Below are 192,672 nucleotides of genomic sequence, written 5' to 3'. Positions count from 1 at the left end.
CAGCGCGCGGGCCAGCGGGTGGCGGCGTAGGCGTTCGACGAGCGCGGCGTCGCCGAGCAGCAGGCCGGCCTGCGGGCCGCCGAGCCGTTTGTCGCGTCAGCGGCTGAGGCTGGCGGCGGTCTGCGTGTCGGTCTCCGAGAAGGCGTCGCTGACCTGCGTGAGGTACTGGCTGATGCCCTCCATGCCGTGCAGGGTCTGGTCGACGCTGCCCTTGTACTCCTCGAAGTACGGACCGAACTGCTGCTGCGCGCCCGGGGTGTTGTAGCCACCCTGGATCAGCGTGTCGATCTTGCTCTTGGCCTGGGTCATCCCGTCCAGCAGAGTCTGCATGTTCTGCTGCAGCCAGCTCGCGGACTCCTGGATGTCCTCGCTGACGATGTGGTACGTGGCCATGTCGCCCTCCCGTATTCCTGTGGTTCTGCGGGTCGGCGAGCGGTCCCCTCGTGGACCGTCTTGCGCCGATGCCGCCACCCACACGGATGCTCGCGCCATCCGGTTCAGGGCAAGTTCGAATCCGTCCGGGCTGTCCGTCGCGGTACGGCGATGAACCGATTCGGTACGGCGTCCGTGTGGGTGCCGGACCTGTGCACGAGCCCGGTCCACACCGAATACGAGGTGGAGCGAACATGGTGCAGAGAGCGCGGATCGCGATCGCGGTGATCGGCCTGGCGGCGCTGACCGCGTGCGGGGAGGCCACGGGGGCGGGCGGCACCGCGAGCGCGCCGACCCAGGGGGCGTCCGTGGCCGCGTCGGTCACCGCGACCGCGGACCCGGGCCCGCAGGTCATCGAGGTCAGCCCGGTGCCGCCGCCGACCGTGGCGAAGACGCAGCGCCGCGTCCAGATCTTCAGCGGGCCGTCCGACGTCGCCGTCTCCGGTAGCCCGGACCGCGGTCAGGGCAGCAACGTGGTGCGGTTGCGGGCCATGGAGCAGCCTGACATCGGCACGTACGTCGCGGACGGCCAGGGCAGGACGCTCTACCGGTTCGACAAGGACTCGGCGAAGCCACCGAAGGCGACCTGCGCGGGTGACTGCGCCAGGACCTGGCCCCCGTTGCTCATCTCGTCACCCGGCCGGATCTATCCCGACGGCGTCGACCCCCAACTCGTCGGGTACGTCGAGCGGGCCGACGGCACCTGCCAGGTGACCATCGGCGGCTGGCCGGTCTACCTGTTCGCCAAGGACACCGCGCCCGGCGAGATCCGGGGCCAGGGAGTCGGCGGCACCTGGTTCGCGGTCGCCCCGACCGGCGCGAAGACGAAGCCGCTACCGGAGGTCGTCACCGTGCCCACCCCCACCGCCCGCTGAGACCGTGGAGTCGACGATGAGCCCGGACGGCGCGTCCGACAGCCCGGCGGTCACCGGCGCGGGGGCAGCCCTGCGGGCACCCCGCTGGAAGCCGGCTCCTGGGCCGCAGTGGGGGCCGGCGGCGACCGTGCCGACGGCGAGACGCTGGCGGCCCGCTCCGAAACTCGTGGTGGCCGTCGCGGTTCCGGTCGTCCTCCTGGTCGTCGCGGGGACGGTCGTGGCCGTGACCCGGCCCGACCTCCCGCGACCGAAGGTCCTCGACACGGCCGCCCTGCAACGCCAGGTGCTGACCGTGCTCCGGGCCGACTACGGGCTGAACGCGGACACCGTCGCCTGCCCGGTCGACCAGCCGGTCATCGAGGGCCACCGGTTCACCTGCACCGCCGAGGTGGACGGGGCCACCGTCACGACCTGGGTGACGGTCCGGTCCACGGGCCAGTTGGAGGTCGCGCGCCCGAAGTAGCCGGCCAGGGCGGGCGGGTTCGCTGCCGGGCCGGCCGGGTCGGTAAGAGTTCGTCACGAGGCTGGTAACTGGCCGACCGTAGCGTCGGGGCCGGGCCGATCGCCGGTTGCCGGACGTGCCGGTGGCGGGCCCGCTCGTAGACCAGCTCGTTAAGGACCAGGCACCAGCGATGACAACGGCTCCCCACACCTGTGCGGCGTCCGCCCGGACTCCCGCGCTTGACGAGTTGATGGCCGAGAACTTCGGGCCGCTGCTCACCTTCGTCGAGAGGCTCGTGGTGGACCACCACCTCGCCGAGGACATCGTGCAGGAGACGTTCATCCACGCCTGGCAGAAGGGCGCCCGCCTCCGCCCCATCGAGGTCCCGATCAGCGACTGGTTGATGACGGTGGCGCGTGACCTGGCCGTCGCGTCGCTGCGGGAGGTCGCCGTCGGGCGGGAGAGGATCGAGCCGGAGGTCGACGCTGCCCAACCGGACCACGCGGACGCCGCCGTCGCCGCGGCCGAGGCGGTCTCGATGCTGCGCCGGCTGTCCGTCGAGCACCGCGCGGTGCTGCTGCACACCTACCTGGCGGGACGGACCACCCACCAGACGGCCCGTGCGCTGGGCGTCCCGGTCCGGACCGTCCGTTCCCGGCATCAGGACGCGCTCCACACCCTGCGGACGAGCCGCCCGGCGGCCTGACCGGGCCGGTTCGCCCGCCAGCTCAGGCGGGGGAGCGCAACCGCGAACCGGAGGCGTCAACGATCCGTTTCGCGCCGTGCACGGTGACCCCGGTCAGCCGGATGCCCCCCAACGTCTCGGGGATGTGCGGATCGGTGGCGAGGACGCCGTCGCGGACGTCGAGCCCGAGCATCGTCCGCAGGAAGAGCAGGGGCGCCCCGCTGGCCCACGCCTGGGGGTTGCAGGCGGTGGGGTAGGGCACGGGTCGTCGGCCCAGTGACCGGTCGTACCCGGAGAACGCCTCGGGCAGGCGGTAGTCGAAGTGGGCCGCCGCTTCGAGCAACGCCATCGCGATGCGGTTGGCCTCGTGCCGGTGGCCGTACCGGGCGAGCCCGGCGGCGATGATCGAATTGTCGTGCGGCCACACGGTCCCGAGGTGGTAGCCGATCGGATTGTACCCCACGTCCGCGGTCGACAGCGTCCGTACGCCCCAGCCGGAGAACATCTCGTCGGACATCAGGTGCCGCGCCACCAGGGCCGCCCGCTCGGGCGGAACGATCCCACTCCACAGCAGGTGGCCCATGTTCGAGGTCATCGAGTCGATGGGGCGTTTCTCCGCGTCCAGGCCGATCGCGTAGTAGCCACCGCGCTGTGGCAGCCAGTAGTCACGGTTGAACCGCTCCCGCAGATCGGCGGCCTCGGTCCGCAGCCGTCGCGCCAACGGGGCGTCGGCCCACGGCCCGTCGGCGAGTTCCGCGGCGCGTACCTTCGCGTCGTAGGTGTAGCCCTGGATCTCGCAGGTGGCGACCGGCAGGTCGGGGAGCCTGCTGTCGGCGAACTGCACGCCGTCCGGCGAGTCGCGCCAACACTGGTTGCGCATGCCGTTCGGAGAGCGCGTGCCGTACTCGACGTACCCGTCACCGTCGCGGTCCCCGAACTCGTCGATCCACCGCAGCGCTGCGTCGGCGTTGGGCCGCAACTGCCGCACCAACGCGTCGTCGCCGGTCCACCGCCAGTACTCGGAGAGCAGGATCAGCCAGAGCTGGGTGGTGTCGGCAGCGCCGAAGCAGGGGCCGTAGGGCTCGATGCCGAGCTGCGTCAGCTCACCGGAGCGGAACTCGTGCAGGATCTTGCCGGGGTCCTGGTCGCTGAAGTCGTCGACGACGGTGCCCTGGTGCGCGGCGAGAGCGACCAGCGCCCCGCGCGCGACGTCCGGACCGCAGGTGATGCTCTGGTACGCCGTGATCAGCGTGTCCCGGCCGAACAGAGTCAGGAACCAGGGCATGCCGGCGGCCAGCAGCACGACCTTCTGGCCGTTGATCTCCTTGACGATGCGCATCGACACCAGGTCGACGGCCGTCTTGTGGTAGACGTTGCGCAACAGCTCCGAATCCGCGCTGAGATCCGGTTTGTTGGTCGTCCACCGCGATGCCACGTCGTCGGGGTCGGTGGCGTGTGCCTCGCCGAAGACACGGCTGGTCGGCTGGAAGTCCGTACCCTGACAGTTCAGCAGCACGCGCACCTCGCACCCCCAGGTGTCGCCGCGCTCCAGGCGCACTTCCCAGGCCAGCGAGTCGCCCTCGACCCGGTCGGCCGGGGGACTGGCCTCGACGGTGGTGCCGGCCGACCAGCCCGAGTTCCGGTAGGAGAAGAGCAGGGCGGAGCCGTCCCGCCGGTGGTTCCGTCGGATGTCGGCGAGCCGGCTCCGCCCCGCTCGCTTGATTTCGAAGAGGTCGGCGAAGTCCACGCCGACATCCAGCCGCAGGCGTACGGAGACCGGTTCGACGCCGAAGTACTGCAACTCGATCCGCTCGTACATGCCGTTCCCGACGAACCGCTCCCGGCGCAGCCCGATGCCGTTCGCCCGCAGGTTCGGTAGCTCCGGGTTGGCGAGGAAGAAGGCCGCGGAGTAGGCGTCGACGGTGCTGGCGCTGAGCACCAGCGGGGCGTGTCCGTCGAGCGTCATCTCCCAACGGCTGAGGTAACGGGTGTCGTCGTGCACCAGTCCCGCAATGGAATCGGCGGGCACGTCGCCGACAGCATTGGACAACATGAAGGTTCGGCCCTCGAATATGCCAACGGAATCGGAGCCGAGTTCCGGAGGCATGTCACGGTTGGCTCCGCCGTGAGGGCGTTCCTGCTGTTTCGTCGGCCGAGAATTCATGGCACCCGCACCTCCCCGTTGGCAGGGGCGGCCCCGCCGTACACGCTCGCAGTCTAGGAGCCGAAAGGGCAGTCTCGCGGCCGTATCGCCTGGAATCCACGGAGTCGGCGAAAAAGCGACGAACGGCGTCGGAGAGGCCCTGCCTCGTGTATTCCGCGCAGTGACATTTCTATTGTCGGGTGCCGTGCTCCACCGTTTCGTCCGGATCGCGTCTCGGTGACGGGTCGTCCTCGGCCGCGCACCCGTAGACTGGCAAGCTCGGTGGTGGCGGCGGGTACGGCGAAACAGGAGATTGAATTGTCGATTTCGACCGATGCCCGCCACGGAGAAGACGGACCCCGGCCGACCGACGGCAGCCTGCGTTTCGAGATCCTGGGTCCCCTGCGACTGTGGCGTGACGGTGTCGAGGTGGACGTCGGCCCCCGACAGCAGGGCCGCCTGCTGGCCCTGCTCCTCGCCCGCGCGGGGCGACCGGTCAGCGCGACCGACCTCATCGAACTGGTCTGGGGTGAGGACGCTCCGGCCAGCGCCACGAACGTCATCCACAAGTACGTCGGCGCGCTGCGGCGGCTGATGGAACCCTCGCTCCCGCTGCGCGCTTCCGGCACGTACCTGCGGCGGCACGGTAGTGGCTACCTCTTCGCGCCCGCGCCCGGCTCGCTGGACCTGTTCCGCTTCCGTGAGCTCGTCGGGGCCGCCCGCGCCAAGCTCACGGCCGGCGACCGTCACGCGGCGCTGGATCGGTACGCCCAGGCCCTGGGGCTGTGGCGCGGGCCCGCCGGTGACACGTACGCCCACGGCACCACCTCGATGTCGATCTTCGCGGCGCTCGATCAGGAATTCCTCGACGGGTGCGTGCCGGCGGCCGAACTCGCCATGTCACTGGACCGGCCGACGCGGTTGCTCCGGCCCCTCCGGCTGGCCGCCTCGATGGCGCCGTTCCACGAGCCGGTGCAGGCGAGTCTCATCGCCACGCTCGGGGCGAGCGGCCACCAGGCCGAGGCGCTGGGGCTCTTCCGGACCGTCCGCACCCGTCTCGTCGAGGAGCTGGGCATCGATCCGGGCGAGGCGCTCCAGGCCGCGCACCGGCGCGTCCTGGCGGGGACGGCGACCTCGGTGCCGAACGGCCAGACCGGCCCAGAGACGCGGCGGCGCGACCGCTCGTGGCCGGTGCCGCTGGTGCGTCCGGCGCAGCTCCCACCCGATCTCCCCGCCTTCGTCGGACGTACCGCCGAACTCGCGACTCTCGCCGGAATGTGCGAGTACACGGCCGACGCGCGCGGGACGGGTCCGCTGGTTGTCGCACTCGACGGAATGGGCGGCGTGGGCAAGTCCACGCTGGCCGCGCACTTCGCCCACCTGGTCGCCGGGGAGTTCACCGACGGCCAGCTCTACCTCGACCTGCGCGCGGAGCAGCCCGAGACCGACAGCCTCTCGGCCAGCGATGCGCTCGGATCCCTGCTGTCGTCGCAGGGTTTCCACATGTCCAGCGTCCCGGAGACGCTCGCCGCACGGGTCGGCATCTACCGGAGCCTCACCGCCGGCCGGAAGTTGCTCGTGTTCCTCGACAACGCGCTCGACGCCGCCCAGGTGCGCCCCTTGCTGCCCAACTCCCCGGAGTGTCTGGTTCTGGTGACCAGCCGCAGTCCGCTCGTCGATCTCGCCGTCCGCGACGGAGCCCACCTGCTGCATCTCGATCCTCCGGACATGCCGACCGCCCGAAGGCTGGTCCAGCGCCGGCTGAAGGACGCGCCGAACCGCTCCCCGGCGGGCAGCGCTGAGGTGTCCGACACCCTCGACGAGATCATCGAGATGTGTGGGCGCCTGCCCCTCGCGTTGGCGATCCTGGCCGGCCGGTTGAGCGCGCGTCCGCGACTCGCTCTGGAGGACGTCGCCGCGGAACTCCGGGACGGCGCGCGGCGACTCACCGCCTTCTCCGGCAACCACGGCGGATGCGATCCGCGTGCCGCCTTCGCCTGGTCGTACCGTCAGCTCAGCCCGGACGCGGCACGGCTCTTCCGGCTGTCCTCCGCGGCCATGGCGGCCGGCGTTTCGGCCGAGGCCTTCGCCAGCATGTCCCAGACCCCGCTGGAGCAGACGCGGGCCATGGTGCGCGAACTCGCCGAGGCGGCCCTGCTCGACGAGGACGACCGGGGCCGGTTCACCTCGCACGTCCTCGTCCGGGCGTACGCGCAGGAGCTGATCCTGGCGGCGGAGTCGGTCCGCGACCGGGAGGCGGCGATCGACCGACTTCTGCACCACTACCTGCACAGCAGCCACCAGGCCGCGCTGCGGCTGGTACCGACGAGCCCGGCGGCTGCCCCCACTCCGGCCCCGGCCGGCGTCATCGCCGAGCGACCCGGTTCGTACGAGGCCGCGATGCGGTGGTTCGACGATCACCGGGAGGTCCTGTTCGAGGCGGTTCGCCGTGCGGCGGAGGGCGACTTCGGTGTCCCACCCTGGCGGCTGGCTCTCACCATCTGGCCGTGGTTGCGGCTCACCGGGCGGTTCCACGACTGGCAGGACGTGATGCGGGTGGCTCTGCGGGCTGCCAACGGCAGCGGGGATGACCTGGGTGCGGCCCACGCTATGTGGAGTCTGGCCGATTCCTGCTTCCACTTCGCCAGCTACGACGAGGCACTCGACCTGCTCACCCGCGCCCGAGAGATCTTCACCGAGCGCGGCATGATCGCGGAGTTGGGCGGCGTCCACAGTGCCCTGCACCGGATCCACAGTCAGCTCGGCCGGCACGAGCGGGCACTCGCGGAGAACGAGCGAGCACTGTCCCTCTACCGGGCCGCCGGCTTCGAGCAGGGCGAGATCTGGGCGTGCGTGGCCCGGGGCCGGACATTGGTCCGACTCGGTGCTCCCGGCGAGGCCATGGGGTGCCTCGACGAGGCGCTGGCCCAGAGCGAGAAGGTCGGACCAGGGACGGACGAACCGGCGATCCGCATTCTGATCGCCGAGTGCCTGGCGTTGCTGGGGCACCAGAGCCACGCTCGGGACCAGCTCGAGCAGGGCCTCCGAGCGGCCGTCGAGGCGCACAGTCGGATCGACGTCTTCGAGGCGTCCGCCCAGCTCTGCGGGACCCTGCTGGATCTCGACGATGTGCCCGGCGCCTGTCAGGCCTGGCGGGGGGCCTGCGACGCCATGCACGCCATGCAGAACGGCGGGACCCGTCGCATGCGGGACACGGTCTGCGACCTGGGGGACAGGCTCCTCGAGGTCACCCCCTTCGCCTCGCGATCCGAGGACACGCAGCGGTGACGCGTGTTCCCGGGGATGGGCGTGCCGCTCTGCGGTCGACCGCCTGACCAGGGCTTTAATGGGTCGGACCGACCATGTCGGTCGATTGCGCGGCACTCGGTCGGTTGAGCGTGTTATCGATAACATGCTATGTTCCGGCGCGGGGAGTGAAGGGCACGCTCCCAGTCACTGCAGTCAGTCGGCGCAGGCATGCCGAGGGCCCGCCCTCCCGCCGCCGCACCGATCGGTGACCAGTCCGGGCCGCTCCGCCACTGCCAGGCGACCGCGCGGTCGTCGGACGCCCCCCCGGTCCGGCCGCATTCCCCGCATTCCATGCCCCGTCGCGGACAACCCGGCAGCGACGGTACGGCCCGTACACCACCCGTGTACGCCGCACCGGCCGCACGAGCACGTCGGCCCGCAACGGAAGGACGTCCTGTCACGGCACCTCGTCGGTCGGCCCTCGTCCCGCCCGCGCGGGCGAGCACCCCACCCGGCACGAACCGGCTCGAGGTGCATGTCGTACGCACGATCAACGGCAAGGAGTCGAGCAATGGTCAGACGGAGACAACTACTGACGTTCGTCGCGGCCGCGGCGGTTCTCGTCGTGGCTACCGGCGGCGCGTTGACCGCCGGGTTCCGCGGCGAGGCGGCGGCTGCCACGAACGGCACCCTGGCGGCGACCGCGGGCTGCGGTAAGGCGCCCACCCTCACCAACGGGACACGCACGATCACCAGCAGCGGCCAGAGCCGCACCTACATCCTCCAGATCCCGAGCGGTTACGACCGGAACCGCCAGTACCGCCTGGTCTTCGGTTTCCACTGGCTGAACGGATCGGCCAACAACGTCGCCTCGGCCGGCTACTACGGCCTCGCGCCGCTGTCGAACAACAGCACGATCTTCGTCGCGCCGCAGGGCATCAACGCCGGGTGGGCCAACACCAACGGGCGGGACCTGACCCTCTTCGACGACATCTCCAGGCAGGTCGAGAACGACCTCTGCGTCGACACGACGCAGCGTTTCGCCCTGGGCTGGAGCTACGGCGGGGCCATGAGTTACGCGGTGGCCTGTGCCCGACCCAACGTCATCCGCGCGGTCGCGGTGCTCTCCGGCGCGAACCTCAGCGGCTGTAGCGGCGGCACCCAGCCGGTTCCGTACTTCGGCATCCACGGCATCCACGACAGCGTGCTCAACATCTCGCAGGGTCGGGCTTTGCGCGACACGTTCGTGCGGAACAACGGCTGCACGGCACAGAGCCCACGCGAGCCCAGCCAGGGCAGCCTGACCCACATCACCACCACCTACTCCGGCTGCCGCTCGGGGTACCCGGTGCAGTGGGCCGCGTTCGACGGCGACCACACCCCGAGCCCGGTCGACGGGTCGGGCAGCCCCAACGACTCGCGGACCTGGACCTCGGGTGAGATCTGGCGGTTCTTCAGCCAGTTCCAGTCGACGACTCCGCCCACCACGCCGCCGCCGACCACGCCCCCGCCCACGACGCCGCCGCCGACCACCCCGCCGCCGACGACGCCGCCGCCGACCACCCCGCCGCCGACCGGTGAGCCGGGCACCTGCGCCGCCACCTATCGGGCGATCAACAGCTGGCCGGGCGGGTTCCAGGGCGAGTTCACCGTCACCAACGGGACGTCCGGCACGATCAACGGCTGGACGGTGCGCCTGACCCTGGCCAATGGCCAGGCCATCAGCAGCCTCTGGAGCGGTGTCAACACCGGGACCACCGGCAACGTCACCGTGCGCAACGCCGACTACAACGGCACGCTCGCGCCGAACGCCTCGACGACCTTCGGATTCACCGCCACCGGAGACGGCGCCACCCCGCCCGGCAACGTCACCTGCACCAGCCCCTGAGCACGGATGCCCGGGCCGGGAGTCACCGACTCCGGGCCTGGGCACCGGGGCGGGCGCGGCCGGCAGTCCGTCGATGAATCCTCGCGAGCACGGCTGCGGCAGCGGGGAAGACGCGGCGCTTTATGCGCGAATGTCGATGTTAGCGTCAGTCATTCTGGGTTGCCGAGTACGTCGGCCCGGGTTGTCGGGCGGTGGGTGGCCGGGCAGCAGGCGTGCGACCGGCGTCAATGGTCGGACCCGACGGGTCGGCCCTGCTTTACGCGGATGTTACGTCTTGACGAACAGCATGTTATCGCTCACAGTCGATGGTCAAGGACGACGTCGGGTGCGATGTACCGCCGGCCGACTTCGTCGACCGTCAATCCGACACTGTCCGCAGCACGCAGGGATCGTGTTAACGCGAACATTCCCGCCGTGTGCGCCCGGTCGCGTGTCGTGGTGCGCCTAGCTTCGGGGAGCCGTTCGGCTCCCTGTGATTGAGGAGGAACATGTCCGCCATTGATACGACCCCGGCGATAGCGCCGCCCTCGCGGCGGCGAGGGCGGTTGGTACGAGCGGCAGCCGCCAGCGTGGCGGCGGTGGTGGTCGCTGGCGCCGCCGCGATGGCGGTGTCGTCGCCCGCGGCTGCGGCGACCGTCGACACGAGCGCGTGGTACGTCCTGGTGAACCGCAACAGTGGCAAGGCGTTGGACGTCTACAACCTGGCCACGAACGACGGTGCGCGGATCACGCAGTGGACGCGTAACAACGGCAACCAGCAGCAGTGGCAGTTCGTGGACTCGGGTAGTGGTTACTACCGGGTCAAGTCGCGGTTGTCCGGCAAGGTGCTGGATGTTTCCGGCCGGTCGACGGCCAACGGCGGGGCGATCGTGCAGTGGTCGGACAACAACGGGACCAACCAGCAGTTCCGGCTGGCCGACTCGGACAGTGGGTACGTGCGGTTGATCAACCGCAACAGCAACAAGGTCATGGAGGTGCAGGGCGCCTCGACGGCCGACGGTGGCAACATCGTGCAGTACGACGACTGGAACGGCACCAACCAGCAGTGGCAGTTCGTCCGCGTCGACGGCGGGGGCAACCCCACCACGCCGCCGCCCACCACGCCGCCCCCGGGTGGCACCTGTGACCTGCCGTCGTCGTACCGGTGGTCGTCGACCGGGGCGTTGGCGCAGCCGAAGTCGGGCTGGGTGTCACTCAAGGACTTCACCGTCGCCCCCTACAACGGCCGGCAACTCGTCTACGCCACCACCCACGACTTCGGTTCGTCGTGGGGGTCGATGAACTTCGGTCTGTTCACCAACTGGTCGGAGATGGGCTCGGCCAGCCAGAACACCATGAACAGCGGCACCGTCGCGCCGACCCTGTTCTACTTCGCGCCCAAGAACATCTGGGTCCTGGCCTACCAGTGGGGCGGTGCCGCGTTCTCCTACCGCACCTCCACCGACCCCACCAACGCCAACGGCTGGTCCGCCGCCCAGACCCTGTTCAGCGGCAGCATCACCGGCTCCGGCACCGGCCCGATCGACCAGACCCTGATCGCCGACGACCAGAACATGTACCTCTTCTTCGCCGGCGACAACGGCAAGATCTACCGCGCCAGCATGCCGATCGGGAACTTCCCCAGCAGCTTCGGCTCCAGCTACACGACCATCATGAGCGACTCCACCAACAACCTCTTCGAAGCGCCCCAGGTCTACAAGCTCCAAGGCCAGAACAAGTACCTCATGATCGTCGAGGCCATCGGCGGCCAGGGCCGCTACTTCCGCTCCTTCACCGCCACCAGCCTCAACGGCAGCTGGACCCCCCAGGCCGCCACCGAGAGCAACCCCTTCGCCGGCAAGGCCAACAGCGGCGCCACCTGGACCAACGACATCAGCCACGGCGAGTTGATCCGCACCAGCGCCGACCAGACCTTCACCGTCAACCCCTGCAACCTCCAACTGCTCTACCAGGGCCGATCGCCCTCCTCCAACGGCGTCGACTACGGCCTACTGCCGTACCGACCGGGCGTGCTCACCCTGCAACGCTGACCTGACGCACGACCGAGGGGCGGGCCCGGCACCACGCCGAGCCCGCCCCGCGTCACGTCCACCGGCCCCCGTCTCTGCCAGGCTGGGGCATGCCCTTGAGCGCACACCACCTCAGAACGTCAGTCGCCGTGTCCGATATCGCACGGGCGGTCGCCTTCTACGAAGGCAGGCTGGGCCTGCGGGCGCTGCGGTCCGCGCCCAGCGCCCACATCCCCGACGGCAGCCGCATCTACGCCTCCGGCGGCGGACCGGCCCTCAACGTGTACCAGTCGGTCACCGCCGGGACGACCGAGGCGACGCTGGCGACGTGGTACGTCGACGACCTCGACGAGATCGTCGACGAACTCATGGCCGCCGGCGTCGACCCCGTGCGCTACGAGCAGTTCGAGCACGACCCGAAGGGGATCACCGCGCGGGCCGGAGGTGGGCGTATCGCCTGGATCCAGGACCCGGACGGCAACACGTTCGCCATCGAGGCGGATGTCTGACCGACCGCCGTTCCCCTGGCGCTGGCGCTCACAGATTCCGTTCCACCTCGGTCAGCCGGTCGCTGAGAAATGCCCGTTCGACGTCGTTGTCGGTGAGGGTCAAGGCCTCCTCGTAGGCCGTCCGGGCCTGCCGCCACTGCCCCAACTGGCGCAGGAAGTCGGCCCGGGCGGCACTCAGGTATCCGTACGTGGCCAGGGCCGGGTCGGCGAGCAGTGGGTCGAGCGCGTCGAGGCCGGCCCGGGGTCCGTCGCGCAGCCCGATCGCGACCGCCCGGTTGAGATCGACCACGGGGGAGGGCCAGATCCGGAACAGGGTGTCGTAGAGCGCGACGATCTGGGCCCAGTCGGTGTCCTGCCAGCTCGGCGCCGCAGCGTGCAGGGCGGCGATCGCCGCCTCCAACGCGTACCGCGTCGGAGGCCGTCGACGCAGCGCGTCGGCGACCAGAGCCCGGCCCTCGGCGATGAGCTGCCGGTCCCAGCGCGAGCGGTCCTGCTCGGACAGCAGCACCAGACGCCCGTCCGCGGCTCTGCGGGCGTCCTGGCGGGCGGCGTTGAGCAGGAGCAACGCGAGCAGTGCGCTGATCTCGGCGTTGGTCGGCATCAGCAGGTGCAGCATGCGGGCCAGCCCGACCGCGCTGTCCACCAGGTCCTGGCGGACCAGCTGGGCGCCGAGCGGCGCCGTGTGGCCGGTGGTGAAGATCAGGTGGACGACCTCCAGGACCGCGCTCACCCGCTCCTCCAGCTGGTCCGGGCCCGGCACCCGGTACGGGATGCGGGCCGCGGCGATCTTCTTCTTGGCCCGGGTGATGCGGGCGGCCATGGTGGCCGGCTGCACGAGAAACGCGCGGGCCACCTCGGGCGTGGACAGCCCGCACACCAGACGCAGCGTCAGGGCGACCTGGGCGTCCCGGGCCAGGGCCGGGTGTGAGCAGGTGAAGATGAGGCGCAGCCGGTCGTCGACGAGACCGTCCTCCGGCCCCGGCGTGGTCTCGTCGGCCACGAGCAGGGGCATCTTGCGACGGAACACCGACGCGCGGCGCAGGACGTCGCGGGCCCGGTTACGCGCGATGGTGGTCAACCAGGCGCCCGGCCGGTCCGGGATGCCGGTCTGCGTCCAGGTCTCCAGGGCCCGGGCGAACGCGTCCTGGGTGCACTCCTCGGCCAGGTCGAGGTCGCGGGTCAGGTGGGCCGTGGTGCTGAACACCTGGGCCCAGTCGCGGCGGTGCGCCTGGGCGACCGCCGCGACGACCTCGTCCTTCGTTCGTGGGTCGGTCACGTCAACCGTGGTCGACCACCGGGCGGATCTCCACACCGCTGTGCGACGCGCGCACCTCGGGGAGCAGTTTCGCCAACGACAGCACCTCGTCCAGGTCGGTGGCCTCGATCAGGTAGTAGCCGCCGAGCGCCTCCTTGGTCTCCAGGAACGGGCCGTCGGTCGTCGTGATCTGCCCCATCGAGTCCGAGCGCAGCGTGGTGGCCGTGGGCGACATCTCCAACTGCTTTCCGTCGATGATCTGAGTCCCAGCCTTCTCGGCGAACGCCGCGTGCGCGGCGTCGTGTGCCTTCCACTGCTCGTCGGTCATCGCCTCCCACTGCTGGGCGTCGCCGTAGATCAGAATCATGTACTTGGCCATGGCTCAAGTCCCGTCCGTGTGCCGGCCCCCTCGGTGGTGGGCCCCTACACTACGACGGCTCGGGCGGGCGGTAGATCGACAGCCATGCCGCACAGTTCGATCCTGGACTTCGCGGCGATCGGGCTACGGCTGGTTCCCGACGATGCCCTACACCTGAGCGCCCTCGTCCGACACGATCTCGACGTACCCGTCGGCGCCGTGCACCCGGATCCGCTGCCCGTTCCGGATGAGCCTGGTCGCGTCCGGCACGCCGACGACGGCGGGCAGGCCGTACTCCCGGGCGATGACCGCCCCGTGGGTCATGAGGCCACCCACCTCGGTGACCAGTCCGGCGACCGCCACGAACAGCGGCGACCAGCTCGGGTCGGTGTACGCGGTGACCAGGATGTCGCCCGGTTCCAGGTCGGCCTCGGCCAGGTCGGGAAGGACGCGGGCGCGACCCTCGACGATCCCGTCGGAGACGCCGAGACCGACAAGCGCGCCGGCCGGCACGTCATCGCGTCGGTACGCCCCGGAGATGCCCTCTCCCTCCGAGGTGAGCACCCGCGGCGGGGTGAGCCTCTGGTGCGTCCGGAACGCCTCTCTGCGCCGCTCGACGAGGTGATCGTCGATCCGGTGCGTCCGCACGAAGTCGTGCAGCTCGGCGAAGGTGAGGTAGAAGATGTCGTCGATCTGGCGCAGCACGCCCGCCCGCAGGAGGCGTTCCGCCTCCCGCAGCAGGGCCTGCTTGTACACGAGGTAGCGGCTGATGATCGCGTACTTCGGGTACTCCCGGTACCCGATGAAGGTGCGAACCCGGTCGATCATCCGTGCGGTCTCGTCGGCCTTGCGCACCCCGTCCGGCAGGGCACGCAGGCGTTCCAGCAGCTCCTCGCGCTTGCGCTGGGCCTCCTCGCGCCCCTGCGCGAAGCGCCGTGCGGCCGCGCCGCGCTCGTGCAACCTGATGTTGTCGAGGATCAGGGGTACGAGCGTGGTGGGGCGTTCGGCCCAGCGCGGCCTCGTGATGTCGATCTCGCCGACGCAGCGCATCCCGTACCGGTCGAGATAGGCCCGGATGGCGTCGCGCGCCTGGCTGCCGCCCGGCAGTCTCGGCAGCTCGTCGAGGAAGCCGTCGTCGTCGACGTCCCGCAGGAACGCCACCACCTCGGGGTACGGGCGGATCGCGTCCGCGACGTCGAGCAGCGCCAGGCCCATCTCCGACGTGATGTTGCCGGGGGCCGACAGGGTGAGGGTGTCGGCGGCGTTCCGCTCACCCAGCCAACCGGCGAGCTGTTCGTTGAGCCACCAGGTGGCCTCCATCCCCGCCATGATCGCCTGCATGCTCAATGGATCGGCGAGCAGCCGCTTGTGCTCCTCGAATGCCGTGAGCAGGAAGTCGAACAGTGCCGGTCCGGTCACCGTCGCGATGTCACGCCGCAGCGCGGCGAGGGACGTCCGGCTGCGCTCGACCAGTTCGGTGACGATGGCCGGATCGTTCTCGATCGTGGCCGGCGCGCCGCCCAGCCGGGGGACACGGGGAGCGTCGTCGGTCAGCGTCGGTACGAAGTCGGGGCGGGCGAGCAGGGTCTCCAGCGCGTCCCGGGTCAACGGATCTGACCTGCCCGCCATCTCGAGGAAGCCGGCGCGGCTCGCGGGCGACGCCAGGATTCCGGTGGCGTCCACGAAGAGCCGCCCACCGGCCTCGTGCATCGGCGCCATCGCCGTGAGCTGCCACATGGACAGCCCCAGCGGCTTCATGGCGTCGGTCATCATCTGCTGATGTCCCACGGACAGGTAGACGTGGTTCGCCCCGTCCCGGGCGGCGGCGGGTACCGGGAACAGCGTGGTGATCGGCCGGCTCTGGACGATCTGGGCGTCGCCGTCGGACAGGCACCACTCGATGTCCTGCGGGCAACCGAAGGCCGCCTCGATGCGCCGCCCCACCCGTACCAGTCGCAGGACCTGGTCGTCCGTCAGCGCCGGCTGGCCCTGCCGGTCCGCGCTGATCGTCTGTCGGTCGGTGCCGCCGCCGGGGAGGGCGTTGATGGCGAGGCGCTTGACGGCGATCGACCGGTCGACGATCGCGTCGTCGCGCACCCGGTAGGCGTCCGGGTTCACGAGCCCGGAGACCAGCGCCTCGCCGAGACCGAAGCTGGCCTCCACGGAGGCGACCTTCCGGTTGGACGTGACCGGATCGGCCGTGAACAGCACGCCGGCCGCCTGCGGGAACACCATCTTCTGCACCACGACCGCGAGGTGGACCGTCCGGTGGTCGATGCCGTTGCGCTGCCGGTAGCTGACGGCCCGCTCGGTGAAGAGCGAGGCCCAGCACCGGCTGACGTGCGCGAGGACGGCCTCCGCGCCCCGGACGTTCAGGTAGGTGTCCTGCTGGCCCGCGAAGGAGGCCGTCGCGAGGTCCTCCGCGGTGGCGCTGGACCGGACGGCGTAGGCCGTGTCGGCGCCGTGGCGGCGCAGGGCCGCGCCGATCGCCGTCACCACGTCGTCGGGCGGGACGATGGCTTCGATGATTCGGCGGATCTCCGCGCTGAGGTCGCGGATCGTGTCCCGGTCGTCCGCCGCGAGGCGCGACAGGCGGTCGAGGTGATCGGCCATCGCGGGCGCCTCGGCCACGACCCGTCGGAACGCGTCGGTCGTCACACAGAAGCCGGGCGGTACGCGGACGCCGTCGATCCGTGTCAGCGCCCCCAGTCGGGCGCCCTTGCCGCCGACGAGCGCGACCTGCGTCTCGTCGACCTCGTCGAGATCCCACACGTACCGGTCCGTCATCGCGCCACCTCGGCCCGCACGGTCGGCGTGAACACTCGCGTCCTGCACAACACACCCACGTGGTGCCCCGATTCTTCGCATCGTTCCGTCTCCGGCCGACGATTCTGCGTCACGACCGGGGTCTTGCGGCAAGGCCCCGGTCGCGATATACGTTTAAGTGGGAGCGGATACCGGTGGCGTTTTCCGGCCACGAATGAAAATCGCGAAAGAGCGGCGCGGTCCCGCCCCGAAAGCACGAGAGGGAGCTGCCGTGACAGCGGTCAGGCAAATCCTCTTCGTCCAGGGCGCCGGCCCCGGCACGTACGACGAGTGGGACAGCCGGATGGTCGACAGCCTGCGGCGCGAGCTCGGTGACTCGTACGACGTCCGCTATCCACGCCTGCCCGACGAGGGCGATCCGCGCTACGCCACCTGGAGCGCCGCCGTTCGCCGGGAGATCGCGGCCCTGGACGACGGCGCGGTCGTGATCGGCCATTCGGTGGGCGGGGCGATTCTCGCGCACGTGCTCGCCGAGCGGCCACCGGAGCGTGAGCTGGCGCTGATCGTCCTGGTCGCAGCTCCGTTCGTCGGAGCGGGCGGTTGGCCCGGCGACGAGTTCGAGTTGCCGGGCGACCTCGGTGCCAGGCTGCCGCGCGGCGTGCCGGTGCGGGTGTTCCACGGCCTCGGGGACGAGACGGTGCCGCCGTCGCACGCCGATCGTTACGCGCGGGCGCTGCCGCAGGCGCTCCTGTACCGGCTCCCGGGGCGCGACCATCAGCTCGACGACGACCTCGGCGAGGTGGCGCGGGTGATCACCCGGGACGTCGCGTCCGCACGCTGACCCCACTCCGTCAGGCGGGGCGGTGGACATCACTTTGACGGGTGTGGCTAATAGGATTAGCCTCTAGCTAAGACGATTAGCTTGGAGGCTTCGATGACCGAGTACCTGAACGTGGACGGCGGCACCCTGGCGTACGAGGTGACCGGCGCCTCCGGGCCGCTCGTCGTGCTCGCCCACGGCATGGGTGACAGCCGCGAGGCGTACCGCTTCGTTGTGCCGCGCCTGGCGGCCGCCGGCTACCGGGTGGCCGCGGTCGACCTGCGCGGTTGTGGCGAGTCGAGCGTCGGATGGCGCTCCTACAGTCGCACCGACATCGCGGGTGATCTGCTCGCCATCATCCGCCACCTGGGCGGCCCGGCCGTGCTGGTCGGTCACTCGATCTCCGGCGGGGCCGCCACCATCGCCGCCGCCCGTGCCCCCGAGTTGGTCGCCGGCGTCGTCGAACTGGCCCCCTTCACCCGCAAGCAGTCGATCAAGCTGGGTGACCTGCGGGTCTCCCGTTACCGCAGGGGCATCGCCCGGCTGCTCGGCACCGGCCTGTTCGGCAGCGTCCGGCTCTGGCGCAGCTATCTCGACGTGGCCTACCCGGGCCGCAAGCCGGCCGACTGGGCCGCCCGCACGGCCCGGATCGACGCCATGATGCGCGAGCCCGGCCGGATGGCGGCGATGCGTGGGATGGGTCGGTCGGCGCCGACCGACGCCGGGGCGCAACTGGGTAACGTCCGCTGTCCGGTCCTGATCGTCGAGGGCGCGCTCGACCCGGACTGGGCCGACCCGCGCGCCGAGGGCGAGGCCATCGTGGCCGCGCTGCCGAGCGGGCTGGGGCGGCTCGAGATGGTCCAGGGCGCGGGTCACTACCCGCACGTGCAGTACCCCGACGAGGTGGTGACCCTGTTGCTCGCCTTCCTGGGCGCGCACGCCCGCGCCTGATCGGCGGTCAGGCCAGCAGTTGCTCCCGCATCCGCGCGCCCAGGTTGAACCGTCCCACCGGATGTCCGGCGTGCGGATCGTGGACGTCGAGGCTGTTGTTGCGGCGCATCAGCGCGCGGACCGGCGGCGGCAGTCGCGGTGGGTCGTCCATGGCCGCGAGGATCTGCGCGGCGCTCGCGATCAGTCGATCGACCAGGGCTGCCCCGTCGGTGTCCACCCGCACCCGGCCGTACTCCCAGCCGGCGGTGGTGAGGTCGAGCACCTCGAACATGTGGGTCACCAGCGGCGCCGGATCGGTCACCCGATCGAGCCGGGCCGCGCGACCGCCGACCACCGCGACAGCGGCGGCCACCTGCGCGTACGGGTGGAAGCCGCAGGGCAGCGCGAACAGCGGCCAGCGCAGTCCGGGGCCGGCCTCCGACCACAGTTGCCGGTAGTTGCGCCGGTGCACGAGGAGTCGCCGGCCCGTCCGACGGTGGATGTCCTGGGCCTGCGCCCGAAGATCGAGGTGTGCCTCGTCGGCGACCTGGTGCAGGACCCGGGCCGCGACCACCAGCCCGTCGTCCCCGCTCAGCATCCCGGTCGCCGCCTCGACCTGCGCGGGGAACGGGGTCCGTGCCCGCGGGCCGTATCCGTGCTGGAGGTCTCGCAGCAGCGTCTGCTGCCGCTCCGGGTCGAGATGGATCCGCCCGCCGCCCAGCAGCCGCTGGAGCCAACGCATGTCGCCTCGTTTCAGCAGAGCCGTCCCGAACTGTCGCCATGCTATGCGGCGGGGGATCATCGCGTGTCGCAGGGGTGTGTGGTGAAGGCGAAATCCACATTCCAGCGTGTCATTTAGTGAGGTCTATCTATATTGACGTCTATCGCCGACCGGGGACAGGATCTCGGCACCACCACCACCGCGATCTCCCTTGGGAGGCGTCATGTCCCGTCCCCGCCTGCCGCTCCTGCGGGCAGCCGCCCGAGTGGCCGCACTCGCCACGGCCACCGTCGGCGTCCTGCTCGCCGTCACCACACCCGCCAGCGCCGCGGTCCCCTCCGGCCGCTACGTCGCGCTGGGCGACTCGTACACCGCAGGTCCCCTGATCCCGACCCAGGTGGACCTCAACTGTCTACGGTCGAACCGCAACTATCCCTCCCTGGTGGCCGCGGCCGCCGGCTCGACGTCGTTCGCGGACATGAGCTGCTCCGGGGCCACGACCGACGACATCCTCTACGGCGGCAGTGGTCAACTGGGCATCAACCTGCCACCGCAGCTCAACGCGGTCACCTCGAGCACGTCGTTGGTGACGGTGCAGATCGGCGGCAACGACATCGGCTTCTCCGGCATCATCGGCGAGTGCGCGGAGGCGAGCCTCAGCAGTCCCCTCGGCTCGCCGTGCAAGAACCGGTACACGGCCGGCGGCACCGACCAGTTGCAGGCCCGGATCGCGGCGACGGTGCCGAAGGTGACCACCGTGCTCCAGTCGATCCGCCGGGCCGCGCCCAGCGCGCGCGTCGTCGTCCTCGGCTATCCGGCGATCCTGCCCGACAGCGGGTACGGCTGCTGGCCGGTGGTGCCGATCGCGTACCAGGACGTGCCGTACCTGCGTGGCATCGAGAAGTCGCTCAACGCCATGCTGGCCAGCGCCGCGGGCGCGAACGGCGCCACCTACGCCGACGTCTACACGCCGTCGATCGGTCGGGACGCGTGCAAGAGCAGCGGCACCCGTTGGGTCGAGGGCCTGGTGCCGCAGAACTCCGCCGCGCCCTTTCACCCGAACGCCCGTGGTGAGCAGGGCATGAGCACCGCGCTGCTCGCCACCCTGAGCTGACCGGGCGCGACCGCCGCAGCCGGCCCCGCCGTACGACGGCGGGGCCGGACCGTCCGCACCGCCACCGCCGGGCACTGTCGGAGGTCCGTGCCAGGATCCTCGCCGTGGCTGGATGGGTGTACAACGACCGCCCCGCGGGCGTCCGCTTCCTGACCGAGCGGGTCGCCGAGCCGGGGCGCGCCGAGATCGAGGCCGAGATCTGGGACTGGGTCGTGCGCGGCTCTGACGACCCCGACGACTTCGTGGACTACCTCGACGGGGACGACGAGCGACACGGCGCCACCGACGACGACCTGAGATCGGCGTACGAGAGGGCGCTGACCGCCCGCCGCGAGCAGCAGCAGGGTTGGGGCGCGGTGCGCAGCAACCTGAACCGCGCGTTCGCCGAGCTCACCGAGGTCGGCGTGGTGGCCCGGGAAAACTTCAGCTGCTGCGGCACCTGCGCGTCCGCCGAGATCCACGACGAGCGCGACGACTCGCGGCACTGGCAGGGCTACCTGTGGTACCACCAGCAGGACACGGAGTCGCTGCTCGCCAGCGAGGACGGCGAGGTCTACCTCGGCTACGGCGTCTATCCGGCGGCGGATTTCGACGAGGCCGCCTACTCGGCCCTGCCGGAGGCCGAGCAGCAGGCCCGTTACCAGGCCGACCTGGAACGCCTACTGGACGAGGTCGCCTTCCCGGTGCTCCGCCGGCACGGCATGCGGGTGGAGTGGAACCGCAGGCAGTCGCAGCGGGTCCGGGTGACCGGCGCGCAGTGGTACACGCCCCTGCCGAGCGTCTGAGGCGGGTCGCGCGCCAGCCCTCACCGCCGTCGGTGGTCGTTGAGGCGGGCGGCCTGGCGGGTCAGGTGGTCCCGCTCGGCCAGGTTGGCCGCCTTACGGGCCGCCTCGGCGTAGAGCCGCGCCGCCGTCGCCAGGTCACCGGCGCGTTCGTGCAGGTACGCGGCCACCGCCGTGTACCGGGGCAGCGAGTCGTCCAACGCGGCGAGGGCCGCCAGCCCGGCTCGGGCACCGTCGGCCGCGCCGACCGCCACGGCGCGGTTGAGCCGGACGACCGGGCTGTCGGTCAGGCGTGCGAGCTCGTCGTACCACTCGACGATCTGCACCCAGTCGGTCTCCTCGGCGGTGGGAGCGTCGGCGTGCAGCGCCGCGATGGCGGCCTGCGCCTGGAACTCGCCGAGCCGGTCGCGGGCGAGGGCCGCCTGGAGGACGCCGACGCCCTCGGCGATGGCGGTCGTGTCCCATCGGTCGCGGTCCTGCTCCGCGAGCGGCACCAGGCTGCCGTCGGGGGCGATCCGGCTGGCACGGCGGGCGTGGTGCAGCAGCATGAGGGCGAGCAGTCCCGCCACCTCGGGATGGTCGATGGCGACCGCGAGCTGCCGGGTGAGCCGGATGGCCTCGGCGGCGAGGTCGACGGCACCGGTGTAGCCCTCGTTGAACACCAGGTAGAGCACGCGCAGCACGGTGGTCACGTCGCCGGGCTGGTCGAATCGTACGGTGGAGACGGTGCGTTTGGCCCGGCTGATGCGCTGCGCCATGGTCGCCTCGGGCACCAGGTAGGCCTGGGCGATCTGCCGGGTGGTCAGCCCTCCGACGGCGCGCAACGTGAGCGCGACCGCCGACGACGGCGTCAGCGAGGGGTGGGCGCAGAGGAAGTAGAGCGCAAGGGTGTCGTCCACCCCGCTCGTGGGACCGGGCGTCGGCTCGGTGTCCACGACGTCCTCCCGACGACGACGGGCGGCGTCCGCGCGGGCGGTGTCGAGGAACCGACGCCACGCCACGGTGATCAGCCAACCCTTCGGGTCGCACGGCGGGTCGGCCGGCCAGACGCGAACGGCCTCCACAAGCGCATCCTGTACGGCGTCCTCGGCCGCCGCGAAGTCAGCTCCGCGGCGGACGAGAACGGCGAGCACGCTCGGCGTGAGGCTCCGGAGCAGTGCCTGGTCCATCGCGCAGGTCACTCCGTGATGGTGGGCGGCTCGGTGAGGAAGGGGCGTACCTCGAGCCACTCGTGGATCGGCTTACCGCCCGCGCCCGGCGCGGCCGACAGCTCGCCCGCCAGCTCGACGGCGCGTTCGTAGCTGTCGACGTCGATCACCATCCAGCCGGCGATGAGGTCCTTGGTCTCGGCGAACGGGCCGTCGGTGACCGGCGGGCGTCCCTCTCCGTCGTAGCGGACCCAGGCTCCCTCGGGGGCGAGCGCCTGGCCTTCGATGAACTCGCCGCTCTTTTCCAGCCGGGCGGCGAAGTCGTGCATGTACCGCACGTGCGCCGTGATCTCCTCCGGCGTCCACTGGTCCATCGGCACGTCGTTCACTCCGACCGGACCGCCCCGGTAGTGCTTCAACAGCAGGTACTTCATCGTCGTGTTCCTCCTCGCTGGCGCGACCCGTTCCGGTCACGTTCACCCCGGGGACGACGCCGGGTGGTGGTTCTCGACATCATCGCCGAAAAAATCTTGGCGATGTCGCGGTCGGCACTGCTACCGAGGACCGGGTGGCCCGGTGCTGCCCCGGACGACGAGCGCCGTACTGAGCTCGTACCGTTCCTGGGGCAGCGCGTGATTGTCGGCCAGCGTCAACGCGAGGCGGGCGGCGGTGGCCCCGATCTCGGTGAACGGTTGTCGCACCGTGGTCAGTGGTGGCGACGTCCAGGTCGCCTGGTCCACGTCGTCGAACCCGACGACGCTGAGGTCCTCGGGGATCCGCCAGCCGACGTCGTGTGCCGCCGCGTAGACGCCGAGGGCCTGCAGGTCGTTGCCGCAGACGATGGCGGTGGGTGGTTCGGGCAGGGCCAGCAACTCGCGGCCGAGGTCCCGGCCGGCCACGAAACTGAAGACCCCCTGCCGTTCGAGGCTGTCATCGAAGCCGATGCCGGCATGATCCAGCGCGGCGCGGAAGCCGTCCAGGCGGGCCCGCGCCGCCAGGTCCTGCACCGGCCCGGTGAGTACCCCGATCCGCCGGTGGCCGAGGTCGAGAAGGTGCCGGGTGGCGGCGAGGGCGCCGCTCCAGTTGTTCGACCCGACGGCGGGGGTGGGGAAGTGTTCGCCGCCCGGGTCGATGGCGACCAGCGGTATGCCCATGGCGGCCAACTGCCGGCCGTGTTCGGCGGTGACGAGAGAACAGACCGCGATGACAGCGGTCGGATGCCGCAGCAGCAGAGGCTCCATCCAGGGCAGCCCCGCCGTCACGCGGTGGCGGAGGTCGACGAACCCGACGGTGCAGTGCCGCGCGTCGGCGACCTCCTGGATGCCGCGCAGGATCTCCAGCGCGATCGAGGGCAGCATGTGGTGAAAGAGCACCTCGACGCAGCGGGTTCTCACGGCGTGCTCCGGTCGGCGGTAGCCGTGGTCGCGCAACAGCGCCTCCACCCGCTGCCGGGTCTGTTCACCCACCCCGGCCCGGCCGTAGAGGACCTTGGACACCGTGGGCGGGGACACGCCGGCGAGCTCGGCGATCGTGGCGACGGGCAGGTCACCCCGCAGTGGCTTGCGGGGGCGGCGCCGCCGGCTCTCGTCGCTCACACGGCGAGTCTACGATCGCGGCACCGGTCGTTCAGCCGGGCGGACGCGCCATGGGACGGTAGTCGAACCAGTCGAAGGCCGCGACGCCGTCGGTCACGTACATGCCGATGACCCGGCCGGTGAAGCCGCCGGCGACCTCGGTGGAGAGGTAGCGTCCGTCGAGTTCGGCCAGCAGCACCCGACCCTCGGTGCTCTCCACCTCGAACGTGATCATGTCGCTGGTGGCGGCGCGTACCCCGAAGGGTTCGTCGGTGGCGGCGAGGCCGGCGGCGGACGTCACGGTCGGCGGGTAGAGATCGTGGGTCCGGGTAGCGATCGTCAGGATGAGCGGACCACGGGGTACGTCGAGCGTCGCGAAGACCTGCCGGAACGGTCCCACCCGGCCGAGCACGCGGACGACGGCGTCCTGGACCTCGAGGTCGTAGTGGTGCGCCTCGTCGATGCGCAGGGTGAGTCCGGCCGTGCCGCCGCCCGGATCGACTCGCACGCTGGCGCGGCAGTCATGGTGGCGTTGGCGGGCCGCCACGATCGTCGCGCCGGCGCGGTCCAGCGTCGTACCGGTGGCGTGCAGGGTGAGCCATCCGGGCCGCTCGGTCAACGACCAGGCCGCGTCGGGACGGGAGCGGGGCGAGACCCACCCGGGTGCGAGGCTGGTCGTGTCGAAGTCGTCGCGGTGCGCGCCCGGATCGGGTGGGGCGGCCAGGGCCGGCGGGCTGCCGGCGGGTGCGGCGGTGACCTCTCGGACGGGGTCGATCACGGGCCAGCCGTCGACCCAGCGGACCGGCACGAGGAACGTCTCGCGTCCGAGCACGTGGAAGGGCGGCCACTGGCCCTTCGGCCGGATCCCCAGCAGGACCATCCACCAACTGCCGTCCGCAGCCTGCACCAGGTCGGCGTGCCCGGCCGCCTGGACGGGCAGGTCAGTGCTCCGGTGGGTGAGGATCGGGTTGGTCGGCGCGGGCTCGAACGGCCCCCGAGGGCTGCGGGACCGGGCGACCGAGACGGCGTGACCGGTGTGGGTGCCGCCCTCGGAGAGCAGCAGGTACCACCATTCGCCGATCCGGTACAGGTGCGGCGCCTCCGGGTACTGCCCTCCGGTGCCGGACCAGAGCGCGATCGGACCCTCCCGCACCCGGCCCGTGTCCGGGTCGATCCGGTAGCCGTCCACTCCCGAGGTCGTCAGCCAGCAGGTGCCGTCATCGTCCCAGGCCAGGGACGGGTCGACGTGCGGCAGGTCGAGGTAGACCGGCTCCGACCATGGGCCGGTGGGATCCGCCGCGGTGACGATGAGATGCCGGCCAAGGCTGACGTTGGTGGTGATCACCCAGAAGCGGCCGTCGTGGTGGCGGATGGTCGGCGCGAAGATGCCTCCGGACGCGTCGGCGTCGGGCGGGATCTGCAACTGGCTGGCACGGTCGAGGACGTTACCGATCTGTCGCCAGTGGACCAGGTCCCGGCTGTGCAGGAGCGGCACCCCGGGGAAGTACTCGAAGCTCGAGCAGACGAGGTAGTAATCCTCGCCGACCCGGCAGACGCTCGGGTCAGGGTAGAAGCCGGGTACGACCGGGTTGTCGTAGCCCGCAACGGCCGACGAGCCTGAGGACACAGCTGCCACCTCCGAGCGGTCGGTGCCGAGATGTCGCGGTTTGTTCGCGATAACATCTCGTGGCTCCGGATGGTACGAACGAGCTGCGTCGATGGCAAGGTGTCCGGGCGGCCCGCCGGTGGCGCGCCCCTGCGCGCCGATCCGAAACATGGTCGTCATCTATTGACGAGCAGCGTCGTCATCTACGAAGGTCTATGGAGGATGTATGGCGCGCCGCCGGGAGCCCGGTGCGCCGGGTCTCGGCTGTGAACGTTGCCAGAGGGTGCGAGCGGGCCGCGCCTGTTAACGCTAACAGCGAGCGCCCACCACGCGTCCCGGCCACCGCCGACCGTCCCCGCCAGGACTCGAACGGCAATCCGGCCGTGGGCACGTCCCCGCCATCGCGCCAATTCCGGCGGCGTCTCCAGCGGCGCCGTCCCCACCTGCGTGAGGTATCTGGCCTGCGCAGATTGGAGAGACCATGTCCGAAGTGACACGAAGAAACGTGCTACGCGCCGGTGCCGTGGGCGCCGGCGCCGCGCTGCTACCGGTCGCGTGGTCCGCCGTCGCCCGCGCCGGCTCGGTCGCGCCGCCGCAGGTGCTCGCCGCCAACGACATGGCTCTGTGGTACGACGAGCCGGCGGGCACCGACTGGCTCCGCGCGCTGCCGATCGGCAACGGGCGTCTCGGCGCGATGGTGTTCGGCAACGTCGACACCGAACGGCTGCAACTCAACGAGGACACCGTCTGGGCCGGCGGCCCGTACGACTCGGCCAACACCCGGGGCGCGGCCAACCTCGCCGAGATCCGGCGGCGGGTCTTCGCCGACCAGTGGACGTCGGCGCAGGACCTGATCAACCAGACGATGATGGGGAACCCGGGCGGTCAGCTCGCCTACCAGCCGGTGGGCAACCTGCGTCTCGCCTTCGGTTCCGCCAGCGGCGCGTCGCAGTACAACCGGACGCTCGACCTGACCACCGCCACCGTCACCACCACGTACGTGCTCAACGGCGTCCGACACCAGCGCGAGGTGTTCGCCAGCGCGCCCGACGGGGTGATCGTGCTCCGGTTGACCGCCGACCGCGCCAACTCGATCACGTTCAACGCCACCTTCGACAGCCCACAACGCACGACGATGTCGAGCCCCGACGCCGCCACGATCGCGGTCGACGGCATCTCCGGAGCCATGGAGGGCGTCAACGGGTCGGTGCGTTTCCTCGCGCTGGCCTCCGCCGCCGCGACGGGCGGGACGGTCAGCAGCTCGGGCGGCACCCTGCGCGTCTCCGGGGCCACGAGCGTGACCGTCCTGATCTCGATCGGGTCCAGCTACGTCAACTACCGCACGGTCAACGGCGACTATCAGGGCATCGCGCGTACCCGCCTCAGCGCCGCCCGCGGGGCGAGCTACGACCAGCTTCGCGGCCGCCATCTCGCCGACTACCAGGCCCTGTTCAACCGGGTGACCATCGACCTCGGGCGGACGGCAGCGGCCGACCAACCGACCGACGTGCGGATCGCCCAGCACGGGAGCACCAACGATCCGCAGTTCTCGGCCCTGCTGTTCCAGTTCGGCCGGTACCTGCTGATCTCCTCCTCGCGTCCGGGCACGCAACCGGCGAACCTGCAGGGCATCTGGAACGACTCCATGACGCCGCCGTGGGACTCGAAGTACACGATCAACGCCAACCTGCCGATGAACTACTGGCCCGCCGACACCACGAACCTGGCCGAGTGTTTCCTGCCGGTCTTCGACATGATCAAGGATCTGACGGCCACCGGTGCCCGCGTCGCCCAGGCGCAGTACGGCGCGGGCGGCTGGGTCACCCACCACAACACCGACGCGTGGCGGGGCGCCTCGGTCGTCGACGGCGCGTTGTGGGGGATGTGGCAGACCGGCGGGGCCTGGCTGTCCACGCTGATCTGGGAGCACTACCTGTTCACCGGCGACGCCGGTTTCCTGGCGGCCAACTATCCGGCGCTCAAGGGCGCGGCCCAGTTCTTCCTCGACACCCTGGTCGCTCACCCGTCGCTCGGTTACCTGGTCACCAACCCGTCGAACTCGCCGGAGTTGCCGCACCACTCGAACGCCAGCGTCTGCGCCGGGCCCACGATGGACAACCAGATCCTGCGGGACCTGTTCGACGCCGTGGCCCGGGCCAGCGAGGTGCTGGGCGTGGATACCACGTTCCGCTCCCAGGTGCGGACGGCGCGGGACCGGCTGGCCCCGATGAAGGTCGGCTCCCGTGGCAACGTGCAGGAGTGGCTCGCCGACTGGGTCGAGACCGAACGCAACCACCGGCACGTCTCCCACCTGTACGGCCTGCATCCCAGCAACCAGATCACCAAGCGCGGCACCCCGCAGCTCTACGAGGCCGCCCGCCGGACGCTGGAACTGCGCGGCGACGACGGGACCGGCTGGTCCCTCGCCTGGAAGATCAATTACTGGGCCCGGCTGGAGGACGGAACCCGTGCCTACAAGCTCCTGAAGGACCTCGTCCGCACCGACCGGCTCGCGCCCAACATGTTCGACCTGCACCCACCGTTCCAGATCGACGGCAACTTCGGCGCGACGTCCGGCGTCGCCGAGATGCTGCTGCACAGCCACAACGGCGAGCTGCACCTGCTCCCCGCGCTGCCGAGCGCCTGGCCCACCGGCCAGGTCGCCGGCCTGCGCGGGCGCGGCGGTTACACCGTCGGCGTGGCCTGGACCAGTGGGCAGGCCGACGAGATCAGCCTCCGCGCCGACCGGGACGGCACCGTACGCCTGCGCGCCCGCCTCTTCACCGGGTCCTTCACGCTCGTCGACGTCGCCGACGGCAGCACACCCAGCACCACCCGACCCGAAACGGATGTCGTGCAACTCACCGTCCGCGCCGGTCACACCTATCGCGCGGCCCGGCCCGGTGTGACACCGTCACCGACGCTGACCAGCACGCCCTCGCCCACCGTCTCGCCGACCCCGAGTCCGACCGACACACCGAGCCCGATCCCGACGCCGACGCCGACCGTGTCGAGCACACCCTCGCCGTCCGGCGCGCGGGCGACGTACACGGTGACGAACGCCTGGTCGGGTGGGTTCCAGGGCTCGGTCACGGTGACCGCCGGCGCGACGGCGATCCGTGGCTGGACAGTCTCCTGGACCTTCCCCAACGGGCAGGCGATCAGCCAGATCTGGGGCGGCACGCACACCCAGAGCGGCGCGAGTGTGCGGGTGACGAACGTGGACTACAACGGGTCGTTGCCGGCCGGTGGCTCCACCACGTTCGGCTTCCTCGCCACCTCGACGGGGACCAACAACCCGCCGACCGACATCACCTGCACGACCACCTGACCCGCGCGTTCCCGCCCGCCGCCGGCCCCGCGCCGGCGGCGGGCCGGGCGTGTCGCCCAACCGTGGTCTACCCCGCCGCGCCGGCGTCCGTGCCTCGGGCCCTCGTGCGCCACCGCCATCGTCGCCACACGGCGACCACGAATGCCACGGCGACGAGGAGGGCGACGGCGCCCTTCCAGGCGCGCTCGAACCACGGTCGGTCGGTGCCGAACGCCGCCTCGCCGCTCGCCATGACCCACACGCCCACCCACGCCCACTCCCAGCCGCGCGGCCAGGAGAAATCCTGCGGCGGATCGGTGAACGCGCCGACCGCGGTGACTGCGGCACCGACGACGAAGAACAGTGGTACGCCGACGTCCGTGACGAACTCCCAGGGCGACACGTCCCGATCATCGCCGCCGGGCGCACGGGTTGCCAGCGCGTGGCTCAGGAGACCGCCGCGCGCACCAGCTCGACGATCCGCTTCTCCACCTCGGGGCTCCACGCGCGCAGGGCGTACGACACCGGCCAGAGGTCGCCGTCGTCGAGGTTGGCCGGGTCCTGGAAGCCCAGCGTCGAGTACCGGTAGTTGAACTTGCCGGAGTCCTGATAGAAGACGACGATCTTGTCGGCGGCGTTCGCGTACGCGGGCATCCCGTACCACGTCTTCGGCGACAGCTCGGGCGCGGCGGTGGTGACCGCCACGTGCACCCGCTCGGCGAGCGCGCGGTCGTCCGGCGCCATCTGCGCGATCCGGTCGAGGACCGCCTGCAACCCGTCGGCCTTCTTGGCACCCTTCTTGCCCTCGGCACGCAGCTCTGCCGCACGCTCCTTCATCGCGGCACGCTCCTCGGCGCTGAAGCCGGCGGAATCGGTCGTGGAGGACTTCTCGGACATGTCGGGCTCCCTCTCGCTCGTCGTGGTTCGGCATCCTGCCGGCCACCTGGGAAAAGGCTAGGCCCGGACGGCGCCCGGGAGCTTCTTGATTCCTGACCGGCTCGGGGCGGGGTGCGCCGGGCGGGACCTCCGGGTCGCTTCGCCGAGCGCCTATGCTCGGACCCGGGTCAGGGCGCGTCCCCGGCGGGGCAGGGATCGATTCGAGGGCGGCGGATGAACATCGGGGAGATCGCCCGACGGGCGGGGGTGTCCCGCAGCACGGTCTCGTACGTGCTCAGCGGCAAGCGGACGGTGTCGGAGGCGACCCGGCAGCGGATCCAGGCGGTCATCGACGAGCTGGACTACCGGCCGAACGCCAGCGCCCGTGCGCTGAAGGAGGGGCGTACGCGCACCCTCGGGCTGGTGATTCCACCGGCCAGCCAACGATTGACCGACATGCAGTTGGGCTTCGTCGCCAGCGTCGTCGAGGCCGCCGCCCGACACGACCTCGACGTGCTGCTGTCCCCGTCGGGAGGCGACCACGACCGTTCGTTCGAGCGGATCGTCACCGGGCGTCGCGTCGACGGCGTCGTGCTGATGGAGATCCGGTTGGAGGACGACCGGGTGACCCGGCTGGCTCGCGCTGGTCTGCCGTTCGTCACGATCGGTCGCACGGCCGAGGCGCACGGCATGAGCTGGGTCGACATCGACTACGCCGGGTTGATCGCACGCTGCGTGCACCACCTGGCCGACCTGGGGCACCGCCACGTGGCCCTGGTGAACCGCTCCGCCGAGCTGGTGGCGGCGGGTTACGGTCCGAGCCACCGAGCCCTGGCCGGCTTCCAGGCGGCGGTGGCGGAGCGGGGCCTCGCCGGCATCGACGTCTGCTGCGGCGACGACACCGCCTCCGGCGAGGCCTGCGTGGAGCAGTTGCTCGTCACGCATCCGGAGGTCACGGCCGTGGCCACCATCAACGAGGCGGCGCTGCCCGGGATGCAGCGCGCGCTGACCGGCGCCGGGTTGGCCGTGCCGGCGGACTTCTCCGTCACCGGCGTCGCCGCCCAGCACTGGGCGGAGGACTTCCGGCCGGCGCTGACCGCCGCGGACGTACCCATGCGGGACATGGGCGCGGAGGCGGTGTCACTGCTGCTGGAGATCATCGCGGCCCCCGGCAGCGTGCCGCGGCACCGCCTGTACAGCCCACCCATCTCGCTGCGGTCCAGCACGGGCCCGGTCCGGGCTCGCTGATCCGGCCCGCTCCCGCCGGCCGCGCGACCACGGCGGCCGCGCGACCACGGCGGCCGCGCGACCACGCCGGCCGCACGCCACCACGCCGGCCGCACGCCACCACGCCGGCCACGCGCGAACACGCCGGCCGCACGCCACCACGCCGGCCACGCGCGAACACGGCGGCCGCACGGCAACACGCCGGCCACGCGCGAAAACGGCGGCCGCGCGTGACCACGTTGGCCGCGCGTGACCACGTTGGCCACGCGCGAACACGCTGGCCCGGTCAGCGCCGCGCGGCCCGGCGCTCCTGCTGGGCGGCGGCGAGGATGAGGTAGCTGCTGGCGGTCCAGGTGTACGCGCGGTCGCGCAGCCCCGCGCCGGTCTCGGCGTCGAAGTTCTCCGCGAAGCCCGATTTCTCGCAGAGCGCGAGGAAGCGCTGGCTGATGTCGTCGGCGATCGCGGTGTGCCCGGCCCGCCGCAGGCCGTCCTCGACCAGCACGGTGGAGGGCGCCCAGATCGGGCCCCGCCAGTAGCCGTCGGCGAGGTAGTGGGTCGAGTCCGTCGGCTCGGTCGCCAGCCCGTGGGTGGTGAGGTGGGCCTCGACGCCCCGGGCCAGCGCGTCGGTGATCGGGGTGGGCAGGTCGGCGCCGAGCGCGACCGGCATCAGGTCGAGCAGGCTACGGCTGGTCCGCCGCTGCCCGGTGTGCGGGCTGCGGGCGGCGAAACGCTCACCGTCCCACAGCTCCCGGAGCATCGCCGCCCGGATCCGGTCGGCCTCCCGGGACCACCGGTCGGCCTCTTCGCCCAGCTCGGTGGCGAGGTCGGCCAGGCAGTCCAACTGCGAGACGAGGAATGCGGCCAGATCGGCGGTCTGCAGGACCCGGTGGTCGTCGAACGTGGTGGCGTTGTCCCAGCCGCTGTCGTTGCCGTGCTGGTAGTGCGGTAGCTCCTGGCCGGGTGCGCGGCGCGCGTCCAGCCAGAATCCGGTCCACCGGGCCAGCCGGTCGTACGTCTGCGCGAGCGCCGTCCGATCCGGCGGGTGGGGGAGACGTCGGCGCAGGTGCCGCAGCGCCCAGCCGTGGATCGGGGGTTTGACGTAGTTGTGCAGGACCTCGGAGTGGGTGACCGAGTCGGGGAGGGCGCCCGCGGCGTCCTGGTGGTCGAAGGGCAGGTGGAACTGGTGCCAGGCCAGCTCCGGCTCGCCGGCCGCCAGGGCGATCGCGTTGAAGCAGTGGTCCCAGCTCCACACCTTGTCCATCCAGTGCTTGGACATCAGGACGGCGGGTCGGGTGACGAAGCCCGCCGGGTCGACGGTGGCGGACCACAGCACGTACGCGGCCAGTTCGGCGGCCGGGGTCTCCTCGCCGCGCCACGGCGCGACCGCGTCGACGAACGCGGCGAACTCGGCGCTCCGGTCGTGGCACACCTGGTCGAAGGCGACGGCCGTGGCGTAGGGCTGGCGCGCGGTGGCGTACTCCTCGATGGCGATCTCCCAGGGCTCGTCACCGGCGAGGTCCAGGGACCGGTCGGCGGTGCCGAGCGCCTCGACGCCGTCGGCGCGGCGCAGCGCGCCGGCCAGGACCGTGACCCGGTAGCGACGCCCGGTCTCGTACGAGGTGAAGACGTGCGAGCCGTCGACCGGGTCGCGGTAGAGGTAGCTGCCGCTGAACGGGGTGAGCGTGTCCGCCGCCGCGGCGATCCGCAGGCCGAGCTGCCGGCCCCGGATCCGCAGGGTGTCCGGTCCGTCGAAGACGGCCTCGACCCGACCGGGACCGGCATGCCAGGTCAGCAGCGCGGGCGTGGCGACGACGGTGGTGTCCGGGGCGCCGGGGCAGAGGCGTAGCACCGGGTGCAGCCCGGTCTGGTGCGACACCAGGTGCAGGTCGTCGGCGTACGTCTTCTCGGCGACCACGGGGGAGATGTTGAGCCAGGATCCCCGATAGCTGAACGGGATGTCCTGAATGGCGAACTCCGGACCGGGCGGGGCGACAGTCATGGGTGGCGGCTGCCTTTCTGTGGTGCGGATGGTCAGTCCTTGACGGCGCCGGCGGTCACGCCCATCGAGACGTACCGCTGAGCCAGGATCAACAGCACGGCTGCGGGGACGGAGGCGACCACAGCGGTGGCCATGATGGCGTTCCACTGCTGGTTGTTGTTGCCGATGTAGTGGTAGATGCCGAGGGTGATCGGTTGGTGGTCGCCGCCACCGGCGAGGGTCGAGGCGAAGATGAAGTCCGACCAGGACCACAGGAACGCGAACAGCGACACCGTGACGATCGAGTTGCGGCTGACCGGCAGCACGATCGACCAGAAGGTGCGTAGCTGGCCCGCGCCGTCGACCACGGCGGCCTGGAGCAGCTCGTCGGGGATGCCCGACATGAAGGCCGTGAAGATCAGTACGGCGAACGGCACCGCGAGTGTGGTGTCGGCCAGGATCAGGCCGGGCAGCGTGTTCAGGACGCCGAGGGTGAGGTAGATGGCGTAGAAGCCCATCGCCATGATGATCCCGGGGATCATCTGGGCGATCAGCAGCAGGAAGCTCAGCACCGGGCCGCCGGGTGGGCGCAGCTTCGCGAGCGCGTATCCCGCGGGGGCGGCGAGCGCCACCGTCAGCGCCACCGTCCCGAGGCCGACCACGAAGCTGGTGCCGAGGTAGGGGAGCTGCTGGTCGAGGACGGCCCGGTAGCCGTCCAGCGTGCCGTTCGTCGGGAACAGGTGCGGCGGGCTGGCCCGCATGTCCTGGTCCCGGGTGAACGACACGTTGATCATCCAGTAGACGGGGAAGAGCATCAGCCCGGTCAGCGCCAGGCCGACGAGGGTCTTCCACCAGACTCGACGCGGTGACGTGGTCATCGTAGGTGCTGCCTCCGTTGGAACCGGATGTAGACGAGCCCGGCGACCAGCGCCAGCACGATGAGCAGGTTGCCGACGGCCGCGCCCGGCCCGAACTCGGGCAGCAGGTTGCCGAAGCCCAGGCGGTAGGACCAGGTGGCGAGCGTGGCGGAGGAGCCGCTGGGGCCGCCCCTGGTCATGATCCAGATGATGTCGAAGACCTTCAGCGTGTAGATCAGCCCGAGCAGCAGCGTGATCGCGGAGACCGGGCGCAGCAGCGGGAACGTGATCGACCAGAACCGTTGCCAGCCGGTCGCGCCGTCGAGCGCGGACGCCTCGTACACCTCGACCGGGATCGCCTGCAGGCCGCTGTAGAGCACCACCAGGTTGAAGGGGATCCCGATCCAGATGTTGGCGATGATCACCGACGTGAGCGACCACGTCGGCGACGTGAGCCAGTTGACCGGGTCGACCCCCACCACGCCGAGCGCGGCGTTGACCAGGCCCGAGTCGCTGTTGAGCAGCCACGACCAGGTCGAGGCGGACACGATCAGGGGCAGCAGCCACGGTACGAGGATCAGCGCCCGCAGGGTGCCCGACAGCGGGAAGTGCTGGCGGAAGAAGAGCGCCAGGGCCATGCCGATGCCGAACTGGAAGACGAGCGACGCGCCGGTGAACACCAGGGTGTGCGTCAACGTCGGCCAGAACGCCGGATCGGTCAGGACGGTGCGGTAGTTGTCCAGGCCGGCGAAGGGCGCGCCACCCTGCACGAAGGACCGGACGGTGTACTCGCGCAGGCTCAGCTCGACGTTGCGATAGAGCGGGTAGGCGTAGAAGGCCAGCAGGTAGACGACCGTCGGCGCCAGGAAGCACCACGCCAGCCAGCGGCCGGGTCGACGGGTACGGGGCGCGGCGGGCCCGGGTGGGGCGGCGTCGGCCGCCCCACCGTCGCTCCGCGTGGTATTGGAGGTCTGCGTCGTGGGGGTCATGTCGTCGCGTCGGCGCGCTTACTTGCTCGCGGCCGTGGCCTGCGCGGCGGTCAGCGCCTCCTGCGGCGACTTCCCACCGCTCAGAGCCGCCTGCACGGCGCTCCACAGGGGCTCGGAGATCTTCGGGTACTTCGTGCCGAGGTTGTCGCCGGTGCGACCCTTGGCCGCCCGGACCGCCTCGACCCAGACCTTGAGCTTGGGGTTCTCGGTGGCCTGCCGGTCCTGCACGGCGGCCACCGGTGCAACGTAGGAGAGCGTGGTGTCGGTGGTCAGGAGGTTGTCGGCGCTGGTCAGGCAGGTGACGAGCTGCTGCGACGTCGCGTACCGGCCGGTTTTCTTCTGTACCGGGATGGAGACGAACTCACCACCGGTCGGCGCCGGGGCCGGCCCACCCGCGCTGGCCGGAATCGCGATGGTGCCGTACGAGAAGCCGAGCTTCTCGGCGTTGGCGAGCTGCCAGGTGCCGTTCTCGGCGAACGCGAAGTCGCCGGTGGCGAACTCCTGCCAGCTCGTGGTCTGGGTGTTGTTGATGACGGAGTTCGGGGCCAGCCCCTGCTTCAGCCAGTCGCTCCACAGCGTCAGCGCGGAGACCGCCTGTGGCGAGTCGAGGCTGGTCAGCTGCGCACCCGAGCCCCAGAACCAGGGCAGGAACTGGAAGCTGCCCTCCTCGGTGCCGATCGCGGAGAAGGTGATGCCCTTCTTGCCCTTGGCCTTGACCTTCGTGAGCGCCGTGGTCAGCGACGTCCAGTCGGTGACCGAGGCCGGGTCGACGCCGGCGGCGGTCAGCAGGTCCTTGTTGTAGTAGAGGGCGAGCGTGTTGGCGCCGATCGGCACGCCGTACGTCTTGCCGCCACTCTGTCCCGCGCCGAGCAGGTTCTTCTCCATGCTCGAGGTGTCCAGCTTGTTCTCCTCGGTCGTGGTGAGCGCGCCGGCCTCGGCCAGGGTCGAGATGACCGGGTTGTCGACGATCAGCACGTCCGGCGAGTTGCCCTGCTGGGCCGCGAGCAGCGCCTTGTTGGTCAGGTCGGTGGTGTCGTAGCCGGTCCGCTCGACCGTCACGCCCGCCGAGGTTCCGCACTTCTTGAGCAGGGCGACCCAGTCGGAGTCGTCGGCGAACTGGGGGTAGGGGTCCCAGACGAGGTAGGCGCCGCCGCCACCGTCGTCGTTGCCGGAGCCTCCGGACGACGAGCAGGCGCTGGTCGTCACGGCGGCGAGTGCTATCACGGCCACGGCGGCCAGTCGCCGCCGTCGGTTGAGTCGTGTCATGTGCTGCCTCACTTCAACTCGATCGGGTGGTGGGGTCGTGGGTTGACCGTCGCGGGCCGGACCGGGTCCGACCATGAGGCGAACCGATTCGACGAACCGGTTCGCACGAAGATAGGACCGTCCGTGTTCGGTGGTCAAGAGTTGCCCGGCAGCCCTCGTGAGGAGCACCGGGAAACACCGGCTTTACCGGACCGTCACTTCATTGACATGAGTGAGTCTCCGACCTACGATCCGAGCGAATCGATTCGCAAGCGCAGCCCTCCGGAGAGCGTCCCCCGCGCCCCACCAAGGAGCCGCCCGTGAAAACCCCGTCCCGCAGCAGGCCCGGCCGAGCGCGCGCGCTCGTCGCCCGACTCGCCGTCGGCCTGCTCGCCGCCACCACGGCCGTCACCGTCGCCGCGTCCCCCGCCCAGGCCGCCGACGAGTCGATAAGCGTGAACTTCTCCACGACCACCGGCACACCGACCTACCGTGCGTCCGGCTGGATCTACGGCATGACCGAGAACGCCAGCGGCCCACCCGACCACTTCTACCGCGACGTCAACTTCCGCTACATGCGGGCCGGCGGCGCGCAACTGCCCGGCAGTGGCTGGGTCGGCGGAAACTACGACCGCCGCTGGAACGCCACCCTCGCCCAGGCCCGCCGGACCGTCGCCCTCGGCGGGCAGTTCATCCTGCTGCCGCACGACCTGTGGGGCGCCGACGGTGCCGGCATCTCGCGCTTTCCCGGCGACAACGGCAACTGGACGGACTACGACAACTTCCTGAACCGCGTCATCGGCGACGTCCGGGCGTCCGGGCTGACCGTGCAGTGGGACATCTGGAACGAACCCAACATCACCATCTTCTGGAACCGGCCGATCTCCCAGTACCTCGAACTCTGGCGACGCACGTACCAGCGGCTCCGCACGGAGTTCCCCAACCAGCTCATCGTCGGGCCGAGCTGCGCCTGCGTGCCGTCGACCTCGCACGCGTTCTGGAACCAGTACCTCGACTTCGTCCGCTCGACGAACACCGTGCCGGACATCATCAGCTGGCACTCCCTGCCGGGTGACCCGGTCGCCAACGTCGCGGCCGCCAACGCCACCCTCGATCCGCGCGGAATCGCGCACCCCCGCCCGTACCAGATCAACGAGTACGGGGCGTCCAACGAGCAGAACCCGGCCGACGGCGCCTGGTACATCTCGCGTCTGGAGCGGGCCAAGGCGGACGGTCTGCGCGCCAACTGGGCCAGCGCCGGCAACCTGCACAACGACCTCGGCAACCTGTTGGTCCGCAACTCGGCCGGTCAGCACCAGCCCAAGGGGGAGTGGTGGGTCTACCGCTACTACGCCTCCCAGGCCGGGGAGATCGTGGCGGTGACCGGCAGCCAGTCCTACGACGCGTACGCCACGAAGGCGAGCGGGGTGGCGAAGGTCCTGGTCGGCGGCGGTCGTACGACCGGAAACCTGGCCGTCAACCTGCAACGTCTCGACACGACGAGCGGCGTGGTGCAGAACAACCAGGTGCGGGTGCTCACGCAGCGCATCCCGTACAACAACGGTGGCGCGGTGCAGGGGCCCATCACGGTCTCGAACACCGTCGTCAACCTGTCCAACAACAACGCCACCGTGAACCTGCCGTACGGCAACCAGAACGACACGTACACGGTGACCCTGCTGCCGCCCTCCGAGGCGGGCTTCCAGTCGGTGGCGGTGGCCCAGCACTCCCAGCAGTGCCTGGACAACACCAACCTGAGCACCGCCGACGGCAACGCGCAGCAGCAGTTCTACTGCGAGGGCGGTGACCAGCAGCTCTGGAACTTCCGGCCGGTCGCCGGCGTGGCCAACACGTACACGGTGGTCAATCAGCAGAGCGGCAAGTGTCTCGACGTCAGCGGCGCTTCCACCGCCAACTCCGCCGCAGTGATCCAGCGGACCTGCCAGAACGCGACGAACCAGCAGTTCGCCCTCCGGAAGGTGACCTACTCCGGCAACGATGCGCACGACTACCAACTCGTGGCCCGACACAGCGGCAAGTGTGTCGACGTCAACGGGGTCTCCACGGCGGCCCGCGCGTCGGTCATCCAGTGGCCCTGCAACGCGGTCACCCAGGGCAGCCCGCTAAACCAGACCTGGCGTCTCTGGGGTCGGTAGGCGACGCGCGTGAACCCCGGCGGTGGCCGCCGGCACGGACGGCCACCGCCGGATTCCCGCCGACCGGGCTTTCATTGACACTGATCAAAATCCGCTCCTACGATCGCTACGAATCGATTCGCCCGCCCCGCCACCACCCTGCGGCGCGTCGGCACACCCCGTGCGCTGCCACGACTCTCCAGGAGCCACCCTGTGCGTACCCCGTCCCCCACCGGGCCCGGCCTGGCCCGCGATCCCATCCCGAGACGTCGCCCCGGGCGCCTGGCCATGCTGGCCGGCGCGTTGGCCGGCGCCCTCGTCCTCGTCACCGTCGGCGCCACGGCCGGTGCCTCGTCGTCCGCCGCGGAGGCCGCGGCGATGGCGGCGGCCATCGCGCCGGGGCAGAGCACCACCATCGTCGGCGCGGCCTCGGGCCGGTGCCTGGAGGTCCCCAACTCCAGCACCGCCAACGGCACCCAGACCCAGCTCTGGGACTGCAACGGCGCGGCCGGCCAGACCTGGACCTGGACGTCGAGCAAACAGCTCTCGGTGTACGGCAACAAGTGCCTGGACGCCTCCGGCCGCGGCACCACCAACGGCACCCAGGCGATCATCTGGGACTGCAACGGCCAGACCAACCAGCAGTGGAACGTCAACAGCAACGGCACCATCACCGGAGTGCAGTCCGGGCTGTGCCTCGACGCCAACGGGGCCGGCACCGCGAACGGCACCAAGGTCATCCTCTGGGCCTGCAACGGTGGCGCCAACCAGCAGTGGGCCTCGCCGACCACCCCGCCGACCAGCGTCCCGCCGACCACGGCGCCGCCGACCAGCCCGCCGCCGGGCGGTGCGCGCCCGTGTGACATCTACGCCTCCGGTGGCACCCCGTGCGTGGCGGCCCACAGCACCACGCGGGCCCTCTACGGGACGTACGCCGGCAACCTCTACCAGGTCCGGCGCTCGTCGGACAACACGACCCGCAACATCGGGCTGACCGGTACGGGCGGCACCGCCAACGCGGCGACGCAGGACTCGTTCTGCGCCGGCACGACCTGCGTGATCACGGTCGTCTTCGACCAGTCCGGGCGCGGTAACGACCTCTGGTACCAGGGATCGAGCGTGGTTCCGGGCTCGCCGCAGAGCAGGCCGGCCACGGCGACCACGGAGTCTCTGACGGTGGGCGGCAGCAAGGCGTACTCGCTCTACATCAACCCGGGCAACAGCTACTGGCGGGACGGTCACCTGACCGGCGTGCCGACCGGCGCCGCGCCCGAGGGCATGTACATGGTGACCAGCGGCACGCACGTCAACAGCGGCTGCTGCTTCGACTACGGCAACAGCGAGACGACCCGCAAGGCCGACGCCGCCGGTGCGATGGACGCCATCAACTTCGGCAAGCAGTGCTGGTTCGGCGGCTGCTCGGGCAGCGGCCCGTGGGTGCAGGCCGACCTGGAGTGGGGTCTGTTCCCGGGTGGCAGCAGCTCGTGGAACCCGAACCAGCGGGCGTTCACCAGCAAGTTCGTCACCGCGACGCTGAAGAACAACGGCACGTCCCGCTTCGCGATGAAGGGCAGTGACGCGCAGTCCGGTGGCCTGTACACGCTGTGGGACGGCTCGCTGCCGTCCGGCTACAGCCCGATGAAGAAGCAGGGCGCGATCATCCTGGGCAGCGGCGGCGACTGCTGCAAGCCCGACGGCGGCGCGAACCTCAGCGCCGGCACGTTCTACGAGGGCGCGATGGTCGCGGGCTACCCGTCCGACGCGACCGAGAACGCGGTCCAGTCCAACGTGGTGAGCGCCGGCTACCGCTGACGACGATCAGGACACCGAGTCCCCCGCCGGCCGCACGGCCGGCGGGGGACCGACCTCGCTCAGCGCGATTCGTACGATCTCCAGCAGGTCGCGGCCCGGGTGGTCAATCCAGTGCTGCATGGCGACGCGCAGGGCGGCCAGGAAGGTCGCGGTCAGCAGGCGGGCGCGCAGCGCCACCTCGGCGCCGGTGAGGCGATGCGCGAGCTCGGCCGCCAACTCGCGCTCGATCGCGGTGTACGCCGCGACCTGGTGCGCGGCCAGGCCCGGGTGCCCGCGCAACTGCCGGCGTCGGGTCAGCCAGTCGTGGTCGCGGTCGCGCGCCGACTCCGCGGTGAAGTGTTCGGCCGCCCGGCCCAGCACGGTCCACGGCGGCTCACCGCCCGGCCGTTCGCGCACCAACTGCAACAGGCGGCGCAGGCGCACGGTGTCGCCGTAGAAGAGCGCCTCCTCCTTGTTCGAGAAGTAGTTCGAGAATGTCCGCCGGGAGACGTTGGCGGCGTCGGCGATCGCCTCGACGGTCACGCTGTCGGGGCCCTGCTCGGCCGCGAGGCGTAGGGCTGACTCGTGCAGGGCCAGGCGGGTGGCCGCCTTCTTGCGCTCCCGCAGGCCGGTGATCTCGTCCATCGTCGTCAGCGTACGTCGAGTGACCGGCTTCTCAATGGGCAAACTTGCCGACTGGGCAAGATCGGTAGATGCTTGCGTGAGGCAACCAACTCAGGCGCGCGGATGTCCGTACCCGAGGCCGCCGCGTACGCCTGGTTGTCGTCCTGGAACCCACGACAAGCGGGAGGCCGCGCGATGAGCGCACCCACCACCACGCCCGGCGCCGAGCCGATGAGCCATCGGCAGACCCTCGAGGCGCTCAGCGGCCTGCTGCTGGTGCTCTTCGTCGCGATGTTGAGCAGCACGGTCGTCTCGACCGCGCTTCCCAAGATCATTGGCGCGTTGAACGGCTCCCAGACCCAGTACACCTGGGTGGTCACCGCGACCCTGCTCACGGCGACGGCCACCACCCCGATCTGGGGCAAGCTCGCCGACCTGTTCAACAAGAAGCTCCTCATCCAGGTCGCCATCGTGGTGTTCCTGTTGGGCTCCGTCATCGCCGGCTTCTCGCAGAGCGCCGGCCAGCTCATCGCGGCCCGTGCGTTCCAGGGCATCGGCGTCGGCGGCCTGCAGGCTCTCGTCCAGGTGGCGATCGCCGCCATGATCCCGCCCCGCGAGCGGGGCCGCTACAACGGCTACCTCGGCGGCGTCATGGCGGTGGCGACCGTCGGCGGCCCGCTGCTCGGCGGCCTCATCGTCGACACGTCCTGGCTCGGCTGGCGCTGGTGCTTCTTCGTGGGCGTGCCGGTCGCCGTCGTCGCGCTGATCCTGCTCCAGGTGACTCTGCACCTGCCGACGTTCCGACGGGACAACGTCAAGATCGACTACCTGGGCGCGAGCCTGATCGCCGCCGGCGTGAGCGTGCTGCTGATCTGGATCTCCTTCGTCGACAGCTCGTTCGCCTGGGTCTCGTGGCAGAGCGCGGCCATGGTGGCCGGCTCGCTCCTCCTGCTCGCCCTCGCGGTCTGGGTCGAATCGCGGGCGGCCGAGCCGGTCGTCCCGCTCGCCATCGTGCGCCAGCACACCACCGCCCTGGCCATCCTGGGCAGCCTCGCGGTCGGCATGGCCATGTTCGGTGGCGCGGTCTTCCTCGGCCAGTACTTCCAGATCGGCCGGGGTTACAGCCCGACGGAGGCCGGCCTCCTCACCATCCCGTTGATGGCCGGAGTCCTCGGCTCCTCGATCGTCGCCGGCCGGCTGATCACCCGGACCGGGCGGATCAAGCCGTACATCGTCGCCGGTTCGATCACCCTGGTCGTCGGGTTCGGCCTGCTCGGCACCATCGACCACGAGACGTCTCTGGTGCTCGTCGGCGTCGGCATGTTCATCGTCGGCACCGGCGTCGGCATGACCATGCAGAACCTCGTCCTGGCCGTCCAGAACACGGTGGCCCTCAAGGACATCGGCGCGGCCAGCTCCAGCGTCGCGTTCTTCCGGTCGCTCGGCGGCGCGGTCGGCGTCTCGGTGCTCGGCGCCGTGCTGGCCCACCGGGTCACCGACCAGATCACGCGCGACCTGGCCGCCGCCGGGATCCCCACCTCCGGCAGCGGTGGCGACAGCAACCTCAACATCACCGCGCTGCCCGACGGAGTTCAGCACATCGTGCGCGCCGCGTACGGCGACGCCACCGGCCACATCTTCCTCATCTCCGCGGCCATCGGGGTGGTCGGCGTCATCGCGGCGCTCCTGCTCCGGCCGGTCACCCTGCGGACCAGCCTCGACCTGCCGGACGCCGCCACGTCGACGGCTCTGGCCGCCGACGCGGTCGACGGAGCGCCCGCGTTCGACCAGGTCGCCGCCGATTCCACGGCGAACGCGGCGCCCGAGCGGCGCTGACCTCTGCAGAGCACAGAATCAGGGGCCGCCACCGTCACGACGGTGGCGGCCCCTGATCCGAGGGCCTGTTTCACAAGGACTGGCCGGCCTGCGGCGGGGTCCGGACGACGACCGGCGGCGTGGCCTTGCCGGATCGTCGTCCAGGCCCCGCCTCGGCTCGACCGCCCCGGTGAAACAGGCCCTACGACCGAATCGAGACGCCTGTGGGAATCGCCGAGCTGACGGCGTCGAGGCCGGTCACGCCCGGCCGGCGGGCCGCTCCGGCGCGCCGGGCCGTGCGGGAGCTGCTGCTGGTCGCCACGCTGTTCCTCCTCTACAAGGGGGCGCGGATGGTGGTGGCCGGTCGGGTGGCCACGGCGCTGGCCAACGGCGAGTCCGTCTGGCATCTGGAGCGGCTGCTGCGCCTGCCCGACGAGGCCGTCGTCCAGCACCCCGTGCTCTCGCACACCCTGCTGGCGCACCTGGCCAACGGCTACTACGCGTACGTGCACTTCCCGGCCACGGCCGTCACCCTGGTCTGGCTCTACCTGCGGCACCCGGCGCGCTACCTGCGCACCCGCCGTACGCTCGCCGTGCTCACCGCGGCGGCCCTGGCAGTGCACGTCGTGGTCCCGCTGGCGCCGCCCCGGCTGACCGCGCTGACGGCCTTGGTGGACACCGGCAGCCGGTACGGGCCCTCCGTCTACGGGCCGCCCGACACCGACGCGCTCAGCAACCAGTACGCGGCCATGCCGTCCCTGCACGTCGGGTGGGCGCTGGCCGTCGCCGTCGCGCTCGTTTCGGTGACCCGTGGACGCCTACGGTGGCTGTGGCTGACCCATCCGCTCGTCACCATGCTCGTCGTCGTGGCCACCGGCAACCACTACTGGCTCGACGCTGTGGTGGCGGCGGCGATGCTCGGCGTCGTCCAGCTGGCGCTGCCGGCGTCGGCACCTCCGGCCGACGCCCAGCCCGACATCAGCCCACCGGTACGCCGTACTCCCGCTCGGTGAACAGGTCGACGTCGCGCGGACCCAGCTTGGCGGCCCGGCGGGCGTGCAGGGCGAGTTGCCGACGTGCCTCACCGAGGCGGCGGATCCCGGTCGTCATCTCGTCGGACGCCTCGAACGGCTCCCTCCCGCTGGCCTGCAACGCGGCCGCCAGCACGGCGTTGTACGCGGTCATCAGCCCGTTGGCGAGCGCGATGCCGTCCTGGTCCCCACGCGTCCAGATCTCCGACCACGCGGCCTCCACGGTGACCATGTCCCGGGCCAGCCAGTCGTGCAGCCCCATCGGCCCCAGCGGCTTGTGCCCGCCGAGCAGGTCGTTGCCCGCCTCGGGCAGCCCCGACCGCCAGTACCGGGTCTGCCGCAGCGCCTCGACCTTGTGGGCGAGGCGGAGCGCGCCGGATAGGACCAGGACGTACGCCCGCTGAAGCTCGGCCCGCTCGCGTTGGCGTCGCTTGACCCGGCTGTGCGTCCACACGACCAGGAGTGAGGCGCAGGCGGTGATCGCGGAGCCGAGCAGAGCGGCCAGGGTTGAGTTCACGCCGACATGATGCCTGCCGCCGATTGGTGTCGCCGCGCGGGCTCGGACCCGGTCCGGTTCTCCCCGGGCGGGCTTCGTCGGCGTCCTCCGTTACGGCTTGACGAACGGCATGTTATCGCTCACAGTCGATGTCGAGGCGACCGCACCCACGGCTCACCGGGCGAGCCATCCGCTTCGGGCCCGCACCATCCGGACGTCCCCTCCGGGCAAGCGGACGTCGCCATCAGCACCTGTCACCAGCCGCCGGCGACGCGCGGCAGATGTCGCGCGCCCGCGAGGGCGTCGTCCCGAACGTCCTTCCCGCGCGCCACCAACGCTGCCACCGACCGAGAGGGATCCGCCCATGAGAACAAGGTTCGCACTGCTGGCCGCCGCGTTGGCGACGGCGCTGGCGACGATGACGGCCGTGGTCACGGTCGCCACCCCGGCGTCGGCCGCGACCCTCACCCAGGTAACCAACTTCGGCACGAACCCGACGAACCTGCAGATGCACCTGTACGTGCCGGACCGGGTAGCGGCGCGTCCGGCTCTCCTGCTCGCCCTGCACTACTGCACCGGCAGCGGCCCGGCCGTGCACACCGGCTTCGGGCTCAGCTCGCTGGCCGACCGCTATGGCTACATCGTCATCTACCCGTCCGTGACCCGGAGCAGCAAGTGCTGGGACGTCTCCTCCCCGCAGGCCCTGCGCCGCGACGGCGGCAGCGACCCGGTCGGCCTCAAGTCGATGGTCGACTACGTCCGGAGTCGCTACCCGGTCGACCCGGACCGCATCGGTGTGGCCGGCTTCTCCTCCGGCGCCATGATGACCAACGTGATGGTCGGCCTCTACCCCGACCTGTTCAACGCCGGCGTCAGCTCCTCGGGCGTTCCGTTCGGTTGCTTCGCGACCACCAACGGCGCGGAGTGGAACAGCGAGTGCTCCGGCGGGCGGATCGTGAAGACCCCGCAGCAGTGGGGCGATCTGGTGCGCAACGCGTACCCCGGCTACACCGGCAAGCGTCCCCGCTTCCAGATCTGGCACGGCACCACGGACACCACGCTGAGCTACGTCAACTTCGGCGAGCAGATCAAGCAGTGGACCAACGTGCAGGGCGTGTCCCAGACCCCCAGCTACACCGACTACCCGCAGACCAGCGCCACCAGGACGCGTTACGGCGGCACCGGCGGCACCGCGCCGGTCGAGGCGATCAGCTTCCAGGGGTACGGCCACTCCATCCCGTTCGACGCCGCGCAGGCGATCCGGTTCCTCGGCTTCGACACCACCAGCGGCACGACGCCTCCGACGACGACACCTCCGACGACGCCGCCCCCGGGCGGCACGACCGGGGCGTTGCGCAACTCCGCCGCCGGCCGCTGCCTGGACGTCCCGGCGCAGTCGCGCACGAACGGTACCCAGGTCGCGTTGTGGGACTGCAACGGCGGCGCGAACCAGCAGTGGGCCTCGACGGCGGGCCGGCAACTCCAGGTGTACGGGACGAAGTGCCTGGACGCCGAGGGCGCCGCGACGACGGCGGGCACGCGGGTGATCATCTGGGACTGCACCGGGGGCGCGAACCAGCAGTGGAACCTCAACACGGACGGCTCCGTCACCGGTGTGCAGTCCGGACTGTGCCTCGCGCCGAACGCCGGTGGAACCGCCAACAGCACCCAGGTGGTGCTCGCGACCTGCAACGGCGGCAACGGTCAGAAGTGGACGCGCGGTTGAGGCGTACCCGATGGTGGTGAGCCGGAACGCGGCCTGAACCACCGGTGTGGCCCGGCCCGGGACGTTCCCGGGTCGGGCCACACGGCGTGCGCGGACCTTCGTGACCGCCGCCGTCGCGTCGCGGGGCGGCGGTCACGCGCTCTCAGCGGTAGCCGGCGGCGACGATGTTCGCCTGCACCGCGTTCTCGGCCGCGTCGGACGGGTAGCCCGCCACCATCGCGCCCTCGTAGAACGTACCGACGCTCTGGTTGGAGTTGTCGATGCAGCAGTCCCCGCCGCTGCCGAGGATGATCGCGCCCTGCTTCCTCATCGGGCTGTACCCGCGTGGCAGCGACCCGTCATAGAGGGTGTAAAGGCCGCCGGACTGGGCGTTGCTGCCCTTGATGGCGAAGCGTGAGGTGCCGTTGTTCTTCAGGGTGGCGGTGACGAACTTGCTGGTGAAGGCCCGCTGGTTGCTGTTCCAGGAGCTGCTGCCGCCGGGGTAGAGGCCGTACTCCAGGTCGGCCTGCACCCAGGGGCCGGAGCCGGAGCAGCCACCGAACCAGCAACTGGTGCCGAAGTAGATTGCGTCCATCGCGCCCGCGCCGTCGGCCCGGCGGGTGGTCTCGCTGTTGCCGTAGTCGAAGCAGCAGCCGCTGTTGACGTGGGTGCCGCTGGTCACCATGTACATGCCCTCGGGCGCGGCGCCGGTCGGGATGCCGGTCAGGTGACCGTCCCGCCAGTAGCTGCTGTTGCCGTTGATGTAGAGCGAGTAGACCTTGTTCCCGCCGACCGTCAACGACTCCCTGGTCGCGACCGCCGGTTGTACGGCGCCACCGATGCCACCGGCCCCCTGGTAGCCGAGGTTGTTGCCACGCCCCGACTGGTCGTAGATGACCGTGATGACGCATGTGGTGTTCGCGCAGAAGCTGTCCTGGGTGGCGGAGTTGGCGCGTCCGCCCGCGCTGAGGACGCCGATGGCACGGGTGGTGTTGTCCGAGGATCGGCGTACCTGGTAGAGCGAGCCGTTGTAGGAGGCGTACAGGGCGCGGGTGGTGCTGTGCGCCGCGACGCAGGGCGTGCCGCCCGCCGCGTAGATGTCGCAGGGCAGCGTCGTGCTCGGTGGGGGAGTGGTGGGCGGCGGCGTGGTGGGCGGTGGTGTGGTGGGTGGCGGCGTCGTCGGAGGCGGCGTGGTGGGCGGGGGCGTGGTGGGCGGGGGCGTCGTCGGGTCCACCACGCCGTTGCAGGTGACGCCGTTGAGGGCGAAGGAGGTCGGCGTCGGGTTGCTGCCGGTCCAACTGCCGTTGAAGCCGAAGCTGGTGCTGCCGTTGGTTCCGATGCTGCCGTTGTAGGCGGCGTTGGTGACGCTCACCTGGGCGCCGGCCTGGGTGAAGCTGCCGTTCCAGAGCTGGGTGACGGTCTGGCCGGCGGCGAAGTTCCAGTTCAGCCGCCACCCGTTGATGGCGTCGCCCACGTTGGTGATGGTGACGTTGGCGCCGAAGCCGCCCTGCCACTGGGAGCTGACCGCGTAGGTGACCTGGCAGCCGGCGGCGGCCGCCGAGGCGCCCGTCTGAGCGGCGGCGGCGCCGACGAGCACGAGGGTGGCGGCCGCGGCGACGAGCGCCGGTCGCCGATGTCGGATGTCTTGGGTTCGCACGTTCTCTCCTCAAGGGTGGGAGTTGGCGGTGTGCGGGCCCCGCCCCGTTCACCCTGCTCGGGCCCGGACTCTGAGCAGGGGGACGACGGGACGGGGCCCGGTCCGCGGGCGCGTACGGCGTCGCCGGAACCGTCCGGCGCGGGATTGACCGCGCGGACGGTGGGGTCGGCGGGCCGGGCGCGACGGGTACGCGGTGGTGCGGTCGCCGCCCGCGACCCGGCCCGGGGTCGCGGTGACGGCGGTGGCTGTGGCCTGGAGCGATTGTGGGAAGGCCGATCGACGGCACGGCTCCGGCCGATCGAGGTGATGCCGACCTGCGGGCGCCGCTGGTCAGGCATCCGTCGTCCGGCCCTCGGCACGGGTCGCCCGGTGGTGAGCTCGGGCCGTCCCGTGTCGGCCACGCTCCACCCGCCCGCGCCGCGAACGACGTAGACCGCGGCCGGGGCCAGCAGTTGGGAGGCACCGGTGACGGTCAGTTATCGACGGCCGTCGTTACGTTAGCGTTAACAGGCGGCCCTGTCCATAGACGGTTATCGGTGGCTTTTCCGACCGTCGGTCGGTTCTGGGCGCCGCCGCCCCTGTTCAGGGAGCGAGCGAGGTGCCGGTCCGGGTGTTCCGCGCGGCGCGTGCCCGCGAGCGTGCCCTGGCCGAGTGCTCAGGACGCCTCGCGGACCCGCGGGTCGGCGAGCCACACGTCGGCGAGGTCGCTGAGCGCGACACCGAGGACCTCGCTGAGGCAGACCACGGTGCCGAAGGCGGGCGCCGGGAGCCGACCCACCTCGATCTTGCGCAGGGTCTCCGGTGACATGCCGGCGGCGAGGGCGACCTCGGCGAGACTGCGGCCCCCCCGCGCGACCCGCAGCGCCGCGCCAAGGCGTTGCCCCGCGGCGATCTGCTCCGGTGTGAGCGGTGGCCGAACCATGTGAGCAGGATAGTTCCGCCGCTGGAGGCCGGCAATGTCGACCCGCCGGACGCCCGCACGGCGTGGTATAAATATACCGCACCGGATGGGGAGGGTTTGTCGTGATCGAGCTGAAGTCTGCCGCGGAGATCGACCGGATGGCCGTGACCGGCCAGTTCGTCGGCGAACTGCTGGCCGAGCTGCGGACGGTGGCCGCTGTCGGCGTCAACCTGATGGAGATCGAGCACCACGCCCGCCGCCGCATCGCCGAGCGTGGCGCCGAATCGTGCTATTGGGACTACACGCCGTCGTTCGGTCGTGGGCCCTTCCGTAACGTCCTGTGCCTCTCGGTCAACGACGCGGTGCTGCACGGCCTGCCGCACGACTACCTCCTGCGCGACGGTGACCTGCTGAGCATCGACATGGCGGTCGAGATCGACGGCTGGGCCGCCGACTCGGCGCTGTCGTTCGTCGTCGGCGCTCCCGCCCCGGCCGACCTGAAGCTGATCGAGGCCACCGAGGTCGCGCTGAAGGCCGGCGTCGACGCCGCCCGACCGGGCAACCAGCTCGGCGACATCTCCGCCGCCATCGGCGAGGTCGCCCACCGCTACGGCTATCGGGTCAACAACGAGTTCGGTGGGCACGGCATCGGTCGCACCATGCACGAGGCCCCGCACGTGCCCAACAACGGCCGTCCCGGCCGGGGCATGACACTCAAACCCGGCCTGACGCTCGCGATCGAGCCGTGGTTGTGCCGGACCACCGACAAGATCAAATTTGACCAGGACGGCTGGACGATCCGATCCTCGGACGGTTCGCGCTCGGCCCACTCCGAGCACACCATCGCGGTCACCGAGTCCGGTCCCCGGGTGCTGACGTCCCGCCCCGGGGAGGACCCGGAGCGGGACCGTCGCAGCGGACAGTCGGCCGCGGCGTCCTAACCGTTGGTGAAAGGAAGGGCCCCCTGTTAACAGACGTCTGCTAATAGGGGGCCCTTCCTTTCACGCGCCGTGGCGGGCAGGCGGGGGCGGCGTCAGCGCAGGCCTGCGAAGAGGTCGTCCTCGGGAACGGGCGCGTCGGTGGTGTCCCGCACCCGGACGAAGGTCTCCATGCCCATCAACTCGGTGAACCGCTCCTGGCCGAGCTGGAGGAAAAAGATGTTCTCGGTCTGGCTGGCGTGCGCGGCCAGGGCCGCGAACTTCTGCGCACCGTGGGCGCGGGTGTCGACCCAGGTGGTGATCTCGTCGTCGGGGAGACCCAGCTCCGGCATATCCGACGACTCGTCCGGGTCGGCCCACTCGACGCCAAGTTCCTTCATGACCCGGCCGAACTCCTCGAACGCCGTGCGGGGCACGGTGGTCCAGTAGACCTTCGCGGGGACGTCGGTCTGCGCCACGGCGGCCATGGTGATGCGGTGCGCCTGGATGTGGTCGGGGTGGCCGTAGAAGCCGTTCTCGTCGTAGGTGACGACGACGTCCGGCCGGTACCGGCGGATCAGCTCCGCGAGCCGGTCCGCGGCCTGCGCCACCGGCGTCGTCCAGAAGGAGCCGGGCTGGTCGTTCGTCGACCAGCCCATCATCCCGGAGTCGGCGTAGCCGAGCGTCTCCAGGTGGGTGATTCCCAAGGTGGCCGCGCTGACCTCCAGCTCGGCCTGACGCATCGCCACGACGGCGGCCGGGTCGTGACCGGGCTCGCCGGGCTTGACCCCGCCCGGCCCGTCGCCGCACCGCCCGTCCGTACAGGTCACGAGGACCGTGGTGACACCCTCGGCGGCGTACCGGGCGAGGACGCCACCGGTGCTCGTCGCCTCGTCGTCGGGGTGCGCGTGCACCGCCATCAGGGTCAGGGATCGCTCAGCCATGTCACCACCCTACGACCAGCATCGGACCTGGGTGGGGGCCGACGGCGTACGGCGGCGCATCTTAACCATCCGCCGGCCGGGCCCCGGTCTCCTTGCCCAACGCGCCGCCGGGCGGCTCGGGGCTTCGTACGCTCTCCCCAGGGTGGGCGCACTCCGGGCGCGGCCCCCAGGCTTGACCAACCGATGAAGGGTGCCGGCCATGGCGCTGTTCGACGACGTACGACAGATCGACGCCGGGGTCCTGAACGTCGGGTACGTCGATGCCGGCCCGCCGGACGGGCCGCCCGTGATCCTGCTGCACGGCTGGCCGTACGACATCCACAGCTTTGCCGAGGTCGTGCCGCTGCTCACCGACGCCGGCCACCGGGTCGTCGTGCCGTACCTGCGGGGTTACGGCACGACCCGGTTCCTCGCCGACGACGCCGTGCGCAACGGTGAGCCGGCCGCCATGGGGCTCGACCTCGTCGCCCTCATGGACGCCCTGGGCATCGACAGCGCGAAACTCGCCGGATTCGACTGGGGAGCGCGTACGGCCGACGTCGTGGCCGCGTTGTGGCCCGAGCGCTGTGCGGGTCTGGTGTCGGTGAGCGGTTACCTGATCGACGGTCAGGAGTCGGGCCGGGTGCCGCTGCCGCCGAAGGCCGAGTTCTCCTGGTGGTACCAGTACTACTTCGCCACCGAGCGCGGCCGGCAGGGGTACGACCGCAACCGCCGCGACTTCGCCCGGCTCATCTGGCAGACGGCATCGCCGAAATGGACGTTCGACGACGCGACGTTCGACCGCAGCGCGGCCGCGTTCGACAATCCCGACCACGTCGACATCGTGATCTACAACTATCGGTGGCGGCTGGCCCTGGCCGAGGGTGAACCGCAGTACGCCGAGGTGGAGAAGCGCCTCGCCGGCAAGCCGAAGATCACGGTGCCCAGCATCACCCTGGAGGGTGACGCCAACGGCGCGCCCCACCTGGACGCCAGCGTCTACGGCAAGCAGTTCTCCGGCCGGTACGAGCACCGGACCGTCGGTGGCGGCGTCGGGCACAACCTGCCCCAGGAGGCGCCGCGGGCGTTCGCCGACGCGGTCCTCGAGGTGTGAGGCCGGGCCGTGTGGCGGGTGCCATCCGGTCCGGCTCGCGTCACGAGGTGATCCGGAAGGTGGCGTCCTGCCGGTCCGTGGCACCCGAGCTGGCGCTCAGCGGGTCGATGCGCAGCAGGTAGTTGTAGTGCCGGAGGTAGCGGGTCGGGTAGTTGTAGGAGCGGAACGACGTCCAGGACGCGTCGGCCAGCCCGGCGGTGCGGTAGAAGGTCGCGTCAGCCCGGAACACCGAGGTGTTGTCAGTGACTTCCAGCCGTACCTCGTAGTTGTAGTGGCGCAGGAAGTACCCGGGCTTGTTCACCGACTCGAACGACACCCCGGCCGAGTCGGCGAGGCCGGGAACCATCCGCCACAACTGGTCCTGGTACGGGTCGAACGGGTACGTGTCGACGCGGGCCACGTAGTTGTAGTGCCGCACGTAGCGGTCCGGCAGGTTGGAGGACTTCAGTCGGACCCAGTTCGGCGTACCCCACCGCGCGACGAGACCGGCGTACTCCGCGTCGGTGATGCCGGTCATCGACCCGTGCTTCGAGTTCAACGGCGGCGTGTAGTCGCGCTGGTTCAGCGGCGTCCAGGAGTTGCCGCCGATGGCGGTGGTCGACCAGGCGTAGAAGTCGTTGTTGACCGGGCTGTACGAGTCGCCCCACAACCGCCAGCCGCTACCGTCGACCGCCTTGACCAGCAGCGGCGCCTCGATGCCGCTGCCCTGCAGCAGTCCCGAGGTGTACGTGGTGAAGCTGTTCGGGGCGGCGGTGCTGGACCGGGCGCCGTACAGGTTCCCGTTGGCGAGGTTCTTGTAGTACAGGTAGGTGGTGCCGCCGTCGACGACGACGTCGCCGTCGAGGACCCCGAAGCCCGGACTGAAGAACACCTGCGGCGAGCTGACCGTCCGGAAGTCGCTGGTGTAGTTGACCAGGAGGACGTCCTGGCCGTTGTTCGCCGAGTAGACGATGGCGTACTGGCCGCGCGCCGCGTCCCAGAAGGCGGTCGGCGCCCAGGTGTGGGTGTTCAGGGTGTGCATCCGGATCCGGCGGTAGCCGGTGAAGCTGGTCAGGTCGGTCGAGTCCCACACGTGCAGGTACTGGCTGGTCTGGTTCCAGTTGGTGCCCTTGAGGTCGGTGGCCAGCACCACGAAGGCGCCGTCCTGCTTGCGGAAGACGAACGGGTCCCGCAGACCCAACTGCCCGGCGGTCGGCGTGACGACGGGGTTGTTCTGGTTCAGCGGCGTCCAGTTGAGACCGTCACGGCTGACCGCGAGGTGCAGTCCGTAGTCCGCTCCCAGGCCCTGCGGCGACTCGGTGAAGTAGGCCATGACGTAGGAGGTGTTCGGCGCGGCGAGGGCGGTGCGGGGCAGGCTCAGCGCGCCGGTGGCGGCAGCGGCGGTGGACAGCGCGCCCAGGGTGAACGCGCGTCGGGTCAGAGGCACGGTCGGCGACCTTTCTGCGGCGGCGAGCGCGAGCATTTCATTCGAGCCCATCGATGTGATCGTTAACATACGACGTCCTCCGACACGCCTGCAACCCCTCGCCAGCGCGCCGCTGTCAGTGGCCGGCGGCCGCCCGTCCGCGCCGCCGTCGACCCGGCGTCGAGGTCCGCGCCGGGCGTTCGACGCGGGTCGGATCGCCCCGCACGAGGTCGTCGTGGATGCGCCACCTGGCTGTGGTGACCGCGCGGCGGGCCGCCTCGTCGCCCCGCTCGACACGCTGGCGCAGCAGTTCCAGAGCGATGCGCCGGTTCTGACTGAACTGCCGCTCGTCGTCCACCACGACGACGAGACCCGACGGGCGGTGGGTGGCGCGTACCGCCGTGCTGGCCTTGTTCCGGTGCTGGCCGCCGGGACCGCCGGTGCGGCAGCCGACGATCTCGACGTCGGCCTCGGCGAACGTCGTCGGGGGAACGTCGCTCGGCGGCGGTTGCGCCGTCACGTACCAGTTCTTTCGACCCGCGCTCGTCCGGTAGGGGCTGGGCGCCTGCCAGCACAACGTCCCCGTCCAGGAGGCGGCGAACGCCTCGACGTCGACGCCGGACAGCCGGATCAGCACCGACCGGTAGGTGCCGGGCCGGTCGCCGGGCACCACGTGGACCCGCTGGACCGCCACGCCCTGCCGGGTGGCGTCACCCTCCAGACGGCGCAGCAGGTGGGCCAGCGCCCACCCGCACTCCCGCGGCCCACGGCCGGCGGACAGCAACAGAGCCTGGCTCACGACCGACCCCGCCCGCGACGCTGATCCCGCCGGTCCGAGCGAGGCGCGGCCCCGACATCCGGCGTCTTGTAGGTGACCAGGGGGATCGTGGTGGCCACCGGCGTGGCGAGCTGGTGGGCGACGAGATCGCCGATCACCTGCTCGATCCGCTTGTACGCGGTGGGCGCCTCCTCGAAGAGCAACTGCCGGTCGCCGCACACCACCAGCGAACCCACCGGGGTACGCCGTAGCTCCTCGACCGTGTGCTTGGCCCGGCCCCGGCGCAGCGCGTCGGCGCGGGACATCTTGCGACCCGCGCCGTGCGCCACCGAGTGGTTGGCGTCCGCCCCGGCGTGGGCGGCCACCAGGTACGACGCGGTGCCCCGCGTACCGGCGACGAGCACATCGCGACCGTCACCCGGCGCCGCTCCCTTGCGGTGCAGGTAGACGCCGTCGCGCACCTCGACCAGGTTGTGGCACTGGTCGACGACCGGCTCGGTCGGTTCGGCCCCCAGGGCGTACGCGACCCGGGCGGCCAGCAGCCGCCGGTTGAGCGAGCCCCAGCGCACCGCCTCGTCGTGTCGGGTCAGGTAGGCGGCCGGGTCGGGTGCGGGGCCCGCCCCGTGCGTCTCGGTGTGCGTCCGCAGGATCCGCTCACCCAGGCCCCGCGAACCGCTGTGCACGACCAGGACGAGGTCACCGGTTGCCAGCCCGAGGCGGTCGGCGTGCTCCGGCGCGAAGACGGTGTCGACGCGGGCCAGCTCCACGAAGTGGTTGCCGCGGCCGACCGTACCGAGTCCGTCCAGGTGGCCGGCGGGAACGTCACCCGCGAGGACGGCCCAGGCGGGGTCGTCGGCGTCCCGCTCCGGGTCCAGCGCGCGGTCGAGGTCGGGGAACCGGGCGGCCAGCCGCTCGGGTACGACGCGCCGGAGTCGAATCGGGAAGACGGCGATACCGCAGCCGATGTCGGAGCCGACCAGGAACGGGTACAGGACCGTCGACGCCATGGCCGCGCCGATCGGGGCGCCCTTGCCCGGGTGCAGGTCCGGCATGCCGGCGACGTGGACCATGCCGTCGAGGGCCGCCACCTGCCGGCACTGGTCGAGCGCGGCGGACTCGATCCAGCTCGCGGCGGACGCGAACACGGTGACGGTGGCGGGGGTGGACAGGGACAGGGACTCCCCAGGGGAGTGGTGCTCGGACAACGACGCTCATTTCTCGCTGAGTCGCAAGTGGACGGACGGCGGTACGGCGCCGGGCGGCGTGAAATGGCCTCGGCGCGGTCCTCAGGTGGTGTCCGTCAGTACGTCATGGGCACCACTGTGGCGACGTCCGTGGCGCACGGCAACTGGTTATCGTGAGCGGTGGACACCGTCGGCCTCGCACCGATTGACGCTGTCCGTCATCTGTCGGATGGGTGATGGCCCGGGACGCGGCTCGCCCGTCATCATCCGGGAATGCTGACAGGGCGTGACGGCACGCTCGCCGAGGCCCGCGCCGCGCTGGTGCGGGCCGATGGCGCCGTCCTGATCGGTCCGGCGGGGGTGGGTCGCACGGCCCTCGCTCGCGCGGTGGTCGCCGACCTGCCGCCGCGACTGTTCGCCACGGTGTGGATCACCGCCACCGAGGCGAGCAAGGAGGTGCCCTTCGGCGCGCTCGGTCGACTCCTCGCGGGCGGTCACCCCGCCCTGCACCCGGCCCTGGTGCACAGCACCGTGCTGACCAGCCTCGTCGAGCGGTGCGGCCCGGCCCGCACGCCCGTCCTGGTCGTCGACGACGCCCACCTGCTCGACGGGCCGTCCGCCGGTGTGCTGCTCGGCCTCGTGCAGGCCCGAGCGGTCCGGGCCCTGCTCACCGTCCGGTCGGGGGTCCCGGTGCCCGACGCCGTCGTCGCGCTGTGGAAGGACGTCGGACTGTCCCGACTGGTGGTGCCCGCCCTGACCGAGGCCGAGGTCGGCGCGCTGGCGGCGGAGCGGTTGGCAGGTCCGGTCAGCCGCTCCACCACCCACCTGCTGTGGCAGTGGACCGGCGGACTGCCACATCTGGCGGTGGCGTTGCTCGACCACGGGCAGGAGGTCGGTTCGCTGGCCCGCGACAGCGACCAGTGGCGCTGGCGCGCCGGCCTGGCGGTGCCCGCACAGCTGGCGGACCTGCTCGACCGGGAGCTGGACCAGGTCGGCCGCCCCGGTGAGGAGGCGCTGGCCGCGATGGCGCTCGGCGGGCCGCTGCCGCTGCCCGTCGCGGAGGCCGCCGCGTCGGCGGAGCTGCTCGCCGACCTCGAACAGCTCGGTATGCTCCGCAGCGAGCAGCGCGGCGACGAGGTCCTGGTGCGGTTGCGCGATCCGATGCTCGGCGCGGCGGTACGCCGACGCATGTCACCCGCCCGGCGTCGCCGCATCGCCGCCACGCTGCTGACCGGCGCACGGCAGGCCACGCCGCGCGGCTCGCACGCGGTGGCCCGCGCGCTCTGGGCGGTGCACGCCGGGCAACCGGTTGACCCGCCGGAACTGGTGCGGTCTGCCGGCCTGTGCCTGTACGCCGACCCGGAGGCCTCGGAACAGTTGGCCCGGCGAGCGTGGCAGGAGGGTGGTGGGGCGTCGGCGGCGGTCGCGCTCAGCGCCGCCCTCGCCGAGCAGGGCCGCGCCGTCGAGGCGTACGAGACGCTGCGGACCGCCGCCCGGGACGCCGACGCGGCCGGTGACCCGACCGCCCGGGTGACGGTGGGGGTGGCCCTGGCCGCGCACCGCCTCTGGGTCGGGCGGGAGCCCCGACAGGCGTACGACGACCTGCGACGACTGCGCGCGGAAGCCGATGCGGCCGGTGACTCTGCCGGCCGGGCGGAGTTGGCCGCGCTCGGCGTGCTGGTCCAGCTGTTCAGCGGCGAGTCGGCGGGGGCGCTGGCGAGCGCCCGTCAGCTCCTGGGCGAGTCACTCCCGCGCGGCGCGCGGCTTCGGGTCATGTTGGCGTCGGTCGTGGCGCTGGTGCTGGCCGGCCGCACGGAAGAGGCGGTACGGGTGGGCCGCACGGTGGTCGAGGCGGTCGAGCGGTCCGGCTCGTCGGCCATGCCGCAGATCCGTGGCATGGCCGGGGCGGCGCTGGCACTGGCCGAGCTGTGGCGTCAGCCCACCCCGACCGGTCCGGTCACCGACCCGGCCACCGGTCGGTGGCCGCTGCCCCCGGACCCGCTCGTCTCCGGTCTGTCCCCCACCGCCTGGCCCCTCTTCGACGGGTACGCCCAGCGGGTCAGCGGGGATCGAGCGGGCGCCATCAGCCGGCTCCGGGACGCCGTCGCCCAACAGGCCGGCGGCAACGGCATGTTCCGCGCCGAGGCAACCGGCTGGCTGGCCGTCACGCTGGCCGAGGACGGCCGCCCGGACGAGGCGGAGTCGGTGCTACGGGAGCACCCCGTCGACGCGGTCGCGCTGGTCCCGGGGCTGCGCCCGTGGGCGCTGGCGGCGGTCGCCGCGGCGACCGGTCGGCGCGCTCGGGCGGGCGAGCTGATGGACGAGGCGATCGTGGTCGCGCACGCCTCCGGGAGTTGGTTGGTGGAACTGGGCTATCTCATCTACGCCGCGCACCTGGATCCGGTCGCCGGTCCGGCCCGTTACGCGGACCGCATCGCCGAGGCTCTCGTCCACGTGGACGCCGAGCGGCTCGTGGCCGCCGGCCGGGCGGTGATCGCGCTGGCCGGACGCGATCCCACCGTGATCCTGGAGCACGCGCACCGCCTGGTGGACATGAACATGACCGGCGAGGCGCTGAAGGTGGCCGGCGAGGTCGGCCGGCGGGCCGGGGTCACCGACACCGTCCGGCTCGCCGTCGACCTGCGTGCCCGGCTGCGATCGGCGGTGCGGGACGACCCCGCGAGGGTGGCGGGGCTGACCGCGCGCGAGCGGCAGGTCGCCGGGCTCGCCGCCCGGGGCCTGTCCGACCGGGAGATCGCCGAGGAGTTGGTGCTGTCGGTGCGTACCGTGCAGACACATCTGGGACGGGCCTACCGCAAGCTGGCGGTGACCTCCCGGCGGGACCTGTCGGACGCCTTACGGCCGGCGGGCTGAGGCCACCGGCGGTGGCCGGGGCGCGACGTGCGCCCCGGCCACCGCCCCTAGGAGTTCTTTGTGTAGCAGGTGACCCGGCCGTTGGAGTCCTCACGGCAGTCCGCGCCCTTGGCGCCGAGGACGTTGATGCTGCAGACCAGGAACGTGAAGCCCAATCCGGTCAGGATGCCGATGCCGACCTTCTTGGCGACCTCGGCGAAGTTGGCCGTGACGTCGAGCCGGAAGCTGACCGGCGCGTACCGGATCTGCTCCCACAACTCGGCGATGCGCGGGTCCTGGCCGGTGATGCTGAAGTCGTCGCTGCTGTGATCGTCGGTCACCCGGCCGGTGGCGACGGCCACGAACACCTGCTTGTGCCGGTCCACGACGTTCGGGCCGGCGGCGAAACTCCAGCTGTGGCTGAGGAAGCCGTTCTCGTGTACGTGCCCCTGGAACCAGTAGTGGCCGTCGCTGGCCATCCGCAGCCAGGCCGTGCCCTTCACGCTCGACGGCAGCAGGCTGCCGGAGAACGTCTCGGTCCACTCCTGTTCCAGCCGGTCCATCGCCACCCTTGTCGACCCGGCCGGATGCCCGACCTGCGCGCCCACCTGACGCAGCGTCAGCGGCGCACGGATGTCGAGGTACCGGCCGGCGGCGGTACGGACGCTGGCCATGACCTCACTCCCTCGACTTCCAGAAGTGGGTGGTCCCGTTCTCGTCCTTGTACGCGTGGACCTTGCCCGGCTGGCCGAAGAACGCGACCCACCCGGCGACCACCGCGCCGAAGATCACCACCGGAATCCACTTCAGGATGTTGCCGATCAGCTCTGCCACATTCATCGACACGCTCAGCCGGAAGTTCACGCTGGCCGTGCTGAGCTGATCCCAGTACTGCGCGATCCGCGGGTCCTGCCCGTGCTCGGCGAAGTCGTCGCTGCTGTGGTTGTCGGACACCTTGCCGCTCGCGGAGAAGACGAAGGCGTTGCCGTCATCGTCCACGAAGCCCGGCGTGGCGACCAGCGACCAGTTGTGCGTGACGGCGCCGTTCTCGTGCACGTGCCCGTCGAACATGTAGCCGCCGTCGCTGAACAGCCGCAGCCACGCCGAACCCTTGACGCTGGAGGGCAGCAGGCTCCCGGAGAACCACTCGCTCGACGTCTGTTCGAGCTGTACGAGCAGCCGGCGGGTGGAGCCGGTGGGGTGGCCGAGTTCCGTGCCGACCTCCCGCACCGTCAGAGGCGCCTCGAACCGTAGGTACTTCCCGGCCTTCTGACGCAGGCTGTTCATGACGTGGTCACCATGATCGGCACCAGTGCCCGACCGGTCGGCAGCGGCCCGAGCGCCTTGCCCAGGATCGCCCCGACCGCCTTGAGCGGGTCGGCCACCCGCATGGCGTGTCCCCGGGTGGGGGAGGTGGTCAGCAGGTCGCCGGGGCGCACCGCGCCGTGCGCCGCGTCGACCAGGCAGTAGACCTTGCCGGCCAGGGCCAGCGGGCGACGCTGCTCGCTGTCCGGTCGCCGGTCCAGCACCATCGCCGGCGCGAAGCTGCCGGCGCCGGAGACCACGCCGGCCACCGCCGTGTCGTACGGCTTGTCGGCCAGTTCCAACGCGCCGGTCTCGCCGATCACGAGCACCGCCCCCGGGATCGCCGACGGCAGGTGACCGGCCGCGACGTCGAACTCCTCGGCCAGGTCGGCGTTGCTGAGCGAGATGTCGCCGTGCACCCCGTCGATGACCACCGTGTACGCCCGGGTGTCCGGGTTGGCGAAGGACATCGAACTCTGGTCACCGCTGATCGCGACCGTGTAGGTGCGCGTCTTGCTGTGGCAGAACTTGATGTGGTTGTTGGCGCCGTCGAGGTCGACCTCGTTCGCCGCGACGACCTTGGAGTTGACCGCGTTGGTCGCGGACACGTTGGTCGCCGTGACACTGGGGCTGTTCACGTTGTTGGCGGCCCACACGTCGCCCGTGGTGCCGTTGAGCAGCAGCCGGTACTGCCGGGTGTCCGGGTGGGCGAAGGACATCGAGCTGTGCTCGCCGTCGATGCCGATGGTGTACGTGCGGGTCTTGCTGTGACAGAACTTCACGTGGTTGCCCGGCCCGTCCAGGTCGACCTGGTTGGCGCTCAGGCTCCGGCTGTTGACGTTGTTGGCGGCCCACAGGTTGCCGTTCTGCCCGTCCAGAACTGTCGTGTAGGCGCGCTTGTCGTTCGCCAGGCTGATGGTGCTGGTGCCGCCGTTCATCCCGATCGTGTACGCGCGGGTCGTGAAGTTGGTGAGGACGAGAGCGTTGTCGGCGCCGTCGAGCACGACGGCCCGGGCGGCGACGGTGTCGGCGGTGATGGTCGTCGGCGGTGTCGCCGTCGGCGTGGCCGGTGCCGCCTGGGCGTCACCCTTGGCCGGCGGCGTCGCCGTGGCGGGCGGACCGTCGGCGCGCTGCGCCTGCTCGGCCTCGCGGGCCGGCGCGGGGGCCCGGACCGGCGGCGGGGCCGGTGGGGCGACGTCCGCCCGGGCCGGAGCCTCGTCCGGGGTGGTTCGTTGCGGCGGTGTGGTCGGTGCGGTGGTGGGCCGGGCGATCGCCTCGGCGCTGTCCGGGTTGCTGGCCTTCGCGGCCTCGTTGCTGGTCATGTGTCCATTGCAGCCGCGAGTCGGGTGGTTGGACGTCCGCAGCCGCTACGTAGATTTGCCCACCCGACTACGTAGTCGTCGGCCGGCGTACGCTGCCGCGATGGCCGCACCGCGTCGCATCCTGGTCTACGGGGTGTACGGCGCGGGCAAGTCCACTCTGGCCGCCCGGTTGGCGCAGCGCCTCGACGTGCCGTGGTATCCGGTGGACGACCTGCTGTGGCTGCCGGGCTGGGTCGAGGTGCCGGTCGCCCAGCAGCGCAGCCGGATCGAGGAGATCTGCCGCCGGGACGCCTGGATCCTCGACGGCGCGTACCACGGGTGGCGGGACGTACCGCTGGCGCGCGCCGACCTGGTGGTGGCCCTGGACTACCCGCGGTGGCGTTCGTTCGGGCGTCTGCTGCGTCGTACGCTGCGCCGCCTGGGCACGGGCGAGGTGATCTGCAACGGCAACCGCGAATCAGTCGGCAGCGTGCTGTCCCGGGACTCGATCCTGCTCTGGCACGTCGCCGCGTTCGGGCGCGCACGGCGGCGGATGCGCGCCTGGCAGGCCGATCCGGCCCGCCCGCCGGTTCTCCTGTTCACGCACCCCGCGGCCCTGGACGACTGGCTGTCGAGCCTGCCGCCCCGGTGAGCGCGCTCAGGCCGCCCGCTTGTCGACCCGGGTCGCCCGGCCCACGACGCACGGCGAGGAGGGGCTGGAGCTGCCGGTCGGGAACCGGAAGCGTCGCAGCTCCTCGACGGCGAACCCCGCCGCCGCGATGGCGGCCGTGGTGTCGCGGCCGGTGTGGCAGCCGGCGAACAGCTTCGGCCACAGCGTGGCGTCGGACAGCCGCTGGACCCGGCGCAGGCGGCTGGTTTCCTCGGCCGCGACGTGCTCGAAGAAGCGCAGCTGCCCGCCGGGGCGCAGCACGCGGTGGATCTCAGCGAGCGCTGCCGCCTGGTCGGGCACGGTGCACAGCACCAGCGCGACCACTGCCGCGTCGAACTCGCCGTCGGCGGCGGGAAGCGCCTCGGCCAGGCCGTCGACGACCGTGACCGGCACCGGTGCGCCCGCGGCCGCGCGGACGGCGGCGGCACGCAGGCGACGTTCCGGTTCGACCGCGACGACCTCGGTCACGGCGCGGGGGTAGTGGGGGAACATGCGTCCGTTGCCGGCGCCGACCTCGATCACCCGGCCACTCAGGCCAGCGGCCAGGTCACGGCGGAATTCGGCGGTGCCGGCACGGTCCATGGCGACGCTGAGTCGCTCGTAGACCCGCGCGAACACCGGATGGGACACAGCGGCCACGTCGACCTCCAGGATTCGCGGGGCGGCGACCACAATCATGGGTCGCGATGTCAACCGCGCCGGTCCGGCGCGCTCCGTAGGCTGGGTTCGTCAGGCGATTCGGCACACCGGAAGTGGTCCGATCATGAAGATCGTCGTCATCGGCGGGAGCGGTCTCATCGGCTTTAAGGTCGTCCAGAACCTCGGCGGGCAGGGCCACGAGGCGGTGGCGGCATCCCCGAAGACCGGTGTGAACACCCTGACCGGCGAGGGGGTGGCCGAGGCGCTCGACGGCGCCGCTGTCGTCGTCGACACGTCGAACTCCCCGTCGTTCGAGGACACCGCCGTCCGGGAGTTCTTCGAGACGTCGACCCGGAATCTCCTCGCCGCCGCCACCGCCGGGGTGCGGCACTACGTCGTGCTCTCGATCGTGGGTTCCGACCGGCTCCCGGAGAGCGGGTACATGCGGGCGAAGGTCGCACAGGAGAAACTCGTCGCCGCGTCCGGTCTGCCGTACACGCTGGTCCACGCGACCCAGTTCTTCGAGTTCCTCCCGGGCATCGTCGACGCCGCCACGGACGGCGACACGGCGCGGCTGGCGCCGGTGCTCATCCAACCCATGGCGGCGGACGACGTCGCGTCCGAGGTGACCGCTGTCGCGCTCGACGCGCCGACGAACGGCGTCGTCGAGATCGCCGGCCCGGAACAGTTCCGTCTCGACGAGCTGGGACGGTCCGTCCTCGCCACCCGGCACGACTCCCGTTCGGTCGTGTCCGACCCCGGGGCGCGTTACTTCGGCGCCACGCTGACCGAGCGCTCGCTCGTTCCGGACGACGGCGCCCGCATCGCCGCCACCCGCCTCGACGGGTGGCGTGCCCGAGCGGCGGGGTAGCCACCGCCTCACTCCGGTGGCGTGCGCCGCAGGCGGTGCGCCAACTCCCGCACCGCCGCCGCGAACCGCTCGTCGGACTCGGCCGGCCAGTGCCCGAGGATCGGCGGCGGAACGCTGTCGCCGGGCGGGGTCACCACATCGCTGGGGTCGACCTCCCGGCGGTCCACCGCGGCGGCCGGGTCACCGGCGGACGCCTCGGGTCCCCGGTCGGGAAAGACGCGCCCGCCGATCGGGTCGGTGTCCCGCCAGAGGTTGACCCACCGCCAGCCCACCCGGTTGCCGATCTCGTGCAGCACCGCGTCGTCGAGGTAGGCGGGGAAGAGTCGCGCGTAGAGCCGGCGCAGCGGTGACCCGTGCGTGAGCAGCGCGACCCGGCCGCCGATCCGGGATGGCAACTGGAGCACCGCGGCGGCGAGCAGGACCGAGCCGTGGCTGTGCCCGGAGAGCAGCACGCGGTCCCCGCGCTCCACCAGGTAGGTGATCCGCCGCGTCAGCTCCGGCACGGCCCGTTCGGCGTAGCAGGGCGGCGCGAACGGGTGGGCGGCCCGGGGCCAGAAGGTGCCGAGGTCCCAGATGACACCGATGTGCCGCCGGAAGCTGGTGGTGCGGTAGGCGAAGATACCGGCGAGCACCAGGCCGAGAAGGCCCACCGCCTTCACCCAACTGGTGAACGCGATGCTGAAGGTGACCGCGCCCGCCGGCAACCGGGTGTACCGCTCGACGACGTCGCCCGGAAACACGCCCAACAGGCCGAGGGTGGTGCTGGCGGAGCCGACCCCGGCGAGACAACCGAAGATCACGCCCAGCAGCACCAGACGTTCGGTGAAGCTGGCCCGGGCCACCGCGTCGCGTACCTGTCGCAGCCGCGGGCGGGCCTCCGTCGGCGCGTCCGGGTAGTCGCGTGTGACGATCGCCGCCGCACGGCGGCGACGTCCGGAGCGGGAGACCGTGACGACCAGCACGGCGACGAGCGCCGTGACCAGCGCGGTGCGGAGAAAACCGAAGATCGCCCAGGTGTACGCCCGGGGCGGACCCGACGCGATGCCCTCCCCGGTCGGCAGGTCGCGGTCGAGGTAGTCCGCCACCCGGTAGACCAGCTCGGCGGAGTACCCCACCGCCGTGCTGATCCCCGCGGCCGCGATGACCAGCGCTCCCAGCCCGAACAGGGGGCTGCCCCTGCGCCGCCAGAGCAGGAACACGCCGAGGGCGGCCAGCAGGATCGTCTGGGTGGCGAACAGCCAGACCAGCGTCCTGTCGTAGCCGGGCAGTGCGGCGTCCTCGCGCCAGCCGGCCGGGCTGGTCGCCACGTGGGCGGCGACCACGACGGCCAGGACCATCGCGGTCGTGCGCAGGGCGGTGGTGATCGTGTCGAGCCGCCGGTCGGTGGGGGACCGGTCGATCAGCGCCGGCGTGCAGAGCAGCGCCACGCAGGCCGCCAGGACCACGCCGGTGACCACCGCCAACGCGATCGTGGCGACCGAGACGCCGCGCGCGGCGCGAGCGGTGAGCAGGACGAGACTCAACGTCCCGAACGCCGCGGCGACGTGTACGGATCGCAGCCGCCCCACCAGGGGTTCCGCGTCCCACGTGCCGACCGTGCTGAGCCGATGCCCGGCGACCTCCTCGTCGGGCGCGCGGAACGCCTCGAACGACCGTCCGGGCCGGTTGCTGAGCCGCCACACCAGGCCGATCGCGGCGGCCGGGACCAGCGCGAACACCGCCAGTCGTCGCCCGACGGGCTGACCGCTGAACCAGGACAACCAGCTGCGGCCGGCCAGGCAGCGGGGCGAGTTCAGGCAGTGCCAGGCGAGCAGGTCGAGGGCGACGCCGGCGATGGCGAGCACGTACAGCACGGTGAGGGTGAGTGCCAGCACCCGGCAGAGGGACTTGACCACGCTCTCCGAGCGGGGGTTCGCCGGCCGCATCCAGATCGCCACGTTGACCAGCAGGAACGGCAGTAGCAGCACCAGCGCCAGGGTGCGGGCGACGGTTCCGGAGGGTAGGTCGCCCCAGCGGTACGCCTCCAGCGTCACACCGCGCGCCTCGGGGGTCGCCCAGCTCGGCCGGACCCGGACGAAGCCGCCCATCTGGTCGCCCGCGACCTGCACCGTCCGCGCCAGGCCCAGCACCTGCTCGGTGCTCGCGCCGGAGACGCCGTGCACCCGCAGCTCCACGATGTCGGAGGCGGTGTCGGGGCCGCTCATCCGCGCTGATCCATCCGCCACCGCCCCCCGAGACACCCCGACCGCCCGGTGCCGGCGATCGGCCCGTGGGTGGCCCGCCACCGGCGTGGCGGACCGGGGTCTACCCGGCCGGGACGCGCCCAATCGCCCGGGGTCGCCCCCGGTCGGCGCTTGCCACGTCACCTACCCGCCCGGAACGCTCCCGGCCACCTTGTGGCGGTAGGCGCGTGGTGAGACGCCGGTGACCCGTTTGAAGGCCACGCTGAGGGCGCTCTCCGAGCCGTATCCGACGGCTCGGGCGATGGCCGCGACGGAGTCGGAGCCGTGCCGGATGCGGTCCGCCGCGAGTTCGATCCGCCATCCGGTGAGGTATTCCAGCGGACCGACGCCGACGACCTTCCGGAAGCGGGCGGCGAGCGTCGAGCGGGAGACGGCGGCGCTGCGGGCGATGGCATCCACCGTCCACTGCTGCGCGGGCCGGGCGTGCATCGCCCGCAGAGCGGGGGCGACCACCGGGTCGGCGAGCCCGGCCAGCCAACCGGAGGTGTGCTGCGGGTCGCGGGCGAGGTGCACCCGCAGGACCTGGATCAGCAGGACGAGCGCCAGGTGTTCCGCGACGAGCCGCGACCCGAGCTGAGGCCGCCGCAGCTCGATGTCGATCTGGTCGAGGGCCCACCGGATGGTGGCGGCCTCGGGAGCGTCGGCCGGCACGTGGATGACCGGCGGAAGGCCGTCCAGCAGGAGGCTGCGACCCCTGTCGCCTAGGGAGAACGCGCCGCCGATGAGGAACATGTCGGCACCCTCGCCGACGTGTGCCACGCCGTCGCCGGCGGCGGCGAAGATCGGGTACGCCGGCTGGGTCGGTACGTCGGGATCGCTGAAGAGCGTGTACGACACCGGCCGGGTCAACAGGTAGCAGTCGCCCTCGGTGAGGGCGATCGGTTCGGCCTCGCCCTCGATGAGCAGGTGGCAGCTGCCGCGTCGGATGGCGTTGAACTTGGCGCCGGCCGGCGGGTCGAACCGGACCGCCCAGCGCCCACCCGCGACGAGACCGGCGGACAGGTGCGCGGTGGCACCGAGCAGTGCCAGCACGTCTTCGAGTGGGTCCATCCGCACCGTCCTGGACGCTCGCGAAAGTATGAAGGACTTATGACTATAGGCAGTCCAGGGTGAGCTTGCATAGCGTGGTGGACATGACAGCGCACGCACGCCTCACCACCGGATTCACCGCCCGCACCACCGCCGCCGAGATCCTCGACGGCGTGGACCTGACCGGGCGTCGGATGATCGTCACCGGCGGCGCCTCGGGCATCGGTGTCGAGACGGTTCGCGCACTGGCCGGCGCCGGCGCGCAGGTCACGGTAGCGGTCCGTGACCCGGATCGGGCCGCGGGGATCGTCGAGGAGTTCGCCGGCGACGCCGCGCGGGGAAGCGTCCGGTCGGCCGCGCTCGACCTCGCCGATCTGTCATCGGTCGACGCGTTCGTCGCGGCCTGGGACGGCCCGCTCGACGCGCTGGTCGCCAACGCCGGCATCATGGCGCTGCCGACCCGTCAGCTCTCGGCCCAGGGCTGGGAGCTCCAGCTCGCGACCAACTACCTGGGGCACTTCGCGCTGGCCGTCGGAGTGCGCGACAACCTGCGGGCGGCGGGCGCGGCGCGGGTCGTGCTGGTCAGCTCCGGAGCACACCTGAGCGCCCCGTTCGACGCAGCGGATCCCCACTTCGAGCGGCGGCCGTACGACCGGTGGACGGCGTACGGGCAGTCGAAGACGGCGGACGTCCTGCTGGCGGTGGGCATCACCCGGCGGTGGGCGGCGGACGGGATCACCGCCAACGCCCTCAACCCCGGCTACATCCACACCAATCTCCAGCGCCACCTCGACGACGACACGATGCGCGCGCTCGGCGGGATGGACGAGGCGGGCAACCTCGTGGTGCCGGACTACTACAAGACGCCCGCCCAGGGTGCGTCGACCACGGTCCTGCTCGCGGCGTCGCCCCTGCTTGAGGGCATCGGGGGCCGGTACTTCGTCGACAACCAGGAGATGGAGGTGGTTCCCGGTGGCCCAGATGCCTCGGACGGCGTCGCGGACCACGCGGTCGACCCGGTGGCCGCGGACGCGCTCTGGGCGTACGCCGAGAAGGCGCTCGCCGAGCGCTGAGCGGGACCGCCGTCCGACGCCGGGCGCGGCGCGGGCCCGCGTGGCCGCGCCCGGCGTTCAGGATTGATCGGGGTGGGGCGGGGTAGCCGCCCGCCATGGTCGCTGCCGGTCGTCCCGGTGTGGACGGGGACGCGTCGGCGCGCGCCGACGGGGCAGCGCCGCCCGGCCCGGCGTCGACCGCCGCGCGGCTGCGGGGCCAGCTGTCGGGCACGCTGCGGGATCGAGCGCGGCGGGTTCGGGGTATCGGGGGGCTGGCCCTGCAGGCCGGCGTGGCCGCGGCGCTGTCCTGGCTGGTGGTGCGCGACGTGCTGCACGTCTCGCAGCCGGTGTTCGCGCCGATCTCCGCGGTCTCCACCCTCGCGGCGTCGGTCGGGCAACGCCTGCGCCGCACCGTCGAGCTGATCATCGGTGTCACCGTCGGGGTGCTGGTCGGTGACCTGCTGCTCGGGGTGATGGGCACCGGGTGGTGGCAGCTCGCTCTGATCGTCGTGTTGGCGATCGTCGTCGCGCTGTTCCTCGTCGGCAGCGCGGCCGTGGTGATCCAGGCGGGCGCTACGGCCGTGCTCATCGCCACGCTGAGTCCAGCCGTGCGCGACCTGGAGATCCCCCGCTTCGTGGATGCTCTCGTCGGGGGCGCCGTGGCGCTGCTGGTCACCGCCGTCCTGCTGCCGTTGAGCCCGTTGCGGGTGCTCAACCGGGCCGCGCGACCGGCGCTGGACCTGCTCAGCGCCCAACTCGACGCCACCGCCGGCGCGTTGGCCGACCGGGACATCGACCGCGCGCTGACCGCCCGGGCGAGGTTGCGGCAGAACAAGGACGAGCTGGGTGCGCTCGTCGAGGCGACGCAGGGTGCCCGGGAGGCCAGCACCCTCTCACCCGTGCACTGGCATCAGCGGCAGGGGCCGGTGGCCCGGTACGCGCGCACGGCGGAGCCGATCGACCGGGCCATGCGCAATGCGGGAACGCTGATCCGTAGGGCGGTGACCCTGCTCGAGGACGGTGAGCCCGTCCCGGAACCCCTGCCCACGGCGGTCGCCGGCCTGGCCGAGGCGGTACGCCTGCTCCAGCGGCAGTTCGCCGCCGGCAAGGAGCCCGTTCAGGCGCGCGAGCGGGCGCTCCGGGCGGTCTGCGCCGCTGGCGACGCCTACCGGGAAGGCGTCGGTTTCTCCGGGAACGTCGTGGTGGCGCAGGTTCGGACGACCGCCAGCGACCTGCTGGTGGCCACCGGTCTGAGCCAGGAGGCCGCGAACCGGGTGGTCCGCCGCGCGTTCGCAACCGCTGACACACCCGCTGAGCAGCGCCGATGACTACGGTGGCAGCAATCTGAGCCACAGGTGTTGCATGCTGAGCCAAAGTGGTGCCATGATGGTGCCATGGACTTGAGGCCGTACGTCGAGAACCTGCGTAACGAGTTCGCCGTGGCAGCCGAGGGCGTGGATCCGGAGAGTCGGGCGCTGGCCGAACGGCTCTTCACCCAGCTCGAAGCGGCCACCCACCTCACGCTGCTCGAGGCGCTGTCCGACGCGGCCGACGAGATCACCCGCGATCTCGCCCCCGGGTCGGTGCACGTCCGGCTGCGCGGACGCGAGCCCGACTTCGTGGTGGCGCCCGCCGCCGCGCCCACGGACGGGCCGGGCGAGCCCGCCGCGCCAGCTCCGGCCCCGGCGCCTCTGCTGCCACCCGAGGGCGACGAGGGCGGCACGTCCCGGATCAACCTCCGCCTTCCCGACCACCTCAAGGCCAGCGTCGACGAGGCCGCGAGTCGCGCCGGGCTCTCCGTCAACGCGTGGCTGGTGCGCGCCGTCGCCGGCGCGGTCGGGGCCGGTGGCCCCGACCGTCAGCCGCCGCGCCGGCCGGAGCCCCCGAGGTCCGGCCAGCACGTCACCGGCTGGGCGCGCTGAGCAGCCGCACACCCACCCCGTAGCTCTTTCCGCCTCCGCCAACACCTCCCGGGAGACCACCATGCCTGTTTTCGACACGCCAGAACCGATCTCCGTCCAGGTCGAGCTGCCCATCGGGGACGCCTGGATCGCCGCGACCGACCGCACCGACACCGTGGTACGGGTACGGCCCCGCGACCCGTCGAGCAAGGCCGACGTGAACGCGGCCGAGCAGACCTCCGTCGACTTCGCCGCCGGGCAGCTGCGGATCAGGGTGCCGAAGAGCTGGCGCCGGTACGGCTTCGGCTCCGGCCCGTCGGTCGACGTCCTGATCGAGGTGCCGAGCGGCACGCGGCTGCACGCCGAGGCGGCCTGGGCGGCCTTCCGCGGCGAGGGTCGGCTCGGTGAGTGCCGGATCAAGACCGGAAGCGCGATCCGGCTGGAGGAGACCGGGCAGTTGGAGATCGACAGCAGCCACGGCGAGGTCGTGGTGGAGCGTGTTACCGGTTCGGCCCGGGTGAAGGCGTCGTCCGGCAAGGTGCGCCTCGGCGCGGTAGACGGCACCGCCGAAATCAAGAACTCCTCCGGCGACTGCTGGATCGGGCGCAGCGGAGGCGACGTCCGCATCAACACCGCGTACGGCGACATCACCGTCGACGCGTCGACCGCCTCGGTGGCGGCGCGCACCGCGTACGGCAACGTGCGGCTGGGTGAGGTCGTGCGCGGGTCGATCGAGTCACAGACCTCCTACGGCGCGATCGAGGTGGGCGTCCGGCGCGGCACCGCCGCCTGGCTCGACGTCAGCTCCCGACACGGCCGCGTCCACAACGCCCTCGACGCCGCCGACAGCCCGGCCGAGACCGACGAGACGGTCGAGATCCGCGCCAACACCTCCTACGGCGACATCACCATCCGCCGCGCCTGACGCGCCCCGGCCCGACCACAGATGAGGAAACCATGACCGGCAGCAGCAGACCCGCGATCGTCACCACCGAGCTGCGCAAGTCCTACGGCGACAAGGTCGTGCTCGACGGCATCGACCTGATGATCACCGAGGGAACGATCTTCGCGCTGCTCGGCCCCAACGGCGCCGGCAAGACCACCACCGTGCAGATCCTCTCCACCCTCCTTTCGGCCGACGGCGGCCACGCCCGCGTCCTCGGCCACGACGTGACCCGCGACGCCGACGCGGTACGCGAGCTGATCGGCGTCACCGGCCAGTTCTCCGCGGTGGACAGCCTGCTCACCGGCCGGGAGAACCTGCACCTCATGGCCGATCTGTGTCACCTGGACCGCGCGGCGGGTCGCCGCCGGATCGCCGACCTGCTCGACCAGTTCGACCTGACCGGAGCGGCGGACAAGCCGGCCGCGACGTACTCCGGCGGCACGCGCCGTCGACTCGACCTCGCGATGACACTCGTCGGCGATCCGCGCGTCATCTTCCTCGACGAGCCGACGACCGGGCTCGACCCGCGCAGCCGCCGCGCCATGTGGCACATCATCAAGGCGCTGGCCGCCGAGGGCGTCACCATCCTGTTGACGACCCAGTACCTGGAGGAGGCCGACCAACTCGCCGACCGCGTCGCCTTCCTCGACCACGGTCGGCTGATCGCCGAGGGTGCCCCGCACGAGCTCAAGCGGCTCATCCCGGGCGGTCACGTGGTCCTGCGCTTCGCCGACCAGGGCCAACTCGACTCGGCGGCCCGTACGTTCGCGACGGCCACCCGGGACGACGCCGCGCTGACCCTCGAGGTGCCGAGCGACGGCGGGGTGGGTTCGCTGCGGTCCCTCCTCGACGACCTAGACCGGGGCTCCATCACCGTCGCCGGTCTCGCCGTGCACACCCCGGATCTCGACGACGTCTTCCTCGCCCTCACCGGCCAACCCGACGCCCCCTCCAGCCGTGAAAGGGCCACTGCGCGATGAGCACCCTGACCTTCGCCCTGCGCGACTCCTCGACCATGCTGCGGCGCAACCTCCTGCACATGCGCCGCTACCCGTCGCTGACCCTCATGCTCATCGGCATCCCGGTCATCCTTCTGCTGCTCTTCGTGTACGTCTTCGGCGGCACGCTCGGCGCCGGCCTCGGACCGACCGGCGGCCGGGCCGAGTACGCCAACTACGTCACCCCCGGCATCCTGCTCATCACGGTGGCCAGCGCGGCGCAGGGCACCGCGATCTCGGTCGCCATGGACATGGCCGAGGGCATCATCGCCCGGTTCCGTACCATGGCGATCTTCCGACCGTCGGTTCTCACCGGCCACGTCGTGGGCAGCGTGTTCCAGACGATGGTCAGCCTGGCGGCCGTCACCGGCGCGGCGCTGCTCGTCGGGTTCCGCCCCACCGCCGATGCCGTCGAGTGGTTCGCCGCGATCGGCGTGCTGACCATGGTCACCGTCGCCGTCACCTGGCTGTCGGTCGCCCTGGGCCTGGTCACCAGGAGCGTCGAGACGGCCAGCAACCTGCCCATGCCGCTGGTGCTGTTGCCGTTCCTCGGCAGCGGGTTCGTCCCCACCGACTCGATGCCGACGCCGGTCCGCCTGTTCGCCGACTACCAGCCCTTCACCCCGGTCATGGAGACGCTCCGCGGCCTGCTGCTCGGCAGTGGAATCGGTGTCAACGGGCTCCTCGCGGTCGCCTGGTGCGCCGTCATCACGGTCGGCTGCTTCTGCTGGGCCAAGGCGCTCTACAACCGTCCGCGCACGGCCTGACCCAACGTCCTCCGACGACCGACGACCGACGACCCGGCCCGGATGGGGGCCGGGTCGTCGGTGTGTCACCGGGCGGTCCCTGCGTCAGCCGGGGGCCCGGCCCGCCCGTCCGGCGGGGCCCGGAAAGCCCCGACACGGCCGGCCCGGAGCCGATCACTCCGGCGACGAGTCGACCCCGCGATCATGCATCGAATGTTATCGATAACACGCCGCGCCGGCCAGCGACCCGCCGTGGCGGTCGGGTGCTGGAGCGCCGGGTCAGGGGTCCGGACGCGGCGGCGGCGCGTTCGACGGGTCTGATCATGCCTGGGTGGCGACGCCGTCGATGTTATCGCTGCCATCCGCGCCGGCCGTCGATCGTCATCGCCATCTGACGGGGTCGCGACCGCCCGCTGCCCCGGATCGAGCGCCTTGCGCCGGTCCGGTATTGACGCGCCCGAGTCGGTACGGCCTCCGCGTTCCGTTACGGAGCTGTTGCAGGTAGATGTCTTGACGAGGCTGGATGTGAGCGTTAACACTATCCCCGTTAACGGTGGAGGTGAACATGGAGCGTGTGGGCGGAGCTGCCGAAAGCTACGTCGTGGGTGTCGATTTCGGCACCCTCTCCGGGCGGGCCCTGGTGGTCCGGGTTTCTGATGGTGCCGAGCTCGGGACCGCGGTGCACGAGTACGGCGACGGGGTCATCAGCGAGACGCTGCCCGGAGGTCGGTCGCTGCCCCCGGACTGGGCGTTGCAGAATCCGGACGACTACCGCGACGTGCTGCGCCACGCCGTTCCGGCCGCGGTCGCCGCGGCGGGGGTGGACCCGGCGGCGGTAGTGGGCATCGGCATCGACTTCACCGCCTGCACCGTGCTGCCGACCGACGCCCACGGCACCCCGCTGTGCGAGGTTCCCGAGCTGCGCGACCGGCCGCACTCCTGGGTCAAGCTGTGGAAGCACCACGCCGCGCAGCCGCACGCCGACCGGATCAACGCGCTGGCCCATGAGCGGTCGGAGCCGTGGATCGGCCGGTACGGCGGAAAGATCTCCGCCGAGTGGCAGTACGCCAAGGGTCTGCAGCTCCTGGAGGAGGACCCGGAGATCTACCACCGGGCCGAGCGGTTCATCGAGGCCGCCGACTGGATCGTCTGGCAGCTCAGCGGCACCGAGACCCGGAACGTCTGCACGGCCGGCTACAAGGGCATCCTGCAGGACGGGCAGTACCCGTCCGAGAGCTTCCTGACCGCGCTCAACCCTGACTTCGGCGACTTCGTGGCCAAGCTCGACGGTCCGCTGCTGCCGCTCGGCGCGCGGGCCGGCACGCTCAGCGCCCGCGCCTCCGCCTGGACCGGCCTCCCGGAGGGGATCGCCGTGGCGGTCGGCAACGTCGACGCGCACGTCACCGCGGCCTCTGCCCAGGCCGTTCAGCCCGGTCGGCTGGTCGCCATCATGGGCACGTCCACCTGCCACGTGGTCAACGGCGAGCACCCGGCCGAGGTCGCCGGGATGTGCGGCGTGGTCGACGGCGGCATCAGCCCCGGCGCGTGGGGCTACGAGGCCGGCCAGAGCGGTGTCGGCGACATCTTCGGCTGGTTCGTCAAGCACGGCGCACCGGCCGGGTTCGACTCGCACGAACGTCTCACCGAGCTGGCCGCCAGCCAGCCGGTCGGCGCGCACGGCCTGATCGCGCTGGACTGGTGGAACGGCAACCGCTCGCTGCTGGTCAACCACGACCTGAGCGGGATGATCGTCGGGATGACCCTGGCCACCCGCCCGCAGGACATCTACCGCGCGCTGCTGGAAGCCACGGCGTTCGGCACCAGGATGATCATCGACGCGTTCGTCGAGGCCGGGGTGCCCGTCAACGACCTGGTGATCGCCGGCGGCCTCACCAACAACAAGCTCCTGATGCAGATCTACGCCGACGTGACCAAGCGCCCGCTGAACATCATCGCGTCCGCGCAGGGGCCGGCGCTCGGCTCGGCGATCCACGCCGCCGTCGCCGCCGGGGCGTACCCGTCGATCCACGAGGCGTCCCAGGCGATGGGGCGGGTGCACGAGGCCGTCTACACGCCGGACCCGGAGCGGGCCCGTGCCTACGACGGCCTGTACGCCGAGTACCGGGCGCTGCACGACCACTTCGGTCGCGGCGGCAACGACGTCATGCTCCGCCTCCGGGCGATCCGCAACGCGGCGGTAGAGGCCGCCGTGCCCACCCACGAGGCCACGCTGGAGGTCGTCGCATGAACGCAGAGGTGAGCCGGCAGATCGGTGAACTGCGCGAGACCGTTGCCCGCCTGCACAGCGAGCTGACCCGGTACAACCTGGTCGCCTGGACGTCCGGCAACGTCTCGGCGCGGGTGCCCGGCCAGGACCTCATGGTCATCAAGCCGAGCGGCGTGGGCTACGACGACCTCACGGCCGAGACGATGGTGGTCTGCGACCTCGACGGCGTCCTCGTCGAGGGTGACCTGGCGCCGTCCAGCGACACGGCCGCCCACGCCTACGTCTACCGCGCCATGCCCGAGGTCGGCGGCGTGGTGCACACGCACAGCTCGTACGCCAGCGCCTGGGCGGCCTGTGGCGAGGCGATCCCCTGCCACCTCACCGCCCAGGCCGACGAGTTCGGCGGGGAGATCCCGCTGGGCCCGTTCGCGCTGATCGGCGGCGACGACATCGGCAAGGGCATCGTCGCCACGCTCTCCGGGCACCGTTCACCCGCCGTGCTCATGCGCAACCACGGTGTCTTCACCATCGGCCGCAACGCCCGCGCGGCGGTCAAGGCCGCGGTCATGTGCGAGGACGTGGCCCGTACCTCGTACCTGGCGCGCACCCTCGGGCAGCCCGTGCCGATCGCGCAGGCCGACATCGACGCCCTCTACCACCGTTACCAGAACGTCTACGGCCAACAACCAGTCGCACCGGCGAGCTCCTGACCGTCTCCACACGGCCCGCCGGTCTGCTCCACCGACGCACCAGCACGCACCACCCGCGTACGCCACCTCTGCTCGTCGGCGGCTGACGCGGTCCCCACCACACCCAGCCAAGGAGATCTGATGAGAAAGATGCGAACGCAGCGCGCTATCGCGGTCCTCGCCAGTGTGCTGCTCATCGGCGGCGTGGCGGCCTGCGGCAACAGCGACACCGGCGGCGGCGGGTCCAAGGACGATGGCAAGATCACGATGGGCTTCTCCCAGGTCGGCGCCGAGAGCGGGTGGCGTACGGCGAACACCACCTCGATCAAGGAGTCGGCGGCCGCGGCGGGCATCGAGCTGAAGTTCGACGACGCGCAGCAGAAGCAGGAGAACCAGATCAAGGCCATCCGCAACTACATCCAGCAGAAGGTGGACGTCATCGCCTTCTCGCCGGTGGTGGAGTCCGGTTGGGACACCGTGCTCAAGGAGGCCAAGGACGCCGGCATCCCGGTCATCCTGACCGACCGCTCGGTCGACTCGGCCGACAAGAGCCTCTACAAGACCTTCCTCGGCTCGGACTTCGTCAAGGAGGGCAAGCTCGCGGGCGAGTGGCTGGTCGAGCAGAAGAAGGGCGCCACGGGCCCGGTCAACATCGTCGAGCTGCAGGGCAACACGGGTGCCGCTCCGGCGAACGACCGCAAGAAGGGCTTCGGCGAGGCGATCGCCGCCAACCCGAACCTGAAGATCATCGCCTCGCAGCCGGGTGACTTCACCCGGGCGGGTGGCAAGCAGGTCATGGAGCAGTTCCTCAAGGCCAACCCGAAGATCGACGTGCTGTTCGCGCACAACGACGACATGGGTCTGGGTGCTCTCGAGGCGATCACCGCGGCCGGCAAGGTGCCGGGCAAGGACATCACCATCATCACGGTCGACGCCGTCAAGGACGGTATGCAGGCTCTCGCCGACGGGAAGTTCAACTTCATCGCGGAGTGCAGCCCGCTGCTCGGCCCTCAGCTGATGGACCTCGCCAAGAAGGTCAAGGCGGGCGAGACGGTGCCGGCTCGGATCGAGACCGAGGAGACCACCTTCACGCAGGAGCAGGCCAAGGAGGCTCTGCCCACCCGCAAGTACTGATCGACGAGGAGGGGTCGCCACGCTCGCGTGGCGGCCCCGCCGCGTCGCCCCGTAAACCACGAACGGACCGGGCATGACCCGCGACGACCCGCGCCACGCCCGCCCGAGCCCAGGTGAAGGGCCGGGCGGGCGCGGTGGGAGCGCAACGGCCCATCCGCGTCGACAACCCCCAGAAGAGGTCTGATGGGATGACGGATAGCCGTCCGGTCCTGACGATGACCGGGATCAGCAAGTCCTTCCCCGGGGTGCGTGCACTCCACGACGTCAACTTCCGGCTCTTCCCCGGCGAGGTGCACGCCCTGATGGGCGAGAACGGCGCCGGGAAGTCGACCCTCATCAAGGTGCTGACCGGCGTCTACGACACGGACGACGGCACGATCACCCTCGGCGGCGAGCCGGTGTCCTTCAGCGGGCCGATGCAGGCGACGGCCGCCGGGGTGAGCACCGTCTACCAGGAGGTCAATCTCTGCACCAACCTCTCGGTGGCGGAGAACATCTTCATCGGACGTGAGCCGAGGCTGTTCGGCGCCGTCCGCTGGGGCGAGGTCCGCCGCCGCGCCCGCGCGCTCCTGAGCCGTCTCGACCTCGACCTCGACGTCAGCGCGCCGCTGGGCTCGTACTCCCTCGCGATCCAGCAGATGGTCGCGATCGCCCGCGCGATCGACATCCAGGCCCGGGTGCTGATCCTGGACGAGCCGACGTCCAGTCTCGACGCGGGTGAGGTCGCGCAGTTGTTCCGCATCATGCGGCAGCTCCGCGACGAGGGCATCGCGATCCTGTTCGTGACGCACTTCCTCGACCAGGTCTACGAGATCGCCGACCGCATCACGGTGCTGCGCAACGGCGGTCTCGTCGGCGAGTACCTGACCGCCGAGCTGCCCCAACTCGGCCTCGTCGAGAAGATGATCGGCAAGGAGCTCGACGTCCTCGAGGGGATCGAGGAGCACTCTCGGCGCGACCTGGCCGCGATCGAGGAGGGCACCCCCCTGGTGGCGGTGTCGAAGCTGGGCCGGGCGGGCGCGGTCGAGCCGTTCAGTCTGACCATCCACCCCGGTGAGGTGGTGGGCCTCGCCGGCCTGCTGGGCTCGGGGCGTACCGAGGTGGCGCGGTTGTTCTTCGGCGCCGACCGGGCCGACGGTGGGCAGGTCGCGATCGACGGCACGTCGAGCAGTTTGCGTACCCCCGCGCAGGCGATCGACCAGGGCGTCGGCTTCTGCTCGGAGAACCGTCGGGCCGAGGGCATCGTCCCCGACCTGTCGGTCCGCGAGAACATGATCCTCGCCATGCAGGCCGCCCGGGGTTGGCTGCGCCCGATCCCGCGCCGCCGCCAGGACGAACTGGTCGACAAGTACGTCAAGGCGCTCAACATCCGTCCGGCGGACCCGGAGGTGCCGGTCCGCAACCTCTCCGGCGGCAACCAGCAGAAGGTGCTCCTCGCCCGCTGGCTGATCACCGAGCCACGGCTGCTGATCCTGGACGAGCCGACCCGCGGTATCGACATCGGCGCGAAGACCGAGATCCAGCGGCTCGTGGCGCAACTGTCCGACGGTGGGATGGCGGTGCTGTTCATCTCGGCCGAGTTGGAGGAGGTGCTGCGCCTCAGCCACAAGGTGGCGGTCATGCGGGACCGGCAGATGGTCGCGCAGCTCGCCAACAACGAGGACCTCGACGCGGAGCGCATCATGCAGACGATCGCGAGTGGATCCCACCGGGAGGAGGCGGACCGATGAACGACACGAAGGGCCGCTATCGGACGATGATCGGTCACCGGCTGTTCTGGCCCGTCGCCGTGCTGGTGGTCATGCTCGCCGCGAACACGATCTACCGGCCCGGGTTCCTGTCCATCGAGCTCAAGGACGGGCACCTGTACGGCACGCCGATCGACATCCTCCGGCTGAGCGCCCCGCTGATCCTCGTGGCGCTGGGCATGACGCTGGTCATCTCGACCGGCGGCATCGACCTGTCGGTCGGCTCTATCTGCGCGATCAGCGGCGCGGTCGCCTGCATGTACATCAGCAAGCAGACCGACCAGAGCAGCCTCGCCGTGGTGCTGACCGCCCTCGCGATGGCGTTCGGTATCTCGCTGGTGCTGGGCGCCTGGAACGGGGTGCTGGTGGCCGTGATCGGCATCCAACCGATCATCGCCACGCTGATCCTGATGGTGGCCGGTCGCGGCCTCGCCCAGCTGATCACCCAGGGCCAGATCATCACCATCAACTCGGGGCCGTTCCGGGCCATCGGGCTGGGTCACCTGCTGACCCTGCCGCTGGCCATCTTCATCGCGCTGGCCGCCGCACTGCTCGTCGCCGCGTTCACCCGTCGCACCGCGCTCGGCATGATCGTCGAGTCGGTGGGCGGCAACGCCGAGGCGAGCCGACTGGCGGGCATCCGGTCCAACCGGGTCATCTTCCTCGTGTACGTGCTCAGCGCCGCCTGCGCCGCCGTCGCCGGTTTCATGATGACGGCCAACGTGTCCAGCGCCGACGGCAACGCCGTCGGCCTCTGGGTGGAGCTGGACGCCATCCTGGCGGTCGTCATCGGCGGCACGTCCCTCGCCGGCGGCCGGTTCTACCTCAGCGGCACCATCCTCGGGGCGCTGATCATCCAGACCCTGACCACCACGGTGTACGCCATGAACATCTCGCCGCAGACGTCGCTGCTGTTCAAGGCGGTGGTCGTCATCGCTGTGTGCCTCATCCAGGCGCCGGCCTTCCGGGCCCGGTTCAGCCGGCGACGGAAGAGCACCCCGCCGCCGCGCCCCGTCGCCGACAAGCCGAAGGAGCAGGTGCCGGCATGACCACCGGATCGCTCACCGCCCCCCGCCGCACCCGGTTCCGGCTGCCCCGGCGGCAGGTGCCGGTGCTGGCCACGCTCGCCCTGCTGCTGGTGATGTACGGCATCGGCGTGTCCCAGTACACGGCGTTCTCGAACGTCCAGGTCATCTTCAACGTCTTCATCGACAACGGCTTCCTGCTCGTCGTCGCGGTGGGGATGACCTTCGTGATCCTCACCGGCGGCATCGACCTGTCGGTCGGGTCCGTCGTCGCCATGACGGCGATGGTGTCGGCGGCGCTGTTGGAGAAGGGCCTGCCGGCGGCGCTCGTACTCGTGATCGCGCTGCTCATCGGGCCGACGCTCGGCCTGTTGATGGGCTGTGTCATCCACTTCTTCGACATCCAGCCGTTCATCGTGACGCTCGCCGGGATGTTCTTCGCCCGGGGCATGTGCACGTTCATCTCGGACTCGTCGATCCCGATCACCGACGGTTTCTGGACCAGGATGTCGCAGGAGCGGATCGGCGATCCCCGGGGCAACTTCGTCTCGATCAGCGTGCTGATCGCCTTCGCCGTGGTGCTCGTCGCCGCGTACGTGCTGGCGTACACCCGGTTGGGACGGAACGTTCACGCGATCGGCGGCAACCCGCAGTCGGCGCTGCTGATGGGCCTGCCGCTGGGGCGTACCCGGATCGCCGTCTACACGATCAGCGGGCTCTGCTCCGCGATCGGCGGAATCCTGCTGTCGTTCTACACCCTCTCCGGGGCGCCGCTGATCGCCGTCGGCATGGAGCTGGACGTCATCGCCGCCGTCGTCATCGGTGGCACGGTGCTCACCGGCGGCTCGGGTTACATTTTCGGCACCGTGCTCGGCGTGCTGGTCCTGGGTGTGATCCAGACCCTCATCACGTTCGACGGCAGCCTCAACTCCTGGTGGACCAAGATCGTGATCGGCGGCCTGCTCTTCGCGTTCATCCTCCTGCAGCGACTCATCGGAATCCGTTACAAGTGACCGCCCCTCTCGCGGAAGGCAACCCCATGGCACCACACCCCGAACCCGAGATCTGGTTCCTCACCGGCAGCCAAGGCATGTACGGCGAGGAGACGCTCCGGCAGGTCGCCGAGCAGTCCCGCCAGATCGCGGCCACGCTCGACGACTCGCCGCAGATTCCCGCCCGGGTGGTCTGGAAGCCCGTCCTGACCAACAGCGGCGAGATCCTGCGGGTCTGCCGGGAGGCCGCCGCCCAGGGCGCGATCGGGGTCATCGCCTGGATGCACACGTTCTCGCCGGCGAAGATGTGGATCGCCGGGCTGGACGCGTTGCAGACGCCGCTGCTGCACCTGCACACCCAGGCGAACGTCCTGCTGCCGTGGGACGACATCGACATGGACTTCATGAACCTGAACCAGGCCGCGCACGGCGACCGTGAGTTCGGGTACATCCAGACCCGCCTCGGTGTGGCCCGCAAGACGGTCGCCGGGCACGTCAGCGACCCGCGGGTGACCGCCCGGGTCGGCGCCTGGGCCCGTGCGGCGACCGGCTGGTCGGCGATGCGGTCGCTGCGCCTGGCCCGCTTCGGCGACAACATGCGCGACGTCGCGGTCACCGAGGGCGACAAGGTCGAGGCGGAGCTGCGCTTCGGGGTGTCGGTCAACACCTACGGCGTGAACGACCTGGTCGAGGTGGTCGGCGAGGTCGCCGACGCCGACGTGGACGAGCTGGTCAAGGAGTACGGCGACACCTACCGCGTGGGCGCCGAGCTGCTTCCCGGCGGTGAGCGGCACGACTCGCTGCGGTACGCCGCCCGCCTCGAGTTGGGTATGCGTGCCTTCCTGGAGGCCGGTGGGTTCCGGGCGTTCACCACGAACTTCGAGGACCTCGGCGGCCTGCGTCAGCTCCCCGGCATCGCCGTCCAGCGGCTGATGGCGGACGGCTACGGCTTCGGCGGCGAGGGCGACTGGAAGACCTCCGTCCTGGTGCACACCATCAAGGCGATGTCCGTGGGGGTCTCGGGCGGCACGTCGTTCATGGAGGACTACACCTACGACCTGACCCCGGGCCAGGAGGTGGTGCTCGGCGCGCACATGCTCGAGGTCTGTCCGACCATCGCGTCCGACGTGCCCAACGTCGAGATCCACCCGCTGAGCATCGGCGGCCGGGAGGACCCGGTGCGGCTCGTGTTCGACGCCGCCCCCGGCCCAGCGGTGGTGCTCGGGTTGGCCGACATGGGGGAGCGGTTCCGGCTGGTGGCGAACGAGATCGACGTCGTGCCGCCGCCCCAGCCGCTGCGCCGGCTGCCGGTGGCGCGCGCCGTCTGGCGACCGCGGCCGGACCTGCCGGTCTCCGCCGAGTCCTGGATCACTGCCGGCGCCCCGCACCACACGGTGCTCTCGCAGGCGGTGGGCGCCGAGGAGCTGCACGATCTGGCCGAGATGAGCCGGACCGAGCTGGTCGTGATCGACGCCGAGACCACGACGCGCCGCTTCGCCGACGAGATCCGCTGGAACCAGGCCTACTACCGGCTGGCGCGCGGCTTCTGACCTGCGCCGAAACCTCTGCTGAACCGGGTGGTCCACCCCTGCCTGCGGGCCGGGGTGGACCACCCGTTCGGGTTTGCGTCCGGGCTCTGCCGCGTGCATTAGCAGGCCGGCGGGCCGGTTGTGTTACGCCTTGACTAAGAGCATGTTATCGCTCACAGTCTATAGCCAAGGTGGTCGATGTCGTTGCCTGGTCCGGCCGTGCGCGCGTCCTAACCCCCCGTCGTCGGCATCGTGTGCCGTGACGCCCGGGGCGTGCTGTTAGCGATCACATGGCCGGGCGTGGTCAGCTCGGTGCCCCGCCCGGTGCCGCGGACGCCGGCCCAGACCGCACGGTTCGCGTCAGCAGAGGAGGATCATGCTTTCCATCGGTCGGGTTCCCCGGGGTGCGCCACGCCGGCGCAACTGGCTGTCGAGATTGGCCGTCGCCGCGACGGCACTGGTGGTCGGTGGCGCGGCCGTGGCGGTGGCCGCGGCGCCCGCGTCGGCGGCCACCGTCGACACGAGCGCGTGGTACGTCCTGGTGAACCGCAACAGTGGCAAGGCGTTGGACGTCTACAACCTGGCCACGAACGACGGTGCGCGGATCACGCAGTGGACGCGTAACAACGGCAACCAGCAGCAGTGGCAGTTCGTGGATTCCGGTAGTGGTTACTACCGGGTCAAGTCGCGGTTGTCCGGCAAGGTGCTGGATGTTTCCGGCCGGTCGACGGCCAACGGCGGGGCGATCGTGCAGTGGTCGGACAACAACGGGACCAACCAGCAGTTCCGGCTTGCCGACTCGGACGGCGGCTACGTCCGCCTGGTCAACCGCAACAGCAACAAGGTCATGGAGGTGCAGGGCGCCTCGACGGCCGATGGTGGCAACATCGTGCAGTACGACGACTGGAACGGCACCAACCAGCAGTGGCAGCTCGTCCGCGTCGACGGCGGGGGCAACCCCACTACGCCGCCGCCCACCACGCCGCCCCCCACCACGCCGCCACCGTCGAACGGCACGTTCTCGAACCCGGCCATCTGGCAGGACTTCGCCGACGTCGACATCATCCGGGTGGACAACGTCTACTACCTGACGTCGTCCACCATGCACTACTCGCCCGGCGCACCGGTCCTGCGCTCGTATGACCTGGTGAACTGGGAGTACGCCGGGCACGCCGTGCCCCGGCTCGACTTCGGCTCGAAGTACGACATGAGCGGCGGCAACGCGTACGTCGACGGGATCTGGGCCTCGACGTTGAACTACCGGCCGAGCAACCGTACGTACTACTGGGCCGGGTGCATCGACTTCGCGCAGACGCACATCTACACCGCGTCGGCCGTCGACGGCACCTGGAGCAAGCACACCACCATCCCCAACTGCTACTACGACGCGGGCATGCTGATCGACGACAACGACACCATGTACGTGGCGTACGGCAACACCACGATCAGCGTCGCCCAGCTCTCCGCCGACGGGAAGTCCCAGGTACGCGCCCAGCAGGTGTACCAGACCCCGTCGAGCATCGGCACGCTGGAGGGCGCCCGGTTCTACAAGCGCAACGGGGCCTACTACATCTGGCTCACCCGGCCCGCCAACGGCCAGTACGTGCTGAAGTCGACCAACGGCCCGTTCGGCCCGTACGAGCAGCGTCAGGTGCTGCTCAACCTGCCCGGTCCCATCTCGGGCGGCGGCGTGCCCCACCAGGGCGGTCTCGTGCAGACCCAGAACGGCGACTGGTACTACATGTCGTTCGTCGACGCGTACCCCGGTGGTCGGATGCCGGCCCTGGCGCCGATCACCTGGACCAGCGACGGCTGGCCGGTGCTGCAGACCGTCAACGGCGCGTGGGGCAGCTCCTACCCGAAGCCGAACCTGCCCGCTCCGCCGCGTGCGGTGAAGCCGCTGACGGGCACCGACACGTTCGCCGGCACCACCCTCGGCCCGCAGTGGGAGTGGAACCACAACCCGGACAACAGCCGCTGGTCGGTCAACAACGGGCTGAACCTGCAGACCGCCACGGTGACCGGCGACCTGTACGCGGCGCGTAACACGTTGACGCACCGGATCCAGGGCCCCACCTCCACCGCCACCATCGAGCTCGACTACTCCACGATGCGCGACGGTGACCGCACCGGCCTGGCGGTGCTGCGCAACTCGTCCGCCTGGATCGGCATCAAGCGGGACAACGGATCGACGCGTCTGGTGATGCAGAACGGTCTCACGATGGACGGTAACTGGAACACCACCAGCACCGGCAGCGAGGCGGCGAGCACCGCCATCTCCGGCGGACGGATCTGGTTGCGCGCCAACGCCGACATCAGACCGGGCTCGGGCCGGCAGGCGCGCTTCTCGTACAGCACCGACGGCGTGAACTTCACGTCCTTCGGCAACGCCCTGACACTGGCGAACAACTGGCAGTTCTTCATGGGCTACCGGTTCGCCATCTTCAACCACGCCACCCAGGCGCTCGGCGGCTCGGTCGCGGTCCGCCGCTTCGACCTGACCACACCGTGACGCCGGTCACACAACGAGTGAGGTGACGGCATCGCCCACCCCGCAGGGGGAGGGTTCGTGTCGTCGCAGCAGACCAGTCGCCGCCCTGTTCCACGCTCTGTCCAGGAGCTTGGAGCGGGGCGGCGGCCCGTTGCGGCCACTTCCGACCGAGGGCGACGGCGCGAGGTGCGCGCGGAACTCCGGCGCGACCTGGCACACGCCGTGTCTTCGCGTTCAGCCGTGCCGTGTCCGGGGCGATCGCTGGCGTAGACTGTCGGCGATCCAGCGCTGGTCACCTGCGATTCAGCACCGGCGTGGTGGCTGAGCGAGGGGGATCGGGCCGGGCCGCTCCAGTCAACGTCGACGGGCCGCGGGTCGGGTTGAAGGCGGGGGGAGTGAAATGGCCGTCCACGGTCCCGCGATGACAGACGTCGCTCGTCTGGCCGGTGTCTCCCACCAGACGGTGTCGCGGGTGCTCAACGGGCACCCCAACGTGCGCGAGCAGACCCGGTTACGGGTGCGGGCGGCGATCGCCGAACTCGGCTACCGCCCGAACGGCGCGGCGCGCGCCCTGGTGACCGGCCGGTCCCAGGTCATCGGCGTGGTGGCACAGAACACGACCCTCTACGGTCCGGCGTCGCTGCTGGCCGCCCTGGAGCAGACCGCCGCGGCGGAGGGCTTCGCCGTCAGCGTCGGCAGCGTGCGCGACCTGGACCACCGTTCCATCTCGGCCGCGGTCGAGCGGCACCTGGCGCACCGGGTCGCCGGCATCGTGGTCATCGCGCCGGTGGAGTCGGCCGGCGAGGCGTTAGAGCGGCTACCCAAGGACGTTCCACTGGTGACGGTCGACGGTGACCCGCACCGTCCGGTGCCGTTGGTGACGGTCGACCAGGTGGCGGGCGCGCGGGCGGTGACCGAGCATCTCCTCGACGCCGGGCACCGCACGGTGTGGCACGTGTCGGGGCCGTCCGACTGGTTCGACAGCGCCGGTCGTATCGAGGGCTGGCGTGCGGCGCTGCTCGCCGCGGGGGTGGAGCCACCGCCCCTCATGCACGGGGACTGGTCGGCGGCGTCGGGCTACCGGTGCGGGCAGATGCTCGCCCGGATGCCGGAGGTGACCGCCATCTTCACGGCCAACGACCACCTCGCCCTGGGGGTGCTGCGGGCGCTGCACGAGTTCGGGCGCAAGGTGCCGGCCGAGATCAGCGTCGTGGGTTTCGACGACGTGCCGGAAGCGGCGTACTTCATCCCGCCGCTGACCACCGTCCGACCGGATTTCGACGCGGTGGCGCGGGCGAGTCTGCAGATGTTGCTGACCCAGATCGAGTCGGGCAACGGCAATGGCGGCGGCGCCCTGCGCCAGACCATCGCGCCGACACTTGTCGCCCGCGACAGTGTCGCTCCGCCGCGCCGCTAAGCGCGTCGATGCCTCGTGACCTGCGCCAGCCGCTCAACTGTCGGGAGGGGTTGCGCGAGGTCGTGCGGGTGAGGAAGTCTCCGTTACGAGACCGTGACACCGGTATTTCGGATCAGGTGTTGACGTGCCCTATGTGAGCGCTAACACTACCCGAAAGATGACAGGTGGCCCCGGCGGTCGGCGGGGGGAATCGGGAGAGGAGACGGCCCGTGAGCAGGAAATTCCTGGTTGCTCTCGGTAGCGCGGCGTTGGCGTTGAGCCTGGCGGCGTGCAGTGGTGGAGGCGCCGGCAGCGGCGACAACACCAGCGACAAGAAGCCGGGGGACCTGACGATCGGCGTCGCGATGCCGACGCAGACCTCGGAGCGGTGGATCGCCGACGGCAACGCGGTGAAGTCGAAGCTGGAGTCCAAGGGTTACAAGGTCGACCTGCAGTACGCGGGCGACGACATCCCGACCCAGTCGCAGCAGGTCGACCAGATGATCACCCAGGGCGCGGACGTCCTGATCATCGCGGCCATCGACGGCACGGCGCTCAGCGGTCAGCTGCAGGCCGCCGCCGACGCGAAGATCCCGGTCATCTCGTACGACCGGCTCATCCGCGGCAGCAAGAACGTCGACTTCTACGTCAGCTTCGACAACTACAAGGTCGGCGTGGCGCAGGCCACCGCGCTCCTGGTCGGGCTCGGCCTGCAGAACAAGGACGGCTCGAAGGGCACGGCCAAGGGTCCGTTCAACATCGAGCTGTTCGCCGGCTCGCTGGACGACAACAACACGCAGTACTTCTTCGGCGGCGCGATGGACACCCTCAAGCCGTTCATGGACGCGGGCACGCTGAAGGTGAAGTCGAAGCAGACCACCAAGGAGCAGGTGGCCACCCTGCGTTGGCAGCAGGAGACCGCGCAGAAGCGCATGGAGGACCTGCTCACCTCCAGCTACAACGACGGCTCGGTCGTCAACGGGGTCCTGTCGCCGTACGACGGCATCTCCCGGGGCATCATCACCGCCCTGCAGAACGCGGGCTACAGCGCTACCGGCAAGAAGAAGCTGCCCGTGGTGACCGGCCAGGACGCCGAGATCGCCTCGATCAAGCTGATCAACGACGGTGTGCAGAACTCGACCGTCTTCAAGGACACCCGCCTGCTGGCCGACCAGGCCGCGAACGCCGCCGAGGCGTTCCTGCAGGACAAGACGCCGCAGGCCAACGACAGCGAGACGTACAACAACGGCGTCAAGGTCGTTCCGTCGTACCTGCTGCCGATCGCGACCGTCTACAAGGACGACATCAAGGCGACGCTGATCGACTCCGGCTACTGGACGGCGGAAGAGGTCGCCGCCGGTCAGGCCAAGAAGTAGGTCACCTCGTCGGGCTCGGCGGGCGACCGCCGGGCCCGACGCCGTGATCGAGCAACGTCCAGACCGACAGAGGACAGTGACCATGGACGACACCATCCTCGAGATGCGTCGTATCACGAAGACCTTCCCCGGAGTGACCGCGCTGGAGGATGTCAACCTCGCGGTACGTCGGGGAGAGATCCACGCCATCTGCGGCGAGAACGGCGCCGGCAAGTCCACCCTCATGAAGGTGCTCTCCGGCGTCCACCCATCCGGCTCGTACGACGGCGAGATCCTCTTCGACGGCAAGCCGATGCAGTTCCGGGGCATCCGGGACAGCGAGGCCAATGGCATCGTCATCATCCACCAGGAACTCGCCCTGGTGCCCTACCTGTCGATCGCCGAGAACCTCTTCCTGGGTAACGAGCGCCGGGGCCGCAGCGGCCTGATCGACTGGAACAAGGCCAACGCCGAGGCGGCGGAGCTGCTGGCGTCCGTCGGGCTGCACGAGAACCCCGTGACCCCGGTGATCCAGCTCGGCGTCGGCAAGCAGCAACTCGTGGAGATCGCCAAGGCGCTGTCCAAGAAGGTGCGCCTGCTCATCCTGGACGAGCCTACGGCCGCCCTCAACGACGTCGACTCGGCGCACCTGCTCGGCCTGCTCCGGCAGCTCAAGGAGCGGGGCATCACCTGCATCATGATCTCGCACAAGCTCAACGAGATCACCGCGATCGCCGACTCGACCACCGTCATCCGGGACGGTCGTACGGTGGAGACCCTGGACATGCGCGCCGACGACGTCAACCAGCAGCGCATCATCCGGGGCATGGTCGGCCGCGACATCGAGAGCTTCTACCCCGACCGCGAATCGTCGCCCGGCGAGGAGGTGCTGCGGATCGAGGACTGGTCGGTGCGGCACCCGACCCAGGAGCGGATGGTCGTCGAGGACGTCAACCTGTCGGTGCGCGCCGGCGAGGTGGTCGGCATCGCAGGGCTGATGGGCGCGGGCCGGACCGAGTTGGCGATGAGCGTCTTCGGCCGCTCCTACGGCCGCGACATCAAGGGCAAGCTCTTCATGCACGGTCGCGAGGTCAACGCCCGCAACGTCGCGGAGGCCATCGACAACCGCATCGCGTACGTCACCGAGGACCGCAAGCGGTACGGCCTGAACCTCATCGACGACGTCCGGCGCAACGTCTCCGCCGCCGCCCTGGACCGGCTGGCCAAGTACGGCTGGGTGAACGGCAACGAGGAGATCAAGGTCGCCGAGTCGAGCCGGCGGGACATGAACATCAAGACGACGAGCGTGATGGCGGTGGTCGGCAAGCTCTCCGGCGGCAACCAGCAGAAGGTCGTGCTGTCGAAGTGGCTCTTCACCGACCCGGACGTGCTGATCCTGGACGAGCCGACGCGCGGGATCGACGTCGGGGCCAAGTTCGAGATCTATACGATCATCAACCGGCTGGTGGCCGCCGGCAAAGCGGTGATCGTCATCTCCAGCGAGCTGCCGGAGCTGCTCGGAATGTGTGACCGCATCTACACCCTCGCCGCGGGCCGGATCACCGGTGAGAAGCCGGTGAGCGAGGCAACCCAGGAGAGCCTCATGGAGCTGATGACAAAGGACAAGGAGCTCGTCGGATGACCAGCATCAAAACCCCTTCGACGGAGCGCCCGACACCGTCGGACACCGCCCCGGCCGCCGCTCTGCACACGGGGACGAGCGACCTGCGGGCCCTGGTGCTGAACAACCTCCGGCAGAGCGGGATCTACGTCGCCCTGGTCGTCATCCTGGCGCTCTTCGCGGTACTGACCGACGGGGTGTCACTGAGCCCCGGCAACATCACCAACATCGTCCTGCAGTACTCGTACATCCTGGTCCTCGCGATCGGCATGGTCATCCTGATCATCGGCGGGCACATCGACCTGTCGGTGGGTTCGGTGGTCGCGCTGACCGGCGCGGTGTCCGCCGTCCTCGTGATCCAGCAGGGGCACCCGTGGTGGCTGGGTGTCCTCGCGGCGCTGGCCGTCGGCATCGCGGTCGGCGCGTGGCACGGCTTCTGGGTGGCGTACGCCGGCATCCCGGCGTTCATCGTGACCCTGGCCGGCATGCTGCTGTTCCGGGGTCTCACCCTGCGGGTGCTCGACAACATCTCGCTGTCGCCGTTCCCGTCCGAGTACCAGAAGGTGGCGGCGGGCTTCCTCAACGGCCTGCTCGGCGGTAACGGCTTCGACGCCTTCACGTTGTTGATCGGCGCGATCGCCGTGGCCGGGTACGCGGTGAGCGGCTTCCGCACCCGCCTGGCGCGCATCCGCTACCAGCAGCCGGTCGAGTCGTTCCCGCTGTTCGTGGCGCGGGTCGTCCTGGTGGGCGCGGTCATCATGTACTTCGCCTGGCAGCTGGCCCACGCCCGGGGCCTGCCGATCGTGCTGATCATCCTGGCGGCGCTGGTGCTGGTCTACGGTCTGCTCACCCGGCGGACGGTCTTCGGCCGTCAGGTCTACGCGATCGGCGGCAACCTCTCGGCGGCGGCGCTGTCGGGCGTGAAGGTCCGCACCGTCAACTTCTGGATGTTCGTCAACATGGGCTTCCTCGCGGCCGTGGCGGGCGTCATCTACTCGTCGCGGTCCAACGGCGCGCAGCCCGCGGCCGGCAACATGTTCGAGCTGGACGCGATCGCGGCGGCCTTCATCGGCGGCGCGGCGGTCACCGGCGGCGTGGGCACCGTGGTCGGCGCGATGGTCGGTGGTCTGATCATGGCGGTGATGAGCAACGGCATGCAGCTGATGGGCGTCGACCAGTCGACGCAGTCGGTGGTGAAGGGGCTCGTCCTGCTCGTCGCCGTCGCGTTCGACGTCTACAACAAGCGCCGGGCGGCCGGCACCCGCTGATGCCCTGACCGCACGCACGTGTGCCCCCGCCCATCTCGAGGGCGGGGGCACACGTCGCTCGGTCGCCGAACCCCGTCACAGACTGGGCTGTGAGCCCACGCGGTCAGGTCATCGCCGGCGCCGTGCACCCCGCCGTCTGGCACCATGCTGCTGGCTGGTCGTAGTTTCGTCGGCGATGGACTCGCCCGCCGGGCCGCCGACCGACCGGCTGTTCGCCTGCCCCGACCATTGGCCCTCGGGGTAGAACTGGACGCTCGGAAATGTGTCGGCCGTGTGCTGCTGCCGGGCGTGATACGCCTGCCACGCCATCGCGTGCTCGCCAAATCCCGCATCACTCAGGATGTTCATGGCCTCCTGTGCTACCTGCGCATTCCTCGCGGTGGTGGAGAAGTGTTGTGCGCCGTGCGGGTTGGAGTCGGTGTAGACCCCGCCGCTGAGTGTGTTCGCCAGCCTGTCGACTGTTTGGTCAGGTAGATCGTTCCGGGTGGGCGTCGTCTGCCAGCCCAGGTCGGACACCCCGCGCACATCGCGCTCGTTCGTGTACAGGAGGACATTGACATCAGATGACATTAGGTGGACATCATCGAGGCTCCGGGTCGCCGCTTGGCGCGCCTGGCCGAAATCCGGGTGCTGCACACCACGCGTTCTCGCCTCATCGATCGCCCCGGTGGCGATCCGGTTTATGTTCAGAAAAGTATTGATAGAGTTGATCGCATCCCTCGACTGCGCCGCTTGAAGGGTCACGATATTCTCGTTGTACGGTGAGTCGCCTTGGTGAGAGTTCCACCGCTCCCCAGCCATGTTGAGTAAGCGGACGGACGTCTCCATCGCAGAGGCCGCCCGCTCGATTCCTGCGACGCTCTCCGCCAACCTTGCCGCGGCGTCGTTCAATAGATCGTTGCTGAGGTCGGGACGCTCCAGGATTTGCGTGGCGTCTTCCGGAAGGTGTCTGACGTTGTTGAACTCGGCAATGGCCTGCTGGCTGAGGTTTACGGCCATGGCCAGCTGCCGGGTCACGTCAATGTTCTCCCAGAGAGCGACCATTGTGTCTCGTGGGCTGACGTCGGGATTGCGATTCCGGGTGTCGACGACACTTCCCTGCCCGTCGTACTGGAACCAGCTCTGGTTGTACTCTTCCCATGGTGCCGCCACTGGTAGACCTCCCGGTTAGGTGTCCTGATCGGTACCGAGGTACTACGGGGTGGCCCGGCGACGGTTCAACCGGCTCTTGGACAACTTTGGGCCTGTTTGCCGCAGGTCACGGCATTGTCGGGCAGGCGCTGGTCACGGCGGTGCTGAGGTACGGAGAATCCCGCTGCGCCGCGAACGGCGCAGCGGGATCGGGCCGTCAGTGGCAGTTACCGGTGCCGCTGTCGGCGTAGGTCTGGCCGGCGACCGGCACGAACTGCCAGTCGTAGCTGCCGGAGTGCAGGGTGAACTTCAGAACCCCCCAGGCGGAGCTGTTGCGCGCCTCGCTGTTGGGCTGGATGGTGCCGAAGCCGTAGTGGTCCGCGCCGCCCATGCCGGCGACGAAGCTGCGCATGCCCCGGCTGGCGTCGTAGCTACCGGACGGGTTCATCGGGCCGAACCGCTCGTACACGTGGTTGTGGCCCCACACCACGACGTCGGCGTTGTAGTCGTAGAGCGCCTGGTACAGCGGGCGCGTCGACGTGGACGGCGCGTGGTCGGAGCTGGACGTGAAGAGCGGGTGGTGCCAGTACGCGATCGTGCACGGCTTGCTGCTGGCCGCGAGGTCGGCGCGCAGCCACTGCTCCTGGGCGGAGCCGGCCGACATGCTGATGTTCGAGTTCAGCGACACGACGTGCCAGTTGCCGAGGTCGTAGGAGTAGTAGCCCCGGCCGCTCGGGCCGGCGGTCGTACCGAAGTAGTTGTAGTAGCCGGTGGCGCCGGACGTGTTGTAGTCGTGGTTGCCTGGCGACGGGCGGGTGCGGCTCTTGTGCCGGCCCCAGGTGGGCTCGTAGTAGCTGGCGAACTGCGTCGCGGTGCCGCTGTCGTAGACGTTGTCGCCGGTCGTGAAGACGGTGCCGGAGATGTTGTCGAGCAGCGCGGCGGTGGCCGTGTCGCCGGAGCCGGAGGTGGCGATGTCGCCGGCCCCGACGAGGACGGGGTCACCGGACGGCGGCGTCGTGGTGCCGGTCGTGACCACCAGCTGCGGTGCGTCGCCGCCACTCTCGCGGGTGTCGTAGTACGCGCCGTCGCCGCTGGTCGAGGTGGCGCCGAAGCTGTACGTGCCGTTGCCGGTGACCGCGGCGGTGACGTCGACCTCGTACCAGGTGTTGCCGGCGACCGCGCCGAGCGAGGAGAGGGTGGCCCCGTCGATGGCCGGCTGGTTGTTCCAGGTGGTGCCGGTCTCCGACCAGGTGGTGCTGGACATCCTCCGGAACGTGCCGCCGGCGTCGCTGCCGCTGTTGCCGCTGATCGTGCGCAACCGCAGCTTGGCGCTGGTCACTGTGCCGCTGACGCCGCTCACCGTGAAGCGCAGGAACATCCGCCGGGCGGGCGAGTTGTCGACCACGACCTGCGTGGACGTGCCGTAGTTGGTGGATGCCGTGTCGCTCTGGACGTAGGTGTCGGCGACCGGCGTGAACGTCACGCTCGCCGCGGCGGCCGTGCCCGAGCCGGTCAGGACGACGGCGGCGGTGGCGGCGACGAGCACCGCGACCGTACCGACCGTCACCGGTGGGCGGGCGATTCGAATGTCCATCCAGGACCCCTTCGTTTGCGGGTGTAGAGCGCAAGGAACGTAGGAAGGTCGATGAACCGGCGCACTGCCGCCAGGTGAACAGTACGCTCAGACAGTGAAACATCTCGATGTTTGCTGGATGTTCACCCACCGCACGCCTGCCCGCAGCCCGTGCTCTCTTGTGGCCCTTCGCGCCGGATCGTCACGATGGCTGACCGTCGCCCACCGATGTCCAGGAGATGCGCGTGTACCTGTCGACCGTCTCCCGTCCGGTCGCCGACCCACCCGGGCCGCGCCGCCGCCGGCTCGCCCTGGTCAGCGGCAACGTGGTCGCGCTCGGCACGGTCAGCCTGATCACCGACGTCTCGGCCGAGATGGTGGCCGCCGTCCTGCCGCTCTACCTGGTGCTGGGCCTGCAACTCAGCCCGGTGGCCTTCGGTGTGCTCGACGGCGTCCACACCGGCGCGACCGCGCTGCTGCGGGTCGTCGGCGGCTTCGCGGCCGACCGGTTCCGGAGGCGCAAGCTCGTCGCCGGTGTCGGTTACGCGCTCTCGGCGGTCGCCAAGCTCGGGCTGTTGCTCGCCGGCCGGTCGGTCCCCGCCATCGGCGCGGTCATCGCCGTCGACCGGCTCGGCAAGGGCGTGCGCAGCGCGCCCCGGGACGCGCTGATCACGCTCTCCACCCCGCCCGAGGCGCTGGGTCGGGCGTTCGGGGTGCACCGGGCCATGGACAGCGTCGGCGCGTTCCTCGGGCCGCTCGCCGCGTTCGCCGTCCTGCTGGCCGTCGGCCAGTCGTACGACGCGGTCTTCGTCACCAGCTTCTGCGTCGCCGCGCTGGCGGTCGTCGTGCTCGTGCTGTTCGTCCGGGAGCGCCCGAGCGGCGAGCCCGCCGACGCGCCGGACGAGCCCCGGGTCTCCGTCGGCGAGGCGTGGGGCCTGCTGCGCAGCCGGCCGGCCCGTCGGCTGCTGCTGGCCGCGACGATGCTCGGCCTGGCCACCATCGGCGACGGCTTCGTCTACCTGGTGCTGCAACGCCGCGAGGACCTGGGCCTGCGGTGGTTCCCCCTGCTGGCGGTGGGCACCAGCCTCGCCTACCTGCTGCTCGCCGCCCCGCTCGGTGTCCTGGCCGACCGGGTCGGGAGGCTGCCGGTCGTGGTGGGCGGCTACGTCGCCCTCGGCGCGACCTACCTGCTGCTGGCCGGGCCGTTGCACGGCTGGCCGGCGCTCGTGCTCACGCTGGCGCTCTACGGCGGGTTCTACGCGGCCACCGACGGCGTGCTCATCGCGCTCGCCGGACCGGTGCTGCCACCGCGGCTGCGGACCACCGGGATCGCGCTGGTGCAGACCGGGCAGGCGCTCGCGTACCTCGTCTCCTCGGTCGTGTTCGGTCTGGCCTGGCAGGCCTGGGGGCCGCGGACGGCGGTCCTCGCGGCGGCCGTGGCCGTCGCCGGTGTCCTGGTGGTCACCGTGCTCCTGCTGGCTTCCCCGTCCCGTCTGATCCCTCGGAGGGTGTCCTCGTGACCGCGATGTCGACCCGGGCCAAGCTCGGTGTGGTGGCCGCCTCGGCGGTGCTGTTGGCCAGCGGGGCGGTGGGCTACGCGGCCCTCGCCGCCGAGCCGCCCCGGACCCCGCCAGCGGCCGCCGCCGGGGACCAGGCGGTCGCGCTGACGCCGGGCCCGCGCCTGCTGGCCGTCACCGACCGGCACGTCTCCAGCGTCGCCACCGCCGACCCCGCCGGGCCGCGTACCGTCTCGGGTCTGGAATGCCTGCGGGTGTACGCGGCGGCCGGCACCGGCGTCTGCCTGAAGCCGGATACCGCGTGGTCGTACCAGGTGGTGGTGCTCGACGCGGCGCTGAACCAGAGGCGGACGCTGAGCGTGCCGGGCCTGCCCAACCGGGCCCGGGTCTCGGCGTCGGGCCGGATGGTCTCCTGGACGACGTTCGTCGGGGGCGACTCCTACACGGCGAGCGGCTTCTCCACCCGCACCGGCATCCTCGACACCGTCACCGGGGCGACCGTCCCGTCGTTGGAGGGGTTCGCCGTCACGCGGGACGGCCGCGCCTACCGCAGCCCGGACGTCAACTACTGGGGCGTCACCTTCACCGCCGACGACAACCGGTTCTACGCGACCATGTCGACCGGCGGCAAGCGCTACCTGGTACGCGGCGACGTGGCCGCCCGGACCGTGGCGACGCTGCGGGAGAACGTCGAGTGCCCGTCGCTGTCGCCCGACGGCACCCGGATCGCCTTCAAACAGGCGATCGACGCGGACCCCAGGAAGGGCTGGCGGCTGTCCGTGCTCGACCTGGCGTCCGGGCGGATCACCGCGACGGCGGAGACCGCCAGCGTGGACGACCAGGCGGCCTGGCTCGACGACGCGACGCTGGCCTACACGCTGCGCCAGAGTGACGGCCGGCCGGACGTGTTCGGCGTCCCCGCCGACGGCTCCGGCAGGCCGAAACTGCTGATCCCCAACGCCGAGTCGCCGTCGCCGCTGACCTGACGACCCGGTCGCGAGGCACGACACCTGACGGCCTTGACGCGGCCAACGTCCCGTCATGTCGGCTTCCGCGCCACAGCCTTAGCTGTTCATCGACGGCCTCGAAGGTATTGACCATGACAAGGCTCAGTCGTCGCATCTTCGTCCTCGGTGGACTCGCCGCCGCCGGCGCCGCGGTAACCCCCGGGCAGACTGCCCGCGCCGCGGCGCCGTACCCCTTCAAACTCGGTGTGGCGTCGGGTGATCCGGCCGCCGACAGCGTGGTCCTGTGGACCCGACTGGCGCCGTCACCGCTCAACGCGGACGGGCAGGGCGGCATGGCCGACGCTGACGTGACGGTCGAGTGGCAGGTGTCCACCACGGACCGCTTCTCGTCGCTGGTCGCGTCCGGCTCGGTGGTCGCCCGGTACGCCGACGCCCACTCGGTGCACGTCGTCGCGGGCGGCCTGGCGGCCGACTCCGACTACTACTACCGATTCCGGGCCCAGGGGCAGATCTCCCCGGTGGGGCGTACCCGGACCGCACCGGCGGCGGGCACGTTCGGCCGCGACCTGGTCATGGCGTTCGCCTCCTGCGCGCACTACGAGGCCGGCTACTACACGGCGTACCGGCGGATGGCCGAGGAGAACCCGGGGCTGATCCTGCACCTGGGCGACTACATCTACGAGGGCGGCGTCAACACCTCGGCGGTGCGCCAGCACGTGGGCGCGGAGATCGTGTCGCTGGCCGACTACCGCCGCCGGTACGCCCTCTACAAGTCCGACCCGGACCTGCAGGCGGCGCACGCGGCGGCGCCCTGGCTGGTGGTGCCGGACGACCACGAGGTGGAGAACAACTACGCGAACATGGTCCGCGCCGACAGCAGCCCGACGCTGACCGCCGCCCAGTGGACCGCCCGGCGCACCGCCGCGTACCGCGCCTACTACGAGAACATGCCGCTGCGACCGGCCTCCGCGCCGAGTGGCAACAGCATCGGACTCTACCGCCGCGTGCGGTGGGGGCAGCTCGCCACCTTCCACATGCTCGACACCCGGCAGTTCCGCGACGACCAGGCGTGCGGCGACGGCTGGAAGGTCTGCGCGGACGCCGACCTAACCTCCCGGTCGCTGACCGGCGCGACCCAGGAGGCGTGGCTGCTCGACGGGCTGGCCCAGCACTACGGCACCTGGGACATCCTCGGCCAGCAGGTGTTCTTCGCCCGCCAGTTCGAGGCGAGCGGGGCGGCCAACATGGACGCCTGGGACGGCTACCGGGCCTCGCGCAGCCGCATCCAGACCGGCTGGCAGCAGCGCGGCGTGCGCAACCCGCTCGTCCTCACCGGCGACGTGCACAAGTCCTGGGCCAACGAGCTGAAGGCCGACTACGCCAACCCGTCGTCGGCCACCATCGGCACCGAGCTGGTCTGCACCTCGATCACCTCGACGGGCAACGGGACCGGCAGCACCACCATCCCGAACGCGGCGACCAACCCGCACCTGAAGTTCTACTCCGACCGGCGCGGCTACGTCCGTACGACGATCAGCCGCAGCCAGGTCCGCGCGGACTTCCGCGCGGTGAACACGGTGACCGAGCACGGCGCGGCCGCGTCGACGGTGCGCTCGTTCGTCATCCTCGACGGCCAGCCCGGCCTGCAGGCCGGGTAGAAGGAGCACCCTGATGACCGCACTCACGACACTGCTCGCCGCGTCCCTGCTGCTGCCGACCGCCGTGGCGCCCGCTCCGAAGGCCATGACCGCCGACGCGATCACCTGGACCACCGCCAACAGCGTGGCGACCGGCGACCAGGACCTGCCCGCCATCGCCATGAACCGCGCCGGGCAGGTCGCGGTGGCCTGGGAGGACGACCGGGACAGCACCGCGCCCGAGGACGACACCCACAGCGAGATCTACCTGCGCCTGTTCCGCGACGGCACGCCCGGCTACGAGCTGAAGCTCTCGACCGGCGGCACCAGCGGGGCCGCCTGGCGACACATCAGCCCCGACGTGGGGCTCGACGACCGGGGCAACGCCGTGGTCGTCTGGGCCGCCGACGGTGACGGCAACGGCGTCTACAACATCCAGTACCGGGTGGTGTCGCCGGCCGGCGCGATCCTCGGTTCCGGGCAGGCCAACGCCAGCGACGCCGGCCAGCAGATCTGGCCGAAGGTGGCCGTCGACCCGGACGTCGCGCCCACCAGCGCGGCCGTCGGCTTCGCCGTCGTCTGGGAGGACGTGCAGGGAACCGCGCCGGCCACCGTCAAGGCCGCCGGCTTCACCGGCCCCACCACCAAGGGGTACGAGGTGACGGCCTCCCAGACGACCGGCAGCCACCACCGCCCCGACGTGGCGGTGTCCGCCTCCGGCGAGGCGCTGGTGGTCTGGGACGAGGACGCCGACGCGAACGGGTCGTACAACATCGGTCTGACCCGGTTGGCGCGCGCGAACGGCGCGGTGGTGCTGTCCCGGCGTACGGCCAACGCGCAGAGCGGCGGCCAGCAGCGGCGGGCATCGGTCGCGTCGACCTACTCCGGTGACTTCGCCGTCGGTTGGGAGTCGGACCACACCGGCACGAAGGGCGTCTGGGCCCGCTCGTTCACCGCGGCCGGCGCGGCCCGCCACGACGAGGTCCAGGTGTCCACCGGGACCGGTGCCGTCGCCCCCGGCGTCGGCGTCGACGACGAGGACAACGTCGTGGTGGGCTGGACGGTGTCCGGCGCCAACCCGGACGTCTGGGCGCGTGGCCTCAACCCGGACGGCAGCAGCACGGGTCGGCTGGCGGCGCAGGCGTTGAGCCAGACCACGACCGGCCGCCAGGAAGACCTGGCCATCGCCGCGTCCCCGTGGGGCGAGGTGAGCCTCTGCTACACCGACGACAACGACGGCAACGGCTTCGACCAGGTGCTCCTCGGTCTCGGGGCGACGAACTCGACCTGGCTGATGACCGCGGAGGAGTTGCGCCAGCGCAAGGCGCGGGCTGCCGCTCGGGTGGGCTGAGCGGAGTGCGAGGGACGGGCCGTGACTCGACGTCGGGTCACGGCCCGTCGGTCGTGCGGGTTCCGCCGAAGAGCAGGTCCAGCTGGGCGTCCAGGGCGGCGAGGGCCTGCTCGGCGGTGTACTGCCCACCGAGCAGGTAGACGCCGAGCCCTTCCATCAGCGCCAGCAGGCCGGCCGCGGCGGCCACGTCGTTGGTGGGCAGGACGCTGGCGACGAAGGCGGTGAGCTGCGCGGTGCCCTCGCGCAGACCGGTCGCGGCCGTCGGGCGCACCGCCGTGTAGGCGAGGAACGCGAGCGCCACCCGACCGTCGTCGCGGGTGTGCGCGTCGAGCGGCAGGAGCGCGGCGATGATCGTACGCAGCAGCAGCCGGGGCGCGGGGGCCTCGCCGAGTCGCGCCACCGCCTCGGTGACCCGGATCTGGCTGCGTTCGCGGACCACGCTCAACGCGAACGCCATCATCTCGTCCTTGGTGCGGAAGTAGTGCTGGACCATTCCGGCGGACACGCCCGCCTCGGTGGCGACGTGACGGAGGCTGACGGCTTCCAGGCCCTGATCCGCGGCGACCCGCATCAACGCGTCCGCGATGAGGGTGCGGCGCTGCTGGTGATCGACCTTCTTGGGCATGGCCTCGATCGTTTCACAGCGGGTGGCCGGGAGCCGCCGTCGCGCGGCGGTCAGTCTCCGGCGCGGGCGTGCCCCGGGCGCTGCGCAGCAGGCCGTCGGGGTCGTCGGCGTACAGTCGCAGCTCGTCCATCGGCGCGGACCGACCGCGGGGCAGGTCGAAGGTGGTCGGCCGACGCAGCAGTACGTCGATGCTCGTCTGGCTGCCGACCGAGATGTGCAAAATCTGGCGCGCACCCTCCTGCTCGACCTGGATGGACCTGCTCGACGGCAGGGAGCGGTGCCGTTTGCGCAGCGCGGCGACATCCGACCACGGGATCCAGATGTCGATGCCGGAGCTGTTGCGTACCCGCAGCCCGGTGTCGGCGACGATGTGCGGGTGGATGGTCATGCTCGCCCAGAGGCCAACCATCCAGAGCAGACCCCAGATGCCGAGGCCGAGCACGATCCAGCGGGCCGGCCGCCAGGGGACCACGTGGCTGACGATCAGGTCGAAGATCGGGATCTCGACGGCCGACAGGGCGATGAAGATCCCGAGGATCGGCTTGACCACGCCGAGGTAGCCGAACGGCTCGTCGCCCGGCCCGAGCGGCAGGGGACGGCGACGCGCCCACAGGTAGAGGCTGCGCCACACCGCCGCCTCGGTCACGACCGCCCGGCGCAGCAGCGGCCCGACGGCCGCCCTGGTCGGCGTCCTCGTCTCGGTCATCGTCGTCCTCGGGGTCAGGTGGGTGGTCAGTGGACGGTCACGGCGCCCGCGCCACCGTCGACGGTGACGAGTTGACCCGTGGTGATCGTTCGGGTGGCGTCGGGCACGCAGATGACGGCGGGGATGCCGTACTCCCGCGCCACCGTGGGGCCGTGCGCCATGATCGCGCCCGTCTCGCTGACCAGGGCGGCGGCGGTGAGGAACAGCGGGGTCCAGCCGGGGTCCGTGGTCGCGGTGACCAGGACGTCGCCGGGCTCGACGTGGGCGGTGGCCGGGTCGTGCACGACGCGGGCCGGGCCGGTGACCCGACCCGCGGACGCTCCCACGCCGACGAGCGTCCCGTCACCGCCGGGTACCCGTGCCAGGACGGTCTCGACGTCGGTGCCGTCGGACAGCAGGGCCACCGGCACCGACCGGCGACGCAGCTCGCGGCGGTGCGCGGACCGCCGGGACGCGACGACGTCGCGCTGGTCGACACCCTGGTGTACGGCGACACACACCTCGTCGAGGGTCAGGAACATGATGTCGTCGCGCTGGTCCAGCAGCCCGGCGTCGGTCAGGTCGGCTCCGATCAACAGCAACTGTCGACGGGTCTCCCGCAGTGGGTACAGCCCGGCGAACTTGCCGGCCTCGCGCAGGCCCGCCAGCGAGCGGGCGCGACCCAGCAGGAAACCGGCGATCCGGCCGCGTACCGGCCGCTGTCGGCGGGCCCGCGCGACGAGGTCTCTCAGCGCCGTCTCGGCCGTCGCGGCGGCACGGCGGAAGCGCTGGTCGGGGCCCTGCTCCGGGTCGGTGACCCGGAGATAGTTGGCGAGCGCGGCGAAGACCGGTGTGGGGTCCTCGGCCCAGCGCGGCACCCCGAGGTCGACCTCGGCCGCACCGCGGTGCCCGTACGCGTCCAGGAAGTCGGCCATGCCGATGTCGGGCAGCGCTCCGCGCAGGTGACGGGCGGCCAACTCGTCCGGTGGTGTGTCGAGCAGCAGTCGCCGGTGCTCACCCACGCCCTGGGCGAGTCGCCACAGCGCCAGGTCCATCTCGATGGTGACGTTGTGTGGCATCCCGCCGAGCACGGCGTGGATCTCGTCCGGACCGGCGATGCCCTTGAGCAGCGGGGACGGCAGCGCCGTGGCGAGCATGCCGGCGACGATCGGCCACATGATGGCGTCGCTGTGGTCGGTGTCGTCGCGCGCCTCGACGAAGCGCAGTCGCTCGGCGGTGGTCCGCAGGTCGTCGGGGGCCACCGAGCGGGCTCGGAGCTGATCGATCGCCTCGAACAGCCGAATGCGTGCCGTGTCCGGGCGGGCCAGGGCACGCCCGATTCCCACCGCCGCCCGGCCGGCGGTCCGTAGTGACGCCGCCCGCTGTGCCGTGCCGCGCCCGCCGCTGGTCGGGGCGAATCGCGGATCGGCCAGGACGTGCCGCATCACGGCCTGCGCCCGGGGGCCGAAGTCGACCGCCATGAGCTTGACCAGTCGTCGCCGGGACGACCTGCTCCGGGCCAGGTCGGTCAGGTCGCCGTAGAGGCGGCCGCCGATGTCGACGATCTCCACCCGGACGCCGAGCGCCGCGAGCGTCGCGGTGATCTGCGCCCGCAGGGTCGCCATGCCCATCGGGGTGACCGGTCGCAGCATGCCCTGGACGTGGCCGAACTCCAGGAAGACGCGGGGGAGGGGCTTGCCGGTGGCCGGCGGCAGGGGAAACAGGCTGGTGATCGGGCGTGACTGCAGCAACCACAGCACGTCGTCCGCGTCGATCGCCCACTCCACGTCCTGCGGGCAGCCGAAGTGCCCGGCCAGCCGCTCGCCGGCCGCCCGCAGCCTCTCCAACTGCGCGGACGTCAGGCACCCGGTGTCGTCCCGCGCGACGCCGTCGAGGACGTAGTGGTCCACGGCCGTGCCGCCGTCCACGACGGTGGTGCCGAGTCCCGGCGCGGCGTCGACCACCATCTCGTCACGCCGACCGGTCAGCGGGTTGGCGGTGTAGAGCACCCCCGCCACCGTGGGCGTGACCATGCGTTGCACGACGACGGCCATCGCCAGCTCATGCTGGTCGATCTCGTGGGCCTCGCGGTACGCGGTCGCGCGGTCACTGTGCAGGGAGTCCCAGCACTTCTCGACGGCGGCGACCAGTTCCGCCGCGCCGGTGACGCCCAGGACGGTGTCCTGCTGCCCGGCGAAGCTGGCGTCCGGCAGATCCTCGGCGGTGGCGCTGGAGCGTACGGCCACCGGGCCGGCCCCGAGCCGCTCGTACGCCGCGATGATCTCCGCCACCGGTACGACGCCGTTTCGGTGGGCCTCGGTGGTGACGCAGAACCCCTCGGGTACGCGTTCGCCGTGCCGGATCAGCGCGCCCAGCCCGGCTGCCTTCCCGCCGACCAGGTCACTCATCTCGGCGGTCACCTCGGACAACGCGAGCACGTACACGCCGACCCCCAGTTGCAATACGACTGCATTGCATCCACCGTAGCGCGTTGACGATGCAACTGCAACGCATCGCCGCTGGTCGAGGATTGCCGACATCTGCCATGCTCGGGCCGGTGACGACCGGCCGCCCCACCAGAGTCCGCACCCACCGCCGCCCCCGCCGGCGAACCCTCGTCATCCTGCTCGCGCTCGTCGCGGCGGCGGCCGTCGCCGGCGTCGCCGTGGTCGTCGTGCCGATGCTGCGACCGGCCGGTCCCCGCCCGCTCTTCCAGATGCCCGTCACCTGCGGGGAGACCTGGCAGCTCAGCACCTACCCCGGCCACGACGACTACGACGTCGACTTCTTCCCCATCGAGGGCGAGTCGTGGGGGCGTCCCGTCCTCGCCTCCTACGGCGGCACCGTCACGGTGGCCGGCATCAACGGCTCGCTGGGTGGGCGTACGCCGGAGAACCCGGAAGGGCCGCGCGGACGTGGCGGTGGCTACTGGGTGAAGATCGACCACGGCGGCACCTGGGAGACGCAGTACCTGCACCTACTCGAACCGCCGCTGGTCACGGTCGGTCAGAAGGTCACCCAGGGCGAGCAGATCGGTCGGCTCGGCAGCACCGGCAACTCGGGCGCTCCGCACCTGCACTACGAGCAGCGCCGAGGTTGGGACAAGGTGGAGACCCACTTCGACGGCACGCCGTCGGGCATCACGACCGACGAGGAGGAGCAGATTCTCCGCCGGGTGAGCAACAACTGTCCGGCCGTCTCCTGAGGACGGCGGTTTGCCCGCCCCCGCTCAGGGCACTGAAGAGGACGACCGCGCAGACGCAGGGGAGGAGCTGGCGATGACCAAGGGCGATGTCGACACGTACCAGGAGAACGGCCAGTGGAAGAACCGCCCGGAGGGCAACGACCGGGCCAGCAGCACGCATGACACCAAGGCCGACGCGCAGGAACAGGGCCGCGAGATGGCCGCCGACCGGGGCGTCGAGCACGTGATCAAGAAGCAGGACGGCACGATCGGGGAGAAGAACACCTACCCGCGCAGCCGCGACCCCCGCGACATCGCGGGCTGATCACCCCACCGCCTGCGGACCGGCCCCCTCGGTGTGACCGAGTGGGGCCGGTCCGCTTCCGTATGGGCTTCGCCGGCTTCCGCGTACCCAGAGTATTGGGGGCTTTTGGGGTATAGAGTCCCTTTTGGGATTGGAGTGACCAGCGGAGGATGGACGTGGCGTTTCCAGGACTGTGTCGTCCGATGGGCACCCTGGCTCTCGTGGCCGCCGTGACCGCGGGGGCGCTGACGCTCACACCGCTACCGGCGTCGGCCGTCGGGTCCGTCCTGTTCGACCAGCCCTTTCACAACAACACCGCGAACGGCATCGGCCCGGTGACGGTGCCGGGCGTGCCCACCGCCGGTGGGACCAATGCCGCCTGCCTCAGCGCGGCCGGCAACACGACCACCGGCCCGCTACTGAGCTGCACCACCTCCACCGACCCGCAGGGCGCTGGCAAGCTGCGCCTCACCCCCGCCACCGTCAACCGCCAGGGCGGGGTGTTCGGCGCGGTCAGCGTTCCCACCTCGCAGGGTCTGCACCTCACCTTCAACACCTACCAGTACGGCGGCTCCAACCCGGGCGCGGACGGCCTCGCCTTCGCGCTGGCCGCTGTCGATCCCGCCAACCCCAGGTCCCCGGCGACCCTCGGTCAGACGGGCGGTTCGCTGGGCTACTCGGCGGCGTTCAACGGCGTGTCGGCGGGTCTGTCCAACGGCTACCTGGGCATCGGGCTGGACGTCTTCGGCAACTTCAGCAGCAGCACCTACCAGGGCACCGGCTGCACCAACCCGCCCTACATCTCGACCACCGGCGGGAAGGTCCCCGGGCAGGTAGTGGTCCGCGGTCCGGGCCGCAACGGCGTCGGCTACTGCGCGATCAACAGCACCGCCAGCAGCACCTCGGCCCCCGCCCTGGCGCTGCGGGCCAGCACCCGGGCCGCGTCCGTGGTACCGGTCGAGGTCGTCATCAACACCACCGCCTCGCCGTACACCACCGACACCGGCATCACCACGCCCGCCGGCCAGTACCAGGTCAGGTTCACCCCCGTCGGAGGGTCCGCGCGAACCCTGACAGGCGCCCTCCCCGTGGTGTCGCCGAGCCTGTACCCGTCGCCGACCTGGCTGAACGCCAGCGGCTACCCACGGCAACTCGCCTTCGGCTGGGTGGGCTCGACCGGATCGGTCACCGACTTCCACGAGATCGACGAGGCCCGGACGGTCAGCTTCAACCAGGTGCCGGACCTGAACGTGTCGCAGACCAGCGCGGTCGCCGCCTCCCCGCAGCCCGGCGACCCGGTCACCTACTCCATCACGGCGGGGGTCGACGCCGGGACCCCCGAGACGGCGCCGATCTCGGTCACCCAAACCGTCCCCACCGGTGTCACGCCGCGCGGCGCGTTCGGCTCCGGCTGGGTCTGCGGCGCGCCGTCCGGACAGACCATCACCTGCACCAACAGCAACGGCCCGTTCGCCGGCGGGACATCGCTGCCGCCGATCACGGTCGTGGCGTCCGTCACCGGCACCGGTGTGACGCCGACGCTGATCCAGACCGCGACCGTGGCAACCTCGTCGTCCATCGACGCGAACCCGGGCTTCTCCAGCACCGCCACGCCCGTCGCGCCGGACGCCGCGCCCAGCGGCGTCACCGTCACGCCGGCCCAGAGCGCGATCACCGGGGGCATCGCCGTCACCGTCGGCGGCAGCAACCTCACCGGAGCGACCGCGATCACCATCGGTACGCCCGCCGAACAGCAGGCCGGCACGTCGGTGCTGCTGCTGCCCTGCACCTCCGGACCGGCGGCCGGCTGCTTCACCGTGAATCAGGACGGCACCCTCGGCATCTCCTCGATGCCCGCCCGCTCCAGCGCGGCGACGGTCACGGTCAGCGTCGTCACCCGAGGCGCCGCCGGGTCGGCGAACTACGTCTACGCCTCGGCGCCCGCCACGCCGGCCACGCCGACCGCCGTCGCGGGTGTCACCAGCGCCACCGTGAGCTGGACCGCGCCGGCGAGCAACGGCAGCCCGATCACGGCGTACCTCGTCACCCCGATCCGGGACGGCGTCACCCAACCGACCCTCTCCTTCGACGCCTCCACGACAAGCCGCACACTGACCGGGCTGACCGCCGGCTCCTCGTACGCCTTCCGGGTCGCCGCGGTGAACGCGTACGGCACCAGCGCGGCCAGCCCGGTGTCGGCGGCGGTGGTGCCGTACACCCTGCCGGGCGCGCCGACGATCACTTCGGTCACCGGGGGGACGACCGCCGCCAGGCTGAGCTGGACGACCCCGGCCAACGGCAGTTCGCCCATCACCGGTTACACGGTGACGCCCTACCTCAACGGAGTGGCGCAGGCCCCCCAGACCTTCAGCGGGACCGCCACGATCCAGGTCGTCACCGGACTGACCGGCGGCGCCACCTACACCTTCCGGGTGGCCGCGATCAACGCGGCCGGTACCGGCCCCCAATCGGCCCCCTCCGCGCCGGTGGCGGTCAACCCGCCGCCGACCCTGAACTTCGCGCCGCCGCCGCCGGGCAAGGCGTACGTGCCGTACCAGTACCAGCTCACGGTGACCGGCGGCACGAGTCCCTTCGTCTGGTCGGTCAGCTCCGGAAGCCTGCCCCCCGGCCTGAGCCTCGACCCGGTCACCGGCCTGCTCGCCGGCACACCGACGGCGTCCGGCACGTTCCCGTTCACCGTGCGGGTGACCGACTCGTTCGACCAGTCCGACACGAGGGCTGCGCAACTGGTCATCAGTCCGCTCGGCGGGCTCTCCATCAGCGTCCCGACGATCTCCCCACTCGGCACCGTCACCTCGGATGCGACAGGTGTCTCGGGTCAACTCGGCCCGGTCACCGTCACCGACGACCGTGGCCCCTTCTCCGGACGGTGGGTCAGCGTCGTCTCGACCACGAACTTCACCACCGGTTCCGGCACGTCGGACGAGACCATTCCGAACAGCAACATCACGTACGCCTCGGGGCCAGCCCTCGCCACCACCGGTGACGGGACGTTCCTCCCGCAGCCCGGCGCCGTACTGGACACGCCGCGCACGGCCGCCGGCTGGTCCGGCCAGACCGGCGGCGCGAACGCCGCCACCTGGAATCCGACGCTTGTGGTGCGGCTTTCGAACGGGCTGGTGGTCGGAGACTATGTGGCGGTCGTGACGCACTCGGTCATCTAGGTGTTCTGTCCAGAGAGGTTGGGGACGCGGCGGTCGACGGCGCCGACGAGACGTTCTCACGACACCATGCCGGGTGACCGACCTGTCCGACGCGTTCGCCGAGAAGCGCTGGGACGCGCGGGTCGGCACGACGCGCCACGCGTGCCTCCGGGTGACGCCTCGTCAGATAGCGGCGTGAGATCGTCGGCCGTGACCTGCCGCGTGCCGGCAGCCGGTGGCCTGTTGCGTGCCAACCGGTGGCCGGTCTGAAGCTGCTCCGAGAGGACGTCGCCCGGCCGTTCCAGTACGGGAACGGCCGGGCGACGTCGAGCGTTGGTGGTCAGGCCAGCCGGGTCCGTTGCCGGCGGACGAGGTGCCAGCCACCGAGGCTGACCAGGACCAGCGCGGCGAGCCCGCCGACGGCGTAGACCAGCCAGCCTGGCCCGGTGGCCGTCGTGACCGCCATCGGCGCGGCGACGGGCAGGACGATCGTGCCCGTCGCGGTGCGCTCGACGGTGCCGCTGGCGAATGTCGCGTGCACCTCCCAGGTGCCCGCGGGCAACGACTGGTTGACCTCGACGCGGACCTGGCCGCTCTGGCCGGGCAGGATCGTCACGCCGTTCGTCACCTTGAACGGTCCGGCCTGCACCGCCGCCTTGCGCAGCGACAGCGTGCCGGTCATGTCCAGGGCGCGCTGGCCGGTGTTCGTGATTTTGGCGGACACTACGGGAAACTCGCCGGTTCCGGGCTCCGCGGTCAGTCCGTCGATGCGGAAGTCCGTCGGTGGCTCACCGCCGGGGCCGACGTCCAGGTAGACCCGGATGCCGACCCGGTGGATCTGCGTGACGTTGCCGCCGCGCTCCTTCGAGCTGGTGACCTGTGCCCAGATCGCGGCGTACCGCTCACCCTTGGACGCCTTGCTCGGGACGGCGATCTCGACCTCGACCGGTCGCCGCTCGCCCGGGTCCAACTCCAGCCTGGCGGTCTTGAGCCGGATCCATCCGCTGAGCTCGTTGCCCGTACGCCCCTCGGGCACGGCGAAGGCGTTCTTCTCCACCGACGCCGCCCCGGAGTAAAAGTCGATCTTCTGCGTCTCGTCCGAGGTGTTCTGCACCTCGACCCGACGGTGGATCGTCGTGCCCGGCTTCAGGTGGTCCACGATGTAGACCTGGGCACGGGGGTCCTGCACCCGACTGGCGGGGATGTCCAGCACGCGGATGCTGATCGCGGCATCGTCGGCGGGTTCCTGTCGCTGCTCCCGCGCGGCAACGGCTGGTGCCGCCGACACCCCGAGCGCCACGAGGGCGACCGAGGCCAGCAACACCAGCCGGCCGAGCGGTTCAGAACACCGAATGTGTCACCGTCCCGGTGTAGGCACCCTGGACGGTGCCGATCGGAATGTTCACCACCAGCGTCGGGTTCCAGGTGGCGAAGTTGTTGCCCGTCCCGCCGGTGTGGCTCATCGCCGTCTGCGGAACGTTGATGATCACCTGTTGGGCTACGGTGGGCTGTCCCGGCGTGAAGGTGCCGCTACCGGCGGTCGCCGTGGCGGGACCGGACCAGTACAGGACGTTGATGTTCGGGATCGTCTCCCCGGAGGAGCCACCACCGGTGGTGAAGTCGGTGGAGATGACGGTGGCGGTCCAGTTGGGGGTGAGCGACCCGCGCTGGTCGAGCACGGTGACCGGGCCGAGCAGGCCGCTGACGGTCGAGCCCTCAATGCCGTGGCCGATGTTCGCCGTCGCCGGCACCGTGATCGAGAGCCCACCGGCCGCGTCGACGGTGAGAGTCACGATCGTGTCGCCGGTCGTGTCGGCGGCGGCTGGTCCGGCGAGAGCGAGGGTGGCGGCGATACCGGCCACACCCGCGAGAAATTTCCTGCGCATCGAGTCTCCTATCTGAATCGCCCAAAGGTTGCGATTCAGACGGTAAACGCGCAAAGCAGCATAAAACGGTCAAACAATGCCGTCGTCACCCGGGCGAGGTGGTGTCAGGCCGGCACCACGTACGGGAACGCGTCGGCGCGGGCGGCCTTCGTGACGTCGGGGGTGAGTCCGGAGGTGGTGCCGGTGTTCAGGACCAGGGAGAACATCACCTCGGGCGCGTTGTCGGCCATGGTGCGACCGTTGCGGACCGCGAAGCCGTAGTTCGCGGCCGTGCCCACCGTGTACGACAGCACGTCGGGGTAGAGCGCGCGGGCGACGCTCCAGCCGTACGCCTGGGGGTCCGGCGCGGTGCCGTTCGCCGCGACGACCCCGGCGACCGCCTTGGCGATCTCCTCTCCGTCCTCGGGCAGGTCCTGCTTGGGGTGCCGGAAGTTCGCCGGATCCGAGAAGTCGGTGTCGTGCGGCCAGAACACGGGCCACATCATGGGGTGGCCGGCGCGGTTGATCTGCCGCCATCCGCCCGCGTCGGTGGCGAGCAGGGTCCGGCACCAGACGCCGATCTCGGTGCCCTCGCGCAGCAGCGGCTCGTCGTGGGAGACCTCCAGGACGATCGACTCGACCGTGGTGCCGGCGAAGCTGTTCGTCGCCTGATCGGCCCGCCACGTCGAGCGGTCCACCTTCGCCCCGTTCTTGACCGCGCCGTTGATGGTGGCGAGTTCGCCGAGATCGATGTAGAACGGGTCGGTGATCCGGCCCGCCCAGACCCGGACACGCTGCCCGGTCGTCACCTCGCCGGTCCTGCCCTCGGCGATCGGAGTGCCCATGGCGGCGTCGTCCCGGGCGTCGGCGCCGGTGAGTTCGTACAGCTGGAGGGTCTGCGTGGCGTTGCCGTCCGGCTCGCCGAACGCGAACCGGTAGGTCAGCTCCTCGGTGTCCGCCCCGTTGAAGTGAATCTTGAACTCGTAGCGGGCCTCGGCGTGGAAGCCACGCTTGATGTCGGCCCTGGTCACCGAGCTGTTGACGTCCATGACGAACACCGTGGCGTGGTCGCCGTCGAAGACGTAGAGGTCGTCGATGTAGAGCTGACCTCCCTGGGCCGCGAGGGGGGTGTCGAGGTGGTGCGACATGGGCTCACTCCCGTGATGGCTATATACGGACTAAACCGAACATAGCGGTCGCTGGGTGGTCGCCCGACCGAATCGGGCTCGGGGCACTGTCGCAGGCGAACGGGCCGTCCGAGGCTGCGCTCGGACGGCCCGTTCGCTCATGCCGGTCTGCTCAGAAGCGGGACCACTTCTGGTTGGACGCGCCGAGGCAGTCCCACAGGTGCAGCTTGCCGCCGTTGTTGGGGTTGGCCTCCCGTACGTCGACGCACTTGTTGGCGCTGAGGTTGACCAGGTCGCCTGCGCTGTTGAGCGTGAAGCGCTGGGCCGGGTTGCCGTTGCAGCTGACCAGGTTGACCTCGGTGCCGTTGGCCGTGCCGGCCCAGGCCGGGTCCATGCACTTGCCCATCGCCCGGACGGTCCCGTCGGAGGCGAAGGTCCACGCCTGCGCCGCGGTCGTGTTGCAGTCCCAGATCTGCAGCTTGGCGCCCTCGACGGGGTTGGCGCTCGGGATGTCGATGCAGCGCCCGCTCTGCGCTCCCCGGAGCCGCGTGGTGCCGGACGGCGGGTTGCCGCCGTCGGAGGTGTAGCTCGACACCCGGACGTAGTCGACGAGCATCTGCTGCGGGAACTGGGTGGAGCCGTCCGGGTAGCCGGGCCAGTTTCCCCCGACCGCCACGTTGAGGATCATGAAGAACGGGTGGTCGAACACCCACCGGTTGCCGCCGAGGCGGGCCGGGTCGACCCGGTGGTACTGCACCCCGTCCAGGTACCAGGTGATCGCGCCCGGCTCCCAGTCCACCCGGTAGTCGTGGAAACCGTCGGCGAGCGGGCCGCCGATCGTGCGGCTGCCGGTGATGCCGCCACTGCCCGAGTAGCCGGGGCCGTGCACGGTGCCGTAGACGGTGTTGGGCTCCCGGCCGATGTTCTCCATGACGTCGATCTCGCCGGAGTCGGGCCACCCGCCGCCCGTGCCGAGCATCCAGAACGCCGGCCAGATGCCCTGACCGCGCGGGATCTTGATGCGGGCCTCGAAGCGACCGTACGTCTGGGTGAAGGTCGCCGCCGTCAGCAGCCGGGCCGAGGTGTACTCACAACGGCCGTAGTGGCACTGGTAGTTGGCGGGGTTCTCCCGACGGGCGGTGATGACGAGGTTGCCCTGACCGTCGTGTACGGCGTTGCTGGTGCTGTTGGTGTAGTACTGCCGCTCGTTGTTGCCCCAGCCCCCGCCGCCGATGTCGAAGCGCCACTTGTTCGCGTCGACGGGCGTACCGGCCGGGGCGTTGAACTCGTCCTGCCAGGTGAGTCCGCCGATGGCGGCCTCGGCGCGGTCGGACTGACCCGGGATGGTGAGGGTGGCGAGGGTGGTGACGAGGGCGACCGCCGCGAGGACGAGGGGGCGGCTGCGGGAGGTGGGGCGGGCTGTGAACACGGGAGGCTCCTCAGCGAGGTGAAGGGGAGGCGGCGCGTCGGAGACGGCGCGGCAGAGAATCTTGGAGAGCGCTCTCCAAGCGAAGCATGTCGATATGGTGACCTTTCTGTCAAGAGTGTTTCCAATGCCGCGACGGTCCGTTACCGCCCGATCGCACCCCTCGATAGCGGTCGAATCGACACTTCCTATTGCCGTGGAGCGTCCACGCGGGACAGGATGACGAGGTCCGCAGGAAACCTCCCCGTAACCTGCGTGCTGCTGGTCTCTGTCACAAGGAAGTGGGAGTCAGTCATGAGCGACGCGTCGACGGCGCTGGGTGTGCGCCTCTACCCGGATCTGGTCGAGCGGGGTGGCCTGGCCGCCGCGCTCATCGAGACCGCCGACCGCCACCAGCTCGACATCGGCCGGGTGACCGCACCCGAGCAGGGGCGGGCCCGGTTCACCTGCGCCGAGCTGCACTCCGACCAGGGCGTGGTCTGTGTCGGGCTGGGCTCGCAGGCCCGGTACTTCATGATCGACGTCCGCTCCGCGGGCGAGGTGCTGGCCCGCGGCGACTGTATGGACCTGGTCCAGGTCGCCCAGGTTGCCTCGGCCTGGCGGGAGGGGGCGACCCTCGCCGAGCTGGCCGCCCGGTTCGCGTTCATGGAGGAGATCACGCACCGCCCGGCGTCGGTGGCCCAGGTCGGCTAGCCCCGGAGGGCACGTCAGCACCGGAGCCGGGGCGGCAACGGCGGCCCGGCCCCACCCTCCCGGTCCAGGTAGGACGATTCCACGAAGGCGACGAAGCGTTCGGCGTCGGCCGCGGTGGACGCCAGCCCGAACGACACCCGGACCGCGCCGCCGGTCGGTAGCGCCAGCGCGTCCAGGTACTCGTCGATCGTGCCGATCTGGGCGAGCAGGCGTCGCCGCAGCGTCTGCCGGGTGATCCCGAACGCCCCCTCGCCCGCACCCGGATTGCAGAAGCATCCGGTCCGCAGGGAGAAGCCCGCCGCGGCGGCCTCCCGGGCGACGAGTCGCTCGTCGACCGGCGTGCCGTCCGGCCGTAGCACGTTGAACGTCACGGTCGCGCCCCGGCCCTCGCCCGTGGCCGGCCCGTACACCCGCACCAGCGGTTGGCCGGTGCGGTGCCGCAGCGCGGTCAGGCGGTCCAGCAACCAGGCGGTGAGCAGGCCGACCCGGCTGTGCACGAGGTCCACGCCGATCGAGTCGAGCCACCGCAGCCCGAACTCCACGTCCGGAATGCTCAGGAAGTTGAGCGTGCCGTCCTCGAACGCCGACTCGTCGTCCATCGAGCGGTGCCAGTCACCCTGCACGCTGACCGCCCTGATGGTGCCCCCGGCGAACCACGGACGGCGCAGCCGGGCCAGCGCGTCACGACGCGCCAGCAGCGCGCCGACGCCGGTCGGATAGCCGAACAGCTTGTACCAGCTCAGGCAGACGAAGTCGGGTCGGACGGCGCGCAGGTCCAACCGGTTCGTGGCGGTGAACGCGGCGGCGTCCAGCAGCACGTCGTAGCCGTGCCGGTGGGCCAGCTCGACCCAGCCAAGGGGATGCTGCACGCCGGAGAAGTTGCTCTGCGCCGGGTACCCGAACAGCCCACGGCGGCCGGACCGAACCCCGCTGCCGGCGTCGAGCACCGAGACCAGGTCGGTCTCGGCGACCCGCAGCTCCGGGCCGCTCAACGGCACGTACCGCACCGCCGCGCCGGCCGCCCGGGCGTACTCGCGGATGCCGTTGACCGAGTTGTGGTTGTCCCAGGTCAGCACGAAGGGTGCGGTCGGTCCGAAGGGGTACGCCTCGCCGACCAGACGGCAGGCGCCGCTGGCGTTGGGGGTGAAGACCACCGCGTACTCGGCGGGGTCGGCGGAGAAGAAGTCGAGCACCGCCCGCCGGGCCGACTCCACCAGCGAGCCGGCCGCCGCGCTGGTGGGGCTCTCCGAGTGCGGGTTGCCGTACGGCCCCGCCAGCAGCCGGTCGTGGTGCGCCCGCACCTGGGCCCGTGCGGTCACCCCGGCCCCGGCGTAGTCGAGGTAGACCTGGCCGTGCCGGTCGAGGTGCGGGTACTCGGTGGCGCGTAACTCGTCGATCCGCGCGGTGTCGGCGTACCCGGGCAGGTCTGTCGGCGAGAGGGCAGGGGCGCGCTCAGGCCGCACGGCGGGCCTCCCGCCGTACCAGCACCGCCCAGGTCGCCGCGAGCGAGAGCAGCACGAACCCGCCGAGTACCAGCCAGTCGACCCAGACCGCTCGCGCGAAGGTGTCGCCATACGTCTGCGACAGCGGCGGGCCGAGCGGTGAGCCGCCGTCGCGCCACAGCCGTTCCACCCCGGCGGTGTGCCCCAACCCCTCGAACGCCCAGCGGTTCGACATCGCGTAGCTGAGCCACCGGCCGCCGTCCGCCATGGCCGGCACCGGCAGGATCGCCCCGACGAACAGCACCTGCGGGAAGCACAGCATCGGCAGCATGAGGGTCGCCTGGGCCGCGTCCGAGACGGCCGCGGAGCAGAGCAGGCCGAGCGCGAGCGCGGCCGCCGAGGAGAGCAGCAGGGTCGCGTACAGGGCCGCGAAGTCGCCGCCGCCGACCGGCGGCAGTCGGTCCATGCCGCGCAGCACCCCGAGCAGGGCCAGGTCCACCAGGGCGAGCAGCGGCAGCAACACCGCGGCCTTCGCCATCAGGTACGGCAGCAGCCGGACACCCGCCAGGCGCTCCCGGCGCAGGATCGGCAGCTCCGTGCAGATCTGGAGCAGACCGTAGGTCAGGCCGAAGAAGAAGCCGCCGAACGCGATCCAAAAAAGGATCATCACGGTGACGGTCGGGCTCGGGCTCGCCGGGTCGAACGCGCCGGGGCGGAACAGCAGCGCGAACATCCCCAGCACCATCAGTGGTGAGCCGAGCAGGATCGCCAGCGTCAGTCGGTTGCGGGCGACGATCTCCGCGTTGCGCGCCGCGAGGACCCACCACTGGCGCAGCCGGCCGACCGGCCGTCCCGGACCCCTGCCGCCTGGGTCGCCCGTGGTGGCGGTCGGTCCAACGGCGCGCGACGCGGCGAAGCGCTCGGGCCAGACGGTCTGGTCGGACTCCTCATCGAGCAGCAGGTGGACCTCCGCGAGGGACCGCAGGCCGAAGAACTCCCGGGCGGCGTCGGGCGTGCCGGCGTACGCCAACCGCCCCTCGCGGGTCAGCACGACCACCCGGTCGCAACGGTCCACGTCAGTGACCTGGTGGGTGGTGAGCACGACGGTCGCACCGGCGTCGGCGAGCGTCCGCAGCGCCCGCAGGAGGTCCACGGCGATCGCCGGATCCAACCCGGAGGTGGGCTCGTCGAGGAAGAACACGCCGGGTCGGGTCAGCAGCTCGACGGCGATGCTGGCGCGCTTGCGTTCACCGCCGCTGAGGCGACCCACCGGCACGTCGGCCCGCTCGGTGAGCCGCAGCTCGGCGAGCACCTCGGCCACCCGGCGCGACACCTCGGCGGGGCCGGTCCCCGGTGGCAGGCGCAGCTGGGCCGCGTACCGCAGGGTGCGGGCCAGCGGTAGCTCGCGGTGGATGATGTCGTCCTGCGGGACGAAGCCGACCGAGCCCGGGACACCGTCATCGTCGTACCCCACGGTGCCGGCCGCCGGTCGGCGGACCCCGGCCAGCGTCTCCAGCAGGGTGGTCTTGCCCGCGCCGCTGACCCCGATGATCGCGACCAGCTCGCCCGGCGCGACGGTCAGCGAGATGTCGTCGAGGACGCGACGTCCACTTCGGACGGTCGCCCCCAGGTCACGGGCCACGATGCCGACGCCGGTGCGCGGTGGGGACGTGGTCTGTTCGGTCGTCATGTCGAAGGTGCCCGATCCGGTCGGCGAGGTGGTGCCCCTGACATCGTGCTTCGCCGATGCTACGTCGCGCGGCGGACCGTCCTGCCCGTCGATCGCCCCGGCATGAATCGGCCAACCGGGGGAAGACCGACGCTCCACCACCTGAGGGGGAGCCGGTATGAGAGCCGTCGTCTACGTGGACGTTCGGGACGTCGCGGTACGGGAGGTGCCCGACGCGAGGATCGAGGCGTCGACGGACGCGCTCGTGCGGATCACGTCCACCGCCCTGTGCGGCACGGACCTGCACATGTACGACGGGCGCACCGGCGCCGATCCGGGGTTGGTGTTCGGCCACGAGCCGCTGGGTGTGGTGCAGGAGGTCGGCTCGGCGGTGCAGACCGTGCGACCCGGCACCCGGGTGGTGATCCCCACGCACCTGTTCTGCGGCACCTGCGTGATGTGCTCGCGCGGGCTCTCGGCGGCCTGCCTGCGGGCACGGGCCGAGGGGCCGGGCGCCGCCTACGGCTACGCCGGGATGGGTCCGTACCGGGGTGCCCAGGCCGACCTGCTGCGGGTGCCGTGGGCCGACGCGAACTGCGTGCCCGTGCCGGGAGAGCCGGGCGACGCGTACGAGGACGACTTCGTGCTGCTCGCCGACGCGTTCGTGACCGGGTGGCACGCCGCGGCGACCCTCGCCGAGGTGCAGGCCGGCGACACCGTGGCCGTGTTCGGCGCCGGCACCATCGGTCTGCTCGGCGCGTACTCGGCGCTGCTGCGGGGCGCCCGGGTCGTCTACTGCGTCGACGGGGTGGACGCCCGGCTCGACAAGGCCGGTGAGCTCGGCGCGGTTCCGGTCGACTTCCGCCTCGGTGACCCGGTGGAGCAGATCCGCGCCGACCGCGCGCGGGCCGGTCTGCCGCTGGGCGAGGAGAAGTTGGGCGGGATCGACCGGGTCATCGACGCGGTCGGTTTCCAGGCGCGCGACCGGGAGCACCCCGACCAGGAGCGCCCGGACCAGGTGATCGCCGACGCCGCCCGGCTGGTCAATCCCGCGGGTTCGATCGCCGTGGCGGGCGTCTACCCCGAGAAGGACCTACACCCGTGGCCGGGCGCGAGCGCCCGCGAGGATCTCGTCGCGCCCTGGGGGACGCTGTTCACCAAGGGCGTCGCCGTGCGGTTCGGACGCACGCACGATCGTCGCTACACGGTGCTGCTGCGGGACATGGTCGTCGCCGGTCGGGCCCGGCCCGGTGTGATCGTGACCCACCACGGCGTTCTCGACGACGCGCCGGGGCTGTACCGCAGCTTCGACCGCCGCGAGGACGCGGTGATCAAGGCGGTGCTGCACCCCAGCTGACCGGTCGACCTCCACCGCCCGCCCCCGCCCCCGCCCCGCCTCGCCCCGCCCCGCCCCCGCCCCGCCCGCCCCGCCTCGCCCCCGCCCCCGCCCCGCCCCCGTCCCGCCGATCTTGCACTTTCGGTCGTCGACATGAGCGGAATGCCCGCTATGCCGCCACAGCAAGTGCAAGATCGCGGGTGATCACCGCCCGCCCCCGTCGATCATGGAGTTGTGGTGCCGGGTTTGGAGATAGACGCGCGCTTTGTCACCAACCACAACTCCATGATCGGCGGGGCGGGGCGGGGCGGGGCGGGGGCGGGGGCGGGGCGTGCGGGGGTGGCGGCCGTCGATCCCTTCGCTCGGGGGAGGCGTGGGTCACATCGCAGGCCGCGGTCGGCCGAGGCATGCTGGACGGGTCGCCGGCCTCATGGCTCGATCACCACCGTTCGATGGCAGTTCGGCCGCGGCGCCCGGGTGTCCGCGCCTGCTGGGGCGGATCGTGCCTGGTGGCGAGCCTGCTTGCGGTGATCGGCGCGGATGGGTCGTCGACTCCGATTTGACAACGTTGCCAGGAGCGGTCCATGGTGCCATCGGCGACTCGTGGGACCGGCGTGACGGGCGAATACTCTGCTTCGTCTATATTGCCGGATTGTTACATTTTCAACACCGCCTCGCCTTGCGGATGGCCTGCTCACCGCAATACGTTGCCGTCAACAACAAAACCAAGTGAAGGTTCAACCTTCCGGAGGCAACCGATGACGTTGGCGAGGTGGTACGAGCGATGAGCGACGTGCCGATCCTCCTTGAGATGCGTTCCATCACCAAGGAGTTCCCCGGAGTCAAGGCCCTCTCCGACGTCAACCTGGTGGTTCGCGCCGGCGAGATCCATGCCATCTGCGGCGAGAACGGTGCGGGCAAGTCCACGCTGATGAAGGTGCTCAGCGGGGTCTATCCGTACGGCAGTTACGACGGCCAGATCGTCTACCAGGGGTCGGAGAGCAAGTTCTCCGACATCCGGGCGAGCGAGGGCGCCGGCATCGTGATCATCCACCAGGAGTTGGCGCTCATCCCCGGGATGTCGATCGCCGAGAACATCTTCCTCGGTAACGAACCGCGCAAGCGGGGCTCGATCGACTGGAAGGCCGCCAACCGGATGGCGCTGGACCTGATGGCCCGGGTCGGTCTGGAGGAGGATCCGGACACCCTGGTCAAGGACATCGGCGTCGGCAAGCAGCAGCTCGTGGAGATCGCGAAGGCGTTCGCCAAGGACGTGAAGCTGCTCATCCTGGACGAGCCGACCGCCGCGCTGAACGAGGCCGACTCCCGGCACCTGTTGGACCTGCTGCGCGGCTTCCGCTCCCGCGGCATCACCTCGATCATGATCTCGCACAAGCTGAACGAGATCGAGGCGATCGCCGACCAGATCACCATCCTCCGGGACGGCAAGACCGTGGAGACCCTCGACGTCAAGGCGGACGGGGTCGACGAGGACCGGATCGTGCGGGGCATGGTCGGCCGCGAGCTGAGCAGCCGGTTCCCGGACCACACCCCGAAGATCGGTGACGTCTTCTTCGAGGTGCGCAACTGGAACGTCCGGCACCCGATCTCCGCCGAGCGCCAGGTTTGCAAGAACGAGAGCTTCGTGGTGCGCCGCGGCGAGATCGTCGGCTTCGCCGGCCTGATGGGCGCGGGCCGCACCGAACTCGCGATGAGCGTCTTCGGCCGCTCCTACGGGGTGTACGAGTCGGGCACGATCATCAAGGACGGCAAGGAGATCGTCCTGAAGTCGGTGGCGGACGCCATCGACCACGGCCTCGCGTACGTCAGCGAGGACCGTAAGGCGCTCGGCCTCAACCTGCTCGACGACATCAAGACGTCGACGGTGGCCGCCAAGCTGTCCAAGATCTCGCACCACGGCGTCCTGAGCGAGGTCGAGGAGTACCAGGCGGCCGAGGCGTACCGCAAGGAGTTGCGGACCAAGGCCCCGACGGTCGACGAGGGCGTCTCCAAGCTCTCGGGCGGCAACCAGCAGAAGGTCGTCCTGGCCAAGTGGATGTTCAGCGACCCGGACCTGCTGATCCTCGACGAGCCGACCCGCGGCATCGACGTGGGCGCGAAGTACGAGATCTACGGCATCATCCAGCGGCTCGCCGACCAGGGGAAGGGCGTTGTCGTCATCTCCTCGGAGCTGCCTGAGCTGATCGGGCTCTGCGACCGCATCTACACCGTCTTCGAAGGCGCCATCACGGGCGAGATCGCCCGGGCGGACGCGAACCCGGAAACCCTCATGAAGCAGATGACCTCGACGAAGAAGTTGGCCACCCGATGAGCCGTATCAGAGACCTTCAGAAGAACCTGTTTGGAGGCACGACCTCCAACGCCCGCCAGTTCGGGATGATCTTCACCCTGGTGGCGATCGTCTTGATCTTCCAGATCTGGACCAATGGGCTGACGCTGCGGTCGGACAACCTGATCGCGCTGTTCCAGCAGAACTCGTACATCCTGATCCTGGCCATCGGCATGCTCATGGTGATCGTCGCCGGCCACATCGACCTCTCGGTCGGCTCGGTCGCGGCATTCACCGGCATCCTGGTCGCCAAGTCGATGACCGAGTGGAATCTGCCCTGGCCCGCCGCCATCGTGTTCGGCCTCGCCATCGGCGCGGTGATCGGCGCCTGGCAGGGCTTCTGGGTGGCCTACATCGGGGTGCCGGCGTTCATCGTCACCCTGGCGGGAATGCTGCTCTTCCGCGGTGGCAACCAGTTCATCGGCAACGCCCAGAGCATCCCGGTGCCGGAGGGCTTCCGGGAGATCGGCTCGGGCTTCCTGCCCGAGTTCGGCCCGAACACCGGCTACAACAACGCGACGCTGCTGCTCGGTCTGGCCGCCGCGGTGGCGGTGGTGTGGCGCGAGATCCGGGCCCGCAACACCCGACGGGCGATGGACGCCGACCCGGCGCCCCTGTGGATCTCGATCCTGCGGATGGCCGTCATGGTCGGGGTGATCGCCTTCGCGGCGCTGCGCTTCGCCAGTGGTCGCGTCGGCACCAGCTTCCCGATCTCGGGCATCATCCTCGTGGCGCTGGTCATCGCGTACTCCTTCTACACCCGCAACACGGCCGGCGGCCGGCACATCTACGCGGTGGGCGGCAACTCCCGGGCGGCCGAGCTGTCCGGCGTGAAGCTCAAGCGGGTCAACTTCTTCGTCATGATGAACATGTCCGTCCTGGCCGCGCTGGCCGGCATGATCTTCGTGGCCCGTTCGCAGGCCTCCGGGCCGCAGGACGGTAACGGCTGGGAGCTGGACGCCATCGCCGCTGTCTTCATCGGTGGCGCGGCCGTCGCCGGCGGTATCGGCACCATCAGCGGCTCCATCGTCGGTGGTCTGGTGATGGCCGTGCTCAACAACGGCCTCCAGCTCGAGGGCGTGGGCACCGACAAGGTCCAGATCATCAAGGGCCTGGTCCTGCTGCTGGCCGTCGCGATCGACGTCTACAACAAGAGCCAGGGGCGCTTCTCCATCATCGGGAGCCTGATGCGGCCGTTCCGCCGCGAGGACTCCGCACCACCCGCCTCACCGCCGGACGCGGAGCGCGAGCCCGCCAAGGCAGCGGTGTCCGGCTGACGGCCACCGACCTCTCCACCCGTCTCACATCCAGAAAGGCAAGTCCTCACCATGCGTAAAATCTTCGGCTCGTCGGTGGTGGCCATCAGCGCCGCTGCCATGCTGGCCCTGGCCGGCTGCGGCTCCGGCCGCGACGGCGACTCCGGCAGCTCGGGTGGCGGCGACGCCAAGGGCTTCGCGGCGAACTCGCTGATCGGCGTGGCCCTGCCGGCCAAGACCTCGGAGAACTGGGTCCTCGCCGGTGACCTGTTCACCAACGGTCTCAAGGAGGCCGGTTTCCAGGCTGACGTGCAGTACGCCGGCGCGTCGACCACGGTCGCCGACCAGCAGGCCCAGATCACCGCCATGACCACCAAGGGCGCCAAGGTCATCGTCATCGGCGCGACCGACGCCGCGCAGCTGGCGACCCAGGTCGCCGCGGCGCACGCCGCCGGCGCCAAGGTGATCGCGTACGACCGGCTCATCACCAACACGCCGGACCTCGACTACTACGTCGCGTTCGACAACTTCAAGGTCGGCCAGCTCCAGGGCCAGGCCCTGCTGGACGGCATGAAGGCCAAGAAGCCGAACGGCCCGTACAACATCGAGCTGTTCTCCGGTTCGCCGGACGACAACAACGCCGGTGTCTTCTTCAACGGCGCGATGGACGTGCTCAAGCCGGAGATCGACAAGGGCAACGTCGTCGTCGCCTCGGGTCAGAAGGACGTCAAGCAGACCGCCATTCAGGGCTGGAAGGCCGAGGGTGCGCAGGCCCGCATGGACCAGCTGCTGACCTCGACCTACGGCAACAAGGAGCTGGACGGCGTCCTCTCCCCGAACGACACCCTGGCCCGCGCCATCCTGACCTCGGTCAAGGGTGCCGGCAAGCCGACCCCGATCGTCACCGGTCAGGACTCCGAGGTCGAGTCGGTCAAGTCGATCGTCAAGGGCGAGCAGTACATGACGATCAACAAGGACACCCGCAACCTGGTGAAGGAGACCATCAACATGGTCAAGGCTCTCCAGGCCGGTAACACCCCGCAGGTGAACGACACCAAGTCCTACAACAACGGCAGCAAGGTCGTCGACACGTTCCTGCTCCCGCCGGTCGCCGTCACCAAGGCGAACGTGGTCGAGGCGTACGCCAACGACCCGAAGCTCGCGCCGCTCACCAAGTAATCAGCACACGGTAAGCAGCAACGCCGATGGGTCCCGGATCTCCTCTTCCGGGGCCCATCGTCGTCCGCGCCCCATCGTTCACCCGGCACCGATCCGTGAAGGAGGTCTGACCGTGGCGACACCCGTGCGGTCCAGGCCAGCCGGCGCCGGTCGTACCGCCGACACCCCACTGCCCCCGGTCCCCGGCGCGAGCCAGGAGGAGATCCGACGGCAGAACCTCGGCGCCGTGCTGCGCTACGTGCACCTGCACGGGCCGACGTCGCGGGCCGAGCTGACCAGCCGTCTCGGCCTGAACCGCAGCACCATCGGCGCCCTCGCCGCCGACCTGACCGCCAGCGGTCTGGTCACCGAGGAGGCGCCGGCCACGACCCGCCGCGCCGGCCGCCCCTCCCTCGTGGTCAGCCCTCGCTCCGACCGGGTCTACGCGCACGCGCTCAGCATCGACGCGGACCGACTGCGGGCGGCGCGGATCGGCCTCGGCGGTCGCATCCTCGACCTGCGGGAGGCACCCCGTCCCGGTGGAATGTCGGCCGTCGACGCCGTCCGCCCCCTGGCCGACCTCGTGCGCGGGATGGAGCGCGGCGTCGCCTCCGACGCGCTGCTGGTCGGCGGCGCGGTCGCCGTCACCGACACCACCCGCGACGCCGACGGCGGCCTGCGCATCGTCGGCGTCGAGGAGGGCCTGAGCGCAGCCCTCGAGGCCGAGCTGACCGACTGCCCAGGATTCGTGGCCGGAGATCTGGCCGACATCGCGGGCCTGGCCGAGCACATCCGGGGTGTGGCCCCCGGTATCGACGACCTCATCTACCTGCACGGCGACCTCGGCATCAGCGCCGGCATCGTGGTCGGTGGCCGACTGATGATCGGCCACCGGGGCCACAGCGGCAAGGTCGGCCACATGGTGGTCAACCCGAACGGACTGCCGTGCGGCTGCGGCTCCCGTGGTTGCTGGGAAACCGAGATCTCCGAGGCCGCGCTGCTGCGGCACGCCGGCCTCGACCCCGACGACCGGACCGCTGTGGCCGACGTGCTGCGCGCGGCGGCGGACGGCGACGCGACCGCCCGCGCCGCCGTCGAGCGGGTCGCCGACTGGCTCGGGTTCGGCGTCGCCAACCTGGTCAACGTGGTCAACCCGGACGCCGTGGTGTTCGGTGGCTCGCTGCGCGACATCTTCATCGCCGGGGCGGACACGGTGCGGCGGCGGCTGGACGCCATGCCGCTGCCGGCCTCCCGTGAGCACCTGCGGTTGCGGGCTGCGGCTCTCGGCCGGGACGCCGTCCTGATCGGGGCCGCCGAGCTGGCCTTCGACAAGCTGCTGGCCGATCCGCTCAACGTCGGCGTCGCCGGCCAGTCAAGTTCCGTCGACCCGATCTAGGCGATCTCCCGCACCACGCTGGTGCCGTTGCCCGGCCGGGACTCCCAGGCCCAGGACTCGTGCAGCTCCAGGCGGTCGTCGGCCCGGACCCGCACCTGCGAGACGCAGTGGCCGGTGGACGTCTGGCCCTCGGCATTGAGTTGGACGTAGCGAAAGTCCAACCGGTCGCCGTCGCGGGTGCCCACGAGACAGCCGCGTCGGATGGACCCACCGGCGTACTCGGCCCAGACCTCGCCCGCCCGCTCGTGGTAGGTGAAGACCGTCTCGGTGCCCACCTCACCGGCCACCACGTCCGTCACCGCGGCGAACCGCCGGCCGTCCAACGAGATCGTCATGCCGGGGACGCTAGTCGACCCACCAATCCCGTACGGTCTACCGTACCGTGTACGGTAGACCTTCGGTGTCCGGCTGTGGGAAGGGGACGGGTGTGACGACGAGCGGCGCGGCGATAGTGGTGCGAGGGCTGCGGAAGCGGTACGGGGACCGGTTGGCCCTGGACGGGTTCGACCTTGAGGTGGCCAGCGGGACGGTGTGTGGCCTGCTCGGTCCCAACGGGGCCGGCAAGACCACGTCGGTACGGATCCTGTCCACGCTGCTGCGCCCGGACGAGGGGCACGCCGAGGTCGCCGGGTTCGACGTGACCCGCCAGCCCGACCAGGTGCGCTACCGGATCGGCCTGGTGGGGCAGCATCCCGCGCTGGACGAGGCGCTCAGTGGCCGGCAGAACCTCGTGCTCTTCGGCCTGCTGTTCCACCTGGGCCGTCGCCGGGCCCGGCAGCGGGCGGTCGAGCTGTTGGAGCGGTTCGGCCTGGCCGACGTCGGCGAGCAGCCGGTCAGCACGTACTCCGGGGGCATGCGTCGCCGGTTGGACCTGGCCGCCGGCATGGTCCTCGCCCCCGCCGTGCTGTTCCTCGACGAACCCACCACCGGGCTGGACCCGCGCGGCCGGAGCGAGGTGTGGGAGTCGATCCGCGGGCTGGTCCGCGCGGGCACCACCGTCCTGCTCACCACCCAGCACCTGGACGAGGCGGACCAGCTCGCCGACCGGATCTCGGTGGTCGAGGCCGGGCGCATCGTCGCCGAAGGCACCCCCGACGAGCTGAAGACGCAGCTCGGCGGCGACCGGATCGAGGTGGTCGTGGGGGAGCCCGCCGACCTCGCGATCGCCGTCGCGCAGATGCGTCGGGTGGTCGCCGACGAACCGACTGTCGACGTGGACCGGCGCGCGGTCAGCGCCGGCGTGGGGCACCGGGCCGGCGCGCTCGTCGAGGTGCTGCGGGCGCTCGACGCCGCGCAGGTCACGGTGGTCGACATCGCCCTGCGGCGACCCACCCTCGACGACGTCTTCCTGCACGTCACGGGTGGTCGGGCCACCGTGGAGGTGACCGCGTGAGCGCCACACACCCGCCCGCGACCGTGGACCTGACGCCCGGCCGGCCCGCTGCCCTGACAGACAGCGGTGCCCTGGTCTGGCGTGGCCTGGCCCGGTGGCGACGTGACCCCGGGCCGCTGGTCGCCTCGCTCGGTTTCAACATCCTGATCGTGCTGATCTTCGCCTACCTGTTCGGCGGGGCGATGCAGGTCCCCGACGGGGGCAGCTACCGGGAGTTCCTGATGCCCGGCATGTTCGTGATGACGATGGTGTTCGGCATCAGCCTCACCACGATCGCCGTCGCCGACGACCTGGAGCGTGGGGTCACCGACCGGCTCCGTTCGATGCCGGTCGCACCACTCGCCCCGCTCGTCGCCCGCGCGGTGACCGACCTGCTCTTCGCGCTGGTCACCCTCGCGGTGCTGCTGGCCACCGGCCTCGCCGTCGGCTGGCGGGCACACGGCGGCGTCGGCGCCGCGCTGGGCGCGGCGGGACTGATCCTGCTGCTGCGCTTCGCCCTGGTCTGGGTCGGCATCTTCCTCGGCCTGGTCGCCCGGGGACAGACGGCCGTGGTCGCGGTGCAGACCCTGGAGTTTCCGCTCGGCTTCCTCTCCAACGCGTTCGTCGCGCCGTCCACCATGCCGGCCTGGCTCGGCGCGGTGGCCGCCTGGAACCCGCTGTCGGCGACCGTCGGCGCCGCCCGGGAGCTGTTCGGCAACCCGGGCTGGGGTGGCGACTCGTGGGCCGCGCGGCACTACCTCTGGTTGGCGGTGGCCTGGCCGATCGCGCTGGTTGCCGTGTTCCTGCCGCTCTCGGTCGCCCGCTACCGGCGGCTGGGCCGCTGAGGCCGGCAGGGACGGGTGATCGCCGGGCCCCCGTGGCTCCGGCGATCACCCGCCCGGTTACGCGATCCGGCGGACCCGACGCACCGCGAGGTAGAGCAGGAGCGCGGCGAGGGCCACGAAGATGCCCGTCTCGATGCTCTGGAACAGCCAGAACCGGTCGGCCGGCTGGTACATCTCCCAGTTGTACGCGCCCGGCCCGAGACCCAGGTCGGCACCGCAGACTCGGCCGTCCGGGCCCTTGCCGCCCGGCGGGCACTGGATGCGGGTGTTCTCCGCGACCATCGTCCCGTCGGCGTCGCGGATTCCCACGGCGAGAACCCAGTTGCCCCGGTCGCCCTCCGGAATCCCACCCCCCTCGATCGGGAAGGTCTGGGTTTTGGCGGGCTGGTAGTGCGGTCGGGCCAGGATCTCCACGGCCGCCCGCACGCCGATGAACCCGGCGAGGGTGATGCCCATGGCGGGCAGCATCCGCTTCCACACGGTGCCGGCGAAGATACCCAGCGCCACGGCGAAGAGTGTGTAGCCGATCGGGACGGTGCCCTGGAGGTCGAAGACGATCATGCCGAGCCGGCCCTCGTACGCGGCGTCGGTGAGCGGGTCGACCCACCAGGACATACCCAGCCCGTAGGCCGTCGCGAGGGCCAGGACGCCCGCGCCCACCAGCCCGAACTTCACCAGGGCCCAGTGGGTCCGGCCGACACCCTGGGTCCAGACGAACCGGTGGGTGCCCTGCTCCACCTCGCGGGCGACCAGCGGCGCGCCCCAGAACAGGCCGACCAGCACCGGCAGGGTGATCAGCAGGACGGCCACCAGGTTCAGGCTGCCGTACTGGTTACTGAAGCGGTGGAACCCCGCGTCGCAGGCCTCCCGGGTCGCCGCCGCCACGTTCGGGTCGTCGAGCTGACGCACGCATGTGGCCAGGTCGAGGTCGGCGAAGGTGCTCCGCATCGAGAGGCCGATCGGCACCAGCACCGCGGCGAGCACCAGGAACCCCAGGAGGGTGTAGAACGCCTGCTTGCGGTGTTGCCGCCAGGTCAGCCAGATCATGCCGCCACCCCCCACTCGCTGTGACTGGTCTGCGTGACGCCGTCGGCGAGGTAGGCCAGGACGACGTCCTCCAGGCTGACGTCGCGGACCGTCCAGGCCGGGTCGGTGACGGGACCGTCGGTGCGTACCAGCAGCGTGGACTGCCGGTCGGTGTGGCTGGCCCGGACCACGTGCGCCACGCCCCCGATCGGACCGCCGTCGTGCCGCGGGCCGACGAGCTGCCGGTGCCCGGCAACCAGGTCGTCGACCGAGCCGGTGAGCTGCACCTGGGCCGCGTTGAGCACGATCAGGTAGTCGCAGACGCGCTCCAGGTCGGCCAGCAGGTGCGAGGAGAGCAGAACGGTGGTGCCGGAATCCGCCACGCTGCCCATCAGCGACTGGAGGAACTCCCGACGGGCCAGCGGATCGAGGCTGGCCACCGGCTCGTCGAGCAGCAGCAGCCGGGGTTGTTTGGCCAGTGCGAGAGCGAGCGCCACCTGGGCCCGTTGCCCGCCGGACAGTTTGCCGACCGGCTTGTCGGGCGGTATCCCGAGCTGCGCCAACCGGGTCCGGGCCAGTGCCGCGTCCCATCGCCGGTTCAGCTTGCCGCCGGCGACGACCAGTTCGGCAGCGGTGAAGTCCCGGTACAGCGGCGTGTCCTGGGCGACGAACCCGATGTCGGCCAGCCCTTCCGTGTCGCCGTACGGCGACCTGCCGAACACCCGCACCACGCCCTCGTCGGGCTTGAGTAGCCCGACCGCCAGGTGCAGCAACGTGCTCTTGCCCGCGCCGTTGGGCCCGACCAGCGCGGCGATCCGGCCGGCCGGAAGGTGCAGCGAACAGTCCCGTAGCGCCCACGTTCTGCCGTACCGCTTGCCCAGCCGGTCGGCCTCCAAGACCATCTCCATCCTCTGTCCTCTCGTACCGCTCACGCGGGTTCCTTCTGTGGGGCGTCGTCGGTGAGGGTGGCGCGCAGCGTGGTCTCCACCAGGGCGACGACGTCCTCGGCCGTGAGGCCGGCGGCCCGCGCCCGCTGCAACCACGCCACGAGGTCGTCACGCAGCTCGGCCTGGTTGGGCAGGGACGCGCCGGCCAGGGTGCGCTGGACGAACGTGCCCACCCCGGGCCGGCCGCCGACCAGACCCTCGATCTCCAACTCCCGGTACGCCTTCAGCACCGTGTTCGGGTTGATCGCCAGTGACTGGGCGACGTCCCGAACCTTCGGCAGCTGATCGCCGGGTGCGAGCAGACCGACGCGCAGCGCCTGCTTCACCTGCTGCACGAGCTGCATGTAGGTGTTCACCTTCGACCGGCTGTCGAGCACGAACTCGATCACTCGTGATGATCCTTCCTGTTGTCCTACGACAGTAGGACTATGAGACAGCTTGGTCGGGTCGGCGACGCCTGTCAAGCGCGAAGGGACCGTGGCACCCGTGGGCCACCGACTGGCACCGACGGGTCAGCCGCCCGGGAAGGGAACCGGCACGCGATCCGTACTCGAACGGGGAGGTGCTCGATGGTCACCAACGACCTCCGGGCGACGACGGCGACACCGCTGCAGATCGCCCGCGCCCGGGGCCGGGTACGCGGACGGCTGATCCTGCTCGGCCCGGCGTTCGTCGCCGCCGTGGCGTACGTCGACCCGGGCAACTTCGCCACCAACTCGGCGGCCGGCGCCCGCTACGGGTACCTGCTGGTCTGGGTCGTGGTGGTGGCCAACCTGATGGCCATGCTGGTGCAGACACTCACCGCCAAGCTGGGCCTGGCCACCGGCCGCAGCCTGCCCGAGCTGTGCCGTGAGCGCCTGCCCCGCCCGCTCAACCGGATGATGTGGGTGCAGGCCGAGCTGGTGGCGATGGCCACCGACCTGGCCGAGGTCATCGGGGGAGCGGTCGCCCTCTACCTCCTCTTCGGCATTCCGCTGCTACCCGGCGGGCTGATCATCGGCGCGGCCGCGTTCGTCGTGCTCGCCCTGCGCTCGCGCGGGTTCCGCGCCTTCGAGATCGCCGTCGCCGTGCTGCTCGGCGTCATCGTCCTGGCGTTCGCGGCCAACCTGCTCGCCGCCGGCTCCGACCCGGGCTCGGCCATGGCCGGCCTCGTGCCCCGCCTCCAGGGCACCGACAGCGTCCTGCTGGCCGCCGGCATCCTCGGGGCGACGGTCATGCCGCACGTCATCTACGTGCACTCCGCGCTGACCCGCGACCGCATCCCCGCGACCGACGACGCCGAACGCCGTACCCTCTTCCGGGGCCAACGCACCGACGTGCTGCTCGCCCTGACGGCGGCCGGCGCGGTCAACCTCGCCATGCTGCTGATCGCGGCGGCCAGCTTCCGGGGCGGCGGCCCGGTGGGCGCCGACAGCCTGGAGGGGGTGCACGCCGGCCTGGGCGAGAGCATCGGCACGGCCGCCGCCTTCGGGTTCGCCGTCGCCCTGCTGGTCTCCGGGCTCGCCTCCACGAGCGTCGGCACCTACGCGGGTGAGGTGATCATGCAGGGCTTCCTGCGCCGCCGGGTTCCGCTGCTGCTGCGCCGCCTGGTCACCCTGGCGCCCGCCGTGGCCGTGCTCGCCATCGGCCTCGACCCCACCCGCGCCCTCGTGCTGTCGCAGGTCATCCTCAGCTTCGGCATCCCGTTCGCGCTGATCCCGGTGGTCGCCTTCACCCGTCGCCGGGACCTCATGGGCAACCTCGTCAACCACCCACTGACCACGGTCGCCGCGTCCGGAGTCGCCGTCCTGGTCGTCGCGCTCAACGCCTTCCTGCTGTGGCAGGTCGTCACCGGCTGAGCCAGCCGGTGTCAGTGCCGGGAAGGCGGACGGGGCTACTCGTCCTCGTCTACCGGGCGGGGGCGTCGGTGTTCGGCGATGTACTTCTCCACATCAGCCTTGAGCCAGATCGAACCAACCGACAGTCGGGCGTACGGAGCTGGGAAGTGCGGCGACTGCTGGATCTGGCGGAACCGTGAGCGGCCCACCCCGAGCATCGCCAGGACCTCGCCCGCCGCGACGAGTTCGCCCGGTCCATCTGCCATGCGAACGAAGGTAGACCGGCCGTGACGGGTCAACATGAATGTGCTCAGATAGGCGCGCCAGGGTTGACAGGGGGGTAGCGTCCGGGATGGGATCTGTCTACGCCCGTCGCCGCGCAAGGCGGAGCCCGGCGGCGACGGGTGCCCCGTCCGACACCACCCCTGGAGGCTGGAGTGGAACAGGAACAAGAGGTAGAGCGGCTACGCGAGTGGGTGAGCCAGCTCGAGGCGTCACTCATGGCTGTCCGGCGAGAACTCTTCGACGCCCGTGGCCGGCTGGCCGCCATCGCGCAAATGATCGAAGACCTCGAGCGGGTCCAACGAGCACCTGGCGTCATCTTCGGAACCGTCAACGCGATCATTCATAGCCAGTCGTCGACCCTACGCTGGTCTGACCGATGGTCGCCGGTCCGCTATCAGGGGGTTCAGCAGTGAGCGGCCAGCGGCACGCCCCGGTCCGGCCGTTCTGGTTCTGCGCGTCCTGTGTGCTCCCCTGGCCGTGCGAGCACGCGAAAGTCGAACTCGTGGCCGACTACTCGGACGAGCCGAAGCTGCTCGGGGTGGACATGGCCGACTGCCTGACTGAGGCGAGCCGGGATCTGACCGACCTGTACCGGACCGCACCCGACCCGGTGGAGCACTACGGCCGGTTCTTGGGCTGGGTCAAGCAGGCCTTGACCGCCCACCGACACCGCGGCTCCGGTCGTGTGCTGTGCCGCCCCACCTGTGGGGCAGCTCGACAGGCACCGCCGACAACAGTCACCTCCACTGGTTCTAAGCGACGGGCCCCCCGCCGGTAGGGCGGGGGCACCGCCGTATCCGGCATGGGCGCTCAGGTGCGGCGGCCCTCGTCCCGCGCGGGGATCTCCTGACGCTGTTCGAGGGCGTCCGCCGGGTTGGCGTCGGCCGGCAGGGACGTCACCTCCTCCAGGGCGCCGGCCGGTAGCGCGCCCTGCTCGGCCAGGTCGGCCTCGGACGCCTCCGGGTCCACGTCGCCGGAGACCCGGTCCGGCGGCCCCACGTCGAACGCGTCCTGCCGCTGCTCGGCGGCGTCCGCCTCCGGAGGAGGGAACTGGTCGCCCTGTTCGTCCCGGTACGTGCTCATCAAAGCCTCCTACCCGGCGGAAGTCGCCATGACGCCGGGCCGCTGCCTACCCGCCGCCGTCGCGCTCACGCCTGGCGCACCACCCGCGCGGCCACGGCCTCGACCGTCTCGGGATGCCTCGCCAGCAGCCCCGCCACCGCACCCTGCTCGGCGGGAGCGTCGTCGGCCGGCAGCCACCCGCCGTCGTACCCGAGCAGACCGGAGATCGCGTCGACCACCTCGGGATGCGCGGCGAGGAGGACACCGACCCGCCGCCGCGGCGCGGCCACGGCGCGTTGGTCGTCCACCCGCCCGACAGGTGGGGCCGCGACCCACGGCGGCACCCAGGAATCCAGCTCCGGCAGCGCCTCCGGGAAGGTGCGTCCGGCCTCCCGGATCAGGAGCGGAACCAGCTCCGGACCCTGCTCCCGCAGTGTCGTGATCAGGGTCGGCAACCAGGGCAGCAGCACCGGATCGGGCAGCCGGGCGAAGGCCGTGGAGATCGTCTCGACGACGAACGGCGCGAGACCGGGCACCGGTTCCAGCGCGTGCACGAATCCGGCCAGGTACTGCGGGAAGGCCGGCACCACCAGCGGGTTGGCCAGCAGCTCGGCACACCGGGCCCGCAGATCGGCCACCGACAGCAGGCCGAGCTGGTGTCGGCCCGCCCAGAGCAGCGCCACCTTCGCCGGCGCGGTCGGGTGTGACTGCGCGACGGCCAGTTCCAGCTGGGAGCGGTCGCAGCCCAACGACAGTGCCAGACCCTCCATCGAGAACAGGAAGCCGAGCATCGCGCCGACCTGCCGCACGTTGGTCTCGTCGCTGGTGATCGCGGTGGGCAGCAGGGTGCAGTAGTGCGCGTACCCGGTCGTCACGAACGCCTCGCACCAGGCCGGCAGGGTCGGCGCGGTGGCCCGGTGATGCGCCAGCAACCGTCGGATGCGGCGCAACACGTCGGGAGCGTCGTCGACGGTGCGCGCGGTGGCGAGCAGCTCCACCGCCCGCGCCCCCAGCTCGTCGACCAGACGTGGGCTGTCGAGCAGCCGGATCGCGTCCTCGACCGCGGCCAGAGCGCTGGCGGCGGTGGCGTCCGGGCCGCGCACCGCCCGGCGCAGTCGTTGCTCCAGGACCTGCTCGACGGTCACACCCTCGTAGCCGAGCTCGATCAACGCCCGCTGATGGTGACCGAGCGCCAGGTCCCAGCTCTCCTGGACCGAGCGCTGACCGAGCCGCCGCTCACCCATGATCGGGCGGACCGCGGCCGGTGGCAGCAGATGCCGCAGGATCCACAGCAGGTCCGAGCAGCGGCCCAGCGCCGGCTCGGCGTTCAGGTCCAGCAGCGCCCGCTGGACGGTCCGCTTCTCCAGAGCCAGGCCGAGCGGTTCCAGCCGATCGAACACGTCGCGGGCCAGCGGCGGCAGAGCGTCGTAGCCGACCTGACCTATCCGGTCGCCGCCCAGCAGGATCTCGCGGAGCCGTCGGACGTCCCGCCGGCCGGGCACCACGTCCTTCTCGATGCAGGTGACCGCGGCGTCGGCGAAGTCGTACGGGGTGGGCCGGGCCCGGTTGCGCAGCCCGGCCAGCAGGACCGACGTCTCGAAGACCGCGATGGCGTCGGCGGTGCTCGCCAGATATCCGTTGCGGCGAGCCAACCGGACGATGTCGACACACCAGCCGCGCAGCTCCGCCTCGTCCAGACCGTCCGGGCGCGGTGGCGCGGCGAGGAAGCCGGTGAGTCGGTCATCGACCGGCCCGGCGGGGGAGGGGACCGTCGTGACCCGACCGCGTCGCCCCCGGACGGCCGTCGTGCGTTGGCCGCCGAGCTGGTACGGCGACAGCCCGTGGCGGCGTACCTCCTTGGCCCAGGTCGCCGCGGCGATGGAGACCGAACCGGACGCCAGCCCGAACTGTGCCTCGATCGCCGAGTGGCTGGACGGGATCAGCCCGTACCGCCAGCGGGTGTCGGTGCGCGGGGTGATCTCGAAATCGTCCGCGCCGGAGCCCAGCCCGAACTGCTCGACCCGGCTGGCGGCGTGGAACGCGCCGCAGACGTAGAGGCAGTGCGCCGGATCGACGCCGGAGGTGGCCAGGTGCTGACGCATCCGCGTCCACATGTACCGCTCGCGATCCTCGTCGCGATCGAGCCGATCCGCGTCGGCCGGGCGCAGCCGCCGGAACAGGCTGCCGATCAGCACCATCACCTGCCGGTACGTGTCGTGGTCGGCGTCGGCCAGCGGGCGTTCCACGTACTGGTCCCACCATTCCGACCAGTGCCGCACCTTGCCGTGGTGCAGCAGGTACGCCTCCAGCTCCGCGAACCGCGGTCGCAGGTCGCCGATCTCCACCCCGACGGCGTCGCCGTGCAGTCCCGATCCCGCACCGGTGCCGGTCGGCCCGTTCGCGCTGCTCGCGCCGGTCGGCTGGTCGCGCGGCGACCACTGGAAGACGTGGTCGGAGGAGCGGTCCACCAGCACCAGCTCCACGCCGGGGGTCTCCAGCGCGTACGCGATGGCCTGGTATTCCGCCGACGCCTCGGTGATCGGTGCGACGACGCTGAGCGGCCCCCAGTCGGCCGGAAAGCCGGACAGCTCCGACGCGAACGCCTGCACCGCCACCGGCAGGCGGCAGTTGCGCAACTCGCCGAGCAGCGGCTGGAGATCCTCGCACAGCTCCAGGTAGATCACCCGGGGCTGTTTGGCGCGCAGCCGGCGCACCATGGCCAGCGCGGAGGCCGGCGAGTGGTGGCAGACCGGGAAGATCTCCAGCGGCTCGCCGAGCGCCCGGTCGACATCGTCGACCATCCCGGCGAGGATCGCGCCGAGCGCGTCGGAGGACCCCGCGAACGCGGTCGCCGCGTCGGTGAGCTGCTCGCGGAGCGCGCCGAACGTGCCGGCGACTGTCGACGCGGTCACGAGAGGGACGCGATCGCCTGACGGCCGCCGTCCAGGAAGCCCGCCCAGCCGTCGTCGTCCTTGCGGGCCCGTGGCTCGACCACGCCGTGCAGGTACTTGTTGAGGATTGCCAGGTCTTCCGGGCTGCGCCGGGCCAGCGATCCGACCAACGACCCGGCGAGCGTCGCCGCGCGCAGCGTACGGTCGCCGAAGAACTGGCTGTGCAGGATCGCGTCCTCCAGCACGCCGATCTGCTCGGCGGTCGACAGTGCCGACTCCAGCTTCTCCTCGTCGCTCGTCGCCGCCGCGGCGCCGGCGCGCAGGTCGGCGAAGCTCTGCAACAGGATGTCCAGCAGGGTGGGCGGCACGTCCAGCTCGATGCGGTGCCGGCGCAGCAACTCCTCGGTGCGGAACCGCACGATCTCGGCCTCGCTGCGCTTGTTGGTGACCACCGGGATCCGGACGAAGTTGAACCGCCGCTTGAGCGCCGAGGAGAGGTCGTTGACGCCCCGGTCGCGGCTGTTCGCCGTTGCGATGATCGAGAAACCGGGTTGGGCGAAGACGATGTTGTCCTGGTCCAGCTCGGGGATCGCGACGTACTTCTCGGACAGGATCGAGATCAGCGCGTCCTGTACGTCGCTGGTGGAGCGGGTCAACTCCTCGAAGCGACCGACCACGCCACGCTCCATCGCCGTCATGATCGGCGACGGGATCATCGACTCCCGGGACTGGCCCTTGGCGATCACCATGGACACGTTCCACGAGTACTTGATGTGGTCCTCCGTCGTGCCGGCGGTGCCCTGCACGACCAGGGTCGAGTTGCGGCAGATGGCCGCGGCCAGCAACTCGGCCAGCCAGCTCTTGCCGGTGCCGGGGTCACCGATCAGCAGCAGGCCCCGGTCCGAGGCGAGGGTGACGATGGCGCGTTCGACGAAACTGCGGTCGCCGAACCACTTCTGCGGGATCTCCCGGGACAGGCCGTCAGCCCGCTCCGACCCGAGGATGAACAGCCGGACCATGCGCGGGCTCAGGCGCCACGAGAACGGCTTCGGACCGGTGTCGACCGACTCGAGGAAATCCAGCTCGTCGGCGTACGTGACCTCGGCGGGGGCGCGCAACATCTCGGACATGAGGGGGTGCTCTCCTAAGTGAGGAAGTTCTTCAGCTCGACGACGAGCTTGCGGATGTGGCCGGAGATGACCGGGGTGCCCTGGTCCTTCAGGCGTTGCCGGAACCAGGGGTTGACGCTCTGCTGGCCCGAGCTGCTGACCGAGCCCACCGGAATGACCTTGGCGCCGGAGCGGTGGACGGCCTGCAGGCCGTCGAAGACCGCCTGGTGGTTGACCTCGTAGAAGTCGGAGATCCACACCAGCACCGTGTTCTTCGGCTCGGCGATCTTCGGCCGCGCCAGCGTCAGCGCCGCCGTGCCGTCGGTGCCGCCACCGAGCTGCGTACGCAGCAACACCTCGAACGGGTCGTGCACCCACGGGGTGAGGTCTAGTGCCCGGGTGTCGTACGCGATCAGGTGCACGTCCACCTTCGGCAGGCCGGCGAAGATCGAGGCGAGGATCGTGCAGTTGACCATCGCGTCGACCATCGAGCCGGACTGGTCGACCACCACGATGAGCCGGGACGGAGTGGTGCGCCGTGCGGTGTGCCGGTAGTAGAGCCGGTCGACGTAGAGCCGCTCGTCGTCCGGACTCCAGTTGGTCAGGTTCTGCCAGATGGTCCGGTCGAGATCCAGGTTGCGGAACACCCGCTTGGGCGGCACCGACCTGTCGAGCGCGCCGACACTCGTCTGTTGCACCTGCGTCCGGAGCACCTCGGCGACCTCGTCGACGAAGCGCCGGATCAACGCCTTGGCGTTCGCCAGCGCCAGTCCGGACAGGTTGGCCTTGTCCCGTAGCAACTGCTCGATCAGCGACATGCTCGGGGTCAGCTGACTGGCCAGCGCGGGGTCGGCAAGCACCTCCCGCAGGTGCATCCGTCGGACCAGGTCACCCTCCAGCCCGGCGAGGGTGCCGCCCAGCCCGCCGCTCTGACGGCGCAGCTCGCCGGGCTCGCAGCCGAGTGCCTGCTCGAACCAGCCGGCATCGGACTGCCACCGCGCCAGCTGGGTCGCGCTGACCGGGCCGGAGCCGGTGGCGAACACGTTCAGCAGCACCTTCGACACGAGCGCGGCGCGGCGTACCTCGGCGGCACCGGGCAGATAGGCCGAATCCGCGCGCGGCCCGTCGTCGTGCGGCGCAGCGTCGTCCGGTTCAGCGTCGTCCGGTTCAGCGTCGTGCGGTTCAGCGTCGTCCGGTTCAGCGTCGTCCGGTTCAGCGTCGTCCCGCCCGCTGTCCGACCCAACGGCCCGAGGCCCGATGGCGTCCGGTCCGGTGGCGTCGGGTCCGGTGGCGTCGGGCTCGGCGTCGGTGGGGGTGAGCAGGCCGCGCAGCTCGGCCGCGAGCGTCGGGAAGCGCTGGACGATGGTGTCCACCGAGACGGCCGGATTCAGCAGGGCGGCGGGCAGCCCGAGGTCGTCGACCACGGCGACGCTCGCCGACTCCAGGCTGGGCTGCTCGTCGTGGTCGAAGAGGCGGGACAAGAGCCGCCAGTAGAGAACCTGACGGCGGTTGGCGTCGGCGAACCCGCCGGTGGGGATCGGCGTGGTCATCGGCGCAGCAACCGTCCCGCGCGTTCGCGCAGCACGGCCACGGCGTCGCCCGCCCGCGCCTCCTCCTTGGCGATCTTCGGATCGGTGACGCCGCACGCCCAGTCGCCGTTGTGCGCCGGCACCGTTCGCCGCTTCACCGTGCCCAGCACCGCCAACGGCTGGAGCTGCCACCGGTCGTCGTCCCAGCGCAGGAGCCCCAGGCTGGCGGACGCGGTGGCGACCAGGTCGACGGTCAGCGGACCGGCGGCCGGCAACCTGTCGACGGCCAGCGGTATCCGTTCGCCGTCCACCTCGACGGCGAGGGTGCCGGCCTCGTCCCGGATCACGGGCCCTTCCACGAGGACGGGCTCGGCGATGCCCGCCGGGTGTCGATCCAGGGGGTCGGTCGCGGCCGTGGTCGCCGCGGGCAACAGGACCCGGGCAGTGGCGAACGGGTCGGCGGGCTCGTCGAGCCGGACCCGGTCGTCGACCCAGCCCAGGTCGCCGCCGCGCAGCGGCAGGTCGGTCACGGTCAACGCCCGCTTGTCGGCCAGCGCGGTGAGCAGCGCCGGATGGTGCGACAACAGCCGCCAGATCGCCGGACCGACGATGGTGTCGACCTTCGCCGCGGTGACCGCCGTGCGGACCAGCCGCGCCGGGCCGCCGTCCGCCGGCTCCAGGATGGCGTGCAGTTGGATCTGCACCGCGGTGTCGTGACTGTGCACGTCCACACCGAGCGGCAACAGCCGCCCGGAGACCGAGGGCGTCGCCTCGGGCGGTGGCGTGCCCTCGGCGAGCAGGACCCCGCGAGCCCAGAGATCGGCCCACCGGCGTGCCGGCACCCGCGCCATGGTGGCGACCGGAACGCAGGCCCGCAGCTCGGCGGCGAGCCCGTCGAGCAGCACCGCGACGCGTCGTAGCTCCGGCACGAGGAGGCTGGTCTCGACCACCCCGGCGGCCACGGAGAGCAGCTCGTGGTCGACGCCCCGCCAGCCGGTGAGCGCCACCTCGTGCCACCACGCCCGCGCGCCGGCGAGCGCGGCCGGCGCCTCGGGAGGCACGCTGGTCGGTGTCGTCCACGACGACCGCGTGCGGCCGAGTGTCTCGTCGAGCTGCCTGAGCAGGGCGTCGTGTGCCGTGCCGAGCAGCGCCGAGCGCGCTCCGGCGAGCGCGGCGAGGTGCTGCGGGGCGACCGACCCGGCGACGACCGCGTCCACCGCGACGGCCACCGGGCCACCCAGTGGCGTGCCGGTGAGCGCGTCGGCGAACGCGGCCAGTGCGGAGGCGCCCCGCTCGCCGACCCGGCCGAAACCGTCGATGAGGGCGTCGTCGAAGCCGGCCACCACATCGAGCGCGTCGGTCAACCCGGCCGGGGCCGTACGCAGGGGCGCGACCTGGGCGCCGCGCATCAGCGGGCGGCCCGGGTCGCCGGGAACCAGTGCAGCTCGGGCAGCGGGGCCGTGCTGACGGGAACCTCAAGGTAGGCGAGGTGGCGCAGGAAGCGACTGAACACCACCGCCGCCGACGCCGGCTCGGGCTGACCGTCCAGCCGGGCCAGCAGCTCCGCTCCGCTGGCCACCCCGTCGCCGACGTCGACCCGCAGGTAGCGGGCGACGCGGTCGACGCCGTACTGGAGGAGCGCCTCGTCCGCGAGCGCGTGCAAGTGCTTGCACGGGGTGGCGCGCAAGCCCCCGCACGGCCGGTTGTTGTTGGTGCTGCACTGGTAGGCGTGGGTGCCGGCCGCGACCGACGAGACGTAGACCCGCTCGACGTCCGACCCGCTGGAGACCACGCCCTGCAGACGTCCGTCGGCCAGCTCGACGAAGGGCACCTTCGCCAGTTTGCGGGAGCGGGCGGGCGGCAGTACCGCCACCACGCTGCGCCGCCGCCAGTCGGCTTCGTCGGCGTTCGTCACGTCACGGCCTCCCACGTTGAGAAGAATGCAGGGTGGTGCGCGCGCGGCCGGCGTCGGCGGCGCTGCGACGACACGATCATGGACCACGGGTACGACAGAGCCGGGTGCGGTGCGGGCACGGCGGCGCGGCCCGGAGCGCGGATGCCGTCGGGTCCGCGCGCTTGGTCGCCGTCGCCGTCCCCGATCGGCCAGGATGGGCGGGACGGCCGGGCCACCGGCCGCGACGAGGAGGCGGACGATGCGGGTACGCGGCTGGCTGACCCGGGGGCGGCGCGTCCGCACGACGGCGGTGGCGACTCTCGTCGCGGGCGCGGCGTCGCTGGCCGTGGCCCTACCGGCGGCTCCGGCGGCGGCCGGTGCCGCAAAAGCGGGCGACCCGGTGTGCGAGATCCGCGACGAGCGGCTCAACGAGCTGTCCGGGATGGTCACCACCGACGACGGGTACGTCGTGGTCAACGACGGCGCCGACGACGAGGCCCGCCGACGGATCTTCTTCCTCGACAAGAATTGCGCGGTGGCGCGGACCGTCAGCTACCCCACCCGGCCCCGGGACACCGAGGACCTGGCCGTCGGCCGGGACGGCACCCTCTGGGTGGCCGACATCGGTGACAACGACCGCAACCGCGAGACGATCGCGCTGTGGCGGCTCGCGCCGGGCGCGGACCGGCCGGTGCTCCACCGGATGACGTATCCGGACAATCCGCACGACGCGGAGGCGCTGCTGATCGACGCGTCCGGCCGTCCGCTGATCATCACCAAGGGTGGCAGCGGCACCGTCGTCCTGTACGCCCCGATCACCGCGCTGAAGCCGGGCGCCACCACGCCGCTGGCCTCCGTGGGCAAGGTGGTCCTGCCGGCCACCACGACCAGCAATCCGTACTCGTTTCTCGGCCGGAGCGTCGTGACCGGCGCGGCGAGCGCGCCGGACGGCCGCCGGGTGGTGCTACGCAGCTACGCCGACGCGTTCGAGTACGACGTGGCCGGCGACGACCTGGTCGGCGCGCTGACCGGCGGTACCCCGCGGATCACGCCGCTGCCGGACGAGCCGCAGGGCGAGTCGATCACCTACAGCCGGGACGGCCGGTCGCTGCTCACCGTCTCCGAGTCCGCCGACCAGCCGGCCGGCAGCCGCCCGACGATCCTGCGGTACCCCGCGACGGTGGCCCCCGCCGCTCATCCCGCGGAGTCGACCACGGCGGCCCCGCCGTCGCCCGCCGCGGCCAGCCCGGCGGCGCAGGCGGCCGGTATCGGCGGCGGCCAGGTGTGGTCGCTGGCGGCCGGCGCCGGGACGCTGCTGGCGCTGCTCGCCGTGGCCGGACTGCTGTGGCGGCGGCACACCGACCGACGTTGAGGGGCAGACCGGCGCGGTACGGGAGGATGGGTGGATGTCCGTGCTGTCCGCGCTACGCCACCCGATCGTCGCCGCCCCGATGGCCGGCGGCCCGTCCACGCCGGATCTCGTGTCGGCGGTCTCCGCCGCCGGTGGACTCGGGTTCCTGGCCGCCGGCATGATCGACACCGGCCGGCTGGTCGCCGACATCGCCGCGGTGCGCGCCCGTACCGACCGGCCGTTCGGGGTCAACGTCTTCCTCCCCGGTGACGGTCGGGTCGACGAGGCCGCCGTCTCGGCGTACGCGCGGCGGCTCGCGCCGCAGGCCGAGCAGTTCGGGGTGACGCTCGGCGATCCGGTGGGCGGGGACGACGCGTACCCCGAAAAGCTGGCCGCGCTCCTCGCGGACCCGGTGCCGGTGGTGTCCTTCGCGTTCGGACTGCCCGACCGCGCCGCAGTGACGGCGTTGCGGGAGCGCGGCACCGAGGTGTGGGCGACGGTCACCCGACCGGACGCCGCCACCGCCGCCGCCGACCTGGGCGTCGACGCCGTCATCGTGCAGGGCACCGAGGCCGGCGGGCACCGCGGCGGTCTGCCGGACGACGACGACTACGCGCTGCTGCCGCTGCTCCGGCTGGTCGCCGGAGGTGACCGTCCGCTGGTGGCGGCGGGCGGCATCGCCGACGGCCCCGCGCTGGCGGCGGCGCTGGCCGCCGGGGCGGTCGCGGCGCAGGTCGGTACGGCGTTCCTGCGCTGCCCGGAGGCGGGCAGCTCGCCGTTGCACCGCGCGGCGGTGGCCAGCGTCGCCCCGACCGCGCTGACCCGGGCTTACACCGGCAAGCGGGCCCGTGGCGTGGTCAACGACTTCCTGCGGACGCACGACGCGCAGGCGCCGGTCGGCTACCCGCAGGTGCTGCACCTGACCCGTCCGCTGCTCGCCGCCGCCCGACGCGACGGCGACGCCTCGGTGGCGAACCTGTGGGCCGGGCAGGCGCACCCTCTCGCCCGGGACGTGCCGGCGGCCGAGTTGGTCGTCGAGCTGAGCACCGCCGCCCGGGTGGCGCTGACGGAGGCCGTCGAGCGGGCGGGCCGCTGGGGCTGAGCCGGCCTCCGACCCCGGAGTCTCCTGGCCACCCGTTAGAGTCTCGCCGTGATCGAGATCGGCGCGCACGTCGACCTGTCCCACCCGTCCGACCGGGTCTGGCTCGCACTGACGGATCGGGAGTTGCTCGGCCGCTGGTTCGCCGAGGCGGACATGGTGGAGGGAGTACCGGACCGGCTGCGGCTGCACACGGCCGACCTGCCCGGCTTCGACGCCGACGTCGAGGTCGAGGTGACCGAGCGGCAGGTGCCGGAGCTGCTCGCGTTGCGCTGCGACGAGGCCGGCCGGCTCACCGAGCTGACCTGCACCGTCACCGCCACCCGAGAGGGCAGTCGGCTGGCCGTGCGGGAGGTGCCGACCCACGGCGCCTGGTCGGACGAGCAGCGCGACGCCCGCGACCAGCAACTGCGTCAGGCGCTCACCGTGCGTCTGCCGGCCATTCTGGACTGGCTCGCGTTCCAGCAGGTCGACCTGCGCCGAGGCGAGGCCGGGATGACCACCGAACTGCCGGTGATCGCGGCGGCGACCGGTCCGGCTCGGCGTCGGCGGCGGACGGTCGTCGTCGGGCTCGTCGGGGTGCTGCTGGCGGCCGGGGCAATAACGTGGCTGACGCTGCCGGACGAGTCGAACCCGGTGACCGCGCCCACCTCGTCGCCGACCCCGACGCCACCGCAGCCGAGCGTCGTGGCGGCGACGCCGACCACACAACCCAGGGCCACGGCCTCCGCACGCCCGTCGCGCACCGCGACGCCGACCAGCGCCCGTCCGACGCGTACCGCGTCGGCGAAGCCGTCGCCCACTTCCACTCCCACCGGGCCGCCGCCCCCGCCCCCGCTGGTCGCGCGGTACGACACCGCCTCCAGTCGGCTGTTCGGCTACACCGGGGAGGTGGTGGTGGACAATCCGGGGCCCGCGCCCGTCGAGCAGTGGGTCGTGGTGGTGACCCTGGCCGAGGGCAGCAGCGTGGACGACGTCGACGGGGCGGACTCGTCCCGGGACGGGCAGGTGCTCACCCTCACCGGCGCGGCCCTGCCGGCCGGCGGGTCGCGGACGATCCGCTTCGACGTCCGCGACAGCCGACCCAAGGCCCGGGAGCCAGAGGGGTGCACCGTGGGCGGCAACCCGTGCGCGGGGTTCTGACTAGGCTCCGGACGCATGGCACTGCTGCACCGGGCGACACTGCGCCCCACGAAGCTCGAACTGCTGACGACCTGGCTGCCCGACCGACCCTGGTACCGGGGACCGGCCGGCGTCGAGGTGGTGAGTAGGGGGGCGTACCGCTTCGACGACCCGGCCGGCGAGGTCGGCGTGGAGACGATCCTGGTCTCCGCCGCCGACGGGCCGGTCCACCAGGTTCCACTGACCTACCGCGCCGCGCCGCTCGACGACGCCGACGAGTGGCTGGTCGGTACCACCGATCATTCGGCGCTCGGCCGCCGCTGGGTGTACGACGCCTGCGCCGACCCGGTGTACGCGTCGGCGCTGACCCACGCCGTCCTGAGCGGCGCCGGCCAGGCGGAGCAGTACTTCGAGGTCGACGGTCGGCGCGAGGTGCGAGCGCCGGCGATGACGATCGACGTCGACGGCGGCGGCGACGTGCCGGAGGTCGGCGCGGTTCGGCGGGTCGTCGACGGGGACGACACCGTCATCGTCACCGACACGGTGGAGCTGGTCGTCGTCCGCCGGCCGGTCGCCGGGGCGGGCGAGGTTCGGGGCGTCACCCTGCGCGGTTCCTGGGACGGCCAGCCGACGACCGTGCCGCTGGCGTACGTCCGCACGCGTTAGACGGCGGTGGGCGGCCCGGTCGACCGGGCCGCCCACCGCGTTCACCACTGTGCCGGAGGCGGCGGCGGTGCGACCGGCGGCCGGTCGTCGCAGGTGATCGTGTTGGGCAGCAGCCACGGCGCGAGCCAGCCGCCGTCGTTGCCACCCAGGTCGGTCAGCGTGAACTCCGAGCCGGCCGGGGTGAAGTGGAACGACCCGCAGTTGTTGACGCCGACCGCGCCCACGTTGCGGGCGTCCACGTTGGCGAACGAGGCAGAGCCGGCCGTACGGGCGCTGACCACCGAGGTGCCCGTGCCGTCGACCCGGACGTCGCGGAAGCGCACGTTGGTGATCGAGTAGAGGTCCTTCACCGGCCAGTCGCTGACCAGCATGATCGCGTTGTAGGTGCTGTCCAGGTACGCGTCGCCGGTGACCTCGATGGCCGCGTCGATGCTGCGGTCCAGCGCGAACATCCAGATGGCGCCGAGCCCGATGTTCCAGTTCAGCTCGTACGTGCCGGCACGGGCCGTGGTGTTGCCGGTGAACCGCAGGTACCCGGCGAACGGCTCCGCGCCGAAGCGGGCGCCGGCGTGCAGGCCGCTGCCCTCGCGGACCGGGTCGGCGACGAGGTTGTGCGAGACGGTCGTGTCGGTGCCGCCGTAGATGGCGATGCCGTTGGCCAGCGTCGGAGACTGCACGGTGTTGTGGTCGAACGTGTTGCGGGCGTTGGCGGTCTTCTCCGACCACATCGCCAGGCCGTCGTCGCCGGTGTTGCGGACGAAGGTGTGCGCGACGAGAGAGTCGGTCACGCCGGTGTGGAAATTGAGCGCGTCGGCGATCTGGTCGACGATGATGGTGTTGGTGATGCGGACGTTGCGCATCGGCCCGTCGAACCACACGCCGACCTTGGTGTGCCGCAGGTGCAGCCCGTCAATGGTGGAGTCACTCATCGCGCCACCGATGGCGTTGACCTGATCGGTGTCGATGCGCTCGCGGACGTCGCCCTCGATGGCGAAGCCGGACAGGTGCACGTTGCGGCTGCCGCCGTCGGCGGCGTCGCGGCCGTAGAACCCGACGCCGGTGTGCACCGAGCCGTCCGGCGCGGGGGTCGACAGGGCGACCTCGCGGCCCTTGATGATGGTGTGCCAGTTGCCGGCGCCCTCGATCGTCACGTCGTCGACGATGATGTGCCGGTTGACCTGGTACGTGCCCGGCGGGATGTACACCTTCAGGTGGGTGCGGCGGGCGAAGGCGATGGCCTTGTCGATCGCGTCGGCGGAGTCCCGTCGGCCGGTCGGGTCGGCGCCGAACGCGAGGACGTTCGCCGCGAGCAGCCGTACCCGCGGCGGCGCGACCAGTTCGGAGTCGAGCAGGTCGATGACCGTCCAGGCGGCGGCGGTGCCGGTCGGCGCGGTGAGCCGGACCTTGTCACCGGCCCGGTAGGTGCGCCCGAGCAGCAGTCGCTGCTCGTCGTAGAAGTGGGTGGGCCGGAACGGCGTGGTGATGCTCGGGTACGGCGTGGTGGCCGACGGCACGCACTGGCACTCGGTGATCCACCAGTCCGGGTGCAGCAGGCCGGCCTGCGGGTCGTTGGTGAACGGGTACTGGTTGTAGAGCCACGAGTACTGCGAGGTCAGCGTCATGGTGCGCACGTGCTTGCCGTTGACGGCGACCGTCAGCGGCGCGGTCATCCCGCCGCCGGACGGCGCGTCCGGGATGCTGTACCGCACGGTGATCCCGTTGGCGGCGCTGGGCAGGACGAACTCGACGTACTCGCCCGGGGTGAGTCGGACGGCCCGGCGGCCGGACGCCTCGGCGGGCAGGGTGTAGGCGGACCGGTCGGGGCCGATGATCTCGCCGTTGGTGCGGGCGTTCTCGGCCTCCTGTTCGACGAAGTCGACGTCGGCCCCGCGCCCGGCGACCAGTGCCGGATCGAGTGCCGCCCGGGTGACGACCGGCTGCGTGCCGGGTGACGTGGCCGAGCCGGCGGCGGCGACGGTGGGTCCGGCGACCAGCACGGCGAGGCCGGTCGCGAGCGCGACGGCGGTGGCGACCGGGCGGCGGCCCGGGCGTCCGCGCGCCGGCAGGATGCTGCGAGACATCGGTGACCCTCCTGGGTGGGTGGTGGTGGAGGTCCGCCCGGCGTTCCCCTGGACGCCCGACATTGAGCGTCATGATGCAGCACCCCGCAGTCTCCTGCAAGACATCAATCAGCGAACGAAAAGAGACGACTGTAAAGCCGCAAGAATTGGACGAAAGGACGGCGGCGGTGTCGCGCCTCGCCTGCGTCCCGCTGAGCCGGAGCGGGCGTACGCTGGGCCGCGTGGAGCACGAAGATCGGATCGCCCTCTTCCTCGACTACGAGAACCTGGCGTTGGGGGCCCGCGACCATCGTGGCGGCGGGGCCTTCGACTTCCGGCCGATCGCCGACGCGTTGGCCGAGCGCGGGCGGGTCGTGGTGCGCCGGGCGTACGCCGACTGGTCGTACTTCGACGAGGACCGCCGGATGCTCACCCGGTCCCACGTGGAGCTGATCGAGATCCCGCAGCGGATGGGGGCGTCCCGCAAGAACGCCGCCGACATCAAGATGGCCGTCGACGCGATCGAGTTGGCGTTCGAACGCGACTACATCTCCACCTTCGTCATCTGTAGCGGCGACAGCGACTTCACGCCGCTCGTCCACAAGCTCCGTGAGCTCAACAAGCGGGTCATCGGCGTCGGGGTGGAGGGGTCCACGTCGGCGCTGCTGCCACCGGCCTGCGACGAGTTCCTGTACTACGACCGGCTGGAGGGCGTGGACATCCCGCCCGTCCGCGCCCGGCATGCCCGGCCGGTCCGGCAGACCGGCCCCGACCAGCGGCCGACCGGGCCGGAGCAGCAGCGGGAGCCGGAGGTGGAGGAGCCGCCGGTGGGGGAGGAGCCCGGCCGGGACGTCGACACGCTCGCCGTGCAGGTCGCCCAGACGGTGGCCGGTCTGCAGGGCAGCGCGAGCGGCGAGGTGACCGCCTCCCGGCTCAAGCGCACCCTGCTGCGCAAGGACCCGACCTTCAGCGAGTCCGACTACGGCTTCCGTACCTTCGGCGAGCTGCTGCGCCACCTCGCCGAGCACAACGTGGTCGACCTGGCCGAGGGGCCCGCCAAGGGTGACCCGGAGGTGTCCCTGCCTGAGCACGGCGACCGGGAGGTGGCGTTCGGCCTGCTCCGGGGCGTGGTGGGCGACCTGGGCAGCGCCGGCAACCCGGTGGCGCTCTCCGGCCTGAAGAACCAGCTCCGCCGGGTGCGGCCCGACTTCAGCGAGAAGAAGCTCGGCTACCGCAGCTTCCTGCAGTTCTGCAAGGCCGCCGCCACCAGCGGCGCGGTCGACCTGCGGTGGAGCCCGGAGGCGGACGACTACCTGCTCACCAGCTCGTCCTGACCGCATCGACCGCTGTCGAGCGGAAGTGTCGGGACTGCCCATAGGGTGGACGGCAGGGCTGCCCCGAGGGCGAGGTGAGGGTCGTCATGCCGGGACGTGGGGAATGGACACTCGTCGGCCGCGACGTCGAGCTGAAGACCATCGAGGACGTCGTGGCGGCGCGGGTGCCCGGCCTGGTGCTGGTGGGCGACGCCGGCGTGGGCAAGACGCGGTTGCTGCGGGAGGCGTTGGCGCGCGCCGCTGACAGCGGTGTGGAGTGCCACTGGGTGTCGGCGACCGGCGCCGCCCGCTCGATCCCGTTCGGCGCGGTCTCGCACCTCATCCCCGCGCCGACCCGGCCGCACGCCGACCCGATGGGGCTGGTCGTCACCGTGGAACGCGACTTCGCCCGGCGCAGCGCCGGACGCACGGTCATGATCGGGATCGACGACGCGCACCTGCTCGACGAACCGTCCGCCGGGCTGCTGCACCAGCTCGCCGTGCACGGTCTGGCGGTGGCGGTGGCGACGGTCCGCGCGGGCGAACCCCTCTCCGACGCCCTCACCTCACTGTGGACCGGTTCCGGTCGGCGCCTGGAGGTGCGTCCGCTGCCGTCCACCGCCGTGGACCATCTGCTCGACGAGGCCGCGCCGGGTCCGCTCGACGCGCTCAGCCGGCGTCGGCTACGGCAGCTCGCCGACGGCAACCCGCTGCTGCTGCGGGAGCTGCTCGCCGACGCGATGGAGACCGGCGGCCTGCACGAGGTGCGGGGCGTCTGGCGCTGGCGCGGCACCGCCTCCGGCAGCCCCCGGCTCGCCGAGCTGGTCAGCGCCCGGCTGCGCGCCCTCGAACCGGCGGCCCGGCAGGTGCTGGAGGTGGTCGCCTGCGGCGAACCACTCTCCCTGGCCCTGCTGGAACGGTTCGTCGACCCGACCGCCATCGAGGCGGCCGAGCGCAGCGGCATGGTGGTCGCGGAACGCTCCGGCGCGCGTACGGCCCTGCGGATGGCCCATCCGCTCTACGGCGAGGCGCTGCGCGCCAGCATGCCCGCCAGCCGTTCCCGGACCGTGTTCGGGCAGCTCGCCGACGTGTTGGCGAGCATGCCGCTGCGCCGCCGCGACGACGCGCTGGTCGCCGGTGTCTGGCAGCTGCGCTCCGGCAGCGTCCGGCACCCGGGTATCGCGTTGGCCGCCGCCCGACAGGCGATCGACCGGTTCGACATCGACCTGGCCGAGCGGCTGGCCCGCACGGCGTACGACGCCGGGCCGGGTTGGGAGGCACAGTGGCTGCTGGCCCGGGTGCTGCAGTACCAGGCGCGCAGCCAGGAGGCGTTCGACATGCTCCCGCCGGCCCCGCCGCCGGGCAGCAAGCGGCTCGCCATCTGGGCGATCACCCGGGCCGGGCTGCTCTACTGGGGTCTGGACCGGATCGACGAGGCGCACGAGACGCTGCGAATGGTGCCGGAGGGCTCGCCCGGCCACGACCTGGCCGAGGCCACCCGGTCGTGGGTGCTGTTCTACGACGGCCGGTGCGAGGCGGCGTTGGCGGTCGGTCAGGCCGTGCTCGCCCGCGCCGACACCGGCGTACGCGCGGCGAGCTGGGCGACCATGGGCGCGGCCTCGGCGGCGGGCATGCTCGGCCGGCTCGGGCTCGCGGCGGAGCTGGCGCGGCGGGGCCGGGCCGTGCTCGCCGCCGCGCCCGAACACCTGCCCTGGAACGAGGCCCAGGTCGGGCTGGGGCTCTGCTACGCCCGGTACGCCGCCGGTGAGCTGGCCGAGGCCGTCGAGCTGGCCGACGAGGGCTACCGCGCGGCGGTCGCCAGCGACGCGCGGGGGATGGTGGCCGTGTGGGCCGGGTTCCGGGGGATCATCGGCAAGGCGCAGGGGCAGCTCGACGCCGCCGAGGCAGACCTGCGCGAGGCCATCGCCCTGGTCGAGGAGAACGACCAGTACCACCTGGTACGGACGTACTGGGCCGAGCTGGCCGGCGTACGGGCCCTGGCCGGCGACCTGTCCGGCGCGCGGCGCTGGCTGGCCGCCGCGGACGCCCGGGAGCGGACCGCCAACCGGATCTTCCACTCCTGGGTGGAGCTGAACCGCGCCTGGGTGCAGGTCGCCGAGGGGGACCTCACCGCGGCGATCCGTACCGCCCGGCACGCGGCCGACCTGGCCCGGGGCAGCGAGCAGCCCACCATCGAGGCGGTGGCGCTCTACGAGTGCGCGCGCCTCGGCGCCCCGGAGCCGGTCCGGGACCGGCTGCGTACCCTCGCCGACCAGCTCGGCGGCTTGGCGTCGACCCTCGCCAACGCGGTCGACGGTCTGCTCCACGACGACGGGCCGGCCCTGGAGGCAGCCGCCGACGACCTCGTCGCCCGCGGGCACACGCTGCTCGCCGCCGAGGCGGTCGGCGTCGCCGCCCAGGCGTACGCCCGACGGGGTCGACCTCGACTGGCGGTGGCGCAGCGGGCCGCGACGCTGGCCGAGGCCTGCCGGGGCGTACGGACACCGCTGCTCGCCGCGACCGCCCCGGGCGTCGAGCAGGCGACGTTGACCCGCCGCGAGCGGGACGTCGCGCTGCTCGCGGTCGCCCTGTCCAGCCGCAGCATCGCTGACCGGCTCGGACTGTCGGTCAACACCGTGAACAACAACCTGGCCCGGGTCTTCACCAAACTGGGCGTCCGCAACCGCCGGGAGCTGGCCGTCGTGCTCGGTCACGAGACGGTCGGGCGTACGCCAGAGGGTCACCGCGAGCGATCCCCGCTCGACAGTAGGTAAGGCCGACTGATCTACCGGGTTACCGCGCGCGTCCCTACCGTGCGGTAACAACCTACCGGTGCACTCAGTCCCTGGAGGACGGCAATGAGCCAGTTGGATCCAAGCGGACCACCAGGAGCACGACCCACGAGGTCGTTCCAGAACGTTCTCTTCGCCGCCGGGATGGCGCTGGCGGTGGCCACGCTCACCGCGGTGGTGGCCCCGACCGCCGGGGGCGCCTCACCCACCCCAGCGAGCGCCGCCCCCGCGTCCGAGTCGTACGACGCGGCGCCCTGCACCCGCGAGTTGGAGGGTACGACCTGGCTGCTCGACCCGTGCGTCAAGCCGGGCGGGAAGCTCCCGGCGGAGGTCGAGGCGCGGCTCGCGCAGATCCGTACCCAGAACCGGGCGGCAGCCGACGACTGCCCGACCCCGACCGGTTCGGCGTCGGCGTCGGCGTCGGCCTCGGCCTCGCCGACCCGGCAGACCCGACCGCCGGTGACGGCCCAGGCGGTCGCCCAGCGCGCCCCCGCCGCGACCGCCACAGCGCCGACATCGCCGGCCTCGCCCAGCGGTTCGCCCACCTCGTCGCCCACCTCGTCGCCCAGCGGTACGCCCTGCCCCTCGGGCAGCGCGTCTCCGTCGGTCAGCGCGTCACCGTCGGGGAGTGCGTCTCCCTCGGGGAGTGCGTCGCCGTCGGGTAGCTCGTCGCCGTCGGGCAGTTCGTCGCCGTCGGGCAGCGCGTCTCCCTCGGGGAGTGCGTCGCCGTCGGGTAGCTCGTCGCCGTCGGGCAGTTCCTCGCCGTCCGGCAGTGCGTCGCCGTCCGGCAGTGCGTCGCCGTCGGGCAGCGCGTCGCCGTCGGGCAGTTCCTCACCGTCGAGCAGCGCTTCGCCCAGTGGGTCGTCGTCACCCAGCAACCCGACCGACCCCACCGACGGGCCGCCCTGGCCCACCGGCGGGCCGGGGTCGCCGCCACCGCCGCCGCCGACCGGCTGCCCGCAGGTCAACGGCAACCCCACCCTCGTGGACGCCAACAAGGACCGCATCCGCTGCCGCGAGGTGCAGACCGTCGAGGATGACACCGTCCTCACCGTCACCGGCGACTCGATCAGCTCGTCGCATCACCAGTTCGGCTTTGGGTTCATGGGTCCCGGCTGCCCGAACACCTCGTTCGACGATCGGGGCATGCCCGGCAACAACGGCGTCTACAGCTACGCCCGGCGCTACTACGACATGAACGGCAGCATCGTCGACTACGACAACTACGCCCGGACCGGGTACGGCACCGGCGACATCATCGCCGGCCGGGCCGGCCCCGACTCGTGCGGCAACCCGTGGGCCCGGGTGGCCAGTCCGCTCGGTCTCGCCACGGCCCGCATCGCCAAGGCGAAGAGCGACAAGCACGACGCGTACCACGTCACGACCGGCGGCGTGAACAACACCAACTGGACGACGGTGCTGACCCGGCTGGCGAAGTGCCGGGGTTACGAGTTCGCGGCGGAAACCCTGGACCCGTACGGCGTGTTCCGCTTCGAGTGGGCGGCCCAGGGTGGCAAGGCCGGCATCGTCACCAACGGCGGCGGCTGCAACTTCTGGCTCGACCTGCCGGTCGGCGAGGACTACTACATCAACGTCCAGGTGCCCCGCTACGACGGCCCGAGCCAGTACGCCGGTGTCAGCGCCGATGCCACCTTCATCGTCAACTCCCTGTTGGCGGCCGGCGCCGACAAGGTGGTGTGGATGCTCTACTACGACATCACACCGGCCAACATCGACATCGGGCAGTACGGCTGGATGCAGCTCAAGGCGTACCTGCCGGCGGCTCTGCTGACCTACGTACCGCCGCAACCGGTGTCGATGCTGTCGCCGTTGATCGACCCGCTCTGGGTGGGCACCGTGCGGGGCGTGATCAGCGACCTCAACTGGGCCATCCAGATGGGAGTCCCGTTCGACCCGGCCGTACGGGTGGCGCTTCCACCACCGTTCACGCCGGGTGACATTCAGATCACCGCCGAGGGAGGGTCGCCACATCCCAGCCCCTCGGGTCAGGACAAGCTGGCCAACACCCTGGCCAGTGTGCTGAACGGCATCTGAGTCGCTCCTGAGTCATCGCTCAGACGGGGAGGAGCCGCCGTTGCGGTTCCTCCCCGTCGACACACAGGTGGATCTGCGCCCGGATTGCGGCTATCGACCCCGTATCTGCCCACCTGCGCCGTACCCCCGGCGCGAAAATTGCTATACGGTCGGCGAATGAAGGTGGAGGAACACTGGTGGAACGGTGACACGACCCCGCGCGGGCGCCGGGACGTGTACATCCGTACTGACGGGCAAGGTTGGGAGGTTCGCGCCCAGATCGGTGGGGCGTCGGGCCGTGAGCGGGTGCAGCAGTGCCCCAGCCGGGCCTCGGCGACCATCCTCGCCGACGCCTGGCGCGGTACGCACCCATCCTGGCGCGAGCTGAAGCAGCGCTGATCCGGCACCGGGTCGGGCCGGCAACGCCCCCCGCGCCCCCCGGCCCACCCGGTGCTCGACCCCACCCCCTTCTCGCGCCCCGAGGTCACCCCTTCTGAAACACGATCGCGGCAACCTCTGCCGCGAGGGCCGATGCCCACTCAAGCTGAGGACAGTCGTCCCGCCCTCTGCATTCCAGGCACCCACCTGCCCGCCACGGTGAGTCGAGCGCATCCGTCCAGTGCGCGTCGAGCACGCGTTTGGCGGTGAAAAGCTCGGTGGCCCTGGACACGGGTTCGTCGATCGGCATGCTCGGCACCTTTCGCGATATCACGATGAGTCCCGCCCAGAGGTTGGCGAACCGATCGCGCCAATCCCCTGAGCGGGTGCCGGGGTCAGGCTCCACCGTTTGCCGAACGAAGGAACCGACCACCTTCGCTTGACCTTAGAGACCTTTAGTACCTAAGGCAATGTTGGTCTTGAAGGGGTGTGATCGGCGTGATCCGATGGAAGGTGCCGAACGAAGGAACCTTCACATGCCCATACCGACTGGCGGATACCGCGAGGTGGCCGAGGATCTCGCCGCACGCATCGCAAGTGGGGAGTACGCGCCGGGTGAGCGGCTGCCCACGTACAACGAACTCTCCGCCCTCTATGACGTCAGCGTGACCACGGTCCAGAGGGCGGTCATCGTCCTACAGACTCGTGGTCTGGTCATAGGTCTTCAGGGTCGCGGCCTGTGGGTCGCGGAGAAGTCGCCCACCTGATCGGCGCGCCCTTCGTCTTCCTTGATCACTTGATGCTCACCAGTTCGGAGAGGCTTCCTGGAACTGGTGAGCATCAAGTGATCAAGCCGAGAGCGCTCGATCAACTCGACTTCGCCGATCCGGGGGCATCCCGAGGCCGGGATACCGCGACATCGTGGAAGTGGAGTGGATCAACCCCGGGCGCGGCCAGGTCCCGTGGGCGCATTCCCCGCCGCAGGCCGGGTAGGCAGGGGTGGTCCGCGCGCGATGGAGGTCGCTCATGTCGCAGGGTCCCGACGAGGACAACCCTCGGCTCGACGAGGAGGTACGGGAGGCCGAACGCCGTCTCGCCGACCTCGTCACCCCGTCGGGCGACGCGCTGACCGACGACGACGCCCGCGTGCCGGACGATGCCCTCTCCGAGCGGGACGAAGCTCTCTCCGAGCAGGAAATTGCCCGCTCCGAGCGGGACGAGGCCTCCTCCGAGTAGGAGAAGGCCCCCTCCGAGCAGGAGACGAAGTAACGCTCAGGACGTCGGGACCGGAAGCACTACGCCCTCGGCCGCCGACCGGTGCGCCAGCTCGATCAGCTCGACCGTGGCGGCCGAGTCGCGCGGGTCCACCGGCATCGGGGTGCCGTCGCGCAGCGCCGCCGCCACCTCGGCGTAGAAGCTCTGGTACGCCCCGGGCAGCGTCGGTGTCGGGCGCAGGTCACCGTCGACGCCGAGCAGGCCGTACCGCTCCGGTGGGACCTCGCCCCAGCCCGGCTGGTCCGGTCGGCCGCCGTCGTGCAGCGCGGCCTCCTGCACGTCCAGCCCGTAGGTCGTGTAGCCGGCGCGGTCGCCGAGCACCCGCAGGCGGGGGCCGAGCTGCGCGGTGATCGCCCCCATCCACAGGTGCGAACGCACGCCGTTGGTGTGGGTCAACGCCACGAACGCGTCGTCGTCGACCTCGGCGCCCGCGCGGCGGCGGTCGACCTCGGCGTAGACCCGCTCGACCGTGCCGAAGAGCTGCACGGCCTGGTCGACGAGGTGCGCGCCCAGGTCGAACAGGGCGCCCCCGGCCTCGTCCACCCCGGCCAGCTCCCGCCAACCCGGCTTGATCGTGGGGCGGAACCGCTCGAACCGGGACTCGAACCGCAGTACCCGACCCAGCTCGCCGCTCTCCACGAGCGCGCGGGCGGTCAGGAAGTCGCCGTCCCAGCGGCGGTTCTGGAACACCGTCAGCGGCACTCCGCGCCGCTCGGCCTCCTCGACGAGCGCCCGGGCGTCGGCGGCGGTGGGGGCCAGGGGCTTGTCGACGACGACCGGCAGGCCGGCGGCGAGGGCCGCCCGCGCCATCGGCACGTGCTGCCGGTTCGGCGTCGCGACCACGACCAGGTCCAGAGCTTCGGGGGTACGCCACAGCTCGTCGGCGTCGTCCACCAGGCGGGCGTCGGGGAAGTGCTGCTGGGCCTGCTCGCGCCGCTGCGGATCGCGCGTCACGATGGCGTCCAGCCGCAGACCGGGTGTCGCGGCGATCAGCGGAGCGTGGAAGACCCGACCCGCCAGCCCGTACCCCAGCAGACCGACCCGCAGCGCCTCCGCCATGCCGTACCCCTTTCTCCTGGCCCGCGCCCGGTTCGGCGGCGGTACCGCCGATCGAATCTACGCTCCGATCATCGCCCGGCGCTGGTCAGCCCACCGGGTCGGCGCGCAGATAGGTGAGCACGGCGAGCACCCGGCGGTTCGTGTCGTCGCTGGGCGGCAGGTCGAGCTTCAGCAGGATGTTGCCGACGTGCTTGCCGATGGCGGCCTCGGTGACGTGCAGCCGGGCGGCGATGGACGCGTTGGAGCGGCCCTCGGCCAGCAGCGCCAGCACCTCCCGTTCGCGGGCGGAGAGCGCGGCGAGCGGGTCGCGGGGCCGGTGCAGCAGTTGCCGCACCACGTCCGGGTCGATGGCGGTGCCGCCGTCGGTGACGCGGCGCAGCATGTCGACGAACTCGGTGACCTCGGCCACCCGGTCCTTGAGCAGGTAGCCGACCCGCTGGCCGTCGCCGCTGTCCAGCAGCGCCGCCGCGTACCCGGTCTGCACGAACTGGCTGAGCACCACCACGGGCAGGCCGGGCCGCTCGGCGCGCAGCGCGACGGCGGCGCGTAGCCCGTCGTCACGCCGACCCGGTGGCATCCGGATGTCGGTCAGCACGAGATCCGGCTGGTGCGTGCGGGCCGCCTCCAGCAGTTCCGGCGCGGAGCCGACGGCCGCGCACACCGCGAACTCGAAGCGGGTCAGGAGCGCGACCAGCCCCTCGCGCAGCAGCACCTCGTCCTCGGCGAGCACCACCCGGGTCACCGGCGACATGGCAGCTCCACCCGGACCAGGGTGGGCCCGCCGGGAGGGCTGGCCAGCAGCAACCGGCCGTCGGCGGCGGCGACCCGGTCGGCGAGGCCGGTCAGGCCGGTGCCCCGGGCGGGGTCGGCGCCGCCGCGCCCGTCGTCGGACACCTCGACGACGAGGTCGCCGCCGGTCCGGGTCAGGCGTACGTCGGCGCGGGTCGCCCCGGCGTGCCGGGCCACGTTGCCCAACGCCTCGGACACCACGAAGTACGCGGTGGTCTCGACGATCTCGGGCAACTCACCGTCGACGTCGGCGTGCACCGTGACCGCGACGGGAGAGGCGTCGGCCACCTCGCGGACGGCGTCGGCGAGGCCGAGATCGGTGAGGCTCTGCGGCCGGATGCCGTGCACCAACTGCCGCAACATCACCATCAGTCCCCGCGCCTGGTCGTGCGCCACGGCGAGGGGCCGGGCGGCGGGGGAGTCCTCGGGTACGTCCAGCCGGGCCAGGCCCAGTTGGAGGGTGAGGCTGGTCAGCCGGGGCTGCGCGCCGTCGTGCAGGTCCCGTTCGATGCGCCGCCGTTCCGCCTCGTACGCGCCGACCAGCCGGGTCCGGGAACGGGCGACCTCGCGCAGCGCGGCGGCGTCGGCGGGGCTGGCCAGCGCCCACCGGGCGACCGTGGCCTGGGCGGCGGCGAGCAGTCCCGCCGCGTAGCAGAGCACCGGGACGAGCAACACACCCACGATCGCGTACGGGACGGCTTCGCCGGCGCTTTCGATCGGGCGCCAGATCACCACCGGATCGGCCTCGCCGACCACCCAGGGGCTGGTGACCATCCCGAGGTCCAGCAGCACCAACACCAGGAACGTCCAGTACGCGACCGGCACCACACCGCCCAGCCAGAACAGGTACGCCACCTCCCGCCAGCCGGCCGCGCTGCGGTAGCGGGCCACCAGGCCCGGCCACCGCGACGTGGGCAGCGGGCGGCCGTCCACGAGGCCGAGTCGCCAGCGTTCGACGGCGGCGACCGGGACGCTCGCGAGCGGCGCGAGGGCCACCATCGTGAGGCTGCCGACCGCCAGGAACAGCATCAGCGGTATCTCCGGCGGCCGACCGTGCTGTCGCAGCGCGTTGGCGGCGGCCAGTAGGGGCGCGCCGATGATGAGCAGCCCGACGGTGAGCACACCGGCGATCGGCACGGTGGTGACCAGGTAGGCCAGCGCGCGCCAGGGCCAGGCGGAGATCAGCCAGTCGCGCCTTCGCAGGGCGGCGGCGAGGTGACGGGGGTGTTCCGAGGTCATGCCGCTGACGCTAATCGCCGACCAGGGGCGGCCCCAGCCGTCCAGATCCCCTTTGCGGGGTATGCCCAGCACTACCGGCGCCGGGGTGTGCGACGTCGGGAAACGGGAAGGACGCGCGACGTGTGACCTGTGGTGGCGACGGCGGGAGCGACATGGGTGCCAGAACGTTCGTGGTGGTCGGCGGAACTAGCGGGCTGGGCCTCGCGGTGGCCCGGCTGCTGCTCGACGAGTACCGCGTCGTGGTGTTCGGCAACGTGCCGGCCGAGGTCGCCGCGACGACCGACGAGCTGGGGTGCGACGGCGCGGTCTGCGACGTCTCCTCCTACGAGCAGGTCCGGGACGCCTTCGCCGAGGTGGTGGGGCGCTACGGCACCGTCGACGGGGTTGCGGCGTGCGCGTCGATGTGGGCGGGCGGTGATCTGGACGACCTGTCCGTGGAGCACATCCGGCGGGCCGTGGAGATCAACGTGCTGGGCACCACGTTCCTGTTGCGGGAGGCGTTGGCGCACCTGAACCGGCAGGGCTACGGCAACATCGTGTACGTCGGGGCGATGGCGCTGGCGGCGCCCAGGCCCGGCATACCGGTCTACCGGGCGACCAAGAGCTACGGCAGCAGCCTCGTCGACTCGCTGGCCGAGGCCCAGCACAGCAACCGGGTCAAGGTGATGCAGTTGCATCCCGGGCCGATGCCGACCCGCCTCCAGGAGCGCGTCGGGGCCGAGTTCCTCGACGAGATCTACGCCCTGCCCGAGCAGGTCGCCACCGAGGTCGTCCGACTGCTGCTGCTGCGACCCGACGACCTCTACGTCTCCGGTGAGCGCGTGCTCCGCGCGGACGGACGGTGGTGACGGCGGGGCCCGGGGCGGGGGACCGTCCGGCCTCCGCGTGGGCGCCCCTGCGCGGCGCCGTCTACCGCAACCTGTGGCTGGCCCTGCTCGCCGCCAACGTCGGCACCTGGATGCAGACCGTCGGCGCGCAGTGGCTGCTGATCCACCACGCCAACGCCGCCACGCTGGTCGCCCTGGTGCAGACCGCCAGCCTCCTGCCGGTGCTGCTGCTGGCGCTGCCCGCCGGTGTGCTGGCCGACAGTTTCGACCGCCGCCACCTGCTGATCGCCGTACAGCTGTTCCTGGTCGCGGTGGCGGTGGCGTTGGCCCTGCTCACCCTGACCGATCGGATGCCACCGGCCCTGCTGCTCACCCTGACCTTCGCGTTCGGCGTCGGGCAGGCGCTCACCCTGCCGGCCTGGTCGGCGGTGATCCCGGAGTTGGTGCCGCAGGAACAACTGCGCTCGGCGTCCGCGCTGGGCTCGATCAGTGTGAACGTGGCGCGGGCGGTGGGACCGGCGGTGGCCGGCGTGCTGATCTCCCGGACCGGCGTCGCCCCGGTGTTCGGGCTGAACGCGCTGGCGTTCGCCATCTTCGCGTACGCGCTGTGGCGCTGGCGGCCCGGCAACGCCCGCGCCGTCGAGGTGCCCGAGCGGTTCACCGCCGCGCTGCGCGCCGGGAGCCGCTACGTACGCCACTCGCCGACCGTGCGCCGGCTGCTGCGCCGCGCGTTGGTCTTCGTGATCCCGGCCAGCGCGCTGTGGGCGCTGCTGCCGCTGGTGGCGGCCCGGCGGCTCGGGCTGGGTTCCGGCGGGTACGGGCTGCTCCTGGGCGCGCTCGGGGTGGGCGCCATCGCGGGCGGCGTGCTGCTGGCCCTGATCCGTACCCGGCTTTCGGCCAACCAGCTCCTGCTCATCTCCGGCGCGCTGTTCACCGCCGCGCTGGCGGTCGTTGGCACCGTGCGGGTGGTGCCACTGGTGCTCGTGGCCCTGCTGCCGGCGGGGATGGCCTGGGTGACGGTGCTGGCCAACATCAACGCCGAGATGCAGCTCTTCCTGCCCAGCTGGGTACGGGCCCGGGGCCTGGCCGTCTACCAGGTGTGTTTCGCCGGCGGGCAGGCCGTGGGCGCGCTGCTGTGGGGTCTGGTGGCCGAGATGGGCGGGCTGCTCCCCGCCTACCTCACGGCGGCGGCGTTGATGTTCGTCGGAACGGTGACCAGCCGGATCTGGCCGCTGCCGGACCTGCGGTCGGTGAACCGGGAACCGGCGGCCTACTGGCCGCAACTGCACCTGGAACACGAGCCGGACCCGTGGGTGGGGCCGGTGCTGGTGACGGTGCGGTACACCGTCCGGCCGGAGCGGGAGGGACCGTTCCTCGCGGCGATGAACGTGGTACGCGCAGCCCGGCAGCGCACCGGCGCGATGCGCTGGGGGCTGTTCCGGCCGGCCGAGACGACCGGCCGGTTCGTCGAGGTGTACCTGGTGCCGTCGTGGGACGAGCACCTGCGCCAGCACGGCGGTCGGTTGACCGGCGCGGACCGCGAGGCCGAGGCGCGGGCCCGGGAGCTGACCGATGGCATCCCGCAGGTACGCCACCTCGTGCCGGCCGCCGCCGGACCGCGGCTGTCCGACGCCCGCGAAGAGGTTTGACGCGTCGTACCCGTCGGTGCCGACGGGCCGCCACCTGTGGACCGCGCCGGCACCGTACCGCGTACGCCCGCGTTGTTAGGATGGCCGGACCATGGCGACTGAGCGCAAGCCGACCGCGGACCCGGCCCGCAGCCTGGCGATCCTCTGGCGCACCCGGGAACCGACCAGCCGCGGCGCCGGGCAGGGGCTCACCGTCGACCGGATCGTCCGGGCCGCCATCGACATCGCCGACGCCGAAGGGCTCGACGCGGTGACCATGCGTCGGGTCGCCGAGGCGCTGGGGGTGGGCACCATGTCGGTCTACACATACGTGCCGGGCAAGGCCGAACTCGTCGACGTCATGATCGACACCGCGTACGGCGAGATGCCGCGTTCCGCCGCCGAGGGGGACTGGCGGGCCCGGCTGGAACGGATTGCCCGGGACAACCTGGCGCTCTACCAGCGGCACCGGTGGATGGTGCGGGCCGAGACCACCCGCCCGGTGCTCGGGCCGCACCTGGTGGCCAAGTACGACCACGAACTCGGCGCGGTCGCCGACATCGGGCTCTCCGACGTCGAGATGGACGCCGTGCTCACCCTCGTGCTCGGGCACGTGAAGAGTTCCGCGCGCGCCGCCTCCGAGGTGGTCGACCTGGAACGGGAGACCGGCATGACCGACGGCCAGTGGTGGCAGTCGCACGCGCCCTGGCTGGAAACGTTCCTGAACCCCGACAGCTACCCGACCGCGTCGCGGGTCGGCACGGCGGCCGGCCAGCAGCACGGCGCCGCCTACGGCCCGGAGTACGCCTTCGAGTTCGGCCTGCAACGCGTCCTCGACGGCATCTCGGTGGTGGTCGCCGAGCGGGCGGCCGACTAGGGCCTGTTTCATAAGGGCGGTCGAGCCCGGGCCCGCCGCAGACCGGCCAGTTCTTATGAAACAGGCCCTAGCCGTCCAGCGCGGGGACGGCGTTGCCGAGCCGGGCGAGGGAGCGGGCGGACGGGCTGCCCGGCTCGGCGTGGTAGACGACCAGCGACTGGGTCGTGCCGCTGATCGTCAGCTTCTCGTAGCGCAGCTCCAACTCGCCCACCTGCGGATGGCGGAACACGCGCAACCCGCCGCCCGCGCGGGCGGTGACGTCGTGGCGCGCCCACAGCCGCCGGAACAACTCGCTGCCGGCCGTCAACTCGTCGACCAGCTCGGTGAGCCGTGGATCGTCCACCTCCGCTCCCACCTGCGCGCGCAGGCCCGCCACCGCGCTGGCGGCGACCGCCTCCGGGGCCGGGTAGAGCGCCGGCACGCGCGGGCCCAGGAAGACCTCGCGCAGCAGGTTCACCCCGACCCGGTAGATCGGTGTCAGCGCGGTCGCCATCGGGTTGGCGAAGAGGACGTCCAGGTGTCGGCCGTGCACGAAGGCCGGCGTTTGCGCCCAGGAACCCACCAACTGCCGGATGCCCACCGGTACCCGCTCCGGGCGTCGTGCCGGGCGCTCGGGCGGGGCGTGCCCACCGAGGCGGCGCAGGTGCGCGGTGGCCTCCGTGTCCAACAGCAGCGCCCGGGCCAGCGCTTCGAGCACCTGGGCCGACGGGTTGCGGTCCCGGCCCTGCTCCAACCGCAGGTAGTAGTCGGCGCTGATGCCGGCGAGCAGGGCCACCTCCTCGCGTCGCAGCCCCGGCACCCGTCGGCGACCATGTGCCGGCAGACCGACGTCACCCGGCCCGACCAGCTCGCGCCGGGCACGCAGGTACTCGCCCAGCGGGCCGGCCATGCTCACCAGCCCATCGTAGGAGCGCCCGCCGCCGCCCAGCCTGGTCCTGCCACTACCAGGAAAACCGGTAACCCGGATATCGCCGTCCGGCCGGGTGACAGTGGGTCGCATACGGATTCCGAGAGAGATGGGACAAAGATGACCAAGCTCATCACGACGCCGTTCGGTTTCGCCTCGACCGCCGACGAGGTGCTGGCCGGAGTTGACCTGACCGGCAAGCGGGCCGTCATCACCGGCGGCGCGGCCGGCATCGGCATCGAGACCGCCCGCTCCCTGGCCGCGGCCGGCGCCGAGGTGGTGCTCGCGGTGCGTCGCGTCCCGGCCGGCGAGGAGGCCGCAAGGAACATCGCGGCCAGCGTCGGCGCGGACCGGGTCACGGTCCGCGAGCTGGATGTGGCCAACCAGGACTCGGTACGCCGGTTCGTCGCCGGCTGGGAGGGGCCGCTGCACATTCTGATCAACAATGCCGGGATCATGGCGCTGCCCGAGTTGGAGCGCACCACCGAGGGCTGGGAGATGCAGTTCGCCACCAACTTCGTGGGGCACTACGCGCTGACCGTCGGCCTGCACGACGCCCTCGCCGCCGCCGGTGGCGCCCGGGTCGTGTCGGTCAGCTCCAGCGGCAACCTCTTCTCCCCGGTGATCTTCGACGACCTGCACTTCGCGTTCCGGCCGTACGACCCGCTCCTGGCGTACGGGCAGTCCAAGAGCGCCGAGGCCCTGCTCGCCGTCGAGGCCGACCGTCGCTGGGCCGCCGAGGGCATCCACGCCAACGCCTTGAACCCGGGCGCGATCGCGACCGGGCTGCAGAAGCACACCGGCGGGCTGCGTACCCCGAAGGAGCGGCAGAAGACCCCGCAGCAGGGTGCCGCCACCTCGGTGCTGCTCGCCGCGTCCCCGCTGCTCGACGGCGTCGGCGGTCGCTACTTCGAGGACTGCGCCGAGGCCCCGGTCCGGACCGAGCGACCCGCCGACTACACCGGTGTGGCGGCGTACGCCCTCGACCCGGGCAACGCCGAGCGCCTCTGGAACGTGGCGGCGGACCTGATCGCCCGCTGACCCCGGAACCCGCCCGAGCGGGGCCCTGCGGATGGTACGACTGGGTCGGCGGGTGACGTCCGGGAAGGGGGGCGATGGCGAACGGGCTTCCCGGGCGGCTGCTCCAGAAGCGGGAGGACCCCCGGCGGACCTCGTTCCTGGAGCTCTTCTTCGACCTGGCCTTCATCTTCGCGTTGACCCGGCTGTCCCGGGCGGTGGTCGACGACCCCAGCGTCAACGGTGGCTTCCAGGTCATGGTGATGCTGGCGGCGATCTGGTGGGTGTGGTTCGTGACCGCGTGGTCGGCGGACTGGTTCGACCCCCGGGCGCCGCTGATCGTCGTACTCCTGCTCTGGGTGATGTTCGGCGGCCTGCTGATGGCCGCGGCCGTGCCCACCGCGTTCGGCTCGCACGCCGCGCTGTTCGCCAGCGCCTACGTGGCGATCCACGTCGGCCGGGGCGCCCTGCTGATCCCGGCGCTGCGCGGGCACCCGCTGCAACTGCGGAGCCTGCGGGTGGCGATCTGGTTCGCGATCTCCGGTGCGATGTGGTTGGTGGGCGCGGCCGTCGCGCCGGCCCGGGAGGTGCTCTGGACCCTCGCCCTGGTGCTGGAGTACTCCCTGGCCCGGCTGCGTTGGCCGTTTCCGTGGCTCGGGCGCAGCTCGTGGCCGGACCTCCAGGTCAACGGTGAGCACCTCTCCGAGCGGTACCAGCAGATCTTCATCATCGCGTTGGGCGAGCTGATCCTGTTCGCCGGCATCGCCTACAGCGACGCCGGCCTGCACGTCGAGAGCACGCTGGCCTTCGCCCTGGCGTTCGTCACCGCGGTGGCCCTCGCCCGGCTCTACCTGGTGCCGGCCGGCTCGCGGCTGGGCGCGAGCATCATGGCGGCCGGTCCGCCCGGCAGCAAGCTGGCGCTGCTCGCCGGCTACCTGCACCTGCTCATGATCGCCGGCGTCCTGGCCACCTCGGTGGCCATGGAGATGACGATCGAGAACCCCCGCACCGAGGAGACGGCGCAACTGGCCCTCGGCATCGTCGGCCCGGCGCTGTTCCTGACCGCCCGGATCCTGCTCGCGTGGGCGGTCGACGGCAGCCGGCCCTGGGCACGCCTGGTGGGCGTGCCGGCGATCATCGGGTTCGGGTTCGCGACCCAGCGGCTTCCGCACGTCGCCAACAGCGCCGTCGTCGCCGGGGTGCTGGTGCTGATCGTCCTGATCGACGGGACGCCCGGCCTCCGGCGCTCCGCCGCCAGCAGCAGGCGGGACGGCAGGCCCGATCCCCGGCGGCCCGGGTAACCCGCCGATGTCAGCACCGCGACGGGATGCCCCACCACGATCCGCCGACGTGGTGGAGTTGCGCGTGCACGGCGTGTCGGGGGCGGAACCCTCGGTCGTTCTGGGCTCGGCGTCGGCCCGCCAGGTCGCGGGCGACGATCGTGGCGGCTTCTACCGGCCGGATGGGCCGGGCCGCGACGCCCCCGACGGGTTGACGCTCGAGGCGTACCGCTGGGGTGATCTGCCCTCGGACACGGTGGCCCGGACGATCTCCATGGTCCTGCTGCTGCCGTTCATGCTCAGTAACGCGGCGGCGTGGATGCGACCCACCGGCGAGCGCGCCGCCGGAGTCACCGTCCTCAGCCGGCTCCTCGCGCTCAACCTCACCCTGGTGTACGTGGTGTCCATCGCCGGGGTCGCCCTCGACCTGCTCGCCTGGCGTTGTCTCGGCGCGACACCCTGCCGGGCGCCCTTCGACACGCTGTTCGGGCTGGACGACCGACACGTCGGGCAGCGGCTGGCGGTGTTGGCGTTGCTGCCGATCGCCGCCGTGGGGCTGCTGCGACTGCTCGGGACCCGCCGTCGCCGACTGTCCGGCAGCCCGCTCTGGGCCGTGGAGCCGCTGGTGGAGCGGTTGCGGGCGATCCACGTCGCCGCCGCGCTCGGCGTACTCGATCTGCTGCTGCTCACGGCCCGGCGGGCCGGCGGCGCGACGGTCGGGACGAACCTGTTGCTGGCGTCCACCGCGGCGGTCCTGGTGGCCTGCGTCGGTCTGCTCGCCGTCCCCGGCCTGATCGACCGGGCCGCGACCGCGCGGACGGCGACCGTGACCGCCCGCGCCACCGCCGTGGCGGCGGCCGCCCTGACCGTGGCGACCCTCGTCGTCGTCGCGGGCGACGGGCGGGGCTGGCCGGCGTCGGGCGGACTCCCCGGCTACGGCGGGATCGCGGGCGGCACGCTGTTCGGCCAGATGGCGTTGCTGGTGTTGCTCAGTGCACTGGTGTTGGGGCGACGGGGTCGCGCTCGCGGTCGCCGGGCGCTGCCGGGAGGCGCGGGCGCCGCGGTCATCGCGGCCATCGCGGTCGGCCTGGCTGGCGCTCTCGCCTCCGGCCTGGTCTACCAGAGCGGGGTGCTGCTCGGCGGATATCGCGGTGACGGCGGGCCGCCGTTGCCGTACCGCTGGACGGTGCTGGCCTTCTTCCTGCACGTCGACGCGGCGGTGCTGTTGGGTGTGGTGCTGACCCTCCTGTCGCGTCGGCGTCGCCGCAGCGCGGCGGCGACGATCACCACCCGCGATTTTCCCGCGCCGCCGCCGGAGGCGACCGTGCGGTTGCGACAGGTCACCAAGGCCGTGGCCCGTGCGCGGTTCACCGAGTGGCTGGGCCTGTTGGCCGGCACCTACGCGGTGCTCGCCCTGATCGGGCTGGCCACGAGTCTGCTCGGGCAGTTCGGACGCGAACCGGACGAGCTGGCGTGGCGGGTTCTCGGCCTACCGGCCGGTGTGGTCGGGATGGGCCTGGCGGGAGGCACCTACCTCGTCGCCGCAGTGGCTCTGGCGCTGCTGTCCGGCGGCCTGTTCGCGTACCGGACGGCGTGGTTCCGCCGGCACGTCGGGATCCTGTGGGACCTGGGCACCTTCTGGCCCCGGGCCGCCCACCCGTTCGCGCCGCCGAGCTACGCCGACCGGGCGGTACCGGAGTTGGCCGACCGGATCGGCCACCTGGCCGAGCGGCACGCCGGAGTGCTGCTGTGCGGGCACAGTCACGGTTCGGCGCTGCTGGCGCTCGCGGTGCTGCGGCTGCCGCCGGCCGCGCGGCGACGGGTCGCGCTGCTGACCTACGGCTCCCCACTGGACCGCCTCTACGCCCGGCTCTTCCCCGCCTACCTCGACGACAGGACGCTGCGTCAGGTGGGGGAGCGGGTCGGATGGCGGTGGGTCAACCTGTGGCGGGACACCGATCCGGTCGGCGGCTGGATCTTCGCCGCGCACCGACCCGGCGATCCTTCGCCGGACCCCACCGACCCCGCCGGTCGCGTCGACCGGCGGCTGCGGGATCCGGACGGCCTGCTGCCGGCACCCGGCGAGCGCCGGCCTCCGCCGCTGCGCGGGCACCACCCGGGCGAGTCCGACCCGGCGTTCCGGGCGGTCGTACGTGACCTCGTCGGCCGGCTCCGCGGCACCGACGCGGAGTGAACAGTGCGCGCGTCACTCGGGGATCCGGTCGGACTCCGCCACCACCGCGCGCACCCTGCGCAGCGTGGCGTCCGGCGCGCGGATCGCCGCCCGCCACCGGTCCAACGTGCGGTTCAGCACGCGGACGACGAACTGCAACTGGTTGACCTGCTCGCGCAGCGTCCCCAGCTCGGTGCGGGCGTGCAGCGCCTCGCCCTCCAGTTCGGTGATCCGGGTCTGGAGCGGCTGCACCAGGGTGAGGGCGGCCTCGGTGAGGGTGTCGGCGGCATCGGCTTTGAACTTGCCTCGCTGGACCAGCACGGTGGCGATCGCGGCCAGGCCGGTCGAACCGCCGAGGATGCCGAGCACGCTGAGCGCCACCTGCACCCAGTGCGGCGCGGTTGGCGCGGGGGAGGTGTTCATGGTGCACTTCCCTGTAGTTCTTCGTAGCTCACACATTCACATGCACGGACGAGACGGCGTAGGTCGACGGCGAGTTGCCAGGCCCGCCACAGCGATCCGACCGTCACCGCGACGATGAACGACGAGGCGACCAGGGACTGCTGGCTCCAGAGGGCGACCAGGGCCACCGCGTACATGCCGGTGATCGTGCCGAGCACCAGGATCGCCGCGAGTTCCATGCCGAGCCCGGTGGAGAGCCGGCCCGGCCACGACAGGCCCAGCAGCCCACAGACACCCGCCGTGATCAGACCGATCTCCCAGGCGACCTGCAGCGGCGTGGGCATGGACGTCTGGACGGAGGCCGGCCGCACGTCGAGGAGCACCATGAGGAGGCCGCAGACGGGCGCCATGCCCAGGACAGCGACCTCGTACGGCTGCTGGTGGAACCGGCTACGCAGATACCTCACGGCAACTCCCTGGCGAAGACCCTGCCGCCTGCCGGCCACCAGAGAGGGCGGCTTGGTCCGGGACCGGCGGTGGTGGAGAGACGATGGTCGAGGAGATGACCGACGTGCCGTCGTTGGTCGCCGATATCTGCCTGTGTATCACCGCCGACCGGTTTGCGTCCACCTGGTGTAACGTCGTATTTCCGCAGGTCAGAGCATTCGGGGGTGGGTGGCCGGGCGGTCTGCGGCAACCCGGCCACCCCTCGACCGCTCGTTACATTCAGTGTCGGATATCCAACTCCCCGTGGCCGCGTAGCGCCCCCACCACGACGGCCGGCGCCTCCTCGGCCATGAAGTGCCCGCAGGTGACGGTCTGGTGCGAGAGGTCCGGCGCCCAGGCCCGCCACACGGCTGCCGCGTCGTAGCCGAGAGCGGCCCCCCAGTCCTGCTGAAGCACGGTCACCGGCATCCGCAGCCGGTTGCCGCCCGCCCGGTCGGCCTCGTCGTGCGCGACGTCGATCGCCGCGGACGCCCGGTAGTCGGCGACGATCGAGGTCACCGCCTCGCGCGACGCGCGCAGGTATTCGGCGCGCACGTCGGCCGGCAGCGCGTCCGGGTCCCGGGTCCAGACGTCGAGGAAGTGGCCGAAGAACGCGTCCGGGCTGCCAGCGATCAGCTTCTCGGGCAGGCCGGGCGGCTGCGCCATCAGGTAGAGGTGGAAGGCGACGGAGGCGTCGACCCCGTGCAGCACATCCCACATGTCCAGGGTGGGTAGCACGTCGAGCAGGGTGAGCCGGCTGATCGCCGCCGGGTGGTCGAGGCCGGCGCGGAACGCCACGAGAGCGCCCCGGTCGTGCCCGGCCAGGGCGAAGCGGTCATGGCCGAGCGCGTGGGCCAGCGCCACGACGTCGGCGGCCATGGTCCGCTTCGAGTACGCGGTGCCGTCGCCGTCCACGGGCTTGTCGCTCTCGCCGTAGCCGCGCAGGTCCGGGCAGATGACGGTGTGGTCGGCGGCGAGGTCGGCCGCGACGTGCCGCCACATGAGGTGGGTCTGCGGGAAGCCGTGCAACAGCACGATCGGTGGCCCGGAGCCGCCCACGGCGGCGCTGAGCGTCACGCCGTCGGCGACGGTGACGCGCTGGTAGTCGAATCCGTTGATCCTCGGCTGCACGGGTGAGCCTTCCTGGTGAGCGGGTCCGGCGCGGGGGGATGCCCGTCGTCGGCGTACGTCATCGAGCCTGCCCGGGGGTGATCAGCGGACGGTCAGTGTCGGATCAGTGCGGGCTAGATTGAGGCCATGACCAGGCAGCCGACGGCACCGGTGACGTTCGGCGTGCTCGGGCCGGTGACCGCCGTCGCCGGGACCGGCCCGGTTCCGCTGCGGGGGCACCGGCAGCGCCTGGTGCTGGCCCGGTTGCTCATCGCCGGTGGCCGGGTGGTGCCGGTGGAACGTCTCGTCGACGACCTGTGGGAGGTTCCGCCGGAGCGCGCGGTGGGCGCGATCCGGACGTTCGTCGCCGACCTCCGCCGGGCGTTGGAGCCCGACCGGCCGCCCCGGCAGCCATCTGGCCTCCTGGTCACCGAGCCCTCGGGGTACGCGCTGCGGACCACCCCGGACGCGGTGGACGCCGACCGTTTCGAGGCGGCGGTCGGCGAGGCCGGTCGGTTCCTGACGGCGGAGCTGCCCGCGCCGGCCCTCGCGGCGCTGGACGCGGCGCTCGGGCTGTGGCGTGGGCCCGCGTACGCGGACTGTATGGGCGAGGGCTGGGCCGTGGCGGAGGTCAACCGGCTGGACGAGCTGCGGATGCTCGCCGTGGAACGGCGGGCCGAGGCGCTGCTCGCGCTCGGTCGGCCGGACGAGGCCGCCGCCGACCTGCCCGGCCACCTCGCCGCCCATCCGCTGCGCGAGGACGCCTGGCGGCTGCTCGCCCTGGCCCGGTACCGCGCCGGCCGACAGGGCGAGGCGCTGGCCGCCCTGCGCGAGGCCCGCGCCGTCCTGGTGGCGGAGCTGGGGGTGGACCCGGGCCCCGAGTTGCGCCGGCTGGAGGCCGACATCCTCACGCAGGCTCCACACCTCATCGTCACCCCCACGGTGGCCGTTGCGGACCGGGCCGGAGCCGTCCCCGACGGCGGATCGGCGTCACCACGGCCGTTCGTCGGGCGGGACGCGGAGCGGAAGCGGCTGCGGCGTGCCGCCGAGGCCGCCACCCGTTCCGGGCGGCCCACGCTCGCTCTGCTCAGCGGCGACCCGGGCGCCGGCAAGACGGCCCTGGCCGAGGCGCTGACGCGAGAGTTGGCCGCCGAGGGCTGGACCACGGCGTGGGGCCGCAGCCCCGAGTACGAGGGCGCCCCGGCCGCCTGGCCGTGGACCCAGATCGTCGAAGCGCTCACCGGCTCGGACGAGCCGTCCACTCCGGGCGGCGTGTCGTCCACTCCGGGCGGCGTGTCGTCCACTCCGGGCGGCGTGTCGTCCTCTGCGGGCGGTGTGTCGTCCGACGGCGGGGCGGCGGACGCCGACAGCGTCGATGATCCCGCCGTGGCCCGGTTCCGCCGACACCGCGCGGTGGCGTCGGTGCTCTCCGCCGCTGCCGACCGGGGCCCGCTGCTGCTGGTCCTGGACGACCTGCACCGGGCCGACGGTGACACGTTGGACCTGCTCACCGCACTGCTCGCCGGGCCGCAACCCGCCACCGGCCCGGTGCTGGTCCTGGGCACGTACCGGGCCACCGAGATCACCGGGGGGTTGACCGCCGCCCTGGCCCGCGCCGCCGGGCTCGAACCCGTTCGGGAGTACCTCGCAGGCCTGTCCCTGGAAGCCACCGGCGAACTGGCCCGCGCCGTCGCCGGCACCGAACTGACCCCGCCCGCCGTCGCGCTGATCCACCGCCGCAGCGCGGGTAACCCGTTCTTCGTCCGGGAGCTGGTCCAGCTCTACGCCGAGGCGGGCGGCGCGGCGCTGGAGGCGGTACCGCCCGGGGTGCGCGACGTCATCCGGCACCGCCTCGCGCAGCTGCCCCCACCAACCCGTACCGTGCTGCGGCAGGCGGCGGTGCTCGGCCGGGACGTCGACCTCGCCGTGCTCGGCGCGTTGACCGACGACCCGGCGGTGCTGCTGGACGCCGTCGACCGCGCGTTGCAGGCCGGCTTCCTGACCGAGCAGGCGTCCGACGGGCGGCTACGGTTCACCCACATCCTGGTCCGCGACACGCTCTACGCCGACCTGTCCGCGCCGCGCCGCGCCGCCTGGCACGCCGCCGTGGCCGAGGCGTTGCAGCGGCACCAGCCCGTCGACCCCGCCACGCTCGCCCACCACCTGCTGTCCGCCGGGGGGCCGACGGCCGCCCGCCGGGCCGCCGACTACGCCCGTACCGCCGCCGAACGGGCCGAACGTGGCGGCAACCCGCACGAGGCCACCCGGCTGTGGGCGCAGGTCGTCGAGGCGTACGACCGGGCCGGGGGGACCGAGCGGCGCGAGCGGCTGACGGCTCTGCTCGGCCTCGGGCGCTCGCTGGCGGTGACGGGTCGGCTGGCCGAGGCGCGGCGTCACCGTGCCGAGGCGATCGCCGACGCCGAGGCGCTCGGTGACGCCCGACTGACCGCCCAGGTGCTGGCCGGTTTCGACGTGCCCGCCATCTGGACCCGCAACGACGACGACCCGCTCTCCGGGCGGATCGTCCGCGCCGCCGAGCACGCCCTGACCGGCCTCGGCCCGTCCGGATCGGCGCACCGCAGTCGGCTGCTGAGCACCCTCGCGCTGGAACTGCGGGGCGTCACCGATGACCGTGGCCGCCGCGCCGCCGTCGAGGCCGAACGGATCGCCCGGACCCTCGACGACCCCGGGCTGCTGGCCTTCGCGCTGAACGCGCGCTTCATGCACGCCTTCGACCGCGTCGGGCTGGCCGACGCCCGGGCCCGGATCGGCGCCGAACTGGTCGACCTCGCCGCCCGGCGGCACCTGGTGACCTTCGAGGTGCTGGGCCACCTCATCCTGCTCCAGGCGTGCTGCGCGCGGGCCGACCGGACCGGCGCGGACGAGCACGCGCGCGCCGCCGACCGCCTGGCGCAGCGGTACGAGCTGCCGCTCGTCGGTGTCTTCACCGGCTGGTACGCCGCGCTGCGCCGGGCGTGGGTCGGTGACCGGGGCGCGGCGGTGACCGCGTACCGGAGCGCCGCCGAGCGGCTGCCGACCGACGGCATGCCGGGCCTGGCCCAGGGGCTGCTGCCGCTCGCGCTGCTCGGCCTGCGCCTGGCCGACGCCGTCGCCGAGCCGTCGGGTGATCGGTTGGTCCCGGCCGACGGGCGGCCGGTCGACGGTCTCGGCGACGAGGACTGGGCGGGGCTGGACTGGGGCCCGCACGAGCCGTGGGTCCGACCGCTGCTGCTCGCCCACTCCGGTGACCGCGGCGCCGCCGTGTCGGCGTTGCGGGCCGTCCCGGACGGGCCACACGACCTGCTGCGCGAGGTGCGACTGTGCCTCGTCGCCCGGGCTGCGCTCGCCCTGGACGACCGGCCCGCCATCGAGCGCGCCGCCGCCGCGCTCCGGCCGGCCGCCGCCGAACTGGCCGCCGGCAGCGGCGTGCTCACCGCCGGACCGGTCGCCGGGCACCTGGCCGATCTCGCCGCCGCGCTCGGCCACGACGAGGAGGCCGGCACGCACCGCCGCACCGCCCGCCTGCTCACCGCGCGCGTCCGCGCAGTCGACCCGACCTGAGCACTGCCGCGCTCGGCAGCCGGCGACTTGCCGGTTCCGGTGGAACCGGCAACCGGTGTGCGGTCAGATGGAACCACCGGCCTGCGCCGCCAATCGGGGATCTAGGGGGTACGCCGTGCAGGGGCTCGTGCTGATCGTGGTGCTGGGCGTCACGGTCCTGATCGGCACCACCCTCGGCGGCCGCTACCGGGTCGCGCCGCCGGTGCTGCTCATCGCGTTCGGAGTGCTGCTCGGGCTCGCGCCGCCGCTGTCCGACCTGGTCCTGGAACCGGACCTGGTACTGCTGATCTTCCTGCCGGCGATCCTCTACCGGGAGAGCCTGACCATCAGCCTGCGGGAGATCCGGGCCAACCTGCCGGTGATCGGGCTGCTCGCCGTCGTGCTCGTGGTCCTCACCATGATCACCGTCTCCCTGACCGCCCAGGCGTTCGGCGTGAACCCCGCCGCCGCCTGGGTGCTCGGCGCGGTCCTCGCGCCGACCGATGCCGCCGCGGTCACCGGTCTGGCCAAGCGGCTGCCCCGCAAGCTCCTCACCACCCTGCACGCCGAGAGCCTGATCAACGACGGAACCGCCCTGGTGATCTTCGCGGTGACCGTGGGCCTGCTCACCCAGCGCGGGGAACCGGGGGCGCTGGGCATCGGCGAGGAGTTCGTCGGGGCCAGCCTCGGCGGGGTGGTCGCCGGTCTGCTGGTGGGCGTCATCGTGGTGTTGATCCGCAAGCGGCTCGACGATCCGCTGCGCGAGGGCGCGCTGAGCGTCCTGACGCCGTTCGCCGCCTTCCTGCTCGCCAGCGCGGTGCACGCCAGTGGTGTGCTGGCCGTCGTGGTCGCCGGTCTGGTGCTCGCGTACGCCGGCCCACGGGTGATCCGCGCCCGCTCCCGGGTGCTGGCGTACGCGTTCTGGGACCTGTCCACCTTCCTGATCAACGGCGGCCTGTTCGTGCTGCTCGGCACCCAGATTCCCCGCGCCGTGCGCGGCATCGTCAGCACCTCGCCCCCGAGGGCCGTGCTGATCGTGCTCGCGGTGACGCTCGCCGTGGTGCTCACTCGGTTGGGCTTCGTCTACCTGACGTCGCAGTCGGTGCGGCTGCGGCGTCTTCGGATGGCGGAGCAGGAGCGCACGACACCGAGTTGGCGGGTCGGCACGGTCGCGGGCTGGTCCGGTTTCCGGGGCGCCGTGTCGCTCGCCGCCGCGCTGGCCGTGCCGACGATGACGGTCTCCGGTCGTCCGGTGGTCGAGCGAGATCTGATCATCTTCGTCACGGCGCTGGTGATCGTCCTGATCATGCTGGTGCAGGGCACCACGCTGCCGCTGGTGGTGCGCTGGGCGGGCCTGTCCGGCGACCCCGAGCGCGTCGACGAGACCCGACACGCCCGCCGCCGTGCTACCCAGGCCGGCCTGGACGCCCTGCCCGGAGTCGCCGAGAAGGTGGGGGCCGAGGAGGAGGCCGTACGCCGGCTGCGCGCCGAGTACCAGCGACACCTGGCCGACCTCAACGAGACCGGTGGTCGGACCGCTCAGGAGCGCAAGCTGGAGCTCCGGCTGCGTCTCGGCGTCCTCGCCCACAAGCGACGGGAGCTGACGCGGCTGCGCGACAACCGGGAGATCGACGACCTGGTGCTCCAGGAGCTCCAGTCGGCGTTGGACAACGAGGAGATCCGACTGCTGGGCCGCAACCCGAACGAGTGACCAGCGGCGGTATCCCGTGACGGATTGGTGACATGGGCTCGGCCGGGTACGGGGCATTCGAGCCGCTCGTCGGCGGGTACGGTGAAAGCCATTCGGCGATCGTCGATGCGTTCGGTCCGGGTGGGGGTGTCCATGACCAGCGGGGCGAGCGCGGCCGAGCCGCGGGTGGTCACCGAGCGGCAGTTCCTCGACGAGCTGGCCTCGGTCACCCGCGAGCGTGTCGCCACCCAGTTTCTCTACCTGATGGCGCAGGAGGGTGCCGTCGTCGGCGTCCAGTGGGAACAGCCCGGCGTGGACCACCTCCGGCGCTACCGCGTCCGCGACGCCTGCCCGCACTGCGTCGTCCTCGCCGCCGTGGTGACCCTCGCCCCCGTGCTGCCGCTGGACGGGCTGCGGGCCGGTCGCGCCCGGCCGCAGTACGAGACGGTCCTGCGTACCGGACGGTTGCCCCACCTGGCGTTCGCCCGCCCGCCAGGACCACCCGGGGCGAGCTGGCTGGGCGACTGCCACGCGGTCGACGGTGACCCGCACTCCGACGCCGACTGCCCGAGGCACGCCGTGCCCGCGCCCACCGGTGACCCGTTGGCGCTGCGCCCCGGGTCGCTGCCCCGGGCCGTTCGGGAGCTGTATCCGCACGACGGCGCGGCCACCGCCGACCTGGCGCGGCGGCTACGGATCGCCCAGGACTGGCGGGCGGACGCGCAGGCCGTGGCGAGTGGCATCCGCGAAGCGGCGGCGACCTGGGCGTTCCTGCGTAACTCCTGCGTGCTGGGCGTGCCGGTGCCCGGCGCCAACGGCCTCGTGCTCACGCTGCCGCCGGGGCGTCCCCCGGACGACCGGCCGCTCGGCGAGCTGCACGAGGCGACCGTACGCGCCCTGCCCTCCGGCGGCCCGGTGCCCTACCAGGAGCTGGCCTGCCTGCTGCCCGAGCCGGCGTCGACGACGCAGCGCCTGCCGACGTACGCCGGTGCGGTGGACCTGACAGCCGCCGCGCCGGTGCGGACGCTGCGGCTGCCGACGCCGCGCCGGCCGCTGAGCACCACCGGCCGGGGTGTGCTGCTGCTCTACGAGGCCCGGCACGCCATGGGCCGGCACGTGGCGAGCGCGCCGGTGCGCGACAGCGCGTACTGGGATTCCGAGGCGGCGTTGAACGTCTTCGAGTTCACCCTGCTGGAACGGGTCGCCGGGCGGCACTACCAGGAGGCGGTGGCCGCCTACCTCCAGGCGTTGCGGCGCGAGGGTGACCTGCTCGCGCGCCCGCACAAGGTGCTCGACCGGCGTCGCCGCAAGGCGTTGTCGCTCGCGTTCGGCGGGCTGGACGACGAGGAGCTGCACCTGTGGGCGTCGGTGGCCTACCGCAACGCCATCCTGGAACTGCTCGGCGACCTGCAGGCGTTCGCCGCGCACCTGCGCCACCAGGCTGGCTGAGCGGTCTCCTCAGAGCACCTGGGCGAGGAAGCTTCGCAGCCGGGGATGCTCGGCCCCCTCGAAGATCCGCTCCGGCGGGCCGGCCTCCAGCACCACGCCCCGGTCCATGAAGGCCACGGTGTCGGCGACCTGCCGGGCGAAGCCCATCTCGTGGGTGACCACCACCATGGTCATTCCGGCGGCGGACAGGTCGGCCATCACCCCGAGGACCCCCTTGACCAGCTCCGGGTCGAGCGCCGAGGTGGCCTCGTCGAAGAGCATCACCTCGGGTCGCAGCGCCAGCGCCCGGGCGATCGCCACCCGCTGCTGCTGACCGCCGGAGAGCTGCGCGGGCCGGGCGTCGGCCTTGCCGGCGAGCCCCACCAGCTCCAACTGCGCGCGGGCGACCTGGACCGCCTCGTCCTGGCCGAGCTTGCGCAGTCGGCGCAGCGCCAGCGTGACGTTGCGCAGCACGCTCAGGTGCGGAAAGAGGTTGAACTGCTGGAACACCATGCCGACCCGCTGGCGTAGCGCGTCCGGGTCGTCCCGCAGCACGCTGCGTCCGTCCAGCAGCACGTCGCCGCGGTCGGGTTCGATGAGGCGGTTGAGCGTACGCAGCAGGGTGGACTTGCCCGAACCGGACGGTCCGATCACGCAGGCCGTCGCGCCGCGGGGCACGGTCAGGTCGACGCCGCGCAGCACGCGGTTCGGCCCGAAGGCCAGGTGGACGTCGCGCGCCTGCACGCTCACCGAGGTCGTGGTCATCGCCGGTCTCCCTGCGTCGTGGCGGGCAGCGCCGTGTCGTCGTCCTCGTCGTCCGGCGCGGTGGCCGGGCGGCCGTGGCGCAGCCGCCGGTCGATCCAGTTGACGAGGTGGGTCAGCGGGACGGTCAACGCCAGGTAGAACAGGCCCGCCAGCAGCAGCGCGGATTCGTTCCCGGTGGTGGCCGCGTAGTCCTGCCCGATCCGGAACAGCTCGCGCTGGCTGGCCACCAGGCCGAGGAAGTACACCAGACTGGAGTCCTTGATCAGCGCGATGAGCTGGTTGACCCAGGCGGGCAGCACCCGCCGGATGCCCTGCGGGATGATCACCAGCCGCATCGCGTCGGCCCAGGAGAAGCCGAGCGCCCGGGCGCCCTCCAGTTGGGCGGCCTCCACCGACTGGATGCCGGAGCGGAAGATCTCCCCGATGTACGCGGCGGCGATCAGCGACAGCGCGAGGATGCCCAGCGGGTACGGTTCCGGTCCCCAGACCCGCATGCCCAGCGGCGCCAACCCGACGCCGATCAGCAGGATCGTCGCCGCGGCCGGCAGCCCTCGGAACACGTCCGTGTAGACGCGCGCCGGCCAGCGTAGCCACCGACTGCGGGAGATGCCGGCCACGGCCAGCAGCAGACCCAGCACCGTGCCGAGCAGGGCGGCGGAGACCGCCAGGATCAGCGTGTTGGGCAGCCCGACGGTCAGCATCTCGGGCAACGCCTCGCGCATCGCGTCGACGTCGAAGAACGTTTCCCAGAGGGTGCTCAACGGATCCATCGTTCGCCTCTCCTGCCGCCCTGCTCGCTCGTCACCGCCGGCCGCTCAGGAGGCGGCCGACGCGGACGCCGACGGTTGCGCCGACCCGGACGCGGACGGGGCTGTCGCCTTGCCGCTGCCCGGCTTGAAGTCCGCCGGGATCGGCCGGCCCGGGTAGTACTGCGCCTGCAACCGGCTCCAGGTGCCGTCGGCGATGACCTCGTCGAGGGCCTTGTTCAGCGCCTCGCGCAGCTTGTCGCTGCCCTTGGCGACGGCGTACGCGGTCGGCGCCGGGCTGAGCTGCTTGGCCGCCACGGTGATCTTGCCGTTGCTGTCGGCGGCGGACTTCTCGCCGATCTCGGCCGGTGCGATCCAGGCGTCGGCCGTGCCCGCCTTGAGCTGGTTGATCGCGCCGTTGTAGTCCGGCACGCGGACCGGGTCGAGCTGCTTGCCGGTGGCGTAGTCGTCCTGGACGGTGCCCTGCACCACCACGACACGCTCGCCGGTGAGCTGGTCGAATCCCTTGATCGGCGAGCCGGCCGGCACGTCCAGCCCGAAGTAGCCGAAGTCGTACCCGTTGCCGAAGTCGACGGTCTTCTTGCGCGCCTCCGTGATGGTGATCGAGGAGCTTCCGACGTCGAACTTGTGGTTGTTGACCTGGGAGAGCAGCGCGGAGAAGTCGGTGCCGACGAACTCCACCTTCAGGCCGAGCTTGCCGGCCACGGCGGTCAGCAGGTCGTTGTCGAAGCCGGTGAACTTGCCGTCCTTGAGGTACACGTTGGGCGGGGCGTCGGTCAGCGTGCCGGCCCGCAGCACACCCGGCTGCGCCAGACCGTACGGGTTCCCGCCGCCACTTTCCGAAGAGTCACCTCCACCCGAGCAAGCACCCAGCAAACCAACGGTCAACAAAGAAACCCCAACAGCAACAAAACGAGAAGAAATACGCATAACTAACTCCAAAGGGATGCGTCGATCCCGTCGATCATGAAGTTATTGCCGCGACACGCCGGTCAGGCGGGCAACAACTTCATGATCGACGCGAAGAAGGGTGGGGCGGGGTGGGGAGGGGTCAGCGCTTTAGGCGGCGGTACACGCCGCGCTGCGCATTCGCATCAGGTCCACGTGGCGGCGCCGGGTCAGGGCCGGCGTACGCCGGACGGCCGGTGGCGTGGGGCTGAGGATGTGCATGCGGTCTCCCGGGTCTTGGTGCTGACCTGGGTGCCAGGCCACGCTTGCACCGACGTCCCGCCGGTGCCTGGTCTTCACCCGGGGCACCCCACCGCGGAGGAGGGTTGCCGGCCAGCGAGCCGGGGCTTCGCGCTGGCACTCATGACCTGCGCCGAGGCTAGCAGCAGCCACCGGTCGGTCGTCCAGCCGATATGACCACCCTCACCGGCCGCGACCCGCGCTCGGCGAGCCGGTCAGCCGGCGTGCACGTGGGGCCGGCGCGTCCGGTCCGGCTCCTGGCGGCGCAGGATCTCCCGGGTGACCGAGACGATCTCGCCCTGCCCGAACGCCAGGTAACGCAGCACGTTGCGGGCCGGGCCGCCCTCGGTCCACTCGAAGTAGATGTGGGGGCGGCGCGTGCTGCGGTCGCGGATCTCCAACAGCAGCGCGGCCAGCGCGTTGGGCACCGAGGAGCTGGCCAGGCTGAGCACCGGGAAACGGTCGTGCGCCACGCTGCCGCGTACCAGCAACCCCGTCTCGAAGTCCGACGGATCGGTGACCCGGACCTCGACGAAGATCACGTCGCTGTCGTCGGGGAAGTCGTTGTCCGCCATGGTCTGGGCCAGCTTGTCGCGGTACTCCGCGAGGTCGCGGCGCTCCGGCTCGTGCGCGACCAGGCGGATGCGACGTCCGGAGCGCTCGTCGATCATCGCGCTCGCCAGCTCGTCGAGCTGGACGCGGTCGACCCGCAGCTCGAACGCCCGCGACACCCGCGACAGCGCCGACACCAGGATCATCGCGCCGATGAAGCAGGCGGCGATCTTCACGCCGTCGGGCCGCTCTGCCACGTTCGCCACGGTGGTGTAGACGAACGCCACCGTGATGACCCCGAACGCGACCGCGCGACCGCGCTGACGCCGCCGCCGCGCCGCGAGCGTCACGGCCGTCGCCGCCGAGGTGATCAACACCAGAACCCCGGTGGCGTACGCGCCGCCCTGCGCGTCGACGCTGGCGGAGAAAATGATCGTGATGAGGAACGCCACGCCGGTGAACACCAGGACCAGCGGCCGGACCGCGCGAGCCCACGTCGGCGCCATGCCGTAGCGGGGCAGATACCGGGGTACGAGGTTCAGCAGCCCGGCCATCGCGGACGCCCCCGCGAACCAGAGGATCGCGATGGTGGAGAGGTCGTAGACGGTGCCGAACACCCCGCCGAGATGCTGGTGGGCCAGGTAGGCCAGTGCCCGGCCGTTGGCGGCCCCGCCCGGCCGGAAGGCCTCGGGCGGGATCAGCACGGTGGTGGTCACGCTGCTGGTGATCAGGAAGACGCTCATCGTCGCGGCGGCCGTGGTGAGCAGCCGCCGCGCGCCCCGGATGCGGCCCAACGGCCGGTCCTCCGAGTCTTGGCGGTCCCCTCGGATGTGCGGCATCACCGCCACCCCGGTCTCGAAACCGGACAGACCCAGCGCCAGCTTCGGGAACACGAGCAGGGACAGCCCGACCACCAGCAGGGGATCCCCGTGTCCGGTGGTCAGGGCGTTCGTCCAGTCCCCGACCGCGCTCGGGTGGCTCACCACCCGCCACAGCGCGTCGGCGATCACCACCGCATTCAGCGTCAGGTAGACCGCGACCAGGACGACGGCGATCCCGATGGCCTCGCCGAACCCCTTGAGGAACACCGCGCCGAGCAGCGCCACCAGCAGCAGCGTGATGACCACCTCGTGACCCTTGAGGCCGCTGGGCAGGAACGGGTTCTCGTCGAGGTGGGCGGTCGCGTCGGCCGCGGACAGGGTGATGGTGATGATGAAGTCGGTGGCCGCGAAGCCCAGCAGCACCAGCACGAACAGCTTGCCCGGCCAGTAGCTGAGCAGGCGTACGAGCATCGCGATCGAACCCTCGCCGTGCGGGCTCTCCACCGCCACCCGCCGGTAGACGGGCAGCGCGCCCAGCAGCGTCACCAGCACCAGCACCAGGGTCGCCACCGGCGAGAGCGCCCCCGCCGCCAGCGCCGCGATCCCCGGCTGGTAGCCCAGCGTCGAGAAGTAGTCGACGCCGGTCAGGCACATCACCTTCCACCACGGGTGGTGGCGCTGCTCGGGTGGGCGCCCGCCGGGGCCCTGCGGCACCGGCTGCTGCGACTCGTCGGCGAGCAGCCAGCGCCGTACCCGGTCGGTCCGCCGGCCGGCACGCCTGTTCACCTCCACCGGCGTCACCCCCGTCCCGCCCATGGTCACCGCGAGTATCCGCCGTGTGGTCGCCATCCGTCCGGCGGTGTGCGGAAACCGTCCGTCGCGTGCACCGGCCCGGGGCCCCGGGTTTCGGGTCGTAAGCACCGGGGAAGCAGCGCCCCCGTCCCGAACCCCGGGCCGGGCAGCGCCGGGAGGGGAGCGGGCTCGTGGTTGGTGGCCGCCGCTTCCGCCGGGGCGACGGCTTCGGCCGTCAGCTCGACGAGCACGAGGCCCGGGTCGGGGCCGTCCCGCCCGCACAGCCGGGGAGCCCGTCCACCGGCCGTCTGGTGGACAGCGCGGTCTACATCCGCGGACACCGGTTCGCCTCACCGGCCGGTCTCGCCGAGACGTACGCCTGCCTGCAGACGCAGGACCACGCGATGGCCTGGATCGGGTTGTACCGCCCCGACATCGACCAGATCTCCTCGTTGGCGCGCGAGTTCCGTCTGCACGACCTGGCGGTTGAGGACGCGATCAACGCGCACCAGCGGCCCAAGCTGGAACGGTACGGGCACACCCTCTTCGTGGTGCTGCGCGCCGCCCGCTACGACGACCTGCGGGAGGAGGTGGAGTTCTCCGAGCTGCACCTGTTCATCGGGCCCGGTTTCGTGGTCACGGTCCGGCACGGAGAGGCGCCCGACCTGGCCGCGGTACGACGTCGCATGGAGGCCGACGCGCCGATGCTCGCCCGGGGTCCCGAGGCGGTGCTGTACGCGATCCTGGACCAGGTCGTCGACGGGTACGCGCCGGTGGTCGCCGGGTTGGAGAACGACATCGACGAGATCGAGACCCAGGTGTTCGGTGGTGACCCGAACGCCAGCCGGCGCATCTACGGGCTCAGCCGGGAGGTCATCGAGTTCCAGCGGGCCGCCCGCCCACTGCTGGGCATGCTCGACTCCCTGGCGGCCGGCGCCGGCAGCTACGGCACCGACGAGGAGCTGCGCCGCTACCTGCGTGACGTCATCGACCACCTCACCCAGGTGGTGGAGCGGGTGGACGGGTTCCGGCACCTGCTGCAGAACATCCTCACCGTCAACGCCACGCTGGTCTCGCAGCAGCAGAACGAGGAGATGCGCAGCCTCACGGCCGCCAGCTACGCGCAGAACGAGGAGTTGAAGAAGGTCTCCTCGTGGGCCGCGATCCTGTTCGCCCCCACCCTGATCGGCACGGTGTACGGGATGAACTTCGTGCACATGCCCGAGTTGAACTGGCGCTTCGGCTACCTGTTCGCGCTCCTGCTCATGGTGCTGGTCTGCGGCACCCTCTACCTGGTCTTCAAGCGCCGCGGCTGGCTGTGAACGACGCTCACTCGATGCCGCGCAGGATGTGCCGCTCGTCCTCGAGGTCGTCGTCGCCGGCGCCGATGCGACCGAGCAGCACGGCGGCGGCCCAGATGGTCAGCGGGGTGGCGGCACCGGTCAGGCCACCGCCGGTGCGGTCGTGCTTGGTCTGGCTCCGCTCGCTCCGCGGTGGCCTGCGCTGAGCCTGCATGGGCCCTGCCTCTCGTCGTCGAAGCCGTCGCGGGCGACGCGGTGTGCCCCGCGCGCCCGGCCGGGCGACCCGCGCACGCGGGTCGCCACCGGTACGGCATCCACGTCGAACCATCCCACGTCGGGCCGCGTCCGCACCCCCTGTTTTCGGTTTCCCGACTCAGGCCCGCCAAACCGGACAACTTGCCCCGCGGTCGGGCCTGCTCAGCGCAGCGGGTGGGCGATACCACGGGCGTGGTCGGTGAGCGCCGCGCCGACCACTGTCGCTGTCAGCGGCAGCACCTCCAGACAGCGGCGCACCGCGGCGGCCATCAGCGTGTTCGGCACCCGCATGGACAGCGTGCAGTGCGGCACCCAGCGCCCCGGCTGGTAGTGCTCGACCAGTTCGATACCGGCGGCGGCGAGCCGGCCGTGCACCAGCCGGTGATGCGCCAGCAGTTCCGCCGTCGGCGTCGGACCGAGCCACAGCACCCGACCGACGAACTGCCCGGCGTGCTGGAAGTCGAGGCGCAGCGGAGCCGCCACGACCGTTCCGCTCAGCGCCTCGGCCACCCGCTCCGGGTCGAAACGGGGCGCCACCGCGAGGGACACGTGCGGGCGGTGGCGCTGCTGGAGCAGCGAGCGCATGCTCTGCACACCCTCGGCCTCCAGGGCGTCCCACAGCACCCGGATCCGCCGCGTGGCGTCCGGGTCCAGATACAGCTCCAGCGCGGCGACCACGTGATCACGGTAGCGGCCGAGGTTCGGCCGTCGGTGGCCGGCGGTACGGTGATCCAAGACCCACCAGGAGGCGTACCCGTGGACGTGAGTGACCTGCTGACCGAGACGTACGACCGGCTGCCCGACCTCGTCCGCGCGGCGGTCGACGGCCTCACGCCGGAGCAGCTGCGCTGGGCGCCCGCCGAGGGGGCCAACTCGATCGGCTGGCTCGTCTGGCACCTGACCCGCGTCCAGGACCACCACGTCGCCGACCTGCTCGACGCCGAGCAGATCTGGACCGGTGGCGACTGGGCGGGGCGCTTCGGGCTCGTCGCCGACCCGCACGACACCGGCTACGGTCACACGCCCGCCCAGGTCGCAGGGGTACGGCCGGAGAGCGCGCAGGCGCTCGTCGACTACTACGGCGCGGTCTCGGCGCGTACCCGATCGTTTCTCGCCGGCTTGCGCCCGGCGGACCTGGACCGCATCGTCGACGAGTCGTGGGACCCGCCGGTCAGCCTCGGCGTGCGGCTGGTCAGCATCGCCGACGACGACGCGCAGCATGCCGGCCAGGCCGCCTACGTCCGGGGCCTGCTCGAGCGCGGCTGACGCCCGGCGTCCGCCGGGCTCACGGCACGATCACCGCCCGGCCTTCGAGCGTCCCGTCGCGCATCTGCCGGTACGCGTCAAGCGCGTCCTCCAACGCGAACGTGGTGATCTTCGGCCGGACCAGGCCCCGCGCGCCGAGGTCCAGCACCTCCACCAGTTCGGGCCGGCTCCCCCAGTACGTCGTCGCGATGCTCACCTCGTACGGCACGGAGAAGAACGAGACTCCCAGCGTGCCCCCACCGATGCCCACGATCGTGAGATCACCCACGGTGCGGGCCACCGCCGCGCCGAGCGTCAGGGTGGCGTCGCTGCCGACGAAGTCCAGCACCACGTCGGCGCCCCGCCCACCGGTGGCCCGCCGGATCTCCTCGGTGGCCTCGGGGCCCGGGGTGACCGTGCGGTCGGCGCCGTACTCCCGCGCCAGGTCGAGCGCCTCGGCGCGGGTGTCCACGGCGATCACCCGCGCGGCCGTGGTCGCCTTGAGGATCTGCACGCCGACGTGTCCCAGCCCGCCGACGCCGATCACAACGGCGGTGCTGCCCGGCGGCAGGTTCGGCCACGACCGCCGGATGGCGTGGTACGGGGTGAGACCCGCGTCGGTCAGCGGGGCGGCGTGCACCGGGTCGAGCCCGTTCGGCAGCGGCACGAGATGCCGCGCGTCCGGGACCAACTGGTACTCGGCCATCCCGCCGTCCAGGCCCAGCCCGCCACCTCCGCTCGGCACCGGCGCGCCGGCCGGGTTCTCGCAGTACGGGTCGATGCCGAGGCGGCACCGGGCGCAGGTGCCGCACCCCCACGAGCCGAACACCGCCACGGGCTGCCCCACCGTCAACCCGGAGACCCCGTCGCCGAGTGTGTGTACCCAGCCCGCGTTCTCATGCCCGAGGGTGAACGGCGGATTCCACGGCATCGCGCCCGGCTCGAACTCGTCCATCAGGTGCAGATCCGAGTGGCAGGCGCCCGCGCCTCCGATCCGTACCACCACCTGACCTGGACCTGGCGTCGGCTCGGGAACCTCGACCAGCTCCGGTGTCGACTTCCACTCCCGCAGCCGCAGCGCCCGCATGTCGACCCCCCCTTGCCGTCACCGTCCTGGCGTCGGTGCCTGCCCACCACCCCCCGTGCCAAACAAACCCAACCCTCCCCGCCCCCGAGTCCCCTCGCGATCTTGCAGTTTCTGCTGTCGATTCGCGTTCTCTCGACCGATATGTCACCACCGAAAGTGCAAGATCGCGGGGGCGCGGAGCTCGCGGGTTCACCCGATTCGGGTGACTCCCGATCACCCTGGCGCGAGGGACTCTGCGGGGATGCGGGAGGGGATGTGATGGGCACGACGGCGACGAGCTACCTGGAGCACCTGGAGACGGGCCGGCCTTTCGACCTGCCCGAGACGATGGCCGGGACGCTCCGGCTGGACCTGCGCGACGACGGGTACACCGAGCACTGGTACCTGACCGTGGCGGACCAGCACATCCGGGTCAGCCGCTCGGCCGACGACGCGGACCTGGTCGTCCGCGCGCCCCGGGCGGTCTTCGACGAGTTGGTCAACGGTGACCTGCCCCCGGGCACGGCGCTGCTGCGCAACGAGCTGACCCTGCGGGGCGACATGCGGCTGCTGCTGGTGCTGCGGCGTGTCCTGCCGGGGCCGAGGGGCGCCCGGCACCCGCGCGAGCTGGGGCGGGCCGCGTTGGCCCGGCGGAGCGCGCCGGCCGGGCGGGCGGCGACCGGCGGGCCGGGCGGCCAACCATGAGGCAGGAGCTCGTGCACGTCCTCGCCGGCAACGTGTTCGCCATCAGCGACGCCCAGGGTGACGTCGAGGTGGATCCACAGGCGCCCGTCGGGCTCTTCGCGTTCGACACGCGCTTCCTCTCGCACTGGGTGCTGACCGTCGACGGCGAGCGGATCAACGCCCTCTCCCGGGACGACATGACGTACTTCGAGACCCGGTTCTTCCTGGTGCCCGGCGCCGCGAGCCACTACGTCGACGCCGACCTGTCGATCATCCGGCACCGCTCGGTCCACGATTGCTTCCACGAGAAGATCACCGTGCTGAACCACTCGCCGCAGCCCGCCGAGCTGACCGTACGGATGGAGATGGGCAGCGACTTCGCCGACATCACCGAGATCGGGAACCTGCGGCGGCGGGACGTACGGGTCGACGTCGACTCCGCGCGCCAACGGCTCACCCTGCGCTACGAGCGGCAGCGGTTCGTCCGGGAGACGACGGTCAGCAGCACCGCCGCGGTCGACGTCGACGAGGGCGGGATGACGTTCCGGATCCGCATCCCCCCGCACGGGCGCTGGGAGACCGACCTGCACGTCGTCCTGACCGTCGTCGGGGAGGGCGGCCAGGACATGCGCGCCAGCCTCCATGCGCACCAGCGGGCCGTCCGCACCGGGATGCGGGAGGACCTGGCGGCCTGGCTGGACCGTGCGCCGCGGTTGGTGGCCGAGCGCGGGGGCCTGGAGGAGATGTACCGGGGGAGCCTCGCCGACCTGGCCGCGCTGCGGTACCGGCCACTGTCGACCGCCGAGCGTGTGCCGGTCGCCGGCCTCCCGTGGTCGATGGCCTTCCTGGGGCGGGACAGCATCATCACCTGCCTGGAGACGCTGGCCTTCACCCCGGAGTTGACGCCGGCCACGCTGCGGATGCTGGCCCTGCTGCAGGGCGGGCACCTCGACGACGAACGCGAGGAGGAGCCCGGCAAGATCGTCTCTGAGCTCCGTTACGGCGAGTCGAGCGTCTTCGGTGAGCGACCGAGCGCGGTGTACTACGCCGCCGCGGACATCACCCCGTTGTTCGTGGTGCTGCTCGACGAGTACGAGCGCTGGTCCGGTGACGCCCAGCTCGTCCGCGAGCTGCGCCAGCCGGCCCGGATGGCGCTGGACTGGATCGACGAGTACGGCGACATGACCGGCGACGGCTACGTGCGCTACCAGCGCCGCAATGAGCGTGTCGGCGCGGTCAACCAGTCCTGGAAGGACTCCTCGGACGCGATCATCGACGCGCAGGGACGGCTGCCCGAGTTCCCCCGCGCCACCTGTGAGTTGCAGGGTTACGCGTACGACGCGAAGCGGCGCGGCGCCCGGCTGGCCCGCGAGTTCTGGGGCGACCCGGAGTACGCCGACCGTCTCGACCGGGAGGCCACGGCGCTGAAGGAGCGGTTCAACCGGGACTTCTGGCTGCCCCACCGGGAGTACTACGCGCTGGCGCTGGACCCGTACGGCGAACCGGTCGACGCCCTGTCGTCAAACATCGGGCACCTGCTGTGGAGCGGGATCGTCGCGGACGATCGGGCCGAGGCGGTCGCCGAGCACCTCCTGGGGCCCCAGCTCTTCAACGGCTGGGGCGTGCGGACGTACGCCGCCGGTCAGCGCCCGTACAACCCGGTGGGGTCGCACCTGGGGGCGGTGTGGCCGTCGGACAACGCCCTGATCGCCGCCGGGCTGCGGCACTACCGGTTCGACGCGCACGCGGCCCGGATCGCGAAGGGCATCTTCGACCTGGCCCAGACGCTCGGCGGGGCGGTACCCGAGCTGATCGCCGGCTACGAACGGAGCTTGACGAAGTATCCGGTCCAGTTGCCGTCGGCCGGACGCCCGAAGTCGTGGTCCTCGGGAGGCCTGCTGATGTTGCTCGGCACCCTGCTGGGTCTGCGACCCACCGGTGAGGACCTGTTGGTCAGGCCCGCTCTGCCCGCGGGGTTCGGCCGTGTCGACCTGCTCGGCGTTCCCGGGCGCTGGGGCCGCACCGACGCGTACGCCGGCGAGCGCTCCACCCAGCCGGTCAGGCCCCCGACGTCCCCGTTCCGGTCCTGAGATCGGCAGCCGTCGAGCCCTGCTCCTGCACGGGCGCGTCCCGCTGGGCCGGGGGAGACCGGTGGCGGTGTGCCTGGGCCTGGCGGAAGCCCCGCACAGCGCTGCCCAGACCGGCCAGCTCGCCGGGCCGGGCAGCGGCGCGGGCCGCCGTCAGCAGCAGCCCGACCGGATGCGTGCCGGCGGACTCGTCGACGGGAAGACCGCCGAGCAGCTGCTCGGCGGTCTTCCCGTCGATCCGGTCCGCGTTCATCTCGTGTCCCTCAGCGCCGCTCTGGCGGGCGATGTCACATCCGCTCGCGCGGGGGGACGAGGAACACGACGTGCACGCGGGCCGGTGACCGCCGGATCGCGGGTCAGCCCATGGTCTTCGCCCCGTCGATCGCCTCCCGCAGGATGTCGGCGTGCCCGGCGTGCTGGGACGTCTCGGCGATCAGGTGCAGCAGGACCCGACGCACCGTCCAACTCGCGCCCGGCTCGAACCAGGGCGCCTGCGGCAGCGGGTGCGCCGCGTCCAGGTCGAGGGTGGCGATCAGCTCGTCGGTGTGCGCGGCCACCGCCTGGAACCGCTCGACCAGCCCGGCCAGGGTCTCGCCCGGCGACATCTGGAACTGGCCGACCCAGTCGATCTCGGCCCGCTGCATCTCCTCGGCGCCACCCACGGCGAACAGCATCCACCGCTCCTCGGTGGTCGCGACGTGCTTGATCAGCCCGCCGGGGCAGAGCTCGCTCACGGTGCTGCGGGTGGCGGCCTGCTCGTCGGTCAGACCGTCGACGGTCTGCAGGAGGAAGCCCCGGTGCCGGCGCAGCGTCTGCAACAGGTCGGCCCGTTCCCCGGTGAGCTGCGCGGTGCTGGTCATGGTGTCGCCCTCTCCTCGAAGTCCGTCAGCCGCAGCCTAGGACCGGGCACCGACACTTCCAGGTCGGACACGACGAGGGCATCGGGCGTCAGCGGTTGCCGATCGCGGTGCGGGACTGTCCACTGAATGACATGGGTGTCATCAAGGTGGGCACGTCGTCCTGGGCGGACCAGTCGCTGCTGCGCTCCGGCTGGTATCCCCGCTCGGCCAACACGCCGGCCGGCCGGCTGGCCTTCTACGCGGGCCGGTTCCCGCTCGTCGAGGTGGACACCTCCTACTACGCCGTCCCGGTCCCGGAGACGACACAGGGCTGGGTCGACGCCACGCCCGACGACTTCACCTTCGACGTCAAGGCGTTCAGCCTCTTCACCGGGCATCCCACGCCGGTCGCCGCGCTGCCACGCGACCTGCGGCCGACCGCCGGCCCCGGCCGGGTCCGTCGCCGCGACCTGCCCGAGCAGGCGTACGAGGAGCTGTGGTCCCGCTTCCGGGCGGCGCTGGCCCCGATCGCGGCCGCCGGCAAGTTGGGCACTGTGCTCCTGCAGTTTCCGCCCTGGCTGGCCCGAAGCGCCGCCGCCGAGCGGCGCATCGTGGAGCTGGCGCAGCGCTGCCGGCCGTGGCGGGTGGCGGTGGAGCTGCGGCACGGGTCCTGGTTCGACGGCGCGGCCACGACCGCGACCCTGGATCTGCTGCGCGCGCACGACCTCTCACTGGTCTGCGTCGACATGCCGCAGGGGCACCCCTCGTCGGTGCCGCCGATCCTGGTGCGGACGGCGGAGCCGGCGATCGTCCGTTTCCACGGCCACAGTGACGCGTGGCGCGACGGCGACAAGCAGGACAAGTTCCGCTACGCGTACGCCGAGCAGGAGCTACGCGCCTGGGCGGAACGGCTGGCCGGGTTGGCCGGGGACGTCGACGACCTGCACGTGCTGTTCAACAACTGCTGCGCCGGGCAGGCCCAGCGGGACGCGACGCGGCTGGCGCAGCTGCTCGCCGAGACGATGCTCGGCGACACACCGGTGCCCGTGGGGCCGCGTCGGACGCCCGACGGTCCGGCCGTCGCGGCGTCGCGCGGCTGACCGACGGCCTTCGCGGGTGCCCACGTCCGGCGCACCTGACGGGGCCGCTGCTCAGGAGCGGCGACCCCGGCTGCGCAGCGCGTCCTGGGACCGGTCGGTGACCTCCGCCTCGTCGGGGAACGTCCGTCCGCTGGGCGCGGGATCGGGCGGCGCGCCCGGCCCCGCCATCGTGGTGCGGGTGGGCTCGACCGAGCCGAAGCCGTGCCGTCCGGCCGGGCCGCTCTGCCCGTCCGGCAAGCCCGCCCGCCGTTCACCGCGCCGCCCCTCGGGCACCGCCGTCTCCTCGCTGCCCTCGTCCATCGGGGCGTCGTCGCCCGCGCCCCAGGGCGCGTCGGCGTCGAGGCCGTCGCTGGTTCCCCACGGGTTGGTCGCCTCCGGTTCGAGCCGGTCACCGCCGCGTCCCTCGTGTGCCGTCATGGCCACCTCTTCGGTCGGTCCGCCGCTGTCGACGGACGGGTTGCCCCTCCCGGTCCTGTCCACCGGGCGTGGGCGCGGGGTGGGCCGGCGCCGGTGCGACCCGTGCCCACCCCGAAGTGCCGCGCGGCGCAGGGCCGGCCGGCGTCCCGCCGTCGACGGTCCGGCGGGGCCCCGGCCGGCCCGACGCTCAGCGTCCGGCCATCGCCATCTGGCGCTTGCCGCCGACGCTCATGCCGATCTTGGCCAGGCCCATCGGGGCGCTGCGCATCCCGCCGGCACGGCTCATCAGGCCCCGCAGCACCTGACCGGGCTTCTGCTGCTCACCCATGTACGCGGTGACCACGACCAGCGATCCGGTCAGCGCCGGGATCGCCCACTGGAGCAGCTTCATCTGCCGCTGCGAGGAGGCGACGCTGGCCGGTGTCTGGTGGTTGGGCTCGGTGGCGCCGCTCACCGGCGGTCCGCCCGCCTTCTCCAACCGCATACCGACCAACCGGCTGTAGCCGGTGACGGCCAGCGCGCCGATCGTCAGCGCCGTCTTGATGGCGCTGGCGCGGCCAACTCCACGCTGGGCCGCCACCCGCGGGCTCTCGGTGACAAGTTCGCCGACCGCGCCGGCGAGGTGCGCGCCGATCGCGGCCGCGTTGACCGGTGTCCACTTGGACCATCCGGCCGAGGCGACCGGGAGCCGCTGGGTCGAGTCGTTGATCTTCGCTGCCGCGCCGTTGACGCCGAAGGCACCCATGAGGGAGCCGCCGAACCAGGCCGCCAGACCCAGATCGTGCATCGAGCGCAGTGCGGTGTGTCGTTCGGACATGTGTGATCCCCTTCCGCCGTGTCGGGCGAGGCGGCTTACCCGTCGCCCGGACGGCTAACCCCGTCGTCCGCCGGTCGATCCCCGCGACGGGGACATTCGGGCTTCGGGGGCCGAACCGTCTTCGCCGAGGAGTCGTCGGCGCGGCGGTGGGTAGGTCAGGCGGACGCCGACGGAGAGGGGAACGGCATGTCGCAGCCGGACGAGGTCCGCGAGAAGACCCCCAAGACCGACGCGGTGCTCATGCACCCGGACAACGATCCGCACCGCACCACCGCCGAGGTCGCGCCGCGCAAGGACCACGCGCCGATCGAGGTGGAGCGCGACGGCGAACGGACGCCGGTCGAGCAGGAGGACTGAGTCGACACGACGGAGGCCCCGTCGGATGACGGGGCCTCCGGTGGCGAGACCGGTCAGGAGACCGAGATCGCCCCGTTGCTCGCACGGACACACGACACCGCGCGGGCGGCGGTGACGGCCGCGCCGGCGAGGCACTGGCCGAGCACCTGGTGCCCGGTGGCGTTGGGGTGCCACGACTCCTGGCACGTCTGGAAGTAGCTGACGCAGGTGTTGGCGATCCGCTGGATGGCGATCTTGTCCTTACCGGCGAGGCTCGTCACGAAGGTGCCCGTGGCGCCGTCCTGCAACCGGATCGGGGTGGCCAGCGCGCCGGCCGGGCTGGACGTCGACTCGCACAGCCGCGCGCCGTCGAAGGCCCGCTGCACGTTCAGATAGACCAGGTCGTCGTTGGGGAACTCGGCGGCCAGGGTGTCCCGAGTGGACTTCACGATGCCGCCGAGTCCCTGCGAGAAGCGGTGCCCGGGGGCGAGGCTGGCCCGGTGGATCGGGCAGCCGGCCGCGTACCGCTCGGCGCCGAGGTCACGGAACTTGTCCCGGGTGTCGTCGCGGCCGTCCTCCTCGTGGAACGCCGCGTTCAGCTCCTGCGGCAGCGGGTTGGTGTAGTCCTGGAACACCACCCGGTGCTGTCCGTCCGCGTCCACCTGGTCGAGGGTGGTGAGGATCTGGCGTACGGCGGCGGTGGTCTCCGCGGTCGCGGCGCTGAGCTGCGCGGCGGTGGCCAGGTCGGCGTCGCTGCACGGCTTCTGCTCGACCGGCCCGTTCAGGTACGCCCAGAACTCCCACCAGCCGGTCCAGGCGTCGGCGATGAACCGGTTGGCGCACGTCTCCGCGACGCTGCCGAAGGTGAACGAGCTGTTGTTGGAACCGAGGCCGATCAGCACCAGGTCGATGTCCTGGGTCTGCGCGACGGCACGGAGCTGGTCGAGCTGCGCGGCCACCGTACGGCCGTTGGTCCGGGCCTGGGAGGCGGTCGCGATGTCGTGCGGCTGGCCGCCGGAGCAGGCCAGGTTGAACCGGTTCTGGATGCCCGGCAGGTTCGCCTGGTTCAGCGAGGCGTTGGCCGACCGGTGGCAGAAGTACGCGTTGTTGTTCGGGGCGGACCAGCCGGGGAAGCCCTGGGTGACCCCGTTGGCGTCGACCACCGGCGTGTACGCGCCGGCGCCCTCCCCGCTGATGAAGCTGTCGCCGAGCGCCACGGCTGCGGTGGGCAGCGCGGCGGTCGCGGGGGCGGGCAGCGCGACGGCGGTCGACAGCGCGGCCGTGACGATCGTGAGTGCCGCGGCGAGCGCGGTGCGGCGGAACCTGGGCATGGGGCTCCCATCCATCGAAAGATGAAAGATTCTCTGAGAGCGCGATCAGATCACCCCCGTGCAACGGGCGTCAATGGCCCGTAACAGAATCTTTCGACGATCGACACGTGGATGTCGGCGCAGCGGTGGGCGCCCACTCTGGACGGGGGATGAACGCCGGACCGTCGACTACGTCAGGGGTGACGCCGGCCGCGCACGGCCGCGCCGAGCGCGTTCAGACCAACACCCCAGATCAGGAGTACGCACAGCCACTGCGCCCACCGCAACACGCTCATCTCCCCGGAGAGCAGGTTGCGGACGCTGCCGAACGGGGTGAGCCACGGCAGCGCCGGACGCAGCGCGTCGACGGCCTCCAACAGCCCGAACAGGCCCAGCGGGAGGACGATCGTGGCGAGGAACGCGACCACCCGCGAGCCCAGCAGCAGACCGAGCCCGGTGCCGACCAGGCCGGCGACCACCTGCACCAGCACGCTGCCCACCGCGACCGTGCCGGCGTGCCGCCACGGGTCAGCCGCCCCGTCGGCCGGGCTCAGCGCCAGCGTCGCGGCGCAGATCACCACACCGGCCACCCCGATCACGACGGCCGGCAGCAGCACTCCGAGCGCCGTCGGGACAACACCGGCGGACTCCCGGCGCGGATCGTGCGCGAGCAGGATGCCGAACAGTGGCGTCGCCACCGACAGCAGACTCTGGACCGCACCCGACAGGTCGACGAACGTCCGATCGGCGGGCGCCGCGGTCGCGACGAGCGCCACGGCGGTGAGCAGCCCCGCCAGGAGGGTGCCCGCGAGCAGCCAACGCCGGGCACGCGTACCGACCGAGCGCCGCAGGGCGTCGCGTGTCGTGTCGTCCACCCCGGCCGCCTCCCCGCGTCCGTCGTCCCCGCAAGTGAGGAATCGTACCGAGGTGGGTATCTCTGCGTGGTCCCCTGCTCACTGTGCGGCTGTTCGGTGGCTCACGTTCGTCGGGTCGAGCACGGCGGGTCGCGTAGGTGCTCCGGGAGTTGTCTCAGTCTCGGGCTAGGCTCGCTGCGGCGCGCGCCGGCCGACCGACAGTTGGGACGCCGCACCACACCGCCGAGACCGGGGAGTACGACCAGTTGACCGCAGAGCCTGACACCCTGTACGGGGCCGATGACCTCACCCACCTTGAGGGGCTGGACGCCGTTCGTAAGCGGCCCGGCATGTACATCGGTTCCACCGACAGCCGTGGCGTGGGTCACCTCGTCAACGAGATCCTCGACAACTCCACTGACGAGGGCGTCGCCGGCCACGCCAGCCACGTCGAGGTGATCCTGCACCCCGACGGCTCGGTCCAGGTCGACGACGACGGCCGGGGCATCCCCACCGACGTGCACGCCAAATCCGGCATCTCCGGCGTCGAGTTGGTGCTGACCCGCCTACACGCGGGCGGCAAGTTCGGCGGCTCCGGCTACAAGACCTCCGGCGGCCTGCACGGCGTTGGCGCCTCGGCGGTCAACGCGCTGTCCCGTCGGTTCGACGTGACCGTCCGCCGCGCCGGCAAGATCCACGCCATGTCGTTCCGGCACGGCGTACCCGGGATCTTCGACGGCGCCGGGCCGGACGCGCCCTTCACCGCCGGACCGGGGCTCCAGGTGACCGGGGCGATGAAGCGCGGCCAGCGCACCGGCACCTCCATCCGCTGGTGGCACGACGCGCGCTACTTCGAGACCGGCGCGGCGCTGGACGTCGACGCGGTCCGGATGAAGCTGCGCAACACGGCGTTCCTGGTCCCCGGCGTGACGTACCTGCTGCGCGACCTGACCGGTGAGGCGCCCGTCGAGGAGCGGTTCCACTACCCCAACGGGCTCAGCGACATGGTCGAGTTCCTCGCGCCGGCCGGCGACCGGCCGGTCTCCGGCATCCTGCTGGTCAACGGCGAGGGGACGTACCGGGAGAACGCCGCCGACGCCAACGGCGTCATGCAGTCCAACGTGCAGCGCCGCGCCGAGGTCGAGGTGGCGTTCCGCTGGGGCACCGGCTACGAGCGCACCGTCGAGTGCTTCACCAACACCATCCGCAACGCCCACGGCGGCACCCACCGCAAGGGCTTCGAGCGGGCCCTGGTGCGCACCCTCGCCGACGCCGTCCGCAACACCCGCGGCCTGCTCAAGGCCAAGGAGGAGCCGCCCACCCTGGACGACGTCCTGGAGGGGATGACCGCCGTGGTGCACGTGCGGCTTCCCGAGCCGCAGTTCACCTCGCAGACCAAGGACGAGCTGTCGACCACCGGCATCACCAAGGTCATCCAGAGCCTCGTCGACGCGCACGTCAAGGCCTGGCTGGAGGACCGGCGCACCAAGGCCGAGGCGCGCGTCGTCCTGCAGAAGATCGTCGACGCGGCGCGGGTGCGGCTCACCCAGAAGCAGCAGAAGGACGCCGCCCGGCGCAAGACCGCCCTGGAGGGCGCGTCCATGCCGCCGAAACTGGTCGACTGCCGCGCCACGGGCATCGACCGTAGCGAGCTGTTCATCGTGGAGGGTGACAGCGCCCTCGGCACGAGCCGGATGGCCCGTTCGTCGGAATACCAGGCGTTGCTGCCGATCCGGGGCAAGATCCTCAACGTGCAGAAGGCCAACCTGCAGCAGGTGCTGGACAATGCCGAGTGCGCGGCGATCGTGCAGGTGCTCGGTGCGGGTTCGGGGCGGACGTTCGACCTGTCCGCGCTGCGCTACGGCCGCGTACTGATCATGGCCGACGCCGACGTGGACGGCGCGCACATCCGTACGCTGCTGATCACCCTCTTCGCCCGCTACATGCGGCCGTTGATCGAGGCCGGCCGGCTCTACGCCGCGATGCCGCCCCTGCACAAGATCACCACCAAGGGGCGGAACCCGCAGACCGTCTACACCTACACCCAGGCCGAGATGGAGGCGACGGTCCGCAAGCTGGAAAAGGCCGGCAAGCAGATCGTCACGCCCATCCCGCGCTTCAAGGGCCTCGGTGAGATGGACGCCGACGAGCTGTGGGAGACCACGATGAACCCGGCCACCCGCGCGGTCCGCCGGATCACCCTCGACGACGTGGACGCCGCCGAGCGCATCCTCGAACTGCTGATGGGCGAGAAGGTCGAGCCGCGCCGCAACTGGCTGATCGACTCCGCCGACCGGGTCGACCGGGAGGCGATCGACGCATGAGCCGACGTTTCATTCGAGTGGAGAGCTGAGTCATGGCACGCCGCAAGGACAACAAGGTCGACCTCTCCTCGTTCGACCAGGCCGGCGCGCGGGTCTTCGACAATCCGCTGGTCACCGAGGTCTCCGACTCCTACCTGGAGTACGCCTTCTCGGTCATCCACTCCCGTGCCCTGCCGGACGCCCGCGACGGCCTCAAGCCGGTGCACCGGCGGATCCTCTGGTCGATGTACGAGCAGGGCTACCGCCCCGACCGAGGGCACGTGAAGTCCGCCCGAATTGTCGGGGATGCGATGGGAAAGTATCATCCGCACGGCGACACGGCGATCTACGACGCCATGGTCCGCCTGGCGCAGGACTTCTCGCTCAACGTGCCGCTCATCGACGGACATGGAAATTTTGGATCTCCGGACGACGGCCCGGCCGCCAGCCGCTACACCGAAGCCCGGATGTCCCGCGAGGCCATGCTGCTCGTCGGTGAGCTGGGCGAGGACACGGTCGACGTCGAGCCCAACTACGACGGGTCGTTGACGCAGCCGACCGTGCTGCCGGCGGCCTTTCCGAACCTGCTGGTCAACGGCGCGTCCGGGATCGCGGTCGGGATGGCCACCAACATGATCCCGCACAACCTCGCCGAGGTGGTCTCCGCGGCCCGTTGGCTGATCAACCACCCGGACGCCACCCTGGACAAGCTCATGGAGTTCGTCCCCGGCCCCGACCTGCCCACCGGTGGCGTGCTGCTCGGCCTCGACGAGGTGCGCCGGGCGTACGAGACCGGGCGCGGCGTGGTGCGGATGCGCGGCAAGGTGGAGATCGGCCCGATCGAGGGCAGCCGGGGCCGCCAGGCCATCACCGTGGTCGAGCTGCCCTACGGCGTCGGCGCGGAGAAGGTCATCGCGGCGATCACCAACGAGGTCACCAAGACCAAGCGGCTGACCGGCATCGCGGACGTCAAGGACCTCACCGACCGCGAGAGCGGCACCCGCCTCGTGGTCGAGTGCAAGGTGGGGGTCAACCCGCAGGCGCTCCTCGCCGACCTGTACCGGTTGACCCCGTTGGAGCAGTCGTTCGGCGTCAACAACCTCGTGCTGGTCGACGGTCAGCCCCGTACCCTCGGGTTGAAGGCGCTTTTGGAGGTCTTCCTCGCCCACCGGTACGAGGTGGTCACCCGGCGCAGCTCCTACCGCCGCCGTAAGCGCGAAGAGCGCCTGCACCTGGTCGACGGTCTGCTGATCGCGCTGCTCGACATCGACCGGGTGGTCCGTCTGATCCGTGGCAGCGACGACGCGCAGGCGGCCAAGGACGCTCTGATGAGCCAGTTCGGCCTCTCCGACATCCAGGCCACCTACATCCTGGACACGCCGCTGCGCCGCCTCACGAAATTCGACCGGATTGAGCTGGAGGCCGAGCAGGACCGGCTGCGCTCCGAGATCGCCGAGCTGTCCACGATCCTCGACGATGAGCGGGTGCTCAAAAAGCTGGTCTCCGACGAGCTGGCGGCCGTGGTCAAGCAGTTCAGTACCGAACGGCGTACGACCCTTGTCGACGGTGACCTGAAGGAGGTGCTGGCGGCGTCCGCGCCGGCCGGCCCGCTGGAGGTCGCGGACGACCCGTGCCAGGTGATCCTCTCGGCGACCGGGCTGGTCGCCCGGACCGCGGCCGAGTCGGAGGAGAGCGCCGAGGGGCGTCGGCGCAACGGCCGGGTCAAGCACGACACGGTACGCGCGATCGTGCACTCCACGGCCCGTGGCCGGGTGCTGCTGGTCACCAGCGCGGGTCGCGCCTTCAAGATCGACGTACTGCCGCTACCGGTGCTGCCCGAGCAGGCCGGCACGGTGTCGCTGCGCGGCGGCATGTCCGCGGCCGAGTTGGTGCCGCTGGAGGCGGGGGAGACCGTCGTCGGTCTGGCCCCGCTCGCCGGCGCCGCCGACGCCTCAGCCGGGCTGGCGCTGGGCACCCGGCAGGGCGTGGTCAAGATCTGCGCCCCGGAGTGGCCGGTGCGGTCCGACGAGTTCGAGGTGATCGGCCTGCGGGACGGTGACGAGGTGGTCGGGGCGACCTGGCTGACCGACAACACCGAGACGCTGACGTTCGTGACCTCGGAGGCGTCGTTGCTGCGCTTCGCGGCTTCAGTGGTGCGCCCGCAGGGCCTCAAGGGCGGTGGCATGGCCGGCATCAGCCTGCCGGCCGGGGCGCGGGTGGTCTTCTTCGGCGCGGTACGCACCGACGATCCGGGTCACGGCGAGCCGATGGTGGTCACCTCCACCGGAGCGACGGTCAAGGTCACGCCGTTCCAGGCGTACCCGGCGAAGGGCCGGGCGACCGGCGGCGTGCGTGCCCACCGGTTCCTCAAGGGTGAGACGGACGTCGCCGTGGCCTGGGTGGGGCCGCGCCCGGTCGGCGCGACCGCCACCGGCGAGCCGGTCGAACTGCCGGCGGCGGACCCCCGCCGCGACGGCAGCGGCTTCGCCGTGATGCTCGGCCCAACGGTAGTAGGCCACCTAATCGAACGCGACTAACCCCGCGCCCCCCACCCCCACCCCCACCCCCACCCCCACCCCCACCCCCCGGCCCCTCTGCCCTCCGGCCCCGCTGCCTCCTTGGTGATCAAGAGGTTTGCGTCATCGCTCCCGGCGTGTCGTGACGCAAACCTCTTGATCACCGGGGCGGAGCGGGGAGGGGGATGGGTGGGGTGGGGTGGGGTGGGGCCGGGTGGGGTGGGGGAGGGACCGGGTTAGGCGACGTTGATTGGGCGGAACTGGACGCTCACCCTGGGGCCTACTGGGCGGGTGGTCTTGGGGATGGCGTGTTCCCAGGTGCGCTGGCAGGAGCCGCCCATGACGATCAGATCGCCGTGTCCCACGGGGAAGCGCAGGCTGTCGCCGCCGCCGCGCGGGCGTAGCAGCAGCGGTCGGGGTGAACCGAACGAGACGATCGCGACGATCGTGTCCGTGTGCGCGGAGCGGCCGATGGTGTCGCCGTGCCAGGCGACGCTGTCGCGGCCGGAGCGGTAGAGGCACATGCCGGCGGTGACGAAAGGTTCGCCCAGCTCGGGTGCGTAGTGCCGGGTCAGGGCGGTGCGGGCGGCCGTGAGCACGGGGTGCGGCAGTTGCCGTTCGCCGTCGTACCAGCAGAGCAGGCGGGGCACGTCGACCTCGCTGTCGTACATGGTCCGGCGCTCCGCGCGCCAGGGCACCTCGGCGAGCAGAGTGTCGAGGACCGCGTCGGAGCCGCGTACCCAGCCGGGGAGGTGGTCGACCCAGGCGCCCCGGGTGAGATCGTGCCGCCGGATCGCGCCGGGCAGCGGCCCCAGGGCCGGGTCCGCGTCGGTCAGATCGAGCATCGACGGCTGGTAAACGACCTCCATGCAGCCCACCCTAACAGCACGTTAGTACAAGCGTGCGAGTGCCGAGCCGCACGCCCGCAGCCCCCCACCCACACCGCGCCCCCACACCGCACCCCCACACCGCACCCCCCGCCGCGCCCCCACACCGCGCCCCCACACCGCGCCCCCACACCGCGCCCCCACACCGCGCCCCCACACCGCGCCCCCACACCGCGCCCCCACACCGCGCCCCTCGCCGCGCCCCCACACCGCGCCCCTCGCCGCGCCGATCTTGCAGTTTCGGTTGCCGATATGGGAGTAGACGCCCCTTGTGTCGCCACAGCAAGTGCAAGATCGCGGG

At 71.6% G+C, this 192,672-nt stretch carries 160 protein-coding genes, 3 pseudogenes and 1 riboswitch; of the genes and pseudogenes, 85 read left to right on the top strand and 78 right to left on the bottom strand.

The annotated features are described in order from the left end of the window. Both ACIBTX_RS08815 and ACIBTX_RS08810 read right to left on the bottom strand, forming a co-directional pair. A pseudogene (locus tag ACIBTX_RS08815) lies at positions 1-93 on the bottom strand (hypothetical protein); the annotation flags it as partial. A gap of 3 nt (positions 94-96) precedes the next feature. Next, positions 97-393: a WXG100 family type VII secretion target gene (locus ACIBTX_RS08810; RefSeq protein WP_007457407.1), complete on the bottom strand. Its 297-nt coding sequence runs from the start codon at positions 391-393 to the stop codon at positions 97-99. Positions 394-626: 233 nt separating this feature from the next. Between ACIBTX_RS08810 and ACIBTX_RS08805 the strand changes: the two genes are divergently transcribed. The 3 genes from ACIBTX_RS08805 (at position 627) to ACIBTX_RS08795 (ending at position 2,455) form a co-directional block, all read left to right on the top strand. After that, the gene (locus tag ACIBTX_RS08805; RefSeq protein ID WP_357120583.1) at positions 627-1,307 is read left to right on the top strand and encodes a hypothetical protein; all 681 of its coding nucleotides are present in this window, start codon (positions 627-629) and stop codon (positions 1,305-1,307) included. Positions 1,308-1,323: 16 nt separating this feature from the next. Beyond that, a complete protein-coding gene (locus ACIBTX_RS08800) occupies positions 1,324-1,770 on the top strand; it encodes a DUF4333 domain-containing protein (protein ID WP_357120580.1) in 447 nt (148 codons plus the stop codon). A 169-nt stretch (positions 1,771-1,939) separates the two neighbouring features. After that, positions 1,940-2,455, top strand: coding sequence for a sigma-70 family RNA polymerase sigma factor (locus ACIBTX_RS08795; protein ID WP_396832268.1), 516 nt, complete (start codon positions 1,940-1,942; stop codon positions 2,453-2,455). 22 nt (positions 2,456-2,477) lie between these two features. Here the strand turns inward: ACIBTX_RS08795 and ACIBTX_RS08790 are convergent, their stop codons facing one another. Further along, positions 2,478-4,541 (bottom strand): glycogen debranching N-terminal domain-containing protein, encoded by a 2,064-nt coding sequence (locus tag ACIBTX_RS08790; protein WP_396832267.1) that lies wholly within the window; start codon positions 4,539-4,541, stop codon positions 2,478-2,480. Positions 4,542-4,895: 354 nt separating this feature from the next. On the opposite strand from ACIBTX_RS08790, the gene ACIBTX_RS08785 reads away from it, so the two are divergent. The 4 genes from ACIBTX_RS08785 (at position 4,896) to ACIBTX_RS08770 (ending at position 12,232) form a co-directional block, all read left to right on the top strand. Continuing rightward, entirely contained in the window at positions 4,896-7,865 is a 2,970-nt protein-coding gene (locus ACIBTX_RS08785) for a BTAD domain-containing putative transcriptional regulator (protein WP_357171479.1), read from the top strand. Positions 7,866-8,397: 532 nt separating this feature from the next. Further along, positions 8,398-9,714, top strand: a complete 1,317-nt coding sequence (locus tag ACIBTX_RS08780) for a cellulose binding domain-containing protein (protein ID WP_357120568.1) — start codon at positions 8,398-8,400, stop codon at positions 9,712-9,714. Positions 9,715-10,202: 488 nt separating this feature from the next. Beyond that, positions 10,203-11,744, top strand: coding sequence for a non-reducing end alpha-L-arabinofuranosidase family hydrolase (locus ACIBTX_RS08775; RefSeq protein ID WP_357171480.1), 1,542 nt, complete (start codon positions 10,203-10,205; stop codon positions 11,742-11,744). 128 nt (positions 11,745-11,872) lie between these two features. Further along, positions 11,873-12,232, top strand: coding sequence for a VOC family protein (locus ACIBTX_RS08770; RefSeq protein WP_357120562.1), 360 nt, complete (start codon positions 11,873-11,875; stop codon positions 12,230-12,232). Positions 12,233-12,260: 28 nt separating this feature from the next. Here ACIBTX_RS08770 and ACIBTX_RS08765 read toward each other — a convergent pair whose 3' ends face one another. The 3 genes from ACIBTX_RS08765 to rph form a co-directional block, all read right to left on the bottom strand. Beyond that, positions 12,261-13,436, bottom strand: coding sequence for an RNA polymerase sigma factor (locus ACIBTX_RS08765; protein WP_396832280.1), 1,176 nt, complete (start codon positions 13,434-13,436; stop codon positions 12,261-12,263). A 73-nt stretch (positions 13,437-13,509) separates the two neighbouring features. Continuing rightward, complete coding sequence (locus ACIBTX_RS08760; RefSeq protein WP_357120556.1) at positions 13,510-13,866, bottom strand: YciI family protein; 357 nt, start codon at positions 13,864-13,866, stop codon at positions 13,510-13,512. A gap of 147 nt (positions 13,867-14,013) precedes the next feature. Beyond that, positions 14,014-16,632, bottom strand: coding sequence for a rifamycin-inactivating phosphotransferase (gene rph / locus ACIBTX_RS08755; protein ID WP_357171482.1), 2,619 nt, complete (start codon positions 16,630-16,632; stop codon positions 14,014-14,016). Between the two features lie 250 nt (positions 16,633-16,882). Between rph and ACIBTX_RS08750 the strand changes: the two genes are divergently transcribed. Together ACIBTX_RS08750 and ACIBTX_RS08745 are read left to right on the top strand one after the other, a co-directional pair. After that, on the top strand, positions 16,883-17,452 hold the full coding sequence (locus ACIBTX_RS08750) for an alpha/beta fold hydrolase (protein WP_357120550.1): 570 nt from the start codon (positions 16,883-16,885) through the stop codon (positions 17,450-17,452). A 93-nt stretch (positions 17,453-17,545) separates the two neighbouring features. After that, complete coding sequence (locus ACIBTX_RS08745) at positions 17,546-18,382, top strand: alpha/beta hydrolase (RefSeq protein WP_357171483.1); 837 nt, start codon at positions 17,546-17,548, stop codon at positions 18,380-18,382. Between the two features lie 7 nt (positions 18,383-18,389). Here the strand turns inward: ACIBTX_RS08745 and ACIBTX_RS08740 are convergent, their stop codons facing one another. Then, positions 18,390-19,103 carry a hypothetical protein gene (locus tag ACIBTX_RS08740; RefSeq protein WP_396832266.1) on the bottom strand — a complete coding sequence of 238 codons (714 nt, stop codon included), beginning with the start codon at positions 19,101-19,103 and terminating at the stop codon, positions 18,390-18,392. 202 nt (positions 19,104-19,305) lie between these two features. Between ACIBTX_RS08740 and ACIBTX_RS08735 the strand changes: the two genes are divergently transcribed. Both ACIBTX_RS08735 and ACIBTX_RS08730 read left to right on the top strand, forming a co-directional pair. Next, entirely contained in the window at positions 19,306-20,196 is an 891-nt protein-coding gene (locus ACIBTX_RS08735; RefSeq protein ID WP_396832265.1) for an SGNH/GDSL hydrolase family protein, read from the top strand. A gap of 104 nt (positions 20,197-20,300) precedes the next feature. Further along, entirely contained in the window at positions 20,301-20,981 is a 681-nt protein-coding gene (locus ACIBTX_RS08730) for a DUF6891 domain-containing protein (RefSeq protein ID WP_363661470.1), read from the top strand. 20 nt (positions 20,982-21,001) lie between these two features. Here the strand turns inward: ACIBTX_RS08730 and ACIBTX_RS08725 are convergent, their stop codons facing one another. From ACIBTX_RS08725 to ACIBTX_RS08710, 4 genes are all read right to left on the bottom strand, one after another. After that, positions 21,002-22,147 carry a DUF6596 domain-containing protein gene (locus tag ACIBTX_RS08725; RefSeq protein WP_357396649.1) on the bottom strand — a complete coding sequence of 382 codons (1,146 nt, stop codon included), beginning with the start codon at positions 22,145-22,147 and terminating at the stop codon, positions 21,002-21,004. Between the two features lie 8 nt (positions 22,148-22,155). Continuing rightward, a complete protein-coding gene (locus ACIBTX_RS08720) occupies positions 22,156-22,560 on the bottom strand; it encodes a YciI family protein (RefSeq protein WP_357120534.1) in 405 nt (134 codons plus the stop codon). 120 nt (positions 22,561-22,680) lie between these two features. After that, positions 22,681-23,721: a LacI family DNA-binding transcriptional regulator gene (locus ACIBTX_RS08715; RefSeq protein ID WP_396832264.1), complete on the bottom strand. Its 1,041-nt coding sequence runs from the start codon at positions 23,719-23,721 to the stop codon at positions 22,681-22,683. A 31-nt stretch (positions 23,722-23,752) separates the two neighbouring features. After that, positions 23,753-25,327: a glycoside hydrolase family 43 protein gene (locus ACIBTX_RS08710; protein WP_357120527.1), complete on the bottom strand. Its 1,575-nt coding sequence runs from the start codon at positions 25,325-25,327 to the stop codon at positions 23,753-23,755. 460 nt (positions 25,328-25,787) lie between these two features. On the opposite strand from ACIBTX_RS08710, the gene ACIBTX_RS08705 reads away from it, so the two are divergent. After that, positions 25,788-28,637, top strand: coding sequence for a glycosyl hydrolase family 95 catalytic domain-containing protein (locus ACIBTX_RS08705; RefSeq protein WP_357396611.1), 2,850 nt, complete (start codon positions 25,788-25,790; stop codon positions 28,635-28,637). A gap of 67 nt (positions 28,638-28,704) precedes the next feature. Here the strand turns inward: ACIBTX_RS08705 and ACIBTX_RS08700 are convergent, their stop codons facing one another. Further along, entirely contained in the window at positions 28,705-29,019 is a 315-nt protein-coding gene (locus ACIBTX_RS08700) for a hypothetical protein (RefSeq protein WP_396832263.1), read from the bottom strand. Between the two features lie 44 nt (positions 29,020-29,063). Next, positions 29,064-29,513, bottom strand: a complete 450-nt coding sequence (locus tag ACIBTX_RS08695) for a hypothetical protein (RefSeq protein WP_357396613.1) — start codon at positions 29,511-29,513, stop codon at positions 29,064-29,066. A gap of 213 nt (positions 29,514-29,726) precedes the next feature. Here ACIBTX_RS08695 and ACIBTX_RS08690 point away from each other — a divergent pair, with 213 nt between their 5' ends. After that, a complete protein-coding gene (locus ACIBTX_RS08690; RefSeq protein WP_357120513.1) occupies positions 29,727-30,740 on the top strand; it encodes a LacI family DNA-binding transcriptional regulator in 1,014 nt (337 codons plus the stop codon). Between the two features lie 265 nt (positions 30,741-31,005). Here ACIBTX_RS08690 and ACIBTX_RS08685 read toward each other — a convergent pair whose 3' ends face one another. The 4 genes from ACIBTX_RS08685 to ACIBTX_RS08670 are packed head-to-tail and all read right to left on the bottom strand — an operon-like array spanning position 31,006 to position 35,809. Then, positions 31,006-32,718 (bottom strand): amylo-alpha-1,6-glucosidase, encoded by a 1,713-nt coding sequence (locus ACIBTX_RS08685; protein ID WP_396832262.1) that lies wholly within the window; start codon positions 32,716-32,718, stop codon positions 31,006-31,008. 32 nt (positions 32,719-32,750) lie between these two features. Beyond that, complete coding sequence (locus ACIBTX_RS08680; protein WP_357171492.1) at positions 32,751-33,575, bottom strand: carbohydrate ABC transporter permease; 825 nt, start codon at positions 33,573-33,575, stop codon at positions 32,751-32,753. Next, the gene (locus tag ACIBTX_RS08675) at positions 33,572-34,543 is read right to left on the bottom strand and encodes a carbohydrate ABC transporter permease (protein ID WP_396832261.1); all 972 of its coding nucleotides are present in this window, start codon (positions 34,541-34,543) and stop codon (positions 33,572-33,574) included. Before ACIBTX_RS08675 ends, ACIBTX_RS08680 begins: the two co-directional genes overlap by 4 nt. Positions 34,544-34,561: 18 nt before the next feature. Continuing rightward, positions 34,562-35,809 (bottom strand): extracellular solute-binding protein, encoded by a 1,248-nt coding sequence (locus tag ACIBTX_RS08670; RefSeq protein ID WP_357120501.1) that lies wholly within the window; start codon positions 35,807-35,809, stop codon positions 34,562-34,564. 299 nt (positions 35,810-36,108) lie between these two features. Here ACIBTX_RS08670 and ACIBTX_RS08665 point away from each other — a divergent pair, with 299 nt between their 5' ends. After that, positions 36,109-37,944, top strand: coding sequence for an RICIN domain-containing protein (locus tag ACIBTX_RS08665; protein ID WP_357396619.1), 1,836 nt, complete (start codon positions 36,109-36,111; stop codon positions 37,942-37,944). A 192-nt stretch (positions 37,945-38,136) separates the two neighbouring features. After that, positions 38,137-39,735, top strand: coding sequence for an arabinofuranosidase catalytic domain-containing protein (locus ACIBTX_RS08660; protein WP_357120495.1), 1,599 nt, complete (start codon positions 38,137-38,139; stop codon positions 39,733-39,735). A gap of 6 nt (positions 39,736-39,741) precedes the next feature. Here ACIBTX_RS08660 and ACIBTX_RS08655 read toward each other — a convergent pair whose 3' ends face one another. After that, positions 39,742-40,359 (bottom strand): TetR family transcriptional regulator, encoded by a 618-nt coding sequence (locus tag ACIBTX_RS08655; protein WP_357120492.1) that lies wholly within the window; start codon positions 40,357-40,359, stop codon positions 39,742-39,744. Positions 40,360-40,533: 174 nt separating this feature from the next. Here ACIBTX_RS08655 and ACIBTX_RS08650 point away from each other — a divergent pair, with 174 nt between their 5' ends. Both ACIBTX_RS08650 and ACIBTX_RS08645 read left to right on the top strand, forming a co-directional pair. Continuing rightward, positions 40,534-42,174, top strand: coding sequence for an MDR family MFS transporter (locus tag ACIBTX_RS08650; protein ID WP_357120489.1), 1,641 nt, complete (start codon positions 40,534-40,536; stop codon positions 42,172-42,174). A gap of 203 nt (positions 42,175-42,377) precedes the next feature. Beyond that, positions 42,378-43,166 (top strand): phosphatase PAP2 family protein, encoded by a 789-nt coding sequence (locus ACIBTX_RS08645; RefSeq protein WP_357120486.1) that lies wholly within the window; start codon positions 42,378-42,380, stop codon positions 43,164-43,166. On the opposite strand, the gene ACIBTX_RS08640 is transcribed toward ACIBTX_RS08645, so the two are convergent. Next, positions 43,132-43,701 carry a hypothetical protein gene (locus ACIBTX_RS08640; protein WP_357120483.1) on the bottom strand — a complete coding sequence of 190 codons (570 nt, stop codon included), beginning with the start codon at positions 43,699-43,701 and terminating at the stop codon, positions 43,132-43,134. The genes ACIBTX_RS08645 and ACIBTX_RS08640 overlap by 35 nt on opposite strands. A 343-nt stretch (positions 43,702-44,044) precedes the next feature. On the opposite strand from ACIBTX_RS08640, the gene ACIBTX_RS08635 reads away from it, so the two are divergent. Then, positions 44,045-45,406, top strand: a complete 1,362-nt coding sequence (locus ACIBTX_RS08635) for a PHB depolymerase family esterase (RefSeq protein ID WP_357120480.1) — start codon at positions 44,045-44,047, stop codon at positions 45,404-45,406. 142 nt (positions 45,407-45,548) lie between these two features. Here ACIBTX_RS08635 and ACIBTX_RS08630 read toward each other — a convergent pair whose 3' ends face one another. Both ACIBTX_RS08630 and ACIBTX_RS08625 read right to left on the bottom strand, forming a co-directional pair. Then, the gene (locus ACIBTX_RS08630) at positions 45,549-47,042 is read right to left on the bottom strand and encodes an arabinofuranosidase catalytic domain-containing protein (RefSeq protein WP_357120477.1); all 1,494 of its coding nucleotides are present in this window, start codon (positions 47,040-47,042) and stop codon (positions 45,549-45,551) included. 655 nt (positions 47,043-47,697) lie between these two features. Then, positions 47,698-47,964, bottom strand: coding sequence for a helix-turn-helix transcriptional regulator (locus tag ACIBTX_RS08625; RefSeq protein ID WP_357120474.1), 267 nt, complete (start codon positions 47,962-47,964; stop codon positions 47,698-47,700). A 101-nt stretch (positions 47,965-48,065) separates the two neighbouring features. Between ACIBTX_RS08625 and map the strand changes: the two genes are divergently transcribed. Next, positions 48,066-48,884 carry a type I methionyl aminopeptidase gene (map, locus tag ACIBTX_RS08620; RefSeq protein ID WP_357171493.1) on the top strand — a complete coding sequence of 273 codons (819 nt, stop codon included), beginning with the start codon at positions 48,066-48,068 and terminating at the stop codon, positions 48,882-48,884. Between the two features lie 92 nt (positions 48,885-48,976). Here the strand turns inward: map and ACIBTX_RS08615 are convergent, their stop codons facing one another. Next, positions 48,977-49,804: a PIG-L family deacetylase gene (locus tag ACIBTX_RS08615; RefSeq protein ID WP_357171494.1), complete on the bottom strand. Its 828-nt coding sequence runs from the start codon at positions 49,802-49,804 to the stop codon at positions 48,977-48,979. Between the two features lie 199 nt (positions 49,805-50,003). On the opposite strand from ACIBTX_RS08615, the gene ACIBTX_RS08610 reads away from it, so the two are divergent. After that, positions 50,004-50,897 carry an alpha/beta fold hydrolase gene (locus tag ACIBTX_RS08610; protein WP_396832260.1) on the top strand — a complete coding sequence of 298 codons (894 nt, stop codon included), beginning with the start codon at positions 50,004-50,006 and terminating at the stop codon, positions 50,895-50,897. A gap of 40 nt (positions 50,898-50,937) precedes the next feature. On the opposite strand, the gene ACIBTX_RS08605 is transcribed toward ACIBTX_RS08610, so the two are convergent. From ACIBTX_RS08605 to ACIBTX_RS08595, 3 genes are all read right to left on the bottom strand, one after another. Next, positions 50,938-52,323, bottom strand: a complete 1,386-nt coding sequence (locus ACIBTX_RS08605; protein ID WP_357120462.1) for a glycoside hydrolase family 43 protein — start codon at positions 52,321-52,323, stop codon at positions 50,938-50,940. Positions 52,324-52,438: 115 nt separating this feature from the next. Then, positions 52,439-53,101, bottom strand: coding sequence for a peptide chain release factor H (prfH, locus tag ACIBTX_RS08600; protein WP_396832259.1), 663 nt, complete (start codon positions 53,099-53,101; stop codon positions 52,439-52,441). Further along, the gene (locus ACIBTX_RS08595; RefSeq protein WP_357120456.1) at positions 53,098-54,285 is read right to left on the bottom strand and encodes an RNA ligase RtcB family protein; all 1,188 of its coding nucleotides are present in this window, start codon (positions 54,283-54,285) and stop codon (positions 53,098-53,100) included. The genes prfH and ACIBTX_RS08595 overlap by 4 nt, the downstream gene beginning before the upstream one ends. A 252-nt stretch (positions 54,286-54,537) precedes the next feature. Between ACIBTX_RS08595 and ACIBTX_RS08590 the strand changes: the two genes are divergently transcribed. Further along, positions 54,538-57,138, top strand: coding sequence for a LuxR C-terminal-related transcriptional regulator (locus ACIBTX_RS08590; RefSeq protein WP_396832258.1), 2,601 nt, complete (start codon positions 54,538-54,540; stop codon positions 57,136-57,138). Positions 57,139-57,185: 47 nt separating this feature from the next. Here the strand turns inward: ACIBTX_RS08590 and ACIBTX_RS08585 are convergent, their stop codons facing one another. Genes ACIBTX_RS08585 through ACIBTX_RS08575 form a run of 3 tightly spaced genes read right to left on the bottom strand, consistent with a single transcriptional unit; the run spans position 57,186 to position 59,744 of the window. Next, complete coding sequence (locus ACIBTX_RS08585; protein WP_396832257.1) at positions 57,186-57,791, bottom strand: hypothetical protein; 606 nt, start codon at positions 57,789-57,791, stop codon at positions 57,186-57,188. Positions 57,792-57,795: 4 nt separating this feature from the next. Next, positions 57,796-58,404 (bottom strand): hypothetical protein, encoded by a 609-nt coding sequence (locus tag ACIBTX_RS08580; RefSeq protein ID WP_355050456.1) that lies wholly within the window; start codon positions 58,402-58,404, stop codon positions 57,796-57,798. Beyond that, a complete protein-coding gene (locus ACIBTX_RS08575; RefSeq protein WP_357120447.1) occupies positions 58,401-59,744 on the bottom strand; it encodes a hypothetical protein in 1,344 nt (447 codons plus the stop codon). Before ACIBTX_RS08575 ends, ACIBTX_RS08580 begins: the two co-directional genes overlap by 4 nt. A gap of 100 nt (positions 59,745-59,844) precedes the next feature. Here ACIBTX_RS08575 and ACIBTX_RS08570 point away from each other — a divergent pair, with 100 nt between their 5' ends. Further along, entirely contained in the window at positions 59,845-60,375 is a 531-nt protein-coding gene (locus ACIBTX_RS08570) for an adenylate kinase (protein WP_396832256.1), read from the top strand. A 6-nt stretch (positions 60,376-60,381) separates the two neighbouring features. On the opposite strand, the gene ACIBTX_RS08565 is transcribed toward ACIBTX_RS08570, so the two are convergent. After that, positions 60,382-61,071, bottom strand: a complete 690-nt coding sequence (locus ACIBTX_RS08565) for a class I SAM-dependent methyltransferase (protein ID WP_363661522.1) — start codon at positions 61,069-61,071, stop codon at positions 60,382-60,384. An 85-nt stretch (positions 61,072-61,156) separates the two neighbouring features. Between ACIBTX_RS08565 and ACIBTX_RS08560 the strand changes: the two genes are divergently transcribed. Further along, positions 61,157-61,903 (top strand): SDR family oxidoreductase, encoded by a 747-nt coding sequence (locus tag ACIBTX_RS08560; RefSeq protein WP_396832255.1) that lies wholly within the window; start codon positions 61,157-61,159, stop codon positions 61,901-61,903. An 8-nt stretch (positions 61,904-61,911) separates the two neighbouring features. On the opposite strand, the gene ACIBTX_RS08555 is transcribed toward ACIBTX_RS08560, so the two are convergent. Next, positions 61,912-64,107: a hypothetical protein gene (locus tag ACIBTX_RS08555; protein WP_357120435.1), complete on the bottom strand. Its 2,196-nt coding sequence runs from the start codon at positions 64,105-64,107 to the stop codon at positions 61,912-61,914. A gap of 162 nt (positions 64,108-64,269) precedes the next feature. Next, a complete protein-coding gene (locus ACIBTX_RS08550) occupies positions 64,270-65,196 on the bottom strand; it encodes an AraC family transcriptional regulator (protein WP_357120432.1) in 927 nt (308 codons plus the stop codon). A gap of 83 nt (positions 65,197-65,279) precedes the next feature. Between ACIBTX_RS08550 and ACIBTX_RS08545 the strand changes: the two genes are divergently transcribed. From ACIBTX_RS08545 to mmsB (ACIBTX_RS08460), 18 genes are all read left to right on the top strand, one after another. Further along, entirely contained in the window at positions 65,280-66,248 is a 969-nt protein-coding gene (locus ACIBTX_RS08545; protein WP_357120429.1) for an SDR family NAD(P)-dependent oxidoreductase, read from the top strand. Positions 66,249-66,343: 95 nt separating this feature from the next. Beyond that, positions 66,344-67,555 (top strand): FUSC family protein, encoded by a 1,212-nt coding sequence (locus ACIBTX_RS08540; protein ID WP_357120426.1) that lies wholly within the window; start codon positions 66,344-66,346, stop codon positions 67,553-67,555. A 66-nt stretch (positions 67,556-67,621) separates the two neighbouring features. Beyond that, positions 67,622-68,149, top strand: coding sequence for a hypothetical protein (locus ACIBTX_RS08535; protein ID WP_357120423.1), 528 nt, complete (start codon positions 67,622-67,624; stop codon positions 68,147-68,149). 61 nt (positions 68,150-68,210) lie between these two features. Continuing rightward, positions 68,211-69,053 (top strand): DUF4097 family beta strand repeat-containing protein, encoded by an 843-nt coding sequence (locus tag ACIBTX_RS08530; RefSeq protein WP_357120420.1) that lies wholly within the window; start codon positions 68,211-68,213, stop codon positions 69,051-69,053. A 32-nt stretch (positions 69,054-69,085) separates the two neighbouring features. Beyond that, the gene (locus ACIBTX_RS08525; RefSeq protein ID WP_357171502.1) at positions 69,086-70,054 is read left to right on the top strand and encodes an ATP-binding cassette domain-containing protein; all 969 of its coding nucleotides are present in this window, start codon (positions 69,086-69,088) and stop codon (positions 70,052-70,054) included. Next, positions 70,051-70,839 (top strand): ABC transporter permease, encoded by a 789-nt coding sequence (locus ACIBTX_RS08520; RefSeq protein WP_357120414.1) that lies wholly within the window; start codon positions 70,051-70,053, stop codon positions 70,837-70,839. The genes ACIBTX_RS08525 and ACIBTX_RS08520 overlap by 4 nt, the downstream gene beginning before the upstream one ends. Positions 70,840-71,383: 544 nt before the next feature. After that, positions 71,384-73,066, top strand: a complete 1,683-nt coding sequence (gene araB, locus ACIBTX_RS08515) for a ribulokinase (protein ID WP_363661219.1) — start codon at positions 71,384-71,386, stop codon at positions 73,064-73,066. After that, a complete protein-coding gene (locus ACIBTX_RS08510; RefSeq protein ID WP_357120408.1) occupies positions 73,063-73,755 on the top strand; it encodes an L-ribulose-5-phosphate 4-epimerase in 693 nt (230 codons plus the stop codon). Before araB ends, ACIBTX_RS08510 begins: the two co-directional genes overlap by 4 nt. A gap of 120 nt (positions 73,756-73,875) precedes the next feature. Next, positions 73,876-74,868 (top strand): ABC transporter substrate-binding protein, encoded by a 993-nt coding sequence (locus ACIBTX_RS08505; protein ID WP_357120405.1) that lies wholly within the window; start codon positions 73,876-73,878, stop codon positions 74,866-74,868. Between the two features lie 188 nt (positions 74,869-75,056). Then, positions 75,057-76,598, top strand: a complete 1,542-nt coding sequence (locus ACIBTX_RS08500; RefSeq protein ID WP_355050441.1) for a sugar ABC transporter ATP-binding protein — start codon at positions 75,057-75,059, stop codon at positions 76,596-76,598. Further along, a complete protein-coding gene (locus ACIBTX_RS08495) occupies positions 76,595-77,665 on the top strand; it encodes an ABC transporter permease (protein ID WP_357120401.1) in 1,071 nt (356 codons plus the stop codon). Before ACIBTX_RS08500 ends, ACIBTX_RS08495 begins: the two co-directional genes overlap by 4 nt. Next, positions 77,662-78,654 (top strand): galactofuranose ABC transporter, permease protein YjfF, encoded by a 993-nt coding sequence (gene yjfF, locus ACIBTX_RS08490; RefSeq protein ID WP_357120398.1) that lies wholly within the window; start codon positions 77,662-77,664, stop codon positions 78,652-78,654. The genes ACIBTX_RS08495 and yjfF overlap by 4 nt, the downstream gene beginning before the upstream one ends. A gap of 26 nt (positions 78,655-78,680) precedes the next feature. Then, positions 78,681-80,183 carry an L-arabinose isomerase gene (gene araA, locus ACIBTX_RS08485; protein ID WP_357171503.1) on the top strand — a complete coding sequence of 501 codons (1,503 nt, stop codon included), beginning with the start codon at positions 78,681-78,683 and terminating at the stop codon, positions 80,181-80,183. A gap of 355 nt (positions 80,184-80,538) precedes the next feature. Beyond that, a complete protein-coding gene (locus tag ACIBTX_RS08480; protein ID WP_357120392.1) occupies positions 80,539-82,674 on the top strand; it encodes a family 43 glycosylhydrolase in 2,136 nt (711 codons plus the stop codon). A gap of 400 nt (positions 82,675-83,074) precedes the next feature. After that, entirely contained in the window at positions 83,075-84,070 is a 996-nt protein-coding gene (locus ACIBTX_RS08475; RefSeq protein ID WP_357120389.1) for a LacI family DNA-binding transcriptional regulator, read from the top strand. A gap of 209 nt (positions 84,071-84,279) precedes the next feature. Next, a complete protein-coding gene (chvE, locus tag ACIBTX_RS08470) occupies positions 84,280-85,425 on the top strand; it encodes a multiple monosaccharide ABC transporter substrate-binding protein (RefSeq protein WP_357120386.1) in 1,146 nt (381 codons plus the stop codon). Positions 85,426-85,507: 82 nt separating this feature from the next. Then, positions 85,508-87,046, top strand: coding sequence for a multiple monosaccharide ABC transporter ATP-binding protein (gene mmsA / locus ACIBTX_RS08465; RefSeq protein ID WP_357120383.1), 1,539 nt, complete (start codon positions 85,508-85,510; stop codon positions 87,044-87,046). Further along, positions 87,043-88,293, top strand: coding sequence for a multiple monosaccharide ABC transporter permease (gene mmsB / locus ACIBTX_RS08460; RefSeq protein WP_357120380.1), 1,251 nt, complete (start codon positions 87,043-87,045; stop codon positions 88,291-88,293). The genes mmsA (ACIBTX_RS08465) and mmsB (ACIBTX_RS08460) overlap by 4 nt, the downstream gene beginning before the upstream one ends. A 108-nt stretch (positions 88,294-88,401) precedes the next feature. Here mmsB (ACIBTX_RS08460) and ACIBTX_RS08455 read toward each other — a convergent pair whose 3' ends face one another. Both ACIBTX_RS08455 and ACIBTX_RS08450 read right to left on the bottom strand, forming a co-directional pair. Beyond that, positions 88,402-89,445 carry a hypothetical protein gene (locus ACIBTX_RS08455; protein WP_357120377.1) on the bottom strand — a complete coding sequence of 348 codons (1,044 nt, stop codon included), beginning with the start codon at positions 89,443-89,445 and terminating at the stop codon, positions 88,402-88,404. A gap of 196 nt (positions 89,446-89,641) precedes the next feature. Then, the gene (locus tag ACIBTX_RS08450; RefSeq protein ID WP_357120374.1) at positions 89,642-91,018 is read right to left on the bottom strand and encodes a DNRLRE domain-containing protein; all 1,377 of its coding nucleotides are present in this window, start codon (positions 91,016-91,018) and stop codon (positions 89,642-89,644) included. A gap of 224 nt (positions 91,019-91,242) precedes the next feature. Here ACIBTX_RS08450 and ACIBTX_RS08445 point away from each other — a divergent pair, with 224 nt between their 5' ends. The 4 genes from ACIBTX_RS08445 (at position 91,243) to ACIBTX_RS08430 (ending at position 96,470) form a co-directional block, all read left to right on the top strand. Next, complete coding sequence (locus ACIBTX_RS08445; RefSeq protein WP_357120371.1) at positions 91,243-92,517, top strand: MFS transporter; 1,275 nt, start codon at positions 91,243-91,245, stop codon at positions 92,515-92,517. A gap of 5 nt (positions 92,518-92,522) precedes the next feature. Continuing rightward, the gene (locus ACIBTX_RS08440; protein WP_396832279.1) at positions 92,523-93,500 is read left to right on the top strand and encodes a hypothetical protein; all 978 of its coding nucleotides are present in this window, start codon (positions 92,523-92,525) and stop codon (positions 93,498-93,500) included. 113 nt (positions 93,501-93,613) lie between these two features. Next, complete coding sequence (locus ACIBTX_RS08435) at positions 93,614-95,140, top strand: alkaline phosphatase D family protein (protein ID WP_396832254.1); 1,527 nt, start codon at positions 93,614-93,616, stop codon at positions 95,138-95,140. 13 nt (positions 95,141-95,153) lie between these two features. Next, positions 95,154-96,470, top strand: a complete 1,317-nt coding sequence (locus ACIBTX_RS08430; protein WP_396832253.1) for a hypothetical protein — start codon at positions 95,154-95,156, stop codon at positions 96,468-96,470. Between the two features lie 37 nt (positions 96,471-96,507). On the opposite strand, the gene ACIBTX_RS08425 is transcribed toward ACIBTX_RS08430, so the two are convergent. Genes ACIBTX_RS08425 through ACIBTX_RS08415 form a run of 3 tightly spaced genes read right to left on the bottom strand, consistent with a single transcriptional unit; the run spans position 96,508 to position 100,242 of the window. After that, on the bottom strand, positions 96,508-97,095 hold the full coding sequence (locus ACIBTX_RS08425) for a TetR family transcriptional regulator (RefSeq protein ID WP_357120362.1): 588 nt from the start codon (positions 97,093-97,095) through the stop codon (positions 96,508-96,510). 13 nt (positions 97,096-97,108) lie between these two features. After that, positions 97,109-97,801, bottom strand: coding sequence for a hypothetical protein (locus ACIBTX_RS08420; RefSeq protein ID WP_396832252.1), 693 nt, complete (start codon positions 97,799-97,801; stop codon positions 97,109-97,111). A gap of 26 nt (positions 97,802-97,827) precedes the next feature. Then, on the bottom strand, positions 97,828-100,242 hold the full coding sequence (locus ACIBTX_RS08415) for a PEP/pyruvate-binding domain-containing protein (protein WP_396832251.1): 2,415 nt from the start codon (positions 100,240-100,242) through the stop codon (positions 97,828-97,830). Between the two features lie 95 nt (positions 100,243-100,337). Between ACIBTX_RS08415 and ACIBTX_RS08410 the strand changes: the two genes are divergently transcribed. The 3 genes from ACIBTX_RS08410 (at position 100,338) to ACIBTX_RS08400 (ending at position 104,453) form a co-directional block, all read left to right on the top strand. Beyond that, entirely contained in the window at positions 100,338-100,985 is a 648-nt protein-coding gene (locus ACIBTX_RS08410; protein ID WP_396832250.1) for a M23 family metallopeptidase, read from the top strand. Between the two features lie 73 nt (positions 100,986-101,058). Further along, positions 101,059-101,289 carry a DUF2188 domain-containing protein gene (locus ACIBTX_RS08405; protein ID WP_355050424.1) on the top strand — a complete coding sequence of 77 codons (231 nt, stop codon included), beginning with the start codon at positions 101,059-101,061 and terminating at the stop codon, positions 101,287-101,289. Between the two features lie 200 nt (positions 101,290-101,489). Beyond that, positions 101,490-104,453, top strand: a complete 2,964-nt coding sequence (locus tag ACIBTX_RS08400) for a fibronectin type III domain-containing protein (RefSeq protein WP_396832249.1) — start codon at positions 101,490-101,492, stop codon at positions 104,451-104,453. Positions 104,454-104,772: 319 nt separating this feature from the next. Here the strand turns inward: ACIBTX_RS08400 and ACIBTX_RS08395 are convergent, their stop codons facing one another. From ACIBTX_RS08395 to ACIBTX_RS08380, 4 genes are all read right to left on the bottom strand, one after another. Next, complete coding sequence (locus ACIBTX_RS08395; protein ID WP_396832248.1) at positions 104,773-105,756, bottom strand: hypothetical protein; 984 nt, start codon at positions 105,754-105,756, stop codon at positions 104,773-104,775. A 16-nt stretch (positions 105,757-105,772) separates the two neighbouring features. Beyond that, positions 105,773-106,318: a hypothetical protein gene (locus ACIBTX_RS08390; RefSeq protein WP_357397026.1), complete on the bottom strand. Its 546-nt coding sequence runs from the start codon at positions 106,316-106,318 to the stop codon at positions 105,773-105,775. Between the two features lie 104 nt (positions 106,319-106,422). Further along, positions 106,423-107,445 carry a DUF4331 family protein gene (locus ACIBTX_RS08385; RefSeq protein WP_357120341.1) on the bottom strand — a complete coding sequence of 341 codons (1,023 nt, stop codon included), beginning with the start codon at positions 107,443-107,445 and terminating at the stop codon, positions 106,423-106,425. Between the two features lie 151 nt (positions 107,446-107,596). Continuing rightward, the gene (locus ACIBTX_RS08380; RefSeq protein WP_396832247.1) at positions 107,597-108,853 is read right to left on the bottom strand and encodes a family 16 glycosylhydrolase; all 1,257 of its coding nucleotides are present in this window, start codon (positions 108,851-108,853) and stop codon (positions 107,597-107,599) included. 291 nt (positions 108,854-109,144) lie between these two features. Between ACIBTX_RS08380 and ACIBTX_RS08375 the strand changes: the two genes are divergently transcribed. Beyond that, a complete protein-coding gene (locus ACIBTX_RS08375; RefSeq protein ID WP_396832246.1) occupies positions 109,145-109,543 on the top strand; it encodes a hypothetical protein in 399 nt (132 codons plus the stop codon). A 14-nt stretch (positions 109,544-109,557) separates the two neighbouring features. On the opposite strand, the gene ACIBTX_RS08370 is transcribed toward ACIBTX_RS08375, so the two are convergent. Together ACIBTX_RS08370 and ACIBTX_RS08365 are read right to left on the bottom strand one after the other, a co-directional pair. Next, positions 109,558-111,006: an aminotransferase class V-fold PLP-dependent enzyme gene (locus tag ACIBTX_RS08370; protein WP_396832245.1), complete on the bottom strand. Its 1,449-nt coding sequence runs from the start codon at positions 111,004-111,006 to the stop codon at positions 109,558-109,560. Beyond that, complete coding sequence (locus ACIBTX_RS08365) at positions 110,996-112,675, bottom strand: ATP-binding cassette domain-containing protein (RefSeq protein WP_396832244.1); 1,680 nt, start codon at positions 112,673-112,675, stop codon at positions 110,996-110,998. Before ACIBTX_RS08365 ends, ACIBTX_RS08370 begins: the two co-directional genes overlap by 11 nt. Before the next feature lie 157 nt (positions 112,676-112,832). On the opposite strand from ACIBTX_RS08365, the gene ACIBTX_RS08360 reads away from it, so the two are divergent. The 5 genes from ACIBTX_RS08360 to ACIBTX_RS08340 all read left to right on the top strand — a co-directional run bounded on the left by ACIBTX_RS08360 (position 112,833) and on the right by ACIBTX_RS08340 (position 120,150). Beyond that, positions 112,833-114,011, top strand: a complete 1,179-nt coding sequence (locus ACIBTX_RS08360; protein WP_396832243.1) for an alcohol dehydrogenase catalytic domain-containing protein — start codon at positions 112,833-112,835, stop codon at positions 114,009-114,011. A gap of 763 nt (positions 114,012-114,774) precedes the next feature. Continuing rightward, a complete protein-coding gene (mmsA, locus tag ACIBTX_RS08355) occupies positions 114,775-116,322 on the top strand; it encodes a multiple monosaccharide ABC transporter ATP-binding protein (RefSeq protein WP_396832242.1) in 1,548 nt (515 codons plus the stop codon). Continuing rightward, complete coding sequence (gene mmsB / locus ACIBTX_RS08350) at positions 116,319-117,617, top strand: multiple monosaccharide ABC transporter permease (protein ID WP_357120319.1); 1,299 nt, start codon at positions 116,319-116,321, stop codon at positions 117,615-117,617. Before mmsA (ACIBTX_RS08355) ends, mmsB (ACIBTX_RS08350) begins: the two co-directional genes overlap by 4 nt. 51 nt (positions 117,618-117,668) lie before the next feature. Then, entirely contained in the window at positions 117,669-118,775 is a 1,107-nt protein-coding gene (locus ACIBTX_RS08345; protein WP_357120316.1) for a sugar-binding protein, read from the top strand. A gap of 112 nt (positions 118,776-118,887) precedes the next feature. After that, on the top strand, positions 118,888-120,150 hold the full coding sequence (locus ACIBTX_RS08340) for an ROK family protein (RefSeq protein WP_396832241.1): 1,263 nt from the start codon (positions 118,888-118,890) through the stop codon (positions 120,148-120,150). Here ACIBTX_RS08340 and ACIBTX_RS08335 read toward each other — a convergent pair. Beyond that, complete coding sequence (locus ACIBTX_RS08335; RefSeq protein ID WP_357120313.1) at positions 120,147-120,485, bottom strand: hypothetical protein; 339 nt, start codon at positions 120,483-120,485, stop codon at positions 120,147-120,149. The genes ACIBTX_RS08340 and ACIBTX_RS08335 overlap by 4 nt on opposite strands. 92 nt (positions 120,486-120,577) lie before the next feature. Here ACIBTX_RS08335 and ACIBTX_RS08330 point away from each other — a divergent pair, with 92 nt between their 5' ends. Beyond that, positions 120,578-121,543, top strand: a complete 966-nt coding sequence (locus ACIBTX_RS08330; RefSeq protein ID WP_357120310.1) for an ATP-binding cassette domain-containing protein — start codon at positions 120,578-120,580, stop codon at positions 121,541-121,543. Continuing rightward, positions 121,540-122,367, top strand: a complete 828-nt coding sequence (locus ACIBTX_RS08325; RefSeq protein WP_357120307.1) for an ABC transporter permease — start codon at positions 121,540-121,542, stop codon at positions 122,365-122,367. Before ACIBTX_RS08330 ends, ACIBTX_RS08325 begins: the two co-directional genes overlap by 4 nt. 57 nt (positions 122,368-122,424) lie before the next feature. Here ACIBTX_RS08325 and ACIBTX_RS08320 read toward each other — a convergent pair whose 3' ends face one another. The 3 genes from ACIBTX_RS08320 to ACIBTX_RS08310 are packed head-to-tail and all read right to left on the bottom strand — an operon-like array spanning position 122,425 to position 124,729. Further along, positions 122,425-123,414, bottom strand: a complete 990-nt coding sequence (locus ACIBTX_RS08320) for a transporter (protein WP_357171510.1) — start codon at positions 123,412-123,414, stop codon at positions 122,425-122,427. Next, on the bottom strand, positions 123,411-124,301 hold the full coding sequence (locus tag ACIBTX_RS08315; protein WP_357120301.1) for an ABC transporter ATP-binding protein: 891 nt from the start codon (positions 124,299-124,301) through the stop codon (positions 123,411-123,413). Before ACIBTX_RS08315 ends, ACIBTX_RS08320 begins: the two co-directional genes overlap by 4 nt. 20 nt (positions 124,302-124,321) lie before the next feature. Continuing rightward, positions 124,322-124,729: a GntR family transcriptional regulator gene (locus ACIBTX_RS08310; protein ID WP_355050404.1), complete on the bottom strand. Its 408-nt coding sequence runs from the start codon at positions 124,727-124,729 to the stop codon at positions 124,322-124,324. Between the two features lie 180 nt (positions 124,730-124,909). Between ACIBTX_RS08310 and ACIBTX_RS08305 the strand changes: the two genes are divergently transcribed. Next, positions 124,910-126,178 (top strand): Nramp family divalent metal transporter, encoded by a 1,269-nt coding sequence (locus ACIBTX_RS08305; RefSeq protein WP_396832240.1) that lies wholly within the window; start codon positions 124,910-124,912, stop codon positions 126,176-126,178. 35 nt (positions 126,179-126,213) lie between these two features. On the opposite strand, the gene ACIBTX_RS08300 is transcribed toward ACIBTX_RS08305, so the two are convergent. After that, positions 126,214-126,423, bottom strand: coding sequence for a hypothetical protein (locus ACIBTX_RS08300; protein ID WP_357120294.1), 210 nt, complete (start codon positions 126,421-126,423; stop codon positions 126,214-126,216). A gap of 171 nt (positions 126,424-126,594) precedes the next feature. Here ACIBTX_RS08300 and ACIBTX_RS08295 point away from each other — a divergent pair, with 171 nt between their 5' ends. Next, complete coding sequence (locus tag ACIBTX_RS08295) at positions 126,595-126,855, top strand: hypothetical protein (protein WP_357120291.1); 261 nt, start codon at positions 126,595-126,597, stop codon at positions 126,853-126,855. A 397-nt stretch (positions 126,856-127,252) separates the two neighbouring features. Here ACIBTX_RS08295 and ACIBTX_RS08290 read toward each other — a convergent pair whose 3' ends face one another. The 7 genes and pseudogenes from ACIBTX_RS08290 to ACIBTX_RS08260 all read right to left on the bottom strand — a co-directional run bounded on the left by ACIBTX_RS08290 (position 127,253) and on the right by ACIBTX_RS08260 (position 134,909). Continuing rightward, a complete protein-coding gene (locus ACIBTX_RS08290; protein ID WP_357120288.1) occupies positions 127,253-127,525 on the bottom strand; it encodes a hypothetical protein in 273 nt (90 codons plus the stop codon). Between the two features lie 65 nt (positions 127,526-127,590). Continuing rightward, positions 127,591-130,416 carry a DUF5682 family protein gene (locus tag ACIBTX_RS08285; RefSeq protein WP_396832239.1) on the bottom strand — a complete coding sequence of 942 codons (2,826 nt, stop codon included), beginning with the start codon at positions 130,414-130,416 and terminating at the stop codon, positions 127,591-127,593. Next, a complete protein-coding gene (locus tag ACIBTX_RS08280) occupies positions 130,413-131,525 on the bottom strand; it encodes an AAA family ATPase (RefSeq protein ID WP_357171515.1) in 1,113 nt (370 codons plus the stop codon). The genes ACIBTX_RS08285 and ACIBTX_RS08280 overlap by 4 nt, the downstream gene beginning before the upstream one ends. A 14-nt stretch (positions 131,526-131,539) precedes the next feature. Beyond that, positions 131,540-132,670: pseudogene (locus tag ACIBTX_RS08275) on the bottom strand (VWA domain-containing protein); the annotation flags it as partial. Positions 132,671-132,793: 123 nt separating this feature from the next. After that, positions 132,794-133,054, bottom strand: a pseudogene (locus ACIBTX_RS08270) (VWA containing CoxE family protein); the annotation flags it as partial. Continuing rightward, positions 133,051-134,442 carry a hypothetical protein gene (locus tag ACIBTX_RS08265; protein ID WP_396832238.1) on the bottom strand — a complete coding sequence of 464 codons (1,392 nt, stop codon included), beginning with the start codon at positions 134,440-134,442 and terminating at the stop codon, positions 133,051-133,053. The gene ACIBTX_RS08265 and the pseudogene ACIBTX_RS08270, both read right to left, overlap by 4 nt. Continuing rightward, positions 134,442-134,909 carry a hypothetical protein gene (locus ACIBTX_RS08260; RefSeq protein WP_357120799.1) on the bottom strand — a complete coding sequence of 156 codons (468 nt, stop codon included), beginning with the start codon at positions 134,907-134,909 and terminating at the stop codon, positions 134,442-134,444. The genes ACIBTX_RS08265 and ACIBTX_RS08260 overlap by 1 nt, the downstream gene beginning before the upstream one ends. Positions 134,910-135,186: 277 nt before the next feature. Between ACIBTX_RS08260 and ACIBTX_RS08255 the strand changes: the two genes are divergently transcribed. The 4 genes from ACIBTX_RS08255 to ACIBTX_RS08240 are packed head-to-tail and all read left to right on the top strand — an operon-like array spanning position 135,187 to position 139,165. After that, positions 135,187-136,299: a hypothetical protein gene (locus ACIBTX_RS08255; RefSeq protein ID WP_396832237.1), complete on the top strand. Its 1,113-nt coding sequence runs from the start codon at positions 135,187-135,189 to the stop codon at positions 136,297-136,299. Between the two features lie 34 nt (positions 136,300-136,333). Next, positions 136,334-137,380, top strand: coding sequence for a nitronate monooxygenase (locus tag ACIBTX_RS08250; RefSeq protein ID WP_363661511.1), 1,047 nt, complete (start codon positions 136,334-136,336; stop codon positions 137,378-137,380). 48 nt (positions 137,381-137,428) lie between these two features. Continuing rightward, entirely contained in the window at positions 137,429-138,520 is a 1,092-nt protein-coding gene (locus ACIBTX_RS08245) for a cellulose binding domain-containing protein (RefSeq protein WP_396832236.1), read from the top strand. Positions 138,521-138,535: 15 nt separating this feature from the next. After that, the gene (locus tag ACIBTX_RS08240; RefSeq protein WP_363661510.1) at positions 138,536-139,165 is read left to right on the top strand and encodes a hypothetical protein; all 630 of its coding nucleotides are present in this window, start codon (positions 138,536-138,538) and stop codon (positions 139,163-139,165) included. 41 nt (positions 139,166-139,206) lie between these two features. Here ACIBTX_RS08240 and ACIBTX_RS08235 read toward each other — a convergent pair whose 3' ends face one another. Then, positions 139,207-141,246 (bottom strand): glycosyl hydrolase family 28-related protein, encoded by a 2,040-nt coding sequence (locus tag ACIBTX_RS08235; protein ID WP_396832235.1) that lies wholly within the window; start codon positions 141,244-141,246, stop codon positions 139,207-139,209. 221 nt (positions 141,247-141,467) lie between these two features. Here ACIBTX_RS08235 and ACIBTX_RS08230 point away from each other — a divergent pair, with 221 nt between their 5' ends. Both ACIBTX_RS08230 and ACIBTX_RS08225 read left to right on the top strand, forming a co-directional pair. Further along, positions 141,468-142,559 carry an NYN domain-containing protein gene (locus ACIBTX_RS08230; RefSeq protein WP_357120262.1) on the top strand — a complete coding sequence of 364 codons (1,092 nt, stop codon included), beginning with the start codon at positions 141,468-141,470 and terminating at the stop codon, positions 142,557-142,559. Positions 142,560-142,645: 86 nt separating this feature from the next. Beyond that, positions 142,646-145,312 carry a LuxR C-terminal-related transcriptional regulator gene (locus ACIBTX_RS08225; RefSeq protein ID WP_357171522.1) on the top strand — a complete coding sequence of 889 codons (2,667 nt, stop codon included), beginning with the start codon at positions 142,646-142,648 and terminating at the stop codon, positions 145,310-145,312. An 11-nt stretch (positions 145,313-145,323) separates the two neighbouring features. Here ACIBTX_RS08225 and ACIBTX_RS08220 read toward each other — a convergent pair whose 3' ends face one another. Continuing rightward, the gene (locus ACIBTX_RS08220) at positions 145,324-146,310 is read right to left on the bottom strand and encodes a hypothetical protein (protein ID WP_357171523.1); all 987 of its coding nucleotides are present in this window, start codon (positions 146,308-146,310) and stop codon (positions 145,324-145,326) included. 4 nt (positions 146,311-146,314) lie between these two features. On the opposite strand from ACIBTX_RS08220, the gene ACIBTX_RS08215 reads away from it, so the two are divergent. Next, positions 146,315-147,385, top strand: a complete 1,071-nt coding sequence (locus tag ACIBTX_RS08215) for a hypothetical protein (protein ID WP_357120251.1) — start codon at positions 146,315-146,317, stop codon at positions 147,383-147,385. 156 nt (positions 147,386-147,541) lie between these two features. Next, the gene (locus ACIBTX_RS08210) at positions 147,542-147,763 is read left to right on the top strand and encodes a hypothetical protein (protein WP_355050387.1); all 222 of its coding nucleotides are present in this window, start codon (positions 147,542-147,544) and stop codon (positions 147,761-147,763) included. Positions 147,764-147,848: 85 nt separating this feature from the next. Here the strand turns inward: ACIBTX_RS08210 and ACIBTX_RS08205 are convergent, their stop codons facing one another. Next, positions 147,849-148,052, bottom strand: a complete 204-nt coding sequence (locus ACIBTX_RS08205) for a hypothetical protein (protein ID WP_396832234.1) — start codon at positions 148,050-148,052, stop codon at positions 147,849-147,851. Positions 148,053-148,278: 226 nt separating this feature from the next. Here ACIBTX_RS08205 and ACIBTX_RS08200 point away from each other — a divergent pair, with 226 nt between their 5' ends. Together ACIBTX_RS08200 and ACIBTX_RS08195 are read left to right on the top strand one after the other, a co-directional pair. Beyond that, positions 148,279-148,509 (top strand): winged helix-turn-helix domain-containing protein, encoded by a 231-nt coding sequence (locus tag ACIBTX_RS08200; protein ID WP_357120243.1) that lies wholly within the window; start codon positions 148,279-148,281, stop codon positions 148,507-148,509. 259 nt (positions 148,510-148,768) lie between these two features. Then, complete coding sequence (locus tag ACIBTX_RS08195) at positions 148,769-148,978, top strand: hypothetical protein (protein WP_357120240.1); 210 nt, start codon at positions 148,769-148,771, stop codon at positions 148,976-148,978. Positions 148,979-149,014: 36 nt separating this feature from the next. Here ACIBTX_RS08195 and ACIBTX_RS08190 read toward each other — a convergent pair whose 3' ends face one another. The 3 genes from ACIBTX_RS08190 to ACIBTX_RS08180 all read right to left on the bottom strand — a co-directional run bounded on the left by ACIBTX_RS08190 (position 149,015) and on the right by ACIBTX_RS08180 (position 152,104). Continuing rightward, positions 149,015-150,076, bottom strand: a complete 1,062-nt coding sequence (locus ACIBTX_RS08190; protein WP_396832233.1) for a Gfo/Idh/MocA family oxidoreductase — start codon at positions 150,074-150,076, stop codon at positions 149,015-149,017. 85 nt (positions 150,077-150,161) lie between these two features. Then, entirely contained in the window at positions 150,162-150,827 is a 666-nt protein-coding gene (locus ACIBTX_RS08185) for a response regulator transcription factor (protein WP_357120234.1), read from the bottom strand. After that, positions 150,815-152,104 carry a histidine kinase gene (locus ACIBTX_RS08180; protein ID WP_396832232.1) on the bottom strand — a complete coding sequence of 430 codons (1,290 nt, stop codon included), beginning with the start codon at positions 152,102-152,104 and terminating at the stop codon, positions 150,815-150,817. The genes ACIBTX_RS08185 and ACIBTX_RS08180 overlap by 13 nt, the downstream gene beginning before the upstream one ends. 152 nt (positions 152,105-152,256) lie before the next feature. Here ACIBTX_RS08180 and ACIBTX_RS08175 point away from each other — a divergent pair, with 152 nt between their 5' ends. The 3 genes from ACIBTX_RS08175 (at position 152,257) to ACIBTX_RS08165 (ending at position 155,436) form a co-directional block, all read left to right on the top strand. Then, positions 152,257-152,952: an SDR family NAD(P)-dependent oxidoreductase gene (locus ACIBTX_RS08175; RefSeq protein WP_357120228.1), complete on the top strand. Its 696-nt coding sequence runs from the start codon at positions 152,257-152,259 to the stop codon at positions 152,950-152,952. Then, positions 152,946-154,580, top strand: a complete 1,635-nt coding sequence (locus ACIBTX_RS08170; RefSeq protein WP_357120225.1) for an MFS transporter — start codon at positions 152,946-152,948, stop codon at positions 154,578-154,580. The genes ACIBTX_RS08175 and ACIBTX_RS08170 overlap by 7 nt, the downstream gene beginning before the upstream one ends. Before the next feature lie 91 nt (positions 154,581-154,671). Then, on the top strand, positions 154,672-155,436 hold the full coding sequence (locus ACIBTX_RS08165) for a TetR/AcrR family transcriptional regulator (protein WP_357171528.1): 765 nt from the start codon (positions 154,672-154,674) through the stop codon (positions 155,434-155,436). Between the two features lie 67 nt (positions 155,437-155,503). Here the strand turns inward: ACIBTX_RS08165 and ACIBTX_RS08160 are convergent, their stop codons facing one another. Continuing rightward, complete coding sequence (locus ACIBTX_RS08160; protein ID WP_357171591.1) at positions 155,504-156,325, bottom strand: helix-turn-helix transcriptional regulator; 822 nt, start codon at positions 156,323-156,325, stop codon at positions 155,504-155,506. 138 nt (positions 156,326-156,463) lie between these two features. On the opposite strand from ACIBTX_RS08160, the gene ACIBTX_RS08155 reads away from it, so the two are divergent. The 3 genes from ACIBTX_RS08155 to ACIBTX_RS08145 all read left to right on the top strand — a co-directional run bounded on the left by ACIBTX_RS08155 (position 156,464) and on the right by ACIBTX_RS08145 (position 160,834). Beyond that, the gene (locus tag ACIBTX_RS08155; protein WP_357120220.1) at positions 156,464-157,384 is read left to right on the top strand and encodes an SDR family NAD(P)-dependent oxidoreductase; all 921 of its coding nucleotides are present in this window, start codon (positions 156,464-156,466) and stop codon (positions 157,382-157,384) included. 74 nt (positions 157,385-157,458) lie between these two features. After that, positions 157,459-158,661: a low temperature requirement protein A gene (locus tag ACIBTX_RS08150; RefSeq protein ID WP_357120217.1), complete on the top strand. Its 1,203-nt coding sequence runs from the start codon at positions 157,459-157,461 to the stop codon at positions 158,659-158,661. Between the two features lie 49 nt (positions 158,662-158,710). Beyond that, positions 158,711-160,834 (top strand): hypothetical protein, encoded by a 2,124-nt coding sequence (locus ACIBTX_RS08145; protein ID WP_396832231.1) that lies wholly within the window; start codon positions 158,711-158,713, stop codon positions 160,832-160,834. 12 nt (positions 160,835-160,846) lie between these two features. On the opposite strand, the gene ACIBTX_RS08140 is transcribed toward ACIBTX_RS08145, so the two are convergent. The 3 genes from ACIBTX_RS08140 to ACIBTX_RS08130 form a co-directional block, all read right to left on the bottom strand. After that, positions 160,847-161,236, bottom strand: a complete 390-nt coding sequence (locus ACIBTX_RS08140; RefSeq protein ID WP_357120212.1) for a hypothetical protein — start codon at positions 161,234-161,236, stop codon at positions 160,847-160,849. Beyond that, positions 161,233-161,682 carry a hypothetical protein gene (locus tag ACIBTX_RS08135; RefSeq protein ID WP_357120209.1) on the bottom strand — a complete coding sequence of 150 codons (450 nt, stop codon included), beginning with the start codon at positions 161,680-161,682 and terminating at the stop codon, positions 161,233-161,235. Before ACIBTX_RS08135 ends, ACIBTX_RS08140 begins: the two co-directional genes overlap by 4 nt. A 259-nt stretch (positions 161,683-161,941) precedes the next feature. Further along, a complete protein-coding gene (locus ACIBTX_RS08130; protein ID WP_357171530.1) occupies positions 161,942-162,832 on the bottom strand; it encodes an alpha/beta hydrolase in 891 nt (296 codons plus the stop codon). A gap of 126 nt (positions 162,833-162,958) precedes the next feature. Between ACIBTX_RS08130 and ACIBTX_RS08125 the strand changes: the two genes are divergently transcribed. The 3 genes from ACIBTX_RS08125 to ACIBTX_RS08115 all read left to right on the top strand — a co-directional run bounded on the left by ACIBTX_RS08125 (position 162,959) and on the right by ACIBTX_RS08115 (position 169,490). Next, positions 162,959-166,372 carry a BTAD domain-containing putative transcriptional regulator gene (locus ACIBTX_RS08125; RefSeq protein WP_396832230.1) on the top strand — a complete coding sequence of 1,138 codons (3,414 nt, stop codon included), beginning with the start codon at positions 162,959-162,961 and terminating at the stop codon, positions 166,370-166,372. 115 nt (positions 166,373-166,487) lie between these two features. Then, positions 166,488-168,062, top strand: coding sequence for a Na+/H+ antiporter (locus ACIBTX_RS08120; RefSeq protein ID WP_357120200.1), 1,575 nt, complete (start codon positions 166,488-166,490; stop codon positions 168,060-168,062). A gap of 132 nt (positions 168,063-168,194) precedes the next feature. Then, complete coding sequence (locus ACIBTX_RS08115; protein ID WP_396832229.1) at positions 168,195-169,490, top strand: hypothetical protein; 1,296 nt, start codon at positions 168,195-168,197, stop codon at positions 169,488-169,490. 9 nt (positions 169,491-169,499) lie between these two features. Here the strand turns inward: ACIBTX_RS08115 and ACIBTX_RS08110 are convergent, their stop codons facing one another. The 4 genes from ACIBTX_RS08110 to ACIBTX_RS08095 all read right to left on the bottom strand — a co-directional run bounded on the left by ACIBTX_RS08110 (position 169,500) and on the right by ACIBTX_RS08095 (position 174,378). Further along, entirely contained in the window at positions 169,500-170,234 is a 735-nt protein-coding gene (locus ACIBTX_RS08110) for an amino acid ABC transporter ATP-binding protein (protein ID WP_357120194.1), read from the bottom strand. Then, positions 170,231-171,004, bottom strand: coding sequence for an amino acid ABC transporter permease (locus ACIBTX_RS08105; protein WP_357120191.1), 774 nt, complete (start codon positions 171,002-171,004; stop codon positions 170,231-170,233). Before ACIBTX_RS08105 ends, ACIBTX_RS08110 begins: the two co-directional genes overlap by 4 nt. A gap of 45 nt (positions 171,005-171,049) precedes the next feature. Continuing rightward, positions 171,050-171,799 carry an ABC transporter substrate-binding protein gene (locus ACIBTX_RS08100; RefSeq protein ID WP_357120188.1) on the bottom strand — a complete coding sequence of 250 codons (750 nt, stop codon included), beginning with the start codon at positions 171,797-171,799 and terminating at the stop codon, positions 171,050-171,052. Between the two features lie 407 nt (positions 171,800-172,206). Next, positions 172,207-172,318: riboswitch (SAM riboswitch) on the bottom strand. 86 nt (positions 172,319-172,404) lie between these two features. After that, on the bottom strand, positions 172,405-174,378 hold the full coding sequence (locus tag ACIBTX_RS08095) for an amino acid transporter (protein ID WP_396832278.1): 1,974 nt from the start codon (positions 174,376-174,378) through the stop codon (positions 172,405-172,407). Between the two features lie 167 nt (positions 174,379-174,545). On the opposite strand from ACIBTX_RS08095, the gene corA reads away from it, so the two are divergent. Beyond that, positions 174,546-175,676, top strand: coding sequence for a magnesium/cobalt transporter CorA (gene corA, locus ACIBTX_RS08090; protein WP_357120182.1), 1,131 nt, complete (start codon positions 174,546-174,548; stop codon positions 175,674-175,676). A 7-nt stretch (positions 175,677-175,683) separates the two neighbouring features. Here the strand turns inward: corA and ACIBTX_RS08085 are convergent, their stop codons facing one another. Both ACIBTX_RS08085 and ACIBTX_RS08080 read right to left on the bottom strand, forming a co-directional pair. Further along, positions 175,684-175,869 carry a hypothetical protein gene (locus ACIBTX_RS08085; protein WP_357120179.1) on the bottom strand — a complete coding sequence of 62 codons (186 nt, stop codon included), beginning with the start codon at positions 175,867-175,869 and terminating at the stop codon, positions 175,684-175,686. Between the two features lie 203 nt (positions 175,870-176,072). Continuing rightward, the gene (locus ACIBTX_RS08080; RefSeq protein ID WP_357171535.1) at positions 176,073-176,588 is read right to left on the bottom strand and encodes a 2'-5' RNA ligase family protein; all 516 of its coding nucleotides are present in this window, start codon (positions 176,586-176,588) and stop codon (positions 176,073-176,075) included. Between the two features lie 78 nt (positions 176,589-176,666). Here ACIBTX_RS08080 and ACIBTX_RS08075 point away from each other — a divergent pair, with 78 nt between their 5' ends. Next, positions 176,667-177,176 carry a DUF664 domain-containing protein gene (locus ACIBTX_RS08075; protein WP_357120175.1) on the top strand — a complete coding sequence of 170 codons (510 nt, stop codon included), beginning with the start codon at positions 176,667-176,669 and terminating at the stop codon, positions 177,174-177,176. Positions 177,177-177,195: 19 nt separating this feature from the next. On the opposite strand, the gene ACIBTX_RS08070 is transcribed toward ACIBTX_RS08075, so the two are convergent. Next, on the bottom strand, positions 177,196-178,242 hold the full coding sequence (locus tag ACIBTX_RS08070; protein WP_357171537.1) for an NAD(P)-dependent alcohol dehydrogenase: 1,047 nt from the start codon (positions 178,240-178,242) through the stop codon (positions 177,196-177,198). Positions 178,243-178,500: 258 nt separating this feature from the next. Here ACIBTX_RS08070 and ACIBTX_RS08065 point away from each other — a divergent pair, with 258 nt between their 5' ends. Further along, a complete protein-coding gene (locus tag ACIBTX_RS08065; RefSeq protein ID WP_357171538.1) occupies positions 178,501-178,926 on the top strand; it encodes an SCP2 sterol-binding domain-containing protein in 426 nt (141 codons plus the stop codon). After that, on the top strand, positions 178,923-180,995 hold the full coding sequence (locus ACIBTX_RS08060; RefSeq protein ID WP_396832228.1) for a glycogen debranching N-terminal domain-containing protein: 2,073 nt from the start codon (positions 178,923-178,925) through the stop codon (positions 180,993-180,995). Before ACIBTX_RS08065 ends, ACIBTX_RS08060 begins: the two co-directional genes overlap by 4 nt. Here the strand turns inward: ACIBTX_RS08060 and ACIBTX_RS08055 are convergent. Beyond that, positions 180,964-181,245 (bottom strand): hypothetical protein, encoded by a 282-nt coding sequence (locus tag ACIBTX_RS08055; RefSeq protein ID WP_396832227.1) that lies wholly within the window; start codon positions 181,243-181,245, stop codon positions 180,964-180,966. The genes ACIBTX_RS08060 and ACIBTX_RS08055 overlap by 32 nt on opposite strands. Positions 181,246-181,348: 103 nt before the next feature. Beyond that, positions 181,349-181,852 (bottom strand): DinB family protein, encoded by a 504-nt coding sequence (locus ACIBTX_RS08050; RefSeq protein WP_396832226.1) that lies wholly within the window; start codon positions 181,850-181,852, stop codon positions 181,349-181,351. A gap of 131 nt (positions 181,853-181,983) precedes the next feature. Between ACIBTX_RS08050 and ACIBTX_RS08045 the strand changes: the two genes are divergently transcribed. Then, the gene (locus tag ACIBTX_RS08045; protein ID WP_396832225.1) at positions 181,984-182,931 is read left to right on the top strand and encodes a DUF72 domain-containing protein; all 948 of its coding nucleotides are present in this window, start codon (positions 181,984-181,986) and stop codon (positions 182,929-182,931) included. Between the two features lie 51 nt (positions 182,932-182,982). On the opposite strand, the gene ACIBTX_RS08040 is transcribed toward ACIBTX_RS08045, so the two are convergent. Together ACIBTX_RS08040 and ACIBTX_RS08035 are read right to left on the bottom strand one after the other, a co-directional pair. After that, positions 182,983-183,348 (bottom strand): hypothetical protein, encoded by a 366-nt coding sequence (locus tag ACIBTX_RS08040; protein WP_357120154.1) that lies wholly within the window; start codon positions 183,346-183,348, stop codon positions 182,983-182,985. A gap of 187 nt (positions 183,349-183,535) precedes the next feature. Further along, positions 183,536-184,165 (bottom strand): hypothetical protein, encoded by a 630-nt coding sequence (locus tag ACIBTX_RS08035; protein WP_357120151.1) that lies wholly within the window; start codon positions 184,163-184,165, stop codon positions 183,536-183,538. Positions 184,166-184,351: 186 nt separating this feature from the next. Between ACIBTX_RS08035 and ACIBTX_RS08030 the strand changes: the two genes are divergently transcribed. Next, on the top strand, positions 184,352-184,522 hold the full coding sequence (locus ACIBTX_RS08030; protein ID WP_355050353.1) for a hypothetical protein: 171 nt from the start codon (positions 184,352-184,354) through the stop codon (positions 184,520-184,522). Positions 184,523-184,575: 53 nt separating this feature from the next. Here the strand turns inward: ACIBTX_RS08030 and ACIBTX_RS08025 are convergent, their stop codons facing one another. Both ACIBTX_RS08025 and ACIBTX_RS08020 read right to left on the bottom strand, forming a co-directional pair. After that, positions 184,576-185,832: a hypothetical protein gene (locus ACIBTX_RS08025; protein ID WP_396832224.1), complete on the bottom strand. Its 1,257-nt coding sequence runs from the start codon at positions 185,830-185,832 to the stop codon at positions 184,576-184,578. Between the two features lie 173 nt (positions 185,833-186,005). Further along, positions 186,006-186,686, bottom strand: a complete 681-nt coding sequence (locus tag ACIBTX_RS08020; protein ID WP_396832223.1) for a hypothetical protein — start codon at positions 186,684-186,686, stop codon at positions 186,006-186,008. Between the two features lie 245 nt (positions 186,687-186,931). Here ACIBTX_RS08020 and ACIBTX_RS08015 point away from each other — a divergent pair, with 245 nt between their 5' ends. Continuing rightward, positions 186,932-188,989 (top strand): type IIA DNA topoisomerase subunit B, encoded by a 2,058-nt coding sequence (locus ACIBTX_RS08015; protein WP_396832222.1) that lies wholly within the window; start codon positions 186,932-186,934, stop codon positions 188,987-188,989. A gap of 32 nt (positions 188,990-189,021) precedes the next feature. Next, positions 189,022-191,505, top strand: coding sequence for a DNA topoisomerase IV subunit A (locus ACIBTX_RS08010; protein WP_357171541.1), 2,484 nt, complete (start codon positions 189,022-189,024; stop codon positions 191,503-191,505). A 215-nt stretch (positions 191,506-191,720) separates the two neighbouring features. On the opposite strand, the gene ACIBTX_RS08005 is transcribed toward ACIBTX_RS08010, so the two are convergent. Beyond that, positions 191,721-192,353: an alpha-ketoglutarate-dependent dioxygenase AlkB gene (locus ACIBTX_RS08005; RefSeq protein WP_357120136.1), complete on the bottom strand. Its 633-nt coding sequence runs from the start codon at positions 192,351-192,353 to the stop codon at positions 191,721-191,723. Positions 192,354-192,672: the final 319 nt, after the last annotated feature.

It is taken from the genome of Micromonospora sp. NPDC049359, assembly GCF_044466585.1.
In the GTDB taxonomy this organism is placed as follows: Bacteria; Actinomycetota; Actinomycetes; order Mycobacteriales; family Micromonosporaceae; genus Micromonospora.
Note: the sequence above shows the minus strand (reverse complement) of the source record. Positions and strands in the feature narration are given on the sequence as shown.

Excerpts from the sequence above, each read along its gene's own strand:
- ACIBTX_RS08810 (WP_007457407.1), bottom strand. The coding sequence starts at position 393 with ATGGCCACGTACCACATCGTCAGCGAGGACATCCAGGAGTCCGCGAGC.
- ACIBTX_RS08805 (WP_357120583.1), top strand. The coding sequence starts at position 627 with ATGGTGCAGAGAGCGCGGATCGCGATCGCGGTGATCGGCCTGGCGGCG.
- ACIBTX_RS08800 (WP_357120580.1), top strand. The coding sequence starts at position 1,324 with ATGAGCCCGGACGGCGCGTCCGACAGCCCGGCGGTCACCGGCGCGGGG.
- ACIBTX_RS08795 (WP_396832268.1), top strand. The coding sequence starts at position 1,940 with ATGACAACGGCTCCCCACACCTGTGCGGCGTCCGCCCGGACTCCCGCG.
- ACIBTX_RS08790 (WP_396832267.1), bottom strand. The coding sequence starts at position 4,541 with ATGCCTCCGGAACTCGGCTCCGATTCCGTTGGCATATTCGAGGGCCGA.
- ACIBTX_RS08780 (WP_357120568.1), top strand. The coding sequence starts at position 8,398 with ATGGTCAGACGGAGACAACTACTGACGTTCGTCGCGGCCGCGGCGGTT.
- ACIBTX_RS08775 (WP_357171480.1), top strand. The coding sequence starts at position 10,203 with ATGTCCGCCATTGATACGACCCCGGCGATAGCGCCGCCCTCGCGGCGG.
- ACIBTX_RS08760 (WP_357120556.1), bottom strand. The coding sequence starts at position 13,866 with ATGGCCAAGTACATGATTCTGATCTACGGCGACGCCCAGCAGTGGGAG.
- rph (WP_357171482.1), bottom strand. The coding sequence starts at position 16,632 with ATGACGGACCGGTACGTGTGGGATCTCGACGAGGTCGACGAGACGCAG.
- ACIBTX_RS08745 (WP_357171483.1), top strand. The coding sequence starts at position 17,546 with ATGACCGAGTACCTGAACGTGGACGGCGGCACCCTGGCGTACGAGGTG.
- ACIBTX_RS08740 (WP_396832266.1), bottom strand. The coding sequence starts at position 19,103 with ATGCGTTGGCTCCAGCGGCTGCTGGGCGGCGGGCGGATCCATCTCGAC.
- ACIBTX_RS08735 (WP_396832265.1), top strand. The coding sequence starts at position 19,306 with ATGTCCCGTCCCCGCCTGCCGCTCCTGCGGGCAGCCGCCCGAGTGGCC.
- ACIBTX_RS08725 (WP_357396649.1), bottom strand. The coding sequence starts at position 22,147 with ATGGACCAGGCACTGCTCCGGAGCCTCACGCCGAGCGTGCTCGCCGTT.
- ACIBTX_RS08720 (WP_357120534.1), bottom strand. The coding sequence starts at position 22,560 with ATGAAGTACCTGCTGTTGAAGCACTACCGGGGCGGTCCGGTCGGAGTG.
- ACIBTX_RS08705 (WP_357396611.1), top strand. The coding sequence starts at position 25,788 with ATGTCCGAAGTGACACGAAGAAACGTGCTACGCGCCGGTGCCGTGGGC.
- ACIBTX_RS08695 (WP_357396613.1), bottom strand. The coding sequence starts at position 29,513 with ATGTCCGAGAAGTCCTCCACGACCGATTCCGCCGGCTTCAGCGCCGAG.
- ACIBTX_RS08690 (WP_357120513.1), top strand. The coding sequence starts at position 29,727 with ATGAACATCGGGGAGATCGCCCGACGGGCGGGGGTGTCCCGCAGCACG.
- ACIBTX_RS08685 (WP_396832262.1), bottom strand. The coding sequence starts at position 32,718 with ATGACTGTCGCCCCGCCCGGTCCGGAGTTCGCCATTCAGGACATCCCG.
- ACIBTX_RS08680 (WP_357171492.1), bottom strand. The coding sequence starts at position 33,575 with ATGACCACGTCACCGCGTCGAGTCTGGTGGAAGACCCTCGTCGGCCTG.
- ACIBTX_RS08675 (WP_396832261.1), bottom strand. The coding sequence starts at position 34,543 with ATGACCCCCACGACGCAGACCTCCAATACCACGCGGAGCGACGGTGGG.
- ACIBTX_RS08670 (WP_357120501.1), bottom strand. The coding sequence starts at position 35,809 with ATGACACGACTCAACCGACGGCGGCGACTGGCCGCCGTGGCCGTGATA.
- ACIBTX_RS08655 (WP_357120492.1), bottom strand. The coding sequence starts at position 40,359 with ATGGACGAGATCACCGGCCTGCGGGAGCGCAAGAAGGCGGCCACCCGC.
- ACIBTX_RS08650 (WP_357120489.1), top strand. The coding sequence starts at position 40,534 with ATGAGCGCACCCACCACCACGCCCGGCGCCGAGCCGATGAGCCATCGG.
- ACIBTX_RS08635 (WP_357120480.1), top strand. The coding sequence starts at position 44,045 with ATGAGAACAAGGTTCGCACTGCTGGCCGCCGCGTTGGCGACGGCGCTG.
- ACIBTX_RS08625 (WP_357120474.1), bottom strand. The coding sequence starts at position 47,964 with ATGGTTCGGCCACCGCTCACACCGGAGCAGATCGCCGCGGGGCAACGC.
- ACIBTX_RS08615 (WP_357171494.1), bottom strand. The coding sequence starts at position 49,804 with ATGGCTGAGCGATCCCTGACCCTGATGGCGGTGCACGCGCACCCCGAC.
- ACIBTX_RS08610 (WP_396832260.1), top strand. The coding sequence starts at position 50,004 with ATGGCGCTGTTCGACGACGTACGACAGATCGACGCCGGGGTCCTGAAC.
- ACIBTX_RS08590 (WP_396832258.1), top strand. The coding sequence starts at position 54,538 with ATGCTGACAGGGCGTGACGGCACGCTCGCCGAGGCCCGCGCCGCGCTG.
- ACIBTX_RS08585 (WP_396832257.1), bottom strand. The coding sequence starts at position 57,791 with ATGGCCAGCGTCCGTACCGCCGCCGGCCGGTACCTCGACATCCGTGCG.
- ACIBTX_RS08580 (WP_355050456.1), bottom strand. The coding sequence starts at position 58,404 with ATGAACAGCCTGCGTCAGAAGGCCGGGAAGTACCTACGGTTCGAGGCG.
- ACIBTX_RS08575 (WP_357120447.1), bottom strand. The coding sequence starts at position 59,744 with ATGACCAGCAACGAGGCCGCGAAGGCCAGCAACCCGGACAGCGCCGAG.
- ACIBTX_RS08570 (WP_396832256.1), top strand. The coding sequence starts at position 59,845 with ATGGCCGCACCGCGTCGCATCCTGGTCTACGGGGTGTACGGCGCGGGC.
- ACIBTX_RS08565 (WP_363661522.1), bottom strand. The coding sequence starts at position 61,071 with ATGATTGTGGTCGCCGCCCCGCGAATCCTGGAGGTCGACGTGGCCGCT.
- ACIBTX_RS08560 (WP_396832255.1), top strand. The coding sequence starts at position 61,157 with ATGAAGATCGTCGTCATCGGCGGGAGCGGTCTCATCGGCTTTAAGGTC.
- ACIBTX_RS08555 (WP_357120435.1), bottom strand. The coding sequence starts at position 64,107 with ATGAGCGGCCCCGACACCGCCTCCGACATCGTGGAGCTGCGGGTGCAC.
- ACIBTX_RS08550 (WP_357120432.1), bottom strand. The coding sequence starts at position 65,196 with ATGGACCCACTCGAAGACGTGCTGGCACTGCTCGGTGCCACCGCGCAC.
- ACIBTX_RS08545 (WP_357120429.1), top strand. The coding sequence starts at position 65,280 with ATGACAGCGCACGCACGCCTCACCACCGGATTCACCGCCCGCACCACC.
- ACIBTX_RS08540 (WP_357120426.1), top strand. The coding sequence starts at position 66,344 with ATGGTCGCTGCCGGTCGTCCCGGTGTGGACGGGGACGCGTCGGCGCGC.
- ACIBTX_RS08535 (WP_357120423.1), top strand. The coding sequence starts at position 67,622 with ATGGACTTGAGGCCGTACGTCGAGAACCTGCGTAACGAGTTCGCCGTG.
- ACIBTX_RS08530 (WP_357120420.1), top strand. The coding sequence starts at position 68,211 with ATGCCTGTTTTCGACACGCCAGAACCGATCTCCGTCCAGGTCGAGCTG.
- ACIBTX_RS08525 (WP_357171502.1), top strand. The coding sequence starts at position 69,086 with ATGACCGGCAGCAGCAGACCCGCGATCGTCACCACCGAGCTGCGCAAG.
- ACIBTX_RS08520 (WP_357120414.1), top strand. The coding sequence starts at position 70,051 with ATGAGCACCCTGACCTTCGCCCTGCGCGACTCCTCGACCATGCTGCGG.
- araB (WP_363661219.1), top strand. The coding sequence starts at position 71,384 with ATGGAGCGTGTGGGCGGAGCTGCCGAAAGCTACGTCGTGGGTGTCGAT.
- ACIBTX_RS08510 (WP_357120408.1), top strand. The coding sequence starts at position 73,063 with ATGAACGCAGAGGTGAGCCGGCAGATCGGTGAACTGCGCGAGACCGTT.
- ACIBTX_RS08505 (WP_357120405.1), top strand. The coding sequence starts at position 73,876 with ATGAGAAAGATGCGAACGCAGCGCGCTATCGCGGTCCTCGCCAGTGTG.
- ACIBTX_RS08500 (WP_355050441.1), top strand. The coding sequence starts at position 75,057 with ATGACGGATAGCCGTCCGGTCCTGACGATGACCGGGATCAGCAAGTCC.
- ACIBTX_RS08495 (WP_357120401.1), top strand. The coding sequence starts at position 76,595 with ATGAACGACACGAAGGGCCGCTATCGGACGATGATCGGTCACCGGCTG.
- yjfF (WP_357120398.1), top strand. The coding sequence starts at position 77,662 with ATGACCACCGGATCGCTCACCGCCCCCCGCCGCACCCGGTTCCGGCTG.
- araA (WP_357171503.1), top strand. The coding sequence starts at position 78,681 with ATGGCACCACACCCCGAACCCGAGATCTGGTTCCTCACCGGCAGCCAA.
- ACIBTX_RS08480 (WP_357120392.1), top strand. The coding sequence starts at position 80,539 with ATGCTTTCCATCGGTCGGGTTCCCCGGGGTGCGCCACGCCGGCGCAAC.
- ACIBTX_RS08475 (WP_357120389.1), top strand. The coding sequence starts at position 83,075 with ATGACAGACGTCGCTCGTCTGGCCGGTGTCTCCCACCAGACGGTGTCG.
- mmsA (WP_357120383.1), top strand. The coding sequence starts at position 85,508 with ATGGACGACACCATCCTCGAGATGCGTCGTATCACGAAGACCTTCCCC.
- mmsB (WP_357120380.1), top strand. The coding sequence starts at position 87,043 with ATGACCAGCATCAAAACCCCTTCGACGGAGCGCCCGACACCGTCGGAC.
- ACIBTX_RS08450 (WP_357120374.1), bottom strand. The coding sequence starts at position 91,018 with ATGGACATTCGAATCGCCCGCCCACCGGTGACGGTCGGTACGGTCGCG.
- ACIBTX_RS08440 (WP_396832279.1), top strand. The coding sequence starts at position 92,523 with ATGTCGACCCGGGCCAAGCTCGGTGTGGTGGCCGCCTCGGCGGTGCTG.
- ACIBTX_RS08435 (WP_396832254.1), top strand. The coding sequence starts at position 93,614 with ATGACAAGGCTCAGTCGTCGCATCTTCGTCCTCGGTGGACTCGCCGCC.
- ACIBTX_RS08430 (WP_396832253.1), top strand. The coding sequence starts at position 95,154 with ATGACCGCACTCACGACACTGCTCGCCGCGTCCCTGCTGCTGCCGACC.
- ACIBTX_RS08425 (WP_357120362.1), bottom strand. The coding sequence starts at position 97,095 with ATGCCCAAGAAGGTCGATCACCAGCAGCGCCGCACCCTCATCGCGGAC.
- ACIBTX_RS08420 (WP_396832252.1), bottom strand. The coding sequence starts at position 97,801 with ATGACCGAGACGAGGACGCCGACCAGGGCGGCCGTCGGGCCGCTGCTG.
- ACIBTX_RS08405 (WP_355050424.1), top strand. The coding sequence starts at position 101,059 with ATGACCAAGGGCGATGTCGACACGTACCAGGAGAACGGCCAGTGGAAG.
- ACIBTX_RS08390 (WP_357397026.1), bottom strand. The coding sequence starts at position 106,318 with ATGCGCAGGAAATTTCTCGCGGGTGTGGCCGGTATCGCCGCCACCCTC.
- ACIBTX_RS08385 (WP_357120341.1), bottom strand. The coding sequence starts at position 107,445 with ATGTCGCACCACCTCGACACCCCCCTCGCGGCCCAGGGAGGTCAGCTC.
- ACIBTX_RS08375 (WP_396832246.1), top strand. The coding sequence starts at position 109,145 with ATGAGCGACGCGTCGACGGCGCTGGGTGTGCGCCTCTACCCGGATCTG.
- ACIBTX_RS08365 (WP_396832244.1), bottom strand. The coding sequence starts at position 112,675 with ATGACGACCGAACAGACCACGTCCCCACCGCGCACCGGCGTCGGCATC.
- ACIBTX_RS08360 (WP_396832243.1), top strand. The coding sequence starts at position 112,833 with ATGAGAGCCGTCGTCTACGTGGACGTTCGGGACGTCGCGGTACGGGAG.
- mmsA (WP_396832242.1), top strand. The coding sequence starts at position 114,775 with ATGAGCGACGTGCCGATCCTCCTTGAGATGCGTTCCATCACCAAGGAG.
- mmsB (WP_357120319.1), top strand. The coding sequence starts at position 116,319 with ATGAGCCGTATCAGAGACCTTCAGAAGAACCTGTTTGGAGGCACGACC.
- ACIBTX_RS08345 (WP_357120316.1), top strand. The coding sequence starts at position 117,669 with ATGCGTAAAATCTTCGGCTCGTCGGTGGTGGCCATCAGCGCCGCTGCC.
- ACIBTX_RS08335 (WP_357120313.1), bottom strand. The coding sequence starts at position 120,485 with ATGACGATCTCGTTGGACGGCCGGCGGTTCGCCGCGGTGACGGACGTG.
- ACIBTX_RS08320 (WP_357171510.1), bottom strand. The coding sequence starts at position 123,414 with ATGATCTGGCTGACCTGGCGGCAACACCGCAAGCAGGCGTTCTACACC.
- ACIBTX_RS08315 (WP_357120301.1), bottom strand. The coding sequence starts at position 124,301 with ATGGAGATGGTCTTGGAGGCCGACCGGCTGGGCAAGCGGTACGGCAGA.
- ACIBTX_RS08305 (WP_396832240.1), top strand. The coding sequence starts at position 124,910 with ATGGTCACCAACGACCTCCGGGCGACGACGGCGACACCGCTGCAGATC.
- ACIBTX_RS08300 (WP_357120294.1), bottom strand. The coding sequence starts at position 126,423 with ATGGCAGATGGACCGGGCGAACTCGTCGCGGCGGGCGAGGTCCTGGCG.
- ACIBTX_RS08290 (WP_357120288.1), bottom strand. The coding sequence starts at position 127,525 with ATGAGCACGTACCGGGACGAACAGGGCGACCAGTTCCCTCCTCCGGAG.
- ACIBTX_RS08280 (WP_357171515.1), bottom strand. The coding sequence starts at position 131,525 with ATGTCCGAGATGTTGCGCGCCCCCGCCGAGGTCACGTACGCCGACGAG.
- ACIBTX_RS08265 (WP_396832238.1), bottom strand. The coding sequence starts at position 134,442 with ATGCGCGGCGCCCAGGTCGCGCCCCTGCGTACGGCCCCGGCCGGGTTG.
- ACIBTX_RS08255 (WP_396832237.1), top strand. The coding sequence starts at position 135,187 with ATGCGGGTACGCGGCTGGCTGACCCGGGGGCGGCGCGTCCGCACGACG.
- ACIBTX_RS08250 (WP_363661511.1), top strand. The coding sequence starts at position 136,334 with ATGTCCGTGCTGTCCGCGCTACGCCACCCGATCGTCGCCGCCCCGATG.
- ACIBTX_RS08240 (WP_363661510.1), top strand. The coding sequence starts at position 138,536 with ATGGCACTGCTGCACCGGGCGACACTGCGCCCCACGAAGCTCGAACTG.
- ACIBTX_RS08235 (WP_396832235.1), bottom strand. The coding sequence starts at position 141,246 with ATGTCTCGCAGCATCCTGCCGGCGCGCGGACGCCCGGGCCGCCGCCCG.
- ACIBTX_RS08225 (WP_357171522.1), top strand. The coding sequence starts at position 142,646 with ATGCCGGGACGTGGGGAATGGACACTCGTCGGCCGCGACGTCGAGCTG.
- ACIBTX_RS08210 (WP_355050387.1), top strand. The coding sequence starts at position 147,542 with ATGAAGGTGGAGGAACACTGGTGGAACGGTGACACGACCCCGCGCGGG.
- ACIBTX_RS08205 (WP_396832234.1), bottom strand. The coding sequence starts at position 148,052 with ATGCCGATCGACGAACCCGTGTCCAGGGCCACCGAGCTTTTCACCGCC.
- ACIBTX_RS08200 (WP_357120243.1), top strand. The coding sequence starts at position 148,279 with ATGCCCATACCGACTGGCGGATACCGCGAGGTGGCCGAGGATCTCGCC.
- ACIBTX_RS08195 (WP_357120240.1), top strand. The coding sequence starts at position 148,769 with ATGTCGCAGGGTCCCGACGAGGACAACCCTCGGCTCGACGAGGAGGTA.
- ACIBTX_RS08190 (WP_396832233.1), bottom strand. The coding sequence starts at position 150,076 with ATGGCGGAGGCGCTGCGGGTCGGTCTGCTGGGGTACGGGCTGGCGGGT.
- ACIBTX_RS08185 (WP_357120234.1), bottom strand. The coding sequence starts at position 150,827 with ATGTCGCCGGTGACCCGGGTGGTGCTCGCCGAGGACGAGGTGCTGCTG.
- ACIBTX_RS08180 (WP_396832232.1), bottom strand. The coding sequence starts at position 152,104 with ATGACCTCGGAACACCCCCGTCACCTCGCCGCCGCCCTGCGAAGGCGC.
- ACIBTX_RS08175 (WP_357120228.1), top strand. The coding sequence starts at position 152,257 with ATGGGTGCCAGAACGTTCGTGGTGGTCGGCGGAACTAGCGGGCTGGGC.
- ACIBTX_RS08165 (WP_357171528.1), top strand. The coding sequence starts at position 154,672 with ATGGCGACTGAGCGCAAGCCGACCGCGGACCCGGCCCGCAGCCTGGCG.
- ACIBTX_RS08160 (WP_357171591.1), bottom strand. The coding sequence starts at position 156,325 with ATGGCCGGCCCGCTGGGCGAGTACCTGCGTGCCCGGCGCGAGCTGGTC.
- ACIBTX_RS08155 (WP_357120220.1), top strand. The coding sequence starts at position 156,464 with ATGACCAAGCTCATCACGACGCCGTTCGGTTTCGCCTCGACCGCCGAC.
- ACIBTX_RS08150 (WP_357120217.1), top strand. The coding sequence starts at position 157,459 with ATGGCGAACGGGCTTCCCGGGCGGCTGCTCCAGAAGCGGGAGGACCCC.
- ACIBTX_RS08140 (WP_357120212.1), bottom strand. The coding sequence starts at position 161,236 with ATGAACACCTCCCCCGCGCCAACCGCGCCGCACTGGGTGCAGGTGGCG.
- ACIBTX_RS08125 (WP_396832230.1), top strand. The coding sequence starts at position 162,959 with ATGACCAGGCAGCCGACGGCACCGGTGACGTTCGGCGTGCTCGGGCCG.
- ACIBTX_RS08115 (WP_396832229.1), top strand. The coding sequence starts at position 168,195 with ATGACCAGCGGGGCGAGCGCGGCCGAGCCGCGGGTGGTCACCGAGCGG.
- ACIBTX_RS08110 (WP_357120194.1), bottom strand. The coding sequence starts at position 170,234 with ATGACCACGACCTCGGTGAGCGTGCAGGCGCGCGACGTCCACCTGGCC.
- ACIBTX_RS08105 (WP_357120191.1), bottom strand. The coding sequence starts at position 171,004 with ATGGATCCGTTGAGCACCCTCTGGGAAACGTTCTTCGACGTCGACGCG.
- ACIBTX_RS08095 (WP_396832278.1), bottom strand. The coding sequence starts at position 174,378 with ATGGGCGGGACGGGGGTGACGCCGGTGGAGGTGAACAGGCGTGCCGGC.
- ACIBTX_RS08085 (WP_357120179.1), bottom strand. The coding sequence starts at position 175,869 with ATGCAGGCTCAGCGCAGGCCACCGCGGAGCGAGCGGAGCCAGACCAAG.
- ACIBTX_RS08070 (WP_357171537.1), bottom strand. The coding sequence starts at position 178,242 with ATGCGGGCGCTGCGGCTGCGGGAGTGGAAGTCGACACCGGAGCTGGTC.
- ACIBTX_RS08065 (WP_357171538.1), top strand. The coding sequence starts at position 178,501 with ATGGGCACGACGGCGACGAGCTACCTGGAGCACCTGGAGACGGGCCGG.
- ACIBTX_RS08060 (WP_396832228.1), top strand. The coding sequence starts at position 178,923 with ATGAGGCAGGAGCTCGTGCACGTCCTCGCCGGCAACGTGTTCGCCATC.
- ACIBTX_RS08055 (WP_396832227.1), bottom strand. The coding sequence starts at position 181,245 with ATGAACGCGGACCGGATCGACGGGAAGACCGCCGAGCAGCTGCTCGGC.
- ACIBTX_RS08050 (WP_396832226.1), bottom strand. The coding sequence starts at position 181,852 with ATGACCAGCACCGCGCAGCTCACCGGGGAACGGGCCGACCTGTTGCAG.
- ACIBTX_RS08045 (WP_396832225.1), top strand. The coding sequence starts at position 181,984 with ATGGGTGTCATCAAGGTGGGCACGTCGTCCTGGGCGGACCAGTCGCTG.
- ACIBTX_RS08040 (WP_357120154.1), bottom strand. The coding sequence starts at position 183,348 with ATGACGGCACACGAGGGACGCGGCGGTGACCGGCTCGAACCGGAGGCG.
- ACIBTX_RS08035 (WP_357120151.1), bottom strand. The coding sequence starts at position 184,165 with ATGTCCGAACGACACACCGCACTGCGCTCGATGCACGATCTGGGTCTG.
- ACIBTX_RS08030 (WP_355050353.1), top strand. The coding sequence starts at position 184,352 with ATGTCGCAGCCGGACGAGGTCCGCGAGAAGACCCCCAAGACCGACGCG.
- ACIBTX_RS08025 (WP_396832224.1), bottom strand. The coding sequence starts at position 185,832 with ATGCCCAGGTTCCGCCGCACCGCGCTCGCCGCGGCACTCACGATCGTC.
- ACIBTX_RS08010 (WP_357171541.1), top strand. The coding sequence starts at position 189,022 with ATGGCACGCCGCAAGGACAACAAGGTCGACCTCTCCTCGTTCGACCAG.
- ACIBTX_RS08005 (WP_357120136.1), bottom strand. The coding sequence starts at position 192,353 with ATGGAGGTCGTTTACCAGCCGTCGATGCTCGATCTGACCGACGCGGAC.